Origin of the sequence: Streptoalloteichus hindustanus (assembly GCF_900129375.1) — a bacterium.
Taxonomy (GTDB): domain Bacteria; phylum Actinomycetota; class Actinomycetes; order Mycobacteriales; family Pseudonocardiaceae; genus Streptoalloteichus; species Streptoalloteichus hindustanus.
On the sequence record NZ_FQVN01000001.1, the window covers coordinates 341,662 to 568,513 of the forward strand.

Consider the following 226,852-nt stretch of genomic DNA (forward strand, 5'->3'; position numbering starts at 1 on the left):
GGCAGCCGAAGCCCCGCGCGGGAGCGACGGGCGCTCGGCAGCCTGCTGTCCTTCCGCCCGGCGGGGGTGGCGCTGCTCGGCACCGTCGTGTCGGCGGCGGACATCGCGACGGCGGCGCAACAACAGCCCGTCGTGCTGGTGGCCCGCTCCTCCCGACTGTCCACAGTGGACACTGTCAACGACGACGGCGAGGCCGGCTCCGAGGTGGCCGTGGACCACCTGGTCTCGCTGGGCCACAAGAGAATCGCGCACCTGGACGGCGGAAGCGGCTCGCAGGCCGCGCTGCGCCGACGGGGATACGACAGGGCGATGCGGCGACACGGACTGGACCCCGTGGTCGTGCGCAGCGAGTACACCGACGTCGCCGGCGCGAGGGCGGTCCGCGAACTGCTCGCCGACAGTGAGGACGACCTGCCCACGGCACTGGTCGCGGCCAACGACTACAACGCCGTCGGCGCGCTGGCCGCGTTGGCGGAGGCCGGCCTGCGGGTGCCTGAGGACGTCTCGCTCGTCGGCTACGACAACACCTCGCTGGCCGGCCTCCGCCACCTCTCACTGACCACTGTGGACCAACCGCGGAGCGAGATGGGCCGGCTCGCGGGGGAGGCGTTGCTGCAACGCGTCCGCGGCGAACGCGCCGAGCCGGTGCGGCACCTTCTGCACCCATCGCTGGTCGTCCGCGGCACCACCGCGCCCCGGTAGCGTCCCACCGCCGTGTCGGCCGGGCTTCAGCTTTGTCGACGAGCGGTGCATGGCGGACCCGGTCACAGGTGGGCCCATTGGCGCCTGCCGCTCATCAGGGGCCGAGTTGCATCCTTTGTGGACAGTGAGATGCGGGAGAGAGCGGGTCTGGTCGTGGACGGTGGGGATTTCGCCCCATACCGGGTGGTTCCTGGCTCAGGCCAACCCTGTTCGACCACGTCTCACCGAGCATGAGAACTACCGGGAGAAGACCCTCGGTCCGGCGCTCGATTCTCCAGCGGAATGAAGATCGGCACCACCCGGTGGTTCCGTCCCCACGGAGTGGACCTCGCCGTACCCACGCCCGCCCAGCACTGAAGACCGCGACATCCCTCGGCGAAACCCGGATCGCAAACCCGGAAACGGCGGGGGCGGCGGTCCACTGTGGACCGCCGCCCCCGCCGTTTCAGATCAGAAGCGGGGGTGGTCGCCCCGCAGCACCGCGCGCGGCACGTCGCCGTCGACCTCGGCGTCCGTACCCTCCAGCGTGCTGCTCTTGCACACCTCACCGACCACCCACGCCGGCACGTGCCGGGCGGTGAGGACGGCCAGCGCGCGGTCGACGTCCTCGGCCGCGACGACCGCGACCATCCCGACGCCCATGTTGAACGTGCGCTCCATCTCGTCCCGCTCGACGCGGCCCCGCTGCGCGACCACCGCGAACACCGGCGCCGGCGTCCAGGTGCCCCGGTCCAGCACCGCGGTCAGGCCCTTGGGGATGACCCGGCCGAGGTTGCCGGCGAGACCGCCGCCGGTGACGTGCGCGAACGTCCGCACCTCGGTCTCGGCCGCCAGCGCCAGGCAGTCCTTGGCGTAGATGCGGGTCGGCTCCAGCAGCTCCTCGCCGAGCGTGCGGCCGAACTCCTCGACCTGGCCGGACAACGGCATCCGCGCGATGTCCAGCAGCACGTGCCTGGCCAGCGAGTAGCCGTTGGAGTGCAGGCCCGAGGAGGCCATCGCGATCACGACATCACCCGGGCGCACCCGCTCCGGGCCGAGCACCTCGGCGGCCTCGACCACGCCGACGCCGGTGGCCGACAGGTCGTACTCGCCCTGCGCCATCAGGCCGGGGTGCTCCGCGGTCTCGCCGCCGAGCAGCGCGCAGCCGGCCTGCTGGCAGCCGGTCGCCACGCCCTTCACCAGGTCGGCGATCCGCTCCGGCACCACCTTGCCCACGGCGATGTAGTCCTGCAGGAACAGCGGCTCGGCCCCGCACACCACCAGGTCGTCCACGACCATGGCGACGAGGTCGATGCCCACGGTGTCGTGCTTGTCCAGCGCCTGCGCCACGGCGATCTTGGTGCCGACGCCGTCGGTGGAGGAGGCCAGCACCGGCTCCTTCCACCGGTCCAGCCGGAGGCGGAACAGACCGGCGAAGCCGCCGATGCCGCCCATGACCTCGGGCCGGGTCGCCTTCTCCGCCCACGGGCGGAGCCGCTCCACCGCCTCGTCACCGGCGGCGATGTCGACGCCGGCCGCCGCGTAGGTGGCCTTCGGGCTCTCGATCTGGGTGGTCACGACTGGTGCTCCATCTACGTGCGGTCGAGGTCTGCGGTGAGGGGACGGCGGCCGGCGCCCGGTGGGTTGCCCGGCGCGGTCACGGCCGCCGCACGGCGTCCTCCGCGCCGTAGCCGTTGGGCAGGACGGGCTCGGCCTGGCCGGACACGCCCCGCTCGATGCCCTCCAACAGGAACTTGCCGATCCGGGCGTCGTCGGGCAGCGCGATCGGGTAGTCGCCGTCGAAGCAGGCCGCGCACAACCGGCTGCGGGGCTGCTCGGTGGCGGCCACCAGGCCGTCCAACGACACGTAGCCCAGCGAGTCGGCGCCGATCGAGCGGCGGATGCCGTCCACGTCGAGCCCGTTGGCCACCAGCTCCGCGCGGGAGGCGAAGTCGATGCCGTAGAAGCACGGCCAGCGCACCGGCGGCGAGGCGATGCGCACGTGCACCTCCAGCGCGCCCGCCTCGCGCAGCATCCGCACCAGCGCGCGCTGCGTGTTGCCGCGGACGATCGAGTCGTCCACGACGACCAGCCGCTTGCCGCGGATGACGTCGCGCAGCGGGTTCAGCTTCAGCCGGATGCCGAGCTGGCGGATGGTCTGGCTCGGCTGGATGAAGGTCCGGCCCACGTAGGCGTTCTTGACCAGGCCCTGGCCGTACGGGATGCCCGAGGCCTGCGCGTAGCCGATGGCGGCCGGCGTGCCCGACTCCGGCACCGGGATCACCAGGTCGGCCTCGACCGGGTGCTCCGCGGCCAGCCGGCGGCCGATCTCCACGCGCGCCGCGTGCACGGACCGGCCGGAGATCGTCGTGTCCGGGCGGGCCAGGTACACGTACTCGAAGATGCAGCCCTTCGGCTCGGGCGTCGCGAAGCGCGAGCTGCGCAGCCCGTCCTCGTCGATGGCGATCAGCTCGCCGGGCTCGACCTCGCGGACGAAGCTCGCGCCCACGATGTCCAGGGCGGCGGTCTCGCTCGCCACGACCCAGCCCCGCTCCAGCCGGCCCAGGCACAGCGGGCGCACGCCCTGCGGGTCCCGCGCCGCGTACAGCGTCGACTCGTCGCAGAAGACCAGCGAGAACGCGCCGCGCAGGGTGGGCAGCAGCTCCATGGCCGCCTGCTCCAGGCCCGTGTCGGCCGCGCCGGCGGCGAGCAGGCCGCACACCAGGTCGGAGTCCGAGCTGGCCGACGCGCCCGCGCTACTGGCCGGCAGCGCGTTCATCTCGCGCGCCCTGGCCAGCAGGTCGGCGGTGTTCACCAGGTTGCCGTTGTGGCCGAGCGCCAGCCCGCTGCCCGCCGCGGTCGTGCGGAAGGTGGGCTGGGCATTCTCCCAGGTGGTGGAGCCGGTGGTGGAGTACCGGTTGTGCCCGACGGCGACGTGGCCGCGCAGGGACGACAGCACCTGCTCGTCGAACACCTGACTGACCAGGCCGAGCTCCTTGAACACCACCACCTGCGAGCCGTCGGCGACGGCGATGCCGGCCGCCTCCTGCCCTCGGTGCTGGAGCGCGTAGAGACCGTAGAAGGTGAGCTTGGCCACCTCCTCGCCAGGGGCCCACACACCGAAGACGCCGCACTCCTCGCGGGGGATGTCCCGGTCGAGGTTGGGCGGTTCTGGATCGCTCAGGAGCGCGGGGTAGAAGGGTCCGGATTCCGGAGTGGAAGGGTCGGTGACCACCGAAAACTCCCTCGCGACGGCAGCCGACTGCACCCAAGTGTAAGTCGAACGGGTTCACCACCAGCCCTCCCCGGGGGTGGCGGCGGTCCCATTACGCCGTTACAAAACCCGGCCACGCCCGTTCGGCTCCCCCCGCCACCTCCGACAACCCCTCGCCGAGACCACTTTCCGGTAACACCCCGAACCAAAACCGCAAACGCTTGCGCCGGCAGCGCCCACCACCCGTGCGCCCGCACCGCTTCTCCCAACTCATTCGCAGGGGGGCTCCCCCCCCCCCCCCCCCCCCCCCCCCCCCCCCCCCCCCCCGTTGTTGGTCTCGCCCCGCCCCTTTGGACATGTGTCAGCCCCGGTTGCCGCGCTCCGCGGTCGCGCGCACGGCGGTGGCCGGTCGCCGTGCTGTCGATGCCGGTCTGGCACGCGCAGATGGTGGTGGGCTCACGTTGACGTGTCCTGGCATCCCGGTGTCCCGGGCACACGGGCGCCAGAGGGGTCAACGCGGTGGGGAGAAGAGGCCGCCGGGCGGTGGCCGAGGCGCTCCGTGGTGGCCTTGCTCGTCCCTGACGGTCGTCCGCGTCGGGTGGTCCTGGTTCATGGTGTTCCTCCCGGGTGTCGGTCAGGCCGCCGCGCCGCGGGCGCGGAAGGCGCGGGTGATCTCGTCGAGCAGGCGGCGCGGGTCGCGGAGGTCCTCGGCCCTGGCACGGACCGTCACCCAGCCCCGGCTGGCGAGCCAGGCGTCCCTGGCCGCGTCGGCCGCCACCCAGTTCTCGTGCGCCGCGCGGCCGTCGTACTCCAGCGCGATCCGCAGCTCGGGCCAGGCGAGGTCGAGCCGGCAGGCGGCCTGGCCGTCCAGGTCGGGCACCTCGTGCTGCGGCACCGGCACCGGGAGGCCCGCGTCGACGACCGTGAGCAGCAGGGCGCTCTCCTGCGGCGACTCGGCCAGCCCGGTCCCGAGGTCGAGCAGCAGTTCCGCCCGCGCGACCCCGCGCCGATCGACCTGGCGTGCCAGCCGCCCGCCGACGGTGGCGCGGAACCGCGCCCGGTACGGCGACGCCAGGCCGGCCAGCGCCTGGTCGAGGCAGGCGAGGGCGGTGGCGTCGCCGTCCCGGCGGAGCAGCTCCGCGATGACCTGGTCGAGCACGAAGACCCGCAGGCCGGCCAGTTCGACGACGTCCTCCTCGCAGACCTGACCCTGGCGCATGCGCAGCCCGGGCCGGCGGCGGAGGTAGCGCGTGTAGGGCACCGTGACGTGGACCCGCTGGCCGTCCGCCGCCGTGCAGCCGTGGGCGAGCGCGGCGGTCGGTCCGGACAACACGGCGCCCTCGCCGGCGAACCAGAGGGCGGCGGAGGCCCGGGTGAGCGGGTCGAGTACCCGGTCCGGCGGAATGAGCACCCCCGTCCACAACTCCCGCAGCCGCCCCACCCGCACCGCGGCCCGAAGACCCCGCTCACCGAGGGCCGCGATCGCCTGTTCTCGCGTACACGCTCCATGTCTCGCTCCCGGTATCTCCAGCATGCGTCGACCATGCCGCCGCGCGGGAACGACGCCAACCGGGAACCTCCGGCCTGTGGAGGAATTCGGGTGACTGTGGATAACTCCGCGGAAAACCTGTCACGACCGCCGATCGCGCCGACCCAGTGTCACCCGTGGAGCATTCCGAACCCGCCGGTGAGGCCGGGTGCCAGGCGTTTTCCGTCGTCCTGGCAATTGCCAGAAGTCAGTCATTCGGGGCTCCGCTCCCGCGAACACGGGAGAAGCGGACTACTCGGCGCGTCGGCTCAACGAAGACGCAGCGCCGCCAGGATGGCGGGATCGCCCTCGCCATTCAGCGGAACCCGACCCCACAGCGCGAGGTAGAGGTGCGACGCGCGACCACTCGCCCGGGCGTCCGTCGCCACGGTGGCCCCCGGCTTGACCTGTCGCACCTCGGGCACCTCGCCGGGGACGAACCGGACCCGCCAGGTCTCGTCGCCGTCGTCGCAGACGACCAGCGCGGTGCCGCTGACGGCGAGGGGGCTGTCCACGGCCTGCTTGGCCGCGAGCAGCGTGCCCAGCGCCTCGTCCACGCCGTCGAGCGCGAGATCCCTGGACAGCGGGGCGGACGAGCGGGAGGCGCTGTGCGCGTCCCACCGCCGCAGGGCCATCTCGTGCGCGACCCGGCGGTGCCAGAACCAGGCCAACCGGGGGGCCGCGGGCGAGAACGTCCACACCGGGCGGTTGCCCGGCGTCGACCCGAGCACCTCGCGGACGTCGGCGACCTGTTCGTCGAGGAATCCGACCGGATCGGGAACCGTCGTGAGCGGATCCGGTCTCATCGGCTCCTGACTTCCGCTCCGAACGTGCGCACTCACTGTTTGCAGGAATCGCCCGACGTGCATCGTGAGCTGACCGAACGTCCACGGCGGGCAGGACGGCACCATCGTCTCCGGGTCCACCTCCCGGACCACGTCCCGAAACATCCGACTCTGCTCGTCGAACGCACTCAGCCACCGCTGCACGCCCAACACCGTTCGCACATCCCCCTCCTCGGTCAGACGGAGACACATCGTGCCGCGCATGATGCGAACTCCGCACCGAAAATGGTGAAGCTGGCCCGGAAACTCCACACGTTCGGCCCTGTGCGAGGTGTGCCAATCGGCGGCAATCGGTGATCTGTCCGCCATGGCGCATGCCGTGTCCGAATACCGTTAGCGAATCCCGGCTAATGCGTGTCCGGATGGCGGGACGACAGCAGGTCAGCGCACGATCGGGAGCCACGGGGCGAGGTCGGCGCGGCTTCCCGACGCGTCGATCCGGCCGGCGGCGAGGGCGTCGTCCCACCGCAGTCGTCCGGTGGCGAGTTCCAGCCAGGTGCGCGGATCGGTCTGGACCACGTTGGGCGGGGTGCCCCGGGTGTGTCGCGGGCCGGCGACGCACTGCACGGCGGCGAACGGGGGCACGCGCACCTCCACGCTGCGCCCGGGCGCGACGTGTTCCAGGGTGCGCAGGCTGAGCCGGACCGCCGCCGCCAGGTCGGCGCGTGGCGGCTCGTCCGCCTCGCCGTCCAGCCACGGCGCGACGTGGAGCACGGCGGCGCGGAGTTCCTGCGGGTCGACGGTCCGTCGGGGCACGGGGTCAGCCTAGGGAGGGCGGCCCAGGGCGGTCAGCGCGGAGAGGCCAGCCGGTTACCACCGAGAGAGCATTGCCGTGACCTGGTCACTTTGGAAGGGTTCTTTCCGAAGCGCCCCGAGGAGGTGCGATGGCCCGGCGTCGGACCGCACGGCTCGCCCCACGGCTCGTCCCACTGCTCTGCCTCGCCATGGCCCTGCCGATGAGCGCCCCGGTCCCCGCGCGGGCGGGCGACCCGCCGGCCGACGCGCTGGCGGCCGACGTGCTGGCGGTGGACCGCCCCGGCGGGGTCAGCACGATCCCGAACTGGCAGCTCCAGTCCGCCGCCGCGGACCCGTCGCCGGGCGAGGAGGTCTCGCGGCCGGGCTACCGGGCCCCGGGCTGGCTCCGGGTCTCCGCCCGGTCGACGGTGATGGCCGGCCTCGTCGAGAACGGGCGCTACCCAGACCTCAACTACTCCACCAACCTCCGGGACGCCGTCGACCCGGCCGACTTCCGGGTGCCCTGGTGGTACCGGCGGGACTTCCTCGCGTGGCCCCGTTCGGGACGCCACACCTTCCTGCGCCTCAACGGGGGCGTCATCTCGCGCGGCGAGATCTGGCTCAACGGCGAGCGGATCGCCGGGAGCGAGCAGGTCGCCGGCGCCTACCCGGCCCAGGAGATCGACGTCACGTCGCGGCTGCGGCGCGGCCGCAACGCGCTGGCGATCAAGGCGATGCCCGGCGACCCGAACCACGACCTCACGGTGAGCTTCCTCGACTGGAGCCCGTCACCCCCGGACAACAACACCGGCCTCTGGCGGGACGTGCAGCTCGGCACCACCGGGTCAGTGTCCCTTGTGGACAGTCGGGTGGCGTCGAACCTGGCGCTGCCCGGCATGGAACGGGCCGACCTCACCGTCACGGCCGAGGTCCGCAACAACACCGACCGGCCACTGCGGACGGTGGTCTCGGGGCGGATCGACTCGATCCGGCTGCGGCAGGAGGTCGAGCTCCGGCCGCGGGAGACCCGCGCCGTCGACTTCGCTCCCGACGCCTTCCCCCAGCTCGTCGTGCGCCACCCGCGCGTCTGGTGGCCCGCGCAGCTGGGCGACCAGCCGCTCTACCGGCTCGACCTCTCCGCCCGGGTGGACGGCGACCTCTCCGACGAACGGGCCACGACGTTCGGCATCCGAGACGTGCGGGCCCCGCTGACGCCGCAGGGCTACCGCCAGTTCGAGATCAACGGCAAACCGCTGCTCATCCGGGGCGCGGGCTGGGCCTCCGACCTCTTCCTGCGCACCCAGCCGGGACGCCTCGCCGACCAGCTCCGGTACGTCCGGGACACCGGGCTGAACACCCTGCGCATGGAGGGCAAGCAGGAGGACCACGAGCTACTCGAGCTCGCCGACCGGATGGGCGTCATGCTGCTGCCCGGCTGGGAGTGCTGCACGAAGTGGGAGAAGTACGGCACGTGGACCGACGCCGACCACGTCGTGGCGGGGGCCTCGGCGAAGGCCGAGGCGCGGCGGTTGCGCGAGCACCCCAGCGTCATCGCGTTCCTCATCGGCAGCGACACCGCGCCACCGGCCCGCGTGGAGCGGACCTACCTGGAGGCGTTCCGCTCGGTGGGCTGGCGGGCCCCGGTCATCCCGTCCGCCAAGCTGCTGAGCTCACCGGAGCTGGGCTCCTCGGGCATGAAGATGGACGGCCCGTACTGGTGGGTTCCCCCGAACTACTGGTACAACGACCGCCTCGGCGGCGCCTTCGGGTTCGCCTCGGAGGTCGGCCCCGGGCCGACGATCCCCGAGTTGGACGCCCTGCGCCGCTACCTGTCCCCCGCCGAGATCGAGGACCTGTGGCGGAACCCGGACAAGCGGCACTACCACCTCGCGCAGAAGGAGGTCTTCGGGACGCTCCGGCTGTTCGCCCGCGCGATGAACCTCCGCTACGGGCCCCCGAGCGACCGGGACGACTTCCTGCGCAAGGCGCAGTTGATGAACTACGAGGCCAACCGCGCCCAGCTGGAGGCGTTCGGCCGTGACTTCTCCGACCCGGTGCGGCCGGCCACCGGGGTCATCTACTGGATGCTCAACAACGCGTGGCCGACGCTCTACTGGCACCTCTGGGACCACAACCTCTCGCCGGCCGGCTCCTACTTCGGCGCGAAGAAGGCGTTGCGGCCGCTGCACGTCCAGTACTCCTACGACGACCGCTCGGTCGTCCTCGTCAACACCGGCCCCGAGGAGGCGCGGGGGCTGACCGTGCGGTCCACGGTGTTCACTGTGGACGGCGCCGTGGTGGCGGACGGGACAGCGGCCGACAAGGCGGTCGGCAGCGGTTCCTCCGTACGCACGCTGACCACACCACCACCTCCCAGGGGAACGCACCTGCTGCGCCTGTTGCTCCTCGACGCCGAGGGCAGGGAGGTGGACCGCAACGTCTACTGGCTGTCCGACCGCGCCGACGAGCTCGACTACGCGAACTCCACCTGGTGGCACACCCCGATCACGAACGGCGCGGACTACACCGGCCTGCGGGGGATGCCCGAGGCGCGGATCACCACCAGCACCCGGACCGAACACGGGACCGACGGAACGCTGCGCACCACCGTGACGGTGCGGAACCCCGCCGAGAGCGGCCCTGCGGCGTTCTTCCTGCGGGCGAACCTGCGCCGCGGACCGGACGGCGAGCAGGTGTTGCCGGTGCGCTGGAGCGACAACTACGTCACGCTCTGGCCGGGCGAGACCGCCGAGCTGCGGGCCGAGTACCGGGCCGACGACCTCGCGGGCGCCCGCCCCCACGTCGAGGTCACCGGGTGGAACACGGCTCGCGTCGGCTAGCGGTGACCGCCTAGCGGTGGCCGCCCGGGGCCGATGTGCCTAGCGTGGGAGTGATGGCACGTCAGCACGAGCGTCCGCTTCCGTCCGGCAGCCCCATCGAGGACTACGCGTTGCTGTCCGACCTGCGCACCGCCGCGCTGGTCGGCAGGGACGGCTCGGTGGACTGGTTGTGCCTGCCCCGCTTCGACGCCCCGTCCTGCTTCGCCCGTCTGCTCGGCGGGGAGGGCCACTGGCAGATCTGCCCGACCGGCCCCGTCTCGGAGGTCCGACGGCGCTACCGCGACACGTCGATGGTGCTGGAGACGGAGTTCCACACCCAGGACGGCGCGGTCCGGCTGATCGACTCCATGCCGCCGCACCGCAGGGAGCACGAGGACGAGCCCAGCGTGGTGCGCGTGCTGGAGGGGGTGTCGGGCGAGGTTGAGGTCAAGCTGCGCTGGGTGGTGCGCTTCGCCTACGGCGACGCCATTCCGTGGGTGCGCCGGTGCGACAGCGCGGAGGGCCAGACCATCCTGGCGGTGGCCGGCCCGCACACCGTCCTGCTCCGGGGCGACCGACTGCCCTACCGGGCGCGGCACGAGCGCGCCCACGAGGCGGTCTTCACCGTCGCCGCCGGCCAGCGGCTGTCCTGGGTGATGCAGTGGAGCCCGGCGCACAAGCCGATGCCCCCGGCGCTCGACGCGGACCGGTCGACGGAGGAGACCGAGGCGTTCTGGCGCCAGTGGTCCGGGCGGATCAGCTACGACGGCCCGCACGCGGAGGTGGTGCGCCGCTCGCTGACCACCCTCAAGGCGCTCGTCTACGACCCCAGCGGCGGGATCGTCGCCGCCCCCACCACCTCGCTGCCGGAGGCCCCCGGCGGGGAGCGGAACTGGGACTACCGCTACTGCTGGCTGCGCGACGCGACCTTCACCCTGCTGGCGCTGGACAACTTCGGCTGTTCGCAGGAGGCCGAGCGGTGGCGGGACTGGCTGGTGCGCGCGACGGCGGGGGACCCGGCGAACGCCCAGATCATGTACGGCGTCGACGGCGAGCGGCACCTCGTCGAGTGGGAGGTGGACTGGCTGCCCGGCTACGGCGGCGCGCGCCCGGTGCGGGTCGGCAACGCGGCCTTCCGGCAGCTCCAGCTCGACGTCTACGGCGAGGTGATGGACGCGCTGCACCTGGCCAGGGAACGCGGGCTCGAGGAGAGCCCGGAGTCGTGGGCCGTGCAGCGCGGCATGATGCGACACCTGGAACACGTGTGGCAGCAGCCCGACCGGGGTCTGTGGGAGGTGCGCGGTCCGGAGCGGCACTTCACGCACTCCCGCGTCATGGTCTGGGTCGCGTTCGACCGCGCGGTGCGCGCGGTCGAGCAGCACGGCCTCCCCGGTCCGGTGGAGCGGTGGCGCGAGTTGCGCGAGGTCGTGCACGCCGAGGTGCTGCGACAGGGGTGGAACGGCGAGCTCGGCGCGTTCACCCAGTACTACGGGGGCACCGAGCTGGACGCGGCCACCCTGCTCATCCCCGCCGTGGGCTTCCTGCCGGGGGACGACGAGCGCGTGCTCGGCACGCTCGACGCGATCGACCGGACGCTGCGCCACGGCGACCTGATCGACCGCTACTCCACCCGCAGTGGACAGTCGCATGTGGACGGTCTGGTGGGGCGCGAGGCGTCGTTCCTCGCCTGTTCCTTCTGGTACGTCGACGCGCTCGCGCTCGGCGGGCGCCGGGACGAGGCGGAGGCGATGTTCGGCCGGCTGGTGGCGCTGGCCAACGACGTGGGCCTGTTCGCCGAGGAGTACGACGCCGACCGGGGCCGGTTCTGCGGGAACTTCCCCCAGGCGTTCAGCCACCTGGCGCTGGTCAACAGCGCGGCGGTGCTGTTCGGCGGCCGACAGCGTCACGAGCGCGACCGCGCCAACGGGGCGTCGTGAGAACTGCCGCCGAATTCGGGCCGCCCCCTCGATGAGGACGCTGTTGGTGGGGGCACCGTCGACGAGGACGCTGTCCTCGCCCCTCCGGCGGACCCACCTCTCCGCCGCCCCTCAGGTCAGCCCCCACCCGCCCTGGGGGGCGAGCCCCGCTCCAACCTATCCCGCGCCCACCAGGCACCCCAACAGCAGAAACGCGACCTGTGGACAACTGCCCCGCGACCGGCCCGTCGTTCACCCGGCAATGGTGTGACTGTGGACAACCAGCGCCGCCTGTGGACAACTTCCCCGGGCCACGGCCGACATTCGGTATCTTGTGCCCACTACAGGGCTTGCTAGGGGTGGAACCCCCCATTTCCAACGTCTCACGAGAGACCGACAAGAACGGTGACGTGGAGCCCCCTGGACGGGCGAAGAATCCACGAAGACACCCGCGCGGGCGACCGCAGAAGCTGCCGACGCGGAATCGCGCGAGACCACCAGGAGCGGCGCAGGCGGCCGCTGACGTCCCGGAAGATCGACTGACCGAACGTGGTCAGGAGAGCAGGCGGTTGATCTGGTCCGGCGGCCCGGGGCGGGCGAAGTACCACCCCTGCCCGGAGTCGCAGCCGATGTCGTCCAGCCGGCGGGCCTGGGCCTCGGTCTCCACCCCCTCGGCGGTCACCCCGAGCCCCAGCGCGTGCGCCAGCGAGACCAGCGTGCCCACGATGCGCGCGTCGACCACGTGCGAGCCGTCCGCCGCCGACGCCCGCAGGCCCTCGACGAACGAGCCGGCGATCTTCAGCTCGTGCACCGGGAGGTGCCGCAGGTAGGCCAGGTTCGAGTAGCCGGTGCCGAAGTCGTCGATGGCGATCCGCACCCCCATGGCCGACAGCGCGCGCAGGGCGTCCAGCGGCTCGTCGGCGGTGCCCATGACGGCGCTCTCCGTCAGCTCCAGCTGGAGCCGGGTGGCCTCCACCCCGGTGTCGGCGAGGACCTTGGCGACGTCGGCGACCAGACCGGGGTCGCGGGACTGCCGCACCGCGAGGTTCACGCTGATGAACGGCGCGCGCGAGCCGAACCGGTCCTGCCACAGGCGGGCCTGCCGGCACGCCTCGCGCAGCACCCACCGCCCCAGCGGCACGATCTGGCCGGTCTCCTCGGCCAGCCCGATGAACCGGTCCGGCGCGAGCAGGCCGAACTCCGGGTGCCGCCAGCGGACCAGCGCCTCGGCGCCCACCAGCTGGCCGTCGGACAGCCGCACCAGCGGCTGGTAGTCCAGGTAGAACTCGCCGCGCTCGATGGCCGCCGGCATGGTGGCCGACAACGTGAACCGGGCGACCTCGCGGGCGTTGCGCTCCGGGTCGAACAACGCCCACTTGGCCTTGCCGTCGGACTTGGCCCAGTAGAGCGTGATGTCCGCGTCCCGCATGACGTCGGCCGGAGTCGTGCCCTGGACGGGGCGTTCGACCAGGCCGATGCTGGCCGAGACGGCCAGCTCGTGCTCCCCGACCCGGATCGGGGCCTCCAGCGCGGCCAGCACGTGGTCGGCGATGGTGACCACGTCCTGGGTGCTGCCGGAGCGCTCGACCAGGATGATGAACTCGTCGCCGCCGATCCGGGCGACCAGCCGGCCCGGCGCGGAGACGCAGGCGTCCAGCCGCTGGCCGACCGCCACCAGGAGCTGGTCGCCGACGTCGTGGCCCAGGCTGTCGTTGATGACCTTGAACCCGTCGAGGTCGAGGTAGCACAGGCCGACCCGGCCGTCCCGGCCGCCGGTCTCGAACGCCCGGGAGAGCCGGTCGAGGAACAGCGCCCGGTTGGGCAGGCCGGTGAGCGGGTCGTGCAGCGCCTGGTACCGCAGCCGCTCCTGGAGCAGGTGCCGGTCGGTGACGTCCTCGATCATCGCCACCTGGTACGTGGGGTTGCCCCGGTCGTCCCGGATCAGCGAGGTGGTCAGGTGCGTCCAGATGACCTCGCCGTCGCTGCGGAAGAACCGCTTCTCCACCCGGAAGTGGTCCCGCTGCCCCTGGACCAGCTCGTCGTAGAGCCGCCACACGCTGGCCGCGTCCTCGGGGTGCATGAAGTCGCGGACGTTGCGCTGCCGCAGCTCCTCCAGGCTGTAGCCCATCATGTCGAGCAGCGAGGCGTTGGCGTCGAGGATGCGGCCGGCCACGTCGCCGACGCCGATCCCGGTCGCCGCCTCGGCGAACACCGCGCGGAACCGGGCCTCGCTGGCCCGCAGCGCCTGCTCGGTCTGGTCCCTGGCGACGAACACGGCCTGGCTGATCGCCTCCTGCTCGTCGAGGGTGCGCTGCCGCAACGCCTCGGCGTAGCCGCCGGCCAGCGCGCCCTGCACGGCGGCCACCCGCTCGACGGCGCGCTCCCGGCCGGGGCAGGCGTCCCCGGTGAGGCCGAGCCGGGCCGGCAGGTCGGTGGCGAGCAGCGCCACCGTGCGGGTGAGGGTCTCGGTCCCGGTGAAGTGCGCGGCCACCATCGCCGCGCCGACCTCCCGCGCGGGCGCGGGGTCGAACGGCTCGGCGAGCAGCGCGGTGACGAGCTGCCTGGTCAGCCCGGCCAGGTGCTGCTCGACCTCGGAACGGCTCATCGAGACGTAGCTCGTCCCGGCGACGGCCTCGGCCCAGGCCAGGGCGAAGCCGAGCACGACGTCCGCGTGGCCGGTGACGTCGTCGTCGGCGGCACCGCCGCCGACCGCCCCCCGCCCGGCGAGCGCGGCCAGGCCGAGGCGGTGCCTCGGTTCCGGGATTCCCTCGGCCGGGCGGCTCACGGCGTGCGCCCCACCCCGGCGAGCACGCCGAACCGGCTGGGGTCCGGGTCGGGCGCGTCGGCCGGCTCCGGCCGCCACTCCGGCAGGTAGACCACCCCGGGCGGGACCAGCTCGTAGCCCGCGAGGAGGGCGGCGACCGCCGCCGGGGAGCGCAGGGCGAGCGGCGTGGCGCTGCGGGCGTAGAGCTGCTTCATGCTGGCACGACGCTCGTCGGCCGCGTCGGTCCCGTGCGAGAGCAGCAGGTAGCTGCCGGACGGGCCGGCGTTCCGGTAGCGGGCGATGATGCCGGCGGGGTCGCCGGAGTCCGGCACGAAGTGCAGCAACGCCATCATCAGCACGGCCACCGGCTGGTCCGGGTCGATGAGCCGGCGCGTCTCCGGGGCGGCGAGCACCGCGTCGGGGTCGCAGGCGTCGGCCTGGACGACCGCCGCGTGCTCGTTGCCGGCGAGGATGGCCCGGCTGTGGGCGACGGCGACGGGGTCGTTGTCCACGTAGACCACCCGGGCGGCGGGGTCGACCGCCTGCGCCACCTCGTGCACGTTCCCCACGGTCGGGATGCCCGACCCCAGGTCCAGGAACTGCCGGATGCCGTCGTCCAGGCAGTAGCGCACCGCCCGCCGCAGGAACGCCCGGTTCGCCCGGGTGATCTCCGGCAGCTCGGGCACGATGCGCAGGGCCTGCTCCGCCAACGCGCGGTCCACCGCGAAGTTGTGCGAGCCCCCCAGCCAGTAGTCGTAGACCCGCGCCGCGCTCGGCCGCTCCACGTCCACCTCGACCGGGGCCCACGTCGGTCTGTCCACGTCTTCCCTCCCGGTGCGCACACCACAGGGTCACACTCTGCGTCCTACTCCTGCGTACCCGATGTCCCGGCGCGGGTGCTCGTCCGTCGTCCGTGGCGTGTCGGGCCGCCACTCCGCCAGGCGGGTCACCCCGGGGTCGACGAGCTCGAAACCGGCGAGCAGGGCCGTGACCTCGGCACGCGACCGCAGCGTGAAGCGCTGCGCGCTGCTCGCGTAGAGAGCGGCCACCCGGGACACCTGCTCGCCGACGGCCTCGTTGTCCGAATCGCCGGTGAGGTGCGAGAGCACGAGGTGGCTCCCCGGCGCCATGGCCTCCCGGTAGCGGCCGATGACGTGGACCGGGTCGTCGGAGTCTGGCACGAAGTGCAACGACGCCACCATGAGTACCGCCACCGGCCGGTCCAGGTCGAGCAGACCCGTCACTTCGGGCGACGGGAGCACCCGTTCGGGGTCGCGGAGGTCGGCGTGCAGGATCTCGGCCCCGGGCACGTCGGCGAGCATCACCCGACTGTGGGAGACGGCGACCGGGTCGCTGTCCACGTAGACCACCCGCGCGGCGGGGTCGACCGCCTGCGCCACCTCGTGCACGTTCCCCACGGTCGGGATGCCCGACCCCAGGTCCAGGAACTGCCGGATCCCGCTGGCCAGGCAGTACCGCACCGCCCGCCGCAGGAACGCCCTGGTCGCGCGCATCGCGGCCGGCAGCTCGGGCACGATGCGGACCGCGCGCTCCGCCAACGCGCGGTCCACCGCGAAGTTGTGCGACCCGCCCAACCAGTAGTCGTGGACCCTGGCCGCGCTCGGGCGGTCCAGGTCCACGTCCTCGGGGAGGCCCCGCGACCCCGTGGCCACGGAGGTCATGGTTTCCGCCCCACCCCGGCGTAGCCGGCGAACCGCTCCGGGTGGTCGTCGGCCGCGTCCCCGACCTCCGGGCGCCACCGGGGGAGCGGGACGAGGCCCGGCTCGACCAGCTCGAACCCGTCGAGCAGGGCGGCGACCTCCGCGTGCGAGCGCATGCGCATCGGGGTGCGGGTGCGGGCGTAGAGCCGCTGGTGCGGCTCGGCCCGCTCGGGCCGCCCCTCGTGGGTGGCGTGCGAGAGCACCAGGTGGCTGCCCGGCGCCATCTCCTCGGCGTAGCGGGCGACGACGGCCGCGGGGTCGTCGGCGTCCTGGACGAAGTGCAGGACCGCCACCATGAGCAGGGCCAGCGGCTCGTCCGGGTCGAGCAGCTCGCGGACCGCGGGCGCGGCCAGGACCGCGTCCGGGTCCCGCAGGTCGCCGTGGACCACGGCGGTGCGCCCCTCCCGGGGGAGGATCGCCCGGCTGTGGACGACCGCCACCGGGTCGAGGTCGACGTAGACGACGCGGCAGCCGGGGTCGACCGCCTGCGCCACCTCGTGCACGTTCCCCACGGTCGGGATGCCCGACCCCAGGTCCAGGAACTGCCGGATCCCGCTGGCCAGGCAGTACCGCACCGCCCGCCGCAGGAACGCCCGGTTGGTCCGCATGATGCGGGGCAGGTCCGGCCAGAGCTGGACGGCCTCCGCGGCGAGCTCGCGGTCCACCGCGAAGTTGTGCGACCCACCCAGGTAGTAGTCGTAGACCCTGGCCGCGCTGGGACGGGCCAGGTCGATGTCACCGGGCGCCCAGTCGGGACGGTCCACTGGTCGCTCCTCACTCCGCTGTCGCCGGCCCCCAGGGCCCTCCCGAGCATAGGACTGACGTTTGATTCACTCCAATGAGGAGCTCCGTCACATTGCGTAACCACTCGTCCGGCTGAGCCGGTATCGCCCGTCCGTCCCCGGCCGATCGTCGGGTGATCCCCCTCCCGATCGTCCAGCACCGCGTCCCGGCCGCCGCGCGCCCCCTCTTTATCGCACGACCGTGTTAAATTAGTTCCCTGGTCGACGCGTCCGAGGGGGGCGGCGTGCCGAGAAGGGGGCCCGGATGCTGGAAGTGATCGGAATCGTGCTGGTGGTGCAGGGGGTCCTGTCCCTGTTCACCGATCCCGTGCTGATGCGGTGGGCGAGCGGCCACCAACCGTGGGCCGGTGTCGTGGTGGGACTGGTCGGGCTCGCTCTGGCGGCCGCCGGCGCGGCCCGACGGAAGAAGGCCGACTGAGCCGGCGACGACACTTTCCGGAAAGACGTCGGCCGTCCGGCCGCCCGGTCCCGTCAGCCGCGCGTTCACCGGAACGACCGCACGACATCGCCCGGCCGGCGGTTGGCGCGCCACCGGGCGGCCAGCACGGCGGAGGGCGGGTCCCACCCGGGGACCCGCCCTCCCACCGTTCAGCGCCTCCGGTCATGCCGACCGGCGAACCGGGGCGCGGGCGCCTCAGTCGAACAGCGCCCCCATCGAACAGCCCTCAGTCGAACAACGCGGGGAGCGTGCCCTCCCAGGTGTCCCGCAGCTCGTCCAGGCCGAACGTCGCCACGTCCTGGATCTCCAGCGCCCGCGACTCCGGGTCGACCACGCCGATCCGGCTCCACGGCAGGCCGCGCGCGGTGCACATGTCCGTGAACCGCAGCTCCTCCGTGCGCGGCACCGCCACGAGCGCCCGGCCGGCGGACTCGGCGAACAGCCACACGAACGGGTCCGCGTCCGGGGGCAGCACGACCCGGCACCCGGTCTGGCCGGCCAACGCCGCCTCGACCAGGGCCTGGGCCAACCCGCCCTCGGCGAGGTCGTGCGCCGCCGACACCATGCCGTCCCGGGAGCCGGCCACCAGCACCTCGGCCAGCAGGCGCTCCGCCGCCAGGTCCACCTTCGGCGGCCGACCGCCGAGGTGGCCGTGCGTCACGTGCGCCCACTCCGAGCCGCCGAACTCGTCGCGGGTCTCCCCGAGCAGCAGCAGGGTCTCGCCGGCCTCGGCGCCGAAGCCGGTCGGGATGCGCCGCCGCACGTCGTCGATCACGCCGAGTACGCCCACGACCGGCGTGGGCAGGATCGCCGTGTCACCCGTCTGGTTGTAGAAGCTGACGTTGCCACCGGTGACCGGGATTCCCAGCTCCCGGCAGCCGTCGGCCAGGCCGCGCACCGCCTGCTGGAACTGCCACATCACGCCGGGGTCCTCGGGCGAGCCGAAGTTCAGGCAGTTGGTGACCGCCAGCGGCGTCGCGCCGGTCACGGCGACGTTGCGGTACGCCTCGGCCAGCGCGAGCTGCGTGCCCGTGTACGGGTCCAGCCGCACGTACCGGCCGTTGCAGTCGGTGGAGACCGCCACGCCCCGGCCGGTCTCCTCGTCGATCCGGACCATGCCGGAGTCGGCGGGCTGGGCCAGCACGGTGTTGCCCCGCACGTAGCGGTCGTACTGGTCGGTGACCCACCGCCGCGAGCACAGGTTCGGCGAGGAGATCATCCGGAGCAGGGTCTCCCGCAGCTCCGCCGGCGTGCCCGGCCGGGCCAGCCGCTCCGGGCCGTCGGCGACCAGGTCGTCCTGGCTGGCCGGGCGCTCCACCGGCCGCTCGTACACCGGGCCCTCGTGGGCCACGGTGCGCGGCGGCACGTCCACCACGGTCTCGCCGTGCCAGGTGATCTCCAGGCGACCGGTGTCGGTCACCTCGCCGATCACCGTGGCCGGAACGTCCCACTTCGCGCAGACCCGCAGGAACGCGTCCACGTCGGCGGGGCGCACGACCGCGCACATCCGCTCCTGGGACTCGCTGGACAGGATCTCCGCCGGGGTCATGCCCTCGGCGCGCAACGGCACCCGGTCCAGCTCCACGCGCATGCCGCCGTCACCGGCCGAGGCCAGCTCCGAGGTCGCGCAGGACAGGCCCGCGCCGCCGAGGTCCTGGATGCCCACGACCAGCCCGGAGCGGAACAGCTCCAGGCAGCACTCGATGAGCACCTTCTCGGTGAACGGGTCGCCCACCTGGACGCTGGGCAGCTTCTTGCGGCCGGCGCCCGACTCGTCGCCGGAGAAGGTGTCCGACGCGAGCACGGACACGCCGCCGATACCGTCGAGCCCGGTGCGCGCGCCGAAGAGGATCACCTTGTTGCCGGTGCCCGACGCGTGCGCCAGGTGCAGGTCCTCGACCCGCATCGAGCCCACGCACAGGGCGTTGACCAGCGGGTTCCCCGCGTAGGACGCGTCGAACACGACCTCGCCGCCGATGTTGGGCAGGCCGAGGCAGTTGCCGTAGCCGCCGACGCCGGCGACCACGCCGGGCAGCACCCGGCGGGTGTCCGGGGCGTCGGCCGGGCCGAACCGCAGCGGGTCCATCACCGCGACCGGGCGGGCGCCCATCGCCAGGATGTCGCGCACGATGCCGCCGACGCCGGTCGCCGCGCCCTGGTAGGGCTCGACGTAGGACGGGTGGTTGTGCGACTCCACCTTGAAGGTGACCGCCCAGCCGTCGCCGATGTCCACCACGCCGGCGTTCTCGCCGATGCCGGCCAGCATCCTGGCCCGCATCTCCTCGGTGGTGGTCTCCCCGAAGTACCGCAGGTGCACCTTGGAGGACTTGTAGGAGCAGTGCTCGCTCCACATCACCGAGTACATCGCCAGCTCGGCGTCGGTGGGCCGACGGCCGAGGATCTCCCGGATCCGGGCGTACTCGTCGTCCTTGAGCCCCAGCTCCCGGTGGGGCTGGGGGTGGTCGGGGGTGGCCGCCGCGTGCTGGACGGTGTCCACGGGCGCGCCGACCCGGCCGTCGTTGTCGGTCGTCTGTGTCGTGCTACCGCCGGTCATGCCGCCACCAGTGCGTCGAGAACGGACAGGAACATGCCGAGACCGTCGTCGCTGGGGCCGGTCAGGGCGTCGATGGCGTGCTCGGGGTGCGGCATCAGGCCGACGATCCGACCGGTCGGGTCGGTGATGCCGGCGATGTGGTTCAGCGCGCCGTTGGGGCTGTCAACGCCCAGGTGCCGCTTGAGCGCCTGGCCGGGCTCCGGCTCGTCCACGACGTACCGGAAGACGACGCGGCCCTCCCCCTCCAGCTCGTCCAGGGTGGCCGCGTCGGCGACGTAGCGGCCCTCCATGTTCTTCAGCGGGACGAGGATCTCGGCGCCGCGCTCGTAGCGGGAGGTCCACGCGGTGGCGTTGTTCTCCACCCGCAGCCACTGGTCCCGGCACACGAAGTGCAGGCCCGCGTTGCGCACCAGCGCGCCGGGCAGCAGGCCCGACTCGCACAGGATCTGGAAACCGTTGCAGATGCCCAGCACGGGCATGCCCCGCCTGGCGGCGCGGACGACCTCGCCCATCACGGGCGCGAACCGGGCGATGGCCCCGGCCCTGAGGTAGTCGCCGTAGGAGAAGCCGCCGGGGACGACGACGGCGTCCACACCGCGCAGGTCGGCGTCGGCGTGCCAGAGCGGCACGGCCTCGGCGGCGCCGTCCCGGCCCGCCAGCCGGACCGCCCTGGCGGCGTCCACGTCGTCCAGGGTGCCGGGGAAGGTGATGACGCCGACGCGGGTCATGCGTCCACCCGGCGGACGACCCAGTCCTCGATGACCGGGTTGGCGAGGAAGGTCTCGGCGATCTTGGCGAGCGTGGCGTCGTCGACGGAGTCGTCGACCTCCAGCTCGAAGTGCTTGCCCTGACGAACGGAGGTCACTCCGTCGAAGCCCAGCCGCGGCAGCGCGTTGGCCACCGCCTGACCCTGCGGGTCGAGGATCTCCTGCTTGGGCATGACGTCGACGACGACTCGGGCCACTCTTGGGTCTCCCGGGTTCAGGAAGTGCCACGACCGCGGCACTCCGGTCGGCGGTACGGCCGCAGAGTACCTGAGCTGCGCGTTCGCCCTGCGCGAGAGGTCTGGCGGCGGGGCTGGGCGGCCCGGGAGGGTGGGCCCATGCGAGTTCTCGTACTGGGTGGAACGGTGTTCCTGTCGAAAGCGGTGGCGGCCGAGGCGGCGCGTCGGGGCCACGAGGTGGTGTGCGCCGCGCGCGGCGAGTCCGGGGCCGTGCCGGAGGGGACGCGGCTGGTGCGGGTGGACCGGAACGCGCCGGACGCCTACGCGCCGTTGGCCGGGGAGCGGTTCGACGCCGTGGTCGACGTGGCGGTGATGTCCTACCGGTGGGTGTCGGAGGCGTTGGACGCGCTCGCGGACCGGGCCGGCCACTGGACCTTCGTGTCGTCGGTCAGCGCCTACTCCGACACGTCCCGGCCGGGGCTGTCCGTCGACGCGGCGCTGCACGAGCCGTACACCGAGGAGGTGCCGGAGTCCCGACCGGAGCTGGCTCCCGAGCTCTACGGGCGGATCAAGGTGGCCGGGGAGAACGCGGTCCGCGACCGGGTCGGGGACCGCGCGTTCGTCGTGCGCCCCGGACTGATCACCGGCCCGGGGGACAGCTACGACCGGTTCGGCTACTGGCCGGCACGGATGTCGCGCGGCGGCCGGGTCGTCGTCCCCGACGCGCCCACCCAGCCCACGCAGTACGTCGACGTCCGGGACCTGGCGGACTGGATCGTGGACGCGGCCGAGGGCCGGCTCGTGGGCACGTTCGACGGGGTCGGACCGGCCCAGCCCCTCGGCGAGTTCCTGCGGGAGGTCGCCGACCTCGTCGCGCCCGACGACGTGGAGCTGGTCCCGGTGTCGCCGGAGGCCCTGACGGCCGCCGGCGTCGGGCCGTGGTCGGGCCCGAAGTCACTGCCGCTGTGGCTGCCGCCCGCGTTGCACGGGCTGACCGCCCACGACGCGACCCCCTCGCTCGCGGCCGGCCTGCGGCCCCGCCCGCTGGCCGACGCGGTGGCCGCCGCCCTGGCGCACGAGCGGGCGTTGGGGCTGGACCGGCCGCGGACGGCCGGTCTGACGGTGGCAGAAGAAAACGAATTGCTTTCGGCTCTTGACTGAACGTTGATCTTTGCCCCAAATGGATGACAGCGGTACGCCGCGGTAACGGTGGCCCGCCGTCCCGACGATCCTCCGATCGGACGCGCTGACCGGGGGTTCGTGGAGCTTCTGGGGGACGTGCGGCCGCGAGGACGGCGAGCGACGAGCTCACCGAGGACGAGGCCCCGCCGGGAAGCCCCCCGACCGGTGGGGCCTCGTCATGTCCGCCTGCCGCCCGGACGACGGACCACCGACGACCAGCGACCGACGACCAGCGACCGACGAGCGACGACGGGCAGGCCGATGACGGACGACCGGCGAGCCCCGTGCGACGGGGCGCGCCGGCCAACGCGGGTTCTCCCCGCTGGCGGACACGAGTCGGCCCGGTGGCCGACCGCCGGGCGTCGCCCTCGCTGACGCCCCTCGCGGTCGGACCACCGGGCCGAGCCGGTGTCAGAGCAGCGAACGGATCTGCGCCGCGACCAGGTCGATCCGGACGCCCTGGTTCGGACAGCCGCCGAAGTGGTGCAGCCCGATCACCTTGTGCGTCCTGCGCGACAGCACGGGCGAGCCGGACGAGCCGCCCTCGGTGTCACACATGTACGAGATGTCGGCCTGCTTCGAGCTGCCGTCCACCTTGACCGCCTTGACCTGGCAGTTCCCCGACGGCGACTTGTCGTCGGTGAGGGCGAGCTTCTTCAGCTGCCCGCGCGGGTGCTGCACGATGTACATCTCCTCGCCCACCGCGGGCACCCGGACGTCGAGCTCCAGGTTGCCGAACGACTTGATGGACGCGAACTTCTGCACGTCGAACAGGGTGAAGTCGAGCCCGGAGTTGGTCTTCAGGACCGAGTTCGCGAGCACCTTGGTCACCGGGCCGCTGCCGCTGCCACCGCAGGTCGGGCACTGGTAGTTGAACCAGACCTCGGTCTTCTTGGCGGTCGCGGTGTCGGCGAAGCAGTGGTTGTTGGTCAGCATCCGGTTCTTGTCGCCGACCCGCCAGCCGGTGCACAGCGAGCGCCCGTTCATCAGCAGCCGGGCGACCGGCGGGGTCTTGCTGAACTCCTTGGGGTTGCTGGACTTGTAGCAGACAGCGTCCTTGTAGTTGTTGTTGCCGCAGATGCTGAACACCTGGAAGGAGCGCCGGTTGGCCTCCTCCTCCTCGGTGTAGCCCCGCGTGATGCGGTCCACGGCGACGCGGCTGTCCCGGCTCGGGGCCGCGCCGTTCCCGGCCCGCACGCTCACGACGGCGGTGTCACCGGTGACGGACAGCGCCCAGAAGCCGCTGTCGTCCTGGCTGCCGGGGGAGTCGTCGGGGCGGGCGTGTCGGGGCTCGGCCGAGTAGGTGTGGACCTCGGACCGGTCGGGGCTGGCCACCGTGACCTGGTCCCCGGGACGCAGGTTCAGGTCGGACAGGTGGACCTTCACGTACCAGGCGCCGGGACGCCGGATGGTCGTGCTGGCGGCGTCGCCGCCCACCGCGACCGACACGGCCTCCTCGGTGCCGACCTCCTCGGCCGCCTGGTCGCGCCCCTGGGCGGGGGCGGCCACGGCCGGGGCGGTCTCGGCCGCGCCCAGCCCGGTGGCGGGCAGGGCCACCGCCGAGGCGGCGAGAACCGGCGTGGCGCCGAGCAGGGCGGTGACGATCAGCCGTAACGATGTCCGCACGAGATCACCTCTCCGTGTGAGCAGGGGGTACACACAGGGCGAATCTTGCTGGCGGAGCGTGACTGCCGTCACCCGCCAATCGTTGGGACTTGCTGCCCCGACTGGGTGGCGTACAACTCGGTGCGACCGCCGCTTCCGGATGCCAGGATCAGTCGGATGGGACGGGGAACCCCGGGGAGGTCGGGATGCGGATCGTCCACTTCGGACACGCCTGCGTGCTGCTGGAGATCGGCGACACGCGCCTGCTGATCGATCCCGGCACGCTGTCCAGCGGTTTCGAGGCGCTGCGCGGGCTGGACGCGATCCTGTTCACGCACGCGCACGCGGACCACCTCGACCTGGGCCGTCTGCCCGCGCTGGTGGACGCCAGTCCCGACGCGGTGATCGTCGCCGATCCCGGATCGGCCGAACAGATCAGCGACCATGGGCTGAACTGCCGTACGGCACGGCCGGGTGACGTCCTCTCATCGGGCGATGTCCGGATCGACGTGGTTGGCGGAGAGCACGCGGTCATCCATCCGGACCTGCCCGGAATCCCTAACGTGGGTTACCTCGTTGGTCACGGTGCGTTCCTGCACCCGGGCGACTCGTTCGTCCGCCCGGAGCGACCGGTCGACGTGCTCGCGCTGCCCACGGGCGCGCCGTGGCTCAAGGCCGCCGAGGCGGTCGACTACCTCCGGGCCGTGCGGCCCCGGGTGGCGGTGCCCGTCCACGAGGCCGTGCTGGCCTCGCCGCAGCTCCACTACACGCTGTTCGAGCGGCTCGCGCCGGAGGGCACCGAGGTGCGGGTGCTCCGCCACGGCGAGCCGGCCGAGGTGTGAGGGCGAGGGGACGCCGCGTCCGGCGGCAGCCGGCGACGACCGGCAGTCGGCGGTCGGCAGTCGGCGGCGACGCTCAGCGCCGTCGACCCGCCCCGGAAGGCGCCTCGGGAAGCGGGCGAGCGGGGCTGACGAACTCCGCGTACGTCGTGGGCTCGGCGCCGTGGTGCAGGGCGATGTCCACCGCGTCCAGCACGGCCTGACGCGGACCCGGCCGCGCCAGGTCGGCGGCGTCGACCCCGAGCCGCACCAACCCGCCCCGCCGGGCGGCGCGCGCCACCCCCAGCACCAGGGCCCAACACCACCAGGGCTCGGCCACGTCGCCACGGCCGACGCCGTGCACCCGCGCGCGGTGCACGGCACCCGAGCGCAGGTCGTGCACGGCGGTCGCCTCCGCGCAGACCGCGAACCCGTGCCGGCGCAACGCCGCGCGCGTGCCGGGCGAGGCGAGCCAACGGGGCGGGGCGAAGCAGTCCGTGCTCAGCTCCAGGCGCTCCAACGCGGCCCGGGCCGCGAGCAGGCGCAGGCCGGCCTCGTGCGTGGGCAGGGCCGCGAACTCGCCCCGACGCCAGAGCCGCGCCCCCGGAACCCACCCGCCGTCCGAGCGGTCGGGATGCGCGAACCCGTGCAGCACCAGGGCGTCGCCCACGGACTGGCGCAGGCGCACCCAGCGCAGCGCCGGCGACCCGGGATCGGTCCGGTCGCCGTGCGCGGGCCGGGGCGTCAGCAGCAACGAGAGCGGCACCGCGCGCCGGTCGAGGTCGGCGGCCAGCTCCGCGCAGCGCCGCACCGTCCGGCCGGCGATGCCGGACAGCGAGACCACGAGCCTGGTGGGCACATACCCATGACGCCGCACGGCGGTGACGGTGGCCTGGCCACCGGGTGACCAGGCGATACCGATCCGGCGAACTCCGGTCGGAACCGGCGGCCGCCCCAGCCCCCGGCTCCTCGGCCCCGGCCGTCAGCCCCTCGGCGCCGGCCAGTCCGCCAACGAGCGACCGGAGATCATCTCGTACGCCTCGACGTAACGCGCCCGGGTGGCGGCCACGACCTCGTCCGGCAGCGCCGGCGGCGGCGCGTCGGACGCCCGGTCCCAGCCCGAGGCGGGCGAGGTCAGCCAGTCCCGCACGAACTGCTTGTCGAACGAGGGCTGCACCCGGCCCGGCTGGTAGCCCTCGGCCGGCCAGAACCGCGACGAGTCCGGCGTGAGCACCTCGTCGGCGAGCACCAGACCGCCCTCGGGCGCGACGCCGAACTCGAACTTGGTGTCGGCCAGCAGCACCCCGCGCCCCGCGGCGTGCTCCGCCGCCCGCGCGTAGATCCCCAGGGTGAGCGCCCGCAGCCGCTCCGCCCGCTCCCGGCCGACGGACGCGACCACCGCGTCGAAGCTGACGTTCTCGTCGTGCGCGCCGATCTCCGCCTTCGTCGCCGGGGTGAAGATCGGCTCCGGCAGGCGGTCGGACTCCGCCAGCCCCGGCGGCAGCTCGATGCCGCACACCGCGCCGGTCCGCCGGTAGTCGGCCAGACCGGAGCCGGTGAGGTAGCCGCGGGCCACGCACTCCACCGGCAGCATCTCCAGCCGGCGCACGAGCAGCGCCCGGCCACGCACCTCGTCCGGGATGCGCTCGTCGTCCCACGCCACCAGGTGGTTGGGCACCACGTCGGCCAGCAACTCGAACCAGAACACGCTCATCGCCGTGAGCACCCGGCCCTTGTCCGGGATGGGCGTGGGCAGCACGTGGTCGTAGGCCGAGATCCGGTCCGAGGCGACCAACAACAGGTGCTGGTCGTCCACGGCGTGAAGCTGGCGGACCTTGCCGGCGGCGATCTGCGGGTAGTCGGCGAGCGAAGCCACGCGGCAACCCTAAGCCGCCCCGCCCCACCAGCGTGAACGGCCCCTTCTCGAAACACTGCCCCAGTTGTCCGCGCCATCTCCCGGCCCGGGCCCCGAGCGCCCGCCGACGAGCCCTCGACGGCACTTCCCCCGAACATCACCCGGGCGGGCGAAGCGACCCCGCGCTTTTCTGTCAGACCCCCGTGAGACGTTGGAAATGGGGGGATCCCCTCTACATAACTCTGTAGTGGGGTGACTGTTCGCGAGAACCGCGGAGGGGGCGCCCGACACCGGGCGCCCCCTCCGACGCGAAGCCCTCAGAAGCCCTCAGGGACGGGTGTCGAGATCGCCGATGACCGACGGCGCGACGTGCTCGCCGCTGCCCCAGATGTCGTCAGTCTCCTGGAGGTAGTTGGAGCGCCGCTCCTTGTCCTCCTCCCGCTGCCCGCCGGCCGCTCCCGCCATCGGAGCCGCGCCGCCCGCGATCCCCGCGGCCGGTCCCCGACCACCCGCCGGGCCGGCCGCTCCGACTGGCCCGACCGGTGCCCCACCCGCGACCGGTCCCGCGGCGGACAGCGCGCCGGGACCCACCGGACCGCGAGGAGCCGGACCCGCGCCAGCGGCCCCCGCCGCACCACCGCTCCCGATGCCCGGGCCGACTCCTCCACCGCCGCGCGGTCCGCCACCGGGGCCTCCGGAACCACCGGGGCCGCCGGCGCCCTGAGCACGCGGATCGGGCGTGGCGGCGGGCCCGCCAGCAGACGGGCGACCCGTCGGCGGGCCGGACGGAGTGCGCGGCGCGCTGGTGGACGGGCTCGGCCCTCCCTGGTTGTGACCGGGGTTCAGGACACTGGTGATGCGCCCGCTGGACGGCGGGAGGGGCGACTTCGGGGTGTTGCTCTGCGGCGTGATCGTCGGAGCCTTGGGCTGGTTCGTCGTTCCGGTACGACCCCCGCCGGGGTTCGGGCCGCTGGACGGGACCGCGGGCGAGGGCGGCGGAGGAATCGGGCGTCCACCGGACGACTGGGGATTCCCGGAGCCGGGCCCGAGCGGGCCGCTGCCGGCCCCCGCCGGGCCGGCGGCCGCGGTGCTCGTCGACGCGCTGGTGGGGCTGATCGGGTTGTACTCGACCCCGCCCCGCATGCCCGCGACCATCGACTGGGCCGACGCGATGCCCGTCGTGCTGACCCGGCCGCCACCACCGGTCGCACCGACGTCGGTGGCCACGATCGGCGCGGGCACGAACGCTGGAAGGCCGGCCATGGTCGTCGTGACGTTGCTGTCATACGCCTTGGCCAGGTCGCGGGCCCGCTCCTCGGCCTGCCGCGCCGACTCCTCCTGCTTCTCCTTGTCGGTCTTCATGCCGAACAGGTGCGACAGGCCGCGCTCCAGCGCGTTGTCCGTCGCGGTGACGTGCACGGGAGCCGGCATCTTGGCCTTGATGTCGTCGTAGGACCTGGCCAGCTCGGCCGCCCCGTCACCCACCTTGGCCGAGACGTCCTTGGCGTCCCGCGCGAACTGGGCCAGCGGGGAGACGCCGTTCTTCATCGCCTCGGCGGCGCCGCCCTCCCACACCGCGTCGGTCTCCCGCAACGCGCCGTCGATCAGGTCGCTCACCTTGTCGAACTGCGTGCCGATCCCCTGCTGCCAGGTCCGCACGGAGTTCGCCACCGACTCGCTGGACCCACCGGTGAACCAGCCGTGCAACGTCGGATGGCTGATCGCGTCCCAGTTCGTCCCGGACGTCATCCCACTCATCGCCGCAACCCCCTCATCCCCCCGCCGGCAGATTCCCCAACACCTCGGCCACGACCGTCTCACCATAACCACAGGGATTTCCCTGGGCTCTGCTCCTGGAGCTGACAGAACCAACGTGAACAACCAGCACCTGGTCGTCCGCCACTCCTGCCATGACACTACAGATGGTGCTCGCGAAATCCGTCCACACGACTGGAAAGCCGGACGCCTCACTGCTCTTGAAGTTGTCGTACGCCTTCTGCCTCGCGTAGTACTCGCTGAGTCCCTTTCCTTTCGTGTCAGGGCTCAACGTCACCCTGATGTCACCCGACCAGGTGCACTTGTCTTCGCCCCACCCCGACTTTCCGGGCCTGCTCGCCGTCGGCAGTCCCAATGCTCGGAGCTGGCTCTCCGTCAGCAACGCGCACGGATCAGCGCCCCGGAGCTTCTTGGGATTGCTCACCCTTGGAGTGGAACCGCCCTGTCGCGCTGATGTCGGGTCAGCGCCGGTCGACGCGGCACTCACCGGATTCGGCGCACCGCCAGTCACGCTCGTGCAGCCAGCCAGCATCGCCCCGGCAACGAGCAGCAGTCCGGTTACCCGAAACCGAACTGCTCCCGGGGAAACCCGGATCAACTTCGCCGAGCTGGCACGCCCACTCACCGCACACACCCGCTCATCCGCCGGCAGGCAGGTTCTTCAACACCTCTGCCGCGATCCGCTCCCCGAACGCACAGGTGTCCTTGTGCTCCACCTTCCGGCTCACGTTGTTCGCGTACTGGACCAACAGGAGCTGGTCCTCCGCCACCCCGACGTTCACGTTGCAGCGAATCTCACCGAAGTCGGCCCGAACAGCCGGGTAGCCGGCAACGGTGCTCGCCTCGAAATTGTTGTAGCTGCTCTTCCTCAGGTACACCTCGGTCAACCCGCGACGCTTCGTGTCCGGCGCGACGGTCACCCTGATCGCGTCGGACCAGGTGCACAACGTCTCTCCCCACGGCGCCTGGTCCGGTTTGCCCGACTGCGCCGCACCCAACTCACGGAGCTGGTTCGGCGTCAGAAGTTGACACGGATCCATCCCACGCAGGTTCTTGGGATTCGAAACACGGGGCGCACCACCACTCGCCGAGGGGGAAACACCAGTAGACGAGGTGGATCCTTGCCCGCTTCCGGTTTTCGTGGTCGGCGTCCCGCCAATCACGGAACCGCATCCTGCCAACGCGGTGGATCCGACGAACAACAGCGCGATGACACGAAGACGGAGAAACCGCATACTAGGACCTCGTCGGCAGGTGGTCGTTTTCCTGGTACAGCCCCAGCGACCGGTCTATCTGGTCGATCACAGACTGCAGCGCCTTGATCGTGCTGTCGATCGCCATGGTCAGCGAGCCCTGGTCCGCCGTGGCCTTCTCCGCCAGCTTCTGCACCGCTTGCCCACTCGCCGGGTCCTCTCCCGGCGCCCGGGTCTGCCGGAGGAGGTAGGCGATGCTCATCGCCCTGTTCATCTCGTCGATCGCCTCTTGGAACTTGGCCTTGAGGCGTGGGGCGTCCTCGGTGCGTACGCTGAACCTGGCGACCGGTGCGCCGACGGGCGCGCCCGAGGCGCCAGCCGTCTGGGTGGCCGCGTGGACCCCCTCGACCGCGCCGGCGGCAGCGGCCCCGAACCCCGCGGGCACGGGCGCGACCAGGTTCAGCCAGCCCCCGTCTGTCGACATGGCTCCTCCCCCGATTGGTTGCGGTGCCCGACCCAGTGTGCCGGGCGATCACCGCGCGTGGCGTCGAGTTGGCGGAAGACGCTGGTCATACCGACCGCACCAGCTCGTGGAGCAGGTCGACGAGCCGGTGGTGGTCGACCGGGGCGACGGTCAGCCAGCCAGAGCGCTCGTAGAACGCGTACCGGCCGCGGGCCGTGTCGGTGACCGTGACGACCCACGGGGCGCGCGTCCTGGCGCCCCAGCGGTCCCAGGAGGCCGCACCGAACTGCCCCGCCGCCACCCGGTCGCCGCCGACCATGTCCACCAGCAGGCGGGCGTCGCCCGGTCGCACGCCCGCGTCCAGCAGCGCCGACTCGAAGGCGTAGTCGTCCCCGCCTTCGCGGTTCGCCTCCTCCACCGCGCCGCTGGGCACGTTCACCGCGGTTCCCGGACCGGGCGGCACGGCGGGCAGCAGACCGAGCACGGCCTCCACGAACGCCGTGTCCCGGACGAGGTCCAGGTGGACCACCCCGTCGAAGAGCACGGCGAGGATCCCGGTCTCGGCCCGCACCGCCGACAGCGCCCTGAGCTCGTGCCCCGGCCCCGCCGACCACCGCAGGTCGACGGCGACCGAGGGCTGCGCGACCACGCGCAGCGCGAGATCGAGATCCGGGTGCACGGAGCCGTCCGAGGCGGCGAGCTGACGCCCGCACAACGCGTCCCACGCCCGGTCGTCGAGCTGGCCGGCCTCGTCGAGTGTGCCGCCCTGCTCCGCCAGCGCCAGGACGAGCGGTCTCGCGCCCAGCCCCAGACGACGCCACAGCACGTTGAACTCGGCCCGGTCCAGCGCAATCGGCACGACGTTGGCCCCCTCCGGCGTCCGCTGGTCGTCCCCATCCTGCCGCGCGGCGTGTGGGATCGGGATCAGGCCCAGCGGTGAACCGTGAACGCGTCGCCGACCGAGATGGTGCCCGGCCGGACGACGGCCGCCTTCATGCCGAACAGCACGCCGCCCTCGTCGGCGTCCCGTCGGTAGGTCGCCAGGGTGCGGGTGGGCTCGGGGCCGGCCCGGCGCCCGGTCTCCTGGTCGACGGTGGGCACAACGCACCGCTTGCACCGCTTCTCGTAGCCGATCTCCACCTCGCCGACCAGGGCCGACCGGACGTCGTCCTCGGCGTGGGGCTCGTCCCAGCCGGCCAGGACGACGTTCGGCCGGAACCGGTTCATCGGCAGCGCCGCGACGCCCCGCTCGGCGAGGCGCCGGTTCAGCTCGGCCAGCGACGCCAACGAGGTGACCAGCAGTGCGTGGCCGTCGGCGAAGCCGGCCGTGCCACCGGTCTCGCCGGAGCTGACCCGGGCGTGGTCCGGCGGCACGCGGACCAGCCGGCAGTCGACGCCGAGGACCGCGCCGAACCACGCGGCGGCGTCATCACCCTGGTCGACACCCGGACCGGTGAAGGAGAACACCGTCACGTCCCGGCGCGGGCCGTCCTCGGCCACGGGCACCTTGAGGTCCTCGACTCCGGGAGCGCCGAGCACGAGCGTCGCGCCGTCGTCGAGCACCCGGGGCTGGACGGTGGCCATCGCCGGGAGCTGCCGCTGGCTCAGGAACCGACCGGTGTCCGCCGCCACGAGCATGAACTCCCGGTCGTGGCGCAGCCCGCGCGCGGTCACCTCCGCCCGGTCCACCGCCGTGCCCGCGCACCCCTTGACCGGGTAGTACGCGAGGGCGTGGACCGCGATCGACGGCCCGGTCACAGGATCGGGGCCGGGGCGTAGGCCGCGGCCTCCGGGTGGCGGGCGACGACCTCCTCCACCCGTCGGACGACCTCGGCGACCTGGGCGGCGGCGGCGCCGGTGAACGGCAGCCGGTCGGCGAGCAGCGCGTCGAGCTCGCCCCGGTCCAGCGGGACGCGCTCGTCGGCCGCCAGCCGGTCGAGCAGGTCGTTGCGCTCGGCGCCCTTCTCCCGCATCGCCAGCGCGGCGGCCACCGCGTGCTCCTTGATCGCCTCGTGGGCGGTCTCCCTGCCGACCCCGGCTCGCACGGCCGCCATCAGCACCTTGGTGGTGGCCAGGAACGGCAGGTAGCGGTCCAGCTCCCTGGCGACCACGGCGGGGAAGGCGCCGAACTCGTCCAGGACGGTCAGGAACGTCTCGACCAGGCCGTCGAAGGCGAAGAAGGCGTCGGGCAGGGCCACGCGGCGCACCACCGAGCACGACACGTCGCCCTCGTTCCACTGGTCGCCGGCCAGCTCGCCCACCATGCCGGCGTAGCCGCGCAGGATGACGGCGAGGCCGTTGACCCGCTCACACGACCGGGTGTTCATCTTGTGGGGCATGGCGGAGGAGCCCACCTGGCCGGGCTTGAAGCCCTCGGTGACCAGCTCGTGCCCGGCCATCAGCCGAATGGTCTTGGCCAGCGAGGACGGCGCGGCGGCGAGCTGGACGAGGGCGGTGACCACCTCGAAGTCCAGCGACCGCGGGTAGACCTGGCCGACGCTGGTGAACGCGTGGGCGAAGCCCAGGTGGGCGGCGACCCGGCGCTCCAGCTCGGCCAGCCGGTCGGCGTCGCCGCCGAGGAGGTCGAGCATGTCCTGGGCGGTGCCGACCGGCCCCTTGACGCCCCGCAGCGGGTACCGGGCGAGCAGCTCCTCCAGCCGGCCGAGGGCGACGAGCAGCTCGTCGGCGGCGGTCGCGAAGCGCTTGCCCAGGGTGGTGGCCTGCGCGGCGACGTTGTGCGAGCGCCCGGCCATCACCAGCTCGCCGTGCTCGGCGGCCAGCCGCGCGAGCCGGGCCAGCAGGGCCACGCACCGGTCCCTGACCAGTTCCAGGCTCAACCGGACCTGGAGCTGCTCGACGTTCTCGGTGAGGTCGCGCGAGGTCATCCCCTTGTGCACGTGCTCGTGCCCGGCGAGCGCGTTGAACTCCTCGATCCGGGCCTTCACGTCGTGCCGGGTGACCCGCTCGCGCTCGGCGATGGAGGCGAGGTCGACCTGCTCCAGCACCCGCTCGTAGTCGGCGAGGGCCTGCGCGGGCACGTCGATGCCGAGGTCGGCCTGGGCGCGCAGCACGGCGAGCCAGAGGCGGCGCTCCAGCACCACCTTGTGCTCCGGGGACCACAGTCGGGCCAGCTCGACGGAGGCGTAGCGGGCGGCGAGCACGTCGGGGATGCGCGGCTTCGACACGGGGTGCAGCCTAGGCGTTGACGTCGGCGGCCGCCCTCGGGGTCGTCGGCGACGCCCCAGGTCAGACGCGTCGGCACCGGGCAGGCGGCGGGCGGCGGGCGGCGGGCGGCGTCGCGAGCGGGCCCGGACGCGGCCGAAGCGGTCAAGCCGCCCGAACCCGACGTTCGGCGGGTTCCGGCGGGTGGCGGGGTCCCGACACTGGCTGTCACCGGCGCGACGACGCCCCCTGCCCTGTCGTCGCCCGGCGGGAGGTTCCCATGTCGCGATCCCCGCTGCGCCGCGGACTCCTCGCCGCGGCTGTCGCCTTACCCCTCGTGCTGGCCGGCGCGCCGGCCGTGGCCGACCTCGCCCCACCCGACGGGGCCATCCCGTACGTCTGGCGGGTGACGGCCACCGACTCGCAGGTCAGGTCGCTGGCGGAAGCCGGCTTCGACGTCACCACGACACGTGACGGCGCGGCGCTCGTCGTCGGGCCGAGGTCCACCGCCGACCAACTCCGCGGCCTTGGCCACCGGCCGCGGTTCCACGACACGGTCCACAAGCCGGTCGAGGAGGCGGAGACCGCCGCCGCCGACACCTTCTACGGCGGCTACCACACCCCCGCCGCGCACGAGGCGCACCTGGACCGGGTGGCGAGGGAGCACCCGGAGCTGGCGACGGTGGTCGACATCGGCGACAGCTGGCGCAAGACCCGGGGGCTGGGCGGGCACGACATCAAGGCCGTCTGCCTGACCAGGAGGACCAGCGGCGACTGCGCGCTCCGCCCCGACGCGGCCAAGCCCCGGCTCGCCGTGATCGCCCAGATCCACGCCCGCGAGCTGTCGACCGGCGAACTGGCGTGGAAGTGGATCGACCACCTGGCCACCGGCTACGGCAGCGACGCCGAGGTGACCTCGGTGCTGGACAGCACCGAGGTCTGGGTGGTGCCGATGGCCAACCCGGACGGGGTCGACATCGTGGCCTCGGGCGGCAACCGGCCGAAGGCGCAGCGCAAGAACGCCAACACCAGCAACGGCGCCTGCACCGGCACCGGTGTCGGCGTCGACCTCAACCGCAACTCCAGCTTCCACTGGGGTGGCGACTCGACCCGCCCCTGCTCGGAGACCTACCAGGGGCCGCGGGCCGCGTCGGAGCCGGAGACCCGGGCGCTGGAGCAGTGGTTCCGCGCGCTCTTCCCCGTCCAGCGCGGCCCCGGCGACGACGACCCGGCCCCCAGCACCGCCACCGGCGTGATGATCACGTTGCACAGCTACGGCGACTACGTCATCACCCCGTGGGGGTGGACGGAGGACCCGGCCCCCAACGACGCGGAGCTCCGCGCGCTGGGCCACCGGATGGCGGAGTCCAACGGGTACGTCGTGGGCACCAACGGCGACACCGTCGGGTACTCCACGAGTGGGACGACCGACGACTTCACCTACGGCGTGCTGGGCGTCGCCAGCTACACCTTCGAGATGGGCTCGTCGAGCGGCTCGTGTGGCGGGTTCTTCCCACGGTACTCGTGCGTGGACAGCGATTTCTGGCCGAAGAACCGGGGTGCGTTGCTGACGGCGGCCAAGGCCGCCGCGGCGCCCTACCGCACCCCCTGAGCGCGTGACCGAGGGTGGCGCCGCCGCCGGCGGCTGGCGCGGCGCCGCCCTCCCAGTCCGACCGCGTGCCGCCCACCCGAAGCCGAAGCCGACCGGACTACAGGCCCTCCGCCAACGCGCTGTGGAGCATGCGCCGGGCGGCGCCACGCGGATCGGGGTGCACCTCGATCAACGCGTTCACCACGCTCCCGTCGACCAGGGCCACGAGCCGGTTGACCCGCTCGTGGTCGGCGGGGATGCCGCAGCGCGCCAGGGTCTCCAGCAGCAGCTCGTGCAGGTCCGCCGACAGTTCGCTCATCAGGGGGCGGAGGTGCGGCCGGCGCCCCGTGGCGACCAACCGCTCGTACCGCAGCACCACCGCCTCGGCGTCCCGTTCCGTCGCGGGGCCGAGGAGCTGGTCCAGGACGATCTCGACCACGCCGTCCACGTCGCGCCGCCCCGCGGTCAGCTCGGCGAGCTGCGCCCAGCCCCTGGCCAGCTCGCCGCGGCCGTGGTGCTCGGCCGCCGCGGCCACCAGGTCGTCGAGGTCGCGGAAGTAGTAGGTCGTGGAGGCCAGCGGCAGCCCGGCCCGCTCGGCCACCGCCCGGTGCCGGACGGCGTCGAACCCGCCCTCGACGAGAAGCCGCGCGGCGGCCTCGACGAGGGCCTGTCGCCGCCGCTCCCCCTTCGGCGTGCTCGCCGGGCTCCCTGCAGACATGGCTACGGATGGTGCCATCCCCGGCGGCGACGGCCGGTTGCGCCAGCCCCGGAAGGGGTAATCAGGCCGAGGGAACGGACCGTTCGGAGGCTCCCCATGCGCAGGACGCACGCATCCCCCAAGCGCCCGCTCTCCGGGCTGGCGGGCCCCTACGGCCACCCGTTCCACCCGGTGCTCGTGCCGGTGCCGATCGGCGCGTGGATCTCGGCGGCGGTGCTGGACGTGGTGGCCCGGTCCGGGTACGAGCCGGGCACGCTGGCCAGGGCCGCCACGTGGTTGGTCGGCATCGGGGTGGTGGGCGCCGTCCTCGCCGCCGTGCCGGGTCTGCTCGACCTGCTGATCGTGCCCGCCCGGACGCGGGTCCGGGGTGTGGCGCTGCTCCACGTGGCGCTGAACAGCACCGCCCTGGTGGTGTTCGTCGTCGATCTCGTGCTGCGGTGGAACGCGCCGACCGACCGCGCGGCGCCGCTGGCCCCGTTCGTGTTGACCCTGGTCGGCGTGGTGCTGATGCTCGCCGGCGCGTTCCTGGGCGGCGAGCTCACCTTCCGCTACGGGATGCGGGTGGCCGACCAGCACGACCAGGCCGTCGGTTTCCGCACCGCCGACCTGCGGGAGGCGGTCAGCGAGTCGGTCAGTGAGTGGCACCGGCCAGGTTCAGCCCGATGATGCCGGCGACGATGAGCAGCAGGGACACGATCTTCAGGGTGGAGACGCCGTCGCCGAGCCAGATCATGCCGATCACGGCGGCCAGCGCGGCCCCGGTGCCCGTCCACACCGCGTAGGCCGGCCCGACCGGCAACGACTTCAACGCCCACGCCAGACCGGCGAGGCTGATCGCGGCGGCGACCACGAAGGTGATCGACCAGCCGAGCTTGCTGAACCCGTCGGACAGCTTGAGCGCGACCGCCCAGACGGCCTCGAACACCCCGGACAACAACAGGACGACCCATGCCATCGGTTCCGCCCCCTTTTTCTAGTACGTGCGTACCAGAAGAAAGTAGCACGGCCGTACCAGAAAAACCGGCCGGCGGTGGCGACCCCCACACGTCGGGGTGAGCCAGGTCGCGCCCGGCACCGGAACTCCACCAGGCGACGAGCGCGGAGCGCCCCGCGCGCCCGGAGGCCGGGATCTGGCGATCAGACGCGCGGCGGGTCAGTAGCGCGCGGCAAGGCGCTGGGCGACACCGCTCAGCTGGTCGGCGAAGGGGGCGGTGGTCGACCCCTTCTGCGGCTCGCTCAACACCGTCAGCGACCGCCCGCGCGGCGTCGGCACGACGTGGCCCCGAGCCCCGTCCGGGCGGCTCAGCTCCCGGTTCTCCCCGCCGCTGCCCTCCGGCCCGAGCACCACGGACACGACCCCCACGACGTCCCGGTCCCGCAGCACGAACGCGGCGCCGGACGCGCCGCTCGGACAGTCCCCGGACGCCGGGCTGGGCTCCCGGCCGGCAGCGGCCGGGAGCTCGCCAGCGAGGGCGATGGCGAGCTCCCGGTCCGCCGGTCCGCACCCGCTCCGGGTGCCGCCGGTCCCTGGACCGGCGCTCCCCGAGGTACCGCCCCCCTGCTTAGGCGGATCCTCCGGGATGTCGTAGGGCGGCGGGCCACCGGAGGGGCGCGCGCTCGGCGCCTTCTCGGTCGCCCTGGGGTCCAGTGTTCCCGACTCCATGTGAGGTACGGGTGGGGCGCCGCGATCTCGCGCGTCGCCGGACGCCGGCCCGTCGGCCGCGCTGAGCGAGGCGGGCTGGCTGTCGGGCGCCCGGTCGAACAGATCGGTGCCCACCGCCACGCCGCCGAACAGCACCGCCGCGCCGAACGCCGAGCCGACCGCGAGGGCCGTGCGCTGCCGCGCCGCGGCCTGTCGCGAGGCCGCCGCCACGTCCCGCTCGTCGAAGGACGCCGGTGGCGCGTCGCGCACGGCGTCGCGGAACACCGCCGCGAGCTTGTGCTCGTCCACCTACAGCCACCTCCTCGACCACCGACCGCCCGTCGCGGCCCCTCGTCCCGGGCTCACGACGCCGACCGCAGGTCGTCCAACGCGTCGCCCAGCGCGTCCCGCAGGGCGTCCAACCCCCGGGCGGTCTGGCTCTTCACGGTCCCCTCGGTGCAGCCCAGCGCCTCGGCCGCGCCGGCGACGTCGAGCCCCTCCAGGAACCGCAGGACCAGCACCGCGCGTTGCCGCGGCGGCACCCGGCGCAGGCCGGCGAGCAGAGCCTCCCGCGTGGCCACCGCCTCGCCCGGCTCCCCGGAGGGGCTCGGCGTGTCGGGCACCTCGTCGGTGAACCGCTCCCGCCGCCACGGCCGACGCGACTCGTCGATCACCGCGCGCACCAGCGTCTTGCGGACGTAGGCGTCGAGCGCTCCCTTGTCCCGCACCTTCCGCCACCGCCGGTGCAACGCGACGAACGCGGTCTGCGCCAGATCGTCCGCGCGGTGCCAGTCCCCGCAGAGCAGGAACGCCATGCGCCGCACGGCCTCCCGCCGAGCCACGAAGTACTCCGCGAACTCCTGCTCCTCGCGCTGGTCCACGCGGGACTCTCCGCTCGTCGTGCCTGCACCTTCCGGACGGACCGGCCACCGGAACCGGTTGCACGACCCGTCACCGAGATCCACGTCACCCTGGGGGCGTGGCCGACACGGTACTCAGGTCGCCGCCGGTCGCCACCGGGTCCCCGGCTCCGGCCCGCCGATCCCCGCCCGGCGCGGGGCGGCGGAACCGCGCCCCGGGTGTGGTGTGATCTCTTCGTGACCCTGCCGATCGATCTCCGCTCCGACACGGTGACCCGGCCGGACGACCGGATGCGGGCCGCGATGGCCGCCGCCGAGGTGGGCGACGACGTGCTCGACGGCGACCCCACCATGCGGGCGCTGGAGGACCGGGTCGCCGAGCTGCTCGGCGTCGAGGGGGCGCTGTGGGTGCCCAGCGGGTGCATGGGCAACACCATCGCCCTGATGGCGCACCTGGAGCGGGGCGACCGCTTCCTGGCGCCCAGGGCCGCGCACGTGCTCGGCAACGAGCTGGGCGCGCCCGCCTGGCTCGCCGGCGGGATGCCCGAGGCGCTGGCCTGGGAGCCGGGGCCGGGCCGGATCTCGCCCGAGACCGTGCGCGCCTGGGCCGGCGAGACCGGCCCCTACTACACGCTGCGCACCCGGCTGCTGTGCCTGGAGAACACGCACAACGCGGCCGGCGGGACCGTCCTGCCGCCGGACGAGCACGCGCGGCTCGTCGCCGCTGCGGTGGACTGCGGCCTGCGGGTGCACCTGGACGGCGCGCGGATCTGGAACGCCGCCGTCGCGCTGGAGGTGCCCCCGGCCGCGTTGACCGTCGGCGTGGACACGGTGCAGGTCTGCCTGAGCAAGGGGCTCGGCGCGCCGGTGGGCTCGCTCGTGGCCGGTTCCGCCGCGTTCGTCGCGGAGGCCCGCCGGCTGCGGAAGATGCTGGGCGGCGGAGTCCGCCAGGGCGGGGTGCTGGCGGCGGCCGGACTGGTGGCCCTGGACCGGATCGAGGACCTCGCGACCGACCACGCCAACGCCGCGGCGCTGGCCGCCGGCCTGGCCGACCTGGGCTGGCCGGTGGACCGGCCGAGCACCAACATCGTGCTGGCGGGCGTCCCGGACGCCGCCGTGATGTCCCGCCGGCTCGCGGAGGCCGGTGTGCTCGCCGCTCCCATGAACGGCAGCATCAGGTTCGTGACGCACCGCGACGTCAACCGCGCGGCGATCGAGGACGCCCTGCGCCGCGTCGCCTCCGTGACCACGCACTGAACCGGAAACCGTGTGACGCCGAGGCATTGGGGGCGGACGTGGACATTCGTTGGGTTGTCTTCGACTACGGCGAGGTCATCAGCGAGCGGACCGACGCGTTGCCGGAGCTGGCCGAGCTGCTCGGCCGCCCGGCCGCGGACTTCGAGCGGGCCTACTGGGCCGAACGCGACCCCTACGACCGCGGGTGTTCGCACCTGGACTACTGGCGCGCCGTGGGCGGCCGGCTCGGTGTCGCGGTGGACGACGACACGGCGGAGCGGCTGACCGAGATCGACAACCGGGGCTGGTTGACGGTCGACGCCGAGTCGATCCGGCTCATCGAGGAGCTGCGCGCCGCGGGGGTGCGCCTGGCGCTGCTGTCGAACGCCCCGGCCCCGTTCGCCCGAGCCGCGGAACGCCAGCCGTGGACGGTGTCCTTCGAGCACCTGGTGTTCTCCGGCGACTTGGCCACCGCCAAGCCCGACCCGGAGATCTGGGCGGAGCTGGTGCGCCGTCTGGACACCCGCCCCGAGCGGTGCCTGTTCCTCGACGACCGCCAGGTCAACGTCGACGGGGCCGTCGCGGCCGGGCTGCACGCCCGGCGGTGGCGGAACGCCCCCGACGCCCGACCGCACCTGCGCGATCTCGGGCTCCTGCCCTGACCCTCGACCTTCGCCGCGGGATCGGCGGCCACCGTCCGAATCCGACACGGAGGCCGCGGATTTCGCACATGAGCGCGCAGAATGCGCTATCCCAGACCGCGTTTTCGTCCAAAACAGCGTTACTCGGGGGAACCCCCAAAATTTATGATCTCGTGGCGCTGCGCGGCGGGGCAAGGCCCGGGTCGGGTGGTCGGCCCGGCGGGTGCGGGGAGCTTCTACCAGGCAGTTCACCGGTTGCCGACCCCTTCGTGATCAACCAGCGGTAGCGTGCCGCTGGTCGATCAGAAGGAGGGTTGGCGTGTCGCTGCCGACGCCGGATCACAACGCCCTGCGGTTCGTCCCCGCCGACGGTCCCGTGCTGGAGCCGGTGACGAAGTTCGGCGGGCAGCCGGTGTGGCTGGCCGAGCCGACCTGGCCGCTGTCCGCCGAGCTGGGCCGGCCGATGCGCTTCCTCGGTCAGATCAGGCTGCCGGGCGAGTCGGTGCGGCTCGCCTACCTGTTCCTGACCGACGACCCGGAGGACGCGATCGACAGCACGTGGGAACTCGAGGCGGGCGAGAACGCGTGCTTCTGCGTCCCCGGCCAGGTGCCGGACTTCGTCACCGTCGCGTCCCTCAGACGGGGGCCGACCTTCGGTGAGGATCACCTGGTCGAGTTCGGCGCACCGCCCGAGGACGACGACGCGGACTCCCTGCACTCCCGGGTCGGCGGAGCCCCGAGCTGGCTGCAGGCCGAGGAGACGCCCGCCGGGGACTGGCGTTTCCTGGCCCAGCTCGACAGCTGCGACCTGCCGTTCGACGTGAACTTCGGGGACGCCGGCGTCGGCTACGCCTTCGTCGACGAGACGACGGGCGAGGGGCGTTTCCTCTGGCAGTGCGGCTAACGCCGCAGCTGCCGGTTCCCGCGCCGCGCCCAGCCGACGGCCGCCGTGGCGACGAACAGCACGCCGCCGATCACGGCCAGCCAGAACAGCCCCTTGATCACCGCGCCCAGAACGGACACGGCCAACCAGATCACGAGCAGGGCGCCGATCACCCGCCACATCGCGAACCTCCCCCGTTCGGTCTTCGTCCTCCCAACGAACGAGGGAGTCGATCAGTGCCCCAGGGTCGGCAACCACCCCTCGATCCGGCTCAACGCCTCGGCGACGTCCTCCGCCCCGCCGGCGAAGGACAGGCGCACGAACCGGCCTCCGTCCACCGGGTCGAAGTCGATCCCGGGCACGATGGCGACCCCGGTCTCGTCCAGCAGCCGTCGGCAGAAGTCGGTGGAGTCGTCGGTGAGGTGGGAGACGTCGGCGTAGGCGTAGAAGGCGCCGTCGGCCGGGGCGATGCGCTCGATCCCCAGCCCGCGCAGCCCGGAGAGCAGGAGGTCCCGGTTCGCGCGGTAGCGGGCGACGTGCGCGTCCGCCTCCGCGTAGGACTCGGGGGTGAACGCCGCGACCGCCGCGTGCTGCGCGAGCGCCGGGGGGCAGAGGGTGAAGTTGCCGGTCAGGCGGTCGATCGCCCGCAGCAGCGCCCGGGGCGCCAGCAGCCAGCCCAAGCGCCAGCCGGTCATGGCGAAGTACTTCGAGAACGAGTTCACGACCACCGCGTCCGTGCTGCTCGCCCACGCGGACGTGAGGTGCCGGCCGTAGCTGATGCCGTGGTAGATCTCGTCGCTGATGAGCCGCACGCCGTTGGCCTCGCACCAGTTGGCGAGCGCGGCCAGTTCGGCGGGGTCCAGGACGGTGCCGGTGGGGTTGGCCGGGCTGGCCACCACCAGTCCCCTGATCGGGGCGTCCAGCGCCTCCAGCACGGAGACGGTGGGCTGGAACCGGGTGTCCGGACCGCAGGGCAGCTCGACGACCTCGCAACCGAGCGCGGTGAGGATGTTGCGGTAGGCCGGGTAGCCGGGCCGGGCCAGGGCGACCCGGTCGCCCGCGTCGAACGCGGCGAGGAAGGCGAGCAGGAAGCCGCCGGAGGAACCCGTGGTGATCACGACGTCGTCGGGCTCGACGTCCAGGCCGTACCGGCTCCCGTAGTGGCCGGCGACCGCCTCGCGGAGCTCGGGGATGCCGAGTTGCTCGGTGTAGCCGAGGGGCTGGCGACGGAGCGCGTCCTCGGCGGCCGCGCGCACGGGTCGGGGCGCCGGGCTGGACGGCTGGCCCGCCGCCAGTGAGACCACGTCGCCGCGCTCCCGTTGTCGACGGGCCGCGGCGGAGAGCACCTCCATCACGTGGAACGGCGGCACGGCGGCGCGCTGCGCCACCCCCAACGACGACACCAGCTCCGTCATGCCGCCAGCCTGCCAGACGGGTGACCGGGGGACACCGACCCGACGAGCCCGGACGGACGCGCCGGCTCAGCCGCTCGGACGCGGCCGCGGGAAGGGTGTGGGGACGTGTTCCGGCCGGTCCACGCCCCCACACCGCCGGGTCGTCAGTAGCCCCGGTAGCCCGAACCCGTCTTCATGCCGACGACGCCCGGCACGTTGGACACCGAGCCGTAGCGCTCGATCGAGTACCGGACCCCGGCGATGATGTTGTCGACGGGGTTCCAGATGTCCTTGTGCCCGGGCAGCGCCCAGCGGTTGAACGTCGGGTCGATCGTCTGCATCAGGCCCTTGGACGGCGTGCCCTTGGCCGCGTTCGAGTCCCAGTTGTTGATCGCCTGCGGGTTGCCGCCCGACTCGTGCTGGATGATCATCCAGATGTCGTTCGGGTTCATCTTCTCGACCGGGTAGCCCTGGGCCTTGAGGATCTCGATGGCCTGCTGGATCCACTCGGCCACCTGGCCCTTCGGCGCGGGGCCGCCGCCCGGGGGCGGACCGCCGCTGGGGCCGAGGCCGCCACCACCGCCACCACCGCCACCGGAGTGGCCACCACCGCCGCCGCCGTAGCCGCCTCCGCCACCACCGCCGGAGTGACCGCCACCGCCACCGCCCGAATGACCGCCACCGGTCGGCTGCGGGGCCTCGGAACCGGTGCCCTGCGGGGTGGTCGTGCCCGGCTCCGGGGGCGGGGTGGGGGTCCATTCGACCTTGCGCCCCGGCGCCGGGGTGAACGGCTGCCCGTCCGGCGCCGGCAGGCTGGAGAACTTCGGCGCGATGTCGCCCACGTACCCGTTGAGCTTGCCCAACGCGGTCCGCAACGCGTTCTCGGCCTCAGCGACCCTGGGCCGCGCCTCGTCGGCGGACTCGCCGGCCAGCCGCTCGATCTGCGCGTTCAGCTCCTGCTCTGGCTTGTCCTTGTGCTCCGCCCTGAGCTTCCTGACCTCCTGGAGCAGCCGCTCGCAGATGTTGTTCACCGAGGTCTCGGCGGCCTGCAGGGCCTCGGCCGCGGCGTTCAACGCGCCCGCCGCGCCGCCCAGCGCCGTCTGCAGGGCCGTGCCGGCCTGCTTGACCTGCCCCATGTAGCTGACGAACCCGTCGGCCGATGAGCCCTGCCACGCGCCGTCCAGCGCGGCCACGGAGCGGTCGACCGCGCCGGCGGCCTCCCCGCACTTGGTCACGCTCTCCTGCCAGTGCCGGGCGATGCCGCGGACCGCCTCCGGGTCGCCGTCCACCTTGTTGGCGAGCTCGGCCAGCGCCTGCCCCCCGGGCAGACCCGCCACCTCATCCTTCGCGCTCAACGTCCCCTCCAGACGCCTCAGCCGGCCGGCGTCATCGTGCGCACGGCGGAGTCCTCCGCCTGCTGCACGCTCTGCTGCACCGCGTCCAACGCCCGCTCGACCTTGCCCATCAGGGACTCGGCCGCGGCGAACTCCGCACCCACCAGGGCGGTGAACTTGTCCACCGCCGAGGACAACCCCGCCGAGCCGTCCAGCCTGCCGAAGATCGACGGGTTGCCGCACTGGTTGGGGAAACCGTCGCCGATGGCCCCGAACTGGCTGGCCTGACCGCTGATCGTCGTGCGGCACTGTTCCAGCGCCTCACTGTTGAACTGGCTGACTGCCACTCCTGCCAACCCCCTTTTGGCGACCTGCGACGCTCAGTCTGACGGGTGACGATCAGCTTCGGTTCCGCGGCCACGGGCGACGCGGGCGGACAGGGTTGCCGGCGTTCCCCCGACGGCGCGTCCCTCGGCCAGGCGGCGCGTGGTGTCGAGCAGGTCCTGGACGTGCCGTGCCAGGCACGCGTTGTCCGTGGGCGCGACGGTGGCCCAGCGCCGTCCGTCGGCGGCGGACCGCTCCTCGACCAGGTAGCGCCCGTCGGCCGTGTCGTGGAAGGCCACCACCCGGGACGCACGTCGCCGCCGGCCGTGGCGGTCGAGCACGGCGGCGCCGAACTGCCCCCGCCGCCGGGCGCCCCCGACCATCCGGGCCAGCCCCCGCGCGTCGGCCGCGCCGACCCCCTGCCGGACCAGCCCCCGCGCGAACGCCGTCGGCGAGGGCCCCGCGCACCGGGCCGCGAGGTCGATGGCCGCACGCGGCGCCGACACCGGCCGGCCGGGGCCGGCGGGGTGCTCCGCCAGCAGGCCGACGGCCTCCCGCCCCAGTGCGCCGTCGTAGAGGTAGCGCAGCCGCAGCGCCGAGTCGTGCAGCACGGCCACCACCCCGATCTCGCCGCTGGTGGCGACGAGCGCCCGCACCTCTCCCCGGTCGACGGTGCCGATCCGGGCGTCGACGGCCTGGCGGGGGTCCGCGAGCACGGCGAGCGCGTCCCCCAGCACCGGGTCGAGGCGGTGGCGGGCCGCCAGGCCCAGACGCTCCAGCTCGGCCCAGGCGTCCGCGACCACGACGGCGCGTTCCTCGGCCAGAAAACCCCGGGGCGGCACGTGCAGCACGACCGGCGGCGGACCGAGCCGCAGCGCCGACCACGCCACCTGGTAGGCGGAGGCGCTGATCACCACCGCCGGACCCGTCCCCGGCGTCCGCGTCGACCGCGGCGTCCCCGGGCGGGTCACCTCTGACAACTCCGACCACTGGCGCCCACCGGACAGGGCGTCCCCAGCCGATGGTCCGCGATCGGCCGGCCCGTGTCACCGCTGATCAGTCGATCGGGTGCGCCGCCCGCCCCGTCTCCGGCGGCGGCCCCGCCCCGGGGCCACGCCGCGCGGCCGGCCCCCGGCACGTCGACGACGACGTCCGGCGGCGGGACGAACACGGGCATGCCGTTCACCACGGTCCCGCTCGTCGCCTCGTACTCCCGCATCAGCCCGGCCGCACGTTCGTGTGCTTCCCGCGCCGCCTCCTCGACCGGCTCGCGATCGACCGTATTCTCGAAGACGCCGGCGATCCCGCCCGCCACCTGCTCTTGGTCGCCGGCCGGCACCGGCATCGAGTCCCTGGTCCGGACGAAGGCCTCCCCCTGCTCGGAGACCAGGTCCACCGCGATCACCGCGCCGAGCTGGGCGTCCGCCGTCCACGCCGCGAGCCCGCCCACCGCGCCGAGCGCCGCCTGCGCCCTGGCGCCCTCGTAGGCGATGCCGATCCGGCGCAGGCCGTCGGCGATGTCCCGCTCCGCACGCGCGAACGCGGCGCCGACCGCCTCGCACCGACGGCGGGCGTCCTCGATGCCCCGTTCGCCGGGTCCGGTGCGGATGTCGTCGTAGATCTGCTGGTGCGGGACGGCCAACCAGTTCCGCCCCCGGCCGAACTCACCCATGTGGCCCGCCTTCTCCCACGACTGCCGTGCGACCGGTCTAACGCCGCTCCCGCAAGGTGGTCAACACCGCTTCGCTGACGAGGACCCCCTTGGCGCACAGGGCGTCCTGCGACCGCGCCGGTCCGGACCGCTGGCCGACCGCGACCCGGAGGAACTGCCCCTCGGCGACGCGCACGCTCACCTCGCAGGAGCCGGCGCCCGACGGGGAGCCGTCCGTCGTGGGACGGGCCTCCCGCGCGGGCACGCCGGCAACGGTGATCTCGCGGGTGCGGCGGTCGGGCCGCTGTCGCGCGTGGAGGTCGGTGGGCACGACGGCGCCCACCGCGACCACGTCGACCTGGAGTTCGGCCGCCTCGGCGGCGAACACGCAGCCGGGTGCGTCCAGGGTGGCGTCGTGGTCGGGCCGGGGAGGTTGGTCCACACCGAGCTCCCGCCGCTGGCCCTCGGTCAACAGCCGGCAGGGGTCCACTTCGGACAGTGGGCGGTCACCGGTCGGCCGGGTCGCCGCGGTCGTGCGGGCGTCCGGTGGCGGCCCCTCGGGGGTGCCGCATCCGGGCAACGCGCCGAGTACTGCCAGGAACACCGTGGCGGCCATCGGCGTGAAAAGACGAGAGAACCGAACGCGACCGCCACCTGGCCCGGCCACGCTCACGACTCCTGGCCGGGCGAGGGGGGTGGGGCGGTGGCTCCAGTGGCGCGCCGCACCGCCTCCAGCTGGTCGACGATCGAGCGGATCTGCGCGACGGCGCCCTCCCACGCGCGGAGCGCGGAGTTCGCGCCGTCGAGGCTGCGCCGACTCAGCGCCAGCGCGGCGTCGACGCTCACCTGGTCCGAGCCGGGCGCGAGCACCCGCAGCTCGCGCCGCGCCTCGGCGATCCTCGGCTCGAGTTCGGCGAGCGCGCGCCGGAACACCACGATCGCCCCGTCGACCTGGTCGGGTTCGATCCGCAGCACCCCGGTCGCCCCGTCCGGCGACCCGACGGTTCCGGCCCGGTCCCACACGAAAGGCATGGCCACCTCCCGACACGCCCCGCCCGCCACCCCGTCAGGGGGACGTAACGGCCGGGAACGCGGTTCCGTTCCCGCCGTCGGTTGGGCCGGACGGCCGTGGGGTCACGCCTCCTGCGGGCTGGGAACCGTGATCTCGCCGCGCACCGCGCGCAGGGCGATGTCGGTGCGGTGGTGCGAGCCGGTGAGGTGCACGTTGGCGATCCGGCGGTAGACGTCCTCCCTGGCCGCCTCAAGGTCGTCACCCACCCCGACCACCGAGAGGACCCGCCCACCGGCGGACACGACTGCGCCGTCCTCCCGCCGCCGCGTGCCGGCGTGCAACACGCCGTCGGCCTCAGACCCGGCGATCACGTCTCCGGTTCGCGGCCGCCCGGGGTAGCCCTCGGCGGCGACCACGACGGTCACGGCCGCGCCCTCAGCCCACTCCAGCGGCGGGTGCTCGATCAGCCGACCGGTGGCGGTGGCGAGCAGCAGCCCGGCGATCGGAGTGCGCAGCAGGGCCAGCACGGCCTGCGTCTCCGGGTCGCCGAACCGGCAGTTGAACTCGATCACCTGCGGGCCGCGGGAGGTCAGCGCGAGGCCGGCGTAGAGCAGGCCGGTGAACGGCGTGCCCCGCCGGGCCAGCTCGTCGACCGTGGGCTGCACGACCCGCCGCACCACGTCGTCGACCAGGTCGCCCGGGGCCCACGGCAGCGGCGCGTAGGCGCCCATGCCGCCGGTGTTCGGGCCGCTGTCGCCGTCGCCGACGCGCTTGAAGTCCTGGGCCGGCAGCAACGGCACCACGGTGCCGCCGTCGACCAGGCAGAACAGCGACGCCTCCGGACCATCCAGGAAGGACTCCAGCAGCACGGGGTGCCCGTCGTCGAGCAGGCCCATGGCGTGCGCGCGGGCCGCGTCCAGGTCGCTGGTCACCACGACGCCCTTGCCGGCGGCCAGGCCGTCGTCCTTGACCACGTACGGCGCGCCGAAGCGGGACAGCGCGGCGTCCAGCCGGGCGGGGTTGTCCACGACCTCGCTGTGCGCCGTGGGCACCCCGGCGGCGGTCATGACGTCCTTGGCGAACGCCTTGGAGCCCTCGATCCTGGCGGCGGCCCTGGACGGGCCGAAGCACGGGACGCCGGCCGCCCGGATCGCGTCGGCCGCGCCGGCCACCAGCGGGATCTCCGGGCCGACCACCACGAGGTCGGCCCGCCAGGACGTGGCCAGCTCGGCCACGGCGGCGGCGTCGCCGACGTCGACGCCGGGTGTCTCGGCGAGCGCCGCGATGCCGGCGTTGCCCGGCGCGCACGCCAACGCGGTCACCGCGGGGTCGTGGGACAGAGCGAGGACCAGGGCATGCTCACGGGCGCCAGACCCGATCACCAGGACACGCACGGGGAGCCAGCGTAGAGGCTGCTCAGTGGACCATTCGGCGGACCCCTTCGTCGCGGCCGCCGCACGCCCGCCCACCCGTCCGCGGCGGACGCGGACGGGTGGGCTCCCCAGCCGGCCTCCGGGCCACGGGGAAAGAACGACATCGTTCGTTCACCGGGCCGTGCGGTGCCGGACCCCCTGCGGTGGTCCGCGCGTCGCGAGGCGCGGTGAGGGTGGCCGTCCAGCGGCCCTCCCGGCCGCGCGTGGTGGGCACTACTGAGGAGGTCACCCGATGCGGAAGGCCATGACGACCCGGTTGACCGGGGCCGTCGTCTCCGCCATGGCGCTGGTCGGCGTCACGTCGCTGCCCTCGGCCGTGGCGGAGCCGTCGGCCGCCGAGGCCGCGCACCGCCCGTCCGGACCGCTGGTGATCGGTCACCGGGGGGCGTCCGGCTACCGGCCCGAGCACACGTTGGCCAGCTACGAGCTGGCCGCCAGGATGGGCGCCGACTACATCGAGCCCGACCTCGTCCCGACCAGGGACGGCGTGTTGGTGGCCCGGCACGAGAACGAGATCGGCGGCACGACGGACGTCGCCAGCCGGCCGGAGTTCGCCGCGCGCAAGACCACCAAGACGATCGACGGCCAGCGGCTCACCGGCTGGTTCACCGAGGACTTCACGCTGGCGGAGCTGAAGACGCTGCGCGCCAAGGAGCGCATCCCGCAGCACCGCCCGCGCAACACCCTGTACGACGGCCGCTACGAGGTGCCCACCTTCCAGGAGGTGATCGACCTCGCCCGGCGGCTGTCCAGGGAGCTGCGGCGGGACATCGGCATCTACCCGGAGACCAAGCACCCGACCTACTTCCGCAAGGCGGGGCTGGCACTGGAGCCGCGGCTCGTCGAGGCGCTCAACCGCAACGGGCTGAACCGCCCCGGCGCCAAGGTGTTCGTGCAGTCCTTCGAGGTGTCCAACCTCAAGGAGCTGCGCCGCCACCTGCGCGTGCCGTTGGTGCAGCTCATCGACGAGAGCGGCGCCCCTGCCGACTTCGTCGACGCCGGCGACCGGCGCACCTACGACGACCTGGTGACGCCGGCCGGCCTCGCCGAGATCGCGAAGTACGCCAAGGGCGTGGGGCCGAGCAAGAGCCGCGTGATCCCCCGGGACGACAGGGGCTTCCTGAAGCAGCCCACCACCCTGGTGCGCGACGCGCACGCCAGGGGCCTCGTCGTGCACCCGTGGACCTTCCGCAACGAGAACGCCTTCCTGCCCGCGGACTTCCGCGGTTCGACCAACCCGGCGGACTACGGCAGGGCGTTCGCGGAGTACGAGCTGTTCCTGAAGCAGGGGGTGGACGGCGTGTTCAGCGACAACCCGGACACCGCGGTCGCCGCCCGCGCCGAACGGGCCTGACCGGACGACCGGAGGGACCCGCGCGGCGGGGAGGACGAGCCGCCGCACGGGTCCCTCCGGGTCCCGCGGCCGCCCTAGTCGTAGGCGGCGCGGGAGGTGGTGGGGGGCGTCCTGCCCGCCCCGTACCGCTCGCCCAGCCGGCGGCGCGCGTCCAGCAAACCCACGAGGTCGGGGATGACCCCGGGCAACCACCGGTGGATGGCGGTCCGGTGCACTCCGGTGTCCACATCGGACTCCAGGAGCGCGAGCCCGCGCCCCGGCACGCTCGCGCCCAGCTCGGTGAGCAGCGGCCGAAGCTGGAGCTCGACGGCCAGCGCGTGCCGTGGCGAGGCCCCCAGCATCACCGGAACCGCGACGACCGGCGTGAGCAGTCCGGCCGGCGCGTGGTCCAGCAACGCCTTGAGCAGCCCGCTGTAGCTCGCGCGGAGCGTGGGCGAGGCGACCACCAGCACGTCCGCCAGCGCCAACGACTCCAGTTCGTCGGCGATCACCCGCGCGCCCGCCGGGTCGAACAGGGAGCCCGCCAGGTCGACGGCGTCCACCACCTGACCCGCGACCGCCGGCCGCTCGGCGGCGACCAGCGCGTTCGTCAGCACGTCCCGCACGCCGAGCGCGGCCCGGTGGACGCGGGAGCGCGCCCGGGGATCGCCCACCAGCGCGGCCACCGCGAGCGGCCACCGGCGCGGCGTCGACCCGCGCCGGGTCACGCCGGGACCCGCAGGTCGGCCGGCGGCGCCGACCGGTCCGCCAGCAGGCCGCGACGGGCCAGCACCGGGCGGACGCCCTCGCCGAACCAGTACGCCTCCTCCAGGTGGGGGTAGCCGCTGAGGACGAACTCCTCGATCCCCAGCTCGTGGTACTCCTCGATCCGGTCGGCGACCTCGTCGTGGCTGCCGACCAGGGCGGTTCCGGCGCCGCCCCGCACCAGCCCGATGCCGGCCCACAGGTTCGGCGCGATCTCCAGCGAGTCGCGCCCGCCGTGCCGCCGGTAGTCCTCGTGCAGGGACAGCATCCGCTGCTGGCCCACCGACTCGCTGGCGGCGAGCTGCCGCTGGGCGCGGTCCACGGCCGCCGGGTCGAGCGCGTCGAGCAGCCGACCGGCCTCCCGCCACGCGTCGTCCGCGCTGTCCCTGCTGATCACGTGCAGTCGGATGCCGAAGCGGAGCGCGCGGCCCTCGGCCCCGGCGAGGGCCCGCACCTTGTCGATCTTCTCCCGCACCAGGTGCGGGGGCTCGCCCCAGGTCAGGTAGACGTCGGCCCGCCGGGCCGCCACCGGCAGCGCCGCGGCCGACGAGCCGCCGAAGTACAGCGGGGGCACCGGGTCCGGCGGGGCGAGCAGGGTGGCTCCCTCGACGCGGTAGTGCTCTCCGGCGAACTCGACGGGGCTGCCGCCCCACACCTGCCGCACGATCGCCAGGAACTCGTCGGTGCGCGCGTAGCGCTGGTCGTGGTCGAGCCAGTCGCCGAAGCGCCGCTGCTCGACGGCGTCGCCCCCGGTGACCACGTTGAGCAGCAGTCGGCCGCGGGAGATCCGTTGGTAGGTCGACGCCATCTGGGCGGCCAACGTCGGGGAGAGCACCCCCGGCCGGAACGCCACCAGGAACTTCAGCCGCTCGGTCTGGCTGATCAGCGCGGCGGTGGTCAGCCACGCGTCCTCGCACCACGTCCCGGTCGGTGTCAGGACGCCCGTGAAGCCGAGTTGCTCCGCGGCCCGGGCGATCTGCGCCAGGTAGTCGATGTCCGGCTCGCGGAGGGCGGTGGCGCCGGCCTCGGCCGAGGCGTGGAAGCGGTCCAGGACGGTGCGGCCGTCGCCGGCCGTCGGCAGGAACCAGTGCAGCACGACGTTCATGGGTTCTCCTCGCGGAAGGTCTGGCGGGGCGGTCAGGGCTGGTGCGGCTGGTGCGGCGGTCACCGGACGGCGGCGAGCACGTCCTGGTCGTGGCGGCGGTCCACGTGGTCGGCGAACCGGACGCGCGACGGCACCAGCCGCGCGTCGGCGAAGGCGTCCGCCAGTTGCTGCTCGGAGTCGATGGCCGCCTGGTCGAGCGGCACGGCCAGGTCGCCGCCCCGCTCGACCGCGGCCCTGGTCACCTCGACCGGGAGCCCGGTCTCCCGCGACCACACGGCCGCCCGCTGTTCCCGGTGCGCGTCCGCCCAGGCCATGGCCCTGGCGTAGCGGATCAGGTAGTCGCGGATCGCGGTGTTCCTGCCGGGGTCGGCCAACGCCGCCCGGCTCGCCACCTGGAAGCTGAGCCCGTTCGTCAGCCCCGCGGAGCCGTCCACGAGCACCCGGGCGCCGGTCTCGCGCAGCGCCTGGGACGTGTAGGGCTCCCAGATCGCCCACGCGTCGACCCTGCGCTGGCTGAACGCCGCGTACGCCTCGGCGGGGGCGAGGTAGGCGATGTTGACGTCGGAGGGCGCGAGGTTCGCCCTGCGCAGGGCGGACAACAGCACCCCGTGCGCCGAGCTGCCCTTCGCGACGGCGACGGTGCGGCCGCGGAGCCCGGCGAGATCGCGGAGCGGCGAGTCGGCCGGCACCAGGACGGCGTCCCCGGTGAGGTCGCCCCGGGCGGCCGACACCACCGAGACCTTCGCGTTGGCGGCCGCGGCGAAGATCGGGGGTGTGTTGCCCACGCCGCCGAGGTCGATCGCGCCGGCGGAGGCGGCCTCCAGCAACGGCGGCCCGGCCGCGAAGGTCGACCACTCGATCCGGTAGGGAACGTTGTCCAGCAACCCGGCCGCTGCCAGCATGGACTTCGCCCCGCCCTTCTGGTCGCCCACTCGCAGGACGACCTGGGCGAGCCCCGCGTCACTCACCAACGAGGGCACCGGAGCTCGGTCCGCGCTCGGCGCGCCGCTGCCGCAAGCGGTCAGCAGCACTCCGAGCAGGGCGAGGACCGCCACGCCACTACGCCACCACACGCCCACTCACCCCCAGGTGATCCAGCACGAGCGCGCGCAGCTCGGTCAGGTCGGCCCGCCGACGTGGCCGGGACAGCGGGATCGCGTGTTCCGCCGCGATCCGGCCGTCGGCCAGCACCAGCACCCGGTCGGCCAGCGTCAGCGCCTCGTCGACGTCATGCGTCACCAGCAGCACGGCTGGCGCGTGGTGTTGCCAGAGCTGGAGGACCAGGCGGTGCATGGAGAGCCGGGTCAACGCGTCCAGCGCGCCGAACGGTTCGTCGAGGAGCAGCAGGTCCGGCTCGCGGACCAGTGCCCGGGCCAACGACACCCGCTGCGCCTCGCCGCCGGACAGCGTCAGCGGCCACGCGTCGCGGTGCCCGGTGAGGCCGACCTCGTCGAGCGCGCGCTCGACGACCTCGTCGGCGTCCGGCCGACGAAGTCCGAGACGGACGTTGTGCGCCACTCGGCGCCACGGCAACAACCGAGCGTCCTGGAACGCCACCGACACCCGGCCGGGCACGTCCACCGTGCCCGGGCGATCGGGGGCGCTGGTGAGGTGCGGGGTGCGCTCAACGGTCGGACTGCGCTGGCCGCGGGCCTCCCCGTCGGGCTCGCGCGTCTCGATGTCCGTGGCGTCTCGGTCTAGGTCCACACGGGTCGACGCGCCGTCGACCCGGGCAGAGCCGTACCCGCGGTGGTTCCGGGAGCTCTGGTTCCGGGAGCTCTGGGCGCGGGAGCCCCGGTCGGGGAAACCGGGGACCGGGGTGTCGTGGTCGGGCGAGTGGGCGTCCGGGAAGTCGAGCCCGGCGAGCAGGCGCAGCAGCGTCGACTTGCCGGAGCCGCTGCGGCCCAGCAACGCCACGAACTCGCCGCGGGCGATCGTCAGGTCGACCCCGGCCAGCACCTGCCGGCCGGCGAAGGTCCTGCGCACGCCGCGCAGGCGGGCGGCGTGGGCGCTCACCGCCGGGTCGTGGTCCGCCACCGCAGGACCCTCCTCTCCACTAGGCGCACCACCGCGTCGGTGAGCAACCCGAGCGCCGCGTAGACCAGCAGGCCGACGACGATGACGTCGGTACGCAGGAAGTCCCTGGCGATGTTGATCAGGTAGCCGAGGCCGGCGTCGGCGTTGACCTGCTCGCCGATGATCAGCGACAGCCAGGCGGCGCCGAGTCCCTGGCGCAGCCCGACCAGGCCCTGCGGCACCGCGGCCGGCGCGACCACGTGCCGCAGCCGCTCCCAGCGGGTGAAGCCGAGCACCTCGGCCGCCTCCAACAGCCGGCCGTCCACCGCCCGGATCCCGGCGTGGACGTTGAGGTAGAGCGGGAAGGCCACACCGAGGGCGACCAGGGCGACCTTGGGCGCCTCCCCGATGCCGAACCACAGGATGAGCAGCGGGATCAGCCCGAGGAATGGCAGGGTGCGCAGCATCTGCACCGGGGGGTCGAGCAGCACCTCGCCCCAGCGGGACAGGCCGGCCACCGCACCGAGCAGGACGCCGACCGCCGCGCCGAGCGCGAACCCGACCGCCACCCGGCTGACCGAGACGACGAACGCGTCGCCCAGTTCGCCGGAGGCGGCCAGGTCGACGGCCGAGCGCAGCACGGTGAGCGGCGCGGCCAGCTTGTCCGCGGGCAGGACACCCGCGGCGCTGGCCAGCTGCCAGGCCACGACCAACGCGAGCGGACTGATCCAGCGCCGCAGGTCGGGCAGGCGTGCCCGGCGGCGCGGGGCCGCCCCCGGTCCGGCGGACACGGCGTTTCCGGGGCGCGCGAGAGCGCCCGCCGTCGAGAGAGACACCAATGCTCCCCACGAGTCGGTACGTCAGGAAGAAAGAGGAGGAAAAGGAATTCCCGGCGCGATGAGAACGACGGTCATCGCGCGGGAAACGCAGGGCACCCCGCCCGCGGTACGCGGGGCGACGGCGCGGAGGAAATCAGTGAGCGCGACAGATGGCGCTGGCCTGACGTCGCAGGTCGACGTGCAGTCGCGCGATGAGGACGTCGCGTCCGGTCACGTGATCGATCGTCTCCGCGACCCCGCCCCGTGTCAACAAGTCGTTTTCAGTTCCCACTCGGCGGAACCGGGGATACCGGCGTCGACAGAAACAGCGCCGGCCGGAACGGCACCGCCCATGGCGTCGGCCTTCCGCGCGCACTGGCGGGGAGGCGCCACCGGAACGCCGACGGCCTCCCCGGCGCGCGACACAGCGGTCGCGCGGCCGGGGAGGCCGTCTCGTCGTCAGCGGTCAGGTCAGGCGATCTGGTGCCGGACGATCGTCTGCTCCCGCCCGGGGCCGACGCCGATCGCGGACACGCGGGCGCCGGAGAGCTCCTCCAGCCGGTGGACGTACGCCCTGGCGTTGGCCGGCAGCTCGTCGAAGGAGCGGCAGTGGCTGATGTCCTCCCACCAGCCGGGCAGCTCCTCGTACACGGGCTTGGCGTGGTGCACGTCGGTCTGCGTCATCGGCATCTCGTCGACGCGCTCGCCGTCCACCTCGTAGGCGACGCAGACCGGGATGCGCTCCAGGCCGGACAGCACGTCCAGCTTGGTGAGGAAGTAGTCGGTGATGCCGTTGACCCGGGTCGCGTAGCGGGCGATCACGGAGTCGAACCACCCGGTGCGCCGGGAGCGGCCGGTGGTGACGCCGAACTCGCCGCCGGTCTTGCGCAGCCGCTCACCCATCTCGTCGTGCAGCTCGCTCGGGAACGGGCCGGAGCCGACGCGGGTCGTGTACGCCTTGAGGATGCCCAGCACCGTGGTGATGCGGTTCGGGCCGAGCCCGGAGCCGATGGCCGCGCCGCCCGAGGTCGGGTTCGACGAGGTCACGAACGGGTAGGTGCCGTGGTCGACGTCGAGCAGGGTGCCCTGCGAGCCCTCCAGCAGCACGGTCTCGCCCCGCTCCAGGGCCTGGTTGAGCAGCAGCCGGGTGTCGGCGATCCGGTGGCGGAACCGCTCGCCCTGCTCCAGCACCGAGTCGACCACCTGGTTCGCGTCGAGCGCGCGCCGGTTGTACACCTTGACCAGAACCTGGTTCTTGAAGGCGAGGGCCGCCTCCACCTTCTGCCGGAGGATCTTCTCGTCCAGCAGGTCCTGCACGCGCACGCCGACGCGGGCGACCTTGTCCTGGTAGCACGGGCCGATGCCGCGACCGGTGGTGCCGATCTTGGCCTTGCCCAGGTACCGCTCGGTCACCTTGTCGATGGCCACGTGGTACGGCATGATCAAGTGCGCGTCGGCCGAGACCAGCAGCCGCGAGGTGTCCACCCCGCGCCCCTCCAGTCCGGCCAACTCGTCCAGCAGGACGCCGGGGTCCACCACGACCCCGTTGCCGATCACGTTTGTCACGCCCGGGCTCAGGATGCCGGACGGGATGAGGTGCAGGGCGAAGTCCTGCCCGTCGGGCAGGACGACGGTGTGGCCGGCGTTGTTGCCGCCCTGGTACCGGACCACCCACTGCACCCGCTCGCCGAGCAGGTCGGTGGCCTTGCCCTTGCCCTCGTCACCCCACTGGGCGCCGATGATGACGATTGCCGGCATGTGAGACTCCCACTCGACTCGACGAGAAATGCCGGTGCTTGAGCGTAAACCAGGAGCCGATGATGGATGCCGTCGCACTGTCCTGCGGAAACACGTCACAACACGGACAGTGGGCAGACCTGACACAGCGTAGTGAAGTGGCACTTCACGAGGTCCCCGCCACGCCGGGCAAGAACGACGTCGACCCGGTGCTGCGCGAGCTCGCCGGCCGCCGGCTGCTGGTCCTGGGCACGGACGCGGACCTGGCCGCCGTCGCGCTCCGGCTGCTGCGCACCGAGCTGTTGGGCGAGGTCGTGGTGGGGTTCCTGCCCGCCGACCGCGACTCGGCGGTGGCCGAACTGTGGGGGCTGCCCACCCGGCCGGAGCTCGCGACCGACCTGGCGCTGACGGGCGAGCCGGAGCGGGTCCCGCTGGTCCGCGACGACGTGGGCGGCGTGCTCGTCGGCCTCGGCACGGTCGGCCCGCTCCAGGGCGTGGCCTACTGCGACGACGACCGGGTGCTGCGGGGCGGCGCGTCGCGCCTGGAGGTGACCCCGGACCCGTCCGGCGGGCCCGGGCTGGTCGTGCGGGTCGTGCGGCGGGGGCTGCTCGGCAAGCGGGTCAGCAGCACGCAGGGGCGCGCCGTGCAGATCGGCAGCTTCGTGGCCACCGGGGTGGTGAAGGACGGCGTGCCGCACCCCCGGCCGATGGACAAGTGGACCTGGTACCGGCACACCGAGGACCTCCGACTTGTCCGTGGTGTCGCATAGCGACCGGTTGATCACCGAGGGTTCAGGATTCCGCTGCGACAGAGACACGTGGAGGTCTTGCGACATCCACTCCGGTGAGTGACGGTCAACGCATCGTCGGGAGATCAACGACTCACTGGAGGTCCGGATGACAGTCGGACGGTTACTCCGCGCCCTGCTCGCGGGGTTGGCTTTCACCCTGGTCGTGACGCTGGGCTGGGCGGTCCCGGCCTCGGCCGCGCCGCCGAACATCCCCAGCGCGGCCACCGCGCGCAGCGAGCTGGCCGCGTTACGGGTGGCCGCGCCCGGCTCGATGTCCGGCTACTCGCGCAAGAAGTTCCCGCACTGGATCACCATCTCGGGCTCCTGCAACACCCGGGAGACGGTGCTCAAGCGCGACGGCGACGACGTGGACACCGACGAGGACTGCTACCCCACGTCGGGGACCTGGTACAGCCCCTACGACGGCGAGACCGTGGACTCGCCCTCCGACATCGACATCGACCACGTCGTGCCGCTGGCCAACGCCTGGCGCTCGGGCGCGTCGTCGTGGACCACGGAGAAGCGCAGGCAGTTCGCCAACGACCTCCGCTACCCGCAGCTCATCGCGGTGACCGCCAGCAGCAACCGGGCCAAGGGCGACCAGTCCCCTGACGACTGGAAGCCGCCGGTCAGGTCGTACTGGTGCACCTACGCGAAGATGTGGGTTCACGTCAAGCACCACTACGCGCTGACCATCACGTCCAGCGAGAAGGGCGCGTTGTCGGACATGCTGGGTCGGTGCTGACCAACGAGCTGAGTTCGGAGTTCACGGCGGCCCCCGGCGGCGTGATGACCGACGAGGTCGGGGTGATCACGGGTGACCTGGAGCTGCGCACCCGGTGCGGGCAGGACGGAACGGTGACGGTGGAGGTCCGCTACGCCGGCGCGGACGAGTGGTACCGGCTCAGCGCGGCCGACGCCCGGCTGAACGACCCGAGGGACCACGCCGTGCTCCACCGGTCCCTGCTGGGCGTCCTGCACCGGCCCCAGGGCTGAACTCCGCCCCCGATCGGGACCCCAGCGGATTCGACGCCTCCCGGGTCGACCGGGAGGACCGGACACGAGGGCCGTCGGCGCGCGCTCCCCGCCGCGCCGGCGGCCTTCCGACGTCCCACCTGAGGACAGCCCCCACCCGTCCCGGGGGGCGAGCCCCGCTCCAGCCTATCGATCAGCGAAGAGCGGGCCAACACACCGACGAAAAAACTGTGGACAACTCCGGAAATGGCATCGCCCAACCGGGTTAGAACGGCCCGTCCTGTGGACAACTCCGCTTCCCGACTTGCGGGCATGTCCGAACGATGCGATAAGGAAGAATTGCCCACGAGCCACCAAGCAGGAGAAAGCGGACCGCGCCCCGAATCCCTTTCCCGAGACTCCGGCGGTCCGGGTTCTTCGCCGCGGGAAAGGCCCCGGACTCAGCGTTCCCGTTCACCTTTCCGGGCGTTTCCCCCCGACCGCCGGTAGCGCGGCGGAGGCGTCCTCCCGGTTCATCCCGGTCGCCTGGAGCAGGTCGACCACGATCGACCGCAACTGCGCCACGACCACCCGCATCGAGAACCCGGCGCCGCTCGCCAGCTCACCGGTCGCGGCCCGGCCGGCCGCCAGCGCGGCCCGGCGCGCCCGCACCGGCTCCTCGCCCTTCGCGAGCTCGTCCCGCAGCACGGTGGTCGCCTCGGCCAGCGCCCGCAGCACCTCCGGCAGGTGCTCCGGCACCCGCTCCTCGTCCCGCAGGGCGGCCACGGTCCGCCGCAGCAGGACCCGCGTGTTGCGCATCGCGTAGTCCACCGGCGCCGCCGCCGCGCGGTAGTGCTCCAGCTCGTTCCTGCGCCGCCACCGCAGCGGCGCGATCGTGGCGATCTCGCTGCCCGTCTCCAGCGCGGACCGGAAGTCCTCCAACGCCTTCTGGCTGCCCCGCGCCCGGGACAGCGCCGCGGCCGCCCGCCCGGGGTCCCGTTCCTCGGCCGCCGTCGCCGCGCCCCGCAGCGCCTGCGCGAGCTCGCCGAACACGGCCCGCCCCTGGCGGTGCGCCACGGTGATCGGGTTGGCCGGGATCAGGGCCGCGACGCCGAGGCCGATCAGCCCGCCGATCAACGCGTCGACCATCCGGTTGAACCCGGCGCTGTCCCCCGGTGGCAGCAACGTGGCCACCAGGACGGCCGACGACCCGGACTGCAACGCGATCACCGTGCCGCTGTCCAGCAGCACGGCGGTGCTCATGGCCAACGCGACCACGAGCGCGATCTGCCACGGGCCCGACCCGATCAGCGAGATCAGCAGGTCGCCGACCCCGATGCCGACGCTCACCCCGACCACCAGCTCGCCCACGCGCCGCAGCCGCTGGCCGAGCGAGACGCCGAGGACCACGACCCCGGCGATGGGCGCGAAGAACGGCCGCGCGTGGCCCACGAGGTCCTTGGCGACCACCCACGCCAGTCCCGCCGCGATGGCGCACTGCAGGATGGGAAGCGCGGTGCGCGCCAACCTGCGCAGCCGACGGCGGACCTCTTCGCGCACTCCGTCCACGACGTTGATTCTCCCGCCCGTGTCCCGCCCGTCGACGTCGGAACGCCCGAGGCGCCGCCGCCGCGAACAGCTCGGCACCGCGCCGTCGGGGACGACAGCGCGGCGCCGTGGGCGCGTCTTCCTCAACGGCGACGCAGGACGCGCGTGAGGGCCAACGCTCCGCCCCCGAGCACGGCCAGCGCGCCGAGGACCGGCAGGGGGCCGGCGGCGGTGCGCCGCGGCGGCGCGGGCACCGCGGCGGCCTCGGACGCGGTTCTCGCCCGCCGCCGCAGCAGTTCGACGTGGAGGCTGCGTTCGCCCTGGGTCATCGCCCACCGGTGGTTGGCGGCGAAGACCGGTCGGAGGACCGGGGAGAACCACCGCAGCAACGGCTTGTTGGCCCGCACCCGCCAGTCGAACAGCACCTCGACCACCGGTCCCCGTTGCGTCAGCCGGAACTCACCGCGACCGGCGAGGTCGCCGGTCGCGGTGAACACCGAGCTGTCGGGGGCGTGCCGGGTCACGTGCATGTGCCAGCGCAGGGTGTAGGGCAGCCAACCGGTCGTGTGCAGGTCGAACCGGGCGCCGACACCGTCCTCGTCGGCCGGCGCGACCTGGCGGACCTTCAGGTAGACCGACGGCCACCACCGGATCAGGTCCTCCGGGTCGAAGAGGACGTCGGCGACCTCGGTGACGCCGCCGGGCACCAGCCACCGGGTCTCGAAGCGGTAGTGGTGCGCCCGGGACCGGGTCGACTCAGCCATGTGTCGCCCCTCCGACACCGATCAGGCGAGGCCGGTGGCGGCGGCCGCCGCCGGGTCGCTGTCCGCGAGGAACTGGCGGCAGCGCTCGTACTCGGCCGTCTCGCCGATCTCGCCCGCCGCCATGGCCAGCGCGGCGAGCGCGCGCAGGAAGCCCTGGTTGGGCCGGTGTGACCAGGGCACCGGGCCGTGCCCCTTCCAGCCGGCCCTGCGGAGCTGGTCGAGGCCGCGGTGGTAGCCGGTGCGGGCGTAGGCGTAGGCCGCGACCGGGTCGCCGGCCGCCAGCGCGGCCTCGGCGAGCGCGGCCCACGCCGCGCTGAACTCGGGGTGGGCGCGGGCGACGTCGGCCGGGGGCCGCCCGGCGTCGAGCGCGTCCCGGGGTTCGTCGTTGTCCGGGAGCAGGGTGGGTTCGGGGCCGAGCAGGTTGCCCTGGAGCGTCATGCGCCCATCGTGCCGCACCCCGGGCCCTCACGCGGATTCCCAGCCAGGATTCCCGGTGCCGAGGTCGGTCGGCTCACCGGCCCCGGTGTCACCCTCGTGGGGGCCGCCGGCGGCCGGGCGCACCGGGCGGTCGCCGGCGGGCGCCGCCGCGCCGGCTGGCCCGTTCCGCCTGACGAGCACGGTGCCACCACCGATCCCGGCCGGCGTCCGCCCGGTCCGCCGGCGTTCGCCCGGACGACGACGACACCGCTCCATCCGGTGATGTCGCCGAACGGCAGGGAATCCACCCGCACGGTCGGCTCTCCCGGCCCGGCCGTCACCCGGACCGGGGAGCGTGTCCCCGGTCCGCCGGCGCCACGGCCGGGGGACCGGGGACACGACCGCGCGGAGCGCTCAGCCGGCGATCATCCGGCCGGCGGACTTGAGGTCCTCGCAGGCCTTGGCCACCCGGGCGGCCATGGACTGCTCGGCCTGCTTGAGGTAGCTGCGCGGGTCGTAGACCTTCTTGTTGCCGACCTCGCCGTCCACCTTCAGCACGCCGTCGTAGTTGCTGAACATGTGGCCGGCCACCGGACGCGTGAACGCGTACTGGGTGTCGGTGTCGATGTTCATCTTGATCACGCCGTAGGAGAGCGCCTCGTGGATCTCCTCCAGGAGCGAGCCGGAGCCGCCGTGGAACACCAGGTCGAACGGCTTGGAGCCGGCCGGCAGCCCGAGCCGCTCGGCCACCACCTCCTGGCCCTGGCGCAGGATCTCCGGGCGGAGCTTGACGTTGCCCGGCTTGTAGACGCCGTGCACGTTGCCGAAGGTCGCGGCGAGCAGGTAGCGGCCCTTCTCGCCGACGCCCAGCGCGTCCACCGTCTTCAGGTAGTCGCCGGGCGTGGTGTAGAGCTTGTCGTTGATCTCGTTGGCGACGCCGTCCTCCTCGCCGCCGACGACCCCGACCTCGATCTCCAGGACGATCTTCGCGGCGGCGCACTCGGCGAGCAGCTCGGCCGCGATCTCCAGGTTCTCGTCCAGCGGCACGGCCGAGCCGTCCCACATGTGGGACTGGAACAACGGGTTCCCGCCCTGGGCCACCCGCTCCCGGCTGATCGCCACCAGCGGGCGGACGAAGCCGTCGAGCTTGTCCTTCGGGCAGTGGTCGGTGTGCAGCGCGATGTTGACCGGGTACTTGGCGGCCACCACGTGCGCGAACTCCGCGAGCGACACCGCGCCGGTGACCATGTCCTTCACCTTGGTGCCGGAGAGGAACTCCGCGCCGCCGGTGGAGACCTGGATGATCCCGTCGCTCTCGGCCTCGGCGAAACCGCGGAGCGCGGCGTTGAGCGTCTCCGACGAGGTCACGTTGATCGCGGGGTAGGCGAAGCTGTTCGCCTTGGCCCGGTCCAGCATCTCCGCGTAGACCTCGGGGGTCGCGATGGGCATCGGTCGTCCTCCTTGGCGAGCCCTGCCGTTTGCCCGCATCCTACGAGCCCCGGGGTTGGTCGGAGGCACCGCCGCGAACCCGACGAACAGGACCTCCCGCCACGCGGATTTCCAGCCCCCGTCCGGCTGAATCGAACGCTGAATCGAAGGCACCTGCACGAGGCCGTTCCGCCGCCGCGGACCTCGGATCGCCGTGATGACGTGGTCAGAGTCGCCGCGCCGAGAGGAACGCCACGATCTGACGCGATTCGGCGCCGCCGCTGACCGTCACCGAACTCCGGCCGCGCCGGCGGAACCCCGGCCGTCAGCGGCCGGCGGCGCCGGGATGGCCCTCCGGCCAGCCGTTCCGCGCGACGTACCCCTCGAAGTCCTCGCACAGGTACTCGCGCTTCAACGGCTTGAGCCGGATCTGCGGCTGCTCGTCCATCCACCAGATCTCGAAGTCGAGCACCTCGCCGTCACCCGGCCAACGCCCCTGGTCGGACGGCAGCAACGCGACGTCCACGAAACCGGCCACCGGCAGCCCCAGGTCGACGAACACGCCGGCCACGCACGACGGCGGGCGCACGACGGCTCCGCTCAACCACTGTCCCAGCCGCAGCGTCGGCCGCAGCCGCTCCCACTCCTCGATCCCCGGCACCCCTCCATCATCCCCTCGGCGGATGCCCAGGTCAGGTGAACAACCGCTCCAGGACGCGCGCCACACCGTCGTCGTCGTTGCTGCCGGCGTGCCGCCGCGTCGCCGCGAGCACGGCGGGGTGGGCGTTGGCCATGGCGTAGGCGCTGCCGGCCCAGCCGAGCACGTCGAGGTCGTTCGGCATGTCGCCGAAGGCCAGCACCTCGTCCGGCGCGATGCCCCGCTCGGCGCAGTACCCGGCCAGGGTGCTGGCCTTGCTGACCCCGATCGCGCTGATCTCGACCAGTCCGGTGCCGCCCGAGTGGGTGCACTCCCCGTGCTCCGCCGCGACGGCCCTGGCCATCTCCAGCAACGGGTCGGACTGGTGGTCCGCCGACCACACGAAGAACTTCGCGATCGACTCCGCCAGCCGCAGGACGTCGTCGACGGTCGGCACGACGACGTGTCGGTGGTCGTGGTCCCAGCGCGGCCCGAAGCCGGTCGCGGCGATCACCCGGATGCCGGTCTCCACGGCGAAACCCGCGCCCGGCAACCGTTCCCGCAGCGTCTCGGCCATCGCCGTGGCCGCCTCGGCCGCCACCGGCCGGGTGTGGACGATCCGCTCGCGGGCCAGTTCGTAGGTGACCGCGCCGTTCACGCAGATCGCGGTGCCGAGGTGGCCGACCTGCTCGGCGATGTGGGCGATGGCGCGGGGCGGCCGCGCGGTCACGAACACGATCTCCGCGCCGCCGGCCGCCGCGGCGCACAGCGCGGTACGGGTGCGGGCGGAGACCGTGCCGTCGCTGCGGAGCAGCGTGCCGTCCAGGTCGGTGGCGACGAGTCGAGGCGCGGGCGGCGTGATCACGTCGCGATCGTCGCACGACAGCCCGTGATGCCGTCGCGCGTTACCGCGCCCTCCATCGAGTGATCCTGAACCTCACCCGGTGGGCTTTACGCCTGGTTCCTCACGTGCCGTCACCTCTGTCGTCCCAGATTCCCAGATCCAGGGAAACCCATCGCCCAACCGGGACCGCGGGGTTAGGTTGCGGCGCCGTGACGACCATCAACGGCACGGATCTGGACGTCTTCCCGCTCTGCTTCGGCGGCAACGTCTTCGGCTGGACCGCCGACCAGGACACGTCCTTCGCGGTCCTGGACGCCTACGCGGCGGCCGGCGGGAACTTCCTGGACACCGCCGACGCCTATTCCGCCTGGGTTGACGGCAACTCCGGCGGCGAGTCGGAGACCATCATCGGCCGGTGGCTCGCCGCCAGGGGCAACCGGGACGACGTCGTGATCGCGACCAAGTGCGGTCGCCTGCCGGGGCTGACCGGTCTGTCCGCCGGGACCATCCGCACCGCGGCCGAGAACTCGCTGCGCCGCCTCGGCGTCGACCACGTCGACGTGCTCTACGCGCACCGGGACGACCCGGACACCCCGTTGGAGGAGACGCTCACCGCGTTCGACGCGCTCGTCCGCGAGGGCAAGGTGCGTCACGTCGCCGCGTCCAACTACTCACCAGGGCGACTGGCCGAGGCGCTGGAGATCCAGCGGCGGGAGGGCCTCGCCCCGTTCGTCGCGCTCCAGCCGCAGTACAACCTGATGGACCGGGACGAGTACGAGACCGAGCTGGCCGGTCTGGTGGCCGCCAACGACCTCGCCGTCTTCCCCTACTACGCGCTGGCGTCCGGCTTCCTCACCGGCAAGTACCGCCCCGGCTCGACCGTGGACGGCGCCCGCGCGAGCAAGGCCGAGCAGTACCTGGACGAACGCGGTGTCCGCGTCCTCGCGGCACTGGACGAGGCCGCGGCGGCGCACTCCACCACGGTGTCCGCCGTCGCGCTGGCCTGGCTCGCCGCGCAGCCGACCGTCACCGCGCCGATCGCCAGCGCGCGCACCCCGGAGCAGCTCGCGGACCTGCTCCCGATGGCCGACCTGAAGCTCGACCAGGACGAGCTGGACCGGCTCACCGCGGCGTCCGCGCGCTGAGCCCGTCCGCCCCCCGGACAACGAGCGGGCACGCCGGACCGTCGCCTCGGTCCGGCGTGCCTTCCGGGTCGTGTTCGTCCCCCACCAGCGGAATCACCCGGGTGGAACCGCCCGGGGGGTGGGTTTCACCGGGCACGCTGACGGTCATCCGGCGGTGGGGGGAGCACGGGGAGAGCACGTGTCGGACGCAGGACCACCGCAGAGCGCCGTGGCGCTCGTCGAGCGGCTGCTCGTGACGCACCGGGCGCAGATGTTGGCGATCGCCCGGTCGATGCTCGGCGACGCCCACGACGCGGAGGACGCCGTGCAGCGGGCCTCGCTGCTGGCCTGGCGCAAGGCCGCCCAGCTCCGCGACTCGGGTGCGGCGCCGGCCTGGCTGGCCACGATCACCCGGCGGGTGTGCCTGCAGATCGGCAGGGAGCGGCCCGACTGGGACCTGTGGTCGGACCCGCCGGGCGGGGACCTGCCGACGACGTGGTCGCTCGACCCGGCGCTGCAGGTGGCCGCGGCCGACCTGCTGGCCCGGTTGCGCGCCGCCTTCGCCGACCTGCCCGAGCAGGCGCGGACCATCTGGCGGCTGAAGTTCGTGGAGAACCTGCCCAACCCGGAGATCGCCGAGCGGACCGGGTTGTCCCGCGGCGCGGTGGGCAGCCAGGTGTACCGCGCGCGGACGGCGCTCCGGCGCGCGACGACGGGCTGAACCGGACCGGCCCATCGGATCAGCCCAACGGTTCAGTCCGGCGGGTCAGCCCGTCGGATCGGTCAGAATCGGCCTCGGAGCCGGTCGCCGCTGTGCGCTGTCGATCACCGATCACCGAGGGCCGAGGGCCGGTCGGACGGTCAGAGCCACTGGCCGGTGCGCGGGGTCCACTCCCGGATGGTCACCTTCTCGATGACGCCGGCGGGGGTGTACGGGTCGGCGTCGAGCACGCCGCGCAGCTCGTCGACGTCGGTCGCGGAGTAGACGAGCATCGCGCCGGAGTCGTCCGCCCACGGCCCGCCGGCCAGGAGCACGCCCTCCTCCGCCAGTCGCTTGGCGTACTCCCGGTGCGCGGGGCGGACCTCCTCCAGACGCGCGCGGTCGGGGCCGTAGACCAGCTCGACGGCGAAGTGGGACATGTCCACCTCCAGGGCGGCTGCGGGCAGGGCATCCCGACCGTACCGGTACCGTCGAGTCCGTGGGCGGGGTTGGTTGGCACAGCACGGGCCAGGGGGTCGAGCGCACGGTCGAGCGCACGCTCGGCCATCTGCGGACGTTGGACGCCGCGCCGGCCCAGCCGGCCGGGCCGCTGACGCTGGAGGACCTCTACCGGCAGCACCGGATGCGCCTGGTCCGGCTGGCGGTGCTGCTCGTCGACGACGCGGCGACCGCGGAGGACGTGGTGCAGGAGGCGTTCACCGGCCTGCACCGGCACTGGTCCGGCCTGCGGGACGCCGCCGCGGCCGTCGGCTACCTGCGGACCGCGGTCGTGAACGGCAGCCGGTCGGTGCTGCGGCGGCGCAAGACCGCACGCGAGTACACGCCACCGCACACGACGACCGCCCGGTCCGCCGAGTCGCTGGCCATGCTCACCGCGGAGCACCAGGCCGTGGTGGCGGCGCTGGGCAAGCTGCCGCCCCGGCAGCGGGAGGTCCTCGTCCTGCGCTACTACGGCGGGCTGTCCGAGGCCGAGATCGCGGAGGCGACCGGGATCAGCCGGGGCACGGTGAAGTCGACCGCGAGCCGGGCGCTGGACGCGTTGCAGCGCATCATGACCGCCGGCTGAGACCCGGCCGTCCCGCCGGCTCCGGGCCCGCGGGGCACGGACGCGGGCTTCAGCCGTCCCGCTCCTGGTCCTCCAGGGCCCGGGTGGCGTACTCGACGGCGAGCTGCACCGCGCGCGCCTGCGCCGGGCTCTGGTCCTCCAGCCACTCGTCCTCGTCCTCCGGGTCGAGCTCCTCCGCCTCGTCGGCCTCCTCGTCGTCGTGGATCTCGGGCAGGGCGTTCTCCAGCGCCACGATGTGCGCGGCGTGCTCGCGGGCGAGCTGCTCCACGCGGGGGTCGTCGGGCGCGACGTCGGCCAGCTCCTGGTACCGGTCGGCCAGCCGACGCGCCTCCGCCATGAGCTCCTCGGGCAGCAGCGTCGAGTTCGGTTCCATGTGTCCAGAAGACCAGACCCCGCCGGGACCGCATCTCGACGGGTCCCATCGGGTGTGCCCGGCCGTGGCGCCGGAAGTCGTGGCGGGCGGGAAGGGGCCCGTCGTGGCGGGCCGCCGCCCCCAGCCGGCCCGCCCGCTCCGGAGCGGGCGGAGGGCGGTCACTTCACCGCTCCCACCGTCATCCCCTCGATGATCCGGCGGCCGAGCCAGAGGTAGAGGAGCAGCATGGGCACGACCAGGATGGCCACGCCGGCGAAGAGCGCGCCGTAGTCCGCGCCCGAGTACTGCTGGGTCTGGAGGAACCCCAGCAACGACAGGGCGAGGGTCTGCTTCGCGCTGTCCTGCACGAAGACCAGGGCGACGAAGGTCTCGTTCCACAGCCCCACGAGGTTGAGCAGGAACGCGGTGAGCAGTCCGTTGCGCGCCAGGGGGAGCACGATCTGCGCGAAGGTGCGCACGGCGCCGGCGCCGTCGATCGCGGCGGCCTCCTCGACCTCGTCGGGCAGCGAGCCGAAGAACCCGGTCAGCAGGAACACCGTGAACGGCACGGACAACGCGACGTAGAGCACGAACAGCCCGGTCAGGCTGTTGACCAGCCCCGCGTCCTGCATCAGCGCGAACAGCGGGATGACGATCACCTGCGTCGGGATGCCGATGCCGACGGCGAACAGCACCGCCATCATCCCGGACAGCCGGGTCCTGGTCTTGGCGAGCGCGTAGGACGCCGGCGCGGAGATCAGGACGACCACCACCGACGCGCCGACGGCCACCAGCGCCGTGTTCCCGGCGGCCCGCCCGAAGTCGCTGTCCGACCACGCCCTGACGAAGTTCCCGAACTGGCCGAGGGAGTCCAGCCCCCAGGGGTCGCGGAAGATGGCCGTGTGCTCCCGCAGCGCCGCGACCAGCAGCCAGCCGAGCACACCCACGTTGAAGGCGACCAGCAGCCACACACCCGCCGTGCCGATCCGGCGCAGCGGGCCGCGCTCGGCCCGCAGGGACCTGGCGACCACGTGCCCCACCCCCTCGCTAGAACTGGACGGTCTCGCGCCGCATCAGGCGGCGCAGCAGGACGACGAGCACGGTCACCGCGGCCAGGGTGACCACGGCGGATGCGGACGCGTACCCGTACTGGTACTGCGGCGACCGCCCGCCGAAGGTGGTCCCGTAGACGAACAGGGCGCTGTTCCAGACGTCCAGCGGCGGCATATCGTTGGTGGTGCCGCCGAAGGCGTAGACGAACTCGAAGATCTTCAGCGAGGAGATCGTCCACAGCACGGCGGCGGTGGCCACGACCTCCCACGACAGCGGCAGCGTGACGTGCCGGAACCGCTGCCAGCCGGTCGCGCCGGCCAGCGCGCAGTCCTCGTACAGGTCGGGCGGGATGCGGTCGACCCCGGCCATGATGACGGTGGTGTAGAAGCCGGTGTTGACCCAGACCAGGCCCAGCACGATCACCGCGAACAGGTGGTCGCCCAGCCAGTTCGGGCCGTCCGCGCCGCTCACCGCGCGCCACGCGGAGTTGACCAGCCCCTCGGGCGAGCGGAACAGGAAGCCCCACAGCACGGACAGCACGACCGGCGCGACGATGTGCGGGAAGAACAGCACCGCCCGGACGAACCGGCGGCCGCGCATGTCCCGGAGCACCATGGTCAGCGCGAAGCTCAGCGCGAAGGTCGTCGCGCCGACCAGCACGAGGATGGTCATCGTGTTGGCGAACGCGCCGAGGAACGACGAGTCGTCGAACAGGATCCGGTAGTTCTCCAGGCCCCTGGGCTCCATCTCGCCCACGCCGTCCCAGCGGTGGAAGCTGATCCACAGCGACGCGAGCGCGGGTCCGACGAAGAACACGACGTACAGCGCGAGGGCGGGCGCCAGGAACGGCCAGAAGAGGCGGCGTCGGCGGCGGTCCAGCGGGTTCCGCGCGCCCGGGGAGAGCGCCGCCCGCCCCGGACGCCGCAGCGCCGCGCCCCACCGAGGACTGTCCACTGAGGACGGACGCTGGCGCGCGCCGGTGCCCGCCGCCACGGCCTTCCCGGCCATCAGCGGTTCTTCTTCCAGTAGTTGACCTGCTTCTCGCCGATCTGCCCCAGGAAGCCGTCCACGTCGGTCTGGCCGCGGAGGAGCTGGTCGTTGGCCGGCCAGAGGACTTCCTCGACGTAGCCGGGGAAGTCCTCGGCGACACCGTCCTGCACCCGGGCCAGCGGAAGCGAGCGGGTGGCCTCGGCGAGACCGGCCAGCTCGTCCGGCACGGGCAGCGCCGGGTTGGGCGTGAGGTTCCTGGCCACCGACGAGATGCGGCCCAGGTGCTCGTCCCGCAGGAAGTACGCGACGAACCGCTCGGCGGCCTCGGCGTTCTTCGCCCGCCGGGGAATCGCGAAGCCGATCGACTCGACCGGCACGTACCGCTGCCGCCCCGCGCTCGGCAGCGCCGCGAAGCGGTACTGGAAGCCGGCCCTGGCCTTCGCCCCGGTCTCGCTGGGGGCCCAACTGCCCATCAACAGGAAGTCCGCCTGGCCCTGCGCCCACTTCTCCTGCGCCGCCGGCCACTTGCCGCCGTTGTGGCCGGCGGCGAAGAACCCGCTCCTGGCCAGACCGGCCACGTCGTCGAGGACCGCGCGAACCTCCGGTCGGCGCCACGCCTCTCCGGAGCGGTCCCTGGCCAGCTCGTTGACCTTGTCCTTGCCGAGCGCGCCCTGCAACGCCCCGACCGTCCACAGCGCGTTGTACTGGCCGATGTCGCCGTCCAGCGCCAGCGGGGCCGCGCCCGCCGCCTTGCGGGCGGACAGCAGCGCGGTGAACTCGGACCAGGTTCCGGGCGGGCTGGCCGCCACCTCGGGCAGGGCGGCGCCGTCGAACCACAGCCCGTAGCCGATGACCTCGTAGGGCACCAGGTACGGCTTGCCGTCCCTGCGCACCAGGTCGCTGTACCTCGCGGACACGACGTCGGAGACCTTGCGACCGGCCACGTCGGCGGCGTAGAGGCCGGTCAGGTCGCGGTGCGCGTCCGCGGCGACCAGGGTGGAGCGCACCAGCGCCTGGTCCTGGTCGACCAGGTCGGGCAGGTCGCCGCCGCGTAACGCCGGGGCGACCTTCTTCAACACGTCCCTGCCCTGCCACTGGATGACGACGCGGACGCCGTGCTCCCGCTCGAAGGCCTGCGCCGCCTCCCGGAGCACCCGGGCCTGCGGCTCGTTCTCCTTCCACATCGACCAGTAGGTCAGGGACCTGCCGTCGCCGGAGCCGCTGTCGGAGCCGGCGCAGGCGGTCAGCGAGAGCGCGAGGGCGCTGGCCACCGTGACGGACAGGAGGGCGGAGCCGCGTTTGCCGTGCCGGACCATGGCCTCTCCCCGTGTGAGCGAAATCGCGTCCACCGGTGCGCGATTTCGCTCATGCTGGCGAGGTTCCGATCACGAGTCAACAGGTGTCGACACACTTTGTGTGCGACTCCGTCGCCACCCGGCCGGGCAGCGGACGGTCCCCGGCGCTCGGGGACGACCTGGACGGCCAGTGGCGGGAGGGCGCCCCGGCTCACCGTGCCGAGCGACGCTCAGACGCGCAAGACCTCCACGCCGCGCTCCTCGAACCGGCGCACGTCCTCGTCGGTGGCGTCCCGGTCCGTGACCAGGACGTGGAACTCGTCGACGGCGCAGATCCGGGCGAAGGCGCGCGCGCCGAGCTTGGACGAGTCCGCGACCACCACCACCCTGCGCGCCCTGGCGGCCAGCAGCCGGTTGATGCTGGCCTCGCCCTCGTGGTGCGCGCTGGCCCCGGTCACCGGGTCGACCGCGTCCACGCCGAGGAAGGTCACGTCCAGCGTCAGCTCGTCCAGGACGCGGGTGCCGAGCGGGCCGATCAGCTCGTAGGACTGCGGCCGGGCGACGCCCCCGGTGACCACCAGCTTGACCTGGGGGCGCACCGCGAGCTCGTTGGCGATGTTCAGCGCGTTGGTGACCACGGTGACGGCGCTCTCGCCCTCGGCGTGGTGCAGGTCGGCGCGGGTGGCCATCGCCCTGGCCACCTCGGTGGCCGTGGTGCCGCCGTTGAGGCCGACCACCGCGCCGCGCGCGGCCAGCGCGGCGGCGGCCTTGCCGATGCGTTGCTTCTCGTCGGCGTGCCGGACGGACTTGTACCGCAGCGGCAGGTCGTAGGACACCGCGTGCGCGACCGCACCTCCCCGGGTGCGCGTCAGCAGCTGCTGGTCCGCCAGGTGGTCCAGGTCCCGCCGGATCGTCGCGGCGGAGACGTCCAGCTCCGCGGCGATCTCGTCGACCTCGATCCGACCACGCTCCGCGAGGATCTCCAGCAGCGCGTTCAGTCGCTCGTACCGGTTCACACCGTCACCTCCGCACCCATGATCGCGTATGCCCTCTCGACGAGCGAGTGCATGATCGTGCACTATCGACGGTTGTTGTGCGCAGTTAGTTGCACAAGCGCGCAGTTCTCGACAGGGAGGCCGCGGGGTGACCGAAGCACACGTGGGGCAGCCGTTCGTCAGTACCGAGATCGCCACCCAGCCGGACTGCTGGCGGCGGGCGGCGGAGCTGGCCGGCCGGTCCGCCGCGGCGGCGCCGCGCCCCGGGGAACGGGTGGCGGTGGTCGGCTGCGGGACCTCCTGGTTCGTCGCGCAGTCCTATGCCGTCCTGCGCGAGGCCGCCGGACAGGGCGAGACCGACGCGTTCGCCGCGTCGGAGTTCCCCCGACGGCGGCCCTACGACCGGGTCCTCGCGATCACGCGGTCGGGCACCACCACCGAGGTGCTGGACCTGCTGCGGGACGTCCGGGGCGCGGTGCGCACGGCGGTGGTCACCGGGGACGGCGACACCCCGGTCGTCGAGCTGGCCGACGACGTCGTCCTGCTCGACTTCGCCGACGAGCGCTCGGTGGTGCAGACCCGGTTCGCCACCTCGACCCTGGCCCTGCTGCGGGCCACCCTCGGCGAGTCCGTGGCGCGGGCGGCCGAGGACGCCGAGCGGGCGCTCGCCGCGCCGCTGGACGAGCTGGTCGACGCCGAGCAGTTCACCTTCCTGGGCCGGGGCTGGACCTGCGGCCTCGCGCAGGAGGCGGCGCTGAAGACGCGGGAGGCCGCCGGCGCGTGGGCCGAGGCGTACCCGGCGATGGAGTACCGGCACGGCCCGATCAGCGTGACCGGGCCGGACCGCGTCGCGTGGATGTTCGGCGAGCCGCCGGCCGGGCTGCCCGCGCAGGTGCTCGCCACCGGCGGGCGCTTCCGGGCGACGGCGGCCGATCCGATGGCCGAGCTGGTCGTGGCGCAGCGCCTGGCGGTGGAGCTGGCCCGCCGCCGGGGGCTGGACCCGGACCGCCCCCGGCACCTGACGCGCTCGGTCGTCCTCGACCACGGCTGACCGGAACACGCCCGAACGGGCGGGTGGTGTAGACCAATGGTGGGCGGATGCCGCAGGATCGCAGGCGTGTCATCCCTCCGCTACGTGGTCGCCGTCGACGTCGGCGGCACCGAGACGAAGGCCGCGCTGGTCAACGGCGGTCCCGGCGCGGCGACCGTGCTCGCCGAGCGCCGGCGTCCCACCCCCCGCCTCGACGACGGCGCCGCCACGGCGGCCGCGGTCGTCGACTCGGTCATCGACCTGGCCGCCGAGCTGGGCGACCTGGCCGAGGGCCCGGTCGAGGCGCTCGGCGTCGTCGTCCCCGGGGTGGTCGACGAGGAGCGCGGGGTGGGGGTGCTGTCGGCCAACCTCGGCTGGCGGGACGTCCCGTTCCACCGGCTCCTCGCCGAGCGGACCGCGCTGCCGGTGGCCTTCGGCCACGACGTGCGGGCCGGCGGGCTCGCCGAGCTGCGGCTCGGCGCGGCCAGGGGCAGCACCGACGCCGTCTTCCTGCCGATCGGCACCGGCATCGCGGCCGCGCTGATCATGGGCGGCCGGGTGCAGAGCGGAGGGGGCTACGCCGGCGAGATCGGGCACGTCGACATCGGCCACGGCGAACCGTGCGGCTGCGGGCAACGCGGCTGCCTGGAACGCGTGGCCTCGTCGGCGGCCGTGGCCCGCCGCTACGCCGCCCGCACCGGCCGGCGGGTCCGGGGCGCGGTCGACGTGGCGGAGGCGGTCCGCGCCGGCGACCCGGACGCCGTGCTGGTCTGGGACGAGGCGGTCGACGCGCTGGCCAGGGCGCTGCTGCTGACCTCGACCCTGCTCGGCCCCGAGATCGTCGTGCTGGGCGGCGGGCTGGCCCTCGCGGGCGACCTGCTCACCGCGCCGCTCGGGCGACGACTGACCGACCTGATCTCCTTCCAGCGCCGGCCGGAGCTCCGGCTGGCGGAGCTGGGCGACGCGGCCGGATGCCTGGGCGCCGCCCTGCTCGCCGTCGACCTGTTGGAGGCCCGATGAGCACGCTGCTGCGCGATGGCAAGGTCGTCACCCCGGACGGGGTGCTCGACGACGGCTGGGTGGCCGTCGACGGCGGCCGGATCACCGCCGTCGGATCGGGTCCCGCGCCCGCCGAGCACGGCGGTGGCGAGGTCGTGGACCTCGCGGGGCAGTGGGTGGTGCCCGGTTTCGTCGACATCCACTGCCACGGCGGCGGCGGCGCGTCGTTCGGCTCCGCCGACCCCGAGCAGGTCGCCGCGGCCGTGGCCGCGCACCAGCGGCACGGCACGACGACGCTGCTGGCCAGCCTGGTCACCGAGCCCATCCCCGAGCTGTCCCGGCAGGTCGCCGTGCTCGCCGAGCTGGCCGAGGACGGGCTGGTCGCCGGCGTGCACCTGGAGGGCCCGTTCCTGGCCGCCGCCCGCTGCGGCGCCCACGACCCGGCCATCCTGCGGCCCCCGGCCCGCGCGGACGTCCAAGCCCTGCTGGACGCCGGCCGCGGCGCCGTGCGGATGTGCACCCTGGCGCCCGAGCTGGAGGGCGCGGTCGAGGCCGTGCGGCAGCTCGTCGACCACGGCGCCATCGCCGCCGTCGGGCACACCGACGCGGTGGAGGCCCAGGTGCGGCCGGCCGTCGACGCCGGCGCGACCGTGGCCACTCACCTGTTCAACGGCATGCGCCCGCTGCACCACCGCGAGCCCGGCCCGATCGGCGCGCTCCTGGACGACGAGCGCGTCACCGTCGAGCTGATCTGCGACCTCGTGCACCTGGCCCCCACGGTGGTCCGGCTGGCCGCCCGGCACGCGGGCGCCGGCCGCACGGTGCTGGTCACCGACGCGATCTCGGCGACCGGCGCCGGCGACGGCAGCTACCGGCTGGGCGAGCTGGAGGTCACCGTCGCCAACGGCGAGCCCCGCCTCGCCGACGGCTCGCTCGCCGGCAGCACGCTGACCATGGACGTCGCGTTCCGCAACCTGGTGCTGGCCTGCGGGCTGGACGTCGTGGACGCGGTGGCCGCCGCCGCGACCCGGCCGGCGGCCCTGCTCGGCCTCGCCGAGCGCACCGGCGCGGTCCGCGCCGGCCTGGACGCTGACCTCGTGCTGCTCGACGCCGACCTGCGCCCGACCCGGGTCCTGCGCCGGGGGAGCTGGGTGCCCCGAGCATGACGACCAGGAGGTAGACCGTGCCGCTCACCCCGACCAGCGACATCGTCGACGCCGCCGCCCGCGACGGGCGCGGCGTGGGCGCGTTCAACGTCATCCAGCTCGAACACGCCGAGGCGCTGGTCGCGGGGGCCGAACGGGCGGGAGCCCCGGTGGTCCTCCAGATCAGCCAGAACTGCGTCCGCTACCACGGCGTGCTGGAACCGCTGGCGCTCGCCACGCTCGCCATCGCGCACCGCGCGTCGGTGCCGGTGGCGGTGCACCTCGACCACGCCGAGGACGTCGAGCTGGTGCACGAGGCCGTGGACCTCGGTTTCACGAGCGTCATGTACGACGGCTCCCGGCTGGAGTACGCGGACAACGTCCGCGCCACCGCGGCGGTCGTGGCGCACTGCCACCGCAACGGCGTGCACGTGGAGGCCGAGCTGGGCGAGATCGGCGGCAAGGACGGGGTGCACGCCCCCGGCGCGCGCACCGACCCGGCCGAGGCGGCGGCGTTCGTCGCGGCGACCGGCGTCGACTCGCTGGCGGTCGCGGTCGGCACGTCGCACGCCATGGCGACCAGGGACGCCGCGCTCGACTTCGAGCTCATCGGCCGGTTGCGCGCGGCCGTCCCGACCCCGCTCGTGCTGCACGGCTCGTCCGGGGTGGCCGACGAGGACCTGGCCAGGGCGGTCGCCGCCGGGATGACCAAGATCAATATCGCGACGCACCTGAACCGGGCGTTCACGCACGCCGTGCGGGACCACCTCGCCACCCACCCGACCACCGTCGACACCCGGAAGTACCTGGCCCCGGGGCGCGAGGCCGTCGCGACCGAGGTGACGCGGCTGTTGGGCGTCCTCAAGGCCGCCTGAGCCGGCCGGTCGGCGGGCCGCCACCGCTCCCGCCTCCGGCCCGATGCCCGGTCTCCGGTCAGCGCCCGGCGCGCGCCCCGCGCCGGGCGACCCGCCGGCCGACGGCGACCGGGCGGAGAGCGATGAGCGAGGATCGCTCCGGTGGCCGTGGCCCCCGAACGAGGGCCCCGGATGGGGCCCCGCAAGAGGGCCCCGGACGAGGAGGGTGATACGACGCGGGGCGAGCCTCCGATACCTGGATCGGGGTGGTCGAGAGACCATTACGGTGAGGGGGGTGAGCATGGCCGACAACGCGGAGCGCCTGCTCTCGGAGGCGTTGCGGGCGCAGGCCGTGACCGGCGGCGCGCCGACGCCGGCCGGGCGGCCCCAGCCGGCCTCGGGGCCGGGCGCGGCGCCGGCCACCGCGGCGGGCACGGCGCCGGCCGGCGAGGAGCCGTCGGCGACCGGTCTGCCGGCGCGGTGGGTGCTGCTGTTCGCGGTGCTGCTCGGTCTCGCGGTGGGAACCGTGGCCGGGTTCATCTCCGTCCTGTGACCGAAAAGGCGCGGGAGCGCCCCGAACTGTCACCGTGCGGAGTCGGGGCGGCCCCGGAGCTGGCCGGACCAGCACCGGACCCGGACGGGTGAACCGGGTCGGACCGGGAAGCGCCGATCAAGAAAGCCGGTCCGGGCGACGAGTGCGGTCACCCTGCCGGTACCGTGGGTTCCCGTGACGTCCGTTTTGCCCGCCGTCGCGAGCACGGCCGCCCCGCTCGCCCTGGGCCCGAAATGGCTCGACCCGGAATACCTGATCACCTCGATGGGCGCCTTCGCCCTGCTCGGGCTGTGCCTGATCGTCTTCGCCGAGTGCGGAATCCTGGCCTTCTTCCTCCCCGGTGACTCGCTGTTGTTCGTCGCCGGGATGTTCGTGGCGCGCGGCTGGATCGACACGCCGATCTGGCTGGTGTGCGTGCTGCTGACGGCGTCGGCGATGCTCGGCAACGTGGTCGGTTACGGGATCGGGTGGAAGATCGGCCCGGCCCTGTTCAAACCGAGGTCGCGGTTCCTGAAGAAGGAACACGTCGACAAGACGCACGAGTTCTTCGACCGGCACGGCGCCAGGGCGATCGTGCTCGCCCGTTTCGTGCCGATCGTGCGCACGTTCATCACCGCGATGGCGGGCGTGGGCCGGATGGACCCGAAGCGCTACTTCACCTACTCGTTCATCGGCGGCGTCGCCTGGGCCGCCGGCGTGACGTTGCTCGGCTACTTCCTGGGCAACATCTCGTTCGTCAAGAACAACATCGAGTCCATCTTCATCGGCATCGTGCTCCTCTCGATCATTCCGCTCGTCATCGAGTTCGTGCGGGGCCGGCGCGAGAAGAAGCTCGCGCAGAAGCTCGCGTTGGACGTCACCCAGGAGATCCCGCGGCAGGACGTCCGCTGACCGCGGTCCGGGCCCAGTGCGGAGCCGGTGTCCCCCGGGGACACCGGCTCCTCGCTTCTCCGGCTCGTCGGGGCCGGTCCGACGCGGTCAGTCCAGCTCGAACATGGACCCCGGGTTGAATAGGTTCCCCGGGTCGAGCGCCGCCTTGATCGCCCGGTGGGTCCGCAGCGCGACCGGGCCGATCTCCCGAGCCAGCCAGTCCCGCTTGACCTTGCCGACACCGTGCTCGCCGGTGATCGTGCCGCCGAGGGACAGCCCCAGCTCCATGATCTCGTCGAACGCCCGGCGCGCCCGCGCGCGCTGCTCCTCCGAGGCGGGGTCGTAGACGATCGTCGGGTGCATGTTGCCGTCGCCGGCGTGGCCCACGACGGCGACGAGCAGCCCGTGCCGCGCGCCGACGGCCTCGCTGCCGTTGATCAGGTCGGCGATCCGGGTGCGGGGCACGCAGACGTCCTCGGTCAGCCAGGAGCCGTAGAGCTCCAGCGACGGCAGCACCGCCCGCCGGGCCGCCATCAGCGTCCGCCCCTCGGCCAGGTCCTCGGTCCAGTGGACCAGCTCGCTGCCCGCGTCGGCGCAGATCCGCTCGATCGCGGCGATCTCCCGCCGGGCGGCCTCGCCACCGCTGTCGGACTGGCACAGCAGCAGCGCGGCGCTGCCCGCGCCCGCGCCCAACTCGGTCCGCAGGTTCTGCTCCACGGCCACGATCGACGCCCGGTCCATGATCTCCATCAGGGACGGGACCGCGCCCGCGCGCACGATCCGGCTGACCGCCGTGGCTGCGGCGGCCGTCGAGCCGAACGCGGCGACCAGGGTGACCGGCGCCTGGGGCAGCGGGCGCAACGCGAGGGTGGCCCTGGTGATCACCCCGAGGGTCCCCTCGGAGCCGACGAAGAGCTTGGTGAGGTCGTACCCGGCGACGCCCTTCACGGTGCGGCGCCCGGTGCGCAGCAGCGAGCCGTCGGCGAGGACGACGTCGAGCCCGAGTACCGAGTCCGTGGTCACGCCGTACTTCACGCAGCACAGGCCGCCGGCGTTGGTGGCGAGGTTGCCGCCGATCGTGCACCAGTCGTAGCTGGAGGGGTCGGGCGGGTAGAACAGCCCGTGCTCCTCCACGGCGCGCCGCAGGTCGAGGTTCACCACGCCGGGCTCCACCACGGCGAGCCGGTTGTCCGGGTCGACCTCCAGGACGCGGTTCATGCGCGTGGTCGCGAGGACGACGCAGCCGTCGACGGCGTTCGCCGCGCCCGACAGCCCGCTGCCGGCGCCGCGCGGGACGATCGGCGCGCCGGCGGCGGCGCAGGCCCGGACGACCGCCCGGACCTGCTCGGCGTCGGCGGGCAGCGCCACCGCGCGGGGCACCCCGGCCGGGGCCAGCGGCATCATGTCCCGCCGGTAGCTGTCGAGGACGTCGAGGTCGTCGAGCACCCCCTCCGGTCCCAGCACCGCACGGAGTTCCTCCACCAGGTGATCGCCCAGAGTGGTGCTCACCTGACCCAAGGTAGTCCGCTGGGACGAGTGGGCCACACCTCCTTTCGAATCGACCGACCCCGGTGGCGTCAGCACCTACCCTCGATGACGTGCAGACCGACCTCCCGGCCGCGGTGGCGCTGGCGGCGTCGCCGCTGGAGGCGGCGGGGCCGGTCGCGGTGTGGCTCGTCGTCCTGGGTTTCGTGTTCGCGGAGTGCGCTTTCATCGTCGGGCTGTTCCTGCCGGGCGACTCCCTCCTGCTGACCGCCGGGGTCGTGCTCGCCCAGCACGACCACGAGCTGGGCGTGTGGCTGCTGTCGCTGACCGTGACCGGGGTGGCGGTGGCCGGCAACCACGTGGGCTACGTCATCGGGTCCCGAACGGGTCTGCGGCTGGTGGCCCGGCGCGGGGGCAAGGTGCTGAGCCGGGAGAACCTGGAGCGTGCCAAGCGGTTCTTCGACCGGTGGGGCTTCTGGGCGATCGTGGCGGCGCGCTGGCTGCCGTGGGTGCGCACGTTGGCGCCGCTGCTGGCTGGCGCGGCGCAGATGGACCGGCGCAGGTACCTGGTCGCGAGCGTCTCCGGCGCGATCGTCTGGGCGCCGACGCTCATGCTGGTCGGCTACTACGCGGCCGGGCTGCTCGACCGCAACCCCTGGGTGCGGACGGTCGCGGTGATCGGCTTCCTGACGTTCGTGGTCGGCGGGACGGTCTACGGCCTGTGGCGGTACCGGCAGGAGATGCGCCGGCCGGTGGAGGAGGTGGCGAGTTTGTCCTCCACTCCCGGTGACGACTCCTGACCGATCCGCCGCTCCACTTCGCTCCTTCGGGGCACCCCAGGCCCGGCCGGCCCCGCTCGCCGCTGGGCTCCGCGCGCAAGGCACGACGCCGCAGCAGCCCCCTTTCGAGGGAAAAGATCACTCGTTCGTGAGGGCAGTTGTCCCCAGGTCCGCGAGTTGTCCACAGCGGGCCGTTGTCCGCTCGAACACGCTGGTCACGGCCGACTAGGCTGGAGCAGGGCTCGCCCCCCAGGGCGGGTGGGGGCTGTCGCCGGGCAGGTCAGCGGACGGCGTGGATGACGAGGTCGGCCGAGTCCGCGGTGGGGGCGACCCGCTCGGCGTTGGCCTGGTCGGAGCCGAGCGCGCGGGCGCGCGCCTCGTCCGGTCCGCGGCCGTAGCGCCGGTGCCGGGCGACCAGCCAGGCGACCCGGTCCGCCTCGTCCGGCGCGAGGAACCACACCTCGTCCAGCACCTCCCGGACGTGTTTCCACGGCTCGTCGTCCAGCAGCAGGTAGTTGCCCTCCGTAACCACCAGCGGGACGTCGGGCGCGACGGGGACCGCGCAGGCCACCGGCTCCTCGATCTCCCGGCGGAACTCGGGCGCGTAGACCGTGGCCGCGTCCGGCGAGCCCGGCCCGTTGCGGCGCAGCCGGCGCAGCAGGTCGAGGTAGCCGTCGCCGTCGAAGGTGTCCGGCGCGCCCTTGCGGTCGGCCCTGCCCAGCCGCTCCAGCTCGCGCTGGGCGAGGTGGAACCCGTCCATGCCGACCAGCGCCGCGCGGCCGCCCAGCGCGCCGACCAGCCGCCCGGCCACCGTCGACTTGCCGGCGCCCGGCGGCCCGGTGATGCCCAGCAGCCGGCGCTGACCGCCGGCGGCCAACGCCGTCGCCCGCGCGACCAGCTCGTCGAACGTGACGTCCCTCGCCGCCGCGGTCACCTCGTCTCCTCCCGATCGCGAACCGGCGCCACCCAGGCCCTCGGCCCGACGTGGCTCACCCGCAGCCCCGCCACGTCGTTGGCCGCCCGGATCAGCGACGGCAGCTCGGCGGGGCCGGGCACCCGCCCCAGGCAGGCGACGCCCAACGCGAGCACCCCGTGCCACACGTCGCCGGCGCCGAGGGTGTCCCTCGCCGGCACGGGCGTCACCGGCTCGGCGCCGGTGTTCGGACCGCCGGCCACGGCGACCGGCGGCGCGCAGCTCCACCGTACGGGGCGCGGCCCGTCGGTCCTGGTCACCACGGGGATGCCGAGCCCGTGCAGCGCCGCGACCGGGTCGTGCGCGCCCGGGACCGCGAAGGCCGCCGAGCAGGCGCAGACGTCGACCAGCGGCAGCAGCTCGTCGAGGACGCGCTTCCAGCTCCCGGCGTCGAGCACCACCGGGACGCCCCGCACCCGCGCCGCGCCGGCGGCCGCGAGCGCCGGTCGGGGGTGGTGGCCGTCGAGCAGCAACGCGCCCGCGCCGGCCACCAGGTCCTCAAGGAGGTCGGCGGCGGCCGGGACCGCCAGCGCCGAGGCGTTGCGCGACACCACGGTGCGTTCGCCGTCGGACTCCCGCACCGCCACCGCGCTCAACGCCGGTGGCTCGGCCCGCGACGGGTCGAGGTCGATCACCCGGACCCCGCACTCCTCCAGGTCGGCGCGGGCGAGGGCGGCGAGCGGGTGCCGCCCCAGGGCGGTGACCAGGGTGGGACGACCCCCGGCCGCCGCCACCGCGACCGCGGCGTTGGCCGCCGGCCCGCCCGCCGCCACGTTCATCCCCGCGGACTGCACCTTGTCACCCGGCGCGGGCAGCTCGGTCACCCACTGCACCAGGTCGACCGTGCACAGCCCGACCAGCAGGACATCCCTCACTCGGCGGTCCCTCCACCGGTTCTGGTCACACCCGTGCGCACAGCGTCGCGCACCTCCTCCAGCGCCCCGTCCGCACCCACCCGCAACGCGCCGGTGATGAGCCCCACCACCTCGTTCATGGTGCGCTCCGCCGGGGAGACGACGGCGACCCGGCGGCCGAGACGGTGGACGTGGACGCGGTCGGCGATGTCGAAGACGTGCGGCATGTTGTGGCTGATCAGCACGACCGGCAGGCCGCGGGCGCGCAGGCGGTCGATGAGGTCGAGCACCCTGGCCGACTCGGCGACGCCGAGCGCGGCCGTCGGCTCGTCCATGATCACCACCCGGGTGCCGAAGGCCGCCGCGCGGGCCACCGCCACACCCTGCCGCTGGCCGCCGGACAGCGTCTCGACCGGCTGGCTCGTGCTCCGCACGCCGATCCCCAGCTCGTCGAGCACCCGCTCGGCCTCGGCCCGCATGCCCCGGGTGTCGAGCAGCCGGAAGACGCGGCCGAGCAGGCCGGGCCGCCGGCGCTCCCTGCCGAGGAACAGGTTGCTGGCGACGTCCTGCGCCGGCGCGAGCGCGAGGTCCTGGTACACGGTCTCGATGCCGTGCCGCCGCGCGTCCAGCGGGCCGTGGAACCGCACCGGCCGGCCGGCCACCCTGACCTCCCCGGCGTCCGGGGTCAGCGCCCCCGACAACGCCTTGATCAGGCTGGACTTGCCGGCCCCGTTGTCGCCGACCACGGCGAGCACCTCGCCCGGCAGCAGGTCGAAGTCGGCCCCGTCGATCGCCGTCACCCGGCCGAACCGCTTGACCAGGCCCCGCGCCGACAGCACCGGGTCGGGCGCCGGCGCGTCCCGCCCGTCCGGGTCGCTCATCGCTGCCTCCTCCGCGCGAACCGGTCGACGGCGACCGCGGCGATCACCAGCACCCCGGTCGCGACGTCCTGGTACAGGTTGTCGATCCCGGCCTGGGTGAGGCCCGACCGCAGCACGGCGACGATCAACGCGCCGACCAGCGTGCCGAGCACGCTGCCGCGCCCGCCGAACAGGCTGGTGCCGCCGAGCACGACCGCCGTGACCGAGTCCAGGTTGCCCGTCTGGAAGGCGTTCGGGTCGGCGTTGGGCACCCGGCCCAGCGCCTGCCACGCGGCGACGCCGTAGACCAGCCCGGCGACCACGTAGACCGACAGCAGCGTGCGCCGCACGTGGATGCCGGACAGGCGGGCCGCCTCGGAGTCGTTGCCGACCGCGTAGACGTGCCTGCCCCACGCCGTGCGCGTCAGCGAGTACCAGAGCAGCAGGTACATCCCGAGCGCGACGCCCATGCCGATGGTGAGCTCGATCTGCCCGAACAGGTACTGCCGGGTGCCGAGCAGGCCGAGCAGGCCGTCGGTGACCGGGAAGCTCTGGCCGCCCGCGTAGATCCGGCTGGCCGCGGTGACGATCGCCAGCACGCCCAACGTGACGATGAACGGCGGCAGCCCCAGCGCGGTGACGACGCCGCCGGTGGTCGCGCCGACGGCGACGACGACGGCGATCCCGGCGAGCAGGGCCAGCGGCGCGGCGACGCCGTCGGCCACGAGCCTGGCCATCAGCAGCGTCCCGAGCACGCAGGCGGCGGCGTTGGCGAGGTCGATGCCGCCGGTGAGGATCACCAGCGTCTGGCCGAGCGCCAACGTGCCGACCACCAGGGACTGCTGCACGACGAGCGAGAGGTTGTCGACGTCGAGGAACGTGTCGGTGGTCAGCGAGAACAGCGCCACCGCGACCACCAGCGCGATCGTGGGGCCGACCGCGGGCGTGCGCAGGACGAACTCGCCGACGCCGGTCCGCCGGAGGGCGGTCGTGGTCATCCCGTCACCCCCAGCAGTTCGCCAGGGCCCACGCGGTGTCCCTGCTGTCGACACCGGGCACCGGCCGGTCGGTGACCACCGCGGAGCCGGTGTCCACGAACCCGCTGGGTCTGGTGCCCGTCCTCGTGAACTCGACCGCCGCGCGCACACCCTCCTCGGCCATCCTCCTCGGGAACTGCATGACGGTGACGGCGTACCTGCCCTCCCGGACGTCCCGGACGCCCTGGCAGCCGCCGTCGACCGACCCCACCACGACCTGCCCCGCGACGCCGCGCGCCTGGAGCGCGGAGTGCGCGCCCCGGGCCGCCGGCTCGTTGAGCGTGTAGACCGCGTTGACCCCGTTCGCCCGCTGGAGCAGGTTCTCCATCGCCTGCTGGGCCCTGCTCTGGTCACCGTTGGTCGGCTGCCTGCCCAGCACCCTGGGGTCGTTCTCGCCCAGGCCGAACCCGTCGAGGAAACCCCGGTGCCGCTGCTCGTCCACGGTTCCGCCCGGGGTGCCGTCGAGCATGAGGAGCCGGGGGTCCCGCTCCGCCAGCGCGGCCCGCACGTACCGGCCCTGCGACCGGCCGGCCTCGACGTTGTCGGTCGCGAAGGTCGCGTCCACGGCGTCCCGCGGGCTGGTCTCGGTGTCCAGCGCCACCACCAGGATTCCCCGGTCCCTGGCGTGCCGGATCGCGCCCAGGATGCCGCTGGAGTTGTTCGGCGTGACCAGGATGGCGTCCACACCCTGCTGCACGAGGTTCTCCAGGGCGGCCACCTGGCCGTCGTTGTCGCCGTCGAACTTGCCGGCCAGCGCGACGAGCTCGGCGCCGTCCGCGGCGGCCCGCGCCTTCGCCGCCTCCCGCAGCGCGACGAAGAACGGGTTGCTGTCGGTCTTGGTGACCAGGCCGATCCTGGTCCGGCCGTCGGCCTTGCCGCCGACGCCGGGGGTCGCGGTCCGCTGGCTGGTGCAGGCCGCGCCCACCACGGCGAGCGCGCCGGCGAGCAGCACGGCGACACCCCGTCCGGACCGGCCGAGGGGACCTCGTCGTCCCATTGCCTGCCTCCCTGATCCCTGCGCCCCTCCCGGGGCGAGCGGCCAAACAGGTGGCGGGGAAGCTAGCGGCCCGGTTGACGGAGGCCAAGCGTTTGCGCAAACGTTTGCACCCGTGGTCACCATGCGCGATGTCGCCCACCTGGCCGGAGTCTCGATCACGACGGTCTCGCACGTCGTGAACGGCACCAGGGCGGTGGCCGACGAGACCCGGCGCCGCGTCCTCGACGCCGTCGCGGCGACCGGCTACACCGGCAACGCGATCGCCCGCTCCCTCGTCACCGGCGGCACCCGCTCCCTGGGGGTGGCGATCTCCCTGGTGGCCAACCCGTACTTCGCCGAGCTGATCCAGGCGATCGAGAGCGAGGCCGGCCGGGCCGGGTTCACACTGGTCCTGGTCGACACCCGGGACCAGCCGGAGGCCGAGCACGCCGCGGTCCGCGCGCTGCGGTCGCGGCGGGTCGACGGGATGCTGCTCACCCCCTCCCCCGGCGCGGCGAACACCGTGCTCCCCGAGCTGCGCCAGCTCGGCGTGCCCACGGTGCTGGTCGACCGGCTGCCCGGCTCGGGCCTGGTGGACCAGGTCGGCCCGGAGAACGTCGGGGCCACGGCCGCGCTGGTGGAGCACCTGGCGGAGCTGGGCCACCGCCGGATCGGCCTGGTGAGCGGCGCGCCCGGCCTGACGACGACAAGCGAGCGCGTGCACGGGTACCGGCTGGGGCTGCACCGCGCCGGCCTGGAGCTCGACGCGGAGCTGATGGCCTCCGGCGGCTCGGCGGTCAAGCCGGCCGAGGCGGCGCTGCGCCGCCTGCTCACCCTGGCGGACCCGCCGACCGCGGTCGTCGCGGCGAACAACAACATGATGGTCGGCGTGTTGCACGCCGCCAGGGAGCTCGACGTGAAGGTCGGCATCGACCTCGCCGTGGTCGGCTACGACGAGGTGGAGTGGGCGGACCTCGTCGACCCCCCGCTCACCACGATGGCGCAGCCGGTCGCCGAGATCGGCCGCACGGCGGTGCGCATGCTGCTCTCCCGCATCGCCGACCCCGACCAGCCGCCCCGCACCGTCCGCCTGCCGGCGCGGTTCATGCACCGCCGCTCGTGCGGCTGCAACACTCCCTGACGCCGGGATTTCCCAGGCACCACAACACCTTGCCGGAAGCCCTTATGCTCCAACGGAAACTCTCGACGCTTCGGCGCTCCTCGGGCCGAGGATCTGCGCGAGGAACGACGGCCCGCCTCGCCTACAGCCCAGAAGTTAGGGGGAACCCCCATCTCAAGTATTCCAAGCTGGACTGACATTTCCGGGCGGGAGGCTCACGAGAACGGGTGAGGAGCGGGAGAGTCCCACCTCATCGGGTGGTGCGCGCACGCGCTCAGTGCCGGTGCTCCCCGGCGAAGTGCGAAGCCTCCCAATCGGGCAGCGGATCGGGGAACCGGCGCCAGCCCTCGGGTCCCTCGGCCAGTTCGGCGTCGGTCAGCAAGGCGGGGTCGAGCCGGCGGAAGGGCTCTGCGGGATCGAGGTCGACGCCGATGAACGCGATCTCCTGCCCTCGATGTCCGTCCATTGTGGACCACAGGGCGGCGGGCTCCAGCGCGATGTTCGGACCGGCCTGCGACCACAGGCCGGCGACGTCCGGCCGGGTGGCCAGCCAGAAGAAACCCTTGCTGCGCAACAGTTCCGGCCACTCCCGGTGGAGCACGCCCGCGAGTCGCTCCGGGTGGAACGGCCGGCGCGCGCGGTAGACGACGCCGCGGATGCCGTACTCCTCCGTCTCCGGTGTGTGCGTCCCGGCCAGTTCCCGCGCCCAGCCCGGCGCCTGCGCGGCGGCCTCGCGGTCGTACCGCCGCGTGTCCAGCAGGTCGGCCACGGGCAGCACGCCGTAGCGGGTGCGCACGCGGCGCGCCGTCGGGTTGAGGTGCGTCAGCACGGCTTCCACCCGGGCCAGGTGGTCGCCGTCCACGAGGTCGGTCTTGTTCAGCACCAACAGGTCGGCGAACTCCACCTGGTCGACCAGGAGCTCGGCGAGGCTCCGCTCGTCGGACTCGTCGACGCCGATCCGCTCCCCGGCCAGCGTGGCGTCCACCCGGACGAGGTCGAGGAACGTCGACACGTCGACCACGGTGGTCATGGAGTCCAGGCGGGCGACGTCGTACAGCGCGGCCCCGTCCCCGAGGTCCCACTCGAAGGTCGCGGCGACCGGGAGCGGCTCGGAGATGCCGGTGGACTCCACGACGATCGCGTCGAACCGCCCCCGCTCCGCCAGCTCGGCCACGCTGTCCAGCAGGTCGGCCCGCAACGTGCAGCAGATGCAGCCGTTGGTCAGCTCGACGAGCCGCTCCGGCGCGCGTTCCAGGTGTCCGCCGCCGACCAGCGCGGCGTCGACGTTGACCTCGCTCATGTCGTTGACGACGACGGCGACGCGCCGGCCCTCCCGGTTGACGAGCAGGTGGTTGAGCACGGTCGTCTTGCCGCTGCCGAGGAAACCGGACAGCACGGTGACGGGCACACGGGACATAACAAGATGATAATCGTTATCAGCTACGGCTGGCGGTGGGGTCGGTCAGAGCCCCGCCTGCCGCCGGGCCGTGAGGCCGCTGCGCTCCAACAACGCGGCCGCCTCCAGCACCATCCAGCCGGAGAGCTGGACCGAGAGGTCCTGTTCCGCCGGCGCGACGCTGCGCACCGACCCGCCGCCCGCCCGGTGCGGGCGCGGCTCGTCCGGGACGCTCGCCGGCATCGTCCAGTCGGGGCCGAACAGCGGACCGCCCGGGGCGCCCGCCCGGTTCCGCCACGCCCCCTCCGCGGAGAGCAGCACCAGGTCCGCCGCCTGGTGCCGCGCCTCGGGCGCGCTGTACAGCCGCAGCGCGGCCTGCGCCAGGTAGCGGGTGAGGATGCCGGTGAACAGCCCCCCGTCACCCCCGCCGTGCCCGCGCAGCACGCCCTCCTGGCTGGTCAGGTGCTGGGCGACCGCGTCGATGGTGCGCATCGCCCGCCTGGTCCACGTCGGGTCGCCCGTCGCGTCGGCCAGCTCGACGTAGGCGCCCAGCAGGACGCCCTGGCAGTAGGTGTAGACCGCCTTCTCCACGTCCCGGACCGACCCGTCCCGGTTGACCCGCAGGCCGTCCCACACCAGCCCGGTGCGCGGGTCGACCAGGTGCGTCTCGATCCACTCGGCGATGTCGCGGGCGCGCCCGAGGTCCCCGGGCTCGCCGGCGGGCGGCCCCTCCGCGGCCAGGCGCACGAACAGGATCGCGGCGGGCCCGTTGGCCGGCACGTTCTTGAAGTTGTCCCGGCGCCGCCACCAGATGCCGCCCCCGCCGGCGGCGGTCCACCCGCCGCGGAGCTGACGGGCGACGGCCGCCAGCGCCCGGGGCCGGTCGACGCCGGTGACCTTGCTCGCCCGGTGCAGGGCGAGCCCCAGCCAGGCGACGTCGTCGTAGTACCTGTTGGTCCAGCTCGTGATGTTGCGGAGGCGGATTCCCCTGGTCAGCGCGCGCACCGCCGCCACCCGTTGGACGGTCGGCCGCCGGAGCTGGGCGTCGACCACGCAGTCCAGGAGGTGCGCCTGCCACCAGTAGTTCCACCACACGAACCAGCGCTGACCGGAGGTGGCCGGCCAACGCGTGGTGCCCAGCAGAGTCGCGGGCATCCACCACGCCCGGTGCAGGTGCCTGGTCCAGACGCCACGTTCGGCCACGCCGGCCCGGGCCGCCCACAGCCGGGGCCGCTCCACCGCTGCCGCCGACTGCTCGATCATGTCCCCATCGTCGGGGGTGAACCGATCCAGAGGCAGCGCGAACGGGCGACCGCCGGAAACATCTTCACCAAGCCGTGTCCAGGTCGGCGTGCCGCCGCACCCAGCTGTGCATGACCACGCCAGCGGCCACCCCCGCGTTGATGGACCGGGTGGAGCCGAACTGGGCGATCGAGACGACCAGGTCGGCGCCGGCCCGCGCCTGCTCCGTCAGCCCCGGCCCCTCCTGGCCGAACAGCAGCAGGCTCCGGCGGGGCAGCTCGGTGCGCTCCAGCCGCACCGCGTCGGGGGTGTTGTCCACCGCCACCACGACCAGCTCCCGCGCCCGCGCGTAGTCGAGGAGATCGCCCACCTGGGGGTGGTGGTGCACGTGTTGGTAGCGGTCGGTCACCATCGCGCCGCGTCGGTTCCACCGGCGCCGCCCCACGACGTGCACGGCCTCGGCGAGGAACGCGTTGGCGGTGCGCACGACCGTGCCGATGTTGTGGTCGTGCTGGAAGTTCTCGATGGCGACGTGGAACTCGTGCCGCCGGGCGTCCAACTCGGCCACGATCGCCTCGCGCCGCCAGTAGCGGTAGCGGTCCACGACGTTGCGGCGGTCGCCCTCGGCCAACAGCTCCGGGTCGTACCGCTCGTCGGTCGGCCACGGCCCCGCCCACGGCCCGACGCCGACCTCCGGCCGGTCACCGCCCCACTCGGTGGGTCCTGGCTCCAGTTCCTCGTGCACCGCGCCACCTTAGGTACACGCCCAGCCAGGACGTCGCGACGACCGCGGCCGCGACCACCTGGGCCGTCACCCCGTGCCGCGTCGGGTAGAGCACCCCGCTGACGTAGGTGTCGATGAAGACGACGACGCCGGGCTGGCCCGCGGCGCGGCGGAAGTGGTCCTCGACGATCGTGAGGGGGCAGTCCAGCCAGGGGATGGTGACGATCAGCGCGCCCCATGCCGCGGCCACGAGGTGCGGCACGAGCGCCCTGGGCCACCACCACGCGAGGAAGCCGCCGAGCACGACGTAGGCCAGGAACGCGAAGTGCGTCAGCATCGTGAGCTCGGCGAGCAGGCTGGCCATGGGACCTCCCAGGGCCAGCGTAGGTCGACATCCCCGATTCGGCTGATCATCAGATCGGGTGATGCATGACCGTGGGTCGTCCCCGACCCCCGGCGATGCGCCGGTGTCACCCCGGGCGCGTCATCCCTGACCAGGCGCTCCGAGAGGTCTGCCCTACCCACGGTCACCCGATGCCAGGCCCACGGCCCCGGCGACGCGTGCCGGGGTGAGGCGGCGTGGACCGCCTCACCCGGCGTCGGTCACGCCAGGCCGAGGTCGGCCAGGGAGAGCAGGAAGCGGTAGGGCAGGCCCTCGGCCTCGATCGCCTCCCGGGCGCCGGTGGCGCGGTCGACGATCGTCGCGACGCCGACCACCTCCGCGCCGGCCTCGCGCAGCGCCTCGACCGCGGTCAGCACGCTGCCCCCGGTGGTGGAGGTGTCCTCGACGGCGAGCACCCGACGGCCGGCGACCTCGGCGCCCTCGATGCGCCGCTGCATGCCGTGCTGCTTGACCGCCTTGCGGACGACGAACGCGTCCAGCTCCTCGCCGTCGGCGGCGGCCGAGTGCATCATCGCGCAGGCCACCGGGTCAGCGCCCAGGGTCAGGCCGCCCACCGCGACGTACTCCCAGTCCGCGGTGAGCTGGCGGAGCAGGCGGCCGACCAGCGGCGCCGCGCGGTGGTTCAGGGTGGCGCGCCGGAGATCGACGTAGTAGTCGGCCTCCTTGCCCGAGGAGAGCACGACCCTGCCGTGCACGACAGCCAGTTCGGTCACCACGCGCGCCAGCTCGGCCTTGGCCGTGGCGTCGACTTCCGGGAATCCCACGAGGCCCTAGCGTCGCACATCACCCGACCGGGAGCACATCCGCGCTGGTCAGGTGCGGTTGCGCGCGGACGGCGTCCGGTTGGCGAGCCGGCGCAGCAACGCGCGCGGCACCAGCCGGCCCAGCGCCACCACGGTCTTGTACTGCGTGCCGGGCACCGACAGCGCCCGACCCCGCCGCAGGTCGGCCAGGCACTCGTGGACCACCTGGTCGGCGTCCAGCCACGCCCAGCCGGGCGCCTCGGCCATGTCGATGCCGGCGCGGGCGTGGAACTCGGTGCGGGTGAAGCCGGGGCACAGGGCCAGCACCCGGACGCCGGTGCCGTCCAGCGCGGTGGCCAGGCCCTCGGAGAACGAGGTCACGTAGGCCTTGCTGGCGCTGTAGGTGGAGCCGCGACCGGCGAAGAAGGCGGCCACGCTGGACACGTTGACCACGTCGCCGCGACCGCGTTCCAGCATGGCGGGCAGCACGGCGTGCGTGAGCTGCACGACCGCGGTGACGTTGACGTCGAGCTGCGCCTGGATCCGCGCGTAGTCGGTGGACCAGAACTCCCCGGACGTGCCGAACCCGGCGTTGTTGACCAGCAGGTCCACCGGCCGGTCCCGGTCGGCGAGGCGGTCGGCGACCCGCTGCCGGTCCCCGGCGTCCGCGAGGTCGGCCGGCAGCACCTCGACCGCGACGCCGTGGCGGTCGCGCAGCTGGCTGGCCAGCGCCTCCAGCCGTTCGACGTCCCTGGCGACGAGCACGAGGTCCTGGCCCTCGGCGGCGAGTCGGCGGGCGAAGGAGGCCCCGATGCCTGCGGTGGGTCCGGTGACGAGCGCGGTGGGCATGGTCCCGACGCTAGCGGCTTTCCCTCGTCGGTGGGATCCCCTTGCCTGGTCCGGTGATTCTGGGGGCGCCGGTCCGTCCCGATACCAGCGGGGACGCCCGACGCGGCGGCGGCGCGGCGGGTTCCCCGCCCCGGGACCGCCCGCGGTGGGCGGACGGTTGGACGCCGGAGGAGTGCGATCACCATGTGGGGTTCGGGATCACGGCGGGTCTCGCGCGCCGTGTTGTCCGCGTCGTTCGTGTCCGGGCTGGCGCTGGCGTTGGGCGCGGCGGAGCCGCCGCCGCGCGGGCCGGACGCGGCGCCCTGCGACGAGCGGACGGCGCCGACGGCGTGCGTCTGGGACACCCAGGTCCAGCGGTGTCGGGGCGCCTGCGCGAGCGGCCGGGTGTGCGCCCAGGTCGACGAGACGCGGAACTGCTACTGCGTCCGGCCGGAGGCGAGTCCGGCCCGGCGCTAGGACGGGCGGAACGACGCCGGGACGGGCGGGACGACGCCGGGACGGGCGGAGCGGCGTCAGGACGGGCGGAGCCGACGACGGGCTCCGGCGGTGGGCGTCGGCCGATGGCGGTGCCGCGCGGAGGTCAGGACGACGGGCGTCCGGCGCGCGGCAGCTCGCGGACGTTGGACGGCAGGCCGCGAGCGCCCGCGTCCGCGGGCTCGCCCTCCTCGTCGTCCTCGCTGTCCAGCGGGTCGACGATGTCGGCCAGCTCGCCGAGGTCGCGCAGCAGCCGCTCCAGCCGCGCGGGGCCGGCGCTGGCCGGGGCCGCCGCGACGACCCAGGCGTCCTCCAGCCAGACCGCGGTCACGTCGTCGCCGATCTCGTCGGCGGCGTCCACCAGGTCCGGGGTGATCAGCGGGCGGGCCGACGGCAGGTCGGAGACGAAGGCGTACCGGTCGCCGACCGGGCCGAGCAGGTCCAGCTCGCCCTCCCTGGGCACCGGCACGCTGGGCAGCCACAGCTCGACGACGGTGGACATCGGACGCCGGCGGTGCACGGCGACCAGCACGGCGGTGGTCTTGCCGTTGACCTCGTGGTCCAGCACGTGGACCCGGCGGCGGCCGTCGGCGGTGAAGGTCGAGCCGGTCACCACGTCCCGGCCGACGCCCCGGCCGGTGACCGCGATCAGCCCGTGCTGCCACCGGGTCGGCAGCACCTGGTCCACCTCGGCGAACTGCCAGCCGCGCAGACCGGCCCAGCGGCGGCGTTCCCGGTTGCGTGCCGTCCGCTGCGCCCGGTCCGTGGCGAACAACGCCGCCGCGGCTCCAGCCGCGACGACGGCGATCGTGAACCAGACCCAAGCCGGTGCGCCCACGCGACGAAGCGTAGCGCCGGCCAGCGGGCGGAGCGAAGATCACTTCTCCGGTGCCGCCACCCGGGTGTGTCCAACGACCGTGACGGTCGCTACGCGACGAGGTTGACCACACGGTCCGTGACAAGGATTCGGGCCGATCGTGCGGGGCCGCCCCCACTCCCCTCACGGCCATCCGGGTGAACCTCGGAACCCAGTGACCACACGGCGTGTCCGCCCCGGGAATCCGCCGGGATCAGCCCCTGCGCATCACGACGGCGACGATCAGCCCCTCGGCCGTCAACAGCGCCAGACCGGCGAGCAGCCCGCCCCGCGGACCGGACGGGGTCGCGGTCGCCTCAAGCCTGGCCGCCCCAATCCTGGCCGGGACCGTCCTGCCGCGCGAGGGGAGGGGACGGTCCGCGCGCGTGGGACCGCTCGAAGGGCGCGCGGACTCGACGGAGGACGGCGGATGGACCGTCGGCTGGGCACAGAGCAGAAAAGCACCGGCGAGCATCACCAGCACGACCCAGTTGACCCACTCCGGCTGGCTCGCCTGCGCGCGGTGCGCCAACCACATCACCACCGCCACGACGCCGAGGACGACACCGAGCGCGGACACGTCGTGCTGCCACGCGTCCGACGTCGCCCACCACGGCAGCCAACTGGCGTTCACGAACAACGCCAGGAGGAGGCAGACGGTCAGTTCGGGACGTCCCCACCGCTCGATCACCGCCGCCTCCCGCGAGGGTTTCCCAGTGGCACGGCAGTTTCCTGCGTCATGATCGGCGTAGGAAGGGACGGACACCATGCGTGCGGGGAATCCGCGCGACGCGGGGTCAGGCGCGCATCGCGCCCGCGAAGGAGAAGCCGGCGCCCAGCGCGCGGGAGACCAACAGGTACAGCAGGACGACCGGTGTCGTGTAGACCAGGGAGTAGGCGGCGAGCTGGCCGTACGCGGCCATGCCGCGCTGGCCGAAGTAGCTGAGGACGCCGACCGCGGCCGGCTGCTTGGCCGGGTCCAGCAGCAGGACGAACGGCACGAAGAAGTTCCCCCACAGGCTGACGAACACGAACGTCGAGACCACGGCGACGCCCGGCGCCATGAGCGGCAGCACGACGGAGCGCAGCGCGCGCGTCGGCGTGGCGCCGTCCGTCCAGGCGGCCTCCTCCAGTTCGAGCGGCACGCCGTCCAGGTAGTTCTTGGTCATCCAGATCGCGAACGGCAGCGCGGTCGCGGAGAGGAACACCGTGGTGCCGACCCGGCTGTCGATCAGGTCGAGCCGGACGAACAGCCCGTACACCGGGACCATGATCGCGGTCAGCGGCAGGCCGGTCGCGAGGAGCAGGGTGTAGAGCAGGGGGCGGCGAAACCGGAGCTGGTACCGCGACAGCGGGTAGGCGCACAGCGTCGCGCTGACGACCGTCAGCGCCGTCGCGCCGCCGCACAGCAGCAGCCCGTTCCACAGTGGACGCCCACCGGACCGCCAGGACAGCACCGCGGTGAAGTGGGCGCCGGTGAGCCGGGGGACGGACGCCCGGGCACCGGCCGAGGCGTCGAGGGAGGCGGTGAACAACCACAACAGAGGCGCGGCGAACGCCAGCGCGAGCAGAGCCAGGACCAGGTGGACCGCGACCGCGGGGGCGCGGCGGCGACCGGAGCGGACCAGCACCTCACACCTCCTCCCGCAGACCCCGCGCGTAGACCGCCGCGAACGTCCCGGCGACCACGAGCAGGACGAACGCGACGGTCGTCCCGTAGCCGATCTCGCCGAACCCGAACGCGCGCTCGTACATCAGCAGCGGCAGGGTCTGGCTCGCCGTTCCGGGGCCACCGGCCGTCATCACGTAGACCAGGGTGAAGACGCCCACCGTCTGCAACGTGACCAGCATTAGGTTGGTCACCACGGTGCGCCGCAGCAGCGGCAGCACGACGTGCCAGAAGCGCCGCAGCGGCCCGGCGCCGTCGACCTGGGCCGCCTCCACCAACTCCGTCGGCACCTCGGCCAACGCCGCCTGGTAGACCAGCATGGAGAACGCCGTCCCGCGCCAGACGTTGCCGAGCACGACCGCGAGCACGGGCGCGCTGTAGAGCCAGTCCTGGCCGCCGAGACCGAGCGCGGCCAGGACCGCGTTGAGCGTGCCGTCCGCGGTGAGGAAGGCCTGGAGGGCGAAGGCGGCGACGATCTCCGGCAGCACCCACGCCGCCACCACGGTCCCGCCGACGACATTCCGCACCACCCGGTGTCTTCGGTGCAACAACACCGCGAGGAGCATCCCCAGGCAGTTCTGGCCCAGCACCGCCGAACCGACGGTGAAGACGACGGTCAACCAGACCGCCTGACCGAGTTCCGGGTCCGTCAGCACGCGGTGGAAGTTGTCGAGACCCACGTACTCCGGGGCGCGCGCCGCCGCCCCGGACATCGCGGCGTTGGTGAACGCGGTGTGGAGGCACCACAGGATCGGCCCGGCGACGAACACCAGGAGCAGCAGCAACGCCGGCCCCATCGGCAGCAGCCAGGCCAGCGGCCCCCGGCGGCGACGGCCGGCCATCAGCCGCTCCGCGTCCGTTCGACGCCCACGACCTGCCGCACCCGCTCCGCCCACGCCCTGGCCGCCTCCTCGGGGTCGGCGCCGTTGACGACCTGCTCCATCGCCACCTGGATCTCCTGCGAGACCCTGGGGTACTCGACCAGCGTCGGCCGGTAGCGGGTGATCTCCAGCAACGAGGACCAGAAGGCGATCGTGGGGTTCTGCTCGCCCACCCGGGGATCGGCCGCGACGTCTTTGCGGACGGGCAGGTCGCTGGCGGCCGTGTTGTAGGCCAGCGCGCCCTCCCTGCTCAACGCCTTCGTCACGAAGGCGAAGGCGGCGTCCTTGTCGCGGCTGCCCGCGCCGACCGACAGCAGCCAGCCGCCGGACAGGCTCACCCGGCCCGGGTGCTGGCCGCGCTGGGTCGGCATCGGCGCGGTGCCCATGATCTGGCGCCACTCCGGCCACTCCACCGGCGCTCCCGAGAGCCAGTTCCCGGGCAGCCAGCTGCCGTCCAGCCGGATCGCGACCCGACCGGAGCGGGTCAGCTCCTCCTTGCCGGACTTGCTGTAGTACGGGTCGGCGACCTGCGCGGGGGTGGGTCCGAGCCCGGAGGCGAAGACCTCGCGGACGAACCGCAGCGCGTCGGCGAATCCCGCGCTGGGCGCCACCCACCGCCCCTCCCGCTCGTCGTAGAGGACGCCGGTGTCCGTGCCGTGCAACAACATCTGCATGCTCTGCATGGCGGCGGCCTCGCCGACCGGCCGTCCGGCGGGCATGTCGAACGCGATGACGTCCGGCAGCCTGGCCTTGACGGCGCGGGCGGCGGCCAGCACGTCGGCCCAGCTCGCCGGCCGCCAGTCGGTGGGCAGCCCGGCCTGCGCGAAGAGCCGCCGGTTGTACCAGAGCCCCCGGGTGTCGGTGCCGATGGGAACGCCGTAGGTCCGGCCGTCCACCGCGCGGCCCGCCTGCCTGGTCGACTCGACGAACTGCGCCCAGTCGGGCCAGCGCGCGAGGTGGTCGTCGAGCGGGTGGAGGTAGCCGGCCGCGACGTCGGCGTTGACGTGGTAGCTGTCCTCGTAGAGCACGTCCGGCGCGGTGGCCGGCGCGCGGAGCATGAGCCGCACCTTGGGCAGGTACTCGTTCTCCGGCGCGACGACCGGGACGAGTTCGACGGTGGTCCCTGGGTGCTCGCGCTCGAACTCCGCCTTCGTCCGCGCCAGGTGCTGGTCGAGCTGCACGAAGTCGCCCCAGCGCTGGTAGACCACCCGCAGCGTGCGGCCGTCGCCGGAACTCCCGGCGCAGCCGGTCAGCCCGGTCGCGGCCAGGGCCACGGCGACCAGCGCGCCGACGATCCTCATTCGGCCACCACCCCCAGGGGGACGACGGTGAGACCCGGATCACAGCGACGCTAGGTGCTGCGCCGCGGGGAAGGCAACGCCCCCGAGTGGGTGGCGCACGCGGGCTCGCACCGTCCCCTCGCGACGGACGCGGGCCGGAACCAGGAGGACGCTCCACGGTCGCGCGCCGTGCTGTGCCAGCCAGCGCCCCCGCATGGCGTCGAACGTTGTCCGGATCCGGCCTCGCTCCGCGGTTCGGCTCTCGCGGGCTCTTTCGGCAGGCAACTCCCTCAGGGGACGACCGTCGCCTTCGGGGGCGAGACGGAGCAGATCACGACCAGTGACATGAGCGGACGGCGACCGGCGCACCGCGTCGGAGTGAACCGCGGGACTCAGGGTCGGTCATCCTCCGGTATGACGCGGCGGCCCGGCGGGACCAGCCCTGGGTCGCGCCCCGGTCCCGACTCCGAGTCGACGCGGGTTGAGCGGCGGGAAGACGACAGTGGTCACCACAAGGAAGAGCCCGAGGGAAGGGCCCAGCCGGAAGGGATGACCACGATGGCCGCCACGATCGCCATGTCCACCGCTCCCACCGCCGCCTCCGGCGACGTCCAGGCGCCCCGCGTCCTGGGCGCGCTCCGCACGGCCGCCCGGTTCACCGGCAACTTCGCGGTGGCCCTGTTCAGCGTCTTCGTCCTGGGGTCCGAGAACGTCACCGACGTCGTCGGCTGATCCCGCGGCGTCCGAGCCCGTCAACTTCTGATCCTGTCGGCTTCTGGTCCTGTCGGCTTCTGGTCCCGGCGGCAGTACGCCCCCGTTGGCAGGCGGCGTTCCGTTGGCAGCGCGTCCCGTCGCCGGCGGATCAGCTCCGCTTGAGCAGCCGGGTCAGACCGGCGGCGACCGTGGTGGCGAGGACCCAGCCCACCGCGATCAGCCCGGTCGTGATCCACTTCGAGATCCCCTCGGCCCGCCACATCGCGTCGTTGCCGAGGTTCACGATCGGGATGAGCTGGTCGACGACGTAGAGAAACGGGTCCCACACCGGGTGGTCCTGCTCGTTGATCGGCGTCAGCGGGTGGAACGCGAACCACGCGGTGCCCAGGACCGCGCACACGACGAGCCAGGCCAGCGCCCGCGCCGGCCGGTAGCCGTAGCCCACCATCCACCGCTGCAGCCAGCTCGCCAGGCGCACCACCGCGCCGAGCCGGCTCCGCCGGGCCAGCGCCGCGTAGCGCAGCCGCTGCTTCTCGATCAGCACGTCCGTCGCGCCGTCCTCGTTGCCCCCGGCGCGGAAGGTCCTGGCGAGCTGGTCGTAGGGGCCGGGCGAGTAGACGTCGAGCGCCGAGCGCAGCCAGCCCAACCGCACCCTGGCGTCCTGCTCGGCCCGCGGGTGCAGCGTGTCGTAGGCGAAGTCCTCCAACTCGACCGGCTCCGCCCCGCCCCACAGGGCGCCGTCGTCCCGCAGCGACGCGCAGACCGCGTAACTGAGGATCACCCGCCCGGCGGGCGGCGCGGCCAGCGTCAGGGAGAGCTCCTGGCAGCGCAGCCCGTAGCAGTGCAGCGCCGCGACGCCGGCCGCCGCGCCCAGCGTCGCCCCGTGCAGCCGCACGTCGCGGCCGACCTGGGCGTTCGCCAACCGGACCCCGCCGGCGGCGACGAACCCCGAGCTGCACACCACGTCCCGGCCCAGTTGGCCGGCGCGCAGGTCGAGGGAGTGCTTGGGCCACCCGCTGTGCTCGTGCCGGCCGGGGCAGTCCAGCACCGCCGCGCGCAGGTTCAGGCTCACGCCGACCCGCGCCCCGGCGAGGAGCAACGTTCCGCAGACCCGCAGGTCGCGGCCGTCCAGCTCGCCGCCGACGGCGAGCCGGGGCGCCCACAGGACGTCCTCCCACGGGTGGCACAGCCGGGCCTTGGTCAGCAGGAGGCTGCCCTGCACGACCGTGTTGAGCATGCGGAGCTGGCCGTGCAGCTCCAGGTCGGTGGCGTCGACGTCCCCGTGCACCTGGGTGGAGTCCAGCCGCACCGCCTCCGCCGCGTCGGGCAGCACCCACGCCTCGGCGACGGGCTGGCCGGGCCCGCGCGGGCGCGGCTCGGCAGGGTGGTGCCGGTGGTGGGGCGAGCTCCCGCACCGCTCGTCGGGGTGGTCGGCCGCCCGGACGACCGCCTCGGCCAGGCGCAGGGTGCCGCCGATCCGGGCGCTGGTGAGGCGCAGCGTGCCCGTGCAGCGGAAACCCTCGTCCAGCTCGACGTTCCCGCCGACGTGGATGCGGTCGGCGACCAAGGCGGCGTGCGGGTCGGACAGCTCGCTCTCGGCGCGTTCCGCCCCACCGGTGATCAGGGGGCCGGCGGAGAGCTGGGCGCCGGAGAAGCTCAGGTCGCTGGTGACGTCCGCGCTGGGCAGGAAGATCCGGCCGTCGGCCCGGAACGGCTCGCCCCGCGCCGGACCCCAGGTCGCGCTGCTGCACAGCAGGTGGCCGCCGACGTGGATGCCGTTGCCGTTCAACACGTCCCGACCCGGGTTGCTCAGGCGTGCGCCGTTCAACGTGAGGTACCCGCCGAGCCGCACCCCGGCCACGCGTAACTCGCCGTCGACCCGGAGGCCGGTGCCGACCAGGCCGCCGCGCAGCCGCATGCGGTCGGCGCGGAGCGCGCGGCGGCCGGGGTGGTGGAGCCGGCTGTACTCCAGGCGGAGCGAGCCGTTGATGTCGGAGTCGGTGAGGTCCACCGCGTCCGGGTGGCGTCCGCCTCGGGAGGAGCCAGCGGCATCAGCGGTGTCAGCCGTGCCTGCGGTGCCAGCAGTGCCAGCAGTGCCGTCTACGGTGCACCGCTCCAGGGCGACGTCGTTCTCACTGCGCAGGTTCTTCGCCCGCAGGCCCGGCAGCCAACAGCCGCTCAGCTCCAGCCCGCCGATGTTGGCCTGTCGCAGGTCGATCGGGTGCTCGAACCGGCAGTCCACGAACTCCAGGACGTGCGGCAGCTCCAGCGCCCGCAGCCCCAGCCGCCCGACGACACAGGCCCGCTCCAACCGGATGACCGGGGAGCGGGCTTCCCGCCGCGAGAACGGGGAGCGGCCGCCGGCCCCGCCGTCGACGATCACCCGGGCCAGGAACTCGGCGCGCACGCGGTGCTCCGGCAGGGGATCGCTGTCGTGGACCGAGAAGTCGGGCGGCAGCGGCTCGGCGCCGCCCACGAGCCGGCGCTCCGCCGCGGTCATCGGCGTCGCACCGCGATCACGCGTCATTCCCACCCCCTGCCCATTCGACCAGGAAACCCGGATTTCCCTTGTGGCGCAACGAATTTTCAGGCGAGGTGGCGCATTTTCCCCGTAGGGGAGCAGAACCGCGACCTCGACATGTGACACCACCCGACGGGGCGGGGAAATCACCCGCTCGTGGCGGAGGTTGTCCACAGGCGCGCGGGTTGTCCACAAGTTGATGTTCGTGTGTCGCGGGCGCTTGGGGTGGGGGAATAGGCTGGATGCGGGGTCGCCCCCCAGGGCGGGTGGGGGCTGTACCGGGGCAGGTGGAGGAGCCGGGCGGGCGGCGCGTCCACGCCACCGCCGCCCGACCCGTCGCGGGAGCGGATCAGCTCGTCGGGTCGCCGGGGCCGTGGTGGGTCGGGTCCAGCACGCGGGAGAGGAACGTGCGCGTGCGCTCGTGTCGCGGCTCCCCGATCACCTCGTCCGCCGGTCCCTCCTCGACCACCACACCGCCGTCCATGAACAGCACGCGGTCGGCGACCTCGCGCGCGAACTGCATCTCGTGCGTGACCACCATCATCGTCATGCCCTCGTCGGCGAGCTGGCGCATGACGCCGAGGACGTCGCCGACCAGCTCCGGGTCCAGCGCGGAGGTCGGCTCGTCGAACAGCATCAGCTCCGGGGCCATGGACAGCGAGCGCGCGATGGCCACCCGCTGCTGCTGGCCGCCGGAGAGCTGGCCCGGCATCGCGTCGATCTTCTCCGCCAGGCCGACCCTGGCGAGGTTCTCCCGCGCGACGCGCTCGGCCTCGGCGCGTCCGCGCCGCAACACCTTGCGCTGCGCGATGGTCAGGTTGTCCAGCACCGAGAGGTGGCTGAACAGGTTGAACTGCTGGAACACCATGCCGATCCGGCGGCGCGCCGCGTCGATGTCGACGTCCGGGTCGGTCAGCTCGACCCCGTCGACCACCACCCTGCCGCCGGTCGGCTCCTCCAGCAGGTTGACGCAGCGCAGCAACGTCGACTTGCCGGAGCCGGACGGTCCGATCACGCAGACGACCTCGCCGCGGCTGACCGTCAGGTCGATGCCCCGCAGGACCTGGAGCGGACCGAACGCCTTCCGCAGCCCGCTGATCTCCACCAGCACGCTCACGCCTTCACCTCCAGGCCGGTGGACTCCGGCGAGCTGATCCTGCGGCCGCCGGTGCGCCGCTCCAGGTAGCGGGAGAGCTGCGACAGCGGGATCGTGATGATCAGGTAGCACAGGCCGGCGACCAGGATCGGGGTCAGGTTCGGACTGACGTTGAGCGCCTCCCTGCCGATCTTCGTCAGCTCGTACTCGTCCCGCGCGACGCCGAGCAGGTACACCAGCGAGGAGTCCTTGGTCAGCAGGATCAGCTCGTTGGTCAGGGGCGGCAGGATGATCCGGAACGCCTGGGGGATGACGATGGTGAACATCGCCATGCCGGCCGGCATGCCGAGCGACCGCGCGGCCTCCACCTGCCCCTTCGGCACGGCCTGGATGCCGGCGCGGATGGTCTCCGCCATGTAGGCGGCGCCGACCAGGCCGAGCGACAACGCGACCGTCGAGTAGGTGTCGAAGCGGATCTGGAAGGCCAGTGGGACGCCGAAGCCGAACGCGATGAACACCAGCAGCGCGGGGACGCCCCGGAAGAACTCGATGTAGGCGGTGGCGAGCCAGCGGTAGGGGCCCACCGACGACATCCGCATCAGCGCGAGCACGAGGCCGAGGCCCAGTCCAACGGCGAACCCGAGCGCCGCGTAGACGAGGGTGTTCTTGAGTCCGGTGAGGATGATTCCGGGGAACAGTCTGCCGGCGGCGTCGGCGTCGAGGAACGCGTGGCGGACCTGCTGCCAGTCGACCGCCAGGGCCAGCGCCACGGCCGCGACGACCAGCACCCCGTACTGGACGCCGCGCACCACCTGGGCCCGTCTGCGCTTGGAAAGTGCCATCAGGACGACTCCTGGGGAAGGGGTTCGGACACGGCTGGGACCGGCCCGGCGGCCGGCCCCGTTCGTCGGCCGGCTACTTCTTCGGCGGCTTCTTGCCGAACCACCGCTCGTAGATCCGGTCGTACTCGCCGCCGCTCCTGGCCTTCCCGACCACCTCGTTGATCTTGTTGCGGAGCGCGTCGTTCCCCTTCTTCACGGCGATGCCGTACTGGTCGCCGGTCTCGAACTCGGTGGTGACCTCGACCTTGTCCGCGTTGCCCTTCACGTAGTCGTAGAGCACGCCGTTGTCGTTGACGCCGGCGTCGACCTGACCGGTCAGCACCGCGGTCTCCATCAGGGCCAGGTCCTCGAACTGGACGACCTGGTAGCCCTTCGCGTCCTTGTGCTTGTGCGCGTACTCCTCGCCCGTGGTGGCGAGCTGCACGCCCACCTTCTTGCCCCGCAGGTCGTCCAGGTTCCTGATCCCCGACCCCTTGCGCACCAGCAACGCCTGCGACGCCTCGAAGTAGGGGTCGGAGAAGTCGAGGACCTTGCGCCGGGTGTCGTTCATCGTGATCGCGGCCGCGCCCAGGTCGCACTTGCCCGTGTTGAGGTCCGTGCCCGTCTGGATGCCTTCGAACGGCGTGTCCACGATCTTCTGCTGGACGCCGAGCTCCTTGGCCACCAGGTCCATCAGGTCCACGTCGAACCCGACCGTCCGGCCGCCCTCGTCGTACTGGAAGGGCTTGTAGGGCAGGTGGGTGCAGGTCGTCAGCTCACCCTGCTTGACCAACGGCACTCCGCCGCTGGAGGAGCTGGGTTTGACACTCTCCGCGCATCCGACGACGCTCACTGCCAGCGCGAGCGCCGGAAGCAGGGCGAGCGCCTGGCGCCTGGTTCGACGAGCCACGCTGTCACTCCTCGTAGCTGGGTCCGGTCGAGTGCTGGGGATACTGCCACCCACATGACGTGATGCACAGCACGTCGGAGTCACAACCGGTGAGAGACGCATGGTTCTTGCGCGAATGCCGCACTTCGGCGGCAAGTTGTTGATGCGGATGGACTACTTCACCACACGCCGTTCACAGTAGGTAGACATGTCGATACTGTCCGCTGACCACTGTGGACGGTGCGACGAGGAACACACCGACTGGAGCCGGCTCAGCGACCTGCGGATCAGCCGGTCGCGAGGCCGCGGACAGTCCTGTCAGGACAGCGACGACGGGACGTCCGCGCCGGACGGTGATCACGCGCCGTCGCCACGTCGCCCACCAGGAAGGCGTGGCACCTCAGCGGCACGATCCTCCACAAAGGACACACGTCGCCCAGATCGTGTGAGGCCGAGCCCGTCGGCCGCCAGCCCGGATGCCCGGCCACCGTCCTCTCAGGAGCCCAGGTACCGCAGGACCGCGAGGACGCGTCGGCTGTAGCCCGTGGTGTGCGACAGGTCGAGCTTGTCGAAGATCGCGTTGATGTGCTTCTCGACCGAGCTCTGCGAGACGTGCAGGCGTTCCGCGATCGTCGCGTTGGTGTAGCCCTGCGCCATGTGCTCCAACACCTCCCGTTCCCGTGCGGTGAGCGTGCCCACCGGGTCCACGTGCGTGGTGCGGGCCAACAGCCGCCGCACCACCTCGGGGTCGAAGGCCGCGCCGCCCATCGCCACCCGGTCCAGGGCGGCGAGGAAGTCGTCCACCTGGGCCACGCGGTCCTTGAGCAGATAGCCGACCCCGTCGGTGTGCGTCGTCATCAGCTCGGTGGCGTACCGCCGCTCCACGTACTGCGACAACACGAGGACGCCCGTCCGCGGCCAACGCCGCCGGATCTCCAGCGCCGCGCGCAGCCCCTCGTCGGTGTGGGTCGGGGGCATGCGCACGTCCACCACCACGACGTCCGGCTGGTGCGCGGCGACCTCGCCCAGCAACGTCGTGGCGTCGCCGACGGCCGCCACCACCTCGTGCCCCTCGTCGGTGAGCAGCCGGACCAGCCCCTCCCGCAGCAGAGTCGAGTCCTCGGCCAGGATCAGGCGCATGGCAGCTCCGCGGTGATGGTGGTGGGTCCGCCCCGGGGGCTGTCGACGCGGAACCGGCCGTCCAGGGCCGCGACGCGGCGGGCGAGCCCGGACAGCCCGCCACCCGACGGGTCCGCACCGCCCCGACCGTCGTCACTGACCGACACGACGACCATGTTCTCCTGCCGGGCCACCCGCACGGAGATCTCCGTGGCGCCGGAGTGCTTCGCCGCGTTCGTGACCGCCTCGCACACCACGAAGTAGGCCGCGGTCTCGACCGTGGTCGGTAAACGCTCCGGGAGGTCGCAGTCCATCCGGACCGGCACACTGCTGCGCTCCGCCACCTGGGCCAGCGCCTCGCCCAGGCCCAGGCTGTCCAGCGCCGTGGGGTAGACCCGCCACGCCACCTCGCGAAGCTCGTCGAGCAGTTGTTGGGAGTGCTCGTGCGCCTGCTCCAGCAACTCCTCGGCCTTGGTCGGCGTCCGTGCCCGGCGGGCGCGGCCGAGCAACATGCCCAGGGCCACCAGCCGTTGCTGCACCCCGTCGTGCAGATCGCGTTCGATGCGCCGCCGTTCGGCGTCCACCGCCGCCACGATCCCCGCCCGGCTCGTGGCCAGCTCGGTGATCCGCCGGGCCATCAGCTCCACGTAGTCCGGGCCGAGGAGCCGCCGCGCGAACCGCTCGTCCAGCGCGGCGACCCCGACCAGGCCCTGCACGTTCAGGTACAGCAGCAACGCGCCGGGGACGAGCAGCACGGCGATCGTCTCGGCGGACACCCGGCCGCCGTCAACCCGCCCGTCGGCCAGCCAGGCCCACAGGAACACCCCGGCCGTGCCCAGCCCGAGCGCCAGCAGGAGGAGCACCCCGGCCCCGAGCAGGCCGACCAGGACCCGCGCCCCGAGGTAGCGCCGCACCCTGCGGTCGTCGTACCCCTCCGCGATGTCGACGAAGAGGAACACCCCCAGGCGCCACCGCTCGAACTCGGTGAGCCGCCGGGCCCCGGAGACCATCCACCGGTCCACCGCGGCCCGCGGCGCCGAGCCCGGCAGCGCGGCCGCCAGCGCCAACCCGAGCCAGCCGACGGCCAGGAACACCAGCTCGACCAGGGCGCTCCCCGCGCCGAGGAACAGGCCGCCGATCAGGTGGTGCCAGCGCGCGCCGGCCCGGAAGAAGTGGACGCGGGGCTTCGGGTGTTCCATGGCCGCCTACCGCCCGACCGGTTCCCGGTGGTGGCCGCCGCGGTCGCCGTCGCGCCGGCGGTCGCGTCGGGCCGCCACGAGGCGAGAGACCACGAAGTAGCCGACCGCCAGGGCGACCACCACCAGGACGACCTTGGAGTACACGCCGACGTACTCCTCCACCACGTTCCAGTTCTCCCCCAGCGCGTAGCCGGCCAGGACGAACAGGGTGTTCCAGATCAGGCTGCCCAGCGTGGTGTACGCGAGGAAGAGCCCGACGGACATGCGTTCCACCCCGGCGGGCACGGAGATGAGGCTGCGGAAGATCGGGATCATCCGGCCGAGGAACACCGCCTTCACCCCGTGCCGGGCGAACCACGCCTCGGTGCGGTCGAGGTCGGACACCTTGACCAGGGGCAGCCGCGCGGCGACCGCCCGGATGCGCTCCCTGCCGAGCGCCGCGCCGACGGCGTAGAGCGCGATGGCGCCGACGACCGAGCCCAGGGTCGTCCACAGGATCGCGGAGAGCAGGCTCATGTCGCCCCGGCTCGCGGTGAACCCGGCGAGCGGCAGGATCACCTCGCTCGGGATCGGCGGGAAGAGGTTCTCCAGCGCGACCGCCAGACCGGCGCCGGGGGCGCCCAGCGCCTCCATCAGGCCGGTGACCCAGCCGACGATCCCGTCCGGCTGGGTGGGGGCGGCCGGCGGGGGCGCGCCTACCTCGCCGGCGAGGCGGAGAAGCGTCGCGTTCATGCATGACTCCGTTCGGTGCGACGAACCATGCGATGAACGGTAGGAATTCGGACGTCTCTCCCGGGACGAGGCAAACCGCACTTCTGCCGGAGGTCTTCCGCAAAAGTGGTACTGAGGAAAACCACAGGGTGCGGGTCGCCGACGCACGTACGCCCGCCTCCCCGGCGCGGGGCCGGGAGGCGGGCGCGTCGACGTCAGGCGGTGGCGTGCGCGTCCAGGACCACCGCCACGCCGGCGGTCACCTTGGCCACGTACTCCAGGTGCAGCGACTCGTCGGGCACGTGCGCGTTCGAGCCCGGCCCGAGCGCGCCGGTGACCACGAACTGCGCCTCCGGGTAGGCGTCGTGCAGCAGGCCCATGAACGGGATCGACCCGCCCTCGCCGAGGGTCCGCCACGGCTCGCCGAACACGTCCTCGCTGGCGGCGTCCAACGCGTTCCGCAGCCAGGGGGCCAGCGTGGGCGCGTTCCACCCGCTGCCGGTCTCCAGCCGGCCCAGCTCGATCCGCGCGCCGTAGGGCACGTCGGTGGTGAGCGCCCGGCGCACCGCCGCCAGCGCCGCGTCGGCGTCGGCGGTCGGCGGCAGGCGGAAGCTCAGGCAGAGAGTGGTCCACGGCCGCAGCACGTTGCCCGCGTCGGCCGGAGCGGGCAGGCCGTCCGCGCCGATGACCGACAGGGTGGGCCGCCACGTGCGGTTCAGGGCGAGCTCGACGTCGTCATCGGCGACCGGCCGCACGCCCTGGGCCAGCGGGAACATGGTGCGCAGCGCGCCACGGGTCACCTCGACGGTGTCCCGCAGCTCGGCCATCCGGTCGTCCGGCACGTCGACCGACATCTCGGGGAGCCGGATCTCGCCGGTCAGCGGGTCCTCGATCCGGTCGAGCAGCGCCCGCAGCACGCGGAAGGAGCTGGGCACGACGCCGGTGGCCGCGCCCGAGTGCTGGCCCACGTCCAGCACGTGCGCGGTGACCTCCACCTGCACGAGGCCGCGCAGCGAGGTCGTCAGCCACAGCCGCTCGTAGTCGCCGGCGCCCGAGTCGAGGCACACGACGAGCGACACGCGCCCCAGCCGGTCGGCCAGGTGCTCCAGGTAGGCGGGCAGGTCCGGGCTGCCCGACTCCTCGCCGGTCTCCAGCAGCAGCACGCACCGGGCGTGCGAGCCGCCGTTCGCGCGGAGCGCCTCGATCGCGGCCACCGCGGCGTAGCCGGCGTAACCGTCGTCGACCGAGCCACGGCCGTACAGCCGGCCGTCCCTGATCACGGGCTTCCACGGGTCCAGGCCCTCGGACCAGCCCCCGACCGGCGGCTGCTTGTCCAGGTGGCCGTACAGCAGCACCGTGCCGGCGTCCGCCTTGGCGCCGTCCGTGGCCGGGATGTCGACCACCAGCAGTGGAGTGCGCCCGTCGAGCTGGATGACCTCGATGGTCGTGTTGGGCAGGGTGCGCCCGGCGAGCCACCGCCGCATGTGCTCGACGGCGGCGTCGAGATGGCCGCTGGCCGCCCACTGGGGGTCGAAGGCCGGCGACACCGCGGGCACGGCGACCAGCTCGGACAGGCTCGGCAGGACGTCGTCGTCCCAGAGCCCCTGAACAGTTCGGGTCAGCGCTGCGCGATCCACGTCCCGATCCTCGCATCCGGCGAGACGCCCGCACGAGCCCGGCCGAATGCGCACCCACCCGAACGACGCATTCCGGACGACACGGAATCCCAGCTCGGCCCCGGCATTGGCGCGAAGACGTCGACAGAGCGTCGCCGGCCTCACCGCATTCCGCCCAAACCAGGTGATCACCCTGTCGCCCAGGTCGACCACGTCGCACACAGAACGGCACGGACTCGTGTCACGCCCGCCAGTCAGGCAGTGCGCACCGGAGCGCCGGAGTCGGCGTGGCCGGTCAGGCGGGTTTCTCAGTCCCGGAGCAGGGCCGCGAAGCGGGCGAAGGCCCGGTCGGTGCGCTCCGGGTCGGGCGCGGTGAGACGGTCCAGCAACAGGCCGCGGAGCACCGCGAGGATCACGGTCACGTCGACGCTGTCCACGTCGCTGCCGCGCAGCAGCGGGGCGAAGAATCCGAGCCAGTCGGCCACCAGCGCGCTGCCGCCGTCGGCGTACGCCTCGGGACGGGCCATCGCGTCGACGTACACCTCGAACAGCAGCCGCATGTACGGCGCGCGCTCCTCGGCGGTGAGCCACTCCCAGGCCAGCTCGACCGTCTCCCTGCGGGACGCTCCTGGGGCGTGGAACCGCTCGGCGTACAGGAGCGCCTGCCGTCGGCGCGCCTCGGCGAGCAGCTCGGTGACCAGCTGTTCCTTGCTGCCGAAGTCGTAGAGCAGCATCCGGGTGCTGGTGCCGAGGGCGGCGGCCAGCGGGCGGAGGCTGAGGCCGGCCAGGCCGTGCGCCAGGACGTGGTCGGTCGCGCGGGCCAGGATGCGGGCCCGGCGCTCGGGATCGGGCGGTCGCGCCAACGGGTGCCCCTCGACTTCGCTCTCCGGATGCGTCATCCTATTCGTGAAACAGTCGTTTCAAGAACTGGGGGACGCGCGTGGCCGTGGTCAACGTGGCCGTCTGGCTCGTGGTGACGGCGCTGGTGGTCCTGCGCCAACTGCGGCCGCGGCCGATCCGCCGGAAACCGGCCGTGGTGACGTCCGTCCTGGTCGGGGCGCTCGGCGTCGCCGGGACCGCCTTCGGGGTCGCCTCGGTGACGAAGTACCACGCCCTGTCGGCCGGCACGGTCGCGCTCGTGCTCCTCACCTTCGTGGTGGCGGTGGCGTTCGGCGCGGTGCGGGCGCTGTCGGTGCGGGTGTCGCACGACGAGACGGGCCGGGCGCTGCGCCAGGGGACCGTGGCCACCGTGGTGCTGTGGCTGGCCTCGGTCGGCGCCCACCTGGGCATGGGCGCCTGGATCGACCACACCACCCACGTCGGCCTGCTCGGCACGTCGACGATCTACCTGTACGTGGCGCTGACCCTCTGGACGCAGAGCGGCGTCCTGCGCCGGCGCGCGAGGCCGCGCACGGTGCCCTCCGGCGTCGCGTGACGGCCTCCCTCTCTCCACATCGGACAGAAGACTGGCAGGAAGTTCTTTCGCCAAAACGTCTCCGCGCCCCCGACGGACGTCGGGGGCGCGGAGGGGGAAGCGTCAGTCCCGGATGCCGTCAGTTCCGGATGGCGTCGAGGAGCATCGGGAGCGACTTGTGCAGCTCCCGCTCCCAGTAGGGCCAGTCGTGGGTGCCCGGCTCGCCGAGCGTCGTGGTCACCCGGCCGCCCAGCGCGCGGAGCCGGTCGGCGACGTCGACGGCCTCGGCGTGCAGGAGCGCCTCGGCCCTGTCCGGTTGCTTGCCCGGCGCGTCCAGCGGGCCGGGCTCCCCGGTGCCCGCGGAGATGTGCACCGGGATGCGCCGGAGCAGGACCGCCAGGTCGTAGGGGTTGTGCGCGGCCCAGACGTGCCGCTGCGCCTCCGGGTCGCCCCACAGCGCGTTCGGGTCGTCCCCCGAGGCCTTGACCAGCGCCTGGACGAAGGCGGCGCCGGTCGGGAACGCGTACTGCGGCCCGCCGGGGTGCAGGTTGTGGACCAGCCCGCTGTAGGAGGCGGCCGCCCGGAACATGCCGGGGTGCCGCGCCGCGTAACTCAGGGCGCCGAAGCCGCCCATCGACAGGCCGGCGACCGCCCGCCGCGCCCCGGCGCCGTAGTCGCGCTCCAGCAGGGTCCGCAGCTCGCCGAGGTGGAAGGTCTCCCAGCCGGGCACCCCACCCCGACCGCCGTTCCACCAGTCGCTGTAGAAGCCGGCGAGGCCGGCGTCCGGCATCACGACCAGCACGTCCCGCAGCTCGGGCCGGTCCTCGACGTCGGTGAACGCGGTCCACCCCGTGTGCGACTCCAGGCTGCAGCACCCGGCGAGCAACCACAGCGTCGGCCAGTGGCGGCCGCTGCCGCGGTCCCACCCGACGGGCAGCAGGAGGCGCGCGGTGGCCTTCTGCCTCAACGCCGGGGACCACACCGTGACGTCGAGGACGCGCTCGCTGACGCGCTTCTCCGCGACGACGTGCGCCGGCGCGGACGCGGCCTGTGCCGGCGCCTCCGCCGGCACCACCGGGGGAGCCGCGAGGGCCGGTGTGGCGGTGAGTGCCGCCATCACCCCAATGAGCAGCGCTAACAGCGTCGGAAGGGGGCGGCGTGCTGGGCGCATGGAGCCTCCTGGTGTGCTGTGCGGACGAAGGCAAGGCTGCACTGCGCCTTGACCGGTTAACTCGATCAGGTGGTCTCGGCCACATGTGGCAGGGCTCACGAGCACAGGAGGTTCCGTGTCAGGATGGCTGGTGAGCGATCCGTCAGCGTCGACGGTCCGCCGTCCGTGCCTGACCGGCGCGCGACGGCTCCCGCCGACGGCGCAGTCGCGCCGGTCGCCACAAGCGGCCGGGGCGGCCGAGAGGACGAGGAGAGACGCATGTCGTCGCCGGAGCAATGGACGCGTCCGGTGGGCCAGCCAGGTGCTGGACCGCGGTCAACGGACGTCACAGCGGCCACCGCTGGCACACCGACGAGGGACCAAGTGATCGCCGGACTGCGGGCCACCACCGAGGGTGGCGCCGACCTGGTGCAGCTGCTCACCCCCGAGGGTGAACGGGTCCACCACCCCGACTTCGACATCGAGGTCACTCCCGAGGAGCTTCGCGGGCTGTACCGCGACATGGTCCTGATCCGGCGCGCCGACCGGGAGGGCAACGCGCTGCAGCGGCAGGGCCAGCTCGGCATCTGGGTGCCGCTGCTGGGTCAGGAGGCCGCGCAGATCGGGGCCGGCCGGGCGATGAAGCCGCACGACATGGCCTTCCCGAGCTACCGGGAGCACGGTGTGGCCTGGTGTCGGGGCATCGACCCGACCGAGATCCTCGGCATCTTCCGGGGCACCGACCACGGTAGCTGGGACCCGCTGGCCGCGCGCTTCCACCTCTACACGATCGTCATCGGCAACCAGTGCCTCAACGCGACCGGCTACGCCATGGGCCAGCGGTTCCAGGGCAAGGTGGGCGACGACGACGGCGAGGCCACCATCTGCTTCTTCGGCGACGGCGCCACCAGCCAGGGCGACGTGCACGAGGCGATGGTCTGGGCGTCGGTGTACGACGCGCCCGTCGTCTTCTACTGCCAGAACAACCAGTGGGCCATCTCCGAGCCGATCGAGCGGCAGACCAGGGTGCCGCTGTACCAGCGCGCCTCCGGGTACGGCTTCCCCGGCATCCGGGTGGACGGCAACGACGTCCTGGCCTGCCTCGCGGTCTCCCGCTGGGCGCTCGACGAGTGCCGGCACGGCAACGGCCCGGTGCTGATCGAGGCGTTCACCTACCGGATGGACGCGCACACCACCTCCGACGACCCGACGCGCTACCGCCTCTCCGACGAGCTGGAGGCGTGGAAGCTGAAGGACCCGATCGAGCGGGTCCGGGTGCACCTGGTCAAGCAGCAGTGGGCCGACCAGGAGTTCTTCGACTCAGTGCAGGCCGACGCCGACGAGCTGGCCGCGCGGCTGCGCGACTTCTGCGTCAACATGCCCACCCCCGGCCCGGAGCGGATCTTCTCCGAGGTCTACGCGCAGGAGAGCCCGCAGGTGCGGGCGCAGCGCGACGAGTTCCTCGACTACATGGCGGGTTTCGCCGACGCGCACGCCGGAGGTGAGCACTGATGGCCGCACCGACCGTGAACGAGCGGGCCGTCGCGCCGGGTGAGGGCCGGACCCCGGTCCAGACCGTCACGATGGTCAAGGCCCTGAACATGGGCCTGCGGGCCGCACTGGAGCGCGACCCGAAGGTCGTCGTCATGGGTGAGGACGTCGGCAAGCTCGGCGGCGTCTTCCGGGTCACCGACGGCCTGCAGAAGGACTTCGGCGAGCAGCGGGTGCTGGACACGCCGCTGGCGGAGTCCGGGATCATCGGCACCGCGATCGGCCTGGCCATCCGGGGCTTCCGGCCGGTGTGCGAGATCCAGTTCGACGGTTTCGTCTTCCCCGGCTTCGACCAGATCGTCAGCCAGCTCGCCAAGCTGCACTTCCGCAGCCAGGGCCGGATCAAGGTGCCGGTCGTGGTGCGCATCCCGTTCGGGGGCGGCATCGGCGCGGTGGAGCACCACTCCGAGTCCCCCGAGTCCTACTTCGCGCACACCGCGGGTCTGCGGGTCGTGGCCTGCTCCAACCCGGTCGACGCGTACTGGATGATCCAGCAGGCCGTCGAGTCCGACGACCCGGTGATCTTCTTCGAGCCCAAGCGGCGGTACTACGAGAAGGCCCAGCTCGACACCACGGCCACCCCGGACCCGCTGTTTGCCTCGCGCGTGCTGCGGCAGGGCGGCTCGGTGACCGTCGCCTGCTACGGCCCGATGGTGAAGACCTGCCTGGAGGCGGCCACCGCCGCCGCCGAGGACGGGGTGGAGCTGGAGGTCGTCGACCTGCGGACGCTGTCCCCGCTGGACCTCGGACCGGTGATCGACTCGGTGCGCCGCACCGGCCGGCTGGTCCTGGCCAGCGAGGCCCCCAGCGAGTCGTCGGTGACCGCCGAGATCGCCGCCAGGGTGCAGCAGGAGTGCTTCTACTCGCTGGAGGCGCCCGTGCTCCGGGTGACCGGCTTCGACACGCCGTACCCGCCCAGCAAGCTGGAGGAGGAGTTCCTCCCCGACCTGGACCGGGTGCTGCACGCCGTCGACCGTTCGCTGGCCTTCTGAGGGAGCCGGGATGCCGCAGTTCAAGCAGTTCCCCCTGCCCGACGTCGGCGAGGGGCTGACCGAGGCCGAGATCCTCACCTGGCACGTGCGGCCGGGCGACGAGGTCGCGGTCAACCAGATCATCGTGGAGATCGAGACCGCCAAGGCCGCGGTCGAGCTGCCCTCGCCGTTCGCGGGGGTGGTGACCGAGCTGCTGGCCGAGGTCGGCCAGACGGTGGACGTGGGCTCGCCGATCATCACGATCGACGTGGACCCGGGCGGGGCGCCGGCGTCGCGGGAGGACGCCGGCACGTCCGGCAAGGGTGAGACGGGCGCCCAGGCGGCGAACGGCACGTCGGCCGGCAAGATCGGCGAGGAGATGCCCGGCGGGCGGATCGCCACGCTGGTCGGGTACGGCCCGAAGGCCACGACCGCGAAGCGGCGGGCGCGCAAGGGCGGCGCGGCGGCTCCGGCCGCCTCGGCCCCGGCCGCGCCGACTCCGCCCCCGGCGGCCGCCCCGGCGGAGCCGCGTCCGGCCAACGGCCGCGCGCCCGGTTCCGCGCCCGGTTCCGCGGCCGGCACTCCGGCCCCCGCCGCCCCGGCACCGGTCGCGCCGGCGTCGCCGGGCGAGCTGGTGCCGCTGGCCAAGCCGCCGGTGCGCAAGCTCGCCAAGGAGCTGGGCGTCGACCTGCGCACGGTGGTCGGGACCGGCCCGGACGGCGTGATCACCCGTGAGGACGTGGCGAACGCCGGGCGGGGCGGGGCCGAGGCCGCCGCGCCGGCGGCGGCGCCCGCGGGACCGGCGGCGTACGACCCGGCGACGAGGGAGCGCCGGGTGCCGATCCGGGGCGTGCGCAAGGCCACGGCCCAGGCCATGGTCGACAGCGCGTTCACGGCGCCGCACGTCACGGAGTTCCTGACCGTGGACGTCACGCCGATGATGGAGCTGCGGGCCCGGTTGAAGAACCACCCCGAGTTCCGGGACGTGAAGCTCACCCCGCTGGTGTTCGCCGCGAAGGCGGTCTGCCTGGCGGCCCGCCGCACGCCGGACGTGAACGCCACCTGGGACGCGCAGGCCGGCGAGATCGTCTACAAGGAGTACGTGCACCTGGGCATCGCGGCGGCGACGCCGCGCGGCCTGGTGGTGCCGAAGGTCAGGGACGCCGACCGGTTGTCCCTGCGTGAGTTGGCCGTCGCCCTGGAGGGGCTGACGACGACCGCGCGGGACGGCAGGACCGCGCCGGCCGACATGCTCAACGGCACCTTCACCATCACCAACGTCGGCGTGTTCGGGGTGGACACCGGCACCCCGATCATCAACCCCGGCGAGTCCGCGATCCTCGCGCTCGGCGCGATCCGCGACATGCCGTGGGTGGTCGACGGCCAGGTCGTGCCGCGCAAGGTCTGCCAGCTCGCGCTGAGCTTCGACCACCGGGTGGTCGACGGCCAGCAGGGCTCGCAGTTCCTGGCCGACGTCGGCGCCCTGCTCGCGGACCCGGCGGTGGCGATCACCTACTGATCCGGCGACCCCGACGAGGACACGTGTGGGGCCGGCGCGTTCGTCGCGCCGGCCCCACACGTCTTTCCGGTTTTCCGGTTTTCCGGCCCCGGCGTCCCTTCCCCCGGGAACGCCGCGAGCCCCGGAACGGGTCGGCGGGGTGACGCCAGTCCTTCCCGGCGCCACCCCGCCGACCGCCTCCCCCTGGAGGTCCGCCGCGCTGACGGGTCAGCCGCGGCGCGCGCCGCTCAGCCCTCGGGCTCGTCGTCCTCGCTGGTCAGGTCGTCCTCGGCGAGGATGCGGTACATCGCCTTGCGGGTCTCGTTGAGGACCTTGCGGGCCTCCTCGACCTGCGCCGGGGAACCGGCCTGCATCACCTGCATCACCGCGAACGCGGTCTGCTGGACCAGGTGCCGGAACTCGCGGCTGGCGTTGTCGATGTCCTCGGTGACCGCGGCCCACGGGGCCCGCAGCTCCTCGGCGCGCTCCTCGACGTGGCTCCGGCCGGCCTCGGTGAGCTCGAAGGCGCGCCGGCCGCCCTCCTGCTCCACGGCGCGGATCAGGCCCTCGTCCTCCAACTGCTGCAGCGCCGGGTAGACCGAGCCCGAGCTGGGCCGCCACATCCCCTCGCTGCGCTGCCTGATCTCCTGGATGATCTGGTAGCCGTTCATCGGCTTCTCCGCGAGCAGCGCGAGCGCCGCCGCGCGGACGTCGCCCCGCCGCACCCGCGGCCGCCGGCCCCACGGCCCCCCGGGGCCGCCGCCGGGCCCGCCGAACGGGAACCCGCCGAAGGGCGGGAAGCCGAAGCCACCCCGGTCACGGCCGCGCCCACGTCCGTGGCCGCGGCCGTGCTCCGACCCGTGCCCGTGGTGCTCGCCGCGCATCGCCATCCGCATCCACCGGGCGGCCTCGTGGAACGGAGTCCCCCCGGGAAAAGGCCCGGAGAAACGTCCGGGAGAAGGCATCGCCTGTGCGCTCATGAGAGTCCCCCTCTCAACCATGTCGCGACCTGTCTTCGTTCGTTCGCGACACGTCAACGATATATCGAGACAGGGCGTCTGCCAACCACGCGTCGGATCTGTGACCGCGAACACGACGAGGGGGCGTCCCGGCCGGGGCCATCGGCACGGAACGCCCCCTCGGTGTCCCCCCTCGTCGGGGGGAGCCCTCAGGCGCGGGGAACGTCGAAGAGGCTCAGGAAGCCGGCCGCGAAACCGAGATCCCCCCTGACCTTGAGCTTCCCGGTCATGAACAGCACCGGGGCCGAGGCGTTGCCGGTGGCGAGGCGCAGGAACTCCGCGGGGCCGAGGGTGACCGTGGCGCGCGGGTCCCCGCCGTGCCCGCGGCCGACGTCGCACCGGCCGTCCTCGATCACGACCTGGTACCGGTCGAAGCCGTCCTCGGTGGCCGCGCCCGTGATCCGGAAGTGGACGACGCCGCGCGTGTCGCCCGCCCGGTCGGCCCGGAAGTGGACCGCCATCCGCCGGAAGACCTCGTCCAGGACCAGGGCCCTCAGCTCCGGTCGCGCCATCACGGCGTCGATCTGCCGCTGCGAGGCGCGGGACATGATGCGGGCGAAGTTCCGCGGGTCCATCCGCCCCAGGTCGAAGCGGGCCCCGTGGGCGCTGTGGGCGTCGTCGGCCGCGAGCCGGGCGATGACGGTGAGCAGCTCGGCGAGCTCCTCGTCGTCGAGGCGCTTCGGGTCGACGGCGCGGGCGACGGTGTCGATGTCGAGATCCGCGAGGCGCGGGTCGCCGGGACCGTGCCGGCGGAGCAACTCGATCACCTGGCCGGGGGTCAGCCGTGCGAGGGTGTCGGCGGTGAGGTCCTCGATCTCCGACATCGGCGCCTCCTGTACCTACTCGCGAGTAAGCCTACTGTTGAGTAGGTAGGGCCGCAAGGCCGCCGGATAACCTGGGTGGTCAGCACGACGAGGGGGCTTGATGCGTTCAGAGCAGGGGGACCGGCCGGCCCGCGCCAAACGGCTGCCCCGCGCGGTGCGGGAGCGGCAGATCCTGGACGCCGCGACCGCGGTGTTCTCCCAGCGCGGCTACCACGCGGCGTCCATGGACGAGGTCGCCGTCGTGGCCGGGATCTCGAAGCCGATGGTGTACGCGTACCTGGGCTCCAAGGAGGAGCTCTTCGCGGTGTGCATCAAGCGCGAGGCGGGTCGGCTGGTCGACGCCGTCGGCGCGGTCGTGGACCCCGAGCTGGCGCCCGAGGAGCGGCTCTGGCGGGGAGTCCTGGCCTTCTTCACCTTCGTCGGCGAGTACCGCGACAGCTGGAACGTCCTGCACCGGCAGGCCGGCTCCGAGGGGCAGCCGTTCGCCGCCGAGATCGCGGAGGGCCGGCGCCGGGCGATCGCCCTGATCGGCGCGCTGCTCGCCCAGGCGGCCGTCGCCGAGGGCGTGCCGGAGTGGTTCCTCGGGGAGACCGAGGCCATGGCCGCCGCCCTCGTGGGCGCGGGCGAGTCGCTGGCCGACTGGTGGCTGGACCACCCCGACGAGTCGGCCAAGGCCATGGCGGCCCGTCTGATGAACCTCGCGTGGATGGGCTTCGGCAACCTCGTGCGCGGCCGGAACTGGCAGCCCCCGACGTCGGCGAAGGCGGACGCCGAACCCGCCTGAGGCGCCTCGGCCCCGGCCACGCGCCGGACCACGACCACCGCACCGCCGCGCGGCCACCGCGGCGGAGCCCGATCACTCGGGTGGGGATTTCTCCGCCACACCCTCGTGTCGCGCCGCGCCGACACACCGTTTTCTGTCGTGCCCCCGTGCGACGTTGGGAGTGGGGGCTTTCGTCCCCCTCTCCCACCCCTGGGTGGGCACAAGAAAAGGGGCGGGGCGGCTGTCCACAGAGGACGGTCGGCGGCGCTAGATCAGATTGATGCTCCCGGTGAGGTGGGGTTTTCCCCGGCGCGGGTCGTGGAGGGCGAAGAGCCAGCCGCTCGCGTCCGCGTGCGCGGAGAAGGCCACGCGGGACGGGAGCGGGACCGGGGCCCGGAAGTGGACGTCGACCAGCAGGGCGTCGGGCAGTCGCCCCTCGAAGGCGGTGAGGCAGCGGGCCTTCGTCCACATCCCGTGCGCGATGGCGCGGGGGAAGCCGAAGGCGCGGGCGGCGAACCGGTTGAGGTGGATGGGGTTCCGGTCCCCGGAGACCGCCGCGTAGCGGAGACCGACGTCGGCGGGCACCCGCCACAGGCCGCTCGGCTCCGGCGCCTCCCGTCGGACGTCCCCGCGCGGCCCTCCCCTGCCGCCCGTGCGTCGCAGGTAGGTGCTGACGTCGCGCCACACCACCTGGTGCGCGACCACCGCCTCCGCCACCACGTCGAACTGCTGGCCGCGTTCGTGCGGCCGCAGGTCGGCCATGCGCACGCGCAGCGCGAACACCTCGTCGACCATGAGGGGCCGGAACTGGGTGATCTGGTTGCGCACGTGCACCAGGCCGGGCAGCGGGAACGGGAACGAGGGGTCGGCCATGAGCTGGACGGACAGCGGGAACGCCAGCACGTGGGGGTAGGTCGCCGGCAGCTCGTCGCGGAGGCGGAACCCGCACACGCGCGCGTAGGCGCCCAGGTGCTCCACGTCCGTCGTGACGGCCGGGAGTTCCAGCGTGGTGTTCGGCAGGTCCCCGCCCCGGCGCAGGAAACCGGACAGCCCGGAGAGCACCGCCCTGCGGTACAGCGCGCCGAGATCGGGTGGCGCGGCGAGCGCGTGCGTCGTCGTCGTCATCACGCCCCCAACAGGCTCTGGCCGCAGACCCGCACGACGTTGCCGTTGACCCCGGCCGACGCCGGGTTGGCGAACCACGCGACGGTCTCGGCGACGTCGACCGGCAGCCCGCCCTGGGACATGCTGTTCATCCGCCGTCCCGCCTCCCGCACGAGCAGGGGGATCGCCGCGGTCATCCGGGTCTCGATGAAGCCGGGGGCGACGGCGTTGACCGTGCCGCCCCTCGCGGCCAGCACCGGCGCCAGCGACCGCACCATGCCGATCACCCCGGCCTTGGAGGTGGCGTAGTTGGCCTGGCCGACGTTGCCGGCGATGCCGGCGATCGAGGAGACGCCGACGATCCGCCCGCCCTCGCGCAGCACGTCCGCGCCGAGGAGCACGTCGTTGACCCGCTCCTGCGCCGTGAGGTTCACCGCCAGCACGCTGTCCCACTGCTGCGCGGTCATCTTCGCCAGGGTCCGGTCCCTGGTGATGCCGGCGTTGTGGACCACGACGTCGACGCCGCCGTGCCGCTCCCTGAGGTGTTCGGCGAGCCGTCCCGGCGCGTGGCCCGAGGTGATGTCGAGTTGGAGGGCGGAGCCGCCGATCCGGTTCGCGACCGCGCTGAGGTCCTGGCCCTGCGCGGGGACGTCGAGGCAGACGACGTGCGCGCCGTCCCGGCCGAGCGCCTCGGCGATCGCCGCGCCGATCCCCCGTGAGGCCCCGGTGACCAGCGCGGTCCGGCCGGCGAGCGGGCGTTCCCAGTCCACGGTGGGCACGGTGTCGACCGGCCCGACCCGCACGACCTGGCCGGACACGTACGCGGACCGGCCGGAGAGCAGGAACCGCAGCGTCGACTCGACGCCGGCCTCGGCTCCGGCGGAGACGGCGACGAGCTGGGCGGTGCTGCCGCGCCGCAGCTCCTTGCCCATGGAGCGGACGAACCCCTCGACCGCGCGCTGCGCCGTCGCCTCCCTCGGGTCCGCGCATTCCTCCGGTGGGGTGGTGAGCACGACCAGCCGCCCGCAGCCCACCAGGGCGCGGACGACCGGGTGAAAGAACTCGTAGAGCGCGCGGAGGCCGCCGCTGTCCACGATGCTGGTCGCGTCGAAGACGAGCGCGCCGTACCGGGCGTCGGCTTCGGCGGTGGAGCGGGTGTCGACCTGTGCGGCCTTGAGCACGGCCCGCACCGCGTCGACCGCCCTGCCGTCGCCGCCGACCAGCACCGGGGCGGCGACCAGCGGGTCTCCGGGGCGGTGCCTCCGCAGCGGGACGGGGTTGGGCAGGCCCAGCCGCCGGACGAGCAGGCGGCCGGGTCCGGTGGACGCGAACCGCTGGTACCGATCTGCCATGTGACGCCTCCCTACTCGCAAGTAAGCCTACTCTGGAGTAGGTTCGGGGCAACAGGGAGTTCCACAGGGAGGTCGGGATGGCCGCGAGTGTCCGCCGGGTCGCGATCGTCGGGGGCAACAGGATCCCCTTCGCCCGCTCCAACGGCCCCTACGCGACAGCGTCCAACCAGGACATGCTGACCGCCGCGCTGGACGGCCTCGTCGCCCGGTTCGGCCTCCGGGGCGAGCGGCTGGGCGAGGTGGTCGCCGGCGCGGTGCTCAAGCACAGCCGCGACTTCAACCTGGCCAGGGAGTCCGTGCTGGGCAGCCGGCTGTCCCCGGACACGCCCGCCTACGACATCCAGCAGGCGTGCGGCACCGGGCTCCAGGCGATCGTGGCGGTGGCGAACAAGATCGCGCTCGGGCAGGTCGAGTCCGGGGTCGCCGGCGGGGTGGACACCACCAGCGACGCGCCGATCGGCGTCAACGAGGACCTCCGCCAGCTCCTGCTGCGGATCAACCGCACGAAGGGCCTCGCCGGCCGGCTCCGCCTGCTCACCCGGCTGCGGCCGCGCCACCTCGTCCCCGCCATCCCGCAGAACGCCGAACCCCGGACCGGGCTGTCGATGGGCGAGCACGCGGCGGTCACCGCCGAGCGCTGGGGGATCAGCCGGCAGGAGCAGGACGAGCTCGCCGTGGCCAGCCACCGCAACCTGGCCGCCGCCTACGACCGCGGCTTCCTCGACGACCTGGTCACCCCCTACCTCGGCCTGACCAGGGACCAGAACCTGCGCCCCGACTCGTCGCTGGAGCGCCTGTCCCGGCTGCGGCCGGTGTTCGGGAGGGGGGAGAACGCGACGATGACCGCGGGCAACTCCACCCCGCTGAGCGACGGCGCCTCGGTCGTGCTGCTGGCCAGCGAGGAGTGGGCGGCGGCCCGGCGGCTCCCGGTGCTGGCCTACCTGACGCACTGCGAGACCGCCGCCGTCGACTTCGTGCACGGCGACGAGGGCCTGCTGACGGCCCCGGTCCACGCCGTGCCGCGCATGCTGGCCAGGGCGGGGCTCGGGCTGGAGGACTTCGACCTCTACGAGGTCCACGAGGCGTTCGCCTCCCAGGTGCTGGCCACCTTCCGGGCGTGGGAGGACCCGGCGTTCGGCAAGGAGCGGCTGGGCCTGGACGGGCCGCTCGGGTCGGTCGACCGGACGAAGGTGAACGTCAACGGCTCCTCCCTCGCGGCGGGCCACCCCTTCGCCGCGACCGGCGGTCGGATCGTGGCCACCCTGGCCAAGGCGCTGCACGAGCGGGGCGGCGGGCGCGGCCTGATCTCCATCTGCGCGGCCGGCGGGCAGGGCGTCACCGCGATCCTGGAGAAGTGACGCCCCGCCCGCCGCGGGCGGTGGACCGCTGGGCCGGCGGTCGTGGGCCGCTTCTCCGGAAAGCCGACGCTGGCCGGCCGGGCGGTGCGAGACTGCGTGGGCCGAGGGGTAGCCGCCGGAGACAGGACGCCCATGCTCGAGATTCGCGCTTTCACGGAGTCCGACCGCCCCGCGCTGCGCGAGCTGTTCGGCCGCGCGGGGGAGGGTGCTCCGTCCGCTTCGCTGTGGGGACACCGGGATTCCGAGGCGGCCGTCTACCTCGACCCGTACATGGACCTGGAGCCGGGCTCGCTGTTCGTCGCCGTGCTCGACGGAGCTCTGGTCGGCTACCTGGCGGGTTGCCGCGACAGCTCGGCGTTTCCCCGTGAGAGCAAGCGCATGGACACGGCCATCAGGGCGCACCGCCTGTTCCTCCGGGCGCGACCCGCGGCCTTCTTCGCCCGGAGCCTGGCCGACATGGCGTGGGCGGCGGCGCGGCGCAGACCCACCGCGGGCGACTTCGACGACGCGCGCTGGCCCGCGCACCTGCACATCAACGTGGAGCCCCGAGCCAGGGGAACCGGTGCCGCCGACGGGCTGATGTCCCGCTGGCTCGACCTGCTCCGGGAGACCGGCTCGCCCGGGTGCCACCTGCAGACCCTGTGCGAGAACACCCGCGCGGTGCGGTTCTTCGAACGCGTGGGCTTCGTCCGGCACGGCCCGACCCCGCCGGTTCCCGGCCTCCGGCACCACGGCGGACGCGTTCACCAGCAGACCATGGTCTGGAGCCCGTGACCGTCGCCGACGGGCTTCCGCCCCGACCAGCGAGTGTCCATTGTAGACACCTTCATTACGGGCGAGTCCAATGTAGACAGATTCGGACTCCGGAAACCACTACCCGCGAGGAGAACCGGAGCAAGCCGCAAGCCGGGGGTTGCCGCACGAGCGCGGCAACCCCCGGGACGGCGGTTGGCTCGGCTCAGTCGAGCAGCGCCCAGGTCGCGGTGCACTGCGCCGAGACCGTCACGAGCTGGGGCTCCAGGTTCAGCTCGCCCACGTCGACCGAGGCCATCTCGTACGAGCGCGCGGCGGCGAACGTCGCGACGCCGTCCTGGCCGCCGTCGGCGAGCCGCAGCAGCGGGCCGAGCTGGGCGCCCAGGGCGGCGGCGTAGCCCTCGGCCCGGCGCCGGGCGTCCGACACGGCCCGGTGCTGGGCCTCCCACACCGCCTCGTGGTCGTCGGACAGCTCCCAGTTCGGCCCGTTCAGGTTCGCCGGCTCGGCCGCCACCAGCCGACCGACCAGCTCCTCCAGCACCGCGGGATCGGTCACCCTGAGCACGTAGCGCTGCTCGGCCCGCGCGCCGGAGACCCGGTCGCGCTCCCAGTTCTCCATCACCGCCAGCTGACGGGACCGCACGTCCACCCCGGGCGTCGCGAGCAACGGCTCGACGTCGGCGACCCGCGCGTTCAGCGCGGACACCGCCTCGGCCCGATCGCGCCCCTTGACGGCGAAGGTCGCCCACAGCTCCGCCCGGTCCGCGGTCCGCTCGGTCTCACCACTGCCCCTGGTCACCACTTCGGCCATGGGCTCCAGCGAACCGCCAACCGGGCCGCCTCGCAACGATCCCGCCCGACGGGTTCGCCTAGTCGCGGAGCGCGGGGCGGGCGGCCGGCGGGCGGACCGGGGCCGGCGGGAGGCCCAGCGGGTGCTGGAGCCGGCAGACCGCGACGCCGAGCCGGCCCACCGACCTGGCGATCGCGGCGCCCTGGCCGTTGTGCAGCGCCCGGTGCCACCACCGCCGCGGCCGCACCTCGCCGACCAGCACCACCACGTGGCGCTCCTGGCGGCCCCGCACCCAGCGGGCGATCGTGGGGCCGAGCCCGCCGGGGCCCCGCTCCACCAGCGTCAGCGGCACGTCCGGGTGCCACGCCTCCCACCCGCGCTGGAGCTCGGCCGCGCCCGGTCCGCCGTCGCCGGTGACGACGTGCACCGCGACCACGCGCTCGCCCAGCGACAGCGCCGTGGACAGGCAGCGCGAGGTCAGGACCGACAGCCCGGCCACCGGCACCACCACGACCGACTCGTCCCTGCGCGGCCGCTCCAGCGGTTGCCCGAGGCCCAACGCCCGGCCGATGGCCTGGTAGGCCAGGTTGACCCTGGTCAACAGCACTACGAGCAGCGGGAGCACCACCGCGACGAGCCATGCGCCGTCGGTGAACTTCACGGCGGTGACCACGGCCGCGCAGGCCGCCGTCACCACCGCGCCGGTGGCGTTGAGCGCGAGCCGCCACCGCCAGCCCCGGCCCCGCGTCCGCAGCCAGTGGCGCACCATGCCCGCCTGGCACAACGCGAAGCCCACGAAGACGCCGATCGCGAACATCGGCACGAGCAGGTCCAGCCGCCCGCCCGTGGCCACCAGCAGCACGGCGCTGAGCGCCGCGAGCACGAGCACGCCGGCGCGGTGCACGAGGCGGTCCGCCTTCAGCCCGAACGCGTGCGGCAGGAAGTGGTCCCTGGACAGCCGCGCCGCCAGCACCGGCAGGCCGCCGAAGGAGGTGTTCGCGGCCAGGGCGAGCAGCAGCACCGTCGCCAGCTGCACGACGACGTACCCGAACCCGGTGCCGAACGACCCCTCCACGAGCAGCGACAACAGCGTGCGGCCCTCGACCGGCCGCACGTCGAACCGCTCGACGAGCACGGCGAGGCCGAGCAGCAGACCCCCGAGGAGCAGGCCGAGCAGCGCCTCCGCCCGTGCCGCGCGCCTCGGCGCCGGCGACCGGAAGGCCGGGGTGGCGTTGGCGATGGCCTCCACGCCCGTCAGCGCGGAGCAGCCGTTGGCGAACGCCGCGACCACCAGCAGCAGTCCCACGCCCGCCGTGGTCTGGGCCTGGCTGGGGGCGGGCAGCGGGCTCACCGGCTCGCCCCGGACGAGGCCGAGCACGACGACGGCCGCCAACGCGACCACGAACACCACGGCCGGCAACGCGAAGGCGCGGGCGCTGGCCACCACGCCCCGCAGGTTCACCAGCGTGATCACGGCCAGCGCGCCGAGGCACAGCTCGGTGGTCCACGGCAGCAGCCCGGGCACGGCCGAGGTCAGCGCGGCGACGCCGGCGGCGACCGACACGGCCGCGTTCAGCACGTAGTCGATGATCAGCGAGGCGGCGGCGACCAGCCCGGCGCGCTGACCGAGGTTGCGCCGGGCGACGGTGTAGGCGCCGCCGCCGTCCGGGTAGGCGACGATCACCTGCCGGTAGGCCAGCACGAGGAGCGCCAGCAGCAGGACGATCGCGGCCGTGACCGGGAGGGTCCACGCGACGCCCGCGCCGCCGGCGGCCGCGAGGCCGAGGACGACCTGCTCCGGGCCGTAGGACACCGAGGCCAGGGCGTCCAGCCCCAGCGCGGCCACGCCGGTCAGCACACCGAGCCGGAACCGGTGGTCGCCGCCGGCGACCGCGCCGGTCCCGGCGACCGCCGATGGGGGTTTGTCGGCCGTTTCTGTTGCCACGGCACGGACTCTGCGTCCGGCCCCGCCCGGTTCCGGAACCCCCTTGACGCGCTCCTGATCCTTTCCTGCGCGATCCAGACGTGCTCCTGACGCCGCCCTCGGCCGGGCGGTGTCGCCCGGCCAGGGGGCCGCCGGCTGGGGCCGACCGCTAGGCGGTGCCGCCGAGCCGCTGCTCGAAGAGCTGACCAGGCCAGTCGCCGACGTGGAAGCGCTCCGTGGGCGTGAACCCGTTCCGGGTGTAGTACCGGATCAGGCTGCCGTCACCGCCGGCGTAGCAGTCGACGCGCACCAGGTCGATGCCGCGCTCCCGGGCGATGTCCCTGGCGTGGTCGAGCAGCGTCGACCCCACGCGGTGGCCGGCGTACTCGCGCGCGGTCAGCAGCAGTCGGACGTACAGCTCACGCTCGTCCGCGGGCGTGATGTAGCGGGTGGGTTCCTCGGCCACGCACAGCGTGCCGGCCGGGTTCCCGTCGATCTCCGCGATCCAGAACCCGTCCTCGGCGGCGGTCTTCTGCACGAACTCGACGCGCTCGGGGTTGCTCGACCACGGCTTGTCGCCCCACTGCCCGGAGCGCCCGTGCGCGACCAGCCAGGCGACGGCGTCGTCGAACATCTTCAGCACGGCGGGGGCGTCGGCCGGTCCACCAGGTCGGATCTTCACTCCACGCCTCCTGTCGCGCCGCGCGCTTCGCGCTTCCACCACCTCGACTGTGCGCCCGACTGTCGCACATCGTATGCGATATTGGAAGGACGAAGATCCCTCGTCCGGCCCAGCCCCGCCATCACCCCTCCGGGCGAACGACACCCCCCTCGCGCTCTCTGCCCAGATATCGGGATACGGCTAGAGAGGCGGATAACGTCCCAGCGTGGACCCGGTGCGCAACCCGTTCGCGCCCGGAGCCGGCCAGCGGCCGCCCGAGCTGGCCGGCCGGGACCGTGAGCTGTCGGCGTTCGAGGTCGTGCTGGAGCGCGTGGCGCGGGGCCGGCCCGAGCGCAGCCTGGTGCTGACGGGCCTGCGGGGCGTGGGCAAGACGGTTCTGCTCGGGGAGCTGCGGTCGATGGCGCTCCGCAGGGGCTGGGGCTCGGGCAAGGTGGAGGCCCGCCCGGACGCCGGGCTGCGGCGCCCGCTCGCGGCGGCGTTGCACCGGGCCGTCCGCGACCTCGCCGTCCGGCACCGCGCCCCCGACCGGGTGGACGCCGTGCTGGGCGTGCTGAAGGCGTTCGCCCTGCGGGCCGCCGAGGACGGGGCGAAGCTGCGCGACCGCTGGCAACCCGGCATCGACGTGCCCGCCGCGCGGGGCAGGGCGGACTCCGGCGACATCGAGATCGACCTGGTCGAGCTGTTCACCGACGTCGCCGAGCTCGCGGCCGACGTCGGCACCGGGGTGGCGCTGCTGGTGGACGAGATGCAGGACGTGCGCCCGGCGGACGTCTCGGCCCTGTGCGCGTCGTGCCACGAGCTCGCCCAGTCGGGCGCGCCGCTGGTCGTGGTCGGCGCCGGCCTGCCCCACCTGCCGGCGGTGCTCTCGGCCAGCAAGTCCTACTCCGAGCGGCTGTTCCGGTACGTGTCCGTGGACCGGCTGACCCGGGCCGAGCACCACCGGGCGGTGACGGCGCCGGTCGAGCGGGAGGGCGCCGGGATCACGCCGGACGCCGTCGCGGCGCTGTTCGAGGCGTCGGGCGGCTACCCGTACTTCGTGCAGGCCTACAGCAAGGCCGCGTGGGACGCGGCGCCGACCGACCCGATCACGGCCGAGGACGTGGCGGTGGCGGCCCCGGAGGCGGACGGGGAGCTGGCCGTCGGGTTCTTCGGCTCGCGGTACGAACGCGCGACGCCCGCGGAGCGGGAGTACCTGGTGGCGATGGCCGAGCTGACCGGGGGCAGGGACGAGGCGGTGGCCACCGCCGGGGTGGCGGACCACCTGGGCCGCCGGCCGTCCTCCCTCTCGCCGGCGCGGGACAGCCTGTTGAAGAAGGGGCTGGTCTTCTCGGCGGAGCGGGGGCGGATCGCCTTCACCGTGCCGCACTTCGGCCGGTTCCTCCTGCGGGCCTGACGGCCCGCGCGCCGCTCGGCGAAACGGTCGTCCACCGCGGGGCGACCTGCGTCACGCACTTTATAGATCTTTTCCTAGACAACCCGAGAAAACCTGATCGTGATAGGCGGAGCGTGAGCCCTGGCTCACAGTCCGGGCCGGGGCCGCGTTACAGCAATGTCCGACAGATCACAGATCTGACCGCAAGACAGCCGGCGTTCACCCCGGGTTCGCCAACGAATCGTCGGTTTGTGCGCCACCTCACCGATGAATCGGGTGCGAACCCCCTCGCCGATAGCGCATACTTGCTGTGCCGCCGAAGAGACAACACCCCAAGGGGATGAGAAAAGTGAACCTGGCCGCGAAGATCCGCGCCCGTCGTGCTCAGGCCCGGACTCGCCGCGCAGTGACCCGTGCGATCGACGCCGCCGCCACTCCGGCGCTGCGGCACGAGCTGATGGTGATCGCTCAGAGCCAGTTGAACTCCCTCCGCTGAGCGGATCGCCGTGGTGGACGCCCAACCTCGACCGGGCAGCCCTCCCGCCACGGCGCGCTCCGGAGGCTTGAGCGGCCTCGGTGCACCTCCCGCGCACCGAGGCCGCTCTTTTTCTTTCCACCGGTCGAGTGAAATACTGCGGCCGCGTTCGGGGCCTTGTGCCAGGTGACCGGCGTCACCAACTCGAATGGGTGTAACACCGTCGAGTAAGGAACCGATGTTCCAGACGACCCCGCGGTGCTGTCGGACCCCCGACCTGGCAGCACCGCGGGGTTTCCCATGTCCGGCCCTCGGCGCTGTGGACAACGCGCGACAGGGGCACCCGTGACAGCCGCGTGATCAAACCCGCGCATGCGACCGGGCGCGGTGCGCGGTCCGCGCGAGCCCCCCAACGAGAACGGCCGGGCAGGGGGCGGTCCCCGTGCCCGGCCGTTCGCGGTCGCCGGCGTCAGCCGATGTCGAACGCCTTCGGCGGAGTGCGGTTGTCGGCGTGGTCGAGGCCGATGGCGCAGTAGCGCCACGGCGCCCCCGACTTCTTCAGGAAGGCCGGGATGCGCAGGTAGGTCCGGTACCCGGCGGGGTCAGCGCAGTCGGTGGTGGCCCTGGGGCCGTACTTGATCTCGTAGCCGGTGATCTCCCAGGGCTGGAAGATCGGGTTCACCACCCAGCTGTCGTCCGACTCCCACGCGTCGACGACGGGCGCCACGGTCGGCGGGGTGTCGTCCACCCGGACCGAGGTGAGCGACGCGAACCGGTGCGGCTGCCAGCCCCGGCCCACGGTCGGGCTCGGACCGCCCACCGCGCACAGCACGTACAGGTTCTCGCCCTTCGGCACGAGGTCGTCGAAGACGGGCCGGTCGGCGAGCGCGAACACCGAGCCGTAGCCGGCCGGGTCGGTGCAGTCGGTCGTCCCGAACGGGCCGACCTTGACCTGGGCATAGCGCGCGCCGTTGCCGGTGAGGGCGGCCTGCCAGCGGACCGGGCCGGAGCCGCCGTCCGCCTGCGGCACCCGCGACTGCGTCACGGGCCGCTGCTGGTTCACCACGAGCGGCTGCCCGGGGTCCAGCGCGCAGCGGGGGGACTTCGGCGTGAACTCCGAGCCCGCGAGGCACCCGCCGAGGACGCCCACCGGGATCGCGTAGGACGTGCCCTTCCTGGCGACGACACCGTCCTTCCCGGCCTCGCAGGGCCGACCGAGCAGGCACTCGCCCAGGTAGCCGGGCTCCACAGTCGTGTTGGTTAGCGCGACGACCCGGTCGGCCCCGGCCCGGACCACCGGCGAGCCGGACGAGCCGCCGACGATGCCCGCGCAGTCGTTGGAGATCGCGCCCGTCCACAGCCAGGGGCCCTCGGCGACGTTGGCGGCGGCGCCGGCCCGGCAGCGGGAGTGCCGCAGGAACTGCTGGTCCTCGGGGATGTCGTTGACCGGCGCGTGCGCCACCTCCACGGCCTCCCCGGCCGCCGGCGCCCGGCCGTCCAGCCGCAGCGGCCGCACGTCGATCTTCCCGAGCTCGCCGTACGTGGTGTCCAGCTCGATGACGGCGACGTCCACCACCTTCATGGTGGCGTAGCGGACGCTGCGCACCGGGAACGCGCGGTGCTGGGCGACGGTGTCGACGAAGTAGGCCGGGGTGAACCGCCACCCCGAGCCCTCCTGCCCGGTGGGCTGGTCGACCCGCACCTCGTTGGTCGTCAGGTCCTGGGAGACGCAGTGCCCGTTGGTCACGACCAGCGCCCGCGCGTCCGGCCGCACCTGTCCCTCGCCGGCGACCACGCTCGCCGTGCAGTGGATTCCGTCGTTGTTGACGAGCCGCCCGACGGCGCGGAAGCGCTTCGCGGCCGGGTCGGTGGACCGCAGCAGCGGCGCGTCCACCCCGGCCCGGGGCTGTTCGGTCGGACTGGCGGTCGCGGCCCCAGGAGTCGTGGCCGCGGTGGGCGCGGCCCCCGCGGGGGCGGCGACCGTCAACAGGCCGCCCATCACCGCGGCCGCCACGATCGCGCCGGCGGTTCGTTGCGCTGTGCTCATGCTCTCCCCTCTGGTTCGAGCGCCCGACCCGCGGTGGCGGGTCGGGTGAGTCCCGGTGTGCCACCGGTCAGGAGGCACCCGGTTGAGCTACGGGTGACGGCTGTGCGCCCTCTCACGAGTGACAGGTGAGCCCAGCCACAGTCCACGGTGCGACCAGGCGGGTCGAAGATCAACCGCCCATGGGTCGCTCGATGACCGCTGGAATGATCGGACGGGTAACGGGTCACCTGTCGTTCAGGAAAGCGGGGTAGCAGGGTCGTGAACGACCTGGTATTCGGGGCGATCAACGGGTTGGCCGGCCTCAGCCCGCTGTTCGACGCGGTCGGCCGGTTCGCCGCCGGCCCGCTGATCTACCTGCTGTTCGCCGCCGGCGGGGTGTCCCTGCTGCTGGCCATGCGCGGCCGGACCCGAACGGACAACCTGTGGATGGTCGGTCAGGTGGGCGCCGCGCTCGCGCTCGGCTTCCTGGTCAACCGGGTGCTGCGCTGGATGGAGCTGTCCCGCCGCCCGTTCGAGAGCCGACCGGTCGTCCAGCTCGTGCAGCACGAGCCGGGGGTGTCCTTCCCCAGCAACCACGCGACCGCCGCGGTGACCGTGGCCCTGGTCGTGGGCGTGTTCGTCTCCGCGACCTGGGGGCTCGCGCTGGGCGTTCCCGCCGCGCTGGTCGCGTTGTCCCGCGTCTTCGTGGGCGTGCACTGGCCGGCCGACATCCTCTGCGGCGCCGTCGTCGGCCTGGTGGCGACGCTGCTGGTGCGGTGGGCCGCCCGCCTGCTCCGGGACCGGTTCCCGAGATCGGGCGGGGGCGGCGTCGAGGCCCCCCGCCTGGTCTCCGCGCCCCGCGCCGAGGTCGACGCCGAGACCGTCGTGCTGGTCCGCGACCCCGACCAGACCGTGGTGCTGCCGCGCGTCCGCTGACCACCCCGCGCCCTCGACGCCGTCGACGGGTGCCCGGCCGGCTCCCCGGCCGGGCACCCGTCGTTCTCCCGGTGTTCCACCCGCCGTCACCTCGCCGGCGGAGGACGCGTCCCCCGCTCAGCAGAGGACCAACAGGTCGAGGTGGTCGACCACCGGCGCCGGGTGGTCCTCCGCCGCCACCGACGCCCACATCCGGTTCATGCCCTCCGCGAACTCCTCGTCGCTGAGGCCCCGCAGCACGGTGTCCGCCTCCCTGCGGATGCGCTCAGCCGCGACCCGCAGGCTCGGCGCGGTCTGCTGCGGCACCAGCCCCAGCGACAGCACCCGCTCGAACCCGGCGTCGGCGAACGCCGCGCAGACCCGCTCCACCGTGGGGAACGCGGACAGCTCCCGCGTGGCCTCCGGGAAGTAGCGGAACAGCCGCACGCCCTCGTGCCGGCCGGGGAAGACGCTGCGGATCAGCACCGGGGCGCCGAGGCAGAGCACCCGGCGCAGCTCGCGCGCGGCCGCGTCGAGGTCGGTGACGTGGTGGATCGCCGTCGAGATCCACGCCGCGTCGGCGGCGTCGTCCGCCAGCGGCAGCGACTCCGCCGTCCCGGCGACCACGTCGACCAGCGGGTGCGCCGGGATCAACGCCCGCATCGCGGGCGAGGGGTCCACGGCGGTCACCCGCACGTCGAACCACTCGGCGAAGGCGGTCGCGAACGCGCCCGTGCCGGCGCCCACGTCGACGACCAGCTCGGAGCCCCTGACGTACGGCTCGACCGCCGCCCGCCACCACACCAACCCCTCGCGGGGCACCTCCCGCGCGGTTCGGTAGGCCGCCGCGGTGGTGTGGTCGTAAGGGATCAGCGACATCCCGCCGATTCCACCGCCCCCGGCGCCGGCTGTCCAGCCCCGACGGGGACGTCGGCGCCGACGTCCCCGTGGAGGTCGTGATCCAGCGGCCTGGACGTCATCCGGCCTCGGGGGCGTCGTCGAACAGGAACTCGCGCACGATCCCGACCAGCTCGTCGGGCCGCTCGAACAGGACCAGGTGCCCGCTGTCCAGCTCGACGTACCGGCTGCCCGCGATCGCCTCGTGCAGCGCCCGGGTGTGCTCGACCGGCACCATCTGGTCCTGCCGGTTGCCGACCACCAGGGTCGGCGCGGTCACCAGGTGCGTACGGTCACGGATGTCGGCCCGCAGGTCGAGGTCGGCCTGGCGCAGCACGCCGGGCGCGGGGCTGGAGCCGGCGAGCAGCTGGGCCAGGCCCTGGTGCCCGAGGCCGCTGAGGTACCCCGGGCTGAAGCCGGACAGGGTGAGGAACCGCACGAGCAGCCCGGGGTCGGTGCTCCCCAGCCGGCGCCACATGTCGAAGTGGAGCTGGTGGCGCGGGTCGTCGTGGCGCACCCACCCGGCGAGCAGCACGAGCCGGCGCACGCGCTCCGAGTGCTTGGCGGCGAGCGCGGCCGCGACCACCGCCCCGAGCGAGAAGCCGAGCAGGTCCACCGGCTCCCCGCTGACGGCGTCGGTCGCCGCGACGACCTGCTCCACGAGCTGGTCCAGGGTGAGCGGGCCGCCGCCGTCGGTGGTCTCCCCGCTGCCCGAGTAGTCGGGCGTGATGACGGTGCGCCGGTCGGCGAAGCGGTCGACCAGGTGGCCGAAGTTGGCCCGTGCGTCACCTCCGCTGCCGTGGACCATCACCAGCCCGGGGCCGCTGCCCGTGACCTCGTAGTGAACGGTGGAACCAGCAGTGCGGACGCTGGGCATCGGATCTCCCCTTCGGTTCTGGTGTCCCGCGGGGCGAAAGCTAGACCTTCACATCAATGTGAGAGTCAACTCCGTCCGGCGGGGCAGTGCGCCATCGCACCCACCGCCCCGGCGGCGACCGCCCGCGGAACAACCCGGCGCACGCCGGTGTTCGCTGGTGCGTCGCTGCGATCTTCAGCGGCTCGGCTCCACTGAGTGGGAGGCAACGCCCGTGCACGTGTTCGAGGTCAACGACGGCGAGTTGATCGGTTCCCTGACCGCGCAGGCGAAGGAGCGGGGAGTCACCGACGGCGCGATCGTCGCTCTGATCGGCGGCGTCGACAGCTTCACCGTCTCGACCATGTCCGCCGACGACGCGACGAAGGAACTGATCACCGACTACGACCTCCCCGGCGAGATGCACGGCTCCGGTGAGATCAAGGACGGAGCGGTCCACATCCACGTGACGATGGCGGTCGAAGGCGACCGCGCGGTGTCCGGGCACCTGCACCGGGCACAGATCGGAGCCTGGTTCGCGCGGGCCTACGTGATCCCCGTGAAGTAGAGGGCCACGGACGCGGCGCCCTTCAGTCTGAGGGGCGTTCGTGCGCGCCCGCTTCCCCGGACCGGTCGGGGAGGCGGGCGCTTCTCCCCCTCTCCCCGACGCGGATGCGTCCGGGTCGGCTCGTGGGCGTCTCCCCCACTCGACGCGGGTAGCGACCCCTGTCTCGTCCCACCAAGTGGACGCCGGAACAGGCGGAGCGCGCGGGGCGTTCGAGCCCGCGTGACCCATACCAAGCGTGCCCGTGTCCGCGCCCCCGAGCTGGTGGGCCGGGGTTGGTTGAACACCGGCGGCGAGCCGATCGCGCTCGCCGACCTGCGCGGCAAGATCACGCTCCTGGACTTCTGGACGTTCTGCTGCATCAACTGCCTGCACGTCCTGGACGAGTTGCGCCCGCTGGAGGCCGAGTTCGCCGACGTGCTCGTGACGATCGGCGTGCACTCGCCGAAGTTCGTGCACGAGGCCGACCCGGACGCGCTGGCCGCCGCCGTCGAGCGGTACGAGGTGCACCACCCGGTCCTGGACGACCCCGAGCTGGTCACCTGGCAGGCGTACGCGGTCAAGGCGTGGCCGACGCTGGTGGTGGTCGACCCCGAGGGCTACGTCGTGCACGTGGCGGCCGGCGAGGGCCACGCGGAGGCGTTGCGCCGCGTGATCACCGAGCTGGTCGCCGAGCACGAGGCCAAGGGCACGCTGCACCGCGGCGACGGCCCCTACGTCCCGCCGCCCGCCCCGGAGACCGCCCTGCGGTTCCCGGCGAAGGTCGTGGCGCTGCCGGACTCCCTGCTGGTGTCCGACTCCGCGCACCACAGCCTGGTCGAGCTGGCCGCGGACGGGGACGGCGCCGACGGCTCGCCGCTGCGCCGGATCGGCTCCGGCGAGCGCGGCCGCGCGGACGGCGCGCCCGGCGAGGCGAGCTTCTCCGAGCCGAGCGGCCTGGCGGTGCTGCCGCCCGAGGTCGCCGCCCGCGTCGGCTACGACGTCGTGGTCGCCGACACGGTCAACCACCTCCTGCGGGGCGTCCGGCTCTCGGACGGCCACGTGACCACCGTCGCGGGCACCGGCCAGCAGTGGCGCGACGGCGACGACGCCGGCCCCGCGCTGGCGGTCGACCTGACCAGCCCGTGGGACGTGGCCTGGTGGGAGCCGGCCGGCGGCGTCGTGGTGGCGATGGCCGGCAACCACACGCTCGGCCTGTTCGACCCGGTCGCGGGCACGGTCCGCCGGTTCGCCGGCACCACCGTGGAGGGCCTGCGGGACGGGGCCGCGGAGGAGGCGTTCTTCGCGCAGACGAGCGGCCTCGCCGTCGTCGGCGACCGGCTGTGGCTCGCCGACTCGGAGACCTCGGCGCTGCGCTGGGTGCAGGCCTCCCCGGACGGGGGATTCACCGTTCACACGGCCGTGGGCACCGGGCTGTTCGACTTCGGGCACCGCGACGGCCCCGCGGACCAGGCGCTGCTCCAGCACCCGCTGGGCGTGGCCGCGCTGCCGGACGGCAGCGTCGCGGTCTGCGACACCTACAACGGGGCGGTCCGCCGCTACGACCCGGCGACCGGGGAGGTGTCCACGCTGGCCGGGGACCTGGCCGAGCCCTCGGGCGCGGTGGTGGCCGACGGCGAGCTGGTGGTCGTCGCCTCGGCGGCGCACCGGCTGGAGCGCCCGGTGCCGCCCGGGGTGTCGGCCCGGCTCGTGGCCGGCGACGCGCACCAGGTGCGCCGGCCGCCGACCGACCTGGCCGCCGGCGAGGTCGAGCTGGCCGTCGTGTTCACGCCGCCGCCCGGCCAGAAGCTGGACGAGCGCTACGGCCCGTCGACCCGCCTGGAGGTGACCTGCTCGCCGCCCGAGCTGCTGGTGGAGGGGACCGGCGCGGGCACCGGGCTGACCCGCCGGCTCGTGGTCTCGGACGCGGTGGAGGCGGGCGTGCTGCACGTCGTCGCGCAGGCCGCGAGCTGCGACGACGACCCGGCGGTCGAGCACCCGGTGTGCCGGCTCACCCGACAGGACTGGGGAGTGCCGGTCAGGGTGGTTTCGACCGGGCCGGACCGCCTCGCGCTGGTGCTGGGCGGGCTGGATGACTCCGGCCTGTGACCAGTGGCGATGCCGACATACCCGAGTGGGGCATCAAGCGCGGGAAGTAGACTCCCGGGGTGCCTGAAGCCAAGCTCGAGATCCAGATGCTGCACGACCGGGTCATGGTCCGGGTCTCGCAGGAGGCGGGGGAGCGGCGCAGCAGCGGGGGCATCCTCATCCCGGCCACCGCGCAGGTCGCGAAGCGACTGGCGTGGGGCGAGGTCTGCGGGGTCGGCAACCACGTCCGCACCGTGAAGGTCGGCGACCGGGTGCTGTTCAACCCGGAGGAGCAGTTCGAGGTCGAGGTGCAGGGCCAGGCCTACCTGGTCATGCGCGAACGCGACCTGCACGCCGTCGCCAACGAGCGCACCGAGCACGGCACGGGTCTGTACCTCTGAGTCGTGATCCGGCTGTGACGCCGACCGGGTAGGGATGACGACTCGCCCCGCAGGTCGATCGCAGAAGGGGGAGCTGGTGCCGGAGGAGCAGCGCAGGGAGTCCGAGGCGGAGCGGACCGTCGTGCTGTCGGCGGTCACCGGTCGTCCGTCCGGCACGACCCCGGCCGACAGACCGGGCGGCCCGTCCGCCCGGTCGTCCGACATCACCCCGGACGAGGAGTTCAGGAACCACACTGTGGCCCAGATCACCCCAGGGCAACCGGAGGTCGGCCACCGGCATCCACCCGTCGTGGACCCCGCCGACCAGCCGACGGTGGCGCACGAACCGGTGAGTGAGCAGCCCGTGCCCGACCGGCCCCAGTCCGAACCCACCATCCGGCACCGCCTCGACGCGGACGACCCGGACCCGACCACGCGCGCGTCCGCCGAGCAGCCGACCGTGGCGTGGCCCACCCCCGCCGACCACGCCTCCCTCGCGGCGCGGGTCGACCAGCCCACGGAGCGGACGGCGATCGTCCGCCCTTTCGTCGACCAGCCCACGCTGACCTCGCCCACGCCCGCCCCGTCCGCGGCCGCGCCGTCCACCGGAGCGGCTGAGCCGGCCGCCGAGCGCACGACGGTGGTGCAGCCGGTCGTCCCCCGCGGTGAGGCCACCGAGGTCGTCGCGGAGCAGGACGGCCCCGTCGAGGGTTCCGGCGAGCGGACCGTGGTGCTCGCGCCGGTCGCCACGGCGGCGGCCACCACCGTCGCCGCGGCCGCCGCCGAGCCGGAGACCCGGTCGGCGGGCACCGCCACCGCGTTGCTCGACCCGCCGGCGGAGCCGGCCGCGGAGCGCGACGCCGACCGGACCGAGCCGCCCCCTGGCGGGGAGACCAGGGCCGACCGCCGCCGGCAGGCCCGGCGGGCCGGGATCGTCGCCGGCGCCGTGGGCGGCGCCCTCGTCCTGCTGTACGGGCTCGACCTCGCGCTCAGCCAGGGCTCGGTGCCCAGGGGCGTCACCGTCGCCGGGGTCGAGGTGGGCGGCATGGAGCCCGCCGCCGCCGAGCAGAAGCTGCGCGAGCAGATCGGCCCGCGACTGGGCAAGCCGGTCCAGGTCCGCGCCGGCGACGTGCAGGCGAGCCTCGACCCGAAGTCCTCCGGCCTGGAGCTGGACTGGGCGCGCACGATCGCCGACGCCGGCGAGCAGTCCCTCAACCCGTGGACCCGGCTGACCTCGTTCTTCAGCACGCGCGAGGTCGGCGTGGCGAGCCGCACCGACCAGACCAAGCTCACCGCCGCCCTGGAGGCGTTGCGCCCGAAGACCGACCGGGAGGCGGCCGAGGGCACGATCCGCTTCGAGGGCGTCAAGCCGGTGGCGGTGGACCCGAAGCCGGGGCAGAAGCTCGACGTGCCGCAGGCGGTCAACGAGCTGCTGCCGCACTGGGCCGACGGCACGACCCTCTCCCTGCCCGTGACCACGGTTCCGGTGAAGACGACGCCGGACGGGGTGCGCAAGGCGCTCGACGAGATCGCGAAGCCCGCCGTCTCCGGTCCGGTCACGGTGCAGGGCGAGGGCAAGAACGGCACGCTCGAGCCGGCCGTGATCGCCTCCGCGCTGACCTTCCAGCCCGGCGACAACGGCGGCCTGACGCCGAAACTGGACGAGAACAAGATCACCGAAGCGGTGCGGCCGCAGCTCAAGGACACCGAGCAGCCGGGCAAGGACGCGAAGATCTCGCTGGCCAGCGGGGCGCCGGTGGTCGAGCCCTCCCAGGAGGGGCGGGGCATCGACTACGCCAAGACCTTCGCGCCGCTGCCCGACGTGCTGCGCAGGGCGCAGGACCGGACGGTGAAGGCCGAGTACGGCAAGCAGCCGGCGAAGTTCACCACCGAGCAGGCCAACCAGCTCGGCGTCAAGGAAGTGATCGCCGAGTTCAAGACCGGCGGGTTCGCCGCCGACTCCGGCCACAACATCCGGCTGGCCGCCGAGAAGATGAACGGCGCGGTCGTCAAGCCGGGCGAGACGTTCAGCATGAACCGGCAGACCGGCCCGCGCACCGCCGCCACCGGCTACATCGGGGCCGGCATCATCAACGACGGCAAGCCCGACCGCGCGGTCGGCGGCGGTGTCTCGCAGATGGCGACCACGCTGTACAACGCGGCCTACTACGCCGGCATGACCGACGCGGGGCACACGCCGCACAGCTACTGGATCAACCGGTACCCGAAGGGCCGGGAGGCGACCGTCTTCCAGAACCCCGACGGCAGCAGCGTGATCGACCTGCAGTTCCGCAACGACACCAAGACCGGTGTGCTGATCGAGACCATCTGGACGCCGTCGTCGATCACTGTCCGGTTCTGGGGCACGAAGACGTACCAGATCGAGGGGCTCACCGGCGCGGAGACGAACCAGACCGACCCGCCGGTGAAGCACAGCAAGCCCGGTGAGCAGTGCGTGGCAGCCGCCGGCACGCACGGGTTCACGGTCACCGACACCCGGGTGATCAAGGACCTGGGCGGTCGGGAAATCAAGCGGGAGTCGCGGTCGGTGCGCTACGACGGCCAGCCGAAGATCGTCTGCACACCGCAGGACGACCACAAGCCGAACGGCTGAGCAGCTGGCTCCGGCGCCCGCGGCGGCGCCGATCCGAGTTCGACGCGGGGCGCCTCTCGGGGCGCCCCGCTCGCGTTCCCAGGTCAGCCCCCACCCGCCCTGGGGGGCGAGCCCTGCTCCAGCCTATCGGCGCGCCACCCGACGCCCAAGCGGTTCCCCGCCGCCTGTGGACAAGTCGGCGGGGTTGTGGACAGCCGTTTGACAACAACCCGAACCCGTGCTCGCCAAGGGCTGGCACCACCTCCGACAAGGCCCGCCCTCCGCCAGCGCGCCAAATTCCCCATCGCCCGGTTCCGCCGCCCCTTGGGAAAAGCCGTCCGAACACCGCGTCCCGTTTCCCGCCCGAACCGCTCCGCCATTTCAGCCCACGGTGTTCCGCTTCTCCGCACGCGCGTCGTAAGCGGCGCGCGCGGCGTTCACCTGCGGCATGTTGTCCTCCACCCAGCCCCGGAGCGCGGCTAGGTGCCACGCGATGCCCTCCCCCAGTTCGGTGAGCGCGTACTCCACGCTCGGCGGAGTTGTGGGGTAGACGGATCGGGTGACGAGGCCGTCACGCTCCAGCGTCCGCAGGATCTGGGTCAGCACCTTCTGGCTGATGCCCTCCACCCGTCGGCGGAGCTGGCAGAACCGTTGTGGGCGCTCCGTCAGCGCGCTCACGACCAGCACCGTCCACTTGTTCGCGACCAGTTCCAGCACACCCCGGCTCGGGCAGTTCCGCAGATAGGCGTCCCTCGGCCGTTCCCGCAGGTCGGAAGCAGTTTCCACAGGACACCTACATAACGGAAAGGTGCCTTCTGGTCAACGGAAACCCACTGACTCAGGATGGGAGCAGAGCAGGAAACGCGGAAAGGAAGAGCATGGCGACAATGCGCCTGGTTCGGCAGCACGAGTTCGGGGGACCCGAGGTGCTGTGCGTGGAGGAGGTCGAGCGTCCCCGGCCGTGGATCGGCGAGGTGCTGGTGCGGGTGCGCGCCGCCGGCGTGAACCCGGTCGACTGGAAGACCCGGGCGGGGCACGGGGTCCCGGGAGCGCTCACGCTGCCCATGACCGTCGGGTGGGACATCTCCGGCGTGGTCGAGGAGGTCGGCCCCGGGGTGTCCCTGTTCCAGCCCGGCGACGAGGTCTTCGGGATGCCGGCGTTCCCGCGCCAGGCCGCCGCCTACGCCGACTACGCGGTCGCCGCGACCCGGCAGCTGGCCCGCAAGCCCGCCGGCGTGGACCACGTGACAGCGGCCGGGCTCCCCCTGGCCGGCCTCACGGCGTGGCAGTTCCTGGTGGACACCGCGAAGGTCGCGGCGGGGCAACGGGTCCTCGTCCACGCGGCGGCCGGCGGGGTGGGCCACCTCGCGGTCCAGATCGCGAAGCTCCGGGGCGCGCACGTGATCGGGACGGCGCGCGCGGAGAAGCACGAGTTCCTGCGCGGCCTGGGCGTCGACGAGGTGATCGACTACACGGCGGTCGACTTCACCCGCGCGGTGTCCGACGTGGACGTCGTGATCGACCTGGTCGGCGGCGAGACGGGGCTGCGCTCGGTGGAGGTGCTGCGCTCCGGCGGCCTGCTGCTGACCGCACCGACCCACGAGCCGGAGATGCAGGCGGCGGCCGAGGCGCGGGGCGTGCGCTACGGCGTCGTCATCGTCGAGCCGGACCACGCCGCGCTGGCGGAGCTGGCCGCGCTGGTGGACAGCGGCCGCCTGCGCGTCGAGGTGGACTCGGTGTTCCCGCTGGCGGAGGTCGGGAAGGCGCACGAGCGCGGGGAGACCGGCCGCGCCCAGGGCAAGATCGTTCTCACGACCTGAGCGGGCCACGGGGAACGGAACGGGGCGGGACCCGGAGAGGTCCCGCCCCGTCGCGCCGAACCTGGCTCAGAACGCGGACTCGTCCACGTCCATCAGCGAGTTGTCGGTCGCCTCGGTGATCCGGCGGCGGGCCGACAGCTCGGGCAGCACGTTCTTGGCGAAGAACGAGGCCACCGCGATCTTGCCCTCGTAGAACGCCTTGTCCTTGGCCGAGGCGCCGGCGTCGAGCGCGGCCAGCGCGATCTCGGCCTGGCGCAGCAACTGCCAGCCGACCAGCAGGTCGCCGGCGCTCATCAGCAGGCGGACCGAGCTCTGGCCCACCTTGTAGATGTTGCGCACGTCCTCCTGCGACGAGGTCAGGAAGCCGATCATCGCGCCGAGCATGCCCTGCAGGTCCTCCAGGGCCTGCCTGAGCAGCGCGCGCTCCTCCTTCAGGCGGCCGTTGCCGCCCTCGGACTCCAGGAACTTCTGGATCTCGCCGGCGACGAGGGCCAGGGCCTGGCCCTTGTCCCGAACGATCTTGCGGAAGAAGAAGTCCAGCGACTGGATGGCGGTGGTGCCCTCGTACAGGGTGTCGATCTTCGAGTCGCGGATGTACTGCTCGATCGGGTAGTCCTGCAGGAAGCCGGAGCCGCCCAGGGTCTGCAGCGACTGCGCGAGCATCTCGTAGCCGCGCTCGGAGCCGACGCCCTTGACGATCGGCAGCAGCAGGTCGTTGACCCGCTCGGCCAGTTCGACGTCGTCGCCGGCGGCGATCCGGTCCTGGAAGGACGCGGTGTACAGGTACACCGCGCGCAGGCCCTCGGCGTACGCCTTCTGCAGCATCAGGCTGCGCCGCACGTCCGGGTGGTTGATGATCGCCACGCGGGGGGCGGTCTTGTCCGTCATCCGGGTCAGGTCGGCGCTCTGCACCCGCTCCTTGGCGAACTCCAGCGCCGTCAGGTAGCCGGTGGAGAGGGTGGCGATGGCCTTGGTGCCGACCATCATGCGGGCGTACTCGATGACCTGGAACATCTGCGCGATGCCGTCGTGCACCTCGCCCAGCAGCCAGCCCTTGGCCGGGACGCCGTGCTGGCCGAAGGTGACCTCGCAGGTGGTGGAGACCTTCAGGCCCATCTTGTGCTCGACGTTGGTGACGAAGGCGCCGTTGCGCTCGCCCGGCTCGCCGGTCTCGGTGTCGAAGAGGAACTTCGGCACCAGGAACAGGCTGAGGCCCTTGGTGCCCGCCTTCGCCTCGATGCCGGGGCCCTCGGGGCGGGCCAGCACCAGGTGCATGATGTTCTCGGTCATGTCCTGGTCACCGGACGTGATGAAGCGCTTGACGCCCTCCAGGTGCCAGGAGCCGTCCTCCTGGAGCACGGCCTTGGTGCGGCCGGCGCCCACGTCCGAGCCGGCGTCCGGCTCGGTGAGGACCATGGTGGCGCCCCAGCCCCGGTCGATCATGATCTGGGCCCAGCGCTTCTGCTCCTCGGTGCCGTTGCGGTGCACGACGGAGGCGAAGTTCGGGCCGGCCATGTACATGTAGATGGCCGGGTTGGCGCCCAGGATCAGCTCGGAGGCGGCCCACTGCACGGTGGGCGGGATGCCGAAGCCGCCGAGCTCGTTCGGCAGCGCCAGGCGGTACCACTCGCCGTCCCAGAGCGCCTTGAAGGACTTCTTGAACGACTCGGGCAGGGTCGCGCTGTGCGTCGCGGGGTCGAACACCGGCGGGTTGCGGTCGGCGTCGGCGAAGGACTCGGCCAGCGGCCCGGTGGCCAGGTTGTTCAGCTCCGTGAGCACGCCCCTGGCGGTGTCCTCGTCGGCCTGTTCGAACGGCCCGGTGCCCAGCCGCTCCTGAACCCTGAGCACCTCGAAGAGGTTGAACTCCAGGTCCCGCAGGTTGCTCTTGTAGTGGCCCATCTCGTCAGCTCCCGTGTGCGTGCGGGTCGGCCGGCAGGGCACGCCCCCCTTACTGACCGGTAACAACGAGGGTATTACCGATGGGTAACCGCCGGCAAGTGCACTCCCTGAGACCCAGCGCACTCACCCGACCGCTCGTCGCGGAGGCGGCGATCGGTCGAACCGTTCAGCTTGGCCGATAGTGCCCGAAAAGGCGCCAACCGTGGTCTCTCTCCGCGTTCGCGGCGCTACTTTCCGTCCCCATGGGCGTTGACCTGTCCGCCGTCTGGGAGCTGCCCGACGTGCGCGAGGCCCTGGCGCGGCGGGACATGCGCGCGGTCTTCCGCGCGGTGTCCGCCGCCGGCCTCTCCCAACGGGAGATCGCCCAACGGACCGGGCAGAACCAGTCGGACGTCTCGGCCGTCGTCCACGGCCGCGAGGTCCAGTCCTACGACCTCCTCGTCCGCATCGCTGTCGGCCTCGGCATCCCCCGTGGTTACATGGGTCTCGCCTATTCCCCCGGCTGCGAGCCACGCTCGCCGGATCAGGAGGAGGACGAGGACGTGAAGCGCCGGCGGTTCCTCGCCCACGCGGGCCAGGTCGTCCTCGGCGCCGCCGTCTTCGGCGACCCCGAGCCGTTCTCGGTTGCTCCTTGGTCCCCCACACCGGCTCCGCGACGAATCGGCATGACCGATGTCGAACAGGTGCGACGCGCTACTGAGCACCTTCGCGCACTGGAGCTCGTGCACGGCGGGGGAGTAGTTCTTCCGGCGTTCGACGGGCACGCCCAAACAGCGGAAGGCCTCCTGAAAGCTCGTGCTGCGGACCAGGTGCGTCGGGAGATGTTCGGCGCGGTGGCCCTCCTCCGAGGCAGGGCGGCCGGGGCCGCTTACGACATGGGTTTGATGGATCACGCCCGTTCCCATCTTCTGCAGGGCATGAAGCTCGCGAGGGAAGGCGACCACCCCGCGATCCAGGCGTCACTCCTCCACAACGCAGGCTGCATCGAGCGACATGGCGGCGCGCCCGACGCCGCGCTCCGCCTCTTCTCTCTCGGCCACCTGTCGGCTTCGAACATCGGATGCCCACGGCTGCTGGCACTGCTGGAGATCAACGAAGCCTGGGCTCACGCCCAACTCGGGAACCGAGAACAGGCGACGCGTGCGATCGCAAGCGCCCGGGACAACTTCGCACGAGGTGAAACCGAGAACACGCCACCCTGGCTCTCCTGGTTCACTCTCGCGGAGGTGCGCTCGGTCGAGGGAGTTACCTGGGTGGCACTTGGCGAGGAGACCAAGGCGGTGAGCTCACTCCGCGAGGCGCTGCGCAACCGAACCAACGCCAACCTGCTCTCCCAGAGTTTCGAACTGGCGGAGTTGGGGGCCACGCACCTCCGCGATGGTGACCTGAGCGAGGGGGTGCGCCTGGGCATGAAGTCTCTTGACCTGGTCGGACCACTGCGGTCCCAACGCGCCCGAGACCGACTTGCGCCGCTCCAAACCGCCGCACTCCGCTCCGGGCGACAGGCCGCCGACCTCACCCACCGCATCACCCTCGCACGCAGAACCTGAAGCGGCAGAAACAATGCAACGCCGCAAGTTCCTCTCCCACGCGGGCCAAACGATTCTCAGCGCCGCCGTTTTCGGCGACCCCGGCCTTGCTTCGCCACAGCACATCGACACGACTCCGCTCCCTCACAGAGTGGGCATGTCGGATGTGCACCAGCTCGACGACGCGGTGCGCCGCTTGTTCGTCCTGGAGCGGACTCACGGCGGAGGCGTTGTCCTGCATCTTGCGGAGGGTCTGGCCAACTGGAGTCACCAAGTCCTCCGCGCCCAGGGGACAGAAGCGGTGCAGCACGCACTGCGAAGCGCGGTCGCTCGCCTCCACGGAAAGGTCGCATGGGCGGCCTACGACTTCGGTCTCCCCGACAAGGCTCGCCATCACCTCCTTGTCGGGCTGCAACTCGCCCGCGAAGCGGGAGACCCGTACGTCCAGGCGTATTTGCTCAACACCTCGGCTCGAGTGGAGATGCACAACGGCACGCCGGACACTGCCCTCCAGCTTCTCCAACTCGGATACACACCGGCCCTCGCGGCCCGGTCCTCCCTTCTGATCGCCCTCATGGAGTGCAAGATCGCGGGCGCCTACGCCAAGCTCGGCGCGCGGGACCCCGTGGTGCGAGCGCTGGCCACCGCGCGGGAGAGCTTCGACCGCGTGCCGCACGAAGAAAGCCCGAGTTGGCTTGAGTTCTTCTTCACCCGCGCGTCACTGGCGGGAGCCGAGGGCGTGGCGTGGGCGTCCTTGGGCGAAGAAGAACGCGCCATCAACGCGCTCACCGAAGCTCTCCGGAAACGAGGTGACGAGTCCCCTCTCGCCCAATCCTTCGAGCTGGCCGAATTGGGGGCCGCACACCTTCGCAATGGCGATACCAACGAGGGTGTTCGCATCGGCATGAAGTCGCTCGACCTCGTTGGACCACTGCGGTCACAACGCGCCCGGGATCGGCTCAAGCCCCTGCACGCCGCAGCCCTCCGTTCCGGACGACAGGCCGCGGACCTCACCCACCGCATCGCCCTCGCACGCAGAACCTGAAGCGGCAGAAACAATGCAACGCCGCAGGTTCCTCTCCCACGCAGGTCAAATGGTTCTCGGCGCCGCCGTCTTCAGGCCGCCTGCCGCTCATCCCCATCGGATCGGGATGGTGGACGTTCTCCAGGTCCAGCGGGCGGCGGAACAACTCGGATCGCTCGAAGCCCGATACGGGGGCGGAGTGGTCGGGGCTGCCCTCGCCGGAAAGGCGAAGTGGGCTGAAGGGCTGCTCCGTAGCCAGGCCAGCGACGAGGTGCGCGTCGCCCTGATGGGCGCAGTCGCCCAACTCCACAGGAAGGCGGCGTCCGCAGCGCTGGACATGGGTCGTGCCAGTGCGGGACGCCACCACCTGAGCCGTGGCATGGAGCTGGCGAAAGCTGGGAAACACGACGAACTACTCGTTTGCCTGCTCTACACCGCCGGCCGCGCCGAGCGTCACTCCGGCGACGACAGAAGCGCACTCCACCTGTTCCAGCTCGGGCACTCGCCCGCGACCGCAGCCCGGTCATGGCGTCTGCTCGCCCTCATGGAGATCAACAGTGCTGTTGCCTGGGCCAAGCTCGGAATGCGCGATCTCGCGGTTCAGTCGCACGCCCGCGCTTGTGAACACTTCGCTCTCGCCCAAGACGCGTCCGCTGACTGGCTCGGCTGGATTGACAGCGGCGAGATACGGGCGATGGAGGGCGTCATGTGGGCCACGCTGAGCGAAGAGGAGCGGGCCATCAGCGCCCTCGTCACCAGCCTGAGGCACCGAGGCGACAGCGCGCCCGTCTACTCGGCCTTCTCACTGGCCGAACTCGCGACTGCCCACCTGCGCAACGGAGACATCAACGAAGGGGTGCGGGTGGGGATGAACGCGGTCGATCTGGTCGAACCACTGCGGTCCCAACGCGCCCGAGACCGACTTGCGCCGCTCCGGGTCGCAGCGCTGAGCTCCGGACGGCAGGCCGGCGACCTCGTCCACCGCATCACCCTCGCGCGGAGGCGGTGAGGGCGACAGTGACAGCCCAGGCGAGGTAGGCGAGATTGACCACCAGGCGGGCGGCGACACCGGCGGGTCGGTCGAGGAGGCGGGGTCGGGTGCGGTGGGCGTGGCGCAGGGCGTCCAGGTGCGACACGAGGTAGGTCGTGATCAGCGCGGCGGCGGCCCATCCGCCCCACGTCCGCGTGTCGGGGAGGGCGAGCAGGCCGGCGGTCGCGATCTCGGCCAGTCCGCTGCCGGCGACGAGCAGGGCCGGCGCCGGCAGCCAGGCGGGCACCAGGGTTCTGAAGTAGCCCGGCAGCACGAAGTGGGCGACGCCGACCACGGCCAGGAACAGGGCGAGAGCGAGAGCCGCGAAGGTGGCCATGGGCCGATCGTGCGGGGCCGACGCGGCTGGTGTCTTGAACGGAACGATCGTCGGCTGGTCCTCGCCCTGGATCACGAGGTGGCGGTGTTCCGGGAGACGGGGCCGGCCGAGGTGCCGGGACACAGCCACCCGGTGTGGAAGCTGGTGTTGCCGGAGCGCGGCGGCGGTCTGCTCGTGCCGCCCGGACTGCGGCACTCGTGTGCGGCGTCCTCGGCCTTCACGGCGGTGTTCGTCGACCCGTGGTGCACGGGCATGCCCCCGGGCGGTCGGGTGTCGCATGTGGACGCACGCAGCGTGCGGCGGCTGCTCGACGCGCTCGGCGAGGACATGGACCTCGTGGCGTTGCGCGGTGAACTCTCCACGGTCCTCGGCCCCGCTCCCACTGTTGACCCACGGATCGCCCACGCCCTGCGGGAGTGCGGGCGGGCCGATCGGCTGGACGGGCTCGCGGCGCGGGTGGGTCTGTCTCCGTCGAGGCTGCGGGCGCTCGCGCGCGAGGCAGCCGGCATCCCGCTGAGCCGACTGCGGCAGTGGCGACGTCTCCGGTGGGCGGTCCGATTGCTCCCGCACAAGCCCACCGCCGAGGTGGCTGCCCTGGCGGGTTTCGCCGACCAGGCACATCTGACCCGCACGGCGCGTCGCCTGGTCGGTCGCACTCCCGGTTCCCTGCGCCCGCAGCGGCCCCAGTCACCCTGCCGGTAATTCGGGGACGTGCTGGTCGTGGTCCAGAGAATCAGAAGGTCATGGACCAAACGGCCGCGAGAGCGGGGACCACTGCGCTGCACAAAACGGAGAAAACATGGCGCTTCCCAGAAAAGGGTCCCGCCGCATCGTCGTCGACGGGGTGGTCTACCGGCGGCGGCTGCGTGGCAGACCGACATACGACCAGGGTTCGGGCATGTCGCCGTGCACCTACGCGGTCGAGGACGGGGAACGGCCCGGCACGACCCTCGTGGTGACGACCAACCAGGTCCACCCCAGCAACTGGGTCGGAGGGGTGGCCGTGCCCGTTCGACCGGCGGATGTCGCGGACAGCATTCGCGCGGCGCTGGCCAGGGGATGGACGCCCACGAAGCACGGGTCGCCGTTCCTGCTCGACCGCTCGGAAGGATTCGTCTCCGCACTCTGATCGTTGCCGTGCCAGAAAGAACAGAAGTGGGGATGAAATGGAGGAGCGGGTTTCCCGACCCGTGGTCGGGAAACCCGCTCCTGGTGTGAATCGCCTGGTCAGGCGACGTCGAGCAGCTCCACCTCGAAGAGCAGGGTGGCGTTCGGCGGGATCACGCCGGGGAAGCCGCGCTCGCCGTAGGCCAGGGGCCCCGGGATCGTCAGCTTGCGGACGCCGCCGACCTTCATGCCGGCCACGCCGAGGTCCCAGCCCTGGATGACCATCCCGGCGCCGAGCGGGAACGAGAAGCCCTCACCGCGGTCCCGGGACGAGTCGAACTTCGTGCCGTCGGTCAGCGTGCCCACGTAGTGCACGGTGACCGTGTTGCCGGGCCGGGCCTCCGCGCCGCCGCCGACACGCACGTCCTCGATCCCCAACTGCTGCTCAGTCATGTTTTCCTACCTGGTTGACGGTCGAACCACCTCAGGCTAGGCGATGCCGCAGCCAGACGTTCGGCTCGACGTAGACCGCGTGGTCGTGCTCCACCGACACGTGGACCGGCGCCAGCGCGTCCGGCACCTCCACCTCGCCGCTGCGGTCGAAGGGCAGGCCGGTCCACTCCCGCCACTGCGCCAGGCTGCCGGCGATCGACATGGACGCCGGGCACACCCTGACCACCTCCGCGCCGAGCCGCACGTGCACGCGCAGCCACGGGTCCTCGGGCAAGCCGTCCGGCCGCCGACGCCGCACGTACTCGGCCAACGGCACCCGCGGCTCCCGGTGCTTGTGGTTCGGCCTGAGGGGAACGAGGAGGTCCGTCAGCCCGAGCGCGGCCACGTTGGCCCGCATCCCGGCCGCGAGCAGCGAGGACAACCCCCGTCCCTGGTAGTCCGGGGCGAGCACGACCTCCAGCGCCGAGGCCGCGGTGGGCGCGGCGTCGTCGTCGGCGTCCCGGACCGCCTGCGCGAGGACCGCGTCCCACCCGCCGGGCGGGAGGCTGTCGAGGTCCCCGTCCCAGGCGAGCGGCACGGCGTGCGCCCGGCCGACCACGCTGCTGCCACCCGCGCCGTCCCGGTCGAGCAGGAGCACCTGGTACTGCGGGAAGCGCTCGACGAGCACGTCGAGCAGCGCCGCCGTGGGGTCCTCCAGCATGAAGGGCGGCCACGTGGTGTCGAGGTCCCACATGGCCGGCGCCAGGTCGGGCCGGTCCGCGAGCGTCACAAGATCCACCGCGCCAGTCTCCGCCGCCCCGACCGGGTGGCCAAGGTGTTGACTCCGCGTCAGAACACCCGAACAGGTGAAACCTGGTTGGGGCTTCCGGCCGAGCAGAAACCGCTAGCCGGCACATTCGGTCCGGATGTCGCCGCATCCCCCACCCAGCGGATCGACATCCCGCGCGGTGACGATGGCATCACTCCTCCGGGTCCCGGCCCGGCGGGTCAGGTGGCGGCCCGGCCCAGGGTGATCATCCGCAGGCCCAGGCCGACCAGGACCAGCCCGCTGATCTGGTCGATGCGGGCGCGCACCCTGGGCCGGGCGAGGAACCGGCGCACCGCCGACACCACGACGACCAGCGCGGCGTACCACAGCGAACTGATCGTCATCTGGGCGGCGGCCAGGACGGCGGTGGCGTACGGGACGCTCTCCTGCGCGGGGATGAACTGCGGGAGCAACGCCAGGTACAGCGCCGCGGCCTTCGGGTTGGAGAGGTTGGCGAGGACGCCGGCGCGGTACGAGGCGAGCAGGCCGCGCTCCCGCCTCCGCGCGGTCGGCAGGTCGCCCTCGTGCCGGCGGGACCGCCGCAACGACTGCACACCGAGCCAGCACAGGTAGACCGCGCCCACGAACTTCAGCGCGACGAAGGCGATCTCCGAGGTGCGCACCAGCGCCGTGAGGCCGAGCACGGAGGCCACCGCCCAGAGGAACAGCCCGCTCGTGTTGCCGGCGATCGTGGCGAGCCCCGCCCCGCGTCCCGCCCGCAGCGACTGGTCGATGATCACGGCGACCGTCGGGCCGGGCACCAGGGCGATCGCGAGGCAGGTCAGCAGGAACGGAACGGTCACCAGGTCCACCCGCCTGTCCTACGCCGGCGATGCGCGAGGTAACCAGGGCTCTGTGACGCAGGGATCAGCGGGCGCTCGGGCGTTCGGGCGACGTGATCAGCCGGGTGGAAGTCGCATCGCCCTTGGCGTGATCGTTAGGTTGGTCCGGTGATCCGTTCGCTCACCAACGTGCGCATCGCCACCGCCGACGACCTGCCCGCGATCGCCGAGACGTTGGCCGACGCCTTCGACGGCAACGCGTGGACCAGGTGGACCGTCGCCGCCGACGATCACCGCCAGCGCATCCGCGCGCTGCAGCTGCTGCACGTCGAGAAGCTCGGGCTGCCGTTCGGCCGGGTGTGGGTGGCCCAGGGCGGGTCCGCGGTCGCCGTGTGGATGCCGCCGGAGCCCCGGGTGCCCGAGCACGTGTGGGCCGAGCTCGGCCCCCGGGTCGAGGAGCTGCAGGGCGAGCGCGCCTCCTTCGCCGCGGCGGCGGACGTGCTGTGCGAGGCGCACAAGCCGGCCGAGCCGCACTGGTGGCTCGCCACCGTCGGGGTGCGCCCGGACCTGCAGGGCCGCGGGCTCGGCACCGCCGCGCTGAAGGCCGGGTTGGTGGAGGTCGACCGGAGCGGGCAGCCCGCCTTCCTGGAGACCTCCGACGAGCGCAACGTGCGGCTCTACCAGCGCCTCGGGTTCGAGGTGACCGCCGAACTCGACATCCCCGGCGGCGGCCCGCACACGTGGTTCATGCGGCGCGAGCCCGGGACGACGCACCGCGGCTGAGCCACCGGGGGCAGACGCCGGCTCAGAGCCGGCCGGCGGCGATGATCCGGCGCAGGAACGCCTGCGTGCGGGGGTGTTCCGGCGCGCCGAGCACCTGCTCCGGCGGGCCGGACTCCAGGAGCACGCCGTCGGCGAGGAAGCACACGCGGTCCGCCACCTGCTTCGCGAACCCCATCTCGTGGGTGGCCATCAGGATGGTCCTCCCCTGCGCCGCGAGGTCCCTGACCAGCGTGAGCACCTCGCCGACCAGTTCGGGGTCCAGCGCGCTGGTGATCTCGTCGAGCAGGAGGAGCCTGGGCTCGTGGGCGAGGGCGCGGACGATGGCCACGCGTTGCTGCTGGCCGCCCGAGAGCTGGTCGGGGTAGGCGCCGGTGCGGTCCGCCAGTCCCACCCGGTCCAGGAGCTCGCGGGCCCGCTCCCTCGCGACCGCCGGGTCCACCCCGTGCACGACGCGCGGCGCGAGCGTGACGTTGTCCAGCACCGTCATGTGCGGGAAGAGGTTGTAGGCCTGGAAGACGATGCCCATCCGCCGCCGGGCCGCGTCGGCGTCGGCCCTGGGGTCGGAGACGTCCACGCCGTCCAGGAACACCTGGCCGTCGTCCACCTCCTCCAGCAGGTTCACGCACCGCAGCAGGGTCGACTTGCCGGAGCCGGACGCGCCGATGAGGACCACCACCTCGTGCTCGGCCACGTCCAGGTCGACGCCCCGCAGGACCGCGTTGGCCCCGTAGTGGCGGACCAGGTTGCGCACCCGGAGGACAGGGGTCACGACGCGCCTCCTCGGCGGCGGGCGGCCCGGGCGCTCGCCCAGTCCGCGAGCCGGGCCGAGGGCACGGCCATGGCGACGAACAGCAGGCCGGCCAGGACGTAGGGGGTGAAGTCGTACAGCTTGGCGGACTCGATCTGCGCGGCGCGGACGGCGTCGACCGCGCCGAGGACGGAGATCAGCCCGCAGTCCTTCTGCAACGCCACGAAGTCGTTGAGCAGCGGGGGGAGGACGCGGCGGACCGCCTGCGGCAGGATCACGATGCGCATCGCCTGCGCGTGGGTGAGACCCAGGGAGCGGGCGGCGGCCCGCTGCGACGGGTGCACCGACTCGATCCCGGCGCGCAGGACCTCGGAGACGTACGCGGAGTAGACGAGCACCAGCGCGACGCAGCCGAGGACCACCGGGTCGGTGGGGACGCCGGTCAGCCGGAGGCCGGGCAGCCCGAAGCCGACCAGGAACAGGCAGATGATCAGCGGCAGGCCGCGGAACAGGTCCACGTAGCCGGTGGCGAGCGCCCGCAGCGGGAACCAGACCGGCCCGCGCAGCGAGCGCAGGGCCGCGAGCCCCAGTCCCAGCGCCAGGATCAGGACCTCGCAGACGACGAGGACGCGCAGGTTGAGCCACAGCCCGTCGAGCACGGCGGGGAGGGCGCGGAGCGCGGCGTCGACGTCGAAGAACGAGTCGCGCACCCGGGGCCAGCCCGGCGACGAGGTGACCGCGAGCCACGCGGCGACCGCGAAGACCACAGTGGACAGAAATGCGACCACTGTGGACCGTCGGGCCCTGCTTCTCCGGTAGGCCAGGCGTTCCTGTTGGAGAGCGCTGGGCTGGTGGTGGCCGGAGCTCACTTCAGTTCCGGCGCGTTCGCCGCGACGGCGAGCCACTGGTGCTCCAAAGTGGACAGTTTCCCTTCGGCGCGCAGCGCGTCGACGGCGGCCGAGAGGCAGCGGGTGAGCGGGCTCCCCTTGTCCAGCACCATGCCGAAGCGCTCGGGCCTGTCCGCGCTGGGCGGGAGCTGGCCGACGATCACCGCGTCCCGCAGCTCGGTCGAGGTGATGAACAACGCCGTCGGCAGGTCCACGACCAACGCCTGGATCTGGCCGTTGCCCAACGCGAGCTTGGCCTCCTCGTTAGTGTTGTAGACCGCCGGCCGCTGGCCGGGCCGGACCTGGTCGTTGATCGCCTGGTAGCTGGTGGTGCCGACCTGCGCCCCGAGCTGGAGCCCGGCCAGGTCGGACACGGACTTCGCGGTGGCCGCCGGCGAGGTCCTGAGCGCGACCACCGCCTGGCGCACGTCGTAGTAGGGCGTGGAGAAGTCGACGGCCCGCTGGCGCTCCTCGGTCACCGAGAACTGGTTGAGGTCGGCGTCGAACTGCTTGGGCCCGGGTTGGATCGCCGCGCCGAACGGCACCCGGGTCCAGCTCACCTCGCCGCGCTGGTACCCGAGCTTCTCCGCCGCGGCGTAGGCCACGGCCGCCTCGAACCCGCGGCCGTTGGCCGGGTCGTCGCCCTCGAACCAGGGCGCGTAGGCGGGCTGGTCGGTGGCGAAGGTGATCCTGCCGGGTTCCCTGGTGCGCAGCCGGTCCTTGGCGCAGTCGCCGACGCCGGCCACCGCCGGCCCGGACGGGGCGGACTGGGCCTGGTCGGCCGGCGCGCACGCGGCGGCGAGCAGCGCGGTCGCGGCGAGGAGGAGGGCAGGGGCACGCATAGCGGCATCCTTGCCGATGGCGGGAGCCGAGGTCCCGAGCCCTGACGTCTTCCTCCCACTGGGTGGGACCCGCGGGAGAGCGCGTCAGGACCTGGGCGCGTACATGATCAGAGCGACGCCGAGCAAGCAGACGCCCGCGCCGAGCAGGTCCCACCGGTCGGGACGGAACCCGTCGACGAGCACGCCCCACAGCAGCGAGCCGGCCACGAAGACCCCGCCGTAGGCGGCCAGGACCCGGCCGAAGTTCGGGTCCGGCTGGAACGTGGCGACGAAGCCGTAACCACCGAGGGCCAGCACGCCGAGCCCGATCCACAGCAGGCCGCGGTTCTCGCGCACGCCCTGCCAGACCAGCCACGCGCCGCCGATCTCGGCCACCGCGGCCAGCACGAACAACAGCACGGAGCGCAGGACCGTCACGCGCCGAGGCTAGCGCTCCGCGATCCCGTCACCCCTGTCCAGACCGGTGAAAGCACTGGTCATGCCCGCGTGCGCTCGTAAACCGGTAGGCCGAACGGGGCGGCTACCCGCACCATCTCACCCATGGGCGACGACCACTCCGGCGGGAGCTGGCTGGCGAGGCTCGCGGGGTTGCTGCCGGACGTCTCGGCGTGGCGCGCCTCCCGGGACTTCCGGCTGCTGGTCGGTTCCGGGACCATCACGATGCTCGGCAGCTTCGTCACGCTCGTCGCGGTGCCGGTGCAGATCAAGCAGCTCACCGACTCCTTCGTCGCGGTCGGGCTGGTGGGCGCCGTCGAGGCCGTCCCGATGATCCTGTTCGGTCTCTACGGCGGGGCGCTCGCCGACGCGATCGACCGCCGACGGCTGGTGGTGCTGTGCGAGGTCGGCCTGCTGCTGTGCAGCGGCGGCCTCCTGGTCAACGCGCTGCTGCCGAGCCCCGCTATCTGGCCGTTGTTCGTGATCGCGGCGGCGACCGCCGCGCTCGACAGTCTCCAGCGGCCCAGCCTGGAGGCGCTGGTCCCCCGGTACGTGCCCCACGCGATGCTTCCCGGCGCGGTCTCGTTGAGCGCGTTGCGGTGGCAGGTCGGCGCGATCCTGGGCCCCGCGCTGGGCGGCGTGCTGGTGAGCACCTGGGGTCCCGGCACCGCCTACGCGGTGGACCTCGTGTCGTTCGCGCTCTCGGCGTGGCTGCTGTCCCGGATGCGCCCGGCGCCGGCGGCCGATGGCGCCGAGCGCGCGGGGCTGAGCTCGATCGCGGCCGGCCTGCGGTACGCCGCCCGTCGCCGGGACCTGCTGGGCACGTACCTGGTGGACGTCGTCGCGATGCTGCTGGCGATGCCCCAGGCGTTGTTCCCGTTCCTGGCCGACCGGCTGGGCGCGCCGTGGGCGTTGGGCCTGTTGTACTCCGCGATCGCGGTCGGCTCCCTGCTCGGCTCGCTGACCTCGGGCTGGACGTCCCGGGTGCACCGGCACGGGATGGCGGTGGCCGTCGCGGCGGTGGCGTGGGGCGGCGGCATCGCGCTCGCCGGCGTCGTGGACAACGTGTGGTTGGTCCTGGTCTGCCTGATGGCCGCCGGCGCGGCCGACATGATCAGCGGGCTGTTCCGCACGGTGATCTGGAACCAGTCGATCCCCGACCAGCTCCGGGGCCGGCTGGCCGGGATCGAGCTGCTCTCGTACATGATCGGACCGATGGTGGGCAACGCGCGGGCCGGGGTCACGGCCCAGCTCTTCGGCCTGCGGACGGCGATCGCGGGCGGCGGCCTGGCGTGCGTCGCGGCGGTGGCGGGCGTGACGGCTCTCCTGCCGTCGCTGCGCCGCTACGACGACCGCACGAACGAGCACGTGGTGGCGGAGCGGGAGCGGCGGGCCGCGCGCGCGGCGGCCGACGAGTCGTCACCGTGACGAAACCGGCGGGACGGGCAGGCCTTCGCGAGCCTTGCCCGCCCCGCCGAGCAGGCGCGCCTCGGAGCCTCCCGCGTCAGCCGAGCCGGACAGTCGCGAGCTTGTCCCACTCGTACATCTGGTGGTCCCGGTGCAGCACGAGCGACGACACCGAGTCCACGGGAACCGAGACCGGCTCCAGGTCCAGGTCCGACACCAGAGCCCGCACGAAGACCGGGTTCACGTCGCTGTTCGCGTAGGCGATGCTCAGCCGCGCGGGGCCCTCCGGCGGCGCCGGCACCCGCTCCGCGCCCAGGACCTCGGCCGCCGCGCCCCGGACGACCTCCCGGAGTGAGTCGAGCGCGTGGGTCGGCAGCACGGGAAGCGCCACCGTCTCCTCGGTGATCACGATTCCCCGCAACGTGATCTCGGGTGGGCGGGTCCCGGCGAGGTGGCGCTGGACCAGGTCGACGACCGCGTTCGCCTCGTCCTCGCCGACCTCGTCGGTGAACCCCACGTCCTGCACGGTCAGGTGCAGCGACTCCAGCGGCGCGAGGTCGAAGCCCAACAGCGAGAGCATGGCCGACTGGTAGCGGCTCACCAGCCGGTGCACCTCCGGCCGCTCGGCGAAGGTGATCCGCCAGGTGTGACAGCGGCGGCCGTAGCTCCAGCCCGGCCGCCACCACCAGTGGCTCCGGATCCTGTCCACGGGCGCGCCCGATTCGGTGGCCATTGCCCGATCGTGCCCGCCTCCCGGGGGCCGCGTCACCTCCGTTGTGTCCGATCCCAAAGCCGTCCGCCGTTACTCCCCCGCGCGCGGGAGGCCGTTCGGCTGCGCGCGGGAGATCACCTGGCACGAGAACATGCAGACTGGAGCGCATGTCGACAAGTCGCCGCCCGAGTTGGCCGGCCTACCTCGTCACGGCCGACCTCCTCGTCTACGCCGGTGCGAAGGCGTACCTGGCCGCCGAGGACCGGCTGGGCATCCCCGGCGGTCCCCGCGTCCCCGCCGAGGCGTACCAGCAGCTCGACCACGTGTGGGCCCGCCAGCTCGGGCTGGCCGGCATGGGCGTGCTCGCCGCCGTGCTGGCGCTCGCGACGGTGCGCCCCTGGGGACGGCGCATCCCCCGCTGGTTGGTGTTGACGGCGCTCGGCGTCCAGTTCGTGCTGTCGGCGATGGGGGCCTCCGCGATCGTCACCGGGGTGTTCCTCGGACCCGACCCACTGGGGTGGCCGCAGTTCCTGGGCGTCCTGCACTCGGTCGCCGGCCTCGCGCTGTGGGGCGTGATGGTGTGGTCCTACCTCGACCGCCACGCGCCGGAGGACTTCGACAGGCCACTGCCGTGGACCTGGGTCGCGTGCGTGACCGGCGCCCTCACCGCGATCTACGGCGCGCTCAAGCTCTACTGGGCGGTGGGCGGAACCGTGCTGCTCCGCGAGGCGCCGCTGCCGCCGGAGATGATCGAGCTGCTGGTCAACCGCGACCCGTGGGCGGTGGGATTCGGCCTGTGGGGCACCGTGGTGCTGGCGGCCGGGGGCGTCCTGGTCACCCTGGCGATGGCGCGTCCGTGGGGGCTCCGGATTCCGCGGTGGCTCCTCGCCACCCCCGCGTTCCTGGTCTGCGCCGCCATGCTGCTCCGCAGCACCGTGACGGCCGTGGGCGACGTCGACTGGCTGCTCACCGTCGGAACCGGCGCCTCGGCCCGCACCGCGCGCTGGGACCTCGCGGTGTGGGCGCCGTACTTCTTCGTCTGGGGCGTTTTCTGGGGCCTCGCCGGTTGGTTCGTTCTGACTCGCCGCCCCCGCGCGCCCCGCTAGGCTCCGGCGAGATCGTCTGCTGAGGGCACGGGCGCGCCACCCCCCGACCCCGGGGAAGTCGCGTGATCACCGGTGGCGCTCGACGGAACCTCGACGCAGCAAGGTTGTCGACAGGAGCGAGGCCGGTCAGAGTGGTTCAGCGGGCAGGAGCACGGCTGGTGCCGCTCGGTGTCACGCGCGGCCGGAACGATCCCGTCCACGTCGACTTCAGCGCCGACCCGCACCTCCTCGTGCTCGGAGCCGAAGGCACGGGGAAAACGACCGCGCTCCGCACTGTCCTGCGTGGCATCGCGCGCCAGTACACGCCGGACCAGGCTCGGGTGCTGTGCGTCGACTACCGACGTTCCTGGCTCAACGCGGCGTGCGGCCCCGACCACCTCCTCGACCACGTGCGAGCCCCCCAGCAACTCTCGGCGCTCGTGCCCGACGTGCACGCCGCGCTGTCCCGTCGGCAGGGGCGGCAGTGGGCCGGTCCCGAGCTCTTCGTCGTGATCGACGACTACGACCTGGTGGCCACGCCGTCGAACCAGCCGCTGGCCCCGCTGCTCGACCTGCTGCCGCTGGCCGGCGAGATCGGCCTGCGCGTCGTGCTCGCCCTGCGTCCCGGCCAGGGGCGGCTCCTGGCGCACGACCCGGTCGCACGCGCCCTGCGCGACCTGTCCGCTCCCGGCCTGGCGTTGGGGGTTTCCCTGGACGCGGGCGCGCTTTTCGGCGCGCTCAGCGCGTCCGCCCTGCCCCCTGGCCAGGGCCTTCTGGTCTCCGCCCAGGGTGAGGGCCGACCAGTTCAGGTCGACTGGACATCGCACGATCTCGCGTGACAGCGGAGGGCGCGAAGCGCTGCCCCACCGCCGAAGCGCTACCGGAAGATCCCACCCTGCCGATCTCCTCACTCGGCCGGCGCGCGGGCTGCTGCACGCTCATCTGGCACCCGGCCTCGAACGCCGGCTTTGTACCTGGAAACGACGAAGGCCCAGGTCTGTTGACCTGGGCCTTCGTCGTTGGAGCGGGCGACGGGAATCGAACCCGCGTCTACAGCTTGGGAAGCTGTCGTTCTACCATTGAACTACGCCCGCCTGAGGCGTTGCTGAGCTTACAGGAGGTGCACCGGGCCCGTGCAAGCGGGTCCCGGCACCGCGTGTCGTGTCGGGCGTCACCTCACCGGTCGGGAGCATTCCCCGCGGTGGCCTACCCTGTGTTGGTGCTGCTCAGCGACACCGATCTGCGTCAGGAAGTCGAGGCCGGGAGGCTCGGCATCGACCCGTTCGAGCCGACGATGCTCCAGCCGTCGAGCATCGACGTCCGGCTCGACCGGTTCTTCCGCGTCTTCGACAACACGAAGTACACCCACATCGACCCGTCGCTGCAGCAGGACGAGCTGACGTCGATGGTGGAGAAGGAAGGCGACGAGGCCTTCGTGCTGCACCCCGGCGAGTTCGTGCTGGGCTCCACGTTCGAGGTCGTCACGCTGCCCGACGACCTGGCCGGCCGGCTGGAGGGCAAGTCCTCGCTGGGCCGGCTCGGCCTGCTCACCCACTCCACCGCCGGCTTCATCGACCCCGGCTTCTCCGGGCACATCACCCTGGAGCTGTCCAACGTCGCCAACCTGCCGATCACCCTCTGGCCGGGCATGAAGATCGGGCAACTCTGCCTGTTCCGGCTGACCAGCCCGGCGGAGCACCCGTACGGCTCGGAGGCCGCCGGCTCGCGCTACCAGCACCAGCGCGGCCCGACCCCGTCGCGGGCCTACCTGAACTTCCACCGCACCGACACCCGCCGCTGACGGCGGTCACGTGCGGCGGCGCGTGATCTGGCCGTAGCGGGCCAGCACCCTGGCCCGCAGGTGCGGGTCCGCGCGGGGCACCGGCTCCAGGAAGATCTCGTCCAGCTCGGCGAACTCCGCCCGGAGCTCGCCGGCCAGCCGCACGCAGGTCCGCTCCAGCGCGGCCACGCCCAGGGAGTCGTCGAAGTCCAGCCGGGCGCAGAGCAGCACCCGGTCGGTCCCGGTGACCATGGTCAGCAGGTCGACGACCGCCTCCACCTCGGGCTGCCGCGCCAGCCACGCGTAGGTCTCGCGCACCAGCCTCGGGTCGGCCTGCCGCCCGATGAGCAGACCCTTGTTCGTCCGCCCGAGCGTGTAGGCGACCACCACGAGCAGCACGCCGATGGCGAGCGACGCGATCCCGTCCCAGACCGCCGAGCCGGTGAGGTCGTGCAGGCCGAGGCCGGCGAAGGCGAGGACCAGGCCGACCAGGGCCGCGCTGTCCTCCAGCAGGACGGTCTTGACCGTGGGGTCGTCCGACACGCGCAGGTACCGGAGGACCGAGCGGTTCTCGGCCCGCGCCTCCCGCCGCGTCTGGCGCACCGCCTGCGTCCAGGACACCAGCTCCATCGCGAAGGCCAGCGCCAGGACGACGTAGCCGACGACGGGGCGCACCTGTTCCTGGCCCTCTCCGGCGAGGGTGCGCCCGCCCTCGACGAAGGCGAAGACCGCACCCGATGCGAAGATCGAGACGGCCGCCATCAGGGACCAGAAGTACCGCTCCTTGCCGTAGCCGAACGGATGGCGGCGGTCGGCGGGGCGGGCCGACCGGCGGAGCGCGGTGAGCAGCAGGCCCTCGGTGAACGTGTCGGCCACCGAGTGCGCCGCCTCGGCCAGCAGCGCCGCCGAGCCGGTGATCACGCCGGCGACCGCCTTCATCACGGCGATCCCGAGGTTGACCACCAACGCGAGCACCACGGTGAGCGAGCTCTCGCCGCCCTCGCCCCGCTTCGGTTGGTCGGCCGCCACGCGATCACCGTACGTCCGCCGGTCGTCGCGGGCAGCGTGAGCGAACCGCGGCCGCCGACCACGCGTCGCGGGCGGCGCGCCCCGGGCCGGGCCGGCTACAACTCGGTGTGCGTGACCTGCACCCCGACCGGATGCCGCCAGCGGAGCACGGCCCACTCCGGCCGGCCGCTGAGCGAGTCGAACCAGCGGTCCATGGTCCGCTCCTCGGCGCCGCCGTGGAACCACCACTCCTCGCACGCCGGGAGCTCCGCGAGCTCCGGGTCGTCGGCGAACCACAGCGTGCAGCGGAACTCCACGCTCCGCTCGGTCCCGCCGCTGGGCCGCCGCACCCCGAACCGCCGGGCCAGGACCAGGGCGACGGCGGGCCGGCCGACGTAGTCGCCGCGCCCCACCGAGTACCGCAGCCCGTCGCTGCTCGGCCGGGCCGGCGACTCGAAGTGGACGTCGGCGAAGGTGTGGAACAGCCGCAACGCCGTGTCGGCGCGGAGCTGCTCGACGGTCAACCCCCGTGCGGCGAGCAGGTGGTGGAAGGTCGTCGACGCGATGTGGAACGGCGGTTGGTCCGACACCTGACCATCGTGCCCAGATTCCGGCGGCGTGGCCCGGCGGTACCCCGGCGGCGCTCCGACGGGTGGGAACATGACCGGAGTGGGAGCCGGGAACGAACAGGGCAGGGTCGACGGCCGCCGGGCCAAGGGGGAGCGCCGGCGCCGGGAGATCATCGACGCCACGTTGCGGGTGATCGAGCGCGAGGGCGTGGGCGGGGTGACCCACCGGGTCGTCGCCCGCGAGGCCGAGGTGCCCACCACCGCCACCACCTACTACTTCGCCGGCCTGCACGACCTGCTGGTCGCGGCGCTGACGACCGCGGCGGAGGACTACGCCGCGCAGATCCACGAGCTCGCCGCGGCCACGCCGCTGACCGAGGAGAACGACGTCGACGTGCTGGCGGGTCTGCTCACGGAGGCGGCCGGGCAGCGCCGGGGTCGCACGATCGCCGAGTACGAGCTGCACCTGCTCGCGGCGCGCCACCCGGCGCTGCGGCCCGCCGCCCGGCGCTGGGTCGAGGTGATGACCGAGATCTGCCGGCCGCTGCTACCGAGCGAGATCGCGTTCCGCGCGCTGGTGGCGGCGGTGGACGGGCTGATGGTCCAGGCGCTGGTCGCCGACGAGCCGCCGACGGCGGAGGACTTCCGCCCGGTGCTGGAGTACCTCATCCGCCCCAAGTGATCTCCCCGCGCGCCGCGGGCGGCGACTCGTCCCACGGACTGTCCACTGTGGACACGCCACCGGGTGGCGACCGGGGGGCGGACCGGGCTGTGGATCGACAGGACGGGCGCCGGCTGACGGCGCCCCGACACCACGCCGCGGGTCTGTCCGGAATCGTCCCGGTTGTTACGCGGCACGCGGCATCCGACCGCTGGGGGTGGGGCTTACCCCACCTCCGACCTCGGGGTAGGCCCTGATGTGCCACCGCCGCCTGGTCTCTACCGTTGGGCGCGTTCACAGGGTGACAGGGGGAGAAGCGGTGCGTCGGACTGCATTGTTCGTGGTCGCAATGGCCACAGGCGCGAGTCTGCTGTCCAGCTGCGGCTGGGAGCGGTTCTCGACCTTCGAGGACGACGCGCAGGTGAAGGAGAGGGTCCGCCACGTGCGGATCGAGGACGGCAGCGGCGACGTCCGGATCCGGGTCGCGGCCGGCGACGCGTCGGCGGTGCACCGCCGGATCACCCACCGGGAGTCCAAGGACCGGCCCGGCGCGTCGCACCGGGTCGAGGGGGACACCCTGGTGCTCACCCGGCGCTGCGGGGACTTCTGCACCATCAACTACGACATCACCGTGCCCCGCGACGTCGACGTGACCGGCGGTGACGGCTCGGGGAACATCGAGGCGACCGGCGTGAGCGCGGTCAACATCGTGGTCAGCTCCGGCGACGTGACCGCCCGCGACGTGGCGGGGGCGGTCAACGTGCGGACCAGCTCCGGCAGTGTCCGGGTGCAGCGCGCCAGCGGCAGCGTCCGGGTGCGGAGCGGCTCGGGCGACGTGCAGCTCGACGACCTCCCCGGCGCGGTGGACGTGGACGACGACTCGGGCCGCGTCCGCGGCCAGGGGCTGCGGGGGGACACCGTCGTGCGCTCGGGCTCCGGCGACGTCGAACTCACGCTCACCGAGCCGCGGTCGGTGCGGGCCCACGCGACCAGCGGTTCGGTCACCGTCAGGGCGCCGCAGGGCAAGTACCGGGTGAACGCCACGACCAACAGCGGGAACCGCAACGTGAACGTCACCGAGGACCCGTCGTCGAGCGTGATGCTGGAGGCCACGACCACCAGCGGGGACGTCACGATCACGACGGGGTGAGCGGGCGGGGTGGCCCGTCGTGGGGGCGACGGGCCACCCGCCCTCTCCGGTCGTCCGACTTCCCGGACGACGCCCAGTGCGAACCAGTGCACGCCAGCGCAGGCCGGGGCCGTTCAGTGCCGCGCGTGGGCGGCGTGGTGGTACCGGTGCGCCACCGCGTGGCCCCTGCCCCTGGCGATCAGCCAGCGGTTCACCGGAACGGTGAGCACGAACGCGACGAGCAGCGAGCCCGCGAGGCTGACCCAGAACAGCCAGTGCGCGAGCCCGGCGTCCATCGCGCCCGGGACGAGCAGCATGACGGCGTTGTCCACGATCTCCATGACCGCGATCGACACCGTGTCGCTGGCCAGCGCGATCGGCAGCGCCGCGGCGAACGCGACGCCCGAGCGCAGCACCGGGCGGAGGGTCAGCGAGTAGCCGAACACGAACGCCAGCGCCACCGACAGCACGATCGTCGCGAGGTTCGACAGGCCGAGGGCGGTGCCGAGCACCATGCCGAGCACCTCGCCGACGGCGCAGCCGGTGAGGCAGTGCAGCGTGGCCGCGATCGCGGTTCGGGTCAGCGCCCGGCCGCCGGCGGTCGGGGTGTGGTGATGGGGGTGGTGGTCGTGCGCGGCCATCGTTCGCCTCCTTGAGCGGTTCGCTCGCCCACTTAATACCCCCCGGGGGTACCCGGGCAACGTGACGTGAAACATAACCCCGTGGGGTATCGGTCGGCGGCGGTCGAGGCCGGGCCGGCGCACGCGGGAGCCGGGTCGACGCGGGACGCCGGACGGAGCCCGCCCCACCCGCCGCTAGCATCGACGTCCTCATGAGCGCCACACTCGTCGCGAAGGACCTCGCCGCCGGACACGGCGAACGCGTCCTGTTCTCCGGGCTGGAGCTGGTCGTCGCGCCCGGGGACGTCATCGGCCTGGTCGGGGTCAACGGAGCCGGCAAGTCCACGCTGCTGCGGATGCTGGCCGGGCTGGTGCGCCCGGAGCGGGGCAGCGTCCGGCTCAGCCCGCCGACCGCGACCGTCGGCTACCTCCCGCAGGAACGCGAGCGCCGGCAGGGCGAGACCGTCCGCGAGTTCCTCGCCCGCCGCACCGGGGTGGCCGCGGCCCAGGCCGACCTGGACGCCGCGACCGAGGCGCTGACCGCCGGCCGGCCCGGGGCGGACGACGCCTACGCGCTCGCGCTGGACCGCTGGCTCGCCCTGGGCGGGGCGGACCTGGACGAGCGGACCGAGGAGGTCCTCGCCGACCTGGGCCTCGCGGTCGACCCCGGGCAGCTCACGACCGCGCTGTCCGGCGGGCAGGCCGCCCGAGCCGGAATGGCGTCCCTGCTGCTCAGCCGCTACGACGTCTTCCTGCTCGACGAGCCGACCAACGACCTCGACCTCGACGGGCTCGACCGCCTGGAGCGGTTCGTGACCGGGCTGCGCACGGGCACGGTGCTGGTCAGCCACGACCGCGAGTTCCTCGCCAGGACGGTGACCAGCGTCGTCGAGCTCGACCTCGCCCAGCAGCAGGTGCGGGCCTACGGCGGTGGCTACGAGGCGTACCTGCAGGAACGCGAGGTGGCCCGCCGCCACGCGCGCGAGGAGTACGAGGAGTACGCCACCACCCGGGCCTCGCTGGAGGCGCGGGCGCGCACCCAGCGCGCCTGGATGGAGAAGGGCGTCAAGAACGCGCGGCGCAAGGCCGGCGACAACGACAAGGCCGGCCGGAAGTTCCGCAGCGAGTCGACCGAGAAGCAGGCGGCCAAGGCGCGGCAGACCGAACGACTGATCGAACGCCTGGAGGTCGTGGAGGAGCCGCGCAAGGAGTGGGAGCTGCGGATGCGGATCGCCGCCGCGCCGCGCTCCGGCTCGGTGGTCGCCGCGCTGCGGGGCGCGGTGGTCCGCCGGGGCGAGTTCACGCTCGGCCCGGTCGACCTCCAGATCGACTGGGCGGACCGGGTGGCCATCACCGGCGCGAACGGCGCGGGCAAGTCGACGCTGCTGGCGGCGCTGCTGGGCCGGGTCCCGCTGGCCGAGGGCCACGCGTCGCTCGGCTCCGGCGTGCTGGTGGGCGAGGTCGACCAGGCGCGGGCGCTCTTCGTCGGCGACCAGCCCCTGTTGGACGCGTTCGGCGCCGAGGTGCCGGAGTGGGCCCCGGCCGACGTCCGCACCCTGCTGGCGAAGTTCGGGCTGGCGGCGGCGCACGTGCTCCGGCCGGCCGGCACGCTCTCGCCGGGCGAGCGGACGCGGGCCGCCCTGGCGCTGCTCCAGGCCAGGGGGGTGAACCTGCTCGTCCTCGACGAGCCGACGAACCACCTCGACCTGCCGGCGATCGAGCAGCTCGAGTCGGCGCTGGCCGCCTACACCGGCACGTTGCTGCTGGTCACGCACGACCGGCGGATGCTGGACGCGGTGCACACGACCCGCCGCGTCGAGGTCGACGCCGGTCGCGTCGTCGACCGCTGACGCCGGGGGCGCGGGGACGGGTCCGGGGGACGGAAGGGGGCGGGCGGTCAGGCCGGCGAGGCGACGACGAGCCGCGCCTTCTCGTCGCCGACCGCGACCACGTCCCCGTTCCGGAGCTGCCGCCCCCGGCGCGTCTCGCCGCGCCCGTTGACGGTCACCTCGTCGGCCTCCAGCAGGGCCCTGGCGTGCCCGCCGTCCTCGGCCAGCCCCGAGAGCTTGAGGAACTGCCCGAGTCGGATGCTGTCGTCGGAGATCTCCACGTTCCGGATGCGCACCCCCGCATCGTCCCCGGGCGCCCCCGCTCACGCCGAATCGGGACCGGACCGGCGCGTGGTGCGCAGCCGGTAGCTGCCGGCGAGGTCGGGCAGGACGTCGCTGGCCAACGGCTCGGCCACCGCCAGGTTCGCCCCGCCGGACCGGGACGGGCAGCGGCCGTCGGCCCCGGACCGCCCGCCGTGCGTGATGCCCACGGCCCACGGGCCGCTCATGACCGGTCCGCCGCTGTCGCCGGCCTCGGTGCACGCGTCGTGGGCGAAGACCTCCAGCACACTGCCGACCCCGCCGACCGGCTGGCTCCGGACGCGCGCCCGGACGGCCAGCACCCGGCCGCAGGTCCAGCCGGTGGTCCGGCCGGACTTGCAGACCGGCGCGCCGGGCACCGGGTCGACCACCCCCTCGACCGGCACCGCGCCGCCGCGGTGGTCCACGACGTCCGGCTTCGACCCGCCCTCACCCCGCACGAGGTGGACCACCGCGTAGTCGTCCCCCTGGCCGCCCCGGTCGAGGTCGTCCGAGACGACCCGGGCGAACTCGCCGACCCGCCGCCCACGGGAGAACACCTGTTCTCCAGGTCGACCGCAGTGCCCGCTGGTCAGCACCCCCGGGCTCCCGTCCGCCGCCTCCAGCGCGAAGCCGGCAGTGCACCGCCCGAACCGGTCGTCCCGCGAGGTCGAGATCGTCTCCCCCGCCCGCAGGAAGGGCTCCACCGCCGGCAGCTCCCCGGGCTCCCCGACGAGGTCATCCCCGCCGGGACTCACGCGCACCCCGACCCCCGCCACCGGGTCCAGTCTCGTCACCCCTTCCGGGGGCACCCACAAGTGCAGAGTCCGCGTCGCGCCGTCGAACCAGGCGCGACGCACGTCCACCCGCTCCCGCAGCCCGGCGAGCAGGTGGGCGGCGGCACGGGCGGCGCCCGCCCGCGCCCGGTACTCCTCGGGCGTCAGCCCCAGGTCGCGGCGGACCGCCTCGGCGAGGCTCCCCGGCGGCGCCGCGTCGGCCGGCGGGGCCAACCCGACGCCCAGCAGGAGGCCCACCACGAGGCCCAGCCGTGTTCGGCGCACGTCTCTCCGCGGTGCTCGGCGAACGGGGGCGGCGGCCACGCTAGCGACGCGTGGCCCTCACCCTGTCCAGCGACTCAGCCGTTCTGCTCGTAGGCCGCCCTGAGCAGGAACTCCACCTCGACGTCCACCTCGACCGGACCGCGCAGCACCACCCGGTGGGTCGCCTGGCCGGGCGCCTTCGCCGGCTCCAGGCGCGCGCTCGCCGGCGGGTCGTCGAACCGGAGCCCCAACTCCACGCGAGCGGCGCGCCGGTCGTAGATCGGCCGCAGGGCGGCCCTGGTCCCCGCGTACTGGGCGTCGACGTGCTCCTCGAACGTCGGTTCCCGCCAGCCCGCGGCCCTCGCCGCCTCGCCGGCGATCGCCCACCGGGTGTTCTGCTTCACCCCGTGCGCGTCCCGGAGCCCGGCCCGCACCGCATTCCGGTCCAGCGGGTCCGGGCCGGCCGCGCGCACCAGCTCGACCCACTCGGCCAGGATTCGCCCCGTGCGCTCGGCCATCGACCCGGCCAGTGCCGCCGACATGTCGGCCGGCGACCTCCTCGGCTCGGACATGCCGCCCGGGTAGGACGGCGCGACGGCCGTCACCGGGGGGCGGGAACACGGCGCCGGACTCGCTCGTTGGGCAGTGCGAAAGGTTGAGCGCTCCTGACTCAAGTCGGGTTTGACGAGCGGAGCCGGGCGCGCCCAAACTTGAGCTGAGGCCACTCAAGGTCAGCACGAGGGCAGCGGCTCACGTGCACCACCCGAGCAGTTGGAGGAAGATCCATGGCGCGAGCGGTCGGCATCGACCTGGGGACGACCAACTCCGTCGTCGCCGTCCTCGAGGGCGGTGAACCGACGGTGATCGCCAACTCGGAGGGCTCGCGGACGACGCCCTCGACCGTCGCCTTCGCCAAGAACGGCGAGATCCTGGTGGGCCAGCCGGCCAAGAACCAGGCGGTGACCAACGTCGACCGCACGATCCGGTCGGTCAAGCGGCACATGGGCACCGACTGGAAGACCGAGATCGACGGCAAGAAGTACACGCCGCAGGAGATCAGCGCGCGGGTGCTGATGAAGCTCAAGCGGGACGCCGAGGCGTACCTGGGCGAGGAGATCACCGACGCGGTGATCACCGTGCCGGCGTACTTCGAGGACGCCCAGCGGCAGGCCACCAAGGAGGCCGGGCAGATCGCCGGCCTGAACGTGCTGCGCATCGTCAACGAGCCCACCTCCGCCGCCCTGGCCTACGGCCTGGACAAGGGCGAGAAGGAGCAGACCATCCTGGTCTTCGACCTCGGTGGCGGCACGTTCGACGTCTCGCTGCTGGAGCTGGGCGACGGCGTGGTCGAGGTCAGGGCCACCAGCGGTGACAACCACCTCGGCGGCGACGACTGGGACCAGCGGATCGTCGACTGGCTGGTCGAGAAGTTCAAGGGCAGCAACGGCATCGACCTGACCAGGGACAAGATGGCGATGCAGCGGATCCGCGAGGCCGCGGAGAAGGCGAAGATCGAGCTGTCCAGCTCGTCCACCGCCACCATCAACCTGCCCTACATCACGGTCGACGCGGACAAGAACCCGCTGTTCCTGGACGAGACGCTGTCCCGCGCCGAGTTCCAGCGGATCACCTCGGACCTGCTCGACCGGTGCCGCGCCCCGTTCCACAACGTGATCAAGGACGCCGGCATCGCCGTGGGCGACATCGACCACGTGGTGCTCGTCGGCGGCTCCACCCGGATGCCGGCCGTCAGCGACCTGGTGCGCGAGCTGACCGGCGGCAAGGAGCCCAACAAGGGCGTCAACCCGGACGAGGTCGTCGCCGTCGGCGCCGCCCTGCAGGCCGGTGTGCTCAAGGGCGAGGTCAAGGACGTCCTGCTGCTCGACGTCACCCCGCTGTCCCTCGGCATCGAGACCAAGGGCGGCGTGATGACCAAGCTGATCGAGCGCAACACCACGATCCCGACCAAGCGCTCGGAGATCTTCACGACGGCCGACGACAACCAGCCGTCCGTGCAGATCCAGGTCTACCAGGGCGAGCGCGAGATCGCGGCGTACAACAAGAAGCTCGGCATGTTCGAGCTGACCGGCATCCCGCCGGCGCCGCGCGGCGTGCCCCAGGTCGAGGTCACCTTCGACATCGACGCCAACGGCATCGTGCACGTCTCCGCGAAGGACCTTGCCACCGGCAAGGAGCAGGGCATGCAGATCACCGGCGGCTCGGCCCTGTCCAAGGACGACATCGACCGGATGATGAAGGACGCCGAGGCGCACGCCGAGGAGGACAAGCGCCGCCGCGAGGAGGCCGAGGTCCGCAACCAGGCCGAGACCCTCGTCTACACCACCGAGAAGTTCGTCAAGGACAACGACGAGAAGCTGCCGGCCGACGTCAAGGACAAGGTCAAGGCCGCCCTGGACGGCGTCAAGGAGACGCTCAAGGGCACCGACATCAACGCCATCCGCACGGCGGTGGAGAAGCTGAACACCGAGGCGCAGGCGATGGGCCAGGCCCTGTACGCCCAGGCCGGCGCCGCCGGTGAGGGCGCTGCCGCCGGTGCCGGCGCCGCCGGCGGGAAGGCCGGCGCGCCCGGCAAGGACGACGTGGTGGACGCCGAGATCGTCGACGAGGACGAGAAGAAGAAGTGACGCAGCCACAGCACGAGGGACACGAGGACGAGCCGCGCGTGGTGGTCAGGGACCGCCGCCGCATCGACCCGCAGACCGGTGCCGTGCGCACCCCGGACCCCGACGCGGACGCCGCTCCGCAGGGCGACTCGGGTGCGGGTGCCCCGCAGGGCCACGGTGCGGGTGCCCCGCAGGGTTCGGGTGCGGGCGCCCCGGCGGGCTCCGGTGAGCCCGCCGGGCCGGCGGTCGACGACGCGGCCACCGCGGACCTGCGGCGTCAGCTCGACGAGCGCACGGCCGACCTGCAGCGGGTGACCGCGGAGTACGCGAACTACCGCAAGCGGGTCGAGCGGGACCGGGAGCTGGTCGTCACGACCGCCAAGGCCCAGGTGGTGGCCGAGCTGCTGTCCGTGCTCGACGACTTCGAGCGGGCCGAGCAGCACGGCGACCTGACCGGCGCGTTCAAGGCGGTCGCCGACAAGATCGCGAACACGCTGCAGAAGGCCGGGCTGGAGCCGTTCGGCGCCGAGGGCGACGAGTTCGACCCCTCGGTGCACGAGGCGGTCCAGCACAACACCTCGCCGGAGGTCAGCGGCCCGACGGTGACCATGGTCCTGCGCCGCGGCTACCGGTTCGGTGAGCGGGTGCTGCGTCCGGCGCTGGTCGGGGTGACCGACCACGAGCCGGGGCCGTTCACGCCGGAGGCGCCGGTCGCACCGGGCATCCCGGAGCGGCCGGACGCGGCGAACGGCGCGGACTGAGCGGAACGAGCGGAGGGAGGGACGTCCGATGAGCGCGCGGGACTGGATCGAGAAGGACTTCTACGCGGAGCTGGGCGTCCCTCCCGACGCCTCCGCCGAGGAGATCAAGAAGGCGTACCGGAAGCTCGCCCGTGAGCTGCACCCGGACGCCAACCCGGGCGACGCGCAGGCGGAGGCCCGGTTCAAGTCGGTGTCCGAGGCCTACGGGGTGCTCTCCGACGCGGAGAAGCGCAAGCAGTACGACGAGGCGCGGCGGCTGTTCGCCGGCGGGGCGTTCCGGCCCGGCGGCGGGTTCGGCGGCTTCGGCACGGGCGGCGGGTTCGACTTCGGCGACCTGCTCGGCGGCACGGCCGCCGGGGGCGCCGGCGGAGGCGGGGGCGGTGGGCTCGGTGACCTCCTCGGCGGCCTGTTCGGCCGACGGGGCGGCGCGAGCGCGGCGAACCGCCCGAAGCGCGGCGCCGACGTGGAGACCGAGGTCCACATCGACTTCCTCGACGCCGTCCGGGGGGCCACCGTGCCGTTGCGGCTGACCAGTCCGGCCTCCTGCGGCACCTGCGGCGGCACCGGCGCCCGGCCCGGCACCTCGCCGCGCCAGTGCGGCGGCTGCGGCGGCAGCGGGCTGGTCACCAGGAACCAGGGCGCGTTCGCGTTCAGCGAGCCGTGTCGGGACTGCCGGGGAACCGGCCAGATCATCGACGACCCGTGCCTGGAGTGCGCGGGCGAGGGCGTGAGCACCAGGACCCGGACCCTGACCGTCCGCATCCCCGCCGGGGTCGACGACGGCCAGCGCATCCGGCTGGCCGCCCAGGGCGAGCCGGGCCGCAACGGCGCGGCCGCCGGCGACCTGTACGTGCGGGTCCACGTCGACCCGCACCCGGTGTTCGGCCGGTCCGGCCACGACCTGACGGTCGCGGTGCCGGTGACCTTCCCCGAGCTGGTGCTGGGAACCACGTTGACGGTGCCCACGCTGGACGGGAAGGTGTCGGTGCGGGTGCCAGCGGGCACGGCCAGCGGCCGGGTCCTGCGGGTGCGCGGCCGGGGCATCCCCCGGCGCGACGGCGGCAGCGGTGACCTGCTGGTCACGCTGCGGGTCGACGTGCCGAGGGACCTCGACGACAGGGCCAGGGAGGCGCTGGAGGCGTACGCGGCGGCGACGAGCGACCACGACCCGCGAGCCGACCTCACCGCGCTGTTGGAGCACGGCAAGGGGTGACCCATGACCAGCCGACACGACAGGCCGGGCATTCCGTTCCCACCGGGCGCCGACGAGGACACCCCGGTCTTCGTGATCTCGGTGGCCGCCCAGCTCGCCGGGCTGCACGCGCAGACCCTGCGCAGCTACGACCGGCTGGGCCTGGTGTCGCCCGGCCGCACCCCGGGCGGGGGCCGGCGGTACTCCGCGCGGGACATCGCTCTGCTCCGCGAGGTGCAGCGGCTCTCCCAGGAGGAGGGCGTCAACCTCGCCGGGGTGAAGCGGATCATCGAGCTGGCGCGGGAGGCGGAGGCGCTGCGGGCGCAGGTCGCCGAGCTCACCGCGCGCCTCGCCGAGGCGCAGGAGGACCTGGCCCACGCCCACGCGGCCGCCGAGCAGGCGGCCGCAGCGGTGCACGCCTCCTACCGGCGTGAGCTCGTCCCGCTGCGGCCGCGCCACCAGCAGACCGCCCTCATGATCTGGCGGCCCGACCCCCGCTGACCCCCGGGCGTCGACTTCCCCGTCCGCGGTGGGTCAGCTCGGCGTGGACGTTCAGCGCTTCACCGGAGCGGGGGCGGCGGCGAGCAGCTCGCGGAGGCTCTGGCGGGCCGCCGCCAGGGCCGAGTCGTCCGGGGTGGGGTTCCCGTTCTCCACCAGCTCGTGGGCCACGTCCAGGAGGCGCTCCACATCGCGCGGAGCCGGAGCGCCGACCTGGTCGAGCCCCGACAGCACGCGGTTCACGAGCGCGGCCAGCTCCTCCCTCGTGCGGCCCCGGGGGAGCGGGGCGTCCAGCACGACCAGCACCGCGGCGCCGAACTCCCGGCCGTGCTCCGCCAACCACTGCCGCAGCCGCCCGGCGTAGGCCAGGCCTGGCCAGCGGTCGTCGGCCTCCAGCCGGGTTCTCAGCCCCGCCCACCGGGTCACCTCCCCGCCGGAGGCGCCACGCAGGGCCGCCTCCTGGACGGAGAGGTCCACCATGTGCGGCACGCACTCCTCGATCTCCCGCCACACCGCCACCTTGGCCAGGTGCAACTCGCGGTCCTGGTCGGGGGTCAGGTCCTCCGGACCGTCGAGGTCGTAGCCGGTGAAACTCTCCGCGACCCCCTCGACCAACCTCCGCAAACCACGCCAAACGAACATTTGCGTGCTCGCGTTCAAAAGCGGAGCGCTCTCCATCCCCCTGGCCATTCCCCGACTCCCCATCGACTCATTGAGAAAATAGTGGATAATTTTGGCACGGGCGGCATCGAGAACGTGCCGAACGTGCCCCGACCCACGCTGTCATGATCATGACTCTTCGCGGCGACCACAGGAGGGCAGACCGTGCCCAACCTCACAACCAGCCGCGGGGACGGTGATGGTCCGGCTCGCCGGCTAGCGGCGACGGGGCGGGGCCGAGAAGCCACGGGGCCGCATCGGCGCGCGGTTCGCCCCCGTGACGGGCGGAGCGCTCATGCCTGGAGAAACTCCGGCAGACGTCCCGTTTTCACCCTGACCTCACCAATCCGAATGCGGCGAAAAACAGCCGTGCTGGTTCCAACGGCGATGGGTACGCCGCCGGCGGGACTTGATCAACCGGTCGGTGTTCGTGGCTCCAGGAAGCCGATCGAACTCTCGTGATCCGCAAAAGGCTCGGGAGCTCCTGAAGTGAGCACCGCCAGGCCTGGACGCCCCAGTACGGGCCCCGGCAGCCTGGACCTCGACACAAGATCGCTTGTCGGACCCCCCACGCGGACCGCCCCACCTAACCGTCCATTGTGGACTTATGACCCGATGGGTGGACCTCGGCCATGACCGCCCATCCGGGCGACAGGCGTGCGCGCGTTTCTGTCAGACCCACATGAGATGTTTGAGATGGGGGTTCCCCCATTACATAACACTGATGTCCGCAAGAGACTGTGTCGGGCGTTCCCGGGGTGGCGCATGGGCCCGAGTGGCTCGGTTTCCCTTCGTCCGGGTGAGCCCGAACTGCCCGTTTCTGTCAGACCCGTGTGGGATGTTTGAAGTGGGGGGTCCCCCTACTACAGCTCTCGGGCGCGCCGGCCCAGCCGGTTCGAGGCGTGCGCGAAGCGCGAGGCCCCGCACCTCCCGGGCGTCCGGGGTGCGGGGCCTCCGCCGTGATCAGTCGAGCGTGAACGGGTCGTACTTGATGCGGTCCAACGGGGTGCCGGCGACGAGCATCCGCGACACCGTCGCGCGGATCATCCCGGGGGAGCCGCAGACGAGGACGTCGCGGTCGGACCACGCGCCGTGGCGGGTCACCGCGTCCGCCAGGGTTCCGTGCTCCACCCCGGGCAGCCGCTCGTTCTCCAGCACCGGAACCACGGTGAGCCACGGGTTGCCCATGGCGATCCGCCGCAGGTTCTCCAGGTCGTAGAGGTCCTCGTGGCTCCGGCCGCCCAGGAAGACGTGCACCTGGGGGTTCTCGCCCCAGCCCGCCATCTCGTCCAGGATCGCGCGCATCGGCGCGACGCCGGTGCCGCCGGCCACCATCAACAGGTCGCGGCGGGTCCGCCGGTCGTAGCCGAGCCGCCCCATCGGCGGGCCGATGCGCCAGACGTCACCGAGCCGGGTGTGGCCGACGACCGACCGGCTCACCCACCCGTCGGCCACCGAGCGCACGTGGAACTCGATGACGCCGTCGGCGCGCGGCGCGTTGGCTGGCGACAGGTAGCGCCAGAGGCGGGGGCGTTGCGGCACCTCGACGCTGAGGTACTGCCCGGCGCGGTAGGGGACCTGGTACTCCGGCTGCACGCGGACCACGGCCAGGTCCCAGCTCAGCCGCTGGTGGTCGACGACCTGGGCCGGCCACCACGCCGGGTTGTCGTCGGCCGCCGCGGCGTCCTGCATGGTCCTGGCCATGATCTTGTACGCCTCGGCCCACGCGCGTTCCACGGTCGGGCTCCACGCGTCGCCGCAGAAGCGCTTCAGCGCGCCGACGAGGGCGGTGCCCACCGCCTCGTAGTGCGCGCTCACCACACCGAACTTGCGGTGGTCGCGGCCGAGTTGGCGGAGGAAGGGGATCAGGTCGTCGGGGCGGTCCACCATCTGCACGACGTGGACCAGTGCGCGCAGCAGTCGGCTGCGCTGCACCTCCATGTTCACCGGGAACAGCTCGCGCGTCGCGGGCGCGATGCTGAACAACATCCCGTAGAAGAACTTGGCGACTTCGTCCGCCCGCGGCTCGACCACCGCGAAGCTCTCGCGGATCATGCGCACCATGGCGCTGACTCCCGACGGGGGCTCGCGGCGTGGCGGCGGGACTGGGGTAAGCACGGCGTTCGCGGTCATGGTCCGGGCGCAGTCTTCTCCAGGTTGTCCGGTGCGCCGACGAGGCGCGCCGTTGCTGACGTCATGCATCCCCCGACGGGGGTGGACACTAACTCCTCGTCGAGGCCTCCAGCTCCTTGATGCCACCTTCGGATGCACTTGTGCTACTGCCAGTAGATCACTGCTGCGAAGGACGGGGGAACAAGCGGGACGAGATGTGCACGAGTGGACCTGTTCATGACACGGTGGGGCACGTGACCCCCGACACCCTCGTCCCGACTGGCGTCGCCAGTCCCGAGTTGTTGGATCTGGAACTGGCCGAGGGCGCGCCCCGGGTTCCCCCCGCACCGGTCGTCCCCACACCAGTGATCTCCACACCGGTCGTCTCCGCGCCCACCACCTCCCCACCGGACGGCGGCTCGGCGGACGGCGCCTCGACCCCGCTCCCCGACCCCCTGCGGGACATGCAGCACGGAATGCCCGGCTCACAGGGCGAACACCTGTTGCAGTGCGCGTACGGGACCCAGGACCGGGCGCGCCGCTTCTACACCCAGCAGGTGCTCGACCGCCTGAACCCGACGATGGTCGAGTTCATCGGCAGGATGGACATGGCGTTCGTGGCCACCTCCGACTCCCAGGGCGAGTGCGACGCGTCCCTGCGGTGCGGCCCGCGCGGGTTCGTCCAGGTGATCGACGAGCGGCACCTGGCCTACCCGGAGTACCGGGGCAACGGGGTGCTGGCGAGCCTGGGCAACATCAGCGAGAACCCGCACGTCGGCATCCTGATGGTCGACTTCGTCACCGACCTGATCGGCCTGCACGTCAACGGGCGCGCCCGGATCATGGAGGACGCCGACCTGCGCGGCGCCTACCCCGAGCTGCCGGACGACTTCGAACGCGGGCGCACGCCGGAGCGCTGGGTGGTGGTCGAGGTCGAGGAGGCCTACATCCACTGCCGCAAGCACATCCCGCGCATGGTCCCGGTCGTGCGCAACCGCCCGTGGGGCACCGACGACACCAGGCGCAAGGGCGGTGACTACTTCAACGCGAAGGCCGAGACCCGTCCGTGGGACTCGCCCGTGGCGGCCGACCAGCCGGTCGGGAGCCAGCTCTGAGCGGCGAGCGCTGACCGGGAACGGGAGCGGGTGGGTCGCGGGCGCGGCGCGGCGCGCCCCACCCGCGACCGGGCGCCTCCTCTGATCTCCCGCGAGCGTCCGAACGGTTGCCGCCCCTCGCCCTAACCTCGACGTGACCTGGTCGGACACACTGGACCCCGCACCGGACCGGCCCGCGCCGTCCCCGAGGAGGGACGGACCGCGACGGGGTGGGCCCGGGTGACTACGGTTCCCGGGTGTCGAGTGGCGGGGAGGGTGAGCTGGTGACCAGCGGTAGCGGCGACGCGGGGCGCCGGACGGCGTTGGACTCCGTGGAGCGGGAGCTCGCGGTGCTGTTCCGGCGGGCGCGCAGCGCGTCGATGGCGCTGGCGGCGAAGGTCCACCCCGGCCTCGACTCGGCCGCGTACGGCCTGCTGGTCCTCATCGACGACGCGGGCCCGCTCCGGGGCGCCGACGTGGTCGAGCGCCTGGGGCTGGACAAGTCGACGGTGAGCCGGCAGATCGCCGACCTCGTCACGCTGGGCCTCGCCGAGCGGGTGCCGGACCCGTCGGACGGCCGCGCCCGGCTCGTCCAGCTCACGGAGGTGGGCCGGGACCGGCTGCACCAGGTGCGGTCCGAGCGCCGCCGCCGGGCGCGGGAGCGGTTCGCGAGCTGGCCGACGGACGACCTGGAGCAGCTCGCCCGTCTGCTCGCCCGCCTGCACGACGTGCTCTGAGTTCCCCCGGTTCGTCGCGGGACCCCGGGCTTCGCCGAGTCTCCGAGTTCGCCAGGTCCCCGAGATCGCCGTCCTACCGGCCTCCAGGCCCGTCGCCGAGCGCCCCGGCGAGCCTTCGCGCACCGCGGGCTCCACCGCTTCCACCCTCGTCGGCGGTATCCACCGGACGGGGGGTGTGACCACCATGGGTGACGCACGTCTCCTCGGCGGGCCACCCCATCTCCCATGGTTGTGGAATACAACCAACATCCTTACAGTTGTGTGTAGCAACTAAGGAGGTGCCATGGGTCCGACGAACAACGAGTGGGTCGAGCTCGTGCGCCAGCTGCGCGCGCTCGGCCAGCTCTCCCAGACCGCCCTGCACCGCACCTGGCGCAACGACCTCGGGCTGCACCCGGCCGCCGCCGGCCTGCTCGCCGAACTGGCGCGCCGCGGCGAGTGCCGGATCACCGAGCTGGCCCACCGGCGCATGGTCGACGTGTCGGTCATCAGCCGCCAGATCGCCCAGCTCGAACGCGTCGAGCTGGTCGCACGGCGACCGGACCCCGGCGACCGCCGGGTCGCGCTGGTGCACGCCACCGAGCACGGCCTCCAGACGCTGGACCGCTGGCGTTGCGAGCAGGTCGACGCGCTCCGCGAGGCGCTCGACGACTGGGACGAGCCGGCGGTGCGCGAGGCCTGCGCCACGCTCGGCGCGATCAACGACCAGCTCCGGCGATCCCTCACCCGCACGACCGAACCCGCCCAGAACGACCTCCTGGAAGGAGCTCGATGAGCAGCGCGTCCACCGCTTTCCACCCGCCGGGCGCCCACCGCGCCCCCCAGGAGCTCGGGGGCGGGCACGAGCGCCCGATGGGGCACCGCGAGGTGCTGGAGGCGCTGAGCGGCCTCCTCCTGGCCCTGCTGGTCGCCATCCTCAGCTCGACGATCGTGTCCAACGCCCTGCCCACGATCGTCGCCGACCTGCACGGCACCCAGGGGCAGTACACCTGGGTGGTCACCGCCACCCTGCTCGCCTCCACCGCGACCACGCCGATCTGGGGCAAGCTCGCCGACCTGTTCAGCAAGAAGATGCTGTACCAGGTGGCGATCGCCGTCTTCACCCTCGGCTCGGTGCTGTCCGGCCTCTCCCAGTCGATGGGCACGCTGATCGGCTTCCGCGCCCTGCAGGGCGTGGGCATGGGCGGGCTCCAGGCCCTCGCCCAGGTGATCATCGCCGCGATGGTCAGCCCCCGGGAGCGCGGTCGGTACAACGGCTACACCGGCGCGGTGATGGCCGTCGCCACCGTGGGCGGGCCGCTGGTCGGCGGTGTCATCGTCGACACCTCGTGGCTCGGCTGGCGCTGGTGCTTCTTCGTCGTCGTACCGCTGGCCGTGCTCGCGTCGGTCGTGCTCAGCCGCACGCTGAACCTGCCGGTGATCCGCAGGAAGGCGCGCATCGACTGGGCGGGGGCCACGCTGATCACCGGTGGCGTGAGCCTGCTGCTGATCTGGGTCTCCTTCGCCGGCAAGGACTTCGGCTGGTGGTCGCTGTCGACGCTGGCCTACCTGGCGGGCGCGCTGGCCTGCGTGGCGCTCGCGCTGGTCGTGGAGTCCCGGGTGGCCGAGCCGGTCATCCCGCTGCACCTGTTCCGGAACCGGACGACGGTGCTCGCCGTCGTGGCGAGCATCGCGGTCGGGACCGCGATGTTCGGCTCCTCGGTGTTCCTCGGGCAGTACTTCCAGCTCTCCCGCGGCTACTCGCCGACCGCCGCCGGCCTGCTGTCGCTGCCCATGGTGGCCGGGCTGTTCGTGGCCTCCACCGTCTCGGGCCAGGTCATCACGCGGACCGGGAAGTGGAAGGCGTTCCTCGTCGCGGGCTCGCTGCTGCTGGTCACCGGTCTCGGCCTGCTGGGCACCATCGACCACGCCACCAGCCTGTGGGTGATCGGCGCCTTCCTGGTGCTGGTCGGGCTCGGGATCGGCATGTCCATGCAGAACCTCGTGCTCGCGGTGCAGAACACCGTCGGCCCCAGGGACCTGGGCGCGGCCAGCTCGGTCGTGACCTTCTTCCGCTCGCTCGGCGGCGCCGCCGGCGTCTCGGTGCTGGGCTCGGTGCTCGCCACCCGGGTGACCGAGCTGGTGAACGAGGGGCTGTCCCGGCTGCCGAGGCGGCCCGGCGCGGCGGCCGCGTCCGCCGGCGGCGGGCTGGACATCGGGCACCTGCCGGAGCCGGTGCGGGAGATCGTGCGCGCGGCCTACGGCGACGCGACGGGGCTGATCTTCGTCATCGCGGCGGTCGTGGCGGCGGCGACCGTGCTGTCGGTGATCTTCATCAAGGAGGTCCCGCTCCGGTCCTCGACCACCGGTAACCCGGCCGAGGCGACCACCGGGGACGCGCGGAGCGCGGCGAGCACGCCAGTGACGGCAGACGGCGTCGACGGGACCGTTGTGCACAACGTTGTCCACAGGCCTGTGGATGAGTTCCAGGGGAATGTGGACAACTTGACCTCGGCTGTGGACAACTCGATGCGACATGTGGGTGAACTGGGGGTAACTCGGGAGACCGCCCAGCTCAGCCCGACCGGGCATCCCGGACGGGTGGCGGCGGAGAACGCCGCGCGGCTGGACGACTGGTACGCCCGGCTGCACGACCACCTGGCGGAGTTCACGACCTCCCTGGCGCGGGCCGGTCAACAGCTGACCGAGCAGGCCACCGCGCTGCGGGCCGAGCTGGCCGCGGCCGCACCGGCCCGGATCGCCGAGGCCGAGCCGGCCGAGCCCGTCGAGTCGCCGGCCGACCGGGCGCGGCGCGAGCAGCTCCTGGTCGGCGCCCGCCACGAGGCCGAGCGCATCGTGGCCGCGGCCCGCGAGCAGTCGGAACGGCTGCGGCAGGACGCCGAGCGCCAGGCGCGGGAGACGCTGGCGGCGACCCCCGTCCAGCCGGGCGCCGAAGCGGGCGTCGAGGTGGGCGCCGAGACGGCCCTGGCGCCCCCACCGGCCCGGATCGACGTGCCCAGGGCGGCCACCCGCCGCGCCGCCTCGATCAGCGGCGAGCTGCGGTCACTGCTCGGGTATCCCGACGGATCGGCGAACGGCCAGCACAGCCCACGCCACGCGGCGGGGAACTGACGAACACGCCCGCGGGGAACTTTCCGCGGGCGTGTTCCTTCTCCTGGCGCCGCGCGGGCGCGACCTCTCGGGGGTTCCGTGGCACGGGCCACCGAGAAAGGCTAGGTTGAGTGGAACTGGCTCAACTTTTCTGACGTTGTGCTGGGTGAGCGGCCGCTCCTGCACCCCGGCGTGCGCGACGGCCCGCGCCCCAGTGGACGTGCCGATGAGGTGAGGGATGGACGCTTTCAACCCGACCACGAAGACCCAGCAGGCGATCTCCTCGGCGGTCCAGGCCGCCACCGTCGCGGGCAACCCCGACGTGGGGCCGGTGCACCTGCTGGGCGCCCTGCTCGCGCAGGCCGACGGGGTGGCCGCGCCGCTGCTCTCCGCGGTCGGGGCCGACCCCGCCCGGGTCCGCGCCGAACTCGACCCGCTCGCGAACCGGCTGCCCTCGGCGTCCGGCGCGACCGTGGCCAGGCCCCAGTTCTCCGGCGAGGCCGTCCGGGTGCTCACCCACGCCCAGCAGCTCGCCACGGAGATGGGCGACGAGTTCGTCTCCACCGAGCACCTGCTGGTCGGCCTGGCCGCCGAGGGCGGCCAGGTGGCCGACCTGCTCCGCCGGCACGGCGCCACGCCGGAGGCGGTGCGGGAGGCGTTCGGCAAGGTGCGCGGCTCGGCGCGGGTCACCAGCCCGGACCCCGAGGGCACCTACCAGGCGTTGGACAAGTACGGCGTCGACCTCACCCAGCGGGCCCGCGAGGGCGGGCTGGACCCGGTGGTCGGCCGGGACGCCGAGATCCGCCGCGTGGTGCAAGTGCTGTCCCGGCGCACGAAGAACAACCCGGTGCTGATCGGCGAGCCCGGCGTCGGCAAGACCGCGATCGTCGAGGGCCTCGCCCAGCGCATCGTCGCCGGCGACGTGCCGGAGTCGCTGCGCGGCAAGCGGGTCGTCTCGCTGGATCTCGGCTCGATGGTGGCCGGCGCGAAGTTCCGGGGCGAGTTCGAGGAGCGGCTCAAGGCGGTGCTCAAGGAGATCACCGACTCGGCCGGTCAGGTCATCACGTTCATCGACGAGCTACACACCATCGTGGGCGCCGGCGCCACCGGCGAGGGCGCGATGGACGCCGGCAACATGATCAAGCCGATGCTCGCGCGCGGCGAGCTGCGCATGGTCGGCGCGACCACGCTCGACGAGTACCGCCAGCACATCGAGAAGGACCCGGCGCTGGAGCGGCGCTTCCAGCAGGTGCTGGTCGGCGAGCCCAGCGTCGAGGACACCATCGGCATCCTGCGCGGCCTCAAGGAGCGCTACGAGGTGCACCACGGCGTGCGGATCACCGACGCCGCGCTGGTCGCCGCCGCGACCCTGTCCGACCGCTACATCACCGCGCGGTTCCTGCCGGACAAGGCCATCGACCTGGTCGACGAGGCCGCGTCGCGGCTGCGGATGGAGATCGACTCCAGGCCGGTCGAGATCGACGAGGTGGAGCGCGCCGTCCGCCGGCTGGAGATCGAGGAGATGGCGCTGGCCAAGGAGGACGACCCGGCCTCCCGGGAGCGGCTGGAGGCGCTGCGGGCCGAGCTGGCCGAGCGGCGCGAGGAGCTGTCCGCCCTGACCGCGCGCTGGCAGAACGAGAAGGGCTCGATCGAGCGGGTCCGGGAGCTGAAGGAGCAGCTCGAACAGCTGCGGGGCGAGTCGGAGCGCGCCGAGCGCGACGGCGACCTGGGCCGGGCGGCCGAGCTGCGGTACGGCCGCATCCCGGCGCTGGAGAAGGAGCTCGACGCGGCCACCGCCGCCACCGACCGGCAGAAGGTGATGCTCAAGGAGGAGGTCGGCGCGGACGACGTCGCCGACGTCGTGAGCGCGTGGACCGGCATCCAGGCGGGGCGACTGCTGGAGGGCGAGTCCGCCAAGCTGCTGCGGATGGAGGAGGCGCTGGGGCAGCGGGTCGTCGGCCAGGCCGAGGCGGTGCGCGCGGTGTCCGACGCGGTGCGCCGGGCGCGCGCCGGGGTCGCCGACCCGGACCGGCCGACCGGCTCCTTCCTCTTCCTCGGCCCGACCGGCGTGGGCAAGACCGAGCTGGCCAAGGCGCTGGCCGAGTTCCTGTTCGACGACGAGCGGGCCATGGTGCGCATCGACATGAGCGAGTACGCCGAGAAGCACTCGGTGGCCCGGCTGGTCGGCGCGCCGCCCGGGTACGTCGGCTACGACCAGGGCGGCCAGCTCACCGAGGCGGTCCGCCGCCGCCCGTACACCGTGGTGCTGCTGGACGAGGTGGAGAAGGCGCACCAGGACGTCTTCGACGTGTTGCTCCAGGTGCTGGACGACGGGCGGCTCACCGACGGCCAGGGTCGCACCGTCGACTTCCGCAACACGATCCTCGTGCTGACCTCGAACCTGGGGTCGCAGGCGATCGTGGACGTGAGCATGACCGAGCGGCAGCGCGAGGACGCGGTGCTGGCGGTGGTGCGGCAGCACTTCAAGCCGGAGTTCCTCAACCGCCTGGACGACGTCGTGGTGTTCCACGCGCTGTCCACCGAGGAGCTGACGTCCATCGTGGACATCCAGCTCGCCCGGCTCGGCCGCCGGCTGGCGCAGCGGCGGCTCGCCCTGGAGGTCACCCAGGCGGCCAAGGACTGGTTGGCGCTCAACGGGTTCGACCCGGTGTACGGCGCCCGGCCGCTGCGGCGGCTGGTGCAGAGCGCGATCGGCGACCAGCTGGCGAGGCAGCTGTTGTCGGGCGTGGTGCGGGACGGCGACACGATCGCCGTCGACATCACGGACGACAGCGCCGGGCTGACGGTGCGACGCGCGGAGCTGGCTCCGACGTCACCCGCCTGAGCCACCCCGGGACGCGGCGCCCCCGGTCAGGGGCGCCGCGTCGCCGTCCGGCCCGGCGCCGCGGGAAGGAAGTCGACAGGGCGCCGAAGTCGTGACAACTTTTCGGATCTCGCCGGCGTCATCCAGAGCGTGCGACGTGTTCACCCTTCGGGACACTCGATCGACGTCGACCGCCGGCTGCGCCGCCGCAGACGCCTGGTCCTGCTCGTACGCGTCGCCGGCATCACCGCGTTCGTCGCGGTCGGGGGCCTGATCGCCGCGTTCCGGCTCGCCTACGCCCTCTGGGACGTGCCGGAGCCGGCGGAGATCGCCGCGAGCCAGAACCAGACCGTGACGTTGTACTTCTCGGACGGCAAGACCGAGTTGGCCCGCATCCACCCCGAGGGTGGGGCGCGCACGCTCGTCCGGTTCGAGGACATCCCCCGGTCCGTGCAGAACGCGGTGTTATCCGCGGAGAACGCGTCGTTCTGGAACGACGAGGGCTTCTCCGTGCGGGGGTTGCTCGGCGCGGTCTACAACAACATCCGCGGCGACGACGGCGGCGGTTCGACGATCACCCAGCAGTACATCAAGAAGGCGACCGGGAAAGAGGACCTGAGCATCACCCGGAAGCTGAAGGAGCTGGTGCTGGCCAAGAAACTCACCGACACGCACTCCAAGCAGGAAATCCTCACCGCCTACCTGAACACCATCTACTTCGGACGCGGCGCCAACGGCATCCAGGCCGCGGCCAAGGCCTACTTCGCCAAGGACGTCCGGGATCTCGACGTGAGCGAGGCCGCCGTCCTCGCCGGGGTCATCCAGCGCCCCACCTTCTGGGACCCGGCGGTGGACAGGGAGAACTCCGAGCAGCGCTGGAACTACGTGATGGACCACATGGTGGAGAACGGGTTCCTGAAAGCGGAGGAACGCGCGCGGGCGAAGTTCCCCACCGTGGTCGCCAAGGTCGCCGAGCCCGGAGCGCGCTGGCACATCAGGACCCGGGTCCTCGCCGAGCTGGAGGAGCGGGCCCAGCTCGGGCTCGACGAGGCCCAGCAACACGGCTACCGGATCGTGACCACCCTGGACAAGAACGCGCAGTCCGCAGCAGAGACCGCCACGCGGGAGGTCATGACGGGGCAACCGGACTACCTGCGCACCGCCCTGACCGCGATCGACCCCCGCACCGGCGGGGTGGCCGCCTACCACGGCGGGTCCGACAGCTCGGGCATGGACTACGCGCAGAGCCTCCAGGAGCCGGGCACCGCGTTCGCCCCGTTCACCGCCGTGGCCGCCGCCGAGCGGGGCCAGAACCCGGCGCGGGCGGTCGGGCCCCGGTCCAGCGAGGGCGACCTCGTCGCGCTGGCGAAGCGGATCGGCCCGGAGAACGTGGCCGCGGCGGCCCACGCCGCCGGCGTTCCCCGCGAGGTGCGGGGCCGACGCACGATCGTCGACCCGGACGAGCAGATCGGCGTGGGCGGCGGCCGAACGGCGGTCCGCCCGCTCGACCTCGCGGTCGCCTACGCCGCCCTCGTCGACGGCCAGCGCTCCCGGCCGCACTTCGTCGACCGGGTCCTGACCGGCTCCGGCGAGAGCCGGTACCAGTTCGCCGAGACCAGGAGCGCCGGCTTCGACATCGACACGCGGTTCAGCGCCAACACCGCGCGGGTGGTGACCTCCCTGCTGGAGGCCAACGGGGCGCGCAACGACATCCCCGTGCCCGGCAACACCCCGGTCGCCGTCCAGGCCGGGGTGCTGCGCTACGGCGGGGAGGGGCAGGTGGCCAAGGCGTGGACCGCCGGCTACACCCCGCAACTGGCCACCGTCGTCTGGGTCGGGGCCGACAAGTTCCAGCCGATCAAGGGCAGGTACCAGGAGAGCGGCGGCGCGGAGCACGACATCAACGGCCGGCGGGAACCGGCGGTGATCTGGAGCGCCGTGATGGGCGCCTACCACGAGAACCGCGAGCTCCAGCCGTTCCCCGCGCCCAACCCGCAGGCCAGGCCGGTGCCGACCATTCCCCAGCGGGTGCCGCAGTCACCGCCGGCCAAGCCGAGGAGCTCGCGGACGTCGCCCACCAAACCCCGGCAGACCGAACAGCCGCCCGCGAAGCCGCAGCCCGAATCCCAGCCGCAGCCGCAGCCACAACCTCAGCCGCAGTCCCAGCAGCCGCCCACCAAACCCCAGCCCGAATCCCAACCCCAGCCAACCCCCAAGCAGAACCAAAGCAACTCTCCCAAGCCCTCGGGAGGCGAAAACCCGCCGACGAAACCCGGCGGGTCGAGCGGCATCCCCATCCCGGGAAGAAACAACTGACCGGTCCTTCGCGCCCGTGCGGACGTCGCCGACCGAGCGACGCCGCACGGGCGCTCACTATTCAGGGGAAAACATCGGGCTCGCTGGCCGGCAGTCCACGATCTTCCGCTCTGCCGGCTCCGCATCTTCCGGTTCCCGAGCAGCTGACACCTTCAGATGGTGGGTGGGCTGTCGCAGACGAATGCTGTCCGACCAGCCGCGGACAGCGATGTCGGGAACAATGGCGACAAAAGCGCCTTCCCGCCCACCCTGGAACGCACAGCCACTCTCGCGCGCGACTACTGAGTATAGTATAGGGGAGCCCCCATTCTTATTATCGCGCGCGGGGCTGACATTTTTGCCGGCGGTGCGCCGGCGGTGGGGATGATTGACACGATTTGATGGAGTTCGGTGGCGCCTGTTGACCTGACGGCGGCGGGCTCGGTCCCGGGTTCGGGGCCGTGAACGGCGAGGCCAGGGTGGCGCAGGGCGCACGTGTGCCCGGTGCCGGAGGGGCGTACCGTCACTCGGGTGGGTGGACTTGTGTCCCACGCCACAGGTGGTCATGGTCGTAGGTATGCCGATGCGCCTGCTCGCCGTCGAGCCGACCGAACTCTTCATCGGTCGGGAGACCGCGCCCCTCCAGGTGGTGCGGGTGGTCGCCGACGGCGCGGCCGGCATCGACGGCGCCGCGTGCCCGGCCCGCGTGCACGTCGCGGGCCGGGGGCTCGACACTCCGGCGCCGGTCAGCACGCGCGCGGCAGGGCGGACGACGGTGGAGATCGGGGTCGCCACCGGCGACCACCGCCCCGGCTGCCGCGTGCCGGCCCGGGTCGTGGCGGTCTCGGAGGGCGCGGAGGAGACCCTCGACTTCGACCTGGTCGTCGCGGAGCCGGGCTGGACCGTGCACATGGTCAGCCACTTCCACTACGACCCGGTCTGGTGGAACACCCAGGGCGCCTACACCGCGGACTGGGACCGGCTGGACTTCCCCGGCTCGGGCAGGTCGAGCTTCCAGATGGCCGGTTTCGACCTGGTCCGCGCGCACCTCGACCTGGCCCTGCGCGAGCCGGAGTACCGGTTCGTGCTGGCCGAGGTGGACTACCTCAAGCCCTACTGGGACGCCCACCCCGAGGACCGCGCGCTGCTGCGCCGGCTGCTGGCCGAGGGCCGCGTGGAGATCATGGGCGGCACCTACAACGAGCCCAACACCAACCTGACCAGCCCGGAGAGCACGATCCGCAACTTCGTGCACGGCATGGGCTTCCAACGCCACGTGCTCGGCGCCGACCCCCGAACCGCGTGGCAGCTCGACGTGTTCGGGCACGACCCCGCCTTCCCCGGCATGGCCGCCGACGTCGGCCTGTCGGACAGCGCGTGGGCCCGCGGCCCCTTCCACCAGTGGGGGCCGATGGAGGTCAGGGACGGGGTGAAGGGCGACCCGACGCGGATGCAGTTCCGCAGCGAGTTCGAGTGGCTCTCCCCGTCGGGGCGCGGGGTGCTCACGCACTACATGGCCGACCACTACTCCGCCGGCTACTGGATGGACTCCTCGCCCTCCCTGGAGGCCGCGGAGGAGGCCACCTACGAGCTGTTCAAGGGCCTGCGGAAGGTGGCGACCACCCGCAACGTGCTGTTGCCGGTGGGCACCGACTACAGCCCGCCCAACAAGTGGGTCACCCGGATCCACCGGGACTGGAACTCCCGCTACACGTGGCCGCGGTTCGTCTGCTCGCTGCCGAGGGACTTCTTCGCCGCGGTCCGCGCCGAGATGGCCGAGCGCGGGGTTGCCGCGGCCCCGCAGACCCGGGACATGAACCCGATCTACACCGGCAAGGACGTCTCCTACATCGACACGAAGCAGGCGCAGCGCGTGGCCGAGGACGCCGTGCTCCAGGCGGAGCGGTTCGCCGTGTTCGCCGCGCTGCTGACCGGCGCGCGCTACCCGGACGCCGCGTTCGCGAAGGCGTGGGCGCAATTGGTGTACGGAGCGCACCACGACGGCATCACCGGCTCGGAGAGCGACCAGGTCTACCTCGACCTGCTGACGGGGTGGCGGGAGGCCAGGGACCTCGCCGTGGGCGCCAGGGACGCGGCGCTCCGCGCCCTCTCGTCCACTGTGGACACCAGTGGCCCCGCGGGGGGCCCGGTCGTGGTGTGGAACCCGCTCACCCGCGACCGCACCGACCTGGTGACCGTCCGGCTCCCCGAACCACACGGCGGCGCAAGGGTTCTGGACGAGGAGGGACGCGCCCTGCCGTGCCTCGTGGAGCACGACGGCACGACCGTGTCGTTCCTCGCCGGGGACATCCCCGCTCTGGGCTGGCGCGTCTTCCGCGTCACTCCGTCCACTGTGGACTCACCCGGCTGGGCCGAGATCGACGGGGTGGAGATCGCCAACGACCACCACCGGCTCACGGTCGACCCAGCCAGGGGCGGTGGCGTGTGCAGCCTGGTCGAGCTGGCGACCGGACGCGAGCTCGTCGCGACCGGACGGCTGGGCAACGAACTCGTCGTCTACCGCGAGTACCCGGCGCACCCCCGGTTCGGCGAGGGGCCGTGGCACCTGCTGCCCCGCGGGCCGGTCACGACCGCGGGCAGCCGACCGGCCGCGTCGGTGCGGGCACTGCGCTCGCCGTTGGGCGAACGCGTCGAGGTGCGCGGCCAGGTCGGGCCCGTGCGCTACACCCAGCGGATCACGCTGTGGCACGGCGTCCCGAGGGTCGAGTGCTCGACCACCGTGGAGGAGTTCACCGGCTCCGACGAGCTGCTGCGCGTCCGGTGGCCCTGCCCCGTGCCCGGTGGACTGCCGGTGAGCGAGGTGGGCGACGCGGTGATCGGCCGCGGCCCCGGCTTCCCGGACGTGGACGCCGGCACGCACCCCTGGACGTTGGACAACCCGGCCCACACGTGGTTCGGGCTCGGCTCGACGGCGCGGGTCCGGGTCAACGGGGCGGCCCGCCCGCTCGGGGTGGCCGAGGTCGTGGTCCCGCGCCGGGACGAGGCCGCCGAGTTGGCCCGCGACCTGGTGTGCGCCCTGGCGCGCTCCGGCGTGACCGCCACGACCGGCGAGGCCGACGGCGCTCGCTACGGGAACCTGGACGTCGACTCCAACCTGCCCGACTTCCGGATCGCCCTCGGCGGGCCGGCCCGCAACGCCCTCACCGCCGAGGTGATCGGCCGGGCGGGGCTCGCCTGGCACGCCGAGCTGGAACGCCAGCTCGACGAGACCGGCCGCGCGGTGCTGTGGGTCCCGGCCGAGCACGCGTTGCCCGAGGTCTGGGTGCCCGGCGCCGACCTCACCGACGCCCGCGCGCTGCCCACGCTGGTCCTGGCCGCGCGCGACGAGGCCGACCTGCCCTCGGTGGTCGCCGCCGTCGTCGCCGACCTCGACGACCACGAGATCACCGTCGAACAGCGGGGGCCGGCGACGGGGCATGGCATGGAGGAGCGCACGGTCGCGCTGCTCAACCGCGGGATCCCGGGGTTCGTGGTCGACGCGCACGGCACCCTCCACGCGTCGTTGCTGCGCTCGTGCACCGGTTGGCCCTCCGGGGTCTGGATCGACCCCCCGCGACGCGCCACCCCGGACGGCTCCGGGTTCCAGCTCCAGCACTGGACCCACGTCTTCGAGTACGCGTTGGTCTCGGGCGAGGGCGACTGGCGCGCGGTCGGTGTTCCGGAGGCGAGCGCGGCGTACGCGCAGCCCCTGCTCGCGGTCCCGGTTCCGGACCCAGTTGCCAACCTGGGCTCGGGCCTGTCCCCGGCTCCGGACTCGGTCCCGGGCCGCGCCGGGGACCGCCCCCTCCTCGCGGCCAGCGGCTCGCTGCTCCGGGTCGAGCCGGCCGACCGGGTCCGGCTCGGCGCGTTGAAGGTCGCGGGCAACCCGCTCACGCAGGGACGCGCCGAGGCCGCCGACCCCACCGCGGGCATCGCCCTGCGGCTGGTCGAGACCCGGGGCGAGCGCACGAGCGTCACCGTGACCTCACCGGTGCTGCGGTTCGTCGACCCCGCCCACGCCGACCTGCTCGAACAACGCGGGGACAGCCTGCCCGGTGACGGCGAGCTGGCCGCCGAGCTCACCGGGTACGAGACCGCGACGTTCGTGGCCAAACCGGAGCTCGTCGTGCCGAACACCGCCGTCCGCCCCGGGAGCTCGCTCGCGCCGGATGCGGAGGACGCGCAGCCGCTCTCCGCCCGGTACTGGCTGCACAACCGGGGACCGGCCCCGTTGGGCGGTCTTCCCGCCTCGGTGCACGTGGACCCCGTCCAGGCCGAGGTGGAACCGGGAGGACGCCTCACCCTGACCGTCTCCGTCGCCTCCGACCGCACCGACGGCGACCTCCACGGCACCGTGCGCCTCGTGACCCCGCCGCACTGGGTCGCCGAGCCGGCCGAGTTCGACGTGACCCTGCCGCCGTGCGGCCACGTGGCGGCCGAGGTGCGGGTGCACGCGCCGCCCTGCCGCGCCGGCGACCCCGTCCCCCCGCCGGGCCGGCACCCGGTGCGCGCGCGGTTGACGCTGTCCGGGGCGGACCTGCCGCCGAGCTGGACCCAGGCCGTGGAGGACGTCGCCGTGCTCGGCGTCCCGGAGTGGGAGGCCGGCGTCTTCGCGCTGGAGGGGGTGGTTGACGAGGCGGACCCGGTGCCCGGCCGGCTGCTGCGCCTCGTCCGCGGTCCCGAGCCGGTGCGGGTCGCGCGCGGCGGCCGGGGCCGGCTCGCGGTCGTCGTCGGCACCGACGCGCACGCCCCGATCGCGGTGGAGGCGCGGCTGGTGAGCCCCTGGGGCACCTGGGAGGCCGTCCCCTCCGCCGCGCTCGGGGTGGAGCTGCCGGCGCGCGGCGAGGCGGAGATCGCGTTCGACGTCGCGCCGCCGCGCTGGGCGGAACCGGGCACGTGGTGGGCGCTCGTGAAGGTCGCGGGCGCGGGTCGGCTGCTGTACTCGCCCGCCGTTCCGCTGGAGGTGACGGAATGACCACGAGGACCACGGCGGCGGAGGTGGCCGCCTGGGTGGACGGACGCCCCGTGGCCGTCGCCGAGGTGGACGAGGCCGAGCGGGTGTTGCGGACCGGGCGCGCCGCGTCCGCGCTGCCCGCGCCGGAGACGAGCGAGGGTCGGCAGGTGCGGCGCTGGCTGGTCCAGGTCCTCACCGCCGAGCGCCTGGTCGCGGCCGAGGCGCACCGCCGGCGGCTGGCCGACGACGACGCGCCCGCGGTGACCGACCTCGCGCCCGAACGGCACCACCTGCTCGAACTGGGCAGCGCCACGGCCGCGCTGCTGGCGCGGAACGCGCTCGCCAGGGCGGTGTTCGCCGCGGTCACCGCCGAGGTGGACGTGCCGGAGGCGGAGGTGACGGCCTACCAGGCGCGCAACGGCGACGTGCTCGGACCGGCCCCGGCGGACCGGGCCCGGGAGCGGATCGGGGCCCTCCTGCGGGGCGCGGCCCGGCGGCGGGCCTTCGTGGAATGGCTCGACCGCGCCCGGGCGACGCGGGTCCGGCTCGCCCCCGGCTACGAGCACCCGGGCGACCCGCGCCAGCCGGACAACACCCACCGGCACTAGGGTCCGTTCCCACGGGGCGGCCCGCCCCCGGGAAGGGAGACCGCGTGAGCGACCTGGTGCTCGCGATCGACGTCGGCGGCACCAAGATCGCCGCGGGGGTCGTGGACGGTGACGGCAGCCTGCTGCGGAGCGCGATCCGCCCCACGCCGGCCGACGACGCGGAACACGCGTGGGCGCAGGTGCGGTCGGCGGTGGACGAGGTGCTGGCCGGCACGCCCTCGGTGCGGGGCGTGGGCATCGGCTGCGCGGGGCCGATCGACACCGCGCGCGGCACGGTCAGCCCGATCAACATCGGCGGGTGGCGGCACTTCCCGCTGCGGGCGCGGGTCGCCGACCTCGTGCCGGGGGTTCCGGTCCAGCTCGCCGGCGACGGCGTGTGCACGGCGCTCGGCGAGCACTGGCGCGGGGCCGGGCAGAGCAGCCGCTACCTGCTCGGCATGGTCGTCTCGACCGGGGTCGGGGGCGGGCTCGTGCTCGACGGCCGCGCCTACGGCGGCCGGACCGGCAACGCGGGGCACATCGGGCACCTGGTGGTGGAGCCGGACGGCGAGCCGTGCACCTGCGGTGGCCGCGGCTGCGTGGAGACCGTGGCCAGCGGGCCGCGCATGGTGCGCTGGGCCCGCGAGCGCGGCTGGCAGGCGCCTGCCGGGGCGGACGCCGCCGTACTCGCCGACGCCGCGCGCTCCGGCGACGCGGTCGCGGCGGCGGCGTTCGAGCGGGGCGGGCACGCGGTGGGCCTGATGATCGCCGCCGTCGCGGCGGTCTGCGACCTCGACCTGGTGGTGGTCGGCGGCGGGGTGGCGCAGGCCGGTCCGCTCCTGTTCGACCCCGTGCGTCGCGCGCTCGACGTCCACGCGGGTCTGTCGTACCTGGCGGACCTGCGCGTCGTTCCGGCGGAGCTCGGTGGCGAGGCCGGCCTCATCGGCGCCGCGGCGCTCCTGCGCCCCTGACGAGCGCTCCTGGCCCACGTGCGGCGGGGCACTCGGCGGCCCTGGCCTCACCCGAAGGAGGCGAATCCCGCTCCTTCACCCTCCCGGGTGAGCTCACCGCACCCCGTTCTGTCAGTCCCGCATGCGATGTTTGAAGTGGGGGTTCCCCCATACTCAGGAGTTGTAGTGGGCGAAACACCGTGATCGCCCACGATCAGCCGAGAAACGACACTCGTGGCCTGACGCCCTCCGGTGAAAGGGCGATCTGGCCGGAGAATCCGGGGTGTACGGCGCTCAGCCGCGCGGGAGCCGCCCCATCAGGTGGAACTCCGGGTTGGGGCGGAGGGCCGTGAGGTGGGCCAGGCGGTTGGACAGCGCGAAGAACGCGGTGATCGCGCCGACCTGCCAGATCTCCTCGTCGTCGAGGCCGGCGGAGCGGGCCGCGTCGAGGTCGTCCTCGGCCAGCAGGGCCGACTCTCCGGCGAGCACGAGCGCGAGGTCGACGATGGCCCGCTGCCTCGGGGGCAGCTCGGCCGACCACGGGTTGGTGGCCACGTGGTCGGCCAGGTGCGCGTCCTTGCTCCTGATCCGCAGCACCGCGCCATGAGCCACGACGCAGTAGGTGCAGTGGTTCGCGCCGGATGTGGCGACGACGACCAGCTCGCGTTCGGCCTTGCTCAGTCCGCCCTCGGACTCCATGAGCGCGTCGTGGTAGTCCATGAACGCGCGCAGCTCGTCGGGCCGGTGGCCCAGTGCCCGGAAGATGTTGGGGACGAAGCCGGTCTTCTCGACGACGGCGGCGACCCGGAGTCGGAGGTCCTCGGGGAGCTCCTCGGGCTCGGTGACGCCGAACCTGCTCACCGACTCGGGGAGGTCGGGGTGGGAGGCGGACATGTCCGCACGCTAGTCGCGCGCACCCCCGCCGGCCAGACCTAGTTCGTGAGGATGATCGTGATGCCACCGGTGGCGCGGTCGATGCCCCGGGCGGTCGCGCAGCTCTCCCCGTGCTCCCGCGCGCTGACCGGGAAGCCGGCCTCGACCTGGTGACCGGCGAAGTCCCCCTCGGTGACCACTCCCCTCATGGCCAGCAGCCGCACCCCGGACACGTCGTGCACCTGGGACTCCGCCACGTGGAAGGTCGTGGTGGCGTTGTCGCTCCAGGTGATTTGCCCCGCCATGCCGGTCCTGCCGGTGGAGCACGAGAGCTGGTTGGGCAGACCCGCGTTGCTGAAGGTGATCCGGCCCCTGGTGTGCGGCGCGGGCTCGACGGGACACGTGATCGAGCCGACGCCGCTCACGCCCACCGGCTTCTCGACGTCGTTGAGCCCGCCGTCGTAGGTGGTCTGGACGGTGCCGGCGCACACGTGCCGCGTCAGGGCGTGCGTGGGGGTCGCGGGGACGGCGAGGGCGGCCAGGACGGTCACTCCGGCGAGGGCCGTCCACCAGCTTTCGGGGCGACGCAGGCGCTTCATCACCGCCGACGCATCGGCAGCGCGCCACCCGATCCCCACCTCATGTCACCCGGGCGAGTGGGGCCGGCCCTCCCGCCGTAGCCGGCCTCACCGCGGCCGGCCTCGCGCGTGGCCAGCGCCGGGAACAGCACTGGAACAGCACTGGAACAGCACCGGGCCGGGTCCCGCGTTCAGGACCCGGCCCGGTGAGGGGACGTCAGGGGGCGGAGCGACCGCGGGCGGTCGTCAGTGCGAGCCCACCGGCTTGAGCGACGGGTCGCCCTCGTCGGCGTGGTAGTCGCCCGGCCTGGTCTCGTCCGTGCCGTTGAGGACCCGCATCCGGCGCAGCACCAGGGTGACCAGGGCCGCCACCAGCAGGTTCGCCACCAGCGCCACGAACCCGACGTAGATCTGCACCTGCGAGCCGGCCAAGGGCCGCCAGCCGAACAGCGACAGCTCGCCGAAGGTCAGCGCCGAGCCGCCGAAGTGCGCCTTGCCGGCCGCCGGGTTCGGGATGCCGTAGAGCATCACGAACCCCCAGGCCATGCCGACGACCCAGCCCGTGACCAGGCCCCAGAGGTGGAACCACCGGGTGTAGAGCGAGATCGCCACCGCCGGCAGCGTCTGCAGGATGATCACGCCGCCGATGAGCTGGAGGTCGATGGAGAACTGCGGGTCGACGAACACGATGAACGCGATCGCGCCGAACTTCACCACCAGCGAGGCGAGCTTGGCCTGCTTGGCCTCCTGCGCCGGCGAGGCGTCCCTGCGCAGGTACTCCTTGTAGATGTTGCGGGTCCACAGGTTCGCCGCCGCGATCGACATGATCGCCGCGGGCACCAGCGCGCCGATGCCGATGGCGGCGAAGGCGATGCCGGTGAACCAGCCGGGGAACTGCTGCTCGAACAGCACCGGGACGATCGTGTTCGAGTCCGGCCGGCCGGTCGCCTGGTTGGTGAGCGGCGTGGAATTGGCGCTGATGGCGACGTACCCCAGCAACGCCAGCATGCCGAGCAGCAGCGAGTACGCCGGCAGCGCCACCATGTTCCGCTTGATCACGTTGCGGCCCTTGGAGGCGAGGATGCCGGTCAGCGAGTGCGGGTAGAGGAACAACGCCAGCGCGGAGCCGAGCGCGAGGGTGGCGTACTGGAGCTGGTTGTTGTGGTTCAGCAGGATGCCGTCCGACGGGGTCCTGCTCGCGTCGAACTTGGCCTGCGCCTGGTCGAAGATCGTGTCCCAGCCGCCGAGCTTGCTCGGCAGGTAGAACACCGCGACCAGGATGACGATGTAGATCAGCGTGTCCTTGACGAACGCGATCAGCGCGGGCGCGCGCAGCCCCGACTGGTAGGTGTAGAGCGCGAGGATCAGGAACGCGATGAAAAGCGGCGCGTGGCCCATCACGCCGGAGCCGTTGAAGCCCATGGTGCGCAACACGGCCTCCAGCCCGACGAGCTGGAGCGCGATGTAGGGCATCGTGGCGATGATCCCGGTCAGCGCCACGAGCAGGGCCAGCAGCGACGAGCCGTAGCGCCCCCGCACGTAGTCGGCGGGGGTGACGTAGCCGTGCACGCGGGACACCGACCACATGCGCAGCAGCGGCAGAAAGACGATCGGGTACAGGATCACCGTGTACGGCAGGGCGAAGAAGCCCATCGCCCCGGCGCCGAAGATGAGGGCCGGCACGGCGACGAACGTGTACGCCGTGTAGAGGTCACCGCCGACCAGGAACCAGGTGATCCACGACCCGAACTTCCGGCCGCCCAGACCCCACTCGTCGAGGTGGTCCAGGCTGTCGCCGGCCCGCCACCGGGCCGCGACGAACCCCAGCACGGTGACGAGCAGGAACAGCGCGCTGAAGACGACGATCTCGGTCCACTGCAGGTCGTTCACCGCGCGTCGCTCCCGTCCTGGCGCCGCCCGGCGGCGCCGGCGCTGTCGAGGTCGTCCACCGACAACCGGTCCGGTCGGTCCGTCCGCACCGGCTCGTCCCTGGTCCTGAGGTAGACCAGCCCCACGCAGAGGACGCCGAGGGGCACGAAGAGGAACTGGCACCAGTAGAAGAACGGCAGCCCGAACAGCCGGGGGCGGTCCTCGTTGTACAGCGCGGTGGCCAGCATCAGCAGCGGGACGAGGAGCAGCAGGTTCCAGGCGTTCCAGCGCAGCCCGTTGCCGCTGTGGCCGGCGCGTGGCGGCGGCGAACCAGTGGACATCGGTCTCCCTCTCGGTGGCGTGGCGACCCGGTGCGGGCTGCCACGCGGCGGCGACCAGCCGGGGGGTTGCCCGGCCCACCCGTCGGGGCGGGTGTGTCGCGGATGTTAAGCCGACATGTTGGCCTCGTCACCCGTTTAGGTGGATGCCACCACCCGTTTGATGCCCAAATTGTGACAACAGGCGTCCGATATCTGAGACAGAGGGGCCATGCTCACCCGAACCGGGTAGCGCGGACCGCCACGAGAACCAAGGCACGTCCCGGCCGCGCCGGCTCTGCTCACCCGCTCGCGCTCCGGGCCCGGAACGGGCGTGCCGGCCGCCCGGGATCCGGACGGCCGGCACGCTGTCACCTGTCGGGAACAGACGCCGACGCGCTCAGCCGCGCGACTGCAGCCTCTTGGTCATCTCGGTGGCGGTGACCGCCTTGGCGACCTGGGCGCAGTCGTCCCTGGTCGTGCCGGCGACGCCGCCCTCGGCGTTCTGCCGGCACGCACTGTTGAGCACGGTGCCCAGCTCCGCGTAGTCCGCGCCGGAGGTCAGCAGGTTCTGCACCGACCACCACAGCGAGGCCGACTTGTCGATGCCGATGCCCCGGATCCGCTGCCCGTTGAAGCTGCCCCCGTCCGCGATCAGCGCGGCGGCCTTGTTGCCCACCCCGCTGTTGCGGTGGACGAAGATGCTGTTGTCCCGCGCGGTCTGGTAGCGCGGGTACCACAGGGAGCTGCCCTTGCGGTCCGGGTCGTTGTGCGCGGGCGGGTTCGCCATGTCGCGGATGACGCCCAGAGCCGAGCCCTCACCCATCTTCCACCGGTTGCCCGCGGTGTCGTCCGAGCTGCCGTTGGTCAGGTCGACGAACTCGCCGAAGATGTCCGACAGCGACTCGTTGATCGCGCCCGACTCGCCGCGGTACACCAGCCCGGAGATGTGCTCGGTGACCCCGTGGGTCAGCTCGTGCCCGGTGACGTCGTCGGTGGTGACGCCCTCGCCGAAGACCATCTGCTGGGCCTGCGGCGACCAGAAGGCGTTCTGGTACGGGCACTTCTCGCCGGAGACGCAGACGCGGACCGTGGCCCGGAGCGCCTTGCCCGCGCCGTCGCCGTAGTCCACGCCGATCAGGTCGGTGAGGTCCGCGTCGACCTTGCTGGCGTAGAACTTCGAGGTGTCCCCGAAGAAGTCGTAGACCTTGTTGACGTCCGCGACCGACGAGGGGCGGCCGCCCTCACGACGGCTGACCCGGAACGCCGTGCCACAGCGGAACGCGCTGTCGTCGTTGCCGTCCACGGTCGTGCGGTTGGCGTCGCAGACCGCGCGGTTGACCGCCTCGTGGGTGTCGGACCAGGTGGCCAGCGCGGCCCGGGAGCCGGCGTCGACCACGACGGTCCACCGGTCCTCGGCGCCCTTGCCGGCGACCGTGACCTGGAACGCCGGAACCGCGTCGGTCGCGCCCTCGGCGCCGAGCAGGCTCGCGTCGTACCAGTAGGGCCGGGACTCGGCGACCCGCAGGTCGGTGACGCCCTGGCCGGACTCGCCGGCCACCCGGTCGAGCGCGGACCGCGCGGCGCCCTCAGCCGCGGCGGTCCGGTCGGCGGGGAACGACCCGGCGCGCCCGCGCGCCGTCCGGCCGTGCGCGGAGACCAGCGCGCCGGACCGGTCGAGCACCTCGACGACCTGGCCGCCGAGCACCGGGACGCCGTCGATGGTCTGCTGCAGCCTGACGACCCCGCCCGCGGGCGTCGTCCGGCTGCTCAGGACCTCCAGCGCGCCCACACCGGCGCCGAACTGCTGGGCCAGCCGCGCCGAGTGCGCCGCGCCGGCGGCCCGCAGGTCGGTCTGGCCCGACGGCGCGGGCTTCGGGGAGCGCGGGGTGACCTCGCGGGTGCGCCCGAGGTCGTCGACCTGGACGTCCACGTCCTGGCCGGGTGGGGCGGCGAGCGCGGGCTCCGCGGCCGCGACGACGCCGAGGGCGAGGGCCGCCGCGAAGAGCGCGGCACCTCGTCGTGCGTGGGACATGCGTCACTCCAGAAAGACAGCAGGGAGTCACCATTCGTGACGTGGGAGTGATCCTGTCCAGCCTTTCGGGGTAAGCACACCCGCCATTCGTCGGGCTAATTGCGACAAAAGGGGTAAGAGAGCGGGAAGGGGTCACGATCTGTCGTCACCCGTTATGCCCCGTTCGAGGCCACCGAGGCGGGAGTACGGTCGACCCGGCATGATCGCGGCGCTGCGTCTCCCCCCGGTCCCCGCCGTGGCCGCGGTGCTGGTCACCGTCCTGGCCACGGGGCTCGTCGGCGGCTGCACGGGTCCGGTCAGCGGAACGCCGACCGCCGGCACCCGGGAGAGCGGCCCGGCCTCCGGGCAGACCTCCGGCCCGGCCACACCCACCTCGGGCATGGGCGCGGCGCCGCCCCGGGTGGGGGCCTGCGTCCGGGGGGCGGAGTACGACGAGGTCGCCTGCGACCAGCCGCACGAGGGCGAGGTGACCGCGACCGACACCCTGCCGGCGACCCTGCCCGCCACCCCGGACGAGAGCGTGGTGCGGCAGGCCGCGCTGCCCCGCTGCCGGCAGGCCGCCGTCGGGTACCTCGGCAGCGGCGACGTCGACGCCACCCGGCTGCGGTCGTGGGCGTTCTGGCCCTCCGCCCGCGACTGGGCCGCCGGCCAGCGGTGGCTGGTGTGCGCGGTGTTCGAGGCCGGCCCGGACGACCGACCGGTCGCGCGCACCGGCTCGCTGCACGGCGCGCTGGCCAACGGCCTCGACGCCTACCAGCAGTGCGCGGCCGGCTCCCCCAGTCGGGACGACCGCCTGGTCACGGTGCCCTGCGACCAACCACACCTCGCGGAGGCGGTGCCCGGCGTGCTCGCCCTCGGCGCGCCCCACGACCCGCCGCCGAGCCCCGAGCAGATGACCCAGGCCGCGCAGCCGCACTGCGCCCAGGCGGTGACGGGCTACGTGGGCGCGGCGCGGCCGGACGTGCTGGTCTCGTGGCGGCTGCCCAGCCCGGCGAGCTGGTCGGAGGGCTTCTCGGTGGCCGTCTGCTACGTGGAGACGACCACCGCGGTGAAGTCCCGCCTCCGGGGCATCGGCACGAACCCGCTGCCGAGCTGACCGCGCCCCCTGCCCTGGCCGGCCCCTTCACCCACACGCCGGGATCGCACCGCCCGAACGGGTCACGCGGCGACAGCTGGTCGTCCGGAAAGGGACCACTTGGCCGATCGCGGCTCACTCTTCCGGGGCTGGCTCCGGCTGACCTTCCCCCGATGAGCTGAGACCGCGCCCGGTCGCCCGACCGGCGCGCCGAGCCGAGGTCGAGGGGAGACCATGCGGAGACTTCTGCTGGCCACCGGCGTGGTGGCCGTCCTGAGCGCCCTCGTGACCACCGCGCACCCCGCGGTGGCCGCGCCAGCCGCCCCGCCGACAGTGCCGGAGCGCCACCTCACCCAGAAGATCGACTGGAAGCCGTGCTTCCCCGGGAAACTCCCCGACGGGTTACCCCCGGGCTCGGAACGCCTGGAGTGCGGCTCCTTCACCGCTCCGCGCAACTGGAACCGACCGAACGACAAGATCGACATCGTGGTCGCGGTCAGTCGGCTGCGCCCCGCGAAGGGTGAGCCGAAAGGCACCGTCCTGACCAACCCCGGCGGCCCTGGCGCCCCCGGCCGAACCCTGCCCCTGCTGTTCCTCCAGCAGAACCGCGCCAAGCTCCTGGACGCCGTGGAGGTCGTGGGCGTCGACCCGAGGGGCACCGGCGAGAGCAGCAACGTGAGCTGCGGCGGGGGAGCCAACATCGGGGCCGAGCTGGACCCGAGGGACCGCAGCCAGGGCAACCTCGACCTCATGCTGGACTCGGCGGCGCTGACCGCCAGGTTCTGCCAGACCAAGTCCGGCGAGTTGGGCCGGTACGTCACCACCGAGCAGACCGTGAAGGACCTCGACCTCCTGCGGCGCCTGCTCGGCAGGGAGAAGGTCAGCTACGTCGGCTACTCCGGGGGAAGCTGGATGGGCGCGTACTACGCGACCTACTTCCCGAACCGGGTGGACAGGTTCGTGCTCGACTCGAACACGGAGTTCACGACCACCTGGCAGAAGTCCTTCTCCTGGCAGCCGCTCGGCTTCGAACGCCGCTTCCGCGAGGACTTCCTGCCGTGGGCCGCGCGCCACGACGCGCACTACCACCTGGGCACGACCGGCGAGGACGCGCGGCAGACCTACGAACGGCTGCGCGCCCGGCTGGCCGAGCAGCCGGCCGACCTCGGCCAGGGCCGGACGATGACCGCGGTGGGGCTGGACGAGGTCATCGCGACGTCGATCTACTCGAAGGCGTTGTTCGTCGGGCTCGCCGAGACCCTGACCCGGGTCCGCACGGTCGTGGAGCAGCCCGGGACCGACCAGGCCAGGGCCGCGGCCGCGGCCGTCCGCGAGTCGCTGGACCGGCTGACCCGCTCCGCGCTGCCCGGCGTGGCCCCGTTCCCCGCGGACGCGGAGGCGGCGACCTCCTACAGCATCCGCTGCAACGACACCCCCACCACCGGGGACCGCGCGTCGCTGGTCCAGCGGTCCGAGCGCGAAGGCCGGAAGTACCCGCTGATCGGCTGGTGGCGGATCTCCGACCCGTGCGTCTTCTGGAAGCGGCCCGACGTGCACATGCCGACGCCGAACGGCAGGAACGTCCCGCCGGTGCTGATGGTGCAGTCGGTCAACGACCCGGCCACCCCGCTTGAGGGGGCGAAACGGGCGCACGAGGCGTTCGCCAACTCCCGACTGCTCACCGTGACGGACGAGGGCGACCACGGCCTCTACTCCACCGGCAACGCCTGCGTCGACGACGTCGTGGAGAAGTACCTGGTGGACGGCGTGGTGCCGGACCGCGACCTGTCGTGCACCGGAACGCCGCTGCCCGAGCCGCGGCGCGCCGGCCACGCGGAGGAGCACGTCGCGGAGCCCCAGGGGGTCAACCCGCTCACCCTGAACGCCCAGTTCCGACGGCTCATCGGTCCGATGCCGCGCTGACGGCGAAGGGGCTCCCACCATCGCGGTGGGAGCTCCTTCCCAAGCCCCTTCCCGGCCGGGGACTCCGGGATCAGAGCAGGCGGCGGGCAACCCGCCCATGGAGATCGGTCACCAGGCGGACGAGCCAGGGCGCCAGAACCGCCGCGGCCAGCCCGATTCCACTGTGGACAATCACGGCGCCGGTCCAGGTCGGGCCGCCCCACGCCGAGGAGATGTCCTCGCCCCACATGGCGAACGGGTAGGTGGCGCCCCGAACCACCATGGCTCCCAACAGGAAGACCACGGCGGACGACAGCGCGCCCATGGGCAGGACCAGCGCCAGGTACAGCGCCTCCCGCCACCGCCGGCGGTCGCCCAAGCGTCGCCACAGCCCCCCGTGGGGCTTCGGCGGGTCGGGAAGGGAAACCCGCAACAGCACGCGGACCCGAGCTCGCTCGACCTTCGCCATCAACCGCGCGAACGCCAGCACCGCCAGGAAACCGGCCACGCCAACCAGAACGACGGAGGTGGCCGCGCTGACCCCCAGCCCGACCACGACCAACGGGAACCACACCAGCCCGAGCGGCAGCGAGAGCAGGGCGAAGAGCACGCGCCCGCCGAACGCCCGCACACCAGCCCGCTGCCAGACGTAGGTGTCGGTCCGCACCAACGGCCAGTACCACATCGACACCGCTTCCCCCCACGTGTTCGCCTCGCTCACACGCTAGGAATCCGGTGCCACCACGGGAACCCGGCTGGCTTCGGCGCCCACCGGGGGTCAACCCCCGGCTCACCCCGGGGTGAACCCGCCGGCTGGCCCACCCCGTCGGTTGCGGCCCGTCGGTCCCGGCCCGCCGGTCCCGGCCGCCGGACGCGACGCGGCGTCGGAGTGCCCCTCCCCCTGACGGGCACCCCGACGCCGCCTCCGCTCCCGGTACTCGGCTCAGGCGCACCAGGCGCTGGGCCGCCCCCTGTCCGGGACGCGGTCTCGGTCCTCGTCCTTCCTCCGGTCGCCGCTGTCGGACGTGACGATCACCATCACGACGGCCGCCACGGCCAGGACCAGCATCGCCAGCCCCGCACTGACCATGGCGCACCTCCTCGCGGGTCTCGTGCCGATCCTCCGCTGACTGCGTTCCCCGGGGGTTGGTGAGGACCTTCCCCCGGTAGGGAAGAGCGTGCCCCCGCGCGCTGGATACGTCCGTGACGCAGGTCACGAAAAGGGGGACGCCCCGGGGCCTGGTCGGGCCCGGGGCGTCCCCCTCTCCCACGCGCGCGCCGGCGGGAGTCACCGCCCGCGACGCGTGGCGTCACTCAGCCGAGGCGCTGCTTCAGCGCCTCCAGCTCGTCCCGCAGCGAGCTCGGCAGCTTGTCGCCGATCTTGGCGAACCACTCCTCGATCAGCGGGATCTCGGCCTTCCACTCCTCGACGTCGACGCCCAGCGCGGCCTCGATGTCGGCCACCGGGGTGTCCAGGCCGGACAGGTCGATCGCCTCGGCGGTCGGCACGTGGCCGATCGGGGTCTCCACCGCCGGGGCGGTGCCCTCCAGCCGCTCGACGATCCACTTCAGCACGCGCGAGTTCTCGCCGAAGCCCGGCCACAGGAAGCGCTTGTCCTCACCGCGGCGGAACCAGTTGACGTAGAAGATCCTCGGCAGCTTAGCGGCGTCGGCGCCCTTGCCGGTGTCGATCCAGTGCTGGAAGTAGTCGCCGGCGTGGTAGCCGATGAACGGCAGCATCGCCATCGGGTCGCGCCGCACGACGCCCACCTGGCCCACGGCCGCCGCGGTGGTCTCCGAGGACAGCGTGGCGCCCATGAACACGCCGTGCTGCCAGTCGCGGGACTCGGTCACCAGCGGGACGGTGGTGGCGCGCCGGCCGCCGAACAGGATCGCCGAGATCGGCACGCCCTTCGGGTCCTGCCACTCCGGGGCGACGATCGGGCACTGCTCGATCGGCACGCAGTAGCGGGAGTTCGGGTGCGAGGTCAGCTCCTCGCTGCCCGGCGTCCAGTCCCGCTTCTTCCACGAGGTGAGGTGCTCGGGCGCCTCGCCCATGCCCTCCCACCAGATGTCGCCGTCGTCGGTGAGGGCGACGTTGGTGAACACCGAGTTGCCCAGCTCGATGGTGCGCATCGCGTTGGGGTTGGTCTTCCAGTCGGTGCCCGGAGCGACGCCGAAGAATCCGTTCTCCGGGTTCACGGCGTACAGCCGGCCGTCCTCGCCGAAGCGCATCCACGCGATGTCGTCGCCGAGCGTCTCGACCTTCCAGCCCGGAATGGTCGGCTCCAGCATCGCCAGATTCGTCTTGCCGCAGGCGCTCGGGAAAGCGGCGGCCACGTAGTAGACCTTGTTCTCCGGCGAAATGAGCTTCAGGATGAGCATGTGCTCGGCGAGCCAGCCCTCGTCCCTGCCCATCACCGAGGCGATCCGCAGCGAGTAGCACTTCTTGCCCAGCAGGGCGTTGCCGCCGTACCCGGAGCCGAAGCTCCAGATCATGCGCTCCTCGGGGAAGTGCGAGATGTACTTCGTCTCGTTGCACGGCCACGGGACGTCCTGCTGGCCGGGCTCCAGGGGCGCGCCCAGCGAGTGCAGGCACGGCACGAAGTCGGCGTCGTCGCCGAAGCGCTCCAGCGCCTTCGCGCCCATCCGGGTCATCACCCGCATCGAGACGACGACGTATTCCGAGTCGGTGAGCTCCACGCCGAGCATCGGCTTTTCCGCGTCCAGCGGACCCATGCAGAACGGGATCACGTACATCGTCCGGCCGCGCATCGAGCCCCGGTAGAGCTCGGTCATCGTGGCCTTCATCTCGTCCGGCCGCATCCAGTTGTTGGTGGGGCCGGCGTCACCCGGGTCCTGCGAGCAGATGAAGGTCCGCTCCTCCACCCTGGCCACGTCGCTGGGGTCCGAGGCGCACCAGAACGAGTTCGGCTTCCGCTCCAGCCGCACGAACGTTCCGGCCTCGACCAGCTTCGCCGTCATCCGCTCCCACTCGTCGTCCGAGCCGTCGCACCAGACGACCTGGTCGGGGGTGGTGAGCTCGGCGACCTCACGCACCCATGCAAGCAGGCGCTGGTGCGTGGTCGGTGCTTGGTCGAGACCGGGGATGGTCAGCGCGGTCATCTCGTCTCGTCTCCTGACTGGGCGCCACAGCCCGTGCCACACGCCGGCTCCACCCCGGGGGAGATCGACGGGCCCGCCGAAATCACCGAAAGCTTCGCCCCGCCCGGGTGGTACGGGCGTGCTGGGAAAGGGATGTTCTGCAGGTTAGCCCCGGTCGCACCGGAAAACGCACGGCCGCCCTGTCGCTTCTCTCACAAGAACGATCAGGGAATCGATTCAGGGCCACTCGGATGACTGAGAACGGGTGAACCCCGAATGGGTGCGAGAAGCAACACATACCGTGCGCGGCAAGAGAGAAAGCGTTTGCGGGTACTCCCCGAGGTGGTCCCCCGGGTGACCGCGGACCGGTCCGAACGCGCCGGGGCCCCGGCCATGGCGGTGCGCCGTGGCCGGGGCCCGAACCCCTCACGTCCGCGGGGCGACGTCCTGGCGGATCAGCTCCACCGGCCGGTGGCCGGGTCGATGCTCACCACCGAGGGGCCACTCGCGGCGCCGGTGGCCGGTGCGGCGGCGCCGGAGGCGGGGTCGGACCACGCCGCGTCCGACCAGGCGGCGTCCCCTGCCGGCTCCGCGCCGCCCTCGCCGACGAACGAGTCCTTGCTGTAGGAGCCGTCCTTGTTGATGTGCCCCTGCTCCACGACCTTCCAGTCACCGTGCCCCTGGTGCTGGCGGATCGTGACCTTGCCGTCCTTGCCGATCTCGGTCGCGGAGTCGGCGTCGCCGTCGCCGTCGGTGTCCGTGAACAGGATGACGTCGCCGTCGGAGTCCTTCACCACCGCGGTGTCGGCCTTGCCGTCCTGGTTGAGGTCCTCGGTGGCCGGGCCCACCGTGCGCTCGCCGTCCCTGGTCTCCACGAGCATCTCGCCCCCGCCGCGGCTGGCGGTCTCGCGGTGGTCAGCGCCGCCACCGGCCTTGCCGGTGGTGTCGACCCACTGGCCGCTGTGCGCGTCGAACTTCGCCTGGCCGATGACCTTGCCCCGGCTGTCGAGCTTGGTCAGGACGTCGGCGTCGCCGTCGTGGTCGGTGTCGGTGTAGGCCAGGAACCCGTCCTCGGTCTGCACCATCGCGGTGTCGTCGACCCCGTCGTGGTCCTGGTCGTAGTTGGCCTCGGCCGTGTACTCCTCGCCGTCCACGGTGATCTTGAGGTCGCCGTTTCCGCCGTCGTTCTCGATGTACACCAGGTCCCCCTCAGGGCGTCGGGCACCACGCCGCCGGGTGCGTTGTCGTCCTTGCTCCGCGGTTGGACTCACGGTAGGGGGCGCCGGTTCCCCCGTGGGGCGGGGGGCGGCCACCTCACCCGTGCGGCGGCGGTCAGGCCGACGCCGGGGCCCGGTCGCGCAGCTCGCGGATCCGGGTGAGCAGCGCCTCGACGCGCTCGCGCCCGGCCTCCACCTCGCCGAGCCGGCGGTTGACGACCTGGAGCTCCCTGCTGCGCTCGGCGGCGTCCATCTTCAACGCCTTGTCCACGTCGCGCAGCTCGGCCTCGATCGCGTCGATCCGCCGGCCCAGCGCCTCGTCCAGCGCCAGCGACAACTGCTGCTCGGCCTCGATGAGCTGCTCGGCCACCAGCTGGTCCAAAGTGGACCGCGCGTCGGCGATCGCCTCGGTGAGCCACTGCTTCATGTGCTGCTTGTCCGCGGCGTGCCGCCGGGTGCGGGCCATCCACCACCCGGCCCCGAGGCCGAGCGCGATGGTCACCGGCAGCACGAACGGGTTGAGCGCGGCGACCCCGAGCCCGGCCAACGGCAACGCGGCGACCCGCCCGACGCCGAGCCCGCCCGAGATGCCCATGAACACGAGGAGCTTGTCCTCCGCCGTGGGCGGCCGCTTCTCCGGGGGCCGCAGCACGACCGGCGGCTGCGACGCCCTGGCGAGCTGGGCGCGGATCACCGCCAGCTCGTCGGCGGAGAACAGCTCGGCCAGCGCGGCGTCGGCCACCCCGCTCAACCGCGTGGCCAGCGCGCCGCTGACCCGCGCCGAGGCCATCTGCAACGCGGCGTCGACGTGGTAGGGAAGCTGCGCGAGCTGCTCCCGGTCGGCGCCCTCGATGGCGCGGCGGAACCAGGACTGGACGTCGAGCATCTGCCGGGCGACCTCGTGGCTGGTCTCGACCCGGCACCGCTGCACGGCGGCCCGCAGCTTCACGCTCCAGCCCCGGGTGGAGGAGCGCCGCTCCGAGGTCAGCTCGTCCCGCCGGGCGCGCAGCGCCTCGGCCTCGTCCTCGCCCGTGGTCAGCACGCGGCGGTCGGCCTCCAGCCGCACCACCAGCTCGTCCAGCGCGGTGGAGAGCGCGCGCAGCGCGTTGGCCTCGTTGAGCATCACGGAGCGGCCGACGACCAGCTCCTGCAACGCGGTCTGGAGCTCGGCCACGCCGGAGCGCTCGCGCAGCGTCGCGGCCGCCTCGGGGCTGGGCGCCCGTCCGGCCATCTCGGCCATCCTGGCCGAGACCGGGTGGAAGGCGGCCCCGGCGAACCGGGGGGCGTGCTCGGCGAGCAGCGCGCGGTCGGCCTCCAGCACCTGCCGCCAGCCGCGGTACTGGTCCGTCTTGGTCATCGCGAAGACGACCGTCTCGACCCGCTCGCCCACGTTCCGCAGGAACCGCAGCTCGCCCTGGGTGAAGGGGGCGGACGCGTCGACCACGAACAACAGCGCGGTCGCGTGCGCCGCGGCCTCGGCGGCCAACTCGCCGTGCACCTCGTCGAGCCCGCCGACACCCGGCGTGTCGATCAGCCGCAGCCGCTCCAGCAGCGGGATCGGGGCCTCGACCCGGACGTGCCGGGGCGGGAGCTGGCCCTCGGGGAGCTCCTGGCCCGCCGACACCCACGCCGGCAGCTGCTCCAGCTCGAACGGGACCGGCTCGACGTCGCCCGGGTAGCAGGCCCGCGCTCCCCACTGGGCGGCGTGCTCGAACACCAGGTAGACCGCGGTGGCGACGTCCGCGTCGACGGGCGAGAGGTTCGGGGTGGCCAGCAGCGCGTTCACCAGCGAGCTCTTGCCCCGGTTGGTCTCGCCGACCACCACCACGGTGGGCAGGGCCGGCCGGGCGGCGCGCACCTCCTCCACCCAGTCGGCCGACGCCGCCCCGGCCTCCCGGAGCAGCCCGACCAGGCGTTCCCTGGTCTGCCGGACGACCTGCGGCAGGGACGGCGCGTTCGGGGCGGGCGCGGTCACGACCCGGTCCTGGCGCGGTAGACGGTGACGACCGGCGCCCGCAGGAGCTGGCCGCGGTCGAGGAAGCCGACCACCTCGGTCTCGGCGATCACGCCGTCCAGCGCCGGGTCGTCGGTGGGGGTGGTGCCGCCGGCCTCGTGGTGGGCCGGGTCGAACCGCTCGCCGTCGGGGCGCACCGCGGCCACCCCGATCCCGGCGAGCCCCTCCTCGATCCGCTCGGCCACGCCCGCGCTCCGGGCGCGGTCCCACGCGTAGACGCAGAGCCGGACCAACGCGCGGCGCTCGGCCAACGCCTGGTTCACCAGCTCGTTCTGGTCCGTCGGCCCGTCCACCACTTCACCCCGCCGCATGTCCCGCACCTCGCGTTCGACGCCCCGAACGGGGGACGCGTTCCGCTCGCCGACGTTCCCGGCACTCCCCGCGTTCTCGCCGGCGTTCCCCTCGACCCTCTCCGTGGGGTTCTCCGCGGCTTTCCCGTCGACGGCCTCCCGGCGGTCCTCACGCCGGCGGAACCACGCGCTCACGACGCCCCCCGTCCCCTCAGCTGCTGCCAGATCAGGAAGTACGCGCGGTGCACCACGTGCGCGATCCGGCTCTGCGCCGGGGTCGCGCCGAACGCCGCGAACGACCGCCACCAGCCCGCCCGCTCCAGGGCGTACGCCTCCCACTCGTGCGGCGGGCGGCCGGGCAGGCCGAGCTGCTCGCCGGCGTCGGCGCTGCTGCCCACGCGCAGCACCTCCTCGGCGAGGTCCTCCGGCATGACGACGGCCCCGGCCGCGACCAGCGTCAACGCCTCCAGCAGGCGGAGCTGGTGCGCCTCCGGCTTGGCCAGCAGCACCTCGATCGCGTCGTGCACCCGCTGCCGCTCCCCGGGGTCGCCGGAGGCGTGCGCCAGCGCGGTCACCGACGCGAGGGCGGCCGCGGCCTTGATGCCGTCGGCGCGGGCGCGGAACACGGCGTCGAGCCGGCTCCACACCCCGTCCAGGCCGGAGGCGTCGAGCAGCCGGCGGCGCAACGCGCCCGCGGTGATCTGCGGGTCCTCGTCGATGGCCGCCAGGGCCTGCCGGACGCCGTGCAGGTCGAGGCGTTCCAGCAGCCGGGCCCTGGTGCCGGCGGGCACCGCGCACTCCCAGGTGGCGAACAGGTCCGCGGAGATCAACATCATCTCGCGGGTGTCCTCGTCCAGGGCCGCGAGCTGGCGCAGCGCGTCGGCGTCGGCGGAGGTGAAGCCGCCGGTCTCCGCCGTCTCGGCGAGCAGGCCGATCACCGGCAGCACGTCGGCCACCCTCGGCTTGAGGGTGAGGGCCTGCTTCTCGGCGAGCAGGGTCGCCGCCCGCCACACGTCGCCGTCGGAGCCCTCGACCGACTCGGGCGCGACGGTGTCCGCCTTGTTCAGCACCGCGATCGCGTTGACCGGGCCGGCCTCCCTGCTGGCCGTGGCCGCGGTGAAGGCGGCGAGCACCTGGTGGTCGTCCGAGCGGACGGCCTGCGTGACGACGTAGAGCACGGCCTCCGCGCCGGCCACCGCGTTGCGCGAGACCGGGTCCAGTTCGTCGTCCCCGTCGCCGGACTCCTCGGCCCGCGCGGCGCCGAGCAGCTGCTCGGTCCTGGCGACCGAGGCCGCGTCGAGGGAGCCCAGGCCCGGGGTGTCGATCACCGTGAGGTCCCGCAGCACCGCGTTGGTGAGGTACGCCTCCAGGTGGGAGACCTCGTCCACGGCCACGCCCAGGTCAGCCGGGATCATGCCGTGCGCGTCGAACGGGAGCACCTGCTTGCGCCCGTCGGTGAAGACCACCTCGACCCGGTCCACGGTGCCGTACTGGAACCGGGTCACCAGGCGGGTGCACTCGCCCACGTCGGTGGGCGCGACGCGCCGACCGATCAGGGCGTTGACCAGGGTGGACTTCCCGGACTTGATCCGGCCGGCGACCGCGACCTGCAACGGCGCGGACAGCCGGCGCAACACCTCGCGGAACCCGGCGGCGGTGCGCTCGCAGACCTGCGGTCGCAGCCGCTGGCAGAGGTCGGCCACCGCGGCCGACAGCGGGCCGGCGAAACGCTGCTGGTCGGTTGCCGTGCTCACCCCTACGAACCCCTCGCGATCCGGCCACCCGTGGCGTCTGCGAGGGGCATCGTGCCACGTCCGGCCCGGCGCGCGGGCCGGTCCCCGGAGATCGCCACCGGGTGACGGCGGGCCGGCGCGGGTTTGTCCCGCCGGTCGCTCCGGGTAGTCACCTGGCGACGCATCTCCCTCGACCCGGGTTGGAGGCCGTCGTGGACGACGCGAGCACCGGTTACCTCCTCTTCCTCCTCGTCGGCGTGGTCCTGGTCCTCGCCGTCGGCCGCCTGCTCGCCAGGAGCGGCCGCACGGTGCTGCACGAGGTGTTCCCCGAGCGCGACGCCGCCCGGTCGGTCAGCCGGCTGATCGCGGTGCTGTTCCACCTCGTGACGCTCGGCGTGCTGGCGCTGATCGCGACCTGGGACCCCTCGGCCGACGACCCGGTCCAGCGCCTCCTCGCGAAGTTCGGCGTCCTGCTCCTGGCGCTGGGCCTCAGCTACGGCGTCACCCTGGTGGTGCTGAGTCGGGTGCAGGTGCGGCGGCGCGACCAGCTGCTCGCCGAGCACCTCACGTCGCAGACCGAGGCCGCGCTGGAGCTGGAGGAGCGCGCGCACGCCGAGGGCGCGACGCGGGCCGCCGAGACGACCGCGGTCGTGCGGCCGGTCGCCGACCCGACGCACTCCGCCCCGCAGGCCGCCCCGCGGCCCGGGCCGGCGCCGGGGCGCCGCACCCTCCCGCCGGACCTGGCGCCGCCCACCTGAGGGGTCGGGGTCAGGTGGTCCGACGGGGGTCGTAGCCCATCTCAGCCCGTGGACCGACGCACCGTCTCAGCCTCCGCACCTAACCTCGAGGGGTGCGGAGGCTGAGCTTGTGGTTGCGCGCCCACCCCTGGGTGGGTGACTCGCTGCTGGCTCTCTTGTTGTTCCTCTTCGACTCGGCGAGCAGCCGCGGCCGGTACGACCCGGTGAGCGAGACCTTCGTCCAGGCCGTCAGCTCCAGCGACTACACGCTCGGCTCGCTCCTGATGATCACCCCGCTCGTCGTGCGGCGGCGAAAACCGGTCCTCGCGGCCTACGTCACGCTGTTCGGCGGCGTCTTCGTGCTGGTCACGCACGGGCCGTACGCGGTGCACCCCGGCTCGTTCGCCCTCGCGATCATGCTCTACACCCTGCTCACGTGCTCGACGCGCCGGGTGGCCGTGGCCTACGCCACCTGGTTGCTGATCGGCACGGTGCTCTTCGCGTTCGTGATGAGCAGGGAGCACGGCGTGGCCGTGTTCCCGTTCGTCGTCTTCGGCCCGGTCGCCGTGTTCGCGGTGTTCTGGATGACCGGCGAGTTCGTCGGCGCCCGCCGGGCCTACCACTCCGAGGTGGAGCAGCGCCTGCGGCTGCTGGAGCACGAGCGCGACCAGCAGGCCAAGATCGCGGTCGTCGAGGAGCGCAACCGGATCGCCCGCGAGCTGCACGACGTGGTCGCGCACGCGGTGAGCGTGATGATCGTCCAGGCCGACGGCGCCTCGTACGCGATGAAGACCAACCCGGAGATCGCCAGCAAGGCGCTCGGCACGATCTCCGACACCGGCAGGAAGGCGCTCGGCGAGCTGCGCCGGCTGGTCGGCGTGCTCCGCAACGACAGCGAGACCAACGCCGAGTACGCGCCCCAGCCCGACGCGTCCGCGCTGGGCGAGCTGGTGGAGAAGATGCGCCAGGTCGGCCTGCCGGTGCGGCTGACCATGACCGGCGACCTCGCCGACCTGCCCACCGGCGTCGGGCTGACCGTCTACCGCCTGGTGCAGGAGGCGCTGACCAACACGCTGAAGCACGCGGGCCCCGGCGCGTCCGCCCAGGTGGTGGTGGCCCGCGCCGAGAACCAGATCGAGGTCGAGGTGACCGACGACGGCCTGGGCCGGGTGAACGGCTCGCTGGTCTCCGGCGGCAACGGGCTGATCGGCATGCGCGAGCGCGTGGCGGTCTACAACGGGGTGCTGGAGGCCGGGCCGCGGCTGGGCGGCGGCTGGCGCGTGCGCGCGGTACTGCCCCTGCCGGGGGAGTCCGCCCCGTAGGCTGCTGGTCATGGTCCGGGTGCTGCTGGTGGACGACCAGGAACTGATGCGGATGGGCTTCCGGATGGTGCTCGACGCGCAGGAGGACCTCCAGGTCGTCGGCGAGGCGGGGGACGGGGCGGAGGCGGTGCGGATGGCCGCCGAGCTGCGTCCCGACGTGGTCCTCATGGACGTCCGGATGCCGGTCCTGGACGGGGTGGAGGCGACCAAGCGGATCGCCGAGGAGGGGACCGCCAAGGTCCTGGTGATGACCACCTTCGACCTCGACGAGTACGCGCTCGCGGCGCTGCGCAACGGCGCGAGCGGGTTCATGCTCAAGGACACCCCGCCCGCCGACCTGGTGTCGGCGGTGCGCGCGGTGGCCAGTGGCGACGCCGTGGTCTCCCCGAGCGTCACCAAGCGGCTGCTGGACCGCTTCCTCGGGGCCGGCGGCGGCGAGCTGCGCGACGCCAACGTGCTGGACGTGCTCACCGAGCGGGAGCGCGAGGTGCTGGTGCTGATCGCCAAGGGGCTGTCCAACACCGAGATCGCGGTCAAGCTCTTCCTGTCCGAGGCCACCGTGAAGACACACGTCGGCCGCATCCTGTCCAAGCTGGACCTGCGCGACCGGGTGCAGGCGGTGGTGCTGGCCTACGAGACCGGCCTGGTGCGGCCCGGCGAGAGCTGACGCCCCCGCGCCCGGCCGTCGGGCGCGAACGCGGGGGAGGGCAGTGCTTGCGAAGGAGTACTTGCGAAGGAGTGCTCGTGAAGGGCGAGCGCACGAAGGGCGGTGGGCGGGGAGGAACCCGCCCCCAGGTCCCTCCCCGCCGCACCCTTCCCCCAGGGCATGGCCCCCTGTTCTGTTGTGCTCCCGTCCCGGTCCGGCTCCGCCGTCAGCGGTAGTCGTCGGGGTCGACGTCGACGGCCTGCCGGAAGGCGACCTCGCTGTAGGCGCCCCAGTCCGGCCGCGAGCCGTCCAGGTCGGTGAAGCCGTACTCGCGCATCAGCTCCCAGGACGAGGTGATCCGCCCGCCCCAGCGGGTCGCCCTCGGGTCGGCCGCCACCGCGGCGATCCCCCTGGCCACGTAGGACGGCGTCTCGGAGAGCGCGAAGTGCTCGTCCTTCGCGATCGCCTCCCGCCAGGTCTCCTCGGTCACCCCGAAGTGGTCGAGCATCGCCTCGGAACGCAGGAAGCCGGGCGTCACGGTCAGCGCGGTGATCCCGCGCGGCCGCAGCTCCTGGGCCAGCGCCTGCCCGATGCGGCGGATGCCGGACTTCACCAGGAAGTACGGCAGCGCGCCCGAGTACCGGTCGGTGTCCCCGTCGGTCACCTCGACGACGAGCCCCGCCCGCCGCCGCACCATCAGCGGCAGCAGCCGGTGCAACGCGATGAGGTGGGTGTCCAGGCCGTTGTGCACCAGGCGCAGCGCCTTGTCCAGGTCGCCCTCCCAGTAGGTGTGGCCCCACTCCACCCACGGGTCGCCGCCCCAGACGTCGTCGACCAGGACGTCCAGCCGGCCGCCCTGCTCCGCCTCGATCCGCTCGACCAGGGCGTCCACGTCGGAGACCGTGGTGAAGTCCACCCGGACCGGGATGCCCACCCCGCCGGCGGCGTCGACGAGCTCGGCGGTGCCCTCGATCGTCTCCGGCCGGTTCATCTCGCTGCGCCGGTCCCTGGTGGTCCGCCCGGTCACGTACACCGTCGCGCCCAACCGGCCGAGCTCCACGCTCACGGCCCGGCCGCAGCCCCGCGTCGCGCCCGTCACCACCGCGACCGAGCCGGTCAACGGTCCACTCACGACTCGCCCCTTCCCGCTGTGCCCCGCGGCACGTCCCCCATCGGTTCCCCGGGAGATGGACGCCGCCACCCCCAGATGACGGCGTCCAAGTCCGTCGCCATGCGCTCCCGCAGGCTGCCGTGCGGTCTGATCGACCAGAGCACGGCCGTCCCGTTCGCCAGCGTGGTGATCACCCGGCCGGCGATCTCCGGTGGCGGGGCGGCGCCGAGCTCTCCGGCCGCCACCGCCGCGCGCACCATCTCGACGAACTCCCGCTCGACGCCCCCGTAGAAGTCGCCGAGCACCTCCCTGAGGTCGGGATCGACCAGGTCCATCCCGAGCTGCCCGAGGTTGTTCACCGCGACCTCGGGGTCCTCCATCCAGGCGAACCAGGCCAGCGCCGCGGTTCTGAGCGCCTCGACCGGTCCGTCCGCCTCGGCCGCGGCCGCCCGCAGCCCCTGCAACACCACCTCGGTGGTCACCTTGGTCTGCGCCGCCAGCAGGCCCCGCTTGGAGCCGAAGCGCTGCACCAGGGTCGCGGCCACGACGCCGGCCTCCTCGGCCACCTGGGCGAGGGTGAAGCCGGGTCCCACCCGGTTCACCACCCTGGCCGCGGCGGCCAGGAGCTGTTCGTCGCTGATCTTCCTCGGCCGCGCCACGGGGGTTAGTGAACCACCGTTCAGAAACTTTGTAAACAACCATTCACATATTGCCAGCTCGACGGCGTCGCGCACACCCCCTCCGGACCACACCCCGGGGTGAACACGGAGCCCGTGCGAGGACGGAAACCCGGTCGTGCCAACCTGTTCCCGCGCGAGCGGATCACCACCCGCGGTCCCGCCCCAGCACGGCCCCACCGTCCCCGAGACGTCTCCCCGGTCCTCCCTGACACCCCGCGCCGGCCGGCACCGAACCCGGCGGCGCGACGCGGACCGGGCGGCGCCACCCGGACGTGGGCTGTCGTGTTGATCTGCTTGTCCGGGGCCCGGGGTGGTGGTGGGCTGGCCGGAGCACGTCGTGTCGCCCGAACCGGGGGTGTGATGATCGAGGCTGTCGGGTTGACGAAGCGCTACGGACGCACCGTGGCGGTGAACGAGCTGTCGTTCACCGTGAAACCGGGGCGGGTGACGGGTTTCCTCGGCCCCAACGGGGCCGGCAAGTCCACCACCATGCGCATGATCCTGGGCCTGGACCGGCCGACCGCCGGGGACGTGCTCGTCGACGGCAGGCACTACCGGGACCTGCCCCGGCCGTTGCGCCACATCGGCGCGTTGCTGGACGCGAAGTGGGTGCACCCCAACCGGACCGCGCGCGCCCACCTGCGGTGGCTGGCGAAGTCCAACAACCTGCCCCGGCAGCGGGTGGACGAGGTGCTCGAGCTCGTCGGGCTGGGCAGCGTGGCGCACCGCAACGCGGGCGCGTTCTCCCTCGGCATGGCGCAACGGCTCGGCATCGCCGCCGCGCTGTTGGGCGACCCGCAGATTCTGCTCTTCGACGAGCCGGTCAACGGCCTCGACCCCGAGGGCATCCACTGGATCCGCCAGCTCATGAAGCGGCTGGCCGCCGAGGGCCGCACCGTCTTCGTCTCCAGCCACCTGCTGTCGGAGATGGCGCAGACCGCCGACGAGCTGGTGGTGATCGGTCGCGGCCGGCTGATCGACCAGTCCAGCACGGCGCGGTTCGTGGAACGCGCCAGCGGCACGGCCGTCCGGGTGCGCAGCCCCCAGCTCGAACGCCTGCGCACGGCGCTGGCCAGCACCTCGGGCGCGGGCGTGCGGGCCGAGGACGGGGCGCTCGTCGTGACCGGGCTGACCAGCGACCAGGTCGGCGAGGTCGCCGCCGCGCAGGGCGTGGTGCTGCACGAGCTGTCCCCCCAGCGGGGGTCCCTGGAGGAGGCGTTCATCCGGATGACCAGCGGGGCGGTCGAGTACCACGCCGAGGAGAGCGGCGAGCACCTGCACCTGCGCGGCGCGCGGGGGGCCGAGGGGACGGAGGGGACCCGGTGAACCTGCTGGCGGTCGAGCGGATCAAGTTCTTCTCCACCCGGTCCCCGTGGTGGACCGCGGTGACGGCGTTGGCGCTGATGCTCGGGATGAGCGCGTTGTTCGCCTCGGTGCTCGAACCCGACCAGCTCGCGGTGCCCGCCACCCAGGCCGGGTACGACCTCGCGCTGGTGGTGGTCATGGTGATGGCGACCCTGGCGATCACCACCGAGTACCGGTTCAACACCATCAAGGTCGCCTTCCAGGCCGAACCCCGGCGCACGCGGGTGCTGCTGGCCAAGACCGCCATGGTCGCGCTCGTGGCCGGCGTGCTCGGCGAGGTCGCGGCCTTCGGGTCGTGGGCGCTGGCGAAGGTGATCAGGCCGGCCGCGGACCTGTCGATCGACAGCGGGACCGAGTGGCGGCAGGTCGCCGGGGTCGGCCTGGTGTGGGCGCTGGGCGCGGTGCTGGCCGTGGCGGTGGGCGCCCTGCTGCGCCAGACCGCCGGCGCGGTGACGCTCCTGCTGGTCTACGCGCTGCTCGTGGAGAACCTGGTCGGGTTGATCCCCGAGGTCGGCCCGGACGTCCAGCGCTGGCTGCCGTTCACCCACGCCAACCACTTCGTCCGGGGGACCGGCGGCCAGCCCGCCGGGGCCGAGGTGGCGTCGGCGCCGCCGTTCGGCCCGTGGGGCTCGCTCGCCTACTTCGCCGGGATCGTCCTGGCGGTCCTCGTCATCGCCCTCGTGACGGCGAACCGCCGCGACGCCTGAGCCGACCACGTCGAACACCCCCGGACTGGGGTTCTCCCCACCCCGGTGGCCGGGTTCTCCGCAGTGCCCGCTCTGGGGTCTCGCCCATCCCGTCAGCCCGTGGGATGAGGGACGGTACGACCGCAAGCCGACCAGAAGTGTCGACCCCAGGTCGACGCGGCCCACCCCGTTCACCCGGCAGGGTTGGTGTCGCGCCGGTCGGGTGGACCGGCGGGGGGACGTCCCAGTCGGGCCCCTGCGGGGACCACGGGGCAGACCACGGGGCAAGGGGGAGCGGAGCAATGATCGAGGCTGTCGGCCTCACCAAGCGCTACGGCCGCACGGTCGCGGTGGACAACCTCTCGTTCACCGTGAAACCGGGGCGGGTGACGGGTTTCCTCGGCCCCAACGGGGCGGGCAAGTCCACCACCATGCGCATGATCCTGGGCCTGGACCGGCCCGACGCCGGCCGGGTGCTGATCGACGGCCGGCCCTACCGCGAGCTCGACCGTCCACTTCGGACGGTTGGCGCGCTGCTGGACGCGAAGTGGGTGCACCCCAACCGATCCGCGCGCGCCCACCTGCAGTGGCTGGCGAAGTCCAACGCGCTGCCGGCGCGCCGGGTCGACGAGGTGCTGGAGCTGGTCGGCCTGTCCGGGGTCGCCGGGCGCCGCGCCGGCGGGTTCTCGCTGGGCATGGCCCAGCGGCTGGGCATCGCCGCCGCGCTGCTGGGCGACCCGGAGATCCTGCTCTTCGACGAGCCGGTCAACGGCCTCGACCCCGAGGGCATCCTCTGGATCAGGCAGTTCATGCGGCGGCTGGCCGCCGAGGGCCGCACCGTCTTCGTCTCCAGCCACCTGCTGTCGGAGATGGCGCTGACCGCCGAGGACCTCGTCGTGGTGGGCCGCGGCCGGCTGATCGCCCAGTGCAGCACCGCCGAGTTCGTCGACAATGCCAGCGAGTCGAGCGTGCGCGTGCGCAGCCCGCAGCTCGACCGGCTGCGGACCGCGTTGCTGCACAAGGGTTTCACCGTGCACACCGAGCCGACGGCTGAGGGCAACGCCCTGGTCGTCAGCGCCGCGACCAGCGACCAGGTGGGCGAGATCGCCGCCGCGCAGGGCGTGGTGCTGCACGAGCTGTCCCCGCAGCGCGGCTCGCTGGAGGAGGCGTTCATGCAGCTCACCAGCGACTCCGTGCAGTACCGCACCGACGTGTCCCCGGTGGCCGGGGACGGCGCCGCCCAGAACGACCGCCTCGTCCCGGCCGGGAAGTGAACCGATGAGCCTGCTCGCCGTCGAACGCATCAAACTGCTCTCCACCCGCTCGCCGTGGTGGTGCGCCCTGGTCGCCCTGGCGCTGACCACCGGCTTCGCCGCGCTGGTCTCCGCGACCCTGTCCGACGCCTCCGGGCTGACGGTGGCGCTGACCCAGACCGGCTCGAACTTCGGGCTGATGGTGGTCATGGTGATGGCCGCGTTGGCGATCACCACGGAGTACCGGTTCGGGACCATCCGGTCCACCTTCCAGGCGGTGCCCAACCGCTCCCTGGTGCTGCTGACCAAGACCACCGTGGTCGCGCTGCTCGCCGGCGTGATCGGCGAGCTGGCCGCGTTCGGCTCGTGGGGCGTGGCGAAGCTGGTCCAGCCCGCGTCCGACCTGGGCCTGGACAGCGCCGCCGAGTGGCGGCAGGTCGCGGGCACCGGCCTGATCTACGCGTTGGCCGCGGTGGTCGCCGTCGCCGTCGGCACGCTGGTCCGGCACTCGGCGGGAGCGATCACACTCGTGCTGATCTGGTCCCTGCTGGTCGAGAAGATGGTCATGCTGATCCCGAAGGTCGGCGGCGACATCTACCGGTGGATGCCGTTCAACATGGCCGGCCACTTCCAGTCCTCGGGCCTGTCGTCCGGGGGCGACGGGACGAACCCGGCGGGGGACATGCCGCTGGGCCCGTGGGCGTCGCTGGGCTACTTCGCGGCCTTCGCCGCGGTGGTGATGACTGTCGCGCTCGTGGTGACCCACCGCCGCGACGTGTGACACCAGGACGATTCGACGAGCGGAAAACGGGGCCGCTGTCGGGTCGGGGGAAGGGAGCCCGGGTCACCTTCGGGGGGTGACCCGGGCTCCGGCACTTCCGGAGTCCGGTGCTCCCGGAGTCCGGTGCTCCCGTACTTCCGTACTTCCGTAGTTCCGTACTTCCGTAGTTCCGTACTTCCGTAGTTCCGTACTTCCGTACTTCCGTACTTACGGAGTCCGGCGCTCCCGGAGCGACAGGTCCGCGCCGGACGAGCGGGGGCGCGGGTCAGGACCCCACCGCGGGCGAGTGGTCGGGACACCGGCACCGCACGGTGGCGGAGGCGTCGGCCGCCGGGCGGTCCACCCACGACTCCCCGAACTCCTCCTTCTCCGGCACCGCGGCCGAACCGGGCGAGGAGCACGCGGGCGCCACGGCCGGCGCGACCGCGGCCGCGGCCCGGCGCCGGCTCGCGACCCCGCGCCACAGCGCGGCCAGCGCCAGGAGCGGGCCGAGCACGAGGATCGCCGCCACCGCGACCAGGGGCAGGCGCACCGGGCCGACGCCGACCTCGCGCCACCAGGAGCCGCCTCCCGCGCCGCCGGCGAACAGGGCGGCGTCGCCGTCGGCGGGCAGCAGCGGGTTCTCCGCGACGGCCGGCACGTCGGCGGTGACGGCGGCGACCGGGTTCACCACGCCGAAGCCGGTCTGCTCGTCCCGGCCCGGCGACCCGACGTCCCTGGCGGTGCGCACGAGCCGGTTGACCACGTTGGCCGCGCTGAGCCCGGGGTGGGCGGACCGGACGAGCGCCGCCACGCCCGAGACGATGGCGGCCGCCGAGCTGGTGCCGCTGGTCAGCGCGTAGCCGCTGGCGAACACCGAGGTGGGCGCGGTGCTGATGACCTCGGCGGCGGGCGCGGCCAGCACCACCTCCGGGCCGCGCGCGGAGCCGGACCACGGCTGGCCGGACCGGTCGAGACCGGCGACGGTGAGCACGCCGGGGATGTTGCCGGGCTGGGTGACCCGCTGGCCGGTGCGCTCGGCGTTGCCGGCCGCGGCCACCACAACCACGTCCTTGTCCAGCGCGTACCGCACGGCGGCGACCACCTCCGGGGACGGCTCGCCCTCGCCGCCGACCGACAGGTTGATCACGGAGGCGCGGTGGTCGGCCGCCCAGCGGATGGCGTCGGAGAGCCGGTGCACGCCGTACTTCCGCTCGCTGCCGAGCGCGACGGGGAGCACCTTCGCGGCGGGCGCGACCCCGAGCAGCAGGTCGGGTCGGCCGCCCCTGCCGACGATGAGGCCGGCCATCGCGGTGCCGTGCCCCTCGGCGCCGCGGTCGTGCCGCCCGTCGTCGCCCTCGGAGTCGCCGAACCCGGTGCCCGGCAGGACCCGGTCGGCGAGCGCGGGGTGACCGGCGTCGACCCCGGAGTCGACCACCGCGACGACGACGCCCTCTCCCCGTGCTCGGGTCTGGGCGGCCGGGACGTCGAGGGTGTCGAGGTGCCACTGCCGTTCCCGGATCGTCTCGCCGGCCGCCGCGGGTCCGGCCAGCAGGGAGACCAGGGCGACGACGAGTACCGACAGGAGCAGGCGGCCTGGCAACGGCGACCACATGGGCGACCCGATATCCCTCAGAAGAGTGACGTTCGGGCGATCGTAGTGCCTGCGCGCCACCCGGAGGGCGGATTCGCCGGACCGGTTCCCGCCGGTTGGCGGAGCGGGTCGGCGTGGGGCGGCGTGGCCTCAGATGTTGGGCCGGACCACGAGGACCGGGCAGCGGGCGTGCCGGACGCACTGGTCGGCGACCGACCCCAGAACCAGCCCGGCGAACCCGCCGCGCCCGCGGTGGCCGACGACCAGCAGGGCGGCGTGCGTCGAGGCCGCGATCAGGCCCTGGGGGGACGGCGAGTGGATGGCGTGCACCCGGACCGCGACGCCGGGCGCGGGGCCGAGGTGCTCGGTGACCAGCTCCTCGGTCTGCTGTCCCACGTAGTCGGAGTACTCGCGCAGGCTGGGCACGGCGCCCGGCGGGCAGTCGGGCGGGCGCGGGGCGGTGCGCAGCGTCCACGCCCGCACCACGTGCAGCACGCACCCGCGCAGGCGCGCCTCCTCCGCGGCCGCGCGCAGGGCCCGCAGCGACGACGCCGAGCCGTCCACTCCCACCACGACGCCGTCCGGGACGTCGGCCCGTTCCAGGACGTGCTCGCCCACCTCGTCCACGTGTTCCACGGAACCGCGCCCCATCCCGCTTGTCGAGCCGAAACCGCCGACCGGCCCCGGGATCTGCCCATCCGTGACCCTCGGTCACCACAAACGGGGCGTGACCTGCCCCACATCCGCATGACACCCGCGAGATCGGGTACCTCCCTATCCCAGACACCGGTGCGCAGGGAGGTGGTGTTCGCGGTGTTCGCCCTCGTCCACCGCTTGGCGCGGTGGCTCAGCGACCGGTTGCTCCGCCGCTCGGGGTCCCGCTCGCGCCTCCTAGCCAGGTTCCTGCCGACCGCGCTGACCGCCGTACTGATGGCGGTCCTGCGCCGCCTGAGCCGGCGGAGGCGGCGGGAACGGTCCCGGTACCCCGGAGCACGTCCAGAATCACGCGCAGGAACACGCACGGAAGCACACCCCGAAGCACGCACAGACGACGTCACCCGCCGCACGCGGCGGCGGCGAGTGGGAGAGCGATGACCCGAACGATGGTGGACCTCGCGCCGAACGAAGCCGAAGTCGCGCCGCCGATCCACACCCGGCGCCCGGTCGTGGCCCCGCGCCGGCCACCGACCCGGCTCGTGCTGGCGCGCCCCAGGGTGGAGCCGCTGCCGGAGCTGGAGTGGGCGCTGGCGACGGAGCCCGGCGTGGAGATCGTGCACGCCGGCGAGCCGGCTGAGCTGCGCCGGGCGTGGATCCACGGCGCGGACGAGCACCAGGTCGTCGCCCTCTTCCAGGAGACCGTCGGGCCCGGCGGGCAGGTGGCCGCGCCGTGGTGGCTGACAGCGCTGGCCGCGCACCGCCTGCCCTCCCGGACCGCCGGCTTCGAGTTCGAGGACGCGGTGCACGCGCTGCTGCACGCCCGCCGCGGCTGGGTGTACGTCCCGTGGGTCTGCGAGGGCGAGGACGGGTACTGGGAGTTCGCGCCGTCCGAGCCGGACAGCCCGGCCGGCGGGCACCCCACGACGGTCACGCTCACCGCCGCCCACGACGGGTGGTTGGACGTGGCGCCGGCGGGCGAGGACGCCGTGCGGTTGCCGTTGGCCGGGGTGGCGGGGCTGGCCGAGCGGATCGACGAGATCGAGTCGTGGCGGGCCGACCTGCCCCGGCAGCGGGCGTGGACCGGGCGCGACCGCTGACCCGGCCGGGCCCTCAGGGCAGGTTCGCCACCCTGGCCGGGGCGGGCTCGGGCCGCCTCGGCCGGACCTGGATGCGGGGGCCCGGCTCCTCCCGGCGCCGGGCGGGAGGGGCGACCGGGGCCGTCGGCCACCTCCGGCGGATCCGCTCGGTGGTGCGGTGGCACCGCCACGCGCGATAGGGACCGCGCACCACCCGCTCAAGGCGGAGCACGGCGAACCCGAGGGACACCAGGAAGAGCGGCAGCGCGCCGAGGCGCACCGCCTCTCCGACGAACGCGAGCACGTCATCACCCCGACAACGTCGTGCCGCTACCGACCTTCTCAGGATGTCACTCATTCGGGTGAGGTTGCACCACAAAGCAGTTACTGTTCGTCACGAGTTTGCGCGCGCAGCTCGGCGATCCGCCGCCTGGTCCGCCGCCGCGCCGCGACCAGCAGCTCGGCCAGCGCGTACACGCCGAGCGCGGCCAGGGCGCCGGCCAGGCTCGCGCCCCGGAACGCCGGCGCCTCCACGTCCATGATCCGCTCCCCGGCGTGCGCCGCGCTCCCGGCGCCGAGCACCACCGCCAGCGTGAGCAGGTTCGGCAGCGCCAGCACCACCGCGAGCAGGCCGAGCAGCGCGCGGGCCCGCCAGGACATCGGTCGGCGGGCGGCCAGGCTCACCACCGCCAGCGGCAGCACCGTGAACAGGAAGCCGAGGAAGAGGCCGAAGAAGGTGCCGGTGGTGAACCGCTGCCGCACCACGTCGCCGACGCGCTGCGCCCACCACCTCGGCAGGAACGTCACCAGGAACAGGTAGACGAGCAGAACGACGACGAACGACAGGCCGCCGACGAGGAGCCAGCGCCACCACGTTCTCGGCGCCCCCGGCGCCTTCGGCGGCCTGGGACCGCCACCCGCCCGCCGGGACCGGTGCGTGCCACCCGTCGGCCCGGGCGCGGGATCCTGGCCCATGCCGCGATGCTGACACCCCGCAGGGGGTTTCGCCCGCCTCGCGCGGCTTCGGACCCGAAAGGGAACACCCACGCTGGCGCGGTGGGCCGGCGGGACGCCCCAGCCCGGTAGGCGACCGGACCAGCGGGTTTGGCAGAGTCGACGGCTATGGAGCAGTCCGAGCAGCGGCCGCACATGCGCACCGTGGTCAGCTATGTGCAGCGTGGTGAACGGATGACCACCGGCCAGCAGCGGGCCTGGGACCAGTACTGGCCGACGCTGGGCCAGGAGGTCGCCTCGCTGCCGGACGGGCCGCTCGACACCGACGCCTGGTTCGGCCGCTCCGCGCCGGTGCTGCTGGAGATCGGCTCGGGGATGGGCGAGACCACCTCGCGGCTCGCGGCGGCCGCCCCGGAGGTGAACTACCTGGCGGTCGAGGTCTACAAGCCGGGCCTCGCCCAGCTCCTGCTGCGCGCCGAGAAACTGGGGCTGACGAACCTGCGGCTGCTGCGGGGCGACGCCGTCGAGCTGATGCGGTCGCACGTCGCCCCCGACTCGCTGGCCGGCATCCGGATCTTCTTCCCCGACCCGTGGCCCAAGAAGCGGCACCACAAGCGGCGGCTGGTCCAGCCGGACTTCGTGGCGCTGGCCGCCTCCCGGCTGGCGCCGGGCGCGACCCTGCACCTCGCGACGGACTGGGAGCACTACGCCGGGCAGATGCTCGCCGTGTGCGACGCCGAACCCCTGCTGCGCAACCGGCACGCCGACGAACCCGGTCGCTGGGCGCCCCGTCCGGAATGGCGACCGGTCACCAAGTTCGAGAACCGCGCCGAGGAGGAGGGACGCGTCTCCCACGACCTGGTTTTCGAGCGGGTCTGACCCCGGTTCGGACTCGACGCCGGGCGTCCGGCGGGAATTCTCCCCTCGCCCGGGAAAAAGGGAGAGAACAGGCGAATCGGACCGGGCAAAAACGTTCGACGACCAAGATCCACAGAACTACGGTGACGGGCCGTGTCACCGGAGAAGACTGGGAGATCGACGTGACCGAAGGCAACAACGGCGGCCGGCGCCGGATCGTGCTCGACACCGATCCGGGAATCGACGACTCGATCGCTTTCCTCTACCTCGCCGCCCAGCCCGACGCGGAGATCGTCGCGGTGGGCAGCGTGCACGGCAACGTCTCCTCGCGGCTCACGGCCGAGAACGCCCTGCGCCTGCTGGATCTCGTCGACCTGCCCCACGTGCCCGTGGCCGTGGGCGCGCAGCGCCCGCTCGCGCAACCGCTCCTCCGCGGCGGGGAGGCCGTGCACGGGGTGGACGGCCTCGGCGGTGTCGCCGGGCCGCCCTCCCCGCGTCAGCCCGTCCCGGAGTCCGCCGCCGAACAGCTCGTGCGCCTCGCCCGGCAGCATCCCGGCGAGCTGTCGGTGCTCGCGCTGGGACCGCTGACCAACGTCGCGCTCGCGTACCTGCTCGAACCCGAGCTGCCCCGGCTGCTGCGCGAGGTCGTGTGCATGGGCGGGGCCGTCGCGGTCCCCGGCAACATCACCCCGCACGCCGAGGCCAACATCTGGCACGACCCGGAGGCCGCGGAGGTCGTGCTCGGCGCGGGCTTCGACCTGACCCTGGTGCCGCTGGACGTCACGCTGCGGACGTGGGCCGGCGCGGCCTGGTGGAACGCGGTCGCCCAGGTCGACCACCCGCGCGCCCGGTTCGCGTGCGAGGTCACCGCGCACTACATCGACTTCTACAAGATCCACCCCTCGGACGAGCCCGGCTGCCCGCTGCACGACGCGCTCGCCGCCGCGGTGCTGCTCGACCCCGCCCTCGTGCGCTGCGAGGAGCACCGGGTCACGGTCGAGCTGACCGGCGCCCAGACCCGCGGCGCGACCCTGGCCGACCGCCGTGGCTTCCCGTCACCGGAGGACCCGGCGGCGCGACCGCCGATCCGGGTGGCGACCGAGGTGGACGCGCCCGAGGTGCTCGCCCGCATCCACCGCGCCCTGGGCGTGGCGGAGGCCCGGATCGCGCGCTGAGACCACCCGGAAGGGGGATCAAGGCGCGCGGGGCCGCGCCCCCGGTCGCCGAGGGTGCGGGACGGCGGGCGCCGAGGGGAGCGGAAACCCCACTGTCCAGCGATCACCGTTCACCGCGGCCACGGGCTAGGTTCGCGACGTGACCGCCCACCGTGCACCGGTGATCACCCTTCCGGAGGCGCGCCCGGCAACGTCGGCGCGGGTTCCGGACGTCGCGGTGGACCTCGCCGCGGCCGAGGAGTTCCTGCGGCTCTTCCACGACGAGCACCCGGAGACGGGGAGCCTCACCGCCCGGCTGGCCCAGGTCCGCGCCCAGGTCGACACGACGGGTACGTACCGGCACACCGGGGCCGAACTCGTCTTCGGCGCCCGGATGGCGCTGCGCGACGTCGCCCCGTGCGCCACGCGCCTGCCGTGGCGGGCGATCCGGGTGCGCGACCTGCGCCGGGTGCGGAGCGCGGCGGCCGTCGCCGACGCGTGCTTCGAGCACCTGCGGGTCGCCACCCTCCGCGGCCGCGTCACCCCCGTGGTCACGGTGTTCGCCCCGGACGCGCCCGGCCGGCCCGGCCCGTGCCTGTGGAACGAGCAGCTCGTCCGCTACGCGGGCTACCGGGACCGGGCCGGCCACGTCCTCGGCGACGCCCGCTACACCGGGTTCACCGAGGCGGTGCGGGGGCTGGGCTGGCAACCGCCGGCCCGGCGCGGCCCCTTCGACCCGCTCCCCCTGGTCGTCGAGACCGTCGAGGACGGGCCCCGGGTGTTCCCGGTGCCGGGGGACGTGGTGCTGGAGGTCCCGCTGGGCCACCCCCGGCTGGACTGGTTCGCGGAGCTGGGCCTGCGGTGGCACGCGGTGCCGGCGGTGTCGAACATGAGCCTGGTGATCGGCGGCGTCCGCTACCCGGCCGCGCCGTTCAACGCGTGGTTCGTCGACAGCGAGATCGCCAGCGGGTGCCTCGCGGCGGACGACCGCTACGGCGTCGCCCACCTGGTCGCCGAACGCCTCGGGCTGGACCGCTCCCACGAGCGCACGCTGTGGCGCGACCAGGCCCTGGTGGAGATCAAGCGGGCGGTGCTGCACTCCTTCGACGCCGCCGGCGTGACCCTGAGCGACCACCACACCGAGGCCCGCCGGCTGCTCGCCCAGCTCCGGGGCGACCGGCCGTTGCGCCGCCACCCGTTCGCGCCACCCGGTGGCCGGCCGGCCTACGTCCTGACCAGGGACGCCGCCGCGCGGGGCCTGCGCGGCGGCCCCGGCCGGTTCGCCCAGCCCGGCGCGCCCGGCCCGAGCACGCACGGCTGGTTGATCGGCGTGGTGCGCCGCCACCTCGGGGCGTGACCGCGCCGCGGACCAGGACAGCCCCAGGACGGCGGAGCGCCCGACCCGGTGCTCGCGGCACGGGTCGGGCGCACGTCACCCCGGCCCACGTCACCTCAGCGCGGGCCACCCCGCGCGGGCGCACGTCAGCGCGCCGGGCGACCCTTTCCCGCCGTCAACACGCCTGCCACCGCCATCCCCAGCAGAACGAGGATGCCCAACCCGGCCGAGACCCAACTGGCTATCACCACGAGCACCGCTCAGCCCTCCCTGTCCCCCGACGCCTCCAGGGTCGCGCGCCGGCGGTGACCAGCGGATCAGCCATCGGTGCGGTGTTCCCGCCGCCATCCGGACGATCGGGGGTGGCGCCCGGTTCGCCGGGTACGTCCCGTTCAGGATGACCCGGCGGACGGGCTCGTCGCGGGAGGCGCGGCTCATACGATCGATGGACGAACACGGACGGTTCTCCCGGTGCTCCCCCGGCCGGAGCACGTAACGTGCACTGACGTGGAGAGCACCATCCGGGGTTGGCGGGCGCTGGCCCGCCGCCAGTGGCCGCTCGCCCTCGCCCTCGCCCTGCTCGTGTTCATCGAGCTCAGCACGTACTACGAGATGGTGCCGAACATCTGGTGGCAGGTGCCCGGCACGCTGCTGCTGGGCGGGGTGGCCGTGGTCGCGCCCCGGCAGCCGTTCGACGCCGCCCTGGTCGGCGCCGCCACCGTGCTCTTCTCCTCGGTGCTCCTGCACGTGGTCGACTCGCCGATCCCCCTCGCGTTCGCGGGCTGGCTCACCCCGTCCGAGACCGGCGCGGTGATGGCGATGATGGCCTACGTCATCCGCCAGGCCCCCAAGGGCCGCGCGGTGGCCGGCAGCGCCGCGCTGCTGCTCGCGATCGCGGCCAGCTACCTGCTGCGGCACAAGGCGCCCATCGACTACGAGGAGGGCTACACCGCCCCGCCGACCCCGCTCTACGACCTGCTCCAGGCCGACCTGCTGGCGTTGGCGCTGGCCGTCGGCGCCGGCCTGTACTTCCGCGGCCGGGACACCGAGCGGCGCCGGTCGCTGGCCGCGGCGGTGACCGCGGCCCAGCAGGCGGAACGCATGGCGCTGGCCCGCGAGCTGCACGACGTCGTCGCGCACCACGTCACCGGGATGGTGGTGCACGCCCAGGCCGCGAAGCTGGTCGCCACGCGCGACCCGGCGGCCGCCGACCGCTCGCTGGACCTGATCGCCAACAGCGGCACCGAGGCGCTCAGCGCGATGCGCCGCCTGGTCGGCACGCTGCGCCAGGCCGAGCGCACCAACGGCGCGCCCGGCGCGGCCGGCGAGGCCACCACCGATCTCGGCGCGGACCTGCGGCGGGTCGCCGAGCAGTCGGCGGCGGTGGGCCCGCCGGTGCGCCTGGTGCTCCAGCTCCCCGAACACCCGCGCCCGGAGGTGGCCCGATCCGTGCTGCGCGTGGTGCAGGAGTCGCTGACCAACGCGCGCAAGCACGCCCACGGCGCGACCGCGGTCACGGTCGAGGTGACGCCGGTCGCTGGCGCGCTCCGGGTGTCGATCACCGACGACGGGCAGGGGACACGGCACGATCGTGGGGAGCCGGTGGGCGGTTCGGGCGGTTTCGGGCTGGTGGGGATGCGCGAGCGGGTGGAGCTGCTCGACGGCCGGTTCAGCGCCGGGCCGGGTCCGGACGGCGGATGGACCGTCCACGCCGAGCTGCCGCTGCGGGAAGGGGAGTCGTGACGATCCGCGTGCTCATCGCCGACGACCAGGAGATGGTGCGGGTGGGATTCCGCATGATCCTGGAGTCACAGCCGGACATCGAGGTGGTCGCCGACGTGCCGGACGGCGTGACCGCGGTCCAGCGGGCCCGCGAGCTGCGCCCGGACGTGTGCCTGGTCGACGTCCGGATGCCGGGCCTCGACGGGCTGGAGGTGACCCGGCGACTGGCGGGGCCGGGCGTGGTCGACCCGCTGAAGGTCGTCGTGGTCACCACGTTCGACCTCGACGACTACGTGCACACCGCGTTGACCAACGGCGCCAGCGGGTTCCTGCTCAAGGACGCGGGGCCGACGCTGCTGGTGGAGGCGGTGCGCGCGGCGGTGCGCGGCGACGCCCTGGTGTCGCCGCAGATCACCGTGCGCCTGCTGCGGCACTTCGCCCGGCCCGACCCGAACCCGGTGCCCCAGCCGGCCGACCCCCTCACCGAGCGGGAGCTGGACGTGGTGCGCGCCGCGGCCAGGGGGCTGACCAACACCGAGATCGGCGCCGAGCTGTTCCTCTCCCTGTCCACCGTGAAGACGCACCTCGCCTCGGTGCAGTCGAAGCTCGGCGCGCGGAACCGGGTGGAGGTCGCCGCGTGGGCCTGGCGCTCGGGCCTGATGGACCAGGTCTGATCGGGTGAGCACCGGCCGATCGGCGCCCGTCTGATGGCCGATCGGCCGAGCTGATCACGGTGCGGCCGGCGAAGCCTGGGAACGTGCGCCCGAACGTCCGGATCCTGCTGGTGGTGACCTGCGCTGCTGTCGTGCTCCCCACGGCGGGAGCCGTGCTGCTGCACTCGGCTCGGGCGACGGGCGGGCCGCCGGTGCGGCACGGCGAGGTCGCCGTGCTCGTGGCGAGCGCCGCCGACACCGGGTTCCGGCTCCGCACCACGGAGACCCTGCGGGTCGGCGCGCCCAGGACGCAGCAGGTGGTCCCGGCCGGCACCGTCATCACCGCGCCGCCGGCCGCCCTTCCCGGCAACCCGCCCGTCGACGCCCGCCTCGGCTGCGAGGTGACCGTCACGCCCACGTCGGGAGAACTGCCGACCGTCGAGGTCAGGCGGTGCCGGCCGGCGAACGCGTCCTGAACCGGCGCCCGAACCCCGCGCCAGGAGGAGAATCCGCCTCGCGACCCGCTGGCAGGATGGGCGCATGGCGACCGCTCTCCGACTCCACGCGCCCGTTGTGCTCCCCTGCGACGCCGAGTGCACAGTGCTGCGCGACGCGGTGGTCGATGTCGACAACAGCGGTCGCATCGTCCACTGCGGTCCCCGGGCCGACGCGCCCGCCCTGCCGGCCGACGCGGTGGTCCGGGAGTGCACCGGAATCCTCCTGCCCGGCCTGGTGAACGCCCACGCGCACACACCGATGACCCTGCTGCGCGGTCTCGGCGCGGAACTGCCGCTGCTGCGCTGGCTGCGGGAGGCGATCTGGCCGGCCGAGACCCGACTGAGCCCGGCCGACATCCGCGCGGGGATGCTGCTGGGCAGCATGGAGATGCTGCGGGCCGGCGTGACGACCAGCGCGGAGATGTACTTCCAGACCGACGTGATGGCGGAGGCCGTGCTCCAGGTCGGCACCCGCGTGGTGCTGGGGTCGGCGGTGCTCGACCTGCCGGGGCTGAACGACGGCGGCTGGCGGCGGATGACGGACGACATCAGCGCCTGGATCGACGCCGACGGCCTGCGCTTCGGGCCGGGCGAGCGGATCGAGCTGTCCTACGCGCCGCACTCCGCGTACATGCTCGCGCCGGACGCGCTGCAGGGAATCACCGCCGCCGCGCGGGAACGCGGCGCGCTGGTGCAGACGCACGTGGCGGAGGCCGCGGACGAGGACGTGGCGCAGCGGGAGCTCCACGGCTCCGTGCCGCTGATGTTGGAGCAGCTCGGCGTGCTCGGCGACCGGTTCCTGGCCGCCCACTGCGTCCACCTGTCCGACGTCGACATCAAGGTCCTGGCCCGGCACGGGGTCGGCGTCGCGCACTGCCCCGGCTCGAACGGCAAGCTCGCCTCGGGCATCGCGCGGCTGGTCGACATGGTGGGCGCCGGGGTGCGCGTCGGCCTGGGCACGGACGGCCCCGCCAGCAACGACGACCTCGACCTGTGGGAGGAGGCCCGGCTCGCCGCGCTCTTCGCCCGGTTGGCGACGTCGGACGCCTCCGCCGTCGGCGCGGCGCGCGCGCTGCTGCTCGCCACGCGCGGTGGCGCGGAGGCGCTGCACCGGGACGACATCGGCGTCCTGGAGGCGGGCCGGTGGGCCGACGTCGTGCACGTGGACGTCGACGACCCGGCGTTCCCTGCCGGCCTCGACGTGCCCGACGACGAGGTGATCGCCAACCTCGTGTGGGCGGCGGGGGCGCGGTGCGTCCGCGACGTGTGGGTGGCGGGCGACCAGGTGCTGTCCGAAGGCGCGTCGACGCGGGTCGACCTCGCCGAGGCGCGTGCGGCGGCCCGTGTCGCCGCGCTCCGCATCCGCACCGCCTGAGCGACACCCCTCCGAGCACGCGGTCACGACGGCCCCGGTGGTTGTTCACCACCGGGGCCAGCCCGCGTCCGGATTCACGCACGGTGCGCGCGAATTCGCCCCCGCAGGTCGCAGATCCGGCTACCCCAGGCCCCTGATTCGTCCATAACACCGTTACCAGGGGGAACCCCTGATTTGAAGTTCGCAGAAAAGGGGCGGTGGGGGCAAGACGCTGGTTCGGGTGGTTCTGGTTGTCGCCCGAGGTGGTGAACGGGGGAGCGTCCGCGTCAATCGGCTCCAGGTGAAAACGGTGACCGGAGCATTCGGGGGAGTCGGGGGCGGGTGGCCGTTCGAAGTCGCGCGCTCCGGGCCGGAATCCGAGGACCGAAGACGCCGAGGAGGCCTCGAAAGCCGCCCGAAGGGGACCGACCGAAGTCACCTGAGCAGGGGGCGGGGTTCGCCCCTTTGGCGGACGGTGCGGGCGCGGGTTAGGTTCGCGCCATGGCTCCCCGTCCGGTCGCCCTGATCACCGGCGCCACGCGCGGCATCGGCGCCGCCGTCGCCCACGCGCTGTCGCCCACCCACGACCTGCTGCTCGGCGGGCGCGACCGGGCCCGGCTCGACGAGCTGGCCGGGAGCCTGCGCGGCGCCCGCGCCTGGCCGGTCGAGCTGACCGACTTCGCCGCGGTGGCCGAGGCCGCCGGCGCGATCCCCCGCCTCGACGTGCTGGTGCACAGCGCCGGCGTCGCCCACCTCGGGCAGATCGCCGAGACCCCGGCGGAGGTGTGGCGGCAGACGCTGGAGGTGAACGTGGTCGCGGTCGCCGAGCTGACCCGGCTGCTGCTGCCCGCCCTGCGCGCCGCGCGCGGCCAGGTCGTGCTGGTCAACTCCGGAGCGGGAATCCGGGCGAACGCGAACTGGGGCGCCTACGCGGCCAGCAAGTTCGCGCTCCGCGCGTTCGCCGACGCGTTGCGCGCCGAGGAGGAGCCGCACGGGCTGCGGGTGACCTCCGTCCACCCGGGGCGGACGGCGACCGAGATGCAGCGCTCGATCCGGACGCAGGAGGCGGCCGAGTACGAGCCCGAGGACTACCTGCGGCCGGAGTCGGTGGCCGCCGCCGTCGCGACCGCCGTCAACGCCTCCCCGGACGCCCATCTCACCGAAGTCGTCATCCGGCCGCGCTCCGCTCGGTAGCGTCCCCCGGCGTGCACCCCGCGCCGCCGCCCCCACCGCCCGCGATCCCACCCAAACCGAAACGCCAACCGAAGATTCTCCGCTGGCTCCTGTTGTCCCTCCTGTTCTTCGGGCTCGGGATCGTCTCCATGTTCACCAGCGTCCTGGTGGTGCTCCTCGGCACGGAGAGGGAGGAGGTGAACGGGACCCTGACCGTCGAGGTGCGACAGGACGAGGTGTTCAAGCTGGTCGCGACACGCGACACGTCCTGCACCGTGACACCCGTGAACGGCGAGGCGCGCAGAGTCGTCGCCGAGGAGCGGCCGGCCTCACGGCACCGACACGCGGCCAGGGGTCGCGTCACCGCCTGGTTCGACGGCGGGGCGGAGATCCGGTGCGCGGGTCCCGCCCGGTACGAGTCACCCGACTCGGTCAGGATGAGCACGTGGAGCGGCTACGTCCCCACGTTCCTCGGCGTGGCCTTCTCTGCGTGCCTCTTGATCATGTTCGTGCAGATCTTCCGCCGAAGTCGGTACGACAGAGCCCACCACGCGGCGGCCGAGGCCAACGAATGGCGGGTGCGGTGAGCCGCTTCCGCGAGACGGTCCGGGCTTCGGGAACTCCTTGACACCGCACGGTCCTCCACCTAGGACGTCCGGATGAACGCCGACGAGCTGCGGTCGAGGACGCTGCGCAGGGTCACGTGGCGGCTGGTGCCGTTCCTGTGCCTGCTCTATTTCGTGAACTACCTGGACCGCGTCAACATCGGCTTCGCCGGGCCGAACGGGCTGACCCGCGAGCTGGGGCTGTCGGCGACCGCGTTCGGCTTCGCCTCCGGCGTGTTCTTCGTCGGCTACCTGCTGCTGGAGGTGCCGAGCAACCTCGCGTTGCACCGGTTCGGGGCCCGCAGGTGGATCGCGCGGATCATGCTCACCTGGGGTGTGGTCGCGACGGCGATGGCGTTCGTGCCGAACGCGACCGCGCTGCACGTGCTCCGGTTCCTGCTCGGCGTCGCCGAGGCCGGCTTCTTCCCGGGGATCATCCTGTACCTCACGTACTGGTTCCCCGCGGCGGAGCGGGCCAGGGTGGTGGCGTTGTTCATGGCGGCGGTGCCGGTCTCCAGCGCCGTCGGCGCGACCGTGTCCAGCCTGCTGATCCGGTACGGGGAGGGCCTGCTGGGGCTCAGCGGGTGGCGGTTCATGTTCCTGGCCGAGGGCGTGCCGTCGTTGGCGCTGGCCGTGGTGACGTGGTTCTTCCTGACCGACGGGCCGGAGCGCGCCCGGTGGCTCCGGCCGGAGGAGCGGGACTGGCTGACCGCCCAGCTGGCCGCGGAGCGGGCGGCGACCGAGCGCGCCCACGGCTGGACGCTGCGGCGGGCCCTGACCCATCCGCGGGTCCTGGCGCTCGCCGTGGTCTACGCCGGCGTCGTCTACGGCCTGTACGCGTTGGGCTTCTTCCTGCCGACGATCGTCGCCGGGTTCGAGCAGCAGTACGGCACGCGCTACGGCGTCGTGGAGAAGGGGCTGATCACCGCGGTCCCGTACGCGGTCAGCGCGGTGGTGATGGTGTGGTGGGCCCGGCACGGCGACCGGACGGGCGAACGCGTGTGGCACGTGGTCCTGCCCGCGTTGGTGGGCGGTCTGGCCATCCCCGTCGCGTTGTACCTCGGGAACCCGTTCGCGGCGATGGTCGCGGTGACCGTGTGCGCGGTGGGCGTGCTGTCCGCGATGCCCACGTTCTGGCAGTTGCCGACCCAGTTCCTCACCGGCGCGGCGGCCGCCGGGGCCATCGGCCTGGTGAACTCGCTCGGGAACGTGAGCGGGTTCGTGGCGCCCTACGTCACGGGCTCGCTGCGCGACCTGACCGGGAGCCAGCGCCCGGGGCTGTGGGTGGTGGGGGCGGCGATGGTCCTCTCGGCGGTGTTGGCGCTCGTCCTGCGCGCCGCGCCCCGGGCGCGACCTCGGCCGGAACCACCGGAAGCGACTAGTCACTCAGCGTGCCGATCATCCTACGATCAGTTCTGATCACGGATTGGGAGGTGCCCTCTGGTGACGCTGTCCCCCGCGCCGCTCATGCGGCTCGCGTTGGGTTTCTGGAACTCCAAAACCCTCGCCACGGCACACGAGCTGGACCTGTTCACCCGACTGTCCGACGGGGCCGGCACGACGCCCGACGAGCTGGCCGCCGACCTGGAGATCCACCCGCGCCCCGCGGGGATGCTGCTCGTCGCGTGCGCCTCGCTCGGCCTGCTGGACGTGGTCGACGGCCGGTACCGCAACTCCGCGCTGGCCGAGGAGTTCCTGGTCCGGGGGCGGCCGAACTACCTCGGCGGCTGGCTGCGGATGGTGGACACCCGGGTCCGCCCGGGCTGGGACCGGCTGACCGAGGCCGTCCGCACCAACCAGCCGACCACCTGGGACACCGAGCGGCAGGACACCATGTTCGACGCCGCCGACCCGCTCATGGCGGAGTTCTGGGAGGGCCTGTACTCGGCGTCCCGGTTCACGGCGCGGGCGCTCGCCGACGCGGTGGACCTCGGCGGTTTCCGGCGGCTGCTCGACGTGGGCGGCGGCTACGGCGCGTTCGACGTCGAGCTGTGCCTGCGGTACCCGGACCTGCGCGCGACCGTGTTCGACCTGGACTTCGTGTGCGAGACGACGCGCAAGAAGGCCGCCGAGGCGGGGCTGGCCGACCGCGTCGAGGCCGTCGGCGGCGACTTCTTCGTCGACGAC

219 protein-coding genes, 1 tRNA gene and 1 pseudogene (2 of these 221 running past the window's edge) are annotated in these 226,852 nt (G+C 73.3%); 90 read left to right on the top strand and 131 right to left on the bottom strand.

The window, feature by feature from the left end; all coding sequences use genetic code 11:
• Positions 1 to 702, top strand: partial view of a LacI family DNA-binding transcriptional regulator gene (locus BUE43_RS01720; protein WP_073479531.1) — the 3' portion only. 294 nt of this gene lie to the left of the window's left edge; only the last 702 of its 996 coding nucleotides appear in the window; its start codon lies off the left edge, out of view; it ends in the stop codon at positions 700 to 702.
• Between the two features lie 450 nt (positions 703 to 1,152).
• On the opposite strand, the gene purM is transcribed toward BUE43_RS01720, so the two are convergent.
• The 5 genes from purM to BUE43_RS01745 form a co-directional block, all read right to left on the bottom strand.
• Entirely contained in the window at positions 1,153 to 2,259 is a 1,107-nt protein-coding gene (purM, locus tag BUE43_RS01725; protein ID WP_234995480.1) for a phosphoribosylformylglycinamidine cyclo-ligase, read from the bottom strand.
• Positions 2,260 to 2,338: 79 nt separating this feature from the next.
• A complete protein-coding gene (gene purF, locus BUE43_RS01730) occupies positions 2,339 to 3,865 on the bottom strand; it encodes an amidophosphoribosyltransferase (RefSeq protein WP_073480184.1) in 1,527 nt (508 codons plus the stop codon).
• Positions 3,866 to 4,529: 664 nt separating this feature from the next.
• Positions 4,530 to 5,429: a DUF559 domain-containing protein gene (locus BUE43_RS01735; protein ID WP_073479532.1), complete on the bottom strand. Its 900-nt coding sequence runs from the start codon at positions 5,427 to 5,429 to the stop codon at positions 4,530 to 4,532.
• Between the two features lie 263 nt (positions 5,430 to 5,692).
• Complete coding sequence (locus BUE43_RS01740; protein ID WP_327083414.1) at positions 5,693 to 6,577, bottom strand: DinB family protein; 885 nt, start codon at positions 6,575 to 6,577, stop codon at positions 5,693 to 5,695.
• 72 nt (positions 6,578 to 6,649) lie between these two features.
• Positions 6,650 to 7,024 carry a sterol carrier family protein gene (locus BUE43_RS01745; RefSeq protein WP_073479533.1) on the bottom strand — a complete coding sequence of 125 codons (375 nt, stop codon included), beginning with the start codon at positions 7,022 to 7,024 and terminating at the stop codon, positions 6,650 to 6,652.
• Positions 7,025 to 7,152: 128 nt separating this feature from the next.
• Here BUE43_RS01745 and BUE43_RS01750 point away from each other — a divergent pair, with 128 nt between their 5' ends.
• On the top strand, positions 7,153 to 9,843 hold the full coding sequence (locus BUE43_RS01750; RefSeq protein ID WP_073479534.1) for a glycoside hydrolase family 2 protein: 2,691 nt from the start codon (positions 7,153 to 7,155) through the stop codon (positions 9,841 to 9,843).
• Between the two features lie 53 nt (positions 9,844 to 9,896).
• On the top strand, positions 9,897 to 11,759 hold the full coding sequence (locus BUE43_RS01755; RefSeq protein ID WP_073479535.1) for a glycoside hydrolase family 15 protein: 1,863 nt from the start codon (positions 9,897 to 9,899) through the stop codon (positions 11,757 to 11,759).
• 532 nt (positions 11,760 to 12,291) lie between these two features.
• Here BUE43_RS01755 and BUE43_RS01760 read toward each other — a convergent pair.
• From BUE43_RS01760 to BUE43_RS01775, 4 genes are read right to left on the bottom strand one after another with little or no spacing between them, the layout of a single operon-like run.
• Entirely contained in the window at positions 12,292 to 14,523 is a 2,232-nt protein-coding gene (locus tag BUE43_RS01760) for a putative bifunctional diguanylate cyclase/phosphodiesterase (RefSeq protein WP_234995481.1), read from the bottom strand.
• On the bottom strand, positions 14,520 to 15,323 hold the full coding sequence (locus BUE43_RS01765; RefSeq protein ID WP_073479536.1) for an SAM-dependent methyltransferase: 804 nt from the start codon (positions 15,321 to 15,323) through the stop codon (positions 14,520 to 14,522). Before BUE43_RS01765 ends, BUE43_RS01760 begins: the two co-directional genes overlap by 4 nt.
• A 30-nt stretch (positions 15,324 to 15,353) precedes the next feature.
• Positions 15,354 to 16,184, bottom strand: a complete 831-nt coding sequence (locus tag BUE43_RS01770) for an SAM-dependent methyltransferase (RefSeq protein WP_073479537.1) — start codon at positions 16,182 to 16,184, stop codon at positions 15,354 to 15,356.
• On the bottom strand, positions 16,181 to 16,987 hold the full coding sequence (locus BUE43_RS01775; protein WP_073479538.1) for an SAM-dependent methyltransferase: 807 nt from the start codon (positions 16,985 to 16,987) through the stop codon (positions 16,181 to 16,183). The genes BUE43_RS01770 and BUE43_RS01775 overlap by 4 nt, the downstream gene beginning before the upstream one ends.
• Before the next feature lie 283 nt (positions 16,988 to 17,270).
• On the opposite strand from BUE43_RS01775, the gene BUE43_RS34580 reads away from it, so the two are divergent.
• A complete protein-coding gene (locus tag BUE43_RS34580; protein ID WP_200797335.1) occupies positions 17,271 to 17,444 on the top strand; it encodes a hypothetical protein in 174 nt (57 codons plus the stop codon).
• A gap of 247 nt (positions 17,445 to 17,691) precedes the next feature.
• On the opposite strand, the gene purL is transcribed toward BUE43_RS34580, so the two are convergent.
• Genes purL through purS form a run of 3 tightly spaced genes read right to left on the bottom strand, consistent with a single transcriptional unit; the run spans position 17,692 to position 20,983 of the window.
• Entirely contained in the window at positions 17,692 to 20,019 is a 2,328-nt protein-coding gene (gene purL / locus BUE43_RS01780; protein ID WP_073479539.1) for a phosphoribosylformylglycinamidine synthase subunit PurL, read from the bottom strand.
• Positions 20,016 to 20,747, bottom strand: a complete 732-nt coding sequence (gene purQ, locus BUE43_RS01785; RefSeq protein ID WP_073479540.1) for a phosphoribosylformylglycinamidine synthase subunit PurQ — start codon at positions 20,745 to 20,747, stop codon at positions 20,016 to 20,018. The genes purL and purQ overlap by 4 nt, the downstream gene beginning before the upstream one ends.
• The gene (gene purS / locus BUE43_RS01790; protein ID WP_073479541.1) at positions 20,744 to 20,983 is read right to left on the bottom strand and encodes a phosphoribosylformylglycinamidine synthase subunit PurS; all 240 of its coding nucleotides are present in this window, start codon (positions 20,981 to 20,983) and stop codon (positions 20,744 to 20,746) included. Before purS ends, purQ begins: the two co-directional genes overlap by 4 nt.
• A 138-nt stretch (positions 20,984 to 21,121) precedes the next feature.
• Here purS and BUE43_RS01795 point away from each other — a divergent pair, with 138 nt between their 5' ends.
• Positions 21,122 to 22,123 carry an NAD-dependent epimerase/dehydratase family protein gene (locus tag BUE43_RS01795; RefSeq protein WP_073479542.1) on the top strand — a complete coding sequence of 334 codons (1,002 nt, stop codon included), beginning with the start codon at positions 21,122 to 21,124 and terminating at the stop codon, positions 22,121 to 22,123.
• Positions 22,124 to 22,555: 432 nt separating this feature from the next.
• Here BUE43_RS01795 and BUE43_RS01800 read toward each other — a convergent pair whose 3' ends face one another.
• Positions 22,556 to 23,770, bottom strand: a complete 1,215-nt coding sequence (locus BUE43_RS01800) for a trypsin-like serine peptidase (RefSeq protein WP_143173896.1) — start codon at positions 23,768 to 23,770, stop codon at positions 22,556 to 22,558.
• Positions 23,771 to 23,955: 185 nt separating this feature from the next.
• On the opposite strand from BUE43_RS01800, the gene BUE43_RS01805 reads away from it, so the two are divergent.
• Positions 23,956 to 24,591, top strand: a complete 636-nt coding sequence (locus BUE43_RS01805) for an MBL fold metallo-hydrolase (protein WP_073479543.1) — start codon at positions 23,956 to 23,958, stop codon at positions 24,589 to 24,591.
• Positions 24,592 to 24,664: 73 nt separating this feature from the next.
• Here BUE43_RS01805 and BUE43_RS01810 read toward each other — a convergent pair whose 3' ends face one another.
• The 9 genes from BUE43_RS01810 to purB all read right to left on the bottom strand — a co-directional run bounded on the left by BUE43_RS01810 (position 24,665) and on the right by purB (position 33,039).
• Positions 24,665 to 25,426 carry a DUF2334 domain-containing protein gene (locus BUE43_RS01810; RefSeq protein ID WP_073479544.1) on the bottom strand — a complete coding sequence of 254 codons (762 nt, stop codon included), beginning with the start codon at positions 25,424 to 25,426 and terminating at the stop codon, positions 24,665 to 24,667.
• Positions 25,427 to 25,549: 123 nt separating this feature from the next.
• A complete protein-coding gene (locus BUE43_RS01815) occupies positions 25,550 to 26,443 on the bottom strand; it encodes a phosphoribosylaminoimidazolesuccinocarboxamide synthase (RefSeq protein WP_073479545.1) in 894 nt (297 codons plus the stop codon).
• A gap of 306 nt (positions 26,444 to 26,749) precedes the next feature.
• Positions 26,750 to 28,180: a hypothetical protein gene (locus BUE43_RS33220; protein ID WP_159447672.1), complete on the bottom strand. Its 1,431-nt coding sequence runs from the start codon at positions 28,178 to 28,180 to the stop codon at positions 26,750 to 26,752.
• 13 nt (positions 28,181 to 28,193) lie between these two features.
• The gene (locus BUE43_RS01825; protein WP_073479547.1) at positions 28,194 to 28,730 is read right to left on the bottom strand and encodes a DUF3558 domain-containing protein; all 537 of its coding nucleotides are present in this window, start codon (positions 28,728 to 28,730) and stop codon (positions 28,194 to 28,196) included.
• A gap of 106 nt (positions 28,731 to 28,836) precedes the next feature.
• Complete coding sequence (locus tag BUE43_RS01830) at positions 28,837 to 29,433, bottom strand: DUF3558 domain-containing protein (RefSeq protein ID WP_073479548.1); 597 nt, start codon at positions 29,431 to 29,433, stop codon at positions 28,837 to 28,839.
• Position 29,434: 1 nt separating this feature from the next.
• Entirely contained in the window at positions 29,435 to 29,875 is a 441-nt protein-coding gene (locus BUE43_RS34010; protein WP_073479549.1) for a hypothetical protein, read from the bottom strand.
• Between the two features lie 85 nt (positions 29,876 to 29,960).
• On the bottom strand, positions 29,961 to 30,713 hold the full coding sequence (locus BUE43_RS01840) for an ESX secretion-associated protein EspG (protein WP_073479550.1): 753 nt from the start codon (positions 30,711 to 30,713) through the stop codon (positions 29,961 to 29,963).
• A gap of 65 nt (positions 30,714 to 30,778) precedes the next feature.
• Positions 30,779 to 31,612, bottom strand: coding sequence for an MOSC domain-containing protein (locus BUE43_RS01845; RefSeq protein ID WP_073479551.1), 834 nt, complete (start codon positions 31,610 to 31,612; stop codon positions 30,779 to 30,781).
• Entirely contained in the window at positions 31,609 to 33,039 is a 1,431-nt protein-coding gene (gene purB, locus BUE43_RS01850; RefSeq protein ID WP_200797336.1) for an adenylosuccinate lyase, read from the bottom strand. Before purB ends, BUE43_RS01845 begins: the two co-directional genes overlap by 4 nt.
• A 257-nt stretch (positions 33,040 to 33,296) precedes the next feature.
• Here purB and BUE43_RS01855 point away from each other — a divergent pair, with 257 nt between their 5' ends.
• A complete protein-coding gene (locus BUE43_RS01855) occupies positions 33,297 to 34,628 on the top strand; it encodes a M14 family zinc carboxypeptidase (protein ID WP_073480189.1) in 1,332 nt (443 codons plus the stop codon).
• 97 nt (positions 34,629 to 34,725) lie between these two features.
• On the opposite strand, the gene BUE43_RS01860 is transcribed toward BUE43_RS01855, so the two are convergent.
• Entirely contained in the window at positions 34,726 to 35,325 is a 600-nt protein-coding gene (locus BUE43_RS01860; RefSeq protein ID WP_073479552.1) for a TetR/AcrR family transcriptional regulator, read from the bottom strand.
• Positions 35,326 to 35,421: 96 nt separating this feature from the next.
• Here BUE43_RS01860 and BUE43_RS01865 point away from each other — a divergent pair, with 96 nt between their 5' ends.
• Positions 35,422 to 35,991, top strand: coding sequence for a DUF2231 domain-containing protein (locus BUE43_RS01865; protein ID WP_073479553.1), 570 nt, complete (start codon positions 35,422 to 35,424; stop codon positions 35,989 to 35,991).
• Here the strand turns inward: BUE43_RS01865 and BUE43_RS01870 are convergent.
• From BUE43_RS01870 to BUE43_RS01880, 3 genes are all read right to left on the bottom strand, one after another.
• The gene (locus tag BUE43_RS01870; RefSeq protein WP_073479554.1) at positions 35,957 to 36,280 is read right to left on the bottom strand and encodes a DMT family transporter; all 324 of its coding nucleotides are present in this window, start codon (positions 36,278 to 36,280) and stop codon (positions 35,957 to 35,959) included. The two genes, BUE43_RS01865 and BUE43_RS01870, sit on opposite strands and share 35 nt — an antisense overlap.
• Positions 36,281 to 36,478: 198 nt before the next feature.
• A complete protein-coding gene (locus tag BUE43_RS01875; protein WP_073479555.1) occupies positions 36,479 to 37,276 on the bottom strand; it encodes a hypothetical protein in 798 nt (265 codons plus the stop codon).
• A gap of 53 nt (positions 37,277 to 37,329) precedes the next feature.
• Positions 37,330 to 37,848: a SigE family RNA polymerase sigma factor gene (locus BUE43_RS01880; protein ID WP_073479556.1), complete on the bottom strand. Its 519-nt coding sequence runs from the start codon at positions 37,846 to 37,848 to the stop codon at positions 37,330 to 37,332.
• Positions 37,849 to 38,118: 270 nt separating this feature from the next.
• Here BUE43_RS01880 and BUE43_RS01885 point away from each other — a divergent pair, with 270 nt between their 5' ends.
• The 3 genes from BUE43_RS01885 to BUE43_RS01895 all read left to right on the top strand — a co-directional run bounded on the left by BUE43_RS01885 (position 38,119) and on the right by BUE43_RS01895 (position 40,608).
• Positions 38,119 to 39,084 carry a threonine aldolase family protein gene (locus BUE43_RS01885; RefSeq protein WP_200797371.1) on the top strand — a complete coding sequence of 322 codons (966 nt, stop codon included), beginning with the start codon at positions 38,119 to 38,121 and terminating at the stop codon, positions 39,082 to 39,084.
• 38 nt (positions 39,085 to 39,122) lie between these two features.
• Positions 39,123 to 39,725 carry an HAD family hydrolase gene (locus BUE43_RS01890; RefSeq protein ID WP_407697074.1) on the top strand — a complete coding sequence of 201 codons (603 nt, stop codon included), beginning with the start codon at positions 39,123 to 39,125 and terminating at the stop codon, positions 39,723 to 39,725.
• Positions 39,726 to 40,023: 298 nt separating this feature from the next.
• Positions 40,024 to 40,608, top strand: a complete 585-nt coding sequence (locus BUE43_RS01895) for a YwqG family protein (protein ID WP_200797337.1) — start codon at positions 40,024 to 40,026, stop codon at positions 40,606 to 40,608.
• Here the strand turns inward: BUE43_RS01895 and BUE43_RS34585 are convergent.
• The 9 genes from BUE43_RS34585 to purD all read right to left on the bottom strand — a co-directional run bounded on the left by BUE43_RS34585 (position 40,605) and on the right by purD (position 47,696).
• Positions 40,605 to 40,769, bottom strand: coding sequence for a hypothetical protein (locus tag BUE43_RS34585; RefSeq protein WP_200797338.1), 165 nt, complete (start codon positions 40,767 to 40,769; stop codon positions 40,605 to 40,607). The genes BUE43_RS01895 and BUE43_RS34585 overlap by 4 nt on opposite strands.
• 51 nt (positions 40,770 to 40,820) lie before the next feature.
• Positions 40,821 to 42,002, bottom strand: a complete 1,182-nt coding sequence (locus BUE43_RS01900) for a pyridoxal phosphate-dependent aminotransferase (RefSeq protein WP_073479557.1) — start codon at positions 42,000 to 42,002, stop codon at positions 40,821 to 40,823.
• Between the two features lie 143 nt (positions 42,003 to 42,145).
• Complete coding sequence (locus BUE43_RS01905) at positions 42,146 to 43,336, bottom strand: WXG100 family type VII secretion target (RefSeq protein WP_073479558.1); 1,191 nt, start codon at positions 43,334 to 43,336, stop codon at positions 42,146 to 42,148.
• A 17-nt stretch (positions 43,337 to 43,353) separates the two neighbouring features.
• Positions 43,354 to 43,662: a hypothetical protein gene (locus BUE43_RS34015; protein WP_073479559.1), complete on the bottom strand. Its 309-nt coding sequence runs from the start codon at positions 43,660 to 43,662 to the stop codon at positions 43,354 to 43,356.
• 33 nt (positions 43,663 to 43,695) lie between these two features.
• Complete coding sequence (locus BUE43_RS01915; RefSeq protein ID WP_159447673.1) at positions 43,696 to 44,553, bottom strand: ESX secretion-associated protein EspG; 858 nt, start codon at positions 44,551 to 44,553, stop codon at positions 43,696 to 43,698.
• A gap of 53 nt (positions 44,554 to 44,606) precedes the next feature.
• Positions 44,607 to 45,311, bottom strand: a complete 705-nt coding sequence (locus BUE43_RS01920; protein ID WP_073479561.1) for a hypothetical protein — start codon at positions 45,309 to 45,311, stop codon at positions 44,607 to 44,609.
• 37 nt (positions 45,312 to 45,348) lie between these two features.
• Positions 45,349 to 45,906: a DUF3558 domain-containing protein gene (locus BUE43_RS01925; protein WP_073479562.1), complete on the bottom strand. Its 558-nt coding sequence runs from the start codon at positions 45,904 to 45,906 to the stop codon at positions 45,349 to 45,351.
• A gap of 53 nt (positions 45,907 to 45,959) precedes the next feature.
• Positions 45,960 to 46,322 (bottom strand): hypothetical protein, encoded by a 363-nt coding sequence (locus tag BUE43_RS01930; protein ID WP_073479563.1) that lies wholly within the window; start codon positions 46,320 to 46,322, stop codon positions 45,960 to 45,962.
• Positions 46,323 to 46,424: 102 nt separating this feature from the next.
• Entirely contained in the window at positions 46,425 to 47,696 is a 1,272-nt protein-coding gene (purD, locus tag BUE43_RS01935) for a phosphoribosylamine--glycine ligase (protein WP_073479564.1), read from the bottom strand.
• 271 nt (positions 47,697 to 47,967) lie between these two features.
• On the opposite strand from purD, the gene BUE43_RS01940 reads away from it, so the two are divergent.
• Positions 47,968 to 49,089: a glycerophosphodiester phosphodiesterase gene (locus BUE43_RS01940; RefSeq protein ID WP_073479565.1), complete on the top strand. Its 1,122-nt coding sequence runs from the start codon at positions 47,968 to 47,970 to the stop codon at positions 49,087 to 49,089.
• Positions 49,090 to 49,163: 74 nt separating this feature from the next.
• On the opposite strand, the gene BUE43_RS01945 is transcribed toward BUE43_RS01940, so the two are convergent.
• The 8 genes and pseudogenes from BUE43_RS01945 to BUE43_RS01970 form a co-directional block, all read right to left on the bottom strand.
• Complete coding sequence (locus BUE43_RS01945) at positions 49,164 to 49,796, bottom strand: NADPH-dependent FMN reductase (protein WP_073479566.1); 633 nt, start codon at positions 49,794 to 49,796, stop codon at positions 49,164 to 49,166.
• The gene (locus BUE43_RS01950; protein ID WP_073479567.1) at positions 49,793 to 50,938 is read right to left on the bottom strand and encodes an LLM class flavin-dependent oxidoreductase; all 1,146 of its coding nucleotides are present in this window, start codon (positions 50,936 to 50,938) and stop codon (positions 49,793 to 49,795) included. Before BUE43_RS01950 ends, BUE43_RS01945 begins: the two co-directional genes overlap by 4 nt.
• A gap of 59 nt (positions 50,939 to 50,997) precedes the next feature.
• Entirely contained in the window at positions 50,998 to 52,011 is a 1,014-nt protein-coding gene (locus tag BUE43_RS01955) for an ABC transporter substrate-binding protein (protein WP_234995483.1), read from the bottom strand.
• Positions 51,998 to 52,645 (bottom strand): ABC transporter ATP-binding protein, encoded by a 648-nt coding sequence (locus BUE43_RS01960; protein ID WP_407697089.1) that lies wholly within the window; start codon positions 52,643 to 52,645, stop codon positions 51,998 to 52,000. The genes BUE43_RS01955 and BUE43_RS01960 overlap by 14 nt, the downstream gene beginning before the upstream one ends.
• A gap of 144 nt (positions 52,646 to 52,789) precedes the next feature.
• Positions 52,790 to 52,933 (bottom strand): annotated as a pseudogene (locus BUE43_RS35875) (ATP-binding cassette domain-containing protein); the annotation flags it as partial.
• A gap of 17 nt (positions 52,934 to 52,950) precedes the next feature.
• On the bottom strand, positions 52,951 to 53,790 hold the full coding sequence (locus tag BUE43_RS01965; protein WP_073479569.1) for an ABC transporter permease: 840 nt from the start codon (positions 53,788 to 53,790) through the stop codon (positions 52,951 to 52,953).
• A gap of 136 nt (positions 53,791 to 53,926) precedes the next feature.
• A complete protein-coding gene (locus tag BUE43_RS35880; protein ID WP_407697075.1) occupies positions 53,927 to 54,148 on the bottom strand; it encodes a putative leader peptide in 222 nt (73 codons plus the stop codon).
• A 95-nt stretch (positions 54,149 to 54,243) separates the two neighbouring features.
• Positions 54,244 to 55,530, bottom strand: a complete 1,287-nt coding sequence (locus BUE43_RS01970; protein WP_073479570.1) for an adenylosuccinate synthase — start codon at positions 55,528 to 55,530, stop codon at positions 54,244 to 54,246.
• A 62-nt stretch (positions 55,531 to 55,592) separates the two neighbouring features.
• On the opposite strand from BUE43_RS01970, the gene BUE43_RS01975 reads away from it, so the two are divergent.
• From BUE43_RS01975 to BUE43_RS01985, 3 genes are all read left to right on the top strand, one after another.
• Positions 55,593 to 56,279, top strand: a complete 687-nt coding sequence (locus tag BUE43_RS01975) for a hypothetical protein (protein WP_073480194.1) — start codon at positions 55,593 to 55,595, stop codon at positions 56,277 to 56,279.
• 127 nt (positions 56,280 to 56,406) lie between these two features.
• Entirely contained in the window at positions 56,407 to 57,045 is a 639-nt protein-coding gene (locus BUE43_RS01980; RefSeq protein ID WP_073479571.1) for an HNH endonuclease family protein, read from the top strand.
• Positions 57,039 to 57,296 (top strand): hypothetical protein, encoded by a 258-nt coding sequence (locus tag BUE43_RS01985; protein ID WP_234995485.1) that lies wholly within the window; start codon positions 57,039 to 57,041, stop codon positions 57,294 to 57,296. Before BUE43_RS01980 ends, BUE43_RS01985 begins: the two co-directional genes overlap by 7 nt.
• 432 nt (positions 57,297 to 57,728) lie before the next feature.
• Here the strand turns inward: BUE43_RS01985 and BUE43_RS01990 are convergent, their stop codons facing one another.
• From BUE43_RS01990 to BUE43_RS02015, 7 genes are all read right to left on the bottom strand, one after another.
• Complete coding sequence (locus tag BUE43_RS01990; RefSeq protein ID WP_234995486.1) at positions 57,729 to 58,823, bottom strand: FUSC family protein; 1,095 nt, start codon at positions 58,821 to 58,823, stop codon at positions 57,729 to 57,731.
• 122 nt (positions 58,824 to 58,945) lie between these two features.
• Positions 58,946 to 59,566 (bottom strand): SRPBCC family protein, encoded by a 621-nt coding sequence (locus BUE43_RS01995; RefSeq protein ID WP_073479572.1) that lies wholly within the window; start codon positions 59,564 to 59,566, stop codon positions 58,946 to 58,948.
• Positions 59,567 to 59,587: 21 nt separating this feature from the next.
• The gene (locus tag BUE43_RS02000; RefSeq protein ID WP_073479573.1) at positions 59,588 to 60,004 is read right to left on the bottom strand and encodes a DUF3151 domain-containing protein; all 417 of its coding nucleotides are present in this window, start codon (positions 60,002 to 60,004) and stop codon (positions 59,588 to 59,590) included.
• Between the two features lie 27 nt (positions 60,005 to 60,031).
• Positions 60,032 to 60,184 (bottom strand): hypothetical protein, encoded by a 153-nt coding sequence (locus BUE43_RS34020; RefSeq protein ID WP_159447674.1) that lies wholly within the window; start codon positions 60,182 to 60,184, stop codon positions 60,032 to 60,034.
• Positions 60,185 to 60,397: 213 nt separating this feature from the next.
• The gene (gene fbaA, locus BUE43_RS02005; protein ID WP_073479574.1) at positions 60,398 to 61,432 is read right to left on the bottom strand and encodes a class II fructose-bisphosphate aldolase; all 1,035 of its coding nucleotides are present in this window, start codon (positions 61,430 to 61,432) and stop codon (positions 60,398 to 60,400) included.
• A gap of 304 nt (positions 61,433 to 61,736) precedes the next feature.
• A complete protein-coding gene (locus BUE43_RS02010) occupies positions 61,737 to 62,072 on the bottom strand; it encodes a hypothetical protein (RefSeq protein WP_073479575.1) in 336 nt (111 codons plus the stop codon).
• A gap of 31 nt (positions 62,073 to 62,103) precedes the next feature.
• Positions 62,104 to 62,913 (bottom strand): HAD-IIB family hydrolase, encoded by an 810-nt coding sequence (locus BUE43_RS02015; RefSeq protein ID WP_200797339.1) that lies wholly within the window; start codon positions 62,911 to 62,913, stop codon positions 62,104 to 62,106.
• A gap of 188 nt (positions 62,914 to 63,101) precedes the next feature.
• Here BUE43_RS02015 and BUE43_RS02020 point away from each other — a divergent pair, with 188 nt between their 5' ends.
• Entirely contained in the window at positions 63,102 to 64,037 is a 936-nt protein-coding gene (locus BUE43_RS02020) for an aldo/keto reductase (RefSeq protein ID WP_073479577.1), read from the top strand.
• Between the two features lie 178 nt (positions 64,038 to 64,215).
• Positions 64,216 to 64,737, top strand: a complete 522-nt coding sequence (locus BUE43_RS02025) for an RNA polymerase sigma factor (RefSeq protein WP_143173903.1) — start codon at positions 64,216 to 64,218, stop codon at positions 64,735 to 64,737.
• A 140-nt stretch (positions 64,738 to 64,877) separates the two neighbouring features.
• On the opposite strand, the gene BUE43_RS02030 is transcribed toward BUE43_RS02025, so the two are convergent.
• Positions 64,878 to 65,156, bottom strand: a complete 279-nt coding sequence (locus BUE43_RS02030) for a YciI family protein (RefSeq protein ID WP_073479579.1) — start codon at positions 65,154 to 65,156, stop codon at positions 64,878 to 64,880.
• Positions 65,157 to 65,215: 59 nt separating this feature from the next.
• Here BUE43_RS02030 and BUE43_RS02035 point away from each other — a divergent pair, with 59 nt between their 5' ends.
• Positions 65,216 to 65,803, top strand: coding sequence for an RNA polymerase sigma factor (locus BUE43_RS02035; RefSeq protein WP_073479580.1), 588 nt, complete (start codon positions 65,216 to 65,218; stop codon positions 65,801 to 65,803).
• Between the two features lie 49 nt (positions 65,804 to 65,852).
• Here BUE43_RS02035 and BUE43_RS34025 read toward each other — a convergent pair whose 3' ends face one another.
• From BUE43_RS34025 to BUE43_RS02060, 5 genes are all read right to left on the bottom strand, one after another.
• On the bottom strand, positions 65,853 to 66,176 hold the full coding sequence (locus BUE43_RS34025) for a hypothetical protein (protein ID WP_073479581.1): 324 nt from the start codon (positions 66,174 to 66,176) through the stop codon (positions 65,853 to 65,855).
• Between the two features lie 158 nt (positions 66,177 to 66,334).
• Positions 66,335 to 67,186, bottom strand: coding sequence for a carbohydrate ABC transporter permease (locus tag BUE43_RS02045; RefSeq protein ID WP_200797340.1), 852 nt, complete (start codon positions 67,184 to 67,186; stop codon positions 66,335 to 66,337).
• 16 nt (positions 67,187 to 67,202) lie between these two features.
• The gene (locus BUE43_RS02050; RefSeq protein ID WP_083959240.1) at positions 67,203 to 68,216 is read right to left on the bottom strand and encodes a carbohydrate ABC transporter permease; all 1,014 of its coding nucleotides are present in this window, start codon (positions 68,214 to 68,216) and stop codon (positions 67,203 to 67,205) included.
• Positions 68,216 to 69,514: an ABC transporter substrate-binding protein gene (locus BUE43_RS02055; protein WP_073479582.1), complete on the bottom strand. Its 1,299-nt coding sequence runs from the start codon at positions 69,512 to 69,514 to the stop codon at positions 68,216 to 68,218. The genes BUE43_RS02050 and BUE43_RS02055 overlap by 1 nt, the downstream gene beginning before the upstream one ends.
• A gap of 209 nt (positions 69,515 to 69,723) precedes the next feature.
• Entirely contained in the window at positions 69,724 to 70,509 is a 786-nt protein-coding gene (locus BUE43_RS02060; protein WP_073479583.1) for a DeoR/GlpR family DNA-binding transcription regulator, read from the bottom strand.
• 142 nt (positions 70,510 to 70,651) lie between these two features.
• On the opposite strand from BUE43_RS02060, the gene BUE43_RS02065 reads away from it, so the two are divergent.
• From BUE43_RS02065 to BUE43_RS02090, 6 genes are all read left to right on the top strand, one after another.
• The gene (locus BUE43_RS02065) at positions 70,652 to 71,539 is read left to right on the top strand and encodes an SIS domain-containing protein (protein WP_073479584.1); all 888 of its coding nucleotides are present in this window, start codon (positions 70,652 to 70,654) and stop codon (positions 71,537 to 71,539) included.
• Between the two features lie 66 nt (positions 71,540 to 71,605).
• The gene (locus BUE43_RS02070) at positions 71,606 to 72,538 is read left to right on the top strand and encodes an ROK family protein (protein ID WP_234995487.1); all 933 of its coding nucleotides are present in this window, start codon (positions 71,606 to 71,608) and stop codon (positions 72,536 to 72,538) included.
• Positions 72,535 to 73,683, top strand: a complete 1,149-nt coding sequence (gene nagA / locus BUE43_RS02075) for an N-acetylglucosamine-6-phosphate deacetylase (protein WP_073479586.1) — start codon at positions 72,535 to 72,537, stop codon at positions 73,681 to 73,683. The genes BUE43_RS02070 and nagA overlap by 4 nt, the downstream gene beginning before the upstream one ends.
• Positions 73,684 to 73,700: 17 nt before the next feature.
• On the top strand, positions 73,701 to 74,537 hold the full coding sequence (locus tag BUE43_RS02080) for a class II fructose-bisphosphate aldolase (RefSeq protein ID WP_073479587.1): 837 nt from the start codon (positions 73,701 to 73,703) through the stop codon (positions 74,535 to 74,537).
• A gap of 280 nt (positions 74,538 to 74,817) precedes the next feature.
• A complete protein-coding gene (locus tag BUE43_RS02085) occupies positions 74,818 to 75,069 on the top strand; it encodes a hypothetical protein (protein WP_073480199.1) in 252 nt (83 codons plus the stop codon).
• Between the two features lie 174 nt (positions 75,070 to 75,243).
• Positions 75,244 to 75,960, top strand: a complete 717-nt coding sequence (locus BUE43_RS02090; protein WP_234995488.1) for a DedA family protein — start codon at positions 75,244 to 75,246, stop codon at positions 75,958 to 75,960.
• A gap of 87 nt (positions 75,961 to 76,047) precedes the next feature.
• On the opposite strand, the gene BUE43_RS02095 is transcribed toward BUE43_RS02090, so the two are convergent.
• Positions 76,048 to 77,448 (bottom strand): FAD-binding oxidoreductase, encoded by a 1,401-nt coding sequence (locus tag BUE43_RS02095; RefSeq protein ID WP_073479588.1) that lies wholly within the window; start codon positions 77,446 to 77,448, stop codon positions 76,048 to 76,050.
• 89 nt (positions 77,449 to 77,537) lie between these two features.
• Here BUE43_RS02095 and BUE43_RS02100 point away from each other — a divergent pair, with 89 nt between their 5' ends.
• Complete coding sequence (locus BUE43_RS02100; RefSeq protein ID WP_073479589.1) at positions 77,538 to 78,224, top strand: DedA family protein; 687 nt, start codon at positions 77,538 to 77,540, stop codon at positions 78,222 to 78,224.
• A gap of 259 nt (positions 78,225 to 78,483) precedes the next feature.
• On the opposite strand, the gene BUE43_RS02105 is transcribed toward BUE43_RS02100, so the two are convergent.
• Genes BUE43_RS02105 through BUE43_RS02125 form a run of 5 tightly spaced genes read right to left on the bottom strand, consistent with a single transcriptional unit; the run spans position 78,484 to position 82,924 of the window.
• Entirely contained in the window at positions 78,484 to 79,137 is a 654-nt protein-coding gene (locus BUE43_RS02105) for a nucleoside/nucleotide kinase family protein (protein WP_073479590.1), read from the bottom strand.
• On the bottom strand, positions 79,134 to 80,051 hold the full coding sequence (locus BUE43_RS02110) for a PfkB family carbohydrate kinase (protein WP_073479591.1): 918 nt from the start codon (positions 80,049 to 80,051) through the stop codon (positions 79,134 to 79,136). Before BUE43_RS02110 ends, BUE43_RS02105 begins: the two co-directional genes overlap by 4 nt.
• Positions 80,048 to 80,911: an ATP-binding cassette domain-containing protein gene (locus tag BUE43_RS02115; RefSeq protein WP_073479592.1), complete on the bottom strand. Its 864-nt coding sequence runs from the start codon at positions 80,909 to 80,911 to the stop codon at positions 80,048 to 80,050. The genes BUE43_RS02110 and BUE43_RS02115 overlap by 4 nt, the downstream gene beginning before the upstream one ends.
• Positions 80,908 to 81,888, bottom strand: coding sequence for an ABC transporter permease (locus BUE43_RS02120; RefSeq protein ID WP_073479593.1), 981 nt, complete (start codon positions 81,886 to 81,888; stop codon positions 80,908 to 80,910). Before BUE43_RS02120 ends, BUE43_RS02115 begins: the two co-directional genes overlap by 4 nt.
• Positions 81,889 to 81,892: 4 nt before the next feature.
• The gene (locus BUE43_RS02125; protein ID WP_073479594.1) at positions 81,893 to 82,924 is read right to left on the bottom strand and encodes a substrate-binding domain-containing protein; all 1,032 of its coding nucleotides are present in this window, start codon (positions 82,922 to 82,924) and stop codon (positions 81,893 to 81,895) included.
• A gap of 121 nt (positions 82,925 to 83,045) precedes the next feature.
• Between BUE43_RS02125 and BUE43_RS02130 the strand changes: the two genes are divergently transcribed.
• The gene (locus tag BUE43_RS02130) at positions 83,046 to 84,044 is read left to right on the top strand and encodes a LacI family DNA-binding transcriptional regulator (RefSeq protein ID WP_073480201.1); all 999 of its coding nucleotides are present in this window, start codon (positions 83,046 to 83,048) and stop codon (positions 84,042 to 84,044) included.
• Between the two features lie 253 nt (positions 84,045 to 84,297).
• Here BUE43_RS02130 and BUE43_RS02135 read toward each other — a convergent pair whose 3' ends face one another.
• The 6 genes from BUE43_RS02135 to BUE43_RS02160 form a co-directional block, all read right to left on the bottom strand.
• Positions 84,298 to 85,440: a GTP-binding protein gene (locus BUE43_RS02135; RefSeq protein WP_073479595.1), complete on the bottom strand. Its 1,143-nt coding sequence runs from the start codon at positions 85,438 to 85,440 to the stop codon at positions 84,298 to 84,300.
• 45 nt (positions 85,441 to 85,485) lie between these two features.
• Complete coding sequence (locus tag BUE43_RS02140; RefSeq protein WP_083959241.1) at positions 85,486 to 86,682, bottom strand: glycoside hydrolase family 76 protein; 1,197 nt, start codon at positions 86,680 to 86,682, stop codon at positions 85,486 to 85,488.
• A gap of 64 nt (positions 86,683 to 86,746) precedes the next feature.
• Entirely contained in the window at positions 86,747 to 87,406 is a 660-nt protein-coding gene (locus BUE43_RS02145; RefSeq protein WP_073479596.1) for a TrmH family RNA methyltransferase, read from the bottom strand.
• Positions 87,363 to 87,749 carry a DUF2784 domain-containing protein gene (locus tag BUE43_RS02150; protein ID WP_073479597.1) on the bottom strand — a complete coding sequence of 129 codons (387 nt, stop codon included), beginning with the start codon at positions 87,747 to 87,749 and terminating at the stop codon, positions 87,363 to 87,365. The genes BUE43_RS02145 and BUE43_RS02150 overlap by 44 nt, the downstream gene beginning before the upstream one ends.
• A gap of 239 nt (positions 87,750 to 87,988) precedes the next feature.
• The gene (gene pyrE, locus BUE43_RS02155; RefSeq protein WP_073479598.1) at positions 87,989 to 88,552 is read right to left on the bottom strand and encodes an orotate phosphoribosyltransferase; all 564 of its coding nucleotides are present in this window, start codon (positions 88,550 to 88,552) and stop codon (positions 87,989 to 87,991) included.
• Positions 88,553 to 88,600: 48 nt separating this feature from the next.
• Entirely contained in the window at positions 88,601 to 89,380 is a 780-nt protein-coding gene (locus BUE43_RS02160) for an SDR family NAD(P)-dependent oxidoreductase (protein ID WP_073479599.1), read from the bottom strand.
• 183 nt (positions 89,381 to 89,563) lie between these two features.
• On the opposite strand from BUE43_RS02160, the gene BUE43_RS02165 reads away from it, so the two are divergent.
• The gene (locus BUE43_RS02165; RefSeq protein WP_073479600.1) at positions 89,564 to 89,836 is read left to right on the top strand and encodes a hypothetical protein; all 273 of its coding nucleotides are present in this window, start codon (positions 89,564 to 89,566) and stop codon (positions 89,834 to 89,836) included.
• Between the two features lie 124 nt (positions 89,837 to 89,960).
• On the opposite strand, the gene BUE43_RS02170 is transcribed toward BUE43_RS02165, so the two are convergent.
• From BUE43_RS02170 to BUE43_RS02190, 5 genes are all read right to left on the bottom strand, one after another.
• Positions 89,961 to 90,692: a type III secretion system chaperone family protein gene (locus BUE43_RS02170; RefSeq protein WP_073479601.1), complete on the bottom strand. Its 732-nt coding sequence runs from the start codon at positions 90,690 to 90,692 to the stop codon at positions 89,961 to 89,963.
• Positions 90,693 to 90,924: 232 nt separating this feature from the next.
• The gene (locus BUE43_RS02175; RefSeq protein WP_073479602.1) at positions 90,925 to 91,401 is read right to left on the bottom strand and encodes a hypothetical protein; all 477 of its coding nucleotides are present in this window, start codon (positions 91,399 to 91,401) and stop codon (positions 90,925 to 90,927) included.
• Positions 91,402 to 91,507: 106 nt separating this feature from the next.
• On the bottom strand, positions 91,508 to 92,341 hold the full coding sequence (locus BUE43_RS02180; RefSeq protein WP_073479603.1) for a carbohydrate ABC transporter permease: 834 nt from the start codon (positions 92,339 to 92,341) through the stop codon (positions 91,508 to 91,510).
• 1 nt (position 92,342) lies between these two features.
• On the bottom strand, positions 92,343 to 93,221 hold the full coding sequence (locus BUE43_RS02185; RefSeq protein ID WP_073479604.1) for a carbohydrate ABC transporter permease: 879 nt from the start codon (positions 93,219 to 93,221) through the stop codon (positions 92,343 to 92,345).
• Positions 93,221 to 94,561, bottom strand: coding sequence for an extracellular solute-binding protein (locus tag BUE43_RS02190; RefSeq protein ID WP_073479605.1), 1,341 nt, complete (start codon positions 94,559 to 94,561; stop codon positions 93,221 to 93,223). Before BUE43_RS02190 ends, BUE43_RS02185 begins: the two co-directional genes overlap by 1 nt.
• Positions 94,562 to 95,098: 537 nt before the next feature.
• On the opposite strand from BUE43_RS02190, the gene BUE43_RS34030 reads away from it, so the two are divergent.
• Complete coding sequence (locus tag BUE43_RS34030; RefSeq protein ID WP_159447675.1) at positions 95,099 to 95,272, top strand: hypothetical protein; 174 nt, start codon at positions 95,099 to 95,101, stop codon at positions 95,270 to 95,272.
• A 130-nt stretch (positions 95,273 to 95,402) separates the two neighbouring features.
• Here BUE43_RS34030 and BUE43_RS02200 read toward each other — a convergent pair whose 3' ends face one another.
• The 9 genes from BUE43_RS02200 to BUE43_RS02240 form a co-directional block, all read right to left on the bottom strand.
• The gene (locus BUE43_RS02200; RefSeq protein ID WP_073479607.1) at positions 95,403 to 97,781 is read right to left on the bottom strand and encodes a hypothetical protein; all 2,379 of its coding nucleotides are present in this window, start codon (positions 97,779 to 97,781) and stop codon (positions 95,403 to 95,405) included.
• Positions 97,782 to 98,124: 343 nt separating this feature from the next.
• Entirely contained in the window at positions 98,125 to 98,892 is a 768-nt protein-coding gene (locus BUE43_RS02205; protein WP_073479608.1) for an amino acid ABC transporter ATP-binding protein, read from the bottom strand.
• Positions 98,889 to 99,713 (bottom strand): amino acid ABC transporter permease, encoded by an 825-nt coding sequence (locus BUE43_RS02210; protein WP_073479609.1) that lies wholly within the window; start codon positions 99,711 to 99,713, stop codon positions 98,889 to 98,891. Before BUE43_RS02210 ends, BUE43_RS02205 begins: the two co-directional genes overlap by 4 nt.
• Positions 99,714 to 99,786: 73 nt before the next feature.
• The gene (locus BUE43_RS02215; protein WP_073479610.1) at positions 99,787 to 100,602 is read right to left on the bottom strand and encodes an ABC transporter substrate-binding protein; all 816 of its coding nucleotides are present in this window, start codon (positions 100,600 to 100,602) and stop codon (positions 99,787 to 99,789) included.
• A gap of 474 nt (positions 100,603 to 101,076) precedes the next feature.
• Positions 101,077 to 101,721, bottom strand: coding sequence for a response regulator transcription factor (locus tag BUE43_RS02220; RefSeq protein WP_073479611.1), 645 nt, complete (start codon positions 101,719 to 101,721; stop codon positions 101,077 to 101,079).
• Complete coding sequence (locus tag BUE43_RS02225) at positions 101,712 to 102,899, bottom strand: sensor histidine kinase (protein ID WP_073479612.1); 1,188 nt, start codon at positions 102,897 to 102,899, stop codon at positions 101,712 to 101,714. Before BUE43_RS02225 ends, BUE43_RS02220 begins: the two co-directional genes overlap by 10 nt.
• A gap of 6 nt (positions 102,900 to 102,905) precedes the next feature.
• Complete coding sequence (locus tag BUE43_RS02230) at positions 102,906 to 103,631, bottom strand: DedA family protein (protein WP_073479613.1); 726 nt, start codon at positions 103,629 to 103,631, stop codon at positions 102,906 to 102,908.
• Positions 103,632 to 103,825: 194 nt separating this feature from the next.
• Positions 103,826 to 105,247, bottom strand: a complete 1,422-nt coding sequence (locus BUE43_RS02235) for a M20/M25/M40 family metallo-hydrolase (protein WP_073479614.1) — start codon at positions 105,245 to 105,247, stop codon at positions 103,826 to 103,828.
• 287 nt (positions 105,248 to 105,534) lie between these two features.
• Positions 105,535 to 106,125, bottom strand: a complete 591-nt coding sequence (locus BUE43_RS02240; protein WP_073479615.1) for a TetR/AcrR family transcriptional regulator — start codon at positions 106,123 to 106,125, stop codon at positions 105,535 to 105,537.
• A 41-nt stretch (positions 106,126 to 106,166) separates the two neighbouring features.
• Between BUE43_RS02240 and BUE43_RS02245 the strand changes: the two genes are divergently transcribed.
• Entirely contained in the window at positions 106,167 to 106,661 is a 495-nt protein-coding gene (locus BUE43_RS02245; protein ID WP_073479616.1) for a hypothetical protein, read from the top strand.
• Between the two features lie 118 nt (positions 106,662 to 106,779).
• On the opposite strand, the gene BUE43_RS02250 is transcribed toward BUE43_RS02245, so the two are convergent.
• On the bottom strand, positions 106,780 to 107,811 hold the full coding sequence (locus tag BUE43_RS02250) for an alpha/beta hydrolase (RefSeq protein ID WP_073479617.1): 1,032 nt from the start codon (positions 107,809 to 107,811) through the stop codon (positions 106,780 to 106,782).
• A 258-nt stretch (positions 107,812 to 108,069) separates the two neighbouring features.
• On the opposite strand from BUE43_RS02250, the gene pdhA reads away from it, so the two are divergent.
• Genes pdhA through BUE43_RS02265 form a run of 3 tightly spaced genes read left to right on the top strand, consistent with a single transcriptional unit; the run spans position 108,070 to position 111,831 of the window.
• Positions 108,070 to 109,302: a pyruvate dehydrogenase (acetyl-transferring) E1 component subunit alpha gene (pdhA, locus tag BUE43_RS02255; RefSeq protein ID WP_083959243.1), complete on the top strand. Its 1,233-nt coding sequence runs from the start codon at positions 108,070 to 108,072 to the stop codon at positions 109,300 to 109,302.
• Positions 109,302 to 110,333, top strand: a complete 1,032-nt coding sequence (locus tag BUE43_RS02260) for an alpha-ketoacid dehydrogenase subunit beta (protein ID WP_073479619.1) — start codon at positions 109,302 to 109,304, stop codon at positions 110,331 to 110,333. Before pdhA ends, BUE43_RS02260 begins: the two co-directional genes overlap by 1 nt.
• A gap of 10 nt (positions 110,334 to 110,343) precedes the next feature.
• Positions 110,344 to 111,831: a dihydrolipoamide acetyltransferase family protein gene (locus tag BUE43_RS02265; protein ID WP_073479620.1), complete on the top strand. Its 1,488-nt coding sequence runs from the start codon at positions 110,344 to 110,346 to the stop codon at positions 111,829 to 111,831.
• Between the two features lie 227 nt (positions 111,832 to 112,058).
• Here BUE43_RS02265 and BUE43_RS02270 read toward each other — a convergent pair whose 3' ends face one another.
• Both BUE43_RS02270 and BUE43_RS02275 read right to left on the bottom strand, forming a co-directional pair.
• Positions 112,059 to 112,790 (bottom strand): PadR family transcriptional regulator, encoded by a 732-nt coding sequence (locus BUE43_RS02270; protein ID WP_234995489.1) that lies wholly within the window; start codon positions 112,788 to 112,790, stop codon positions 112,059 to 112,061.
• Between the two features lie 188 nt (positions 112,791 to 112,978).
• Entirely contained in the window at positions 112,979 to 113,653 is a 675-nt protein-coding gene (locus BUE43_RS02275; protein WP_073479622.1) for an SCP2 sterol-binding domain-containing protein, read from the bottom strand.
• A gap of 100 nt (positions 113,654 to 113,753) precedes the next feature.
• On the opposite strand from BUE43_RS02275, the gene BUE43_RS02280 reads away from it, so the two are divergent.
• Complete coding sequence (locus BUE43_RS02280) at positions 113,754 to 114,437, top strand: TetR/AcrR family transcriptional regulator (protein WP_073479623.1); 684 nt, start codon at positions 113,754 to 113,756, stop codon at positions 114,435 to 114,437.
• Between the two features lie 246 nt (positions 114,438 to 114,683).
• On the opposite strand, the gene BUE43_RS02285 is transcribed toward BUE43_RS02280, so the two are convergent.
• Both BUE43_RS02285 and BUE43_RS02290 read right to left on the bottom strand, forming a co-directional pair.
• Positions 114,684 to 115,541, bottom strand: coding sequence for a MaoC family dehydratase (locus tag BUE43_RS02285; protein WP_073480203.1), 858 nt, complete (start codon positions 115,539 to 115,541; stop codon positions 114,684 to 114,686).
• The gene (locus BUE43_RS02290) at positions 115,541 to 116,872 is read right to left on the bottom strand and encodes a 3-oxoacyl-ACP reductase (RefSeq protein ID WP_073479624.1); all 1,332 of its coding nucleotides are present in this window, start codon (positions 116,870 to 116,872) and stop codon (positions 115,541 to 115,543) included. The genes BUE43_RS02285 and BUE43_RS02290 overlap by 1 nt, the downstream gene beginning before the upstream one ends.
• 77 nt (positions 116,873 to 116,949) lie before the next feature.
• Between BUE43_RS02290 and BUE43_RS02295 the strand changes: the two genes are divergently transcribed.
• The gene (locus tag BUE43_RS02295; protein ID WP_073479625.1) at positions 116,950 to 118,230 is read left to right on the top strand and encodes an acetyl-CoA C-acetyltransferase; all 1,281 of its coding nucleotides are present in this window, start codon (positions 116,950 to 116,952) and stop codon (positions 118,228 to 118,230) included.
• Between the two features lie 132 nt (positions 118,231 to 118,362).
• On the top strand, positions 118,363 to 119,004 hold the full coding sequence (locus BUE43_RS02300) for a GNAT family N-acetyltransferase (protein ID WP_073479626.1): 642 nt from the start codon (positions 118,363 to 118,365) through the stop codon (positions 119,002 to 119,004).
• 184 nt (positions 119,005 to 119,188) lie between these two features.
• Here the strand turns inward: BUE43_RS02300 and BUE43_RS02305 are convergent, their stop codons facing one another.
• The 3 genes from BUE43_RS02305 to BUE43_RS02315 all read right to left on the bottom strand — a co-directional run bounded on the left by BUE43_RS02305 (position 119,189) and on the right by BUE43_RS02315 (position 122,331).
• Positions 119,189 to 119,794: an SIMPL domain-containing protein gene (locus BUE43_RS02305; protein WP_073479627.1), complete on the bottom strand. Its 606-nt coding sequence runs from the start codon at positions 119,792 to 119,794 to the stop codon at positions 119,189 to 119,191.
• A gap of 58 nt (positions 119,795 to 119,852) precedes the next feature.
• Positions 119,853 to 121,718: an APC family permease gene (locus BUE43_RS02310; RefSeq protein WP_073479628.1), complete on the bottom strand. Its 1,866-nt coding sequence runs from the start codon at positions 121,716 to 121,718 to the stop codon at positions 119,853 to 119,855.
• Between the two features lie 148 nt (positions 121,719 to 121,866).
• Positions 121,867 to 122,331 carry a GNAT family N-acetyltransferase gene (locus BUE43_RS02315; protein WP_073480204.1) on the bottom strand — a complete coding sequence of 155 codons (465 nt, stop codon included), beginning with the start codon at positions 122,329 to 122,331 and terminating at the stop codon, positions 121,867 to 121,869.
• A gap of 253 nt (positions 122,332 to 122,584) precedes the next feature.
• Between BUE43_RS02315 and BUE43_RS02320 the strand changes: the two genes are divergently transcribed.
• Both BUE43_RS02320 and BUE43_RS34590 read left to right on the top strand, forming a co-directional pair.
• Entirely contained in the window at positions 122,585 to 123,772 is a 1,188-nt protein-coding gene (locus tag BUE43_RS02320; RefSeq protein ID WP_073479629.1) for an ATP-binding protein, read from the top strand.
• A gap of 328 nt (positions 123,773 to 124,100) precedes the next feature.
• The gene (locus BUE43_RS34590) at positions 124,101 to 124,247 is read left to right on the top strand and encodes a hypothetical protein (RefSeq protein ID WP_200797389.1); all 147 of its coding nucleotides are present in this window, start codon (positions 124,101 to 124,103) and stop codon (positions 124,245 to 124,247) included.
• Positions 124,248 to 124,695: 448 nt separating this feature from the next.
• Here BUE43_RS34590 and BUE43_RS02325 read toward each other — a convergent pair whose 3' ends face one another.
• Positions 124,696 to 126,273 carry a trypsin-like serine peptidase gene (locus BUE43_RS02325; protein ID WP_073479630.1) on the bottom strand — a complete coding sequence of 526 codons (1,578 nt, stop codon included), beginning with the start codon at positions 126,271 to 126,273 and terminating at the stop codon, positions 124,696 to 124,698.
• Between the two features lie 258 nt (positions 126,274 to 126,531).
• On the opposite strand from BUE43_RS02325, the gene BUE43_RS02330 reads away from it, so the two are divergent.
• Positions 126,532 to 127,188 (top strand): phosphatase PAP2 family protein, encoded by a 657-nt coding sequence (locus BUE43_RS02330; protein ID WP_073479631.1) that lies wholly within the window; start codon positions 126,532 to 126,534, stop codon positions 127,186 to 127,188.
• 117 nt (positions 127,189 to 127,305) lie between these two features.
• Here the strand turns inward: BUE43_RS02330 and BUE43_RS02335 are convergent, their stop codons facing one another.
• The gene (locus BUE43_RS02335; RefSeq protein WP_073479632.1) at positions 127,306 to 128,046 is read right to left on the bottom strand and encodes a class I SAM-dependent methyltransferase; all 741 of its coding nucleotides are present in this window, start codon (positions 128,044 to 128,046) and stop codon (positions 127,306 to 127,308) included.
• A 97-nt stretch (positions 128,047 to 128,143) separates the two neighbouring features.
• On the bottom strand, positions 128,144 to 128,941 hold the full coding sequence (locus BUE43_RS02340; RefSeq protein ID WP_073479633.1) for an alpha/beta fold hydrolase: 798 nt from the start codon (positions 128,939 to 128,941) through the stop codon (positions 128,144 to 128,146).
• 211 nt (positions 128,942 to 129,152) lie between these two features.
• Between BUE43_RS02340 and BUE43_RS02345 the strand changes: the two genes are divergently transcribed.
• The 4 genes from BUE43_RS02345 (at position 129,153) to BUE43_RS02360 (ending at position 134,543) form a co-directional block, all read left to right on the top strand.
• Positions 129,153 to 129,485, top strand: coding sequence for a PCC domain-containing protein (locus BUE43_RS02345; protein WP_073479634.1), 333 nt, complete (start codon positions 129,153 to 129,155; stop codon positions 129,483 to 129,485).
• A gap of 219 nt (positions 129,486 to 129,704) precedes the next feature.
• Positions 129,705 to 131,570, top strand: coding sequence for an NHL domain-containing thioredoxin family protein (locus BUE43_RS02350; protein WP_073479635.1), 1,866 nt, complete (start codon positions 129,705 to 129,707; stop codon positions 131,568 to 131,570).
• A 59-nt stretch (positions 131,571 to 131,629) separates the two neighbouring features.
• Positions 131,630 to 131,950 (top strand): GroES family chaperonin, encoded by a 321-nt coding sequence (locus BUE43_RS02355; protein ID WP_073479636.1) that lies wholly within the window; start codon positions 131,630 to 131,632, stop codon positions 131,948 to 131,950.
• A 76-nt stretch (positions 131,951 to 132,026) separates the two neighbouring features.
• A complete protein-coding gene (locus BUE43_RS02360; RefSeq protein WP_073479637.1) occupies positions 132,027 to 134,543 on the top strand; it encodes a VanW family protein in 2,517 nt (838 codons plus the stop codon).
• A 360-nt stretch (positions 134,544 to 134,903) separates the two neighbouring features.
• Here the strand turns inward: BUE43_RS02360 and BUE43_RS02365 are convergent, their stop codons facing one another.
• Positions 134,904 to 135,308 carry a winged helix-turn-helix transcriptional regulator gene (locus BUE43_RS02365; protein ID WP_234995490.1) on the bottom strand — a complete coding sequence of 135 codons (405 nt, stop codon included), beginning with the start codon at positions 135,306 to 135,308 and terminating at the stop codon, positions 134,904 to 134,906.
• A gap of 101 nt (positions 135,309 to 135,409) precedes the next feature.
• On the opposite strand from BUE43_RS02365, the gene BUE43_RS02370 reads away from it, so the two are divergent.
• Positions 135,410 to 136,342 (top strand): NADP-dependent oxidoreductase, encoded by a 933-nt coding sequence (locus tag BUE43_RS02370; RefSeq protein WP_073479638.1) that lies wholly within the window; start codon positions 135,410 to 135,412, stop codon positions 136,340 to 136,342.
• 66 nt (positions 136,343 to 136,408) lie between these two features.
• On the opposite strand, the gene BUE43_RS02375 is transcribed toward BUE43_RS02370, so the two are convergent.
• A complete protein-coding gene (locus BUE43_RS02375) occupies positions 136,409 to 138,241 on the bottom strand; it encodes an acyl-CoA dehydrogenase (RefSeq protein WP_073479639.1) in 1,833 nt (610 codons plus the stop codon).
• Positions 138,242 to 138,483: 242 nt separating this feature from the next.
• Between BUE43_RS02375 and BUE43_RS02380 the strand changes: the two genes are divergently transcribed.
• The 3 genes from BUE43_RS02380 (at position 138,484) to BUE43_RS02390 (ending at position 141,803) form a co-directional block, all read left to right on the top strand.
• Complete coding sequence (locus BUE43_RS02380) at positions 138,484 to 139,791, top strand: helix-turn-helix domain-containing protein (protein ID WP_073479640.1); 1,308 nt, start codon at positions 138,484 to 138,486, stop codon at positions 139,789 to 139,791.
• A 136-nt stretch (positions 139,792 to 139,927) separates the two neighbouring features.
• Positions 139,928 to 140,815 carry an NsdA family TPR-like regulatory protein gene (locus tag BUE43_RS02385; RefSeq protein WP_143173904.1) on the top strand — a complete coding sequence of 296 codons (888 nt, stop codon included), beginning with the start codon at positions 139,928 to 139,930 and terminating at the stop codon, positions 140,813 to 140,815.
• 109 nt (positions 140,816 to 140,924) lie between these two features.
• Positions 140,925 to 141,803 (top strand): NsdA family TPR-like regulatory protein, encoded by an 879-nt coding sequence (locus tag BUE43_RS02390; RefSeq protein ID WP_143173905.1) that lies wholly within the window; start codon positions 140,925 to 140,927, stop codon positions 141,801 to 141,803.
• Here the strand turns inward: BUE43_RS02390 and BUE43_RS02395 are convergent.
• On the bottom strand, positions 141,781 to 142,161 hold the full coding sequence (locus BUE43_RS02395) for a DoxX family protein (RefSeq protein ID WP_073479643.1): 381 nt from the start codon (positions 142,159 to 142,161) through the stop codon (positions 141,781 to 141,783). The two genes, BUE43_RS02390 and BUE43_RS02395, sit on opposite strands and share 23 nt — an antisense overlap.
• An 84-nt stretch (positions 142,162 to 142,245) precedes the next feature.
• On the opposite strand from BUE43_RS02395, the gene BUE43_RS32530 reads away from it, so the two are divergent.
• Positions 142,246 to 142,863 carry a helix-turn-helix transcriptional regulator gene (locus BUE43_RS32530; protein ID WP_234995491.1) on the top strand — a complete coding sequence of 206 codons (618 nt, stop codon included), beginning with the start codon at positions 142,246 to 142,248 and terminating at the stop codon, positions 142,861 to 142,863.
• A gap of 97 nt (positions 142,864 to 142,960) precedes the next feature.
• Positions 142,961 to 143,290 (top strand): hypothetical protein, encoded by a 330-nt coding sequence (locus BUE43_RS02405; RefSeq protein ID WP_073479644.1) that lies wholly within the window; start codon positions 142,961 to 142,963, stop codon positions 143,288 to 143,290.
• Between the two features lie 98 nt (positions 143,291 to 143,388).
• Here the strand turns inward: BUE43_RS02405 and BUE43_RS02410 are convergent, their stop codons facing one another.
• The 3 genes from BUE43_RS02410 to BUE43_RS02420 form a co-directional block, all read right to left on the bottom strand.
• A complete protein-coding gene (locus BUE43_RS02410) occupies positions 143,389 to 143,721 on the bottom strand; it encodes an FKBP-type peptidyl-prolyl cis-trans isomerase (RefSeq protein WP_073479645.1) in 333 nt (110 codons plus the stop codon).
• A gap of 31 nt (positions 143,722 to 143,752) precedes the next feature.
• Positions 143,753 to 144,499 (bottom strand): N-acetyltransferase, encoded by a 747-nt coding sequence (locus tag BUE43_RS02415; protein WP_234995492.1) that lies wholly within the window; start codon positions 144,497 to 144,499, stop codon positions 143,753 to 143,755.
• A 209-nt stretch (positions 144,500 to 144,708) separates the two neighbouring features.
• A complete protein-coding gene (locus BUE43_RS02420; RefSeq protein WP_159447676.1) occupies positions 144,709 to 145,332 on the bottom strand; it encodes a LysE family translocator in 624 nt (207 codons plus the stop codon).
• Positions 145,333 to 145,479: 147 nt separating this feature from the next.
• On the opposite strand from BUE43_RS02420, the gene BUE43_RS02425 reads away from it, so the two are divergent.
• Positions 145,480 to 146,094 carry a GNAT family N-acetyltransferase gene (locus BUE43_RS02425; protein WP_073479647.1) on the top strand — a complete coding sequence of 205 codons (615 nt, stop codon included), beginning with the start codon at positions 145,480 to 145,482 and terminating at the stop codon, positions 146,092 to 146,094.
• A 22-nt stretch (positions 146,095 to 146,116) separates the two neighbouring features.
• Here the strand turns inward: BUE43_RS02425 and BUE43_RS02430 are convergent, their stop codons facing one another.
• The 4 genes from BUE43_RS02430 to BUE43_RS02445 form a co-directional block, all read right to left on the bottom strand.
• Positions 146,117 to 146,863, bottom strand: a complete 747-nt coding sequence (locus tag BUE43_RS02430) for an amino acid ABC transporter ATP-binding protein (RefSeq protein ID WP_073479648.1) — start codon at positions 146,861 to 146,863, stop codon at positions 146,117 to 146,119.
• The gene (locus BUE43_RS02435) at positions 146,860 to 147,711 is read right to left on the bottom strand and encodes an amino acid ABC transporter permease (protein WP_073479649.1); all 852 of its coding nucleotides are present in this window, start codon (positions 147,709 to 147,711) and stop codon (positions 146,860 to 146,862) included. The genes BUE43_RS02430 and BUE43_RS02435 overlap by 4 nt, the downstream gene beginning before the upstream one ends.
• Positions 147,708 to 148,571, bottom strand: a complete 864-nt coding sequence (locus tag BUE43_RS02440) for an ABC transporter substrate-binding protein (protein ID WP_073479650.1) — start codon at positions 148,569 to 148,571, stop codon at positions 147,708 to 147,710. Before BUE43_RS02440 ends, BUE43_RS02435 begins: the two co-directional genes overlap by 4 nt.
• Before the next feature lie 84 nt (positions 148,572 to 148,655).
• On the bottom strand, positions 148,656 to 148,988 hold the full coding sequence (locus tag BUE43_RS02445; RefSeq protein ID WP_073479651.1) for a YnfA family protein: 333 nt from the start codon (positions 148,986 to 148,988) through the stop codon (positions 148,656 to 148,658).
• Between the two features lie 123 nt (positions 148,989 to 149,111).
• Here BUE43_RS02445 and BUE43_RS02450 point away from each other — a divergent pair, with 123 nt between their 5' ends.
• Positions 149,112 to 150,434 (top strand): MFS transporter, encoded by a 1,323-nt coding sequence (locus BUE43_RS02450; protein WP_073479652.1) that lies wholly within the window; start codon positions 149,112 to 149,114, stop codon positions 150,432 to 150,434.
• Positions 150,435 to 150,510: 76 nt separating this feature from the next.
• On the opposite strand, the gene BUE43_RS02455 is transcribed toward BUE43_RS02450, so the two are convergent.
• The gene (locus BUE43_RS02455; protein ID WP_073479653.1) at positions 150,511 to 151,146 is read right to left on the bottom strand and encodes a 2'-5' RNA ligase family protein; all 636 of its coding nucleotides are present in this window, start codon (positions 151,144 to 151,146) and stop codon (positions 150,511 to 150,513) included.
• Between the two features lie 146 nt (positions 151,147 to 151,292).
• Between BUE43_RS02455 and BUE43_RS02460 the strand changes: the two genes are divergently transcribed.
• Positions 151,293 to 152,231: a DUF3995 domain-containing protein gene (locus BUE43_RS02460; protein WP_073479654.1), complete on the top strand. Its 939-nt coding sequence runs from the start codon at positions 151,293 to 151,295 to the stop codon at positions 152,229 to 152,231.
• Between the two features lie 158 nt (positions 152,232 to 152,389).
• On the top strand, positions 152,390 to 153,049 hold the full coding sequence (locus BUE43_RS02465) for an FtsK/SpoIIIE domain-containing protein (protein WP_073479655.1): 660 nt from the start codon (positions 152,390 to 152,392) through the stop codon (positions 153,047 to 153,049).
• A 181-nt stretch (positions 153,050 to 153,230) separates the two neighbouring features.
• Here BUE43_RS02465 and BUE43_RS02470 read toward each other — a convergent pair.
• Positions 153,231 to 153,304, bottom strand: a tRNA-Gly gene (locus tag BUE43_RS02470).
• 125 nt (positions 153,305 to 153,429) lie between these two features.
• Between BUE43_RS02470 and dcd the strand changes: the two genes are divergently transcribed.
• On the top strand, positions 153,430 to 154,011 hold the full coding sequence (gene dcd / locus BUE43_RS02475; protein WP_073480208.1) for a dCTP deaminase: 582 nt from the start codon (positions 153,430 to 153,432) through the stop codon (positions 154,009 to 154,011).
• A 6-nt stretch (positions 154,012 to 154,017) separates the two neighbouring features.
• Here dcd and BUE43_RS02480 read toward each other — a convergent pair whose 3' ends face one another.
• Both BUE43_RS02480 and BUE43_RS02485 read right to left on the bottom strand, forming a co-directional pair.
• Entirely contained in the window at positions 154,018 to 155,019 is a 1,002-nt protein-coding gene (locus tag BUE43_RS02480) for a cation diffusion facilitator family transporter (protein WP_073479656.1), read from the bottom strand.
• A 95-nt stretch (positions 155,020 to 155,114) separates the two neighbouring features.
• Complete coding sequence (locus BUE43_RS02485) at positions 155,115 to 155,588, bottom strand: hypothetical protein (protein ID WP_073479657.1); 474 nt, start codon at positions 155,586 to 155,588, stop codon at positions 155,115 to 155,117.
• A gap of 70 nt (positions 155,589 to 155,658) precedes the next feature.
• Here BUE43_RS02485 and BUE43_RS02490 point away from each other — a divergent pair, with 70 nt between their 5' ends.
• Both BUE43_RS02490 and BUE43_RS02495 read left to right on the top strand, forming a co-directional pair.
• The gene (locus BUE43_RS02490; protein WP_073479658.1) at positions 155,659 to 156,249 is read left to right on the top strand and encodes a TetR/AcrR family transcriptional regulator; all 591 of its coding nucleotides are present in this window, start codon (positions 155,659 to 155,661) and stop codon (positions 156,247 to 156,249) included.
• A 298-nt stretch (positions 156,250 to 156,547) separates the two neighbouring features.
• Positions 156,548 to 157,378 carry a DUF4097 family beta strand repeat-containing protein gene (locus BUE43_RS02495; protein ID WP_159447677.1) on the top strand — a complete coding sequence of 277 codons (831 nt, stop codon included), beginning with the start codon at positions 156,548 to 156,550 and terminating at the stop codon, positions 157,376 to 157,378.
• A 113-nt stretch (positions 157,379 to 157,491) separates the two neighbouring features.
• On the opposite strand, the gene BUE43_RS02500 is transcribed toward BUE43_RS02495, so the two are convergent.
• On the bottom strand, positions 157,492 to 157,998 hold the full coding sequence (locus BUE43_RS02500) for a DUF4396 domain-containing protein (RefSeq protein WP_073479660.1): 507 nt from the start codon (positions 157,996 to 157,998) through the stop codon (positions 157,492 to 157,494).
• Between the two features lie 191 nt (positions 157,999 to 158,189).
• Between BUE43_RS02500 and BUE43_RS02505 the strand changes: the two genes are divergently transcribed.
• On the top strand, positions 158,190 to 159,827 hold the full coding sequence (locus BUE43_RS02505; RefSeq protein WP_073479661.1) for an ABC-F family ATP-binding cassette domain-containing protein: 1,638 nt from the start codon (positions 158,190 to 158,192) through the stop codon (positions 159,825 to 159,827).
• 47 nt (positions 159,828 to 159,874) lie between these two features.
• Here BUE43_RS02505 and BUE43_RS02510 read toward each other — a convergent pair whose 3' ends face one another.
• From BUE43_RS02510 to BUE43_RS02520, 3 genes are all read right to left on the bottom strand, one after another.
• Positions 159,875 to 160,102, bottom strand: a complete 228-nt coding sequence (locus tag BUE43_RS02510) for an RNA-binding S4 domain-containing protein (protein WP_073479662.1) — start codon at positions 160,100 to 160,102, stop codon at positions 159,875 to 159,877.
• A 27-nt stretch (positions 160,103 to 160,129) separates the two neighbouring features.
• Entirely contained in the window at positions 160,130 to 161,167 is a 1,038-nt protein-coding gene (locus BUE43_RS02515) for a S1 family peptidase (RefSeq protein WP_073479663.1), read from the bottom strand.
• Positions 161,168 to 161,241: 74 nt separating this feature from the next.
• Complete coding sequence (locus BUE43_RS02520; RefSeq protein ID WP_073480209.1) at positions 161,242 to 161,718, bottom strand: hypothetical protein; 477 nt, start codon at positions 161,716 to 161,718, stop codon at positions 161,242 to 161,244.
• Between the two features lie 213 nt (positions 161,719 to 161,931).
• On the opposite strand from BUE43_RS02520, the gene dnaK reads away from it, so the two are divergent.
• Genes dnaK through BUE43_RS02540 form a run of 4 tightly spaced genes read left to right on the top strand, consistent with a single transcriptional unit; the run spans position 161,932 to position 166,224 of the window.
• Complete coding sequence (gene dnaK, locus BUE43_RS02525) at positions 161,932 to 163,791, top strand: molecular chaperone DnaK (RefSeq protein WP_073479664.1); 1,860 nt, start codon at positions 161,932 to 161,934, stop codon at positions 163,789 to 163,791.
• Positions 163,788 to 164,531: a nucleotide exchange factor GrpE gene (grpE, locus tag BUE43_RS02530; RefSeq protein ID WP_073479665.1), complete on the top strand. Its 744-nt coding sequence runs from the start codon at positions 163,788 to 163,790 to the stop codon at positions 164,529 to 164,531. Before dnaK ends, grpE (BUE43_RS02530) begins: the two co-directional genes overlap by 4 nt.
• Before the next feature lie 28 nt (positions 164,532 to 164,559).
• On the top strand, positions 164,560 to 165,744 hold the full coding sequence (gene dnaJ / locus BUE43_RS02535) for a molecular chaperone DnaJ (protein ID WP_073479666.1): 1,185 nt from the start codon (positions 164,560 to 164,562) through the stop codon (positions 165,742 to 165,744).
• Between the two features lie 3 nt (positions 165,745 to 165,747).
• The gene (locus BUE43_RS02540; protein ID WP_073479667.1) at positions 165,748 to 166,224 is read left to right on the top strand and encodes a heat shock protein transcriptional repressor HspR; all 477 of its coding nucleotides are present in this window, start codon (positions 165,748 to 165,750) and stop codon (positions 166,222 to 166,224) included.
• 51 nt (positions 166,225 to 166,275) lie between these two features.
• Here BUE43_RS02540 and BUE43_RS02545 read toward each other — a convergent pair whose 3' ends face one another.
• The gene (locus BUE43_RS02545; protein WP_073479668.1) at positions 166,276 to 166,836 is read right to left on the bottom strand and encodes a hypothetical protein; all 561 of its coding nucleotides are present in this window, start codon (positions 166,834 to 166,836) and stop codon (positions 166,276 to 166,278) included.
• A 1,008-nt stretch (positions 166,837 to 167,844) separates the two neighbouring features.
• Positions 167,845 to 168,945, bottom strand: coding sequence for a globin domain-containing protein (locus BUE43_RS02550; protein ID WP_073479669.1), 1,101 nt, complete (start codon positions 168,943 to 168,945; stop codon positions 167,845 to 167,847).
• A gap of 302 nt (positions 168,946 to 169,247) precedes the next feature.
• Here BUE43_RS02550 and BUE43_RS02555 point away from each other — a divergent pair, with 302 nt between their 5' ends.
• The 9 genes from BUE43_RS02555 to BUE43_RS02595 all read left to right on the top strand — a co-directional run bounded on the left by BUE43_RS02555 (position 169,248) and on the right by BUE43_RS02595 (position 185,545).
• Positions 169,248 to 170,108: a pyridoxamine 5'-phosphate oxidase family protein gene (locus tag BUE43_RS02555; RefSeq protein WP_073480210.1), complete on the top strand. Its 861-nt coding sequence runs from the start codon at positions 169,248 to 169,250 to the stop codon at positions 170,106 to 170,108.
• A 263-nt stretch (positions 170,109 to 170,371) separates the two neighbouring features.
• Positions 170,372 to 170,824, top strand: a complete 453-nt coding sequence (locus BUE43_RS02560) for a MarR family winged helix-turn-helix transcriptional regulator (RefSeq protein ID WP_234995493.1) — start codon at positions 170,372 to 170,374, stop codon at positions 170,822 to 170,824.
• A 283-nt stretch (positions 170,825 to 171,107) separates the two neighbouring features.
• The gene (locus BUE43_RS02565; protein ID WP_073479670.1) at positions 171,108 to 171,599 is read left to right on the top strand and encodes a MarR family winged helix-turn-helix transcriptional regulator; all 492 of its coding nucleotides are present in this window, start codon (positions 171,108 to 171,110) and stop codon (positions 171,597 to 171,599) included.
• 77 nt (positions 171,600 to 171,676) lie between these two features.
• Positions 171,677 to 173,935 (top strand): MFS transporter, encoded by a 2,259-nt coding sequence (locus BUE43_RS32535; protein WP_143173960.1) that lies wholly within the window; start codon positions 171,677 to 171,679, stop codon positions 173,933 to 173,935.
• A gap of 217 nt (positions 173,936 to 174,152) precedes the next feature.
• The gene (gene clpB, locus BUE43_RS02575; RefSeq protein WP_073479672.1) at positions 174,153 to 176,759 is read left to right on the top strand and encodes an ATP-dependent chaperone ClpB; all 2,607 of its coding nucleotides are present in this window, start codon (positions 174,153 to 174,155) and stop codon (positions 176,757 to 176,759) included.
• Between the two features lie 129 nt (positions 176,760 to 176,888).
• A complete protein-coding gene (locus BUE43_RS02580) occupies positions 176,889 to 179,054 on the top strand; it encodes a transglycosylase domain-containing protein (RefSeq protein ID WP_073479673.1) in 2,166 nt (721 codons plus the stop codon).
• Positions 179,055 to 179,610: 556 nt separating this feature from the next.
• A complete protein-coding gene (locus BUE43_RS02585) occupies positions 179,611 to 184,008 on the top strand; it encodes a glycoside hydrolase family 38 N-terminal domain-containing protein (protein WP_200797342.1) in 4,398 nt (1,465 codons plus the stop codon).
• Positions 184,005 to 184,595 carry a DUF7158 domain-containing protein gene (locus BUE43_RS02590; RefSeq protein ID WP_073479674.1) on the top strand — a complete coding sequence of 197 codons (591 nt, stop codon included), beginning with the start codon at positions 184,005 to 184,007 and terminating at the stop codon, positions 184,593 to 184,595. Before BUE43_RS02585 ends, BUE43_RS02590 begins: the two co-directional genes overlap by 4 nt.
• Positions 184,596 to 184,639: 44 nt before the next feature.
• The gene (locus BUE43_RS02595) at positions 184,640 to 185,545 is read left to right on the top strand and encodes an ROK family protein (protein WP_073479675.1); all 906 of its coding nucleotides are present in this window, start codon (positions 184,640 to 184,642) and stop codon (positions 185,543 to 185,545) included.
• 273 nt (positions 185,546 to 185,818) lie between these two features.
• Here BUE43_RS02595 and BUE43_RS02600 read toward each other — a convergent pair whose 3' ends face one another.
• From BUE43_RS02600 to BUE43_RS02620, 5 genes are all read right to left on the bottom strand, one after another.
• Entirely contained in the window at positions 185,819 to 186,418 is a 600-nt protein-coding gene (locus tag BUE43_RS02600; protein WP_073479676.1) for a peroxidase-related enzyme, read from the bottom strand.
• Between the two features lie 38 nt (positions 186,419 to 186,456).
• A complete protein-coding gene (locus tag BUE43_RS02605; RefSeq protein ID WP_143173907.1) occupies positions 186,457 to 186,996 on the bottom strand; it encodes a hypothetical protein in 540 nt (179 codons plus the stop codon).
• Between the two features lie 225 nt (positions 186,997 to 187,221).
• A complete protein-coding gene (mctP, locus tag BUE43_RS02610) occupies positions 187,222 to 188,865 on the bottom strand; it encodes a monocarboxylate uptake permease MctP (protein ID WP_073479678.1) in 1,644 nt (547 codons plus the stop codon).
• On the bottom strand, positions 188,862 to 189,185 hold the full coding sequence (locus BUE43_RS02615; protein WP_073479679.1) for a DUF3311 domain-containing protein: 324 nt from the start codon (positions 189,183 to 189,185) through the stop codon (positions 188,862 to 188,864). Before BUE43_RS02615 ends, mctP begins: the two co-directional genes overlap by 4 nt.
• A 376-nt stretch (positions 189,186 to 189,561) precedes the next feature.
• A complete protein-coding gene (locus BUE43_RS02620) occupies positions 189,562 to 191,196 on the bottom strand; it encodes a M4 family metallopeptidase (RefSeq protein WP_073479680.1) in 1,635 nt (544 codons plus the stop codon).
• Positions 191,197 to 191,395: 199 nt separating this feature from the next.
• On the opposite strand from BUE43_RS02620, the gene BUE43_RS02625 reads away from it, so the two are divergent.
• Both BUE43_RS02625 and BUE43_RS02630 read left to right on the top strand, forming a co-directional pair.
• Entirely contained in the window at positions 191,396 to 192,292 is an 897-nt protein-coding gene (locus BUE43_RS02625; protein WP_159447678.1) for a septum formation family protein, read from the top strand.
• 213 nt (positions 192,293 to 192,505) lie between these two features.
• The gene (locus tag BUE43_RS02630; protein WP_073479681.1) at positions 192,506 to 194,194 is read left to right on the top strand and encodes an alpha/beta hydrolase; all 1,689 of its coding nucleotides are present in this window, start codon (positions 192,506 to 192,508) and stop codon (positions 194,192 to 194,194) included.
• 70 nt (positions 194,195 to 194,264) lie between these two features.
• Here BUE43_RS02630 and BUE43_RS02635 read toward each other — a convergent pair whose 3' ends face one another.
• The 7 genes from BUE43_RS02635 to BUE43_RS02660 all read right to left on the bottom strand — a co-directional run bounded on the left by BUE43_RS02635 (position 194,265) and on the right by BUE43_RS02660 (position 202,553).
• Positions 194,265 to 194,858, bottom strand: a complete 594-nt coding sequence (locus BUE43_RS02635; protein ID WP_073479682.1) for a sensor domain-containing protein — start codon at positions 194,856 to 194,858, stop codon at positions 194,265 to 194,267.
• A gap of 258 nt (positions 194,859 to 195,116) precedes the next feature.
• On the bottom strand, positions 195,117 to 195,263 hold the full coding sequence (locus tag BUE43_RS34035; RefSeq protein WP_159447679.1) for a hypothetical protein: 147 nt from the start codon (positions 195,261 to 195,263) through the stop codon (positions 195,117 to 195,119).
• 224 nt (positions 195,264 to 195,487) lie between these two features.
• On the bottom strand, positions 195,488 to 197,299 hold the full coding sequence (locus BUE43_RS02640) for a phosphoenolpyruvate carboxykinase (GTP) (protein WP_073479683.1): 1,812 nt from the start codon (positions 197,297 to 197,299) through the stop codon (positions 195,488 to 195,490).
• Positions 197,300 to 197,733: 434 nt separating this feature from the next.
• Complete coding sequence (locus tag BUE43_RS02645) at positions 197,734 to 198,477, bottom strand: DUF6802 family protein (RefSeq protein WP_073479684.1); 744 nt, start codon at positions 198,475 to 198,477, stop codon at positions 197,734 to 197,736.
• Between the two features lie 133 nt (positions 198,478 to 198,610).
• Positions 198,611 to 200,470, bottom strand: a complete 1,860-nt coding sequence (locus BUE43_RS02650; RefSeq protein ID WP_073479685.1) for a dynamin family protein — start codon at positions 200,468 to 200,470, stop codon at positions 198,611 to 198,613.
• Positions 200,467 to 200,994, bottom strand: coding sequence for a nucleotide exchange factor GrpE (gene grpE, locus BUE43_RS02655; protein ID WP_234995494.1), 528 nt, complete (start codon positions 200,992 to 200,994; stop codon positions 200,467 to 200,469). The genes BUE43_RS02650 and grpE (BUE43_RS02655) overlap by 4 nt, the downstream gene beginning before the upstream one ends.
• A complete protein-coding gene (locus tag BUE43_RS02660; RefSeq protein ID WP_073479686.1) occupies positions 200,991 to 202,553 on the bottom strand; it encodes a dynamin family protein in 1,563 nt (520 codons plus the stop codon). Before BUE43_RS02660 ends, grpE (BUE43_RS02655) begins: the two co-directional genes overlap by 4 nt.
• A 191-nt stretch (positions 202,554 to 202,744) precedes the next feature.
• Here BUE43_RS02660 and BUE43_RS02665 point away from each other — a divergent pair, with 191 nt between their 5' ends.
• The 3 genes from BUE43_RS02665 to BUE43_RS02675 all read left to right on the top strand — a co-directional run bounded on the left by BUE43_RS02665 (position 202,745) and on the right by BUE43_RS02675 (position 205,258).
• Positions 202,745 to 203,290: a hypothetical protein gene (locus BUE43_RS02665; protein WP_143173908.1), complete on the top strand. Its 546-nt coding sequence runs from the start codon at positions 202,745 to 202,747 to the stop codon at positions 203,288 to 203,290.
• A gap of 92 nt (positions 203,291 to 203,382) precedes the next feature.
• Positions 203,383 to 204,591 carry a sensor histidine kinase gene (locus BUE43_RS02670; protein ID WP_073479688.1) on the top strand — a complete coding sequence of 403 codons (1,209 nt, stop codon included), beginning with the start codon at positions 203,383 to 203,385 and terminating at the stop codon, positions 204,589 to 204,591.
• Positions 204,592 to 204,601: 10 nt separating this feature from the next.
• On the top strand, positions 204,602 to 205,258 hold the full coding sequence (locus BUE43_RS02675) for a response regulator (protein WP_073479689.1): 657 nt from the start codon (positions 204,602 to 204,604) through the stop codon (positions 205,256 to 205,258).
• Positions 205,259 to 205,463: 205 nt separating this feature from the next.
• Here the strand turns inward: BUE43_RS02675 and BUE43_RS02680 are convergent, their stop codons facing one another.
• A complete protein-coding gene (locus BUE43_RS02680; RefSeq protein WP_073480215.1) occupies positions 205,464 to 206,357 on the bottom strand; it encodes an SDR family oxidoreductase in 894 nt (297 codons plus the stop codon).
• An 8-nt stretch (positions 206,358 to 206,365) separates the two neighbouring features.
• Positions 206,366 to 207,007, bottom strand: a complete 642-nt coding sequence (locus BUE43_RS02685; RefSeq protein ID WP_073479690.1) for a TetR/AcrR family transcriptional regulator — start codon at positions 207,005 to 207,007, stop codon at positions 206,366 to 206,368.
• Positions 207,008 to 207,388: 381 nt separating this feature from the next.
• On the opposite strand from BUE43_RS02685, the gene BUE43_RS02690 reads away from it, so the two are divergent.
• The 4 genes from BUE43_RS02690 (at position 207,389) to BUE43_RS02705 (ending at position 211,113) form a co-directional block, all read left to right on the top strand.
• Entirely contained in the window at positions 207,389 to 208,354 is a 966-nt protein-coding gene (locus BUE43_RS02690; protein WP_073479691.1) for an ABC transporter ATP-binding protein, read from the top strand.
• Positions 208,351 to 209,100, top strand: coding sequence for a hypothetical protein (locus BUE43_RS02695; RefSeq protein ID WP_073479692.1), 750 nt, complete (start codon positions 208,351 to 208,353; stop codon positions 209,098 to 209,100). The genes BUE43_RS02690 and BUE43_RS02695 overlap by 4 nt, the downstream gene beginning before the upstream one ends.
• A gap of 281 nt (positions 209,101 to 209,381) precedes the next feature.
• Positions 209,382 to 210,353 (top strand): ABC transporter ATP-binding protein, encoded by a 972-nt coding sequence (locus BUE43_RS02700; RefSeq protein WP_073479693.1) that lies wholly within the window; start codon positions 209,382 to 209,384, stop codon positions 210,351 to 210,353.
• 4 nt (positions 210,354 to 210,357) lie between these two features.
• Positions 210,358 to 211,113 (top strand): hypothetical protein, encoded by a 756-nt coding sequence (locus tag BUE43_RS02705; protein ID WP_073479694.1) that lies wholly within the window; start codon positions 210,358 to 210,360, stop codon positions 211,111 to 211,113.
• Positions 211,114 to 211,378: 265 nt separating this feature from the next.
• On the opposite strand, the gene BUE43_RS02710 is transcribed toward BUE43_RS02705, so the two are convergent.
• Both BUE43_RS02710 and BUE43_RS02715 read right to left on the bottom strand, forming a co-directional pair.
• Complete coding sequence (locus BUE43_RS02710) at positions 211,379 to 212,707, bottom strand: S8 family serine peptidase (protein WP_073479695.1); 1,329 nt, start codon at positions 212,705 to 212,707, stop codon at positions 211,379 to 211,381.
• Between the two features lie 129 nt (positions 212,708 to 212,836).
• On the bottom strand, positions 212,837 to 213,313 hold the full coding sequence (locus BUE43_RS02715) for a universal stress protein (RefSeq protein WP_234995495.1): 477 nt from the start codon (positions 213,311 to 213,313) through the stop codon (positions 212,837 to 212,839).
• Positions 213,314 to 213,777: 464 nt separating this feature from the next.
• On the opposite strand from BUE43_RS02715, the gene BUE43_RS02720 reads away from it, so the two are divergent.
• The gene (locus BUE43_RS02720; RefSeq protein ID WP_234995496.1) at positions 213,778 to 214,440 is read left to right on the top strand and encodes a hypothetical protein; all 663 of its coding nucleotides are present in this window, start codon (positions 213,778 to 213,780) and stop codon (positions 214,438 to 214,440) included.
• A 13-nt stretch (positions 214,441 to 214,453) separates the two neighbouring features.
• On the opposite strand, the gene BUE43_RS02725 is transcribed toward BUE43_RS02720, so the two are convergent.
• Positions 214,454 to 214,723: a hypothetical protein gene (locus BUE43_RS02725; RefSeq protein ID WP_073479697.1), complete on the bottom strand. Its 270-nt coding sequence runs from the start codon at positions 214,721 to 214,723 to the stop codon at positions 214,454 to 214,456.
• Positions 214,724 to 214,803: 80 nt separating this feature from the next.
• On the bottom strand, positions 214,804 to 215,394 hold the full coding sequence (locus tag BUE43_RS02730; RefSeq protein ID WP_073479698.1) for a hypothetical protein: 591 nt from the start codon (positions 215,392 to 215,394) through the stop codon (positions 214,804 to 214,806).
• A gap of 174 nt (positions 215,395 to 215,568) precedes the next feature.
• Here BUE43_RS02730 and trmB point away from each other — a divergent pair, with 174 nt between their 5' ends.
• The 11 genes from trmB to BUE43_RS02785 form a co-directional block, all read left to right on the top strand.
• On the top strand, positions 215,569 to 216,252 hold the full coding sequence (gene trmB, locus BUE43_RS02735; RefSeq protein ID WP_407697090.1) for a tRNA (guanosine(46)-N7)-methyltransferase TrmB: 684 nt from the start codon (positions 215,569 to 215,571) through the stop codon (positions 216,250 to 216,252).
• A 161-nt stretch (positions 216,253 to 216,413) separates the two neighbouring features.
• A complete protein-coding gene (locus BUE43_RS02740) occupies positions 216,414 to 217,406 on the top strand; it encodes a nucleoside hydrolase (protein WP_073480217.1) in 993 nt (330 codons plus the stop codon).
• A 160-nt stretch (positions 217,407 to 217,566) separates the two neighbouring features.
• Positions 217,567 to 218,742 carry a nitric oxide synthase oxygenase gene (locus BUE43_RS02745; protein ID WP_073479700.1) on the top strand — a complete coding sequence of 392 codons (1,176 nt, stop codon included), beginning with the start codon at positions 217,567 to 217,569 and terminating at the stop codon, positions 218,740 to 218,742.
• Positions 218,743 to 219,228: 486 nt separating this feature from the next.
• Entirely contained in the window at positions 219,229 to 220,464 is a 1,236-nt protein-coding gene (locus BUE43_RS02750) for a sensor histidine kinase (RefSeq protein WP_073479701.1), read from the top strand.
• On the top strand, positions 220,461 to 221,117 hold the full coding sequence (locus tag BUE43_RS02755; RefSeq protein WP_268844404.1) for a response regulator: 657 nt from the start codon (positions 220,461 to 220,463) through the stop codon (positions 221,115 to 221,117). Before BUE43_RS02750 ends, BUE43_RS02755 begins: the two co-directional genes overlap by 4 nt.
• Positions 221,118 to 221,200: 83 nt before the next feature.
• A complete protein-coding gene (locus BUE43_RS02760; protein WP_073479703.1) occupies positions 221,201 to 221,572 on the top strand; it encodes a hypothetical protein in 372 nt (123 codons plus the stop codon).
• Positions 221,573 to 221,636: 64 nt separating this feature from the next.
• Positions 221,637 to 222,968 carry an amidohydrolase family protein gene (locus BUE43_RS02765; RefSeq protein WP_073479704.1) on the top strand — a complete coding sequence of 444 codons (1,332 nt, stop codon included), beginning with the start codon at positions 221,637 to 221,639 and terminating at the stop codon, positions 222,966 to 222,968.
• A gap of 480 nt (positions 222,969 to 223,448) precedes the next feature.
• The gene (locus BUE43_RS02770; RefSeq protein WP_073479705.1) at positions 223,449 to 224,141 is read left to right on the top strand and encodes an SDR family oxidoreductase; all 693 of its coding nucleotides are present in this window, start codon (positions 223,449 to 223,451) and stop codon (positions 224,139 to 224,141) included.
• A 92-nt stretch (positions 224,142 to 224,233) separates the two neighbouring features.
• A complete protein-coding gene (locus BUE43_RS02775; RefSeq protein WP_073479706.1) occupies positions 224,234 to 224,707 on the top strand; it encodes a hypothetical protein in 474 nt (157 codons plus the stop codon).
• Positions 224,708 to 224,779: 72 nt separating this feature from the next.
• Positions 224,780 to 226,144, top strand: coding sequence for an MFS transporter (locus tag BUE43_RS02780; protein ID WP_073479707.1), 1,365 nt, complete (start codon positions 224,780 to 224,782; stop codon positions 226,142 to 226,144).
• A gap of 24 nt (positions 226,145 to 226,168) precedes the next feature.
• A protein-coding gene (locus BUE43_RS02785; RefSeq protein WP_200797343.1) for a methyltransferase crosses the window boundary here: on the top strand, positions 226,169 to 226,852 show its 5' portion. The gene runs 336 nt beyond the window's last position; the window shows 684 of its 1,020 coding nt (coding positions 1-684); the start codon lies at positions 226,169 to 226,171; its stop codon lies beyond the right edge, outside the window.

Bases quoted from the DNA above. Each gene is read 5' to 3' on its own strand.
- BUE43_RS01900 (WP_073479557.1), bottom strand. From the start codon at position 42,002: ATGACGGAGCTGGTGTCGTCGTTGGGGGTGGCGCAGCGCGCCGCCGTG.
- BUE43_RS02765 (WP_073479704.1), top strand. From the start codon at position 221,637: ATGGCGACCGCTCTCCGACTCCACGCGCCCGTTGTGCTCCCCTGCGAC.
- BUE43_RS02185 (WP_073479604.1), bottom strand. From the start codon at position 93,221: ATGGCCGGCCGTCGCCGCCGGGGGCCGCTGGCCTGGCTGCTGCCGATG.
- BUE43_RS02450 (WP_073479652.1), top strand. From the start codon at position 149,112: ATGGGCGACGACCACTCCGGCGGGAGCTGGCTGGCGAGGCTCGCGGGG.
- BUE43_RS02565 (WP_073479670.1), top strand. From the start codon at position 171,108: ATGGGTCCGACGAACAACGAGTGGGTCGAGCTCGTGCGCCAGCTGCGC.
- BUE43_RS02160 (WP_073479599.1), bottom strand. From the start codon at position 89,380: ATGCCCACCGCGCTCGTCACCGGACCCACCGCAGGCATCGGGGCCTCC.
- BUE43_RS02460 (WP_073479654.1), top strand. From the start codon at position 151,293: ATGTCGACAAGTCGCCGCCCGAGTTGGCCGGCCTACCTCGTCACGGCC.
- BUE43_RS02165 (WP_073479600.1), top strand. From the start codon at position 89,564: ATGTGGGGTTCGGGATCACGGCGGGTCTCGCGCGCCGTGTTGTCCGCG.
- BUE43_RS01950 (WP_073479567.1), bottom strand. From the start codon at position 50,938: ATGAACGTCGTGCTGCACTGGTTCCTGCCGACGGCCGGCGACGGCCGC.
- BUE43_RS02085 (WP_073480199.1), top strand. From the start codon at position 74,818: ATGGCCGACAACGCGGAGCGCCTGCTCTCGGAGGCGTTGCGGGCGCAG.
- BUE43_RS02190 (WP_073479605.1), bottom strand. From the start codon at position 94,561: ATGAGGATCGTCGGCGCGCTGGTCGCCGTGGCCCTGGCCGCGACCGGG.
- BUE43_RS02730 (WP_073479698.1), bottom strand. From the start codon at position 215,394: ATGGGCCAGGATCCCGCGCCCGGGCCGACGGGTGGCACGCACCGGTCC.
- BUE43_RS34035 (WP_159447679.1), bottom strand. From the start codon at position 195,263: ATGGTCAGTGCGGGGCTGGCGATGCTGGTCCTGGCCGTGGCGGCCGTC.
- BUE43_RS01980 (WP_073479571.1), top strand. From the start codon at position 56,407: ATGACAGTCGGACGGTTACTCCGCGCCCTGCTCGCGGGGTTGGCTTTC.
- dnaJ (WP_073479666.1), top strand. From the start codon at position 164,560: ATGAGCGCGCGGGACTGGATCGAGAAGGACTTCTACGCGGAGCTGGGC.
- BUE43_RS01855 (WP_073480189.1), top strand. From the start codon at position 33,297: ATGTCGCGATCCCCGCTGCGCCGCGGACTCCTCGCCGCGGCTGTCGCC.
- BUE43_RS02490 (WP_073479658.1), top strand. From the start codon at position 155,659: ATGACCGGAGTGGGAGCCGGGAACGAACAGGGCAGGGTCGACGGCCGC.
- BUE43_RS02200 (WP_073479607.1), bottom strand. From the start codon at position 97,781: ATGACGCGTGATCGCGGTGCGACGCCGATGACCGCGGCGGAGCGCCGG.
- BUE43_RS32535 (WP_143173960.1), top strand. From the start codon at position 171,677: ATGGGGCACCGCGAGGTGCTGGAGGCGCTGAGCGGCCTCCTCCTGGCC.
- BUE43_RS01825 (WP_073479547.1), bottom strand. From the start codon at position 28,730: ATGCTGGCTGGCTGCACGAGCGTGACTGGCGGTGCGCCGAATCCGGTG.
- trmB (WP_407697090.1), top strand. From the start codon at position 215,569: ATGCGCACCGTGGTCAGCTATGTGCAGCGTGGTGAACGGATGACCACC.
- BUE43_RS02225 (WP_073479612.1), bottom strand. From the start codon at position 102,899: ATGGAACACCCGAAGCCCCGCGTCCACTTCTTCCGGGCCGGCGCGCGC.
- BUE43_RS02630 (WP_073479681.1), top strand. From the start codon at position 192,506: ATGCGGAGACTTCTGCTGGCCACCGGCGTGGTGGCCGTCCTGAGCGCC.
- BUE43_RS02770 (WP_073479705.1), top strand. From the start codon at position 223,449: ATGGCTCCCCGTCCGGTCGCCCTGATCACCGGCGCCACGCGCGGCATC.
- BUE43_RS01885 (WP_200797371.1), top strand. From the start codon at position 38,119: ATGCGGGCCGCGATGGCCGCCGCCGAGGTGGGCGACGACGTGCTCGAC.
- BUE43_RS01795 (WP_073479542.1), top strand. From the start codon at position 21,122: ATGCGAGTTCTCGTACTGGGTGGAACGGTGTTCCTGTCGAAAGCGGTG.
- BUE43_RS02000 (WP_073479573.1), bottom strand. From the start codon at position 60,004: ATGACGCTCCAGGGCAACCTGCTCGGCCCCGAACCCACCCTGCTCCCG.
- BUE43_RS02290 (WP_073479624.1), bottom strand. From the start codon at position 116,872: ATGGCAGATCGGTACCAGCGGTTCGCGTCCACCGGACCCGGCCGCCTG.
- purL (WP_073479539.1), bottom strand. From the start codon at position 20,019: ATGACCGGCGGTAGCACGACACAGACGACCGACAACGACGGCCGGGTC.
- BUE43_RS02125 (WP_073479594.1), bottom strand. From the start codon at position 82,924: ATGGGACGACGAGGTCCCCTCGGCCGGTCCGGACGGGGTGTCGCCGTG.
- BUE43_RS02590 (WP_073479674.1), top strand. From the start codon at position 184,005: ATGACCACGAGGACCACGGCGGCGGAGGTGGCCGCCTGGGTGGACGGA.
- BUE43_RS02120 (WP_073479593.1), bottom strand. From the start codon at position 81,888: ATGACCACGACCGCCCTCCGGCGGACCGGCGTCGGCGAGTTCGTCCTG.
- BUE43_RS02295 (WP_073479625.1), top strand. From the start codon at position 116,950: ATGGCCGCGAGTGTCCGCCGGGTCGCGATCGTCGGGGGCAACAGGATC.
- BUE43_RS01735 (WP_073479532.1), bottom strand. From the start codon at position 5,429: ATGCTGGAGATACCGGGAGCGAGACATGGAGCGTGTACGCGAGAACAG.
- BUE43_RS02335 (WP_073479632.1), bottom strand. From the start codon at position 128,046: ATGTCGCTGATCCCTTACGACCACACCACCGCGGCGGCCTACCGAACC.
- BUE43_RS02305 (WP_073479627.1), bottom strand. From the start codon at position 119,794: ATGGCCGAAGTGGTGACCAGGGGCAGTGGTGAGACCGAGCGGACCGCG.
- BUE43_RS02150 (WP_073479597.1), bottom strand. From the start codon at position 87,749: ATGGCCAGCCTGCTCGCCGAGCTCACGATGCTGACGCACTTCGCGTTC.
- BUE43_RS34025 (WP_073479581.1), bottom strand. From the start codon at position 66,176: ATGGAACCGAACTCGACGCTGCTGCCCGAGGAGCTCATGGCGGAGGCG.
- BUE43_RS34585 (WP_200797338.1), bottom strand. From the start codon at position 40,769: ATGTGGCGGGTGATCGGCGCCCTGCTCGTGATCTGGTTGGCCGTGTCC.
- BUE43_RS02780 (WP_073479707.1), top strand. From the start codon at position 224,780: ATGAACGCCGACGAGCTGCGGTCGAGGACGCTGCGCAGGGTCACGTGG.
- BUE43_RS02220 (WP_073479611.1), bottom strand. From the start codon at position 101,721: ATGCGCCTGATCCTGGCCGAGGACTCGACTCTGCTGCGGGAGGGGCTG.
- BUE43_RS01925 (WP_073479562.1), bottom strand. From the start codon at position 45,906: ATGGCCGCCACGGTGTTCCTGGCAGTACTCGGCGCGTTGCCCGGATGC.
- BUE43_RS01930 (WP_073479563.1), bottom strand. From the start codon at position 46,322: ATGCCTTTCGTGTGGGACCGGGCCGGAACCGTCGGGTCGCCGGACGGG.
- dnaK (WP_073479664.1), top strand. From the start codon at position 161,932: ATGGCGCGAGCGGTCGGCATCGACCTGGGGACGACCAACTCCGTCGTC.
- BUE43_RS02720 (WP_234995496.1), top strand. From the start codon at position 213,778: ATGACCCGAACGATGGTGGACCTCGCGCCGAACGAAGCCGAAGTCGCG.
- BUE43_RS02505 (WP_073479661.1), top strand. From the start codon at position 158,190: ATGAGCGCCACACTCGTCGCGAAGGACCTCGCCGCCGGACACGGCGAA.
- BUE43_RS02340 (WP_073479633.1), bottom strand. From the start codon at position 128,941: ATGCCCAGCGTCCGCACTGCTGGTTCCACCGTTCACTACGAGGTCACG.
- BUE43_RS02130 (WP_073480201.1), top strand. From the start codon at position 83,046: ATGCGCGATGTCGCCCACCTGGCCGGAGTCTCGATCACGACGGTCTCG.
- BUE43_RS02380 (WP_073479640.1), top strand. From the start codon at position 138,484: ATGGGCGTTGACCTGTCCGCCGTCTGGGAGCTGCCCGACGTGCGCGAG.
- BUE43_RS01970 (WP_073479570.1), bottom strand. From the start codon at position 55,530: ATGCCGGCAATCGTCATCATCGGCGCCCAGTGGGGTGACGAGGGCAAG.
- BUE43_RS01975 (WP_073480194.1), top strand. From the start codon at position 55,593: ATGGATGCCGTCGCACTGTCCTGCGGAAACACGTCACAACACGGACAG.
- BUE43_RS02280 (WP_073479623.1), top strand. From the start codon at position 113,754: ATGCGTTCAGAGCAGGGGGACCGGCCGGCCCGCGCCAAACGGCTGCCC.
- BUE43_RS02600 (WP_073479676.1), bottom strand. From the start codon at position 186,418: ATGTCCGCCTCCCACCCCGACCTCCCCGAGTCGGTGAGCAGGTTCGGC.
- BUE43_RS02250 (WP_073479617.1), bottom strand. From the start codon at position 107,811: ATGCGCCCAGCACGCCGCCCCCTTCCGACGCTGTTAGCGCTGCTCATT.
- purQ (WP_073479540.1), bottom strand. From the start codon at position 20,747: ATGACCCGCGTCGGCGTCATCACCTTCCCCGGCACCCTGGACGACGTG.
- BUE43_RS02370 (WP_073479638.1), top strand. From the start codon at position 135,410: ATGCGCCTGGTTCGGCAGCACGAGTTCGGGGGACCCGAGGTGCTGTGC.
- BUE43_RS02315 (WP_073480204.1), bottom strand. From the start codon at position 122,331: ATGTTCGACGACGCCGTCGCCTGGCTGGTCGCGCACGGGCGCTCCGGG.
- BUE43_RS02270 (WP_234995489.1), bottom strand. From the start codon at position 112,790: ATGAGCGCACAGGCGATGCCTTCTCCCGGACGTTTCTCCGGGCCTTTT.
- BUE43_RS01860 (WP_073479552.1), bottom strand. From the start codon at position 35,325: ATGTCTGCAGGGAGCCCGGCGAGCACGCCGAAGGGGGAGCGGCGGCGA.
- BUE43_RS01920 (WP_073479561.1), bottom strand. From the start codon at position 45,311: ATGGGTGAGTTCGGCCGGGGGCGGAACTGGTTGGCCGTCCCGCACCAG.
- BUE43_RS02240 (WP_073479615.1), bottom strand. From the start codon at position 106,125: ATGACGCATCCGGAGAGCGAAGTCGAGGGGCACCCGTTGGCGCGACCG.
- pdhA (WP_083959243.1), top strand. From the start codon at position 108,070: ATGTCGTCGCCGGAGCAATGGACGCGTCCGGTGGGCCAGCCAGGTGCT.
- BUE43_RS02285 (WP_073480203.1), bottom strand. From the start codon at position 115,541: ATGACGACGACGACGCACGCGCTCGCCGCGCCACCCGATCTCGGCGCG.
- BUE43_RS01995 (WP_073479572.1), bottom strand. From the start codon at position 59,566: ATGGCTGAGTCGACCCGGTCCCGGGCGCACCACTACCGCTTCGAGACC.
- BUE43_RS02265 (WP_073479620.1), top strand. From the start codon at position 110,344: ATGCCGCAGTTCAAGCAGTTCCCCCTGCCCGACGTCGGCGAGGGGCTG.
- BUE43_RS01740 (WP_327083414.1), bottom strand. From the start codon at position 6,577: ATGGCGGACAGATCACCGATTGCCGCCGATTGGCACACCTCGCACAGG.
- clpB (WP_073479672.1), top strand. From the start codon at position 174,153: ATGGACGCTTTCAACCCGACCACGAAGACCCAGCAGGCGATCTCCTCG.
- BUE43_RS02050 (WP_083959240.1), bottom strand. From the start codon at position 68,216: ATGGCCGGGAAGGCCGTGGCGGCGGGCACCGGCGCGCGCCAGCGTCCG.
- BUE43_RS02605 (WP_143173907.1), bottom strand. From the start codon at position 186,996: ATGAAGCGCCTGCGTCGCCCCGAAAGCTGGTGGACGGCCCTCGCCGGA.
- BUE43_RS34580 (WP_200797335.1), top strand. From the start codon at position 17,271: ATGCTGGAAGTGATCGGAATCGTGCTGGTGGTGCAGGGGGTCCTGTCC.
- BUE43_RS33220 (WP_159447672.1), bottom strand. From the start codon at position 28,180: ATGAGTGGGATGACGTCCGGGACGAACTGGGACGCGATCAGCCATCCG.
- BUE43_RS01865 (WP_073479553.1), top strand. From the start codon at position 35,422: ATGCGCAGGACGCACGCATCCCCCAAGCGCCCGCTCTCCGGGCTGGCG.
- BUE43_RS02585 (WP_200797342.1), top strand. From the start codon at position 179,611: ATGCCGATGCGCCTGCTCGCCGTCGAGCCGACCGAACTCTTCATCGGT.
- BUE43_RS01870 (WP_073479554.1), bottom strand. From the start codon at position 36,280: ATGGCATGGGTCGTCCTGTTGTTGTCCGGGGTGTTCGAGGCCGTCTGG.
- BUE43_RS02325 (WP_073479630.1), bottom strand. From the start codon at position 126,273: ATGAGCACAGCGCAACGAACCGCCGGCGCGATCGTGGCGGCCGCGGTG.
- BUE43_RS02705 (WP_073479694.1), top strand. From the start codon at position 210,358: ATGAGCCTGCTCGCCGTCGAACGCATCAAACTGCTCTCCACCCGCTCG.
- BUE43_RS02710 (WP_073479695.1), bottom strand. From the start codon at position 212,707: ATGTGGTCGCCGTTGCCAGGCCGCCTGCTCCTGTCGGTACTCGTCGTC.
- BUE43_RS02140 (WP_083959241.1), bottom strand. From the start codon at position 86,682: ATGATCGAGCAGTCGGCGGCAGCGGTGGAGCGGCCCCGGCTGTGGGCG.
- BUE43_RS34010 (WP_073479549.1), bottom strand. From the start codon at position 29,875: ATGTCGACAGACGGGGGCTGGCTGAACCTGGTCGCGCCCGTGCCCGCG.
- BUE43_RS02620 (WP_073479680.1), bottom strand. From the start codon at position 191,196: ATGTCCCACGCACGACGAGGTGCCGCGCTCTTCGCGGCGGCCCTCGCC.
- BUE43_RS02275 (WP_073479622.1), bottom strand. From the start codon at position 113,653: ATGTCGGAGATCGAGGACCTCACCGCCGACACCCTCGCACGGCTGACC.
- BUE43_RS02385 (WP_143173904.1), top strand. From the start codon at position 139,928: ATGTCGGATGTGCACCAGCTCGACGACGCGGTGCGCCGCTTGTTCGTC.
- BUE43_RS02540 (WP_073479667.1), top strand. From the start codon at position 165,748: ATGACCAGCCGACACGACAGGCCGGGCATTCCGTTCCCACCGGGCGCC.
- BUE43_RS02520 (WP_073480209.1), bottom strand. From the start codon at position 161,718: ATGTCCGAGCCGAGGAGGTCGCCGGCCGACATGTCGGCGGCACTGGCC.
- BUE43_RS02395 (WP_073479643.1), bottom strand. From the start codon at position 142,161: ATGGCCACCTTCGCGGCTCTCGCTCTCGCCCTGTTCCTGGCCGTGGTC.
- BUE43_RS02230 (WP_073479613.1), bottom strand. From the start codon at position 103,631: ATGAACGCGACGCTTCTCCGCCTCGCCGGCGAGGTAGGCGCGCCCCCG.
- BUE43_RS02640 (WP_073479683.1), bottom strand. From the start codon at position 197,299: ATGACCGCGCTGACCATCCCCGGTCTCGACCAAGCACCGACCACGCAC.
- BUE43_RS02375 (WP_073479639.1), bottom strand. From the start codon at position 138,241: ATGGGCCACTACAAGAGCAACCTGCGGGACCTGGAGTTCAACCTCTTC.
- BUE43_RS02410 (WP_073479645.1), bottom strand. From the start codon at position 143,721: ATGACTGAGCAGCAGTTGGGGATCGAGGACGTGCGTGTCGGCGGCGGC.
- BUE43_RS02700 (WP_073479693.1), top strand. From the start codon at position 209,382: ATGATCGAGGCTGTCGGCCTCACCAAGCGCTACGGCCGCACGGTCGCG.
- BUE43_RS01805 (WP_073479543.1), top strand. From the start codon at position 23,956: ATGCGGATCGTCCACTTCGGACACGCCTGCGTGCTGCTGGAGATCGGC.
- BUE43_RS02550 (WP_073479669.1), bottom strand. From the start codon at position 168,945: ATGGTGCGCATGATCCGCGAGAGCTTCGCGGTGGTCGAGCCGCGGGCG.
- BUE43_RS02635 (WP_073479682.1), bottom strand. From the start codon at position 194,858: ATGTGGTACTGGCCGTTGGTGCGGACCGACACCTACGTCTGGCAGCGG.
- BUE43_RS02210 (WP_073479609.1), bottom strand. From the start codon at position 99,713: ATGGCACTTTCCAAGCGCAGACGGGCCCAGGTGGTGCGCGGCGTCCAG.
- BUE43_RS34030 (WP_159447675.1), top strand. From the start codon at position 95,099: ATGGCCGCCACGATCGCCATGTCCACCGCTCCCACCGCCGCCTCCGGC.
- BUE43_RS02135 (WP_073479595.1), bottom strand. From the start codon at position 85,440: ATGTCCCGTGTGCCCGTCACCGTGCTGTCCGGTTTCCTCGGCAGCGGC.
- BUE43_RS02300 (WP_073479626.1), top strand. From the start codon at position 118,363: ATGCTCGAGATTCGCGCTTTCACGGAGTCCGACCGCCCCGCGCTGCGC.
- BUE43_RS02440 (WP_073479650.1), bottom strand. From the start codon at position 148,571: ATGCGTGCCCCTGCCCTCCTCCTCGCCGCGACCGCGCTGCTCGCCGCC.
- BUE43_RS02115 (WP_073479592.1), bottom strand. From the start codon at position 80,911: ATGAGCGACCCGGACGGGCGGGACGCGCCGGCGCCCGACCCGGTGCTG.
- BUE43_RS02405 (WP_073479644.1), top strand. From the start codon at position 142,961: ATGGCGCTTCCCAGAAAAGGGTCCCGCCGCATCGTCGTCGACGGGGTG.
- BUE43_RS02500 (WP_073479660.1), bottom strand. From the start codon at position 157,998: ATGGCCGCGCACGACCACCACCCCCATCACCACACCCCGACCGCCGGC.
- BUE43_RS01750 (WP_073479534.1), top strand. From the start codon at position 7,153: ATGGCCCGGCGTCGGACCGCACGGCTCGCCCCACGGCTCGTCCCACTG.
- BUE43_RS02260 (WP_073479619.1), top strand. From the start codon at position 109,302: ATGGCCGCACCGACCGTGAACGAGCGGGCCGTCGCGCCGGGTGAGGGC.
- BUE43_RS02615 (WP_073479679.1), bottom strand. From the start codon at position 189,185: ATGTCCACTGGTTCGCCGCCGCCACGCGCCGGCCACAGCGGCAACGGG.
- BUE43_RS01940 (WP_073479565.1), top strand. From the start codon at position 47,968: ATGCGGAAGGCCATGACGACCCGGTTGACCGGGGCCGTCGTCTCCGCC.
- BUE43_RS01770 (WP_073479537.1), bottom strand. From the start codon at position 16,184: ATGACCTCCGTGGCCACGGGGTCGCGGGGCCTCCCCGAGGACGTGGAC.
- BUE43_RS02030 (WP_073479579.1), bottom strand. From the start codon at position 65,156: ATGTCCCACTTCGCCGTCGAGCTGGTCTACGGCCCCGACCGCGCGCGT.
- fbaA (WP_073479574.1), bottom strand. From the start codon at position 61,432: ATGCCCATCGCGACCCCCGAGGTCTACGCGGAGATGCTGGACCGGGCC.
- BUE43_RS01755 (WP_073479535.1), top strand. From the start codon at position 9,897: ATGGCACGTCAGCACGAGCGTCCGCTTCCGTCCGGCAGCCCCATCGAG.
- BUE43_RS02690 (WP_073479691.1), top strand. From the start codon at position 207,389: ATGATCGAGGCTGTCGGGTTGACGAAGCGCTACGGACGCACCGTGGCG.
- BUE43_RS02055 (WP_073479582.1), bottom strand. From the start codon at position 69,514: ATGGTCCGGCACGGCAAACGCGGCTCCGCCCTCCTGTCCGTCACGGTG.
- BUE43_RS02675 (WP_073479689.1), top strand. From the start codon at position 204,602: ATGGTCCGGGTGCTGCTGGTGGACGACCAGGAACTGATGCGGATGGGC.
- BUE43_RS02455 (WP_073479653.1), bottom strand. From the start codon at position 151,146: ATGGCCACCGAATCGGGCGCGCCCGTGGACAGGATCCGGAGCCACTGG.
- BUE43_RS02625 (WP_159447678.1), top strand. From the start codon at position 191,396: ATGATCGCGGCGCTGCGTCTCCCCCCGGTCCCCGCCGTGGCCGCGGTG.
- nagA (WP_073479586.1), top strand. From the start codon at position 72,535: ATGAGCACGCTGCTGCGCGATGGCAAGGTCGTCACCCCGGACGGGGTG.
- BUE43_RS01830 (WP_073479548.1), bottom strand. From the start codon at position 29,433: ATGCGGTTTCTCCGTCTTCGTGTCATCGCGCTGTTGTTCGTCGGATCC.